General features: G+C 61.0%; 192 protein-coding genes, 4 tRNA genes and 2 pseudogenes (2 of these 198 cut by a window edge). 99 read left to right on the top strand and 99 right to left on the bottom strand.

Annotated features, from left to right (window positions below; genetic code table 11):
• Positions 1–1,051 carry the 3' portion of a molecular chaperone HtpG gene (gene htpG / locus AUC43_RS04370; protein ID WP_068190343.1) on the top strand. The gene continues 773 nt to the left of window position 1, outside the view, so only the last 1,051 of its 1,824 coding nucleotides appear in the window; its start codon lies off the left edge, out of view; the stop codon is at positions 1,049–1,051.
• A 298-nt stretch (positions 1,052–1,349) separates the two neighbouring features.
• On the opposite strand, the gene AUC43_RS04365 is transcribed toward htpG, so the two are convergent.
• Positions 1,350–2,264: a class I SAM-dependent methyltransferase gene (locus AUC43_RS04365; protein WP_082684900.1), complete on the bottom strand. Its 915-nt coding sequence runs from the start codon at positions 2,262–2,264 to the stop codon at positions 1,350–1,352.
• Between the two features lie 113 nt (positions 2,265–2,377).
• On the opposite strand from AUC43_RS04365, the gene AUC43_RS04360 reads away from it, so the two are divergent.
• Positions 2,378–3,355, top strand: coding sequence for a YpdA family putative bacillithiol disulfide reductase (locus AUC43_RS04360; protein ID WP_068190338.1), 978 nt, complete (start codon positions 2,378–2,380; stop codon positions 3,353–3,355).
• Between the two features lie 107 nt (positions 3,356–3,462).
• Here AUC43_RS04360 and AUC43_RS04355 read toward each other — a convergent pair whose 3' ends face one another.
• Both AUC43_RS04355 and AUC43_RS04350 read right to left on the bottom strand, forming a co-directional pair.
• On the bottom strand, positions 3,463–4,863 hold the full coding sequence (locus AUC43_RS04355; protein ID WP_068190336.1) for an SGNH/GDSL hydrolase family protein: 1,401 nt from the start codon (positions 4,861–4,863) through the stop codon (positions 3,463–3,465).
• Positions 4,864–4,894: 31 nt separating this feature from the next.
• Positions 4,895–6,205, bottom strand: a complete 1,311-nt coding sequence (locus AUC43_RS04350; protein ID WP_068190334.1) for an OmpP1/FadL family transporter — start codon at positions 6,203–6,205, stop codon at positions 4,895–4,897.
• Between the two features lie 149 nt (positions 6,206–6,354).
• Between AUC43_RS04350 and lptB the strand changes: the two genes are divergently transcribed.
• From lptB to AUC43_RS04335, 3 genes are all read left to right on the top strand, one after another.
• Complete coding sequence (lptB, locus tag AUC43_RS04345; RefSeq protein WP_068198208.1) at positions 6,355–7,086, top strand: LPS export ABC transporter ATP-binding protein; 732 nt, start codon at positions 6,355–6,357, stop codon at positions 7,084–7,086.
• A gap of 100 nt (positions 7,087–7,186) precedes the next feature.
• On the top strand, positions 7,187–8,737 hold the full coding sequence (locus AUC43_RS04340; RefSeq protein ID WP_068190332.1) for a GH3 auxin-responsive promoter family protein: 1,551 nt from the start codon (positions 7,187–7,189) through the stop codon (positions 8,735–8,737).
• A 131-nt stretch (positions 8,738–8,868) separates the two neighbouring features.
• Positions 8,869–9,069, top strand: a complete 201-nt coding sequence (locus AUC43_RS04335) for a hypothetical protein (protein WP_068190330.1) — start codon at positions 8,869–8,871, stop codon at positions 9,067–9,069.
• 69 nt (positions 9,070–9,138) lie between these two features.
• Here the strand turns inward: AUC43_RS04335 and AUC43_RS04330 are convergent, their stop codons facing one another.
• Positions 9,139–9,921: a TIGR00266 family protein gene (locus AUC43_RS04330; protein WP_068190328.1), complete on the bottom strand. Its 783-nt coding sequence runs from the start codon at positions 9,919–9,921 to the stop codon at positions 9,139–9,141.
• Positions 9,922–10,404: 483 nt separating this feature from the next.
• Here AUC43_RS04330 and AUC43_RS04320 point away from each other — a divergent pair, with 483 nt between their 5' ends.
• Positions 10,405–10,668, top strand: a complete 264-nt coding sequence (locus AUC43_RS04320) for a toxin-antitoxin system YwqK family antitoxin (RefSeq protein ID WP_068190324.1) — start codon at positions 10,405–10,407, stop codon at positions 10,666–10,668.
• Positions 10,669–10,695: 27 nt separating this feature from the next.
• Here the strand turns inward: AUC43_RS04320 and AUC43_RS04315 are convergent, their stop codons facing one another.
• The 6 genes from AUC43_RS04315 to AUC43_RS04290 form a co-directional block, all read right to left on the bottom strand.
• Positions 10,696–11,088 carry a hypothetical protein gene (locus AUC43_RS04315; protein ID WP_068190322.1) on the bottom strand — a complete coding sequence of 131 codons (393 nt, stop codon included), beginning with the start codon at positions 11,086–11,088 and terminating at the stop codon, positions 10,696–10,698.
• A 161-nt stretch (positions 11,089–11,249) separates the two neighbouring features.
• Positions 11,250–12,050 (bottom strand): T9SS type A sorting domain-containing protein, encoded by an 801-nt coding sequence (locus AUC43_RS04310; RefSeq protein WP_157780923.1) that lies wholly within the window; start codon positions 12,048–12,050, stop codon positions 11,250–11,252.
• A gap of 1,456 nt (positions 12,051–13,506) precedes the next feature.
• On the bottom strand, positions 13,507–15,048 hold the full coding sequence (gene gltX, locus AUC43_RS04305; RefSeq protein ID WP_068190318.1) for a glutamate--tRNA ligase: 1,542 nt from the start codon (positions 15,046–15,048) through the stop codon (positions 13,507–13,509).
• 130 nt (positions 15,049–15,178) lie between these two features.
• Positions 15,179–16,474: an erythromycin esterase family protein gene (locus AUC43_RS04300; RefSeq protein WP_068198204.1), complete on the bottom strand. Its 1,296-nt coding sequence runs from the start codon at positions 16,472–16,474 to the stop codon at positions 15,179–15,181.
• Positions 16,475–16,678: 204 nt separating this feature from the next.
• Positions 16,679–16,870 carry a hypothetical protein gene (locus AUC43_RS04295; protein WP_068190317.1) on the bottom strand — a complete coding sequence of 64 codons (192 nt, stop codon included), beginning with the start codon at positions 16,868–16,870 and terminating at the stop codon, positions 16,679–16,681.
• A 60-nt stretch (positions 16,871–16,930) separates the two neighbouring features.
• Positions 16,931–17,314 (bottom strand): RidA family protein, encoded by a 384-nt coding sequence (locus tag AUC43_RS04290; protein WP_068190315.1) that lies wholly within the window; start codon positions 17,312–17,314, stop codon positions 16,931–16,933.
• A 49-nt stretch (positions 17,315–17,363) separates the two neighbouring features.
• Between AUC43_RS04290 and AUC43_RS04285 the strand changes: the two genes are divergently transcribed.
• Positions 17,364–18,053: a 3-hydroxyacyl-CoA dehydrogenase family protein gene (locus tag AUC43_RS04285; protein WP_068190312.1), complete on the top strand. Its 690-nt coding sequence runs from the start codon at positions 17,364–17,366 to the stop codon at positions 18,051–18,053.
• A gap of 65 nt (positions 18,054–18,118) precedes the next feature.
• Here AUC43_RS04285 and AUC43_RS04280 read toward each other — a convergent pair whose 3' ends face one another.
• The 4 genes from AUC43_RS04280 to AUC43_RS04265 form a co-directional block, all read right to left on the bottom strand.
• Positions 18,119–19,591 (bottom strand): DUF6056 family protein, encoded by a 1,473-nt coding sequence (locus AUC43_RS04280; RefSeq protein ID WP_068190310.1) that lies wholly within the window; start codon positions 19,589–19,591, stop codon positions 18,119–18,121.
• A 63-nt stretch (positions 19,592–19,654) separates the two neighbouring features.
• A complete protein-coding gene (glmS, locus tag AUC43_RS04275; RefSeq protein ID WP_068190306.1) occupies positions 19,655–21,490 on the bottom strand; it encodes a glutamine--fructose-6-phosphate transaminase (isomerizing) in 1,836 nt (611 codons plus the stop codon).
• An 80-nt stretch (positions 21,491–21,570) separates the two neighbouring features.
• The gene (locus AUC43_RS04270; protein ID WP_068190304.1) at positions 21,571–23,070 is read right to left on the bottom strand and encodes a DUF4270 family protein; all 1,500 of its coding nucleotides are present in this window, start codon (positions 23,068–23,070) and stop codon (positions 21,571–21,573) included.
• Positions 23,054–23,866 carry a glycogen/starch synthase gene (locus AUC43_RS04265; RefSeq protein ID WP_068190302.1) on the bottom strand — a complete coding sequence of 271 codons (813 nt, stop codon included), beginning with the start codon at positions 23,864–23,866 and terminating at the stop codon, positions 23,054–23,056. Before AUC43_RS04265 ends, AUC43_RS04270 begins: the two co-directional genes overlap by 17 nt.
• Before the next feature lie 118 nt (positions 23,867–23,984).
• On the opposite strand from AUC43_RS04265, the gene panC reads away from it, so the two are divergent.
• From panC to AUC43_RS04245, 4 genes are all read left to right on the top strand, one after another.
• On the top strand, positions 23,985–24,833 hold the full coding sequence (panC, locus tag AUC43_RS04260; RefSeq protein WP_068190300.1) for a pantoate--beta-alanine ligase: 849 nt from the start codon (positions 23,985–23,987) through the stop codon (positions 24,831–24,833).
• Between the two features lie 75 nt (positions 24,834–24,908).
• The gene (locus AUC43_RS04255; protein ID WP_068190297.1) at positions 24,909–25,961 is read left to right on the top strand and encodes a lysylphosphatidylglycerol synthase transmembrane domain-containing protein; all 1,053 of its coding nucleotides are present in this window, start codon (positions 24,909–24,911) and stop codon (positions 25,959–25,961) included.
• A gap of 52 nt (positions 25,962–26,013) precedes the next feature.
• On the top strand, positions 26,014–26,490 hold the full coding sequence (gene rfaE2, locus AUC43_RS04250) for a D-glycero-beta-D-manno-heptose 1-phosphate adenylyltransferase (protein ID WP_068190295.1): 477 nt from the start codon (positions 26,014–26,016) through the stop codon (positions 26,488–26,490).
• Between the two features lie 123 nt (positions 26,491–26,613).
• Positions 26,614–27,291, top strand: a complete 678-nt coding sequence (locus AUC43_RS04245) for a zinc metallopeptidase (protein ID WP_068190282.1) — start codon at positions 26,614–26,616, stop codon at positions 27,289–27,291.
• Between the two features lie 78 nt (positions 27,292–27,369).
• Here the strand turns inward: AUC43_RS04245 and ettA are convergent, their stop codons facing one another.
• The gene (ettA, locus tag AUC43_RS04240; protein WP_068190280.1) at positions 27,370–29,034 is read right to left on the bottom strand and encodes an energy-dependent translational throttle protein EttA; all 1,665 of its coding nucleotides are present in this window, start codon (positions 29,032–29,034) and stop codon (positions 27,370–27,372) included.
• A 259-nt stretch (positions 29,035–29,293) separates the two neighbouring features.
• Between ettA and AUC43_RS04235 the strand changes: the two genes are divergently transcribed.
• From AUC43_RS04235 to AUC43_RS04225, 3 genes are all read left to right on the top strand, one after another.
• On the top strand, positions 29,294–30,613 hold the full coding sequence (locus AUC43_RS04235) for a DUF349 domain-containing protein (RefSeq protein ID WP_068190278.1): 1,320 nt from the start codon (positions 29,294–29,296) through the stop codon (positions 30,611–30,613).
• A 101-nt stretch (positions 30,614–30,714) separates the two neighbouring features.
• Positions 30,715–30,936 carry a DUF2795 domain-containing protein gene (locus AUC43_RS04230; RefSeq protein ID WP_035561220.1) on the top strand — a complete coding sequence of 74 codons (222 nt, stop codon included), beginning with the start codon at positions 30,715–30,717 and terminating at the stop codon, positions 30,934–30,936.
• A 133-nt stretch (positions 30,937–31,069) separates the two neighbouring features.
• Positions 31,070–31,753 carry an ABC transporter ATP-binding protein gene (locus AUC43_RS04225; RefSeq protein ID WP_233254104.1) on the top strand — a complete coding sequence of 228 codons (684 nt, stop codon included), beginning with the start codon at positions 31,070–31,072 and terminating at the stop codon, positions 31,751–31,753.
• A gap of 59 nt (positions 31,754–31,812) precedes the next feature.
• On the opposite strand, the gene AUC43_RS04220 is transcribed toward AUC43_RS04225, so the two are convergent.
• The 3 genes from AUC43_RS04220 to AUC43_RS04210 all read right to left on the bottom strand — a co-directional run bounded on the left by AUC43_RS04220 (position 31,813) and on the right by AUC43_RS04210 (position 35,458).
• Positions 31,813–33,003: a lycopene cyclase family protein gene (locus AUC43_RS04220; protein ID WP_071886033.1), complete on the bottom strand. Its 1,191-nt coding sequence runs from the start codon at positions 33,001–33,003 to the stop codon at positions 31,813–31,815.
• Between the two features lie 96 nt (positions 33,004–33,099).
• Positions 33,100–33,843, bottom strand: coding sequence for an LOG family protein (locus AUC43_RS04215; RefSeq protein ID WP_068198199.1), 744 nt, complete (start codon positions 33,841–33,843; stop codon positions 33,100–33,102).
• A 385-nt stretch (positions 33,844–34,228) separates the two neighbouring features.
• On the bottom strand, positions 34,229–35,458 hold the full coding sequence (locus tag AUC43_RS04210) for a Glu/Leu/Phe/Val dehydrogenase dimerization domain-containing protein (RefSeq protein ID WP_068190274.1): 1,230 nt from the start codon (positions 35,456–35,458) through the stop codon (positions 34,229–34,231).
• Positions 35,459–35,728: 270 nt separating this feature from the next.
• Here AUC43_RS04210 and AUC43_RS04205 point away from each other — a divergent pair, with 270 nt between their 5' ends.
• A complete protein-coding gene (locus AUC43_RS04205) occupies positions 35,729–36,049 on the top strand; it encodes an ArsR/SmtB family transcription factor (protein ID WP_046244304.1) in 321 nt (106 codons plus the stop codon).
• 70 nt (positions 36,050–36,119) lie between these two features.
• Here the strand turns inward: AUC43_RS04205 and coaE are convergent, their stop codons facing one another.
• The 8 genes from coaE to AUC43_RS04165 form a co-directional block, all read right to left on the bottom strand.
• Positions 36,120–36,725, bottom strand: coding sequence for a dephospho-CoA kinase (gene coaE / locus AUC43_RS04200; RefSeq protein WP_068190272.1), 606 nt, complete (start codon positions 36,723–36,725; stop codon positions 36,120–36,122).
• A gap of 5 nt (positions 36,726–36,730) precedes the next feature.
• Positions 36,731–37,462, bottom strand: coding sequence for a YbbR-like domain-containing protein (locus AUC43_RS04195; RefSeq protein WP_068190270.1), 732 nt, complete (start codon positions 37,460–37,462; stop codon positions 36,731–36,733).
• 2 nt (positions 37,463–37,464) lie between these two features.
• On the bottom strand, positions 37,465–37,794 hold the full coding sequence (gene yajC / locus AUC43_RS04190) for a preprotein translocase subunit YajC (RefSeq protein WP_068190268.1): 330 nt from the start codon (positions 37,792–37,794) through the stop codon (positions 37,465–37,467).
• 18 nt (positions 37,795–37,812) lie between these two features.
• On the bottom strand, positions 37,813–38,328 hold the full coding sequence (locus tag AUC43_RS04185) for a DUF1573 domain-containing protein (protein WP_068190266.1): 516 nt from the start codon (positions 38,326–38,328) through the stop codon (positions 37,813–37,815).
• A gap of 139 nt (positions 38,329–38,467) precedes the next feature.
• Entirely contained in the window at positions 38,468–39,466 is a 999-nt protein-coding gene (locus tag AUC43_RS04180) for an isocitrate/isopropylmalate dehydrogenase family protein (protein WP_068190264.1), read from the bottom strand.
• 105 nt (positions 39,467–39,571) lie between these two features.
• Entirely contained in the window at positions 39,572–39,886 is a 315-nt protein-coding gene (locus tag AUC43_RS04175; RefSeq protein WP_068190261.1) for a YtxH domain-containing protein, read from the bottom strand.
• 132 nt (positions 39,887–40,018) lie between these two features.
• Positions 40,019–41,182: a transcription antitermination factor NusB gene (nusB, locus tag AUC43_RS04170; protein ID WP_233254103.1), complete on the bottom strand. Its 1,164-nt coding sequence runs from the start codon at positions 41,180–41,182 to the stop codon at positions 40,019–40,021.
• A gap of 180 nt (positions 41,183–41,362) precedes the next feature.
• Positions 41,363–42,454, bottom strand: coding sequence for a Glu/Leu/Phe/Val dehydrogenase dimerization domain-containing protein (locus AUC43_RS04165; RefSeq protein ID WP_068190256.1), 1,092 nt, complete (start codon positions 42,452–42,454; stop codon positions 41,363–41,365).
• Between the two features lie 248 nt (positions 42,455–42,702).
• Here AUC43_RS04165 and AUC43_RS04160 point away from each other — a divergent pair, with 248 nt between their 5' ends.
• Both AUC43_RS04160 and AUC43_RS04155 read left to right on the top strand, forming a co-directional pair.
• Complete coding sequence (locus AUC43_RS04160; protein ID WP_068190254.1) at positions 42,703–44,487, top strand: ABC transporter ATP-binding protein; 1,785 nt, start codon at positions 42,703–42,705, stop codon at positions 44,485–44,487.
• A gap of 98 nt (positions 44,488–44,585) precedes the next feature.
• Positions 44,586–44,978 carry a VOC family protein gene (locus AUC43_RS04155; RefSeq protein WP_068190252.1) on the top strand — a complete coding sequence of 131 codons (393 nt, stop codon included), beginning with the start codon at positions 44,586–44,588 and terminating at the stop codon, positions 44,976–44,978.
• Between the two features lie 133 nt (positions 44,979–45,111).
• On the opposite strand, the gene AUC43_RS04150 is transcribed toward AUC43_RS04155, so the two are convergent.
• Complete coding sequence (locus AUC43_RS04150; protein WP_068190249.1) at positions 45,112–45,585, bottom strand: T9SS type A sorting domain-containing protein; 474 nt, start codon at positions 45,583–45,585, stop codon at positions 45,112–45,114.
• A gap of 189 nt (positions 45,586–45,774) precedes the next feature.
• Between AUC43_RS04150 and AUC43_RS04145 the strand changes: the two genes are divergently transcribed.
• Positions 45,775–45,848 (top strand) — tRNA-Pro (locus AUC43_RS04145).
• A 103-nt stretch (positions 45,849–45,951) separates the two neighbouring features.
• Positions 45,952–46,025, top strand: a tRNA-Pro gene (locus AUC43_RS04140).
• Positions 46,026–46,158: 133 nt separating this feature from the next.
• Here the strand turns inward: AUC43_RS04140 and AUC43_RS04135 are convergent.
• Both AUC43_RS04135 and AUC43_RS04130 read right to left on the bottom strand, forming a co-directional pair.
• Positions 46,159–46,695, bottom strand: coding sequence for a hypothetical protein (locus AUC43_RS04135; RefSeq protein WP_068190245.1), 537 nt, complete (start codon positions 46,693–46,695; stop codon positions 46,159–46,161).
• A gap of 10 nt (positions 46,696–46,705) precedes the next feature.
• On the bottom strand, positions 46,706–47,863 hold the full coding sequence (locus AUC43_RS04130) for a zinc-dependent alcohol dehydrogenase (protein WP_068190242.1): 1,158 nt from the start codon (positions 47,861–47,863) through the stop codon (positions 46,706–46,708).
• Between the two features lie 491 nt (positions 47,864–48,354).
• Between AUC43_RS04130 and AUC43_RS04125 the strand changes: the two genes are divergently transcribed.
• Positions 48,355–49,053: an outer membrane beta-barrel protein gene (locus AUC43_RS04125; protein WP_068190241.1), complete on the top strand. Its 699-nt coding sequence runs from the start codon at positions 48,355–48,357 to the stop codon at positions 49,051–49,053.
• A 122-nt stretch (positions 49,054–49,175) separates the two neighbouring features.
• Here the strand turns inward: AUC43_RS04125 and AUC43_RS04120 are convergent, their stop codons facing one another.
• From AUC43_RS04120 to AUC43_RS04105, 4 genes are all read right to left on the bottom strand, one after another.
• Positions 49,176–49,700: a hypothetical protein gene (locus AUC43_RS04120; protein ID WP_068190239.1), complete on the bottom strand. Its 525-nt coding sequence runs from the start codon at positions 49,698–49,700 to the stop codon at positions 49,176–49,178.
• A gap of 68 nt (positions 49,701–49,768) precedes the next feature.
• Entirely contained in the window at positions 49,769–51,577 is a 1,809-nt protein-coding gene (locus AUC43_RS04115) for an ABC transporter ATP-binding protein (RefSeq protein ID WP_068190237.1), read from the bottom strand.
• 115 nt (positions 51,578–51,692) lie between these two features.
• Positions 51,693–52,457: a tRNA pseudouridine(38-40) synthase TruA gene (gene truA / locus AUC43_RS04110; RefSeq protein WP_068190235.1), complete on the bottom strand. Its 765-nt coding sequence runs from the start codon at positions 52,455–52,457 to the stop codon at positions 51,693–51,695.
• Positions 52,458–52,591: 134 nt separating this feature from the next.
• On the bottom strand, positions 52,592–53,794 hold the full coding sequence (locus AUC43_RS04105) for a thiolase family protein (protein ID WP_068190233.1): 1,203 nt from the start codon (positions 53,792–53,794) through the stop codon (positions 52,592–52,594).
• A gap of 88 nt (positions 53,795–53,882) precedes the next feature.
• Here AUC43_RS04105 and AUC43_RS04100 point away from each other — a divergent pair, with 88 nt between their 5' ends.
• The gene (locus AUC43_RS04100) at positions 53,883–54,356 is read left to right on the top strand and encodes a DUF4293 family protein (RefSeq protein WP_071885812.1); all 474 of its coding nucleotides are present in this window, start codon (positions 53,883–53,885) and stop codon (positions 54,354–54,356) included.
• Positions 54,357–54,430: 74 nt separating this feature from the next.
• On the opposite strand, the gene AUC43_RS04095 is transcribed toward AUC43_RS04100, so the two are convergent.
• The 5 genes from AUC43_RS04095 to AUC43_RS04075 all read right to left on the bottom strand — a co-directional run bounded on the left by AUC43_RS04095 (position 54,431) and on the right by AUC43_RS04075 (position 60,653).
• Positions 54,431–55,327, bottom strand: a complete 897-nt coding sequence (locus AUC43_RS04095; RefSeq protein WP_068190228.1) for a DUF4476 domain-containing protein — start codon at positions 55,325–55,327, stop codon at positions 54,431–54,433.
• A gap of 183 nt (positions 55,328–55,510) precedes the next feature.
• Positions 55,511–57,433 (bottom strand): CHU_0125 family OmpA-like outer membrane integrity protein, encoded by a 1,923-nt coding sequence (locus tag AUC43_RS04090; protein ID WP_068190226.1) that lies wholly within the window; start codon positions 57,431–57,433, stop codon positions 55,511–55,513.
• A gap of 96 nt (positions 57,434–57,529) precedes the next feature.
• Positions 57,530–58,042 carry a hypothetical protein gene (locus AUC43_RS04085; RefSeq protein WP_068190223.1) on the bottom strand — a complete coding sequence of 171 codons (513 nt, stop codon included), beginning with the start codon at positions 58,040–58,042 and terminating at the stop codon, positions 57,530–57,532.
• Positions 58,043–58,236: 194 nt separating this feature from the next.
• Positions 58,237–59,088, bottom strand: a complete 852-nt coding sequence (locus tag AUC43_RS04080; protein ID WP_068198196.1) for a (Fe-S)-binding protein — start codon at positions 59,086–59,088, stop codon at positions 58,237–58,239.
• A 173-nt stretch (positions 59,089–59,261) separates the two neighbouring features.
• Entirely contained in the window at positions 59,262–60,653 is a 1,392-nt protein-coding gene (locus AUC43_RS04075) for a 4Fe-4S dicluster domain-containing protein (protein WP_068190221.1), read from the bottom strand.
• A gap of 169 nt (positions 60,654–60,822) precedes the next feature.
• Here AUC43_RS04075 and AUC43_RS04070 point away from each other — a divergent pair.
• Positions 60,823–60,895: transfer RNA gene (locus tag AUC43_RS04070), tRNA-Phe, on the top strand.
• A gap of 512 nt (positions 60,896–61,407) precedes the next feature.
• Positions 61,408–61,980, top strand: a complete 573-nt coding sequence (locus tag AUC43_RS04065; protein ID WP_068190218.1) for a fasciclin domain-containing protein — start codon at positions 61,408–61,410, stop codon at positions 61,978–61,980.
• 291 nt (positions 61,981–62,271) lie between these two features.
• Here AUC43_RS04065 and AUC43_RS04060 read toward each other — a convergent pair whose 3' ends face one another.
• Positions 62,272–63,411, bottom strand: coding sequence for a J domain-containing protein (locus AUC43_RS04060; protein WP_199243494.1), 1,140 nt, complete (start codon positions 63,409–63,411; stop codon positions 62,272–62,274).
• A gap of 157 nt (positions 63,412–63,568) precedes the next feature.
• On the opposite strand from AUC43_RS04060, the gene AUC43_RS04055 reads away from it, so the two are divergent.
• From AUC43_RS04055 to AUC43_RS04030, 6 genes are all read left to right on the top strand, one after another.
• Positions 63,569–63,946 (top strand): phage holin family protein, encoded by a 378-nt coding sequence (locus AUC43_RS04055; RefSeq protein WP_068190215.1) that lies wholly within the window; start codon positions 63,569–63,571, stop codon positions 63,944–63,946.
• Positions 63,947–63,952: 6 nt separating this feature from the next.
• Entirely contained in the window at positions 63,953–64,840 is an 888-nt protein-coding gene (locus AUC43_RS04050) for a hypothetical protein (RefSeq protein WP_068190212.1), read from the top strand.
• On the top strand, positions 64,812–65,588 hold the full coding sequence (locus AUC43_RS04045; protein WP_068190209.1) for a geranylgeranylglyceryl/heptaprenylglyceryl phosphate synthase: 777 nt from the start codon (positions 64,812–64,814) through the stop codon (positions 65,586–65,588). The genes AUC43_RS04050 and AUC43_RS04045 overlap by 29 nt, the downstream gene beginning before the upstream one ends.
• A gap of 310 nt (positions 65,589–65,898) precedes the next feature.
• A complete protein-coding gene (locus AUC43_RS04040) occupies positions 65,899–66,126 on the top strand; it encodes an antitoxin VbhA family protein (RefSeq protein WP_157780922.1) in 228 nt (75 codons plus the stop codon).
• A gap of 208 nt (positions 66,127–66,334) precedes the next feature.
• Positions 66,335–67,135: an alpha/beta fold hydrolase gene (locus AUC43_RS04035; RefSeq protein WP_068190206.1), complete on the top strand. Its 801-nt coding sequence runs from the start codon at positions 66,335–66,337 to the stop codon at positions 67,133–67,135.
• A gap of 27 nt (positions 67,136–67,162) precedes the next feature.
• Positions 67,163–68,335 carry a sensor histidine kinase gene (locus tag AUC43_RS04030; RefSeq protein ID WP_068190204.1) on the top strand — a complete coding sequence of 391 codons (1,173 nt, stop codon included), beginning with the start codon at positions 67,163–67,165 and terminating at the stop codon, positions 68,333–68,335.
• A gap of 283 nt (positions 68,336–68,618) precedes the next feature.
• On the opposite strand, the gene AUC43_RS04025 is transcribed toward AUC43_RS04030, so the two are convergent.
• The 3 genes from AUC43_RS04025 to AUC43_RS04015 form a co-directional block, all read right to left on the bottom strand.
• Positions 68,619–69,125 carry a DDE-type integrase/transposase/recombinase gene (locus AUC43_RS04025; RefSeq protein WP_068190202.1) on the bottom strand — a complete coding sequence of 169 codons (507 nt, stop codon included), beginning with the start codon at positions 69,123–69,125 and terminating at the stop codon, positions 68,619–68,621.
• 147 nt (positions 69,126–69,272) lie between these two features.
• A complete protein-coding gene (locus AUC43_RS04020; protein ID WP_233254102.1) occupies positions 69,273–70,580 on the bottom strand; it encodes a Zn-dependent hydrolase in 1,308 nt (435 codons plus the stop codon).
• A gap of 299 nt (positions 70,581–70,879) precedes the next feature.
• Complete coding sequence (locus AUC43_RS04015; protein WP_157780921.1) at positions 70,880–71,257, bottom strand: hypothetical protein; 378 nt, start codon at positions 71,255–71,257, stop codon at positions 70,880–70,882.
• A gap of 422 nt (positions 71,258–71,679) precedes the next feature.
• Between AUC43_RS04015 and AUC43_RS04010 the strand changes: the two genes are divergently transcribed.
• The 6 genes from AUC43_RS04010 (at position 71,680) to AUC43_RS03980 (ending at position 77,880) form a co-directional block, all read left to right on the top strand.
• The gene (locus AUC43_RS04010; protein WP_068198194.1) at positions 71,680–72,714 is read left to right on the top strand and encodes a quinone-dependent dihydroorotate dehydrogenase; all 1,035 of its coding nucleotides are present in this window, start codon (positions 71,680–71,682) and stop codon (positions 72,712–72,714) included.
• Between the two features lie 553 nt (positions 72,715–73,267).
• The gene (locus AUC43_RS20820; RefSeq protein ID WP_157780920.1) at positions 73,268–73,474 is read left to right on the top strand and encodes a hypothetical protein; all 207 of its coding nucleotides are present in this window, start codon (positions 73,268–73,270) and stop codon (positions 73,472–73,474) included.
• Positions 73,475–73,530: 56 nt separating this feature from the next.
• On the top strand, positions 73,531–74,511 hold the full coding sequence (locus AUC43_RS03995; protein WP_082684898.1) for an aspartate carbamoyltransferase catalytic subunit: 981 nt from the start codon (positions 73,531–73,533) through the stop codon (positions 74,509–74,511).
• Positions 74,512–74,677: 166 nt separating this feature from the next.
• A complete protein-coding gene (locus AUC43_RS03990; protein ID WP_068190192.1) occupies positions 74,678–75,955 on the top strand; it encodes a dihydroorotase in 1,278 nt (425 codons plus the stop codon).
• 144 nt (positions 75,956–76,099) lie between these two features.
• Positions 76,100–76,633, top strand: coding sequence for a 5-(carboxyamino)imidazole ribonucleotide mutase (gene purE / locus AUC43_RS03985; protein ID WP_068198191.1), 534 nt, complete (start codon positions 76,100–76,102; stop codon positions 76,631–76,633).
• Positions 76,634–76,656: 23 nt separating this feature from the next.
• Positions 76,657–77,880, top strand: coding sequence for a 5-(carboxyamino)imidazole ribonucleotide synthase (locus AUC43_RS03980; protein ID WP_068198189.1), 1,224 nt, complete (start codon positions 76,657–76,659; stop codon positions 77,878–77,880).
• Positions 77,881–78,043: 163 nt separating this feature from the next.
• On the opposite strand, the gene AUC43_RS20815 is transcribed toward AUC43_RS03980, so the two are convergent.
• The gene (locus tag AUC43_RS20815; protein ID WP_157780919.1) at positions 78,044–78,202 is read right to left on the bottom strand and encodes a hypothetical protein; all 159 of its coding nucleotides are present in this window, start codon (positions 78,200–78,202) and stop codon (positions 78,044–78,046) included.
• A gap of 79 nt (positions 78,203–78,281) precedes the next feature.
• Between AUC43_RS20815 and AUC43_RS03975 the strand changes: the two genes are divergently transcribed.
• Positions 78,282–78,503: an integrase core domain-containing protein gene (locus AUC43_RS03975; protein ID WP_068198188.1), complete on the top strand. Its 222-nt coding sequence runs from the start codon at positions 78,282–78,284 to the stop codon at positions 78,501–78,503.
• Between the two features lie 21 nt (positions 78,504–78,524).
• On the opposite strand, the gene AUC43_RS03970 is transcribed toward AUC43_RS03975, so the two are convergent.
• The 4 genes from AUC43_RS03970 to AUC43_RS03955 form a co-directional block, all read right to left on the bottom strand.
• The gene (locus AUC43_RS03970; protein ID WP_068190189.1) at positions 78,525–81,068 is read right to left on the bottom strand and encodes a T9SS type A sorting domain-containing protein; all 2,544 of its coding nucleotides are present in this window, start codon (positions 81,066–81,068) and stop codon (positions 78,525–78,527) included.
• Positions 81,069–81,594: 526 nt separating this feature from the next.
• Positions 81,595–82,449 carry an Arm DNA-binding domain-containing protein gene (locus AUC43_RS21415; protein WP_157780918.1) on the bottom strand — a complete coding sequence of 285 codons (855 nt, stop codon included), beginning with the start codon at positions 82,447–82,449 and terminating at the stop codon, positions 81,595–81,597.
• Between the two features lie 150 nt (positions 82,450–82,599).
• Positions 82,600–82,672 (bottom strand) — tRNA-Thr (locus AUC43_RS03960).
• Between the two features lie 108 nt (positions 82,673–82,780).
• Positions 82,781–83,545 (bottom strand): hypothetical protein, encoded by a 765-nt coding sequence (locus AUC43_RS03955; RefSeq protein ID WP_068190184.1) that lies wholly within the window; start codon positions 83,543–83,545, stop codon positions 82,781–82,783.
• A gap of 192 nt (positions 83,546–83,737) precedes the next feature.
• Between AUC43_RS03955 and AUC43_RS20805 the strand changes: the two genes are divergently transcribed.
• The 3 genes from AUC43_RS20805 (at position 83,738) to AUC43_RS03940 (ending at position 87,725) form a co-directional block, all read left to right on the top strand.
• A complete protein-coding gene (locus tag AUC43_RS20805) occupies positions 83,738–83,998 on the top strand; it encodes a DUF4834 family protein (RefSeq protein WP_157780917.1) in 261 nt (86 codons plus the stop codon).
• Positions 83,999–84,156: 158 nt separating this feature from the next.
• Positions 84,157–86,754, top strand: coding sequence for a YfhO family protein (locus tag AUC43_RS03945; protein WP_157780916.1), 2,598 nt, complete (start codon positions 84,157–84,159; stop codon positions 86,752–86,754).
• Positions 86,755–86,801: 47 nt separating this feature from the next.
• Positions 86,802–87,725 carry a 1-aminocyclopropane-1-carboxylate deaminase/D-cysteine desulfhydrase gene (locus AUC43_RS03940; protein ID WP_068198185.1) on the top strand — a complete coding sequence of 308 codons (924 nt, stop codon included), beginning with the start codon at positions 86,802–86,804 and terminating at the stop codon, positions 87,723–87,725.
• Here the strand turns inward: AUC43_RS03940 and AUC43_RS03935 are convergent.
• Positions 87,661–88,887, bottom strand: a complete 1,227-nt coding sequence (locus AUC43_RS03935; protein ID WP_068190180.1) for a hypothetical protein — start codon at positions 88,885–88,887, stop codon at positions 87,661–87,663. The genes AUC43_RS03940 and AUC43_RS03935 overlap by 65 nt on opposite strands.
• 65 nt (positions 88,888–88,952) lie before the next feature.
• Here AUC43_RS03935 and AUC43_RS03930 point away from each other — a divergent pair, with 65 nt between their 5' ends.
• A complete protein-coding gene (locus AUC43_RS03930) occupies positions 88,953–89,588 on the top strand; it encodes a DUF4230 domain-containing protein (RefSeq protein ID WP_068190179.1) in 636 nt (211 codons plus the stop codon).
• Positions 89,589–89,595: 7 nt separating this feature from the next.
• On the opposite strand, the gene AUC43_RS21765 is transcribed toward AUC43_RS03930, so the two are convergent.
• Together AUC43_RS21765 and AUC43_RS03920 are read right to left on the bottom strand one after the other, a co-directional pair.
• On the bottom strand, positions 89,596–91,020 hold the full coding sequence (locus tag AUC43_RS21765) for a cyclic nucleotide-binding domain-containing protein (protein ID WP_099092871.1): 1,425 nt from the start codon (positions 91,018–91,020) through the stop codon (positions 89,596–89,598).
• Positions 91,021–91,199: 179 nt separating this feature from the next.
• On the bottom strand, positions 91,200–91,706 hold the full coding sequence (locus tag AUC43_RS03920; protein WP_068190175.1) for a regulatory protein RecX: 507 nt from the start codon (positions 91,704–91,706) through the stop codon (positions 91,200–91,202).
• Between the two features lie 152 nt (positions 91,707–91,858).
• Here AUC43_RS03920 and AUC43_RS03915 point away from each other — a divergent pair, with 152 nt between their 5' ends.
• Together AUC43_RS03915 and AUC43_RS03910 are read left to right on the top strand one after the other, a co-directional pair.
• Complete coding sequence (locus tag AUC43_RS03915) at positions 91,859–92,782, top strand: DMT family transporter (protein ID WP_233254101.1); 924 nt, start codon at positions 91,859–91,861, stop codon at positions 92,780–92,782.
• 143 nt (positions 92,783–92,925) lie between these two features.
• Positions 92,926–95,541 (top strand): DUF5686 and carboxypeptidase regulatory-like domain-containing protein, encoded by a 2,616-nt coding sequence (locus AUC43_RS03910; protein ID WP_157780915.1) that lies wholly within the window; start codon positions 92,926–92,928, stop codon positions 95,539–95,541.
• Between the two features lie 51 nt (positions 95,542–95,592).
• Here AUC43_RS03910 and treF read toward each other — a convergent pair whose 3' ends face one another.
• The 5 genes from treF to AUC43_RS03885 all read right to left on the bottom strand — a co-directional run bounded on the left by treF (position 95,593) and on the right by AUC43_RS03885 (position 106,033).
• Positions 95,593–97,170: an alpha,alpha-trehalase TreF gene (gene treF, locus AUC43_RS03905; protein WP_068190170.1), complete on the bottom strand. Its 1,578-nt coding sequence runs from the start codon at positions 97,168–97,170 to the stop codon at positions 95,593–95,595.
• A 77-nt stretch (positions 97,171–97,247) separates the two neighbouring features.
• Positions 97,248–99,314 carry a glycoside hydrolase family 65 protein gene (locus AUC43_RS03900; protein ID WP_068190168.1) on the bottom strand — a complete coding sequence of 689 codons (2,067 nt, stop codon included), beginning with the start codon at positions 99,312–99,314 and terminating at the stop codon, positions 97,248–97,250.
• Positions 99,315–99,475: 161 nt separating this feature from the next.
• Positions 99,476–101,290 (bottom strand): glycoside hydrolase family 13 protein, encoded by a 1,815-nt coding sequence (locus AUC43_RS03895; RefSeq protein ID WP_082684894.1) that lies wholly within the window; start codon positions 101,288–101,290, stop codon positions 99,476–99,478.
• 116 nt (positions 101,291–101,406) lie between these two features.
• Positions 101,407–102,972, bottom strand: a complete 1,566-nt coding sequence (locus AUC43_RS03890) for a RagB/SusD family nutrient uptake outer membrane protein (protein ID WP_068190166.1) — start codon at positions 102,970–102,972, stop codon at positions 101,407–101,409.
• Positions 102,973–102,991: 19 nt separating this feature from the next.
• Positions 102,992–106,033, bottom strand: coding sequence for a SusC/RagA family TonB-linked outer membrane protein (locus AUC43_RS03885; RefSeq protein ID WP_199243493.1), 3,042 nt, complete (start codon positions 106,031–106,033; stop codon positions 102,992–102,994).
• 726 nt (positions 106,034–106,759) lie between these two features.
• Here AUC43_RS03885 and AUC43_RS03880 point away from each other — a divergent pair.
• A complete protein-coding gene (locus AUC43_RS03880; protein WP_157780914.1) occupies positions 106,760–108,490 on the top strand; it encodes a DUF6377 domain-containing protein in 1,731 nt (576 codons plus the stop codon).
• Between the two features lie 226 nt (positions 108,491–108,716).
• Here the strand turns inward: AUC43_RS03880 and AUC43_RS03875 are convergent, their stop codons facing one another.
• The 5 genes from AUC43_RS03875 to AUC43_RS03850 form a co-directional block, all read right to left on the bottom strand.
• On the bottom strand, positions 108,717–109,043 hold the full coding sequence (locus tag AUC43_RS03875) for a hypothetical protein (RefSeq protein WP_068190161.1): 327 nt from the start codon (positions 109,041–109,043) through the stop codon (positions 108,717–108,719).
• Between the two features lie 735 nt (positions 109,044–109,778).
• Positions 109,779–112,865, bottom strand: coding sequence for a PAS domain S-box protein (locus tag AUC43_RS03865; RefSeq protein ID WP_068190154.1), 3,087 nt, complete (start codon positions 112,863–112,865; stop codon positions 109,779–109,781).
• A 253-nt stretch (positions 112,866–113,118) separates the two neighbouring features.
• Positions 113,119–114,558: an amidohydrolase family protein gene (locus AUC43_RS03860; protein ID WP_068190152.1), complete on the bottom strand. Its 1,440-nt coding sequence runs from the start codon at positions 114,556–114,558 to the stop codon at positions 113,119–113,121.
• A gap of 254 nt (positions 114,559–114,812) precedes the next feature.
• Positions 114,813–116,315: a M16 family metallopeptidase gene (locus AUC43_RS03855; RefSeq protein ID WP_082684893.1), complete on the bottom strand. Its 1,503-nt coding sequence runs from the start codon at positions 116,313–116,315 to the stop codon at positions 114,813–114,815.
• 17 nt (positions 116,316–116,332) lie between these two features.
• Positions 116,333–117,793 (bottom strand): M16 family metallopeptidase, encoded by a 1,461-nt coding sequence (locus AUC43_RS03850; protein WP_068190149.1) that lies wholly within the window; start codon positions 117,791–117,793, stop codon positions 116,333–116,335.
• 295 nt (positions 117,794–118,088) lie between these two features.
• On the opposite strand from AUC43_RS03850, the gene AUC43_RS03845 reads away from it, so the two are divergent.
• On the top strand, positions 118,089–120,653 hold the full coding sequence (locus AUC43_RS03845) for a bifunctional UDP-N-acetylmuramoyl-tripeptide:D-alanyl-D-alanine ligase/alanine racemase (RefSeq protein ID WP_068190147.1): 2,565 nt from the start codon (positions 118,089–118,091) through the stop codon (positions 120,651–120,653).
• Positions 120,654–120,820: 167 nt separating this feature from the next.
• Positions 120,821–122,248, top strand: coding sequence for an alpha/beta hydrolase family protein (locus AUC43_RS03840; RefSeq protein WP_068190145.1), 1,428 nt, complete (start codon positions 120,821–120,823; stop codon positions 122,246–122,248).
• Positions 122,249–122,443: 195 nt separating this feature from the next.
• On the opposite strand, the gene AUC43_RS03835 is transcribed toward AUC43_RS03840, so the two are convergent.
• Positions 122,444–123,307 carry a carboxypeptidase-like regulatory domain-containing protein gene (locus AUC43_RS03835; RefSeq protein ID WP_068190144.1) on the bottom strand — a complete coding sequence of 288 codons (864 nt, stop codon included), beginning with the start codon at positions 123,305–123,307 and terminating at the stop codon, positions 122,444–122,446.
• 313 nt (positions 123,308–123,620) lie between these two features.
• Between AUC43_RS03835 and AUC43_RS03830 the strand changes: the two genes are divergently transcribed.
• On the top strand, positions 123,621–123,965 hold the full coding sequence (locus AUC43_RS03830; RefSeq protein WP_068190143.1) for a hypothetical protein: 345 nt from the start codon (positions 123,621–123,623) through the stop codon (positions 123,963–123,965).
• A gap of 311 nt (positions 123,966–124,276) precedes the next feature.
• Entirely contained in the window at positions 124,277–125,668 is a 1,392-nt protein-coding gene (locus AUC43_RS03825; protein ID WP_157780913.1) for an alpha/beta hydrolase family protein, read from the top strand.
• A 130-nt stretch (positions 125,669–125,798) separates the two neighbouring features.
• Here the strand turns inward: AUC43_RS03825 and AUC43_RS03820 are convergent, their stop codons facing one another.
• The gene (locus tag AUC43_RS03820; protein WP_068190141.1) at positions 125,799–126,698 is read right to left on the bottom strand and encodes a carboxypeptidase-like regulatory domain-containing protein; all 900 of its coding nucleotides are present in this window, start codon (positions 126,696–126,698) and stop codon (positions 125,799–125,801) included.
• Between the two features lie 226 nt (positions 126,699–126,924).
• Between AUC43_RS03820 and AUC43_RS03815 the strand changes: the two genes are divergently transcribed.
• A complete protein-coding gene (locus AUC43_RS03815) occupies positions 126,925–127,203 on the top strand; it encodes a FeoA family protein (RefSeq protein ID WP_068190139.1) in 279 nt (92 codons plus the stop codon).
• 21 nt (positions 127,204–127,224) lie between these two features.
• On the top strand, positions 127,225–129,381 hold the full coding sequence (feoB, locus tag AUC43_RS03810) for a ferrous iron transport protein B (RefSeq protein ID WP_335340912.1): 2,157 nt from the start codon (positions 127,225–127,227) through the stop codon (positions 129,379–129,381).
• Positions 129,382–129,459: 78 nt separating this feature from the next.
• Here feoB and AUC43_RS03805 read toward each other — a convergent pair whose 3' ends face one another.
• The 3 genes from AUC43_RS03805 to AUC43_RS03795 all read right to left on the bottom strand — a co-directional run bounded on the left by AUC43_RS03805 (position 129,460) and on the right by AUC43_RS03795 (position 132,783).
• Positions 129,460–130,170: an SAM-dependent methyltransferase gene (locus AUC43_RS03805; RefSeq protein WP_068190137.1), complete on the bottom strand. Its 711-nt coding sequence runs from the start codon at positions 130,168–130,170 to the stop codon at positions 129,460–129,462.
• Between the two features lie 210 nt (positions 130,171–130,380).
• The gene (locus AUC43_RS03800) at positions 130,381–131,751 is read right to left on the bottom strand and encodes an RCC1 domain-containing protein (RefSeq protein ID WP_082684888.1); all 1,371 of its coding nucleotides are present in this window, start codon (positions 131,749–131,751) and stop codon (positions 130,381–130,383) included.
• A 249-nt stretch (positions 131,752–132,000) separates the two neighbouring features.
• A complete protein-coding gene (locus AUC43_RS03795) occupies positions 132,001–132,783 on the bottom strand; it encodes an alpha/beta fold hydrolase (protein ID WP_068190133.1) in 783 nt (260 codons plus the stop codon).
• A 206-nt stretch (positions 132,784–132,989) separates the two neighbouring features.
• Here AUC43_RS03795 and AUC43_RS03790 point away from each other — a divergent pair, with 206 nt between their 5' ends.
• The 3 genes from AUC43_RS03790 (at position 132,990) to arfB (ending at position 136,007) form a co-directional block, all read left to right on the top strand.
• The gene (locus AUC43_RS03790; protein WP_071885809.1) at positions 132,990–134,363 is read left to right on the top strand and encodes a carbohydrate porin; all 1,374 of its coding nucleotides are present in this window, start codon (positions 132,990–132,992) and stop codon (positions 134,361–134,363) included.
• A gap of 158 nt (positions 134,364–134,521) precedes the next feature.
• Positions 134,522–135,469, top strand: coding sequence for a 3-oxoacyl-ACP synthase III family protein (locus AUC43_RS03785; protein ID WP_068190130.1), 948 nt, complete (start codon positions 134,522–134,524; stop codon positions 135,467–135,469).
• A gap of 133 nt (positions 135,470–135,602) precedes the next feature.
• Complete coding sequence (gene arfB, locus AUC43_RS03780; RefSeq protein ID WP_068190128.1) at positions 135,603–136,007, top strand: alternative ribosome rescue aminoacyl-tRNA hydrolase ArfB; 405 nt, start codon at positions 135,603–135,605, stop codon at positions 136,005–136,007.
• A 95-nt stretch (positions 136,008–136,102) separates the two neighbouring features.
• Here the strand turns inward: arfB and mgtE are convergent, their stop codons facing one another.
• Positions 136,103–137,479: a magnesium transporter gene (gene mgtE, locus AUC43_RS03775; RefSeq protein WP_068190126.1), complete on the bottom strand. Its 1,377-nt coding sequence runs from the start codon at positions 137,477–137,479 to the stop codon at positions 136,103–136,105.
• Between the two features lie 169 nt (positions 137,480–137,648).
• Between mgtE and AUC43_RS03770 the strand changes: the two genes are divergently transcribed.
• Both AUC43_RS03770 and AUC43_RS03765 read left to right on the top strand, forming a co-directional pair.
• Entirely contained in the window at positions 137,649–138,473 is an 825-nt protein-coding gene (locus AUC43_RS03770; RefSeq protein ID WP_082684887.1) for a cyanophycinase, read from the top strand.
• Positions 138,474–138,600: 127 nt separating this feature from the next.
• Positions 138,601–139,638 carry a toxin-antitoxin system YwqK family antitoxin gene (locus tag AUC43_RS03765; RefSeq protein WP_157780912.1) on the top strand — a complete coding sequence of 346 codons (1,038 nt, stop codon included), beginning with the start codon at positions 138,601–138,603 and terminating at the stop codon, positions 139,636–139,638.
• 36 nt (positions 139,639–139,674) lie between these two features.
• Here AUC43_RS03765 and AUC43_RS03760 read toward each other — a convergent pair whose 3' ends face one another.
• Positions 139,675–140,034, bottom strand: a complete 360-nt coding sequence (locus AUC43_RS03760) for a YraN family protein (RefSeq protein WP_068190120.1) — start codon at positions 140,032–140,034, stop codon at positions 139,675–139,677.
• Positions 140,035–140,236: 202 nt separating this feature from the next.
• Here AUC43_RS03760 and lipB point away from each other — a divergent pair, with 202 nt between their 5' ends.
• From lipB to porN, 10 genes are all read left to right on the top strand, one after another.
• Positions 140,237–141,061 (top strand): lipoyl(octanoyl) transferase LipB, encoded by an 825-nt coding sequence (lipB, locus tag AUC43_RS03755; protein WP_082684886.1) that lies wholly within the window; start codon positions 140,237–140,239, stop codon positions 141,059–141,061.
• 4 nt (positions 141,062–141,065) lie between these two features.
• Positions 141,066–141,482, top strand: a complete 417-nt coding sequence (locus AUC43_RS03750) for a hypothetical protein (RefSeq protein WP_068190118.1) — start codon at positions 141,066–141,068, stop codon at positions 141,480–141,482.
• Positions 141,483–141,552: 70 nt separating this feature from the next.
• Complete coding sequence (locus AUC43_RS03745; protein ID WP_068190116.1) at positions 141,553–142,641, top strand: MraY family glycosyltransferase; 1,089 nt, start codon at positions 141,553–141,555, stop codon at positions 142,639–142,641.
• A gap of 41 nt (positions 142,642–142,682) precedes the next feature.
• Entirely contained in the window at positions 142,683–143,846 is a 1,164-nt protein-coding gene (locus AUC43_RS03740) for a DUF4271 domain-containing protein (RefSeq protein ID WP_068190114.1), read from the top strand.
• Between the two features lie 76 nt (positions 143,847–143,922).
• Positions 143,923–144,753 carry a uroporphyrinogen-III synthase gene (locus tag AUC43_RS03735; RefSeq protein WP_068190112.1) on the top strand — a complete coding sequence of 277 codons (831 nt, stop codon included), beginning with the start codon at positions 143,923–143,925 and terminating at the stop codon, positions 144,751–144,753.
• A 165-nt stretch (positions 144,754–144,918) separates the two neighbouring features.
• A complete protein-coding gene (locus tag AUC43_RS03730; protein ID WP_068190110.1) occupies positions 144,919–145,914 on the top strand; it encodes a PorP/SprF family type IX secretion system membrane protein in 996 nt (331 codons plus the stop codon).
• A gap of 248 nt (positions 145,915–146,162) precedes the next feature.
• Positions 146,163–147,182: a T9SS ring complex lipoprotein PorK/GldK gene (porK, locus tag AUC43_RS03725; protein WP_068190106.1), complete on the top strand. Its 1,020-nt coding sequence runs from the start codon at positions 146,163–146,165 to the stop codon at positions 147,180–147,182.
• A 72-nt stretch (positions 147,183–147,254) separates the two neighbouring features.
• Positions 147,255–148,064 (top strand): type IX secretion system motor protein PorL/GldL, encoded by an 810-nt coding sequence (gene porL, locus AUC43_RS03720; RefSeq protein WP_068190105.1) that lies wholly within the window; start codon positions 147,255–147,257, stop codon positions 148,062–148,064.
• Positions 148,065–148,113: 49 nt separating this feature from the next.
• Complete coding sequence (gene porM, locus AUC43_RS03715) at positions 148,114–149,694, top strand: type IX secretion system motor protein PorM/GldM (protein ID WP_068190103.1); 1,581 nt, start codon at positions 148,114–148,116, stop codon at positions 149,692–149,694.
• Positions 149,695–149,753: 59 nt separating this feature from the next.
• The gene (gene porN / locus AUC43_RS03710; protein ID WP_068190101.1) at positions 149,754–150,746 is read left to right on the top strand and encodes a type IX secretion system ring subunit PorN/GldN; all 993 of its coding nucleotides are present in this window, start codon (positions 149,754–149,756) and stop codon (positions 150,744–150,746) included.
• A gap of 115 nt (positions 150,747–150,861) precedes the next feature.
• On the opposite strand, the gene uvrC is transcribed toward porN, so the two are convergent.
• The 3 genes from uvrC to porW form a co-directional block, all read right to left on the bottom strand.
• Positions 150,862–152,697: an excinuclease ABC subunit UvrC gene (gene uvrC, locus AUC43_RS03705; protein ID WP_068190099.1), complete on the bottom strand. Its 1,836-nt coding sequence runs from the start codon at positions 152,695–152,697 to the stop codon at positions 150,862–150,864.
• Positions 152,698–152,829: 132 nt separating this feature from the next.
• Entirely contained in the window at positions 152,830–155,169 is a 2,340-nt protein-coding gene (locus AUC43_RS03700) for a penicillin-binding protein 1A (protein ID WP_233254100.1), read from the bottom strand.
• An 83-nt stretch (positions 155,170–155,252) separates the two neighbouring features.
• Positions 155,253–158,381 carry a type IX secretion system periplasmic lipoprotein PorW/SprE gene (gene porW, locus AUC43_RS03695; protein ID WP_157780911.1) on the bottom strand — a complete coding sequence of 1,043 codons (3,129 nt, stop codon included), beginning with the start codon at positions 158,379–158,381 and terminating at the stop codon, positions 155,253–155,255.
• A 231-nt stretch (positions 158,382–158,612) separates the two neighbouring features.
• Here porW and AUC43_RS03690 point away from each other — a divergent pair, with 231 nt between their 5' ends.
• The 9 genes from AUC43_RS03690 (at position 158,613) to AUC43_RS03650 (ending at position 165,448) form a co-directional block, all read left to right on the top strand.
• Positions 158,613–158,840, top strand: a complete 228-nt coding sequence (locus AUC43_RS03690; RefSeq protein ID WP_068190094.1) for an AtpZ/AtpI family protein — start codon at positions 158,613–158,615, stop codon at positions 158,838–158,840.
• Between the two features lie 6 nt (positions 158,841–158,846).
• Positions 158,847–159,236, top strand: a complete 390-nt coding sequence (locus tag AUC43_RS03685; protein ID WP_068190092.1) for a hypothetical protein — start codon at positions 158,847–158,849, stop codon at positions 159,234–159,236.
• Between the two features lie 173 nt (positions 159,237–159,409).
• The gene (gene atpB / locus AUC43_RS03680; protein WP_335340911.1) at positions 159,410–160,363 is read left to right on the top strand and encodes a F0F1 ATP synthase subunit A; all 954 of its coding nucleotides are present in this window, start codon (positions 159,410–159,412) and stop codon (positions 160,361–160,363) included.
• A 91-nt stretch (positions 160,364–160,454) separates the two neighbouring features.
• Positions 160,455–160,727, top strand: a complete 273-nt coding sequence (gene atpE, locus AUC43_RS03675) for an ATP synthase F0 subunit C (protein WP_068190087.1) — start codon at positions 160,455–160,457, stop codon at positions 160,725–160,727.
• A 165-nt stretch (positions 160,728–160,892) separates the two neighbouring features.
• Entirely contained in the window at positions 160,893–161,387 is a 495-nt protein-coding gene (locus AUC43_RS03670) for a F0F1 ATP synthase subunit B (protein WP_068190084.1), read from the top strand.
• A gap of 95 nt (positions 161,388–161,482) precedes the next feature.
• Complete coding sequence (gene atpH / locus AUC43_RS03665; RefSeq protein WP_068190082.1) at positions 161,483–162,043, top strand: ATP synthase F1 subunit delta; 561 nt, start codon at positions 161,483–161,485, stop codon at positions 162,041–162,043.
• 114 nt (positions 162,044–162,157) lie between these two features.
• Positions 162,158–163,738, top strand: a complete 1,581-nt coding sequence (gene atpA / locus AUC43_RS03660; RefSeq protein ID WP_068190080.1) for a F0F1 ATP synthase subunit alpha — start codon at positions 162,158–162,160, stop codon at positions 163,736–163,738.
• A gap of 100 nt (positions 163,739–163,838) precedes the next feature.
• On the top strand, positions 163,839–164,762 hold the full coding sequence (gene atpG / locus AUC43_RS03655) for an ATP synthase F1 subunit gamma (RefSeq protein ID WP_068190078.1): 924 nt from the start codon (positions 163,839–163,841) through the stop codon (positions 164,760–164,762).
• A 317-nt stretch (positions 164,763–165,079) separates the two neighbouring features.
• Positions 165,080–165,448 carry a T9SS type A sorting domain-containing protein gene (locus tag AUC43_RS03650; RefSeq protein WP_068190077.1) on the top strand — a complete coding sequence of 123 codons (369 nt, stop codon included), beginning with the start codon at positions 165,080–165,082 and terminating at the stop codon, positions 165,446–165,448.
• Between the two features lie 71 nt (positions 165,449–165,519).
• On the opposite strand, the gene AUC43_RS03645 is transcribed toward AUC43_RS03650, so the two are convergent.
• Positions 165,520–166,233 (bottom strand): HAD family hydrolase, encoded by a 714-nt coding sequence (locus AUC43_RS03645; protein WP_068190075.1) that lies wholly within the window; start codon positions 166,231–166,233, stop codon positions 165,520–165,522.
• Positions 166,234–166,491: 258 nt separating this feature from the next.
• Between AUC43_RS03645 and pafA the strand changes: the two genes are divergently transcribed.
• The 4 genes from pafA (at position 166,492) to AUC43_RS03625 (ending at position 170,652) form a co-directional block, all read left to right on the top strand.
• On the top strand, positions 166,492–168,207 hold the full coding sequence (pafA, locus tag AUC43_RS03640) for an alkaline phosphatase PafA (RefSeq protein ID WP_068190073.1): 1,716 nt from the start codon (positions 166,492–166,494) through the stop codon (positions 168,205–168,207).
• A 203-nt stretch (positions 168,208–168,410) separates the two neighbouring features.
• Positions 168,411–168,977, top strand: a complete 567-nt coding sequence (locus tag AUC43_RS03635; protein ID WP_068190071.1) for an inorganic diphosphatase — start codon at positions 168,411–168,413, stop codon at positions 168,975–168,977.
• A gap of 78 nt (positions 168,978–169,055) precedes the next feature.
• Positions 169,056–169,739, top strand: coding sequence for a DUF6766 family protein (locus tag AUC43_RS03630; protein ID WP_068190068.1), 684 nt, complete (start codon positions 169,056–169,058; stop codon positions 169,737–169,739).
• A 37-nt stretch (positions 169,740–169,776) separates the two neighbouring features.
• A complete protein-coding gene (locus AUC43_RS03625) occupies positions 169,777–170,652 on the top strand; it encodes a UbiA prenyltransferase family protein (RefSeq protein ID WP_068190066.1) in 876 nt (291 codons plus the stop codon).
• Between the two features lie 185 nt (positions 170,653–170,837).
• On the opposite strand, the gene AUC43_RS03620 is transcribed toward AUC43_RS03625, so the two are convergent.
• Positions 170,838–172,367, bottom strand: a complete 1,530-nt coding sequence (locus AUC43_RS03620) for a bifunctional ADP-dependent NAD(P)H-hydrate dehydratase/NAD(P)H-hydrate epimerase (protein ID WP_068190064.1) — start codon at positions 172,365–172,367, stop codon at positions 170,838–170,840.
• 147 nt (positions 172,368–172,514) lie between these two features.
• On the opposite strand from AUC43_RS03620, the gene msrB reads away from it, so the two are divergent.
• Positions 172,515–172,979 carry a peptide-methionine (R)-S-oxide reductase MsrB gene (gene msrB, locus AUC43_RS03615; protein WP_068190063.1) on the top strand — a complete coding sequence of 155 codons (465 nt, stop codon included), beginning with the start codon at positions 172,515–172,517 and terminating at the stop codon, positions 172,977–172,979.
• 102 nt (positions 172,980–173,081) lie between these two features.
• The gene (sdaAA, locus tag AUC43_RS03610; protein ID WP_068190060.1) at positions 173,082–173,984 is read left to right on the top strand and encodes an L-serine ammonia-lyase, iron-sulfur-dependent, subunit alpha; all 903 of its coding nucleotides are present in this window, start codon (positions 173,082–173,084) and stop codon (positions 173,982–173,984) included.
• A 265-nt stretch (positions 173,985–174,249) separates the two neighbouring features.
• Here the strand turns inward: sdaAA and AUC43_RS03605 are convergent, their stop codons facing one another.
• From AUC43_RS03605 to ispF, 6 genes are all read right to left on the bottom strand, one after another.
• The gene (locus AUC43_RS03605; protein WP_068190058.1) at positions 174,250–175,305 is read right to left on the bottom strand and encodes a hypothetical protein; all 1,056 of its coding nucleotides are present in this window, start codon (positions 175,303–175,305) and stop codon (positions 174,250–174,252) included.
• A gap of 66 nt (positions 175,306–175,371) precedes the next feature.
• Positions 175,372–176,754, bottom strand: coding sequence for a LutB/LldF family L-lactate oxidation iron-sulfur protein (locus AUC43_RS03600; protein ID WP_068190056.1), 1,383 nt, complete (start codon positions 176,752–176,754; stop codon positions 175,372–175,374).
• Between the two features lie 43 nt (positions 176,755–176,797).
• The gene (locus AUC43_RS03595) at positions 176,798–177,169 is read right to left on the bottom strand and encodes a GxxExxY protein (protein WP_068190054.1); all 372 of its coding nucleotides are present in this window, start codon (positions 177,167–177,169) and stop codon (positions 176,798–176,800) included.
• Between the two features lie 55 nt (positions 177,170–177,224).
• Positions 177,225–178,916, bottom strand: coding sequence for a M28 family peptidase (locus AUC43_RS03590; RefSeq protein ID WP_099092922.1), 1,692 nt, complete (start codon positions 178,914–178,916; stop codon positions 177,225–177,227).
• A 194-nt stretch (positions 178,917–179,110) separates the two neighbouring features.
• Positions 179,111–180,775: a M28 family peptidase gene (locus tag AUC43_RS03585; RefSeq protein WP_068190052.1), complete on the bottom strand. Its 1,665-nt coding sequence runs from the start codon at positions 180,773–180,775 to the stop codon at positions 179,111–179,113.
• Between the two features lie 28 nt (positions 180,776–180,803).
• Positions 180,804–181,283, bottom strand: a complete 480-nt coding sequence (gene ispF / locus AUC43_RS03580) for a 2-C-methyl-D-erythritol 2,4-cyclodiphosphate synthase (protein WP_068190050.1) — start codon at positions 181,281–181,283, stop codon at positions 180,804–180,806.
• A gap of 339 nt (positions 181,284–181,622) precedes the next feature.
• Between ispF and AUC43_RS03575 the strand changes: the two genes are divergently transcribed.
• From AUC43_RS03575 to AUC43_RS03555, 5 genes are all read left to right on the top strand, one after another.
• On the top strand, positions 181,623–182,237 hold the full coding sequence (locus AUC43_RS03575; protein ID WP_068190048.1) for a TetR/AcrR family transcriptional regulator: 615 nt from the start codon (positions 181,623–181,625) through the stop codon (positions 182,235–182,237).
• Between the two features lie 54 nt (positions 182,238–182,291).
• On the top strand, positions 182,292–183,986 hold the full coding sequence (locus AUC43_RS03570; RefSeq protein WP_068190044.1) for a TolC family protein: 1,695 nt from the start codon (positions 182,292–182,294) through the stop codon (positions 183,984–183,986).
• A 121-nt stretch (positions 183,987–184,107) separates the two neighbouring features.
• Positions 184,108–185,238 (top strand): efflux RND transporter periplasmic adaptor subunit, encoded by a 1,131-nt coding sequence (locus AUC43_RS03565; protein ID WP_068190043.1) that lies wholly within the window; start codon positions 184,108–184,110, stop codon positions 185,236–185,238.
• Positions 185,239–185,254: 16 nt separating this feature from the next.
• Positions 185,255–188,686 (top strand): efflux RND transporter permease subunit, encoded by a 3,432-nt coding sequence (locus AUC43_RS03560; RefSeq protein WP_068190041.1) that lies wholly within the window; start codon positions 185,255–185,257, stop codon positions 188,684–188,686.
• 115 nt (positions 188,687–188,801) lie between these two features.
• Positions 188,802–189,068: an acyl carrier protein gene (locus AUC43_RS03555; protein WP_068190039.1), complete on the top strand. Its 267-nt coding sequence runs from the start codon at positions 188,802–188,804 to the stop codon at positions 189,066–189,068.
• 529 nt (positions 189,069–189,597) lie between these two features.
• On the opposite strand, the pseudogene AUC43_RS21925 reads toward AUC43_RS03555, so the two are convergent.
• From AUC43_RS21925 to AUC43_RS03540, 3 genes and pseudogenes are all read right to left on the bottom strand, one after another.
• Positions 189,598–189,759 (bottom strand): annotated as a pseudogene (locus tag AUC43_RS21925) (YkvA family protein); the annotation flags it as partial.
• Positions 189,760–190,224: 465 nt separating this feature from the next.
• On the bottom strand, positions 190,225–191,409 hold the full coding sequence (locus AUC43_RS03545; RefSeq protein WP_068190036.1) for a trypsin-like peptidase domain-containing protein: 1,185 nt from the start codon (positions 191,407–191,409) through the stop codon (positions 190,225–190,227).
• A gap of 78 nt (positions 191,410–191,487) precedes the next feature.
• Positions 191,488–192,096 carry an RNA polymerase sigma factor gene (locus AUC43_RS03540; RefSeq protein WP_068190035.1) on the bottom strand — a complete coding sequence of 203 codons (609 nt, stop codon included), beginning with the start codon at positions 192,094–192,096 and terminating at the stop codon, positions 191,488–191,490.
• 136 nt (positions 192,097–192,232) lie between these two features.
• Between AUC43_RS03540 and AUC43_RS03535 the strand changes: the two genes are divergently transcribed.
• Positions 192,233–192,496 carry a hypothetical protein gene (locus AUC43_RS03535; RefSeq protein WP_068190033.1) on the top strand — a complete coding sequence of 88 codons (264 nt, stop codon included), beginning with the start codon at positions 192,233–192,235 and terminating at the stop codon, positions 192,494–192,496.
• Between the two features lie 109 nt (positions 192,497–192,605).
• Here the strand turns inward: AUC43_RS03535 and AUC43_RS03530 are convergent, their stop codons facing one another.
• Entirely contained in the window at positions 192,606–193,643 is a 1,038-nt protein-coding gene (locus tag AUC43_RS03530; RefSeq protein ID WP_068190030.1) for a 5-methylcytosine restriction system specificity protein McrC, read from the bottom strand.
• A gap of 169 nt (positions 193,644–193,812) precedes the next feature.
• On the opposite strand from AUC43_RS03530, the gene AUC43_RS03525 reads away from it, so the two are divergent.
• Positions 193,813–194,358: a hypothetical protein gene (locus AUC43_RS03525; RefSeq protein ID WP_068190028.1), complete on the top strand. Its 546-nt coding sequence runs from the start codon at positions 193,813–193,815 to the stop codon at positions 194,356–194,358.
• 101 nt (positions 194,359–194,459) lie between these two features.
• On the opposite strand, the gene AUC43_RS20800 is transcribed toward AUC43_RS03525, so the two are convergent.
• Both AUC43_RS20800 and AUC43_RS03515 read right to left on the bottom strand, forming a co-directional pair.
• A complete protein-coding gene (locus tag AUC43_RS20800) occupies positions 194,460–195,782 on the bottom strand; it encodes an AAA family ATPase (protein WP_157780910.1) in 1,323 nt (440 codons plus the stop codon).
• A gap of 173 nt (positions 195,783–195,955) precedes the next feature.
• Positions 195,956–196,795, bottom strand: a complete 840-nt coding sequence (locus AUC43_RS03515; RefSeq protein WP_068190025.1) for a hypothetical protein — start codon at positions 196,793–196,795, stop codon at positions 195,956–195,958.
• A gap of 151 nt (positions 196,796–196,946) precedes the next feature.
• Here AUC43_RS03515 and AUC43_RS03510 point away from each other — a divergent pair, with 151 nt between their 5' ends.
• Both AUC43_RS03510 and chrA read left to right on the top strand, forming a co-directional pair.
• Positions 196,947–197,924: an isopenicillin N synthase family dioxygenase gene (locus AUC43_RS03510; RefSeq protein WP_068190023.1), complete on the top strand. Its 978-nt coding sequence runs from the start codon at positions 196,947–196,949 to the stop codon at positions 197,922–197,924.
• A gap of 139 nt (positions 197,925–198,063) precedes the next feature.
• The gene (gene chrA / locus AUC43_RS03505) at positions 198,064–199,374 is read left to right on the top strand and encodes a chromate efflux transporter (RefSeq protein WP_082684881.1); all 1,311 of its coding nucleotides are present in this window, start codon (positions 198,064–198,066) and stop codon (positions 199,372–199,374) included.
• Between the two features lie 88 nt (positions 199,375–199,462).
• On the opposite strand, the gene AUC43_RS03500 is transcribed toward chrA, so the two are convergent.
• Together AUC43_RS03500 and AUC43_RS03495 are read right to left on the bottom strand one after the other, a co-directional pair.
• Positions 199,463–200,830 (bottom strand): lysophospholipid acyltransferase family protein, encoded by a 1,368-nt coding sequence (locus AUC43_RS03500; protein ID WP_068190021.1) that lies wholly within the window; start codon positions 200,828–200,830, stop codon positions 199,463–199,465.
• A 135-nt stretch (positions 200,831–200,965) separates the two neighbouring features.
• On the bottom strand, positions 200,966–201,484 hold the full coding sequence (locus AUC43_RS03495) for a DUF6799 domain-containing protein (RefSeq protein ID WP_068190016.1): 519 nt from the start codon (positions 201,482–201,484) through the stop codon (positions 200,966–200,968).
• A gap of 440 nt (positions 201,485–201,924) precedes the next feature.
• Between AUC43_RS03495 and AUC43_RS03490 the strand changes: the two genes are divergently transcribed.
• Together AUC43_RS03490 and AUC43_RS03485 are read left to right on the top strand one after the other, a co-directional pair.
• A complete protein-coding gene (locus AUC43_RS03490) occupies positions 201,925–202,869 on the top strand; it encodes a J domain-containing protein (RefSeq protein ID WP_068190014.1) in 945 nt (314 codons plus the stop codon).
• Positions 202,870–202,887: 18 nt separating this feature from the next.
• Positions 202,888–203,214 carry a chaperone modulator CbpM gene (locus AUC43_RS03485; protein WP_068190012.1) on the top strand — a complete coding sequence of 109 codons (327 nt, stop codon included), beginning with the start codon at positions 202,888–202,890 and terminating at the stop codon, positions 203,212–203,214.
• A gap of 60 nt (positions 203,215–203,274) precedes the next feature.
• Here the strand turns inward: AUC43_RS03485 and AUC43_RS03480 are convergent, their stop codons facing one another.
• The 4 genes from AUC43_RS03480 to nadC form a co-directional block, all read right to left on the bottom strand.
• Positions 203,275–204,024, bottom strand: a complete 750-nt coding sequence (locus AUC43_RS03480; RefSeq protein WP_068190010.1) for a ZIP family metal transporter — start codon at positions 204,022–204,024, stop codon at positions 203,275–203,277.
• A gap of 200 nt (positions 204,025–204,224) precedes the next feature.
• The gene (locus AUC43_RS03475) at positions 204,225–204,590 is read right to left on the bottom strand and encodes a hypothetical protein (protein ID WP_068190008.1); all 366 of its coding nucleotides are present in this window, start codon (positions 204,588–204,590) and stop codon (positions 204,225–204,227) included.
• Positions 204,591–204,672: 82 nt separating this feature from the next.
• Positions 204,673–205,296: a hypothetical protein gene (locus AUC43_RS03470; protein ID WP_068190007.1), complete on the bottom strand. Its 624-nt coding sequence runs from the start codon at positions 205,294–205,296 to the stop codon at positions 204,673–204,675.
• Positions 205,297–205,382: 86 nt separating this feature from the next.
• Positions 205,383–206,249: a carboxylating nicotinate-nucleotide diphosphorylase gene (gene nadC, locus AUC43_RS03465; protein ID WP_068190005.1), complete on the bottom strand. Its 867-nt coding sequence runs from the start codon at positions 206,247–206,249 to the stop codon at positions 205,383–205,385.
• Between the two features lie 293 nt (positions 206,250–206,542).
• On the opposite strand from nadC, the pseudogene AUC43_RS19950 reads away from it, so the two are divergent.
• A pseudogene (locus AUC43_RS19950) lies at positions 206,543–207,331 on the top strand (IS5 family transposase); the annotation flags it as partial.
• A gap of 84 nt (positions 207,332–207,415) precedes the next feature.
• Here AUC43_RS19950 and AUC43_RS03450 read toward each other — a convergent pair.
• Positions 207,416–207,817: a DUF4783 domain-containing protein gene (locus AUC43_RS03450; protein WP_068190004.1), complete on the bottom strand. Its 402-nt coding sequence runs from the start codon at positions 207,815–207,817 to the stop codon at positions 207,416–207,418.
• A gap of 170 nt (positions 207,818–207,987) precedes the next feature.
• Here AUC43_RS03450 and gpmI point away from each other — a divergent pair, with 170 nt between their 5' ends.
• Together gpmI and AUC43_RS03440 are read left to right on the top strand one after the other, a co-directional pair.
• Positions 207,988–209,538 (top strand): 2,3-bisphosphoglycerate-independent phosphoglycerate mutase, encoded by a 1,551-nt coding sequence (gene gpmI, locus AUC43_RS03445; protein WP_068190002.1) that lies wholly within the window; start codon positions 207,988–207,990, stop codon positions 209,536–209,538.
• 4 nt (positions 209,539–209,542) lie between these two features.
• Positions 209,543–210,130 carry a hypothetical protein gene (locus AUC43_RS03440; RefSeq protein WP_199243492.1) on the top strand — a complete coding sequence of 196 codons (588 nt, stop codon included), beginning with the start codon at positions 209,543–209,545 and terminating at the stop codon, positions 210,128–210,130.
• Between the two features lie 10 nt (positions 210,131–210,140).
• Here the strand turns inward: AUC43_RS03440 and AUC43_RS03435 are convergent, their stop codons facing one another.
• Together AUC43_RS03435 and prfA are read right to left on the bottom strand one after the other, a co-directional pair.
• On the bottom strand, positions 210,141–211,685 hold the full coding sequence (locus AUC43_RS03435) for a hypothetical protein (protein ID WP_068189997.1): 1,545 nt from the start codon (positions 211,683–211,685) through the stop codon (positions 210,141–210,143).
• Between the two features lie 164 nt (positions 211,686–211,849).
• Positions 211,850–212,923: a peptide chain release factor 1 gene (gene prfA, locus AUC43_RS03430; protein ID WP_068189992.1), complete on the bottom strand. Its 1,074-nt coding sequence runs from the start codon at positions 212,921–212,923 to the stop codon at positions 211,850–211,852.
• A 113-nt stretch (positions 212,924–213,036) separates the two neighbouring features.
• On the opposite strand from prfA, the gene thrA reads away from it, so the two are divergent.
• The 5 genes from thrA to AUC43_RS03405 all read left to right on the top strand — a co-directional run bounded on the left by thrA (position 213,037) and on the right by AUC43_RS03405 (position 220,239).
• Positions 213,037–215,481 carry a bifunctional aspartate kinase/homoserine dehydrogenase I gene (thrA, locus tag AUC43_RS03425; protein ID WP_068189989.1) on the top strand — a complete coding sequence of 815 codons (2,445 nt, stop codon included), beginning with the start codon at positions 213,037–213,039 and terminating at the stop codon, positions 215,479–215,481.
• Between the two features lie 102 nt (positions 215,482–215,583).
• Positions 215,584–216,516: a homoserine kinase gene (locus tag AUC43_RS03420; protein ID WP_068189987.1), complete on the top strand. Its 933-nt coding sequence runs from the start codon at positions 215,584–215,586 to the stop codon at positions 216,514–216,516.
• Between the two features lie 206 nt (positions 216,517–216,722).
• The gene (thrC, locus tag AUC43_RS03415) at positions 216,723–218,021 is read left to right on the top strand and encodes a threonine synthase (RefSeq protein ID WP_068189985.1); all 1,299 of its coding nucleotides are present in this window, start codon (positions 216,723–216,725) and stop codon (positions 218,019–218,021) included.
• Between the two features lie 50 nt (positions 218,022–218,071).
• On the top strand, positions 218,072–218,809 hold the full coding sequence (locus AUC43_RS03410) for a c-type heme family protein (protein WP_068189982.1): 738 nt from the start codon (positions 218,072–218,074) through the stop codon (positions 218,807–218,809).
• Positions 218,810–218,946: 137 nt separating this feature from the next.
• Complete coding sequence (locus tag AUC43_RS03405; RefSeq protein WP_071885807.1) at positions 218,947–220,239, top strand: protoporphyrinogen/coproporphyrinogen oxidase; 1,293 nt, start codon at positions 218,947–218,949, stop codon at positions 220,237–220,239.
• 4 nt (positions 220,240–220,243) lie between these two features.
• On the opposite strand, the gene AUC43_RS03400 is transcribed toward AUC43_RS03405, so the two are convergent.
• The 6 genes from AUC43_RS03400 to AUC43_RS03375 form a co-directional block, all read right to left on the bottom strand.
• Positions 220,244–221,344: a glycosyltransferase gene (locus AUC43_RS03400; RefSeq protein WP_068189980.1), complete on the bottom strand. Its 1,101-nt coding sequence runs from the start codon at positions 221,342–221,344 to the stop codon at positions 220,244–220,246.
• Positions 221,345–221,459: 115 nt separating this feature from the next.
• On the bottom strand, positions 221,460–222,872 hold the full coding sequence (locus AUC43_RS03395; RefSeq protein WP_082684879.1) for an MFS transporter: 1,413 nt from the start codon (positions 222,870–222,872) through the stop codon (positions 221,460–221,462).
• 97 nt (positions 222,873–222,969) lie between these two features.
• Positions 222,970–224,793, bottom strand: coding sequence for an alpha-amylase family glycosyl hydrolase (locus tag AUC43_RS03390; protein WP_068189978.1), 1,824 nt, complete (start codon positions 224,791–224,793; stop codon positions 222,970–222,972).
• Between the two features lie 94 nt (positions 224,794–224,887).
• Positions 224,888–225,595 (bottom strand): SDR family oxidoreductase, encoded by a 708-nt coding sequence (locus AUC43_RS03385; RefSeq protein ID WP_068189975.1) that lies wholly within the window; start codon positions 225,593–225,595, stop codon positions 224,888–224,890.
• A 157-nt stretch (positions 225,596–225,752) separates the two neighbouring features.
• Positions 225,753–227,642: an alpha-amylase family glycosyl hydrolase gene (locus AUC43_RS03380; RefSeq protein ID WP_068189972.1), complete on the bottom strand. Its 1,890-nt coding sequence runs from the start codon at positions 227,640–227,642 to the stop codon at positions 225,753–225,755.
• A 189-nt stretch (positions 227,643–227,831) separates the two neighbouring features.
• Complete coding sequence (locus AUC43_RS03375; protein ID WP_157780907.1) at positions 227,832–229,265, bottom strand: hydrolase; 1,434 nt, start codon at positions 229,263–229,265, stop codon at positions 227,832–227,834.
• A gap of 539 nt (positions 229,266–229,804) precedes the next feature.
• Between AUC43_RS03375 and glgP the strand changes: the two genes are divergently transcribed.
• Positions 229,805–230,686 carry the 5' portion of an alpha-glucan family phosphorylase gene (gene glgP / locus AUC43_RS03370; RefSeq protein ID WP_068189964.1) on the top strand. Its footprint extends 765 nt past the window's final position, so 882 of the gene's 1,647 nt are visible here — the first part of the coding sequence; it begins with the start codon at positions 229,805–229,807; its stop codon lies beyond the right edge, outside the window.

The raw sequence follows: 230,686 nt of genomic DNA, 5'->3' as shown, positions 1-230,686 counted from the left end.
CAACCTGACGGGCATTCTGTACTTCCCCAAAGTGAAGGACGAGCTGCAGTTTCAGCGCAACAAAATTCAGCTCTACTCGCGCCAAGTTTTCATCACCGACGAGGTGAAGGACGTGGTGCCCGAGTTCCTGATGCTGCTGCACGGCGTGATTGACTCGCCCGATATTCCGCTGAACGTATCGCGCAGCTTCCTGCAGGCCGACGCCGCGGTGCGCAAAATCAACACCTACATCACCAAGAAAGTAGCTGATAAGCTCAACGACCTGTTCAAGAAGGACCGGGCCGGCTACGAGGAGAAGTGGAACGACATCGGCTTGTTTGTGAAGTACGGCATGCTCTCGGACGAGAAGTTCTACGAGAAGGCCAAGGACTTCGTGCTGCTCAAGAACGTGGACGGCAAGCTGTTTACCCTGACCGAGTACACTGAGCATATCCAGGCCAACCAGCAGGACAAAGACGGCAACACCGTGGTGCTCTACACCAACGACGCCGAGCACCAGCACAGCTTCGTGGCGGCCGCCCAGGAGCGCGGCTACGACGTGCTCAACTTCGACCAGGTGCTCGATCCGCACTTCGTGGGCCAGCTCGAGCAGAAACTGGAGAAAACCAGCTTCAAGCGTGTGGATGCCGACACCGTGAGCAAGCTCATCGAGAAGGACCACACCACCGAGAGCGTGCTGAGCGAGGACGACCAGAAGAAGCTGGAGGAGACGTTCAAAACGGCCATCGCCAACGACACCATGCACGTGAAAGTGGCGGCCCTCTCGCCCCAGGACGCCCCGGTTATCATCACCCAAAACGAGTTTATGCGCCGCATGAAGGACATGCAGCGCACCGGCGGCGGGGGCGGCATGCAGATGTTCGGCGCCTTCCCCGATTCGTACGACGTGACCGTGAACGCCAACCACCCGGTAGCCCAGAAGGTGCTGGCCACCGACGGCAACGGCGAGAAGCTGGCCAAGCAAGCCTTCGACCTAGCGCTGCTGGCTCAAGGCATGCTGAAAGGTGAGGCCCTGACGCAGTTTGTGAAGCGCAGCACCGAATTGCTGTAAAGTACTGCACCGGCGGAACCTCACCCCCGGCCCCTCTCCAAAAGAGAGGGGAGCCTAATTGTCATTGCGAGGAGGCACGACTAAGCAATCCGTCTTGGTCTCAGCGACTAGCTTAATAATGTGATAAGCCCCGGCTCTACTGAAGAGTCGGGGCTTTTTGCTTTGAAAAGGGCTTGTTACAACTCAGGGCTCGTCGCAGGGAGAGGACGGATTGCCGCGTTCCGCTGCGCTCCACTCGCAATGACAGGCGGCGTCAAGCTCCCCTTTCTTTTGGAGAGGGGCCGGGGGTGAGGTTCCGCTACTTCACGTTCCGCGCCACCACAAACATCCGGTCGCCAAACCGGCCCGTCAGCTTGTTCAAGTAGTAAGTCGGGTATTGCCCAGCCAGCTTGCTCACCTTCTCTACCACGCTGCCACCCAGACGAATATACTTCGGCGGCTTCACCGGGTTCAGCAGCTCCACTACTTCGAAGCCTTGCTTCTTGAGCATCTTGGTGATGGTGGCCGGCGTGAACTCGAACAGGTGATAGGGCGGGATGTCCATCTTGCGCTCCTTGCCCAGCACGCCGTAGGCCGCGAATCCCAGGCGCACGGTGGGCAAGTTGAGGGTAGCCGGCAAGGCCAGCACCAGCAGCCCGCCCGGCTCCAGGATGCGGTGGAACTTGGCCAGCGTGGCGGCTGGCGAGAGCAGGTGCTCGAGCACGTCGCCCATGTAGGCGAGGTCGAACTGGTTTTCGTGGAAGTCCTCGGTGGTTTCGATGTTGCCGGTTACCACGGGCAGGTTGAGCTCGCGGCGGGCAAAGTCGGCGGCGTGCTCGGAGATTTCCAGGCCGTGCGCTTCCCAGCCCAATTTCTCCAGGCTTTTGAGGGTGTAGCCGGGGCCGCAGCCCACGTCGAGGTAGCGGAACTTGCGGCCAGGGTACTTGGCCAGCATGTAGTTGGTGAACTTGTCGGGCCGAACCTGGTTTAGAGCGTCCTGCTTCTGGCCTTCTTCGATGAACACGACGTCCTGCTGCGTGCGGTCGTAGTTGGGCCGCTCGGTGAAGTAATCCTTGCCGTACAGTCGCTCCAGCTGCGCCGGTGTAGGTTGGGGGTCTAGAAACATCAGGTCGCAACTGCGGCACTGGGTGCCTTGTAGCTTTTGGCCTTCAAATTCGTAGTAAAAGGGCAGCTTTTTAAAATCGGAGCCGCCGCACAAGTTACAGGTACGCATGGTACAAATGTAGGGGTGGGGCTTGTCCCCGCCCGGGCCTTTGCGCCAGTTGCACCGTTAATCAACGCTTATCGTTCAACTACGGGCGGGGACAAGCCTCGCCCCTACATCATATGCTCGACGTTCTCATCATTGGTGCCGGCCCCGTGGGCCTGGCCTGCGCCCTCGAAACCCAGCGCCGCGGCCTGCGCACGGCCGTGGTAGAAAAAGGCGCCCTGGTCAATTCCATTATCGGGTACCCCACCAACATGGAGTTTTTCTCCACGCCCGAATTGCTGGAAATCGGCGGATATCCTTTCCCCACCAGCCACTACAAGCCCCTGCGCGAAGACGCCCTCGACTACTACCACCGCGTGGCCGCCACCGAGAAACTTGAGCTGCGTCTGCACGAAAAGGTGCTGGCATTGCAAGGCGAGCAGGGAGACTTCACGGTACAAACCGACAAAGGCGAAATCCGCACCCGCAACGTGGTGGTGGCCACTGGCTTCTACGACCTGCCCAACCTGCTCAACGTGCCCGGCGAAGATCTGCCCCACGTCAGCCACTACTACAAAGAACCGTACGAGCACGTCACCCAGCACGTGGTGGTGGTTGGGGCCAAGAATTCCTCGGCTAAAGCTGCCCTGCAGCTCACCCGGGCCGGCGCCAAGGTCACGCTCATCGTGCGCGGCCCCGCCGTGAGCGACTCCGTGAAGTACTGGATTCGCCCCGACCTCGTCAATCGCATTGCCGAAGGCCGCATCACGGCGCACTTCAACACTACCATCACCGCCATTCGGCCCGATGCGGTAGAGGTGCTCACGCCCGAAGGGCCCCTTACCCTGCCCACCAACTTTGTGTACGCCCTCACCGGCTACCACCCCGACGAGGCCCTGCTCGGCCGCCTCGGCATCGAGCCCAACCCCGACGACGAGGCCTGCGCCCCGCTTTTTGACCCTGCCACCCACCAGACCACCCGGCCGGGCCTGTTCGTGGCCGGTACCGTGTGCGGAGGCCGCGCCACCAGCCGCTGGTTTATTGAGAATGGGCGCCACCACGCGCAGCTCATCGCGGCGCACCTGGCCGCTCAAGTGCCAACTCAACTGGCGTAGGCCGACTGACGCTAGCTCAATTTAGTACTGCTCGCAATGCCCAAAACAAAAGCGCCTTCCCCAGCCGGAGAAGGCGCTTTTGTTAAATAAACTCGTTGTGCGCGAGCTTACTGAGGGAATACTGCGCCGCGATAATCGTTGGCATTCGCCGTGGGCACCGAAGCGCCGTAGGTGGAATTGATAACGCGGATAAACTCGTTGGCTATCAACGCGTAGCCGCGGGGCGTGGGGTGCACGCCATCGAGGCTATAGATGTTGCCGGAAGCGAAGGCTACCGTGTTGTTCACGGCGTTGGTGGTCACGCCCCGCGCCGTAACGTCGCTGAGGAAGGTATTCATATCAGCCAAGGCCACCTTATACTGGCGGGCCGTTTTCGCAATGATGGCATTGAGTTGGTTGGTGCGGTTCAACACCTCGGTTTGCTCAATGGGGTCCAGCACGTACTGGCTGGGAATGGGGGCCGTGGGAGATGCGCCCACCCCTGGGTTGGCCGCGATGTAGGCTTGGGCCGTCAGGGTCAGCAGGTCGGTGGCAGTGGCAACCCGGGCAGCGGTCACAGCGGTGGTGGCCGAGGTCCGGGCCGTCACGTAAATGTTCGCAATGGCCGGGTTCACGGCCTTATACGAGGCCAGTACAGCGCCTACGGTTACGGTGTTGAAGTACGGAGTAGTAGCAACGTTGGGAATGTTGGCGCACACGCCTTTCACCGTGCCACCTTTTGAAATGGTGTTCACAATGTTGCGGTAGCCCCGGCCGAAGCTGGTGGTGTCCGTCAGGCCGCTGAACGGATTGGTGGCCAAATTGCTAGTGCCGCCGGCGTTGGCGTAGGTCAGCACGTCGTTGTTGCCCATCCAGCAGGTGAAAAACGAGGCACTCTTTTGCCCGATGTACGTCACATAGTCTTTGCTGGTACGGTCGGCCGCCGGCAGCAGGCGCTGGTAAAATTCGCTGACGGTGCCGTAGGCCCCTGCGGCGCCGCGGGTAGCCGCGTCAAGCGCTACTGAGCCCGTAGAAGCCGCGGTGCGGTCGGCGCTTAGCACCGAAATGCCCGGCACGCCCAGGTTGTCGGGCTGAGGGCCGGTGTATGATTCTAACTCAGGGCGACCGGAAGGCAAGGTGCTGCCCGTGTAGGCCACCTGCTCGCCCAGGAAGCTGTTGCTGGCCGACGGCAAAACGGGCGTCAATGCCCCGTTCACTACCAGCAGCTTCACGTAGCCCGAGCCGTCTTTGCGGCCGGCCGAGAAGCTGGGCTGCACAAAATTGGCCGGGCCCTTGCCCGTTTTGGCAAATTGCTGAGCCAGGATGGTGGGGTAGGAAGTGGCTTGGGATTCGTTGTAAAGGCCCCCGTCGGCATAGCCGGACGTGAGGGAGTTGCCCACGGCCACGTAGCTGGTAAAGTCAGCCGAACCGGACGACGCGTTCGGTGCCTCAATGTCGGGCTGGCAGCCGGCCAGTCCCAAGCCCAACAAGCCAAGTACGGGTGCCGAACGTTTGATAAACAATTTCATATAAGCAAAGACTTAGATCGAGTGGGAGGGATTAGAATTTGTAGTGCAGGCCGATGCCGGGGATGTACACGTTGGTGCGGTAGGTGCCCGCTATCCGGTCGGTGGTGCCGCTATTGAGCAGGTCCTGCTGGGTCTGGGTCTGCTTGCGGAAGGCCTCAAACATGAACGACGCGTCCACGCCAAGGTGGTCGGTGACCTGGTACGACAAGCCGGCCGTGCCAATGGCGCGGTCTGCATCCGGCGTCTCGGGGCCTACGTAGCCTTCGCGCACGGCCGAGAAGTCATAGGCGGCGCCGGCGCGCACCGCCAGCTTGTCGCTCAACTGGTATTGGCCGCCCAGGCGGAAGGCCAGCGCATCCTGGTAGTAGCGCTTGGAGGTGCTGGTGGTATTGCCGCCCACCAGGCCGCTGTTGGCATCGGTTTCGGTGCCGGCGTTGCCGTTGTTGCCGCTGAACCGGAAGTCCAGGGTGCGGTAAGCGCTCCAGAACGTGAGCGAAGCGTCCACGCCAACGGTTAGTTTCTCGGTGGGGTTGATGCCAATGCCCACGCTGGCCACGGCGGGCAGCGGCAAGGTTGCCGAAAATTTATTGGCTGTAAAGCCGCGGTTGACGGTGGCCGCGCTGGCACCCGTGGGCAACCCGGAGAATGCAACCGAGCCGCTTTCCACGGTGGCGTCAATCTGCGAGCGGTAGCTCAGGCCCGCGCTCAGCTTGTCGGAAGGCTTGAAGTAAATGCCGGCGTTGTAGCCAAACTGCGTTTTGGTTTTGCCGTCGAGGGTGACGTGGCCGGGGCCGGTGGGCAGCGGCAAGTCCTTCTGCAAGTTTACCGAGCCGTGGGCCAGAATCATCAGGCCCGCGCCCACGCTCAGCTGCGGCGTGATGGCGTAGGAAAACGTGGGCTGCACGTACACCGCTTCCAGGTTGATTTCGGTGAGGGCGAAGCGGCCTTCCCACCCTTCGGCGTACTTCAGTTTGCTGCCGTAGGGCGTGTACACGCCCACGCCGAATTTAAATTTCCCCTCCGCGGGGCCGAAGCTGGCGTACACGTTGAAGGGCGTCACGATGCTATTGTCCAGCGAACGCAGCCCGCCGCCGTTCTCGCTGCGGTAGCTGACCCGGCCCAAAGCGGCGTTGACGCCTACCTGCACGCCGTTTTCGCGTACCATGGCCAGGGCGCCGGGGTTGTAAAACATAGCGGCCTGGTCCAGCGACAAGCCCACGCCCACGCCGCCCATGCCAATGTTTTTCTGCCCGCCCAGGTTCACTTGAAAGCCGCTGGCCGACGCAGCCGACGCGCTGACTAGCAGCGTGCCCCCCGCAAGGAGTAGTGTTTTTACCATCATATAAAAAAGAAGAATTAGGTGGGTTTGATTGTGGAGGCTAAAAGTAAGGAAAATTCAAATCATTTGTTAGGCACGCCTACTATTGATTCTTTAGCCCGTGCGATTTGTCCACCCTGCTTGGCTTGGTACAAGCCGCTACCTTTGTGCTTATGATTCTTCGCGCCGACCACCTCATTAAAAAATACAAAGCCCGCACCGTCGTCAACGACATGTCGGTCACGGTAGAGCAGGGGGAAATCGTGGGGCTGCTCGGCCCCAACGGCGCCGGCAAAACCACCTGTTTCTACATGATGGTGGGCATGGTGAAGCCCAACGGCGGCCGCATTTTTCTCGACAGCACCGAGATAACCAACATGCCGATTTACCAGCGGGCGCGGCTGGGCGTGGGCTACCTGGCCCAGGAAGCCAGCGTGTTTCGCGACCTGAGCGTGGAGGAAAACATCATGGCCGTGCTCGAGATGACCAGCATGCCCAAGCCGGCCCGACGCGACAAAGTAGAGGCCCTGCTCGACGAGTTCAGCCTGACCCACGTGCGCAAAAACCTGGGCAAGGTGCTGAGCGGCGGCGAGCGTCGCCGCACCGAAATTGCCCGCGCCCTGGCCGTCGACCCCAAGTTTGTGCTGCTGGACGAGCCCTTTGCCGGCGTCGACCCCATCGCCACCGAAGAAATTCAGGGCATCGTGTCCAAGCTCAAGCACCGCAACATCGGCGTGCTCATCACCGACCACGACGTGAACGCCACCCTCAACATCGTGGACCGCGCCTACCTGCTGTTCGAAGGCAAGCTGCTCAAAGCCGGCACGGCCGAAGAGCTGGCCGGGGACGAAACCGTGCGGCGCGTGTACCTGGGCAAGAATTTCGAATTGAAACGGACCATTTAACTCAATGAGAAATGAAGAATGAGGAGTGAAGAATTAGCTCAACGACCAATTCTTCATTTCTCATTCCTCATTCCTCATTCCTCATTCCTCATTATCCTCTATGCTCGACCAGCTACTTGCAACCGCCGTTCAATGGGGGAGCTTGCCCCGGCTGGCCCTTATTCGGCAGCAGCCGCACGAGGTGCAGGTGCGGGTGCTGCGCCAACTGCTGGACCGGGCGCAGGCCACCGAGTGGGGCCAGCGCTACGGGTTCCGGGAGCGCATGGCGGCGGACGACTTTGCCCGGCGGGTGCCCGTGAGCACCTACGAGCAATTGTACCCGGAGCTGGAAAAGGTATTGCGCGGGCAGCCCAACGTGCTGTGGCCCGGGCGGCCCCGCTGGTTTGCCAAGTCGAGCGGCACCACCAACGCCCGCAGCAAATACATCCCCGTCACGGCCGAGGCGCTGCACGCCTGCCACTACCGCGCCGGCCGCGACATGCTGGCGCTGTCTACGCATTTTTACCCGCAGGAGCGGCTGTTGGCGGGCAAAACGCTGTCGTTGGGCGGGGCGCACCTACCCAATCCCTTTCGGCCGCAGGAGCCGGCCTCCCGCATCGGCGACGTATCGGCCCTCATCATGCAGCAGCTGCCGTGGTGGGCCGAGCAAATGCGCACGCCGCCGCTCGCGCTCGCACTGCTGGACGAGTGGGAGGAGAAAATTGAGCGCATCGCGGCCCACGTCCTCACGCAGGACGTGCGCACCCTGGCCGGCGTGCCCACCTGGATGGTAGTGCTGCTGCGCCGCGTGGTGGCCCTGGCCGGTGCCAACGACATCACGCAGGTGTGGCCCAATTTGCGGTTGTTCCTGCACGGCGCGGTCGCCTTTGGGCCCTACCGGGAGCTGTTTCGCCAGCTGATTCCGGATGTGCGCATGCGCTACCTCGAAATCTACAGCGCCTCCGAAGGCTACTTTGCCCTGCAGGACCAGCCCGATAGCGAAGACCTCCTGCTCCTGCTCGACCACGGCATCTACTACGAGTTTCTGCCCGCCGACCAGTGGGCTGCGCCCGACCCGCGCCCCGTGCCCCTGGCCGCGGTGGAGCTGCACCGGCCCTATGCCCTGGTCATCAGCACCAACGCGGGGCTGTGGCGCTACCTCGTGGGCGACACCGTTCGCTTTACCTCCCTGGCGCCGTATCGGGTGCGCATCACGGGGCGTACTAAGCACTTTCTCAATGCCTTCGGCGAAGAAGTGGTCATCGAAAATGCCGAAGCCGCCGTGGCCGCCGCCAGCCGGGCCACCGGCGCGGCCGTGCGCGACTTCACCGCCGCGCCCGTGTGGTTTGCCGTGGATAGCGCGTCGTCGCGCGGAGGCCACGAATGGGTAATTGAATTTGCCTCCGATGCTTGCCTTCCGGACCTAGTCAAGTTCGGCGCCGTTTTGGATGCCACGCTGTGCGAGCTGAACTCCGACTACGCCGCCAAGCGCGACCGCAGCCTAGCCCTGGCGCCGCCCCGGCTGCGCGCCGTGCCCGCCGGCACATTCGAGGCGTGGCTGGCCAGCCAGGGCAAGCTGGGGGGGCAGCACAAAGTGCCACGTTTGCTCAACTCCCGCGCGGTGCTGGAGGCCGTGCTGCAGTCGGCGGAAGCTGCAACCAAGCAGGCCTAACACTCACTTCCCCAACGGATAGCCGCCCTGGAGGATAAAAAGGCACTCCATTAGCCAAAAAATATATTTGACTGAACAGTTGCGGCTTTATTTGGAGAATACTTAGTAATATTACGGTAATATTCCCGCCTATGTCCTACACTGCTACTGCACCTGCTTCGAAGAAATCGGCTTATCAGCGGCCGTACAAATCCCGCCACCAGCGCCGCGAAACCGACCGGCGCAAGAGCGACGAAGCCAGCGATTATAAGTTCTTAATTCGGGTAGGCGTGGCCATTGGCCTCGTGGTGGCGCTGGCCTTGGGCATTGCTGCCAAAGGCATGGTAGGCTAAGGCGTCGCCGACGTAAACCAGCTCAATTTGATGAAGCCTCAGCTGCTGAGGCTTCATCAGCTGCGCCGCTTATTCGTCCATTAAGCTGCCCATTAGGCCGCCCAGTACGCTGCCGCTTTCTTTTTGCGCGTTGCTGCCGCCCGGGGCCAGGGCGCGGATGAGTTTTTTGACCGGCATGGATTGTATCCACACCCGGCCGGTGCCGCGCATGGTGGCCAGGAGCAGCCCCTCGCCGCCAAAAATCATCGATTTCAACCCGCCCGCCCGGGCCACGCTGAAGTCGATGCTGGGCTCGAACGCCACCACGCAGCCGGTATCGACGCGGAGCAGCTCGTTGTTCAGTTTTTTCTCGATGATAGTGCCGCCGGCGTGCACGAAGGCCTTGCCGTCGCCGGTGAGCTTTTGCAGGATAAAGCCCTCGCCGCCGAACAGCCCGGCTCCGAACTTCTGGTTGAAGTGCAGGCTGATTTTGGTGCCCCGCGCCGCCGCCAAAAAGCCGTCTTTCTGCACGATGAGGCCGTTGGGCATGTCGCCCAGGTTGATGGGGATGATGGTGCCGGGGTAGGGGGCCGAGAAGGCCACGCGGCTCTTGCCGTAGCCGCCACGGTGCGTGAAGTGCGTGAGAAACAGCGACTCGCCCGTAATAAGCCGGGTGCCGGCCGAGAACAGCTTGCCCATCAGGCCCTGGTCGGGCTCCGAGCCATCGCCCATCTTGGTTTCGAAGGCAATGCCTTCTTCCATGTACACCATGGCCCCGGCCTCGGCAATCACGGTTTCGTTGGGGTCCAGCTCAATTTCGAGTACCTGAATGTCGGAGCCGAGGATGCGGAAGTCAACGTCGTGAGAAAGCATAGGGAGCAGAAAAGAGGGTTGGGATGGCCAAAGGTAAAAGCGTTGGGCCATTCTATAGCATTTCTTCTATTGGCCTCTCGAAGGCCACAATAATTTGGGGAAGCAGCGTTGGGTAATTATCTTAAACTAAATTTATAGTTAAGCCTAACCACTTCTACTCATGCGTCTTCAGGTGTTTCTGTTGCTCGTCTGCTCGGTACTGCTGAGCGCCTGCGCGGCTAACAACGGGCCGCGCGGCTTTTGGAAGCCGAACCGTTACGACCGCAACAGCTTGGCCAAAGGGCGCTGGCGCACGTACTACGACGCCGAGGGTAAACAGCCCTTTACGACGGGCAAGTACCGGCACGGCCGCCCCGTGGGCACCTTCCGCTACTTTGACCCCACCGGGGCCCTCGACCACTCCGAGCGCTACGGCCAGGACGGCCTGTGCGAAGTAACGTACTGGCACCCCAGCGGCCAAGTAGCGCGCCGCGGCCATGCGCAGTGGGTCACAGGGAAAAAGGAGCCCGCTTTTATGGGTACGGGCCCTGGACGAGCTTCGACGAGAACGGCCAAATCACGTCCATCCAAACCTATACCAATGGCACCATCAGCCGCGCCGAAACCTATCAATTGGGCAAGTTGACCAAGGTAGAAACCTACGCCGGTAATCAGCTAAACCGGGTAGAGCTGTACCACAATGGCTTGCTAATCAAAGTGGAGACCTTCGAAAACGGACGCCGCACCGGCTCGTCGCTCACGCTGTAGCCCGCGGTTGGGCTACCGCCGGTTGAGCTATTCGTCGGGCGGCAGGTCGGCGCGGGTTTCGGCCGCGGCAGCATCGGGGTCCAGGGGGGCTTTCTTGCGCTTGGCTTCCCGGCTGGTGCGCTTCATGAAGTCTTCCTCGGTCTCTTCGGGCTCGGGGGCGTGCTCGGCATCGGCAATGGGAAAAGCTTCGTCCTCGGTTTCGCCTTCCCCGGGCTTTTCCCCAAACTGCCCGGCGCGGTCCACCAGCTTCTTGTCGCGCACGTGGCGCCCCAGAAACTGGTTTATTTGCTCGATGCTGTAGTTGGAGGTGATTTCTCCCAGCGGATTCACCCCGATTTCAAAGCCTTCCAACTCTTTATGGACGCGGGCTTTCTTGTCGGGGTCAGTTTTTTGCTTGGGCTTGACAGGTTTCTTGGCCATGGTGAGGAAGGGTTGATGCGGTGTCTTACACAAGCACTCTCTACGCGAATAAGCGTCGGCAGTTTGTGTGCCGCCCCAAATGATGGAGCAAAAAAGGCCGGCCACTGCCCAGCCTTTTTGCGCCGCGTAGCGGCCCCATCTCAGCTGCTTGGGCGAAACGCTTAATTTATTCCAGTAAGAAATTGCCGAACCGTAAAGCGACCCTGCTCAGTTATTAATGTGAAGAAATACACGCCCGTTGGCAAGTTTGGGAGCCCCACAGCTGTGCGCGCCGGGCTCAGGGCTTGCGTAAATATGGGACGGCCCAGCATGTCCAGCACCACGAAACGGCTATTGTCGTCTACCGGGCCCTGTACAGTGAAGTGCCGGGGCGAAGCCGAGCGCACCAGCCAGTCGCCCGCCGCCTGCTCCGAAGGCAGGGCCACCACTGGAGAATAGGCGGCCTGCCCGTTGTGGTCGACTTGCTGGAGACGGTAGTAAGTAATTGATGCCTGCGGGCGCTGGTCGGTGAATGCATAAGCCCGGGGCGTCGACGATTCGCCGGCACCCGTTACCTGGGCCAATTTTACGAAGGCGCTGCCATCGGTCGACCGCTCCACGGCAAAGTAAGCGTTGTTGTGCTCGCTGGCCGTATTCCAGCTCAGCAGTGCTATGCTTCCCTGGCGGCGGGCCGAAAAAGCCGCCAGCTGGACGGGCAGTGGGTTGGAAAGGGTAACCACGACGCTATTGGAGGCCGAGCACGCACCAGCAGTGGCCGTCACGGTGAAGGTGTAGGACGACTGGGGGCCGGGAACCGATGTTGTGAGCGTGGCGCCCGCCGCGTAGGTTTGGCCCGTGTCGTTGCTTGTCCACTGAAAGGTTGCGCCGGGGTAATTAGATGAGGCAGTGAGCGTGAAGGGTGTGTTGCGCGTGGTAGTAAGCGAGGTTGGGCTAACCGTAACAACCGGGGCGGTTATCGTCACCGGAATACTTGTCGAAGCAGTGCTTGCGCAGCCAGAAGGGTTATTCGTCGTTACCGTGTAGGTCGTAGAACTGGCAGGCGTAACTGTAGCCGTAGTGGGCGAGCTGTTGGGAATGGCATTACCATTGCTATCTTTAAAAGTAAAAATAGTTCCGGCGATGTTGCTGGCTGCGGAAAGTATCACTGCCGTGCCCGGGCAAATCAACCCCGAAGGGCTGCTCGAAGCCGTCAGCGTGGGTGTAATAACCGTGATTTGCTGCTGCGTGTTGGGCCCACAACTCGTTTGTGCCGAAACCTTGTATGTGGTTGTGGCAGTGGGAAATACTGTTATGGAACCAGTCGTACTAGTTTGAGAGAAGCCGCCGGGGGCCGTAAAAGTGTAGGCAGTACCGGCGGTAGCGCCGGTCGCCGTCAGCGTTACGCCATCACCCGAGCACACCGATGTAGCCGACGAAGCCAGCGTCAGCGTTGGCGCGAGCGTCAGCGTGAAGATTTCCGGCTTGTTATTCTGGCAGGCGATGTAGCTGCTTAACGTATAAGTAATCGGTGTATCAGAGGCAGTAACATCGAATGTGACGGATGTTCCCGCAGGTATTAATTTTGCGATAGAAGTATTGTCAACGTCATTCGTCAGGGTAACGGTGCTGGAGGCTTGCGAATAGACTGTTATGACCTGCGCGGTAGAAGAGCCGATGGGAGGTGGGCAATAGGTCCCCGTTGCAACGCCAGAACCATTGTTTGTGGAGGTAGTAGTGGTACTGCTGCCCGAAGGGTAAGTGAAATTGTAGCGTCCGGAGCATTGGCTATATCCAGCAAACGGCAGACTAATGAAAAGAGCGAAAAGGAGAGTAAAGAATTTCCTCATGGGGTTGAAAGGTTTTTATTGCGTGTTAAACTATTATTATCCTTTTTTCTGCCGCGGCAGCATCCGGGCTTAATTAGTCGGGGTAGTGAGTGGAGGAAGCTTTTGTAACAAGCTGTCGGTTTTTAAAATATAACTATAGTAATAATTAATGAGGAAAACCTAAACTTTTTACAAAGTAAAGATAAGTACTGCGGAGGTAAAATTTGTATTAGCGAACATTGCATTGAATTTTATTTCAAAATAAGCTATTCCATAATCTAAAGAATTATATCCAGGAAGGCGTATAGCCCACGCCTTGCCTGAGCCTATTTTGTGGAATTCGCGGTGATTCTGCACAAAAAGTGGGGCCTGCCTTTGAGGGCCTCAAATTTTCCTTAGTCAAAATGCGTGCTTGGTTAAAGCCTTGTGGTTGTTTGCCAGACCCCGTCTGGAATGAGGCTAAATGGAAGCTTACCGGTGTTGGAATTTTCAAGGAAAGAAGCGCTGCCTTACGGGTTTATAAAATATTGAAAATCAGGGTATGCTTTGTGAAAAACACAAAAAAGCCCTGGACTTTAGTCCAGGGCTTTTTTGTGTTTTGCTGAATTGCCGGCTAGCCCAACTTGGCTACCGCAGCGCGCAGGCGCACGGCCACTTCGCCAGTGCCCAGAATAGCGAGGGTTTCGAACAAGTCGGGTCCGGCGCCGGCGCCGGTCACGGCTACGCGGAGGGCCTGCAGCACCTGCCCAGGCTTGAGGCCCTGGGTTTCCATCGTTTGGTTGAACAGTGCTTTGAGGCCTTCGGCGGTGGCCTCGGCAGTGCCGGCCAGGGCCTCGGCATAGGCCGTGAGGGCGGCGGCTACCTGCGGGTTCCACTTCTTGCTGATGACCTGCTCGTCGTAGCTATCCGGGGCCTGGAAGAAGTATTTGGCCTCCTGCCAGAAGTCTTTGGGGAAGCTCACCCGCTCCTTCATCACGCTCACAATTTGCTCGGCCTTGGCCTGGTCGCAGGCAATGCCATGCTCGGCCAGGGCCGTGAGCAGGTAGGACGCCAGCTCCGCGTCGGACTTGGCGCGCAGGTAGTGCTCATTGTACCACTTCACCTTGTTCTGGTCGAAGCGGGCCGGCGACTTGCTCACCCGCTCGATGCTGAAGGACGCAATCAGCTCGTCCATCGAGAAAATCTCCTGCTGCGAGCCGGGGTTCCAGCCCAGGAAAGCCAGGAAGTTGATGAAGGCTTCGGGCAGGTAGCCGTCTTCGCGGTAGCCGCGGCTCACGGTGGGCTCGCCGGTTTCGCCGTCGAGGCCGTGCCATTCCAATGGGAATACCGGGAATCCCAGCTTGTCGCCGTCGCGCTTGCTGAGCTTGCCGGTGCCGTCGGGCTTGAGCAGCAGCGGCAGGTGGGCAAACTGCGGCATGGTGCTTTCCCAGCCCAGGTAGCGGTACAGCAGCACGTGTAGCGGCGCCGAGGGCAGCCATTCTTCGCCGCGGATGACGTGCGAAATTTCCATCAAATGGTCATCCACGATGTTGGCCAAGTGGTAGGTCGGCATGCCGTCCGACTTCATCAGCACCTTGTCGTCAATGGCTGAGGAATGCACCACCACCCAGCCCCGAATCAGGTCCTGGAACCGCACTTCTTCCTTGCGCGGCACCTTCAGGCGAATCACGTATTGCGCGCCGCTGTCGAGCAGCTGCTTCACCTCGTCCTCGGGCAGGGTGAGGGAGTTGCGCATTTGGGCGCGTGTGATGCTGTTGTACTGCGGGTTGGGCACCTTGGCGGCCTGCAGGCGGGCGCGCATGGTGTCGAGCTCCTCGGGCGTGTCGAAGGCATAGTAGGCGTGGCCGCTGGCAATGAGCTGGTCGGCGTACTGCTTGTACATGGGCTTGCGCTCGCTCTGGCGGTAGGGCGCGTGCGGGCCGCCGGGGCCCACGCCTTCGTCAATCACGACGCCGCACCAGGCCAGGGCTTCCAGAATGTAATTCTCGGCGCCGGGCACGAAGCGGTTCTGGTCGGTATCCTCGATGCGGAGCAACATCTTGCCGCCGAGCTTGCGGGCCAACAAATAGTTGTAAAGTGCCGTGCGGACCCCACCAATGTGCAGCGGCCCCGTGGGCGACGGTGCAAAACGCACCCGAACTTCTCTCTCAGTCATAACGCAAAAAAAGCGCGCTCCGTAGGCCGAAGCGCGCCGCAAAGGTAACGCCAGTAGTGAGTAGCGCGAAGCACGGCGTCACGAACCGTTTCGGGCTGTTGCCGGGAGGGCGCATAACCCCCGAGAGGCCTTACTCGCCCCACGGGTACAGGTCTGGTGGCCCTTTTTCCTCGGGATGAATCGCCAGCGGGTGCAGCGCCTTGGTGTGATCCAGGAATAGAAAGGCGTCGTAGCGTTCGGGAATGACCGAGGGCACGTAGTTGCCAAACTGCTCAAGTTGGGGCCGGTACACCACGCCAATGGCCCGGTGGCCCTGCGACTGCCGCAGCCCCGTTTCCTGCTTTAGTTCTGATGAAAGCAGCAGGCCGTTGGCTCCTTTCAGCTGGCGGTGCAATTGCTCTTCCCAGGAGTTGCGGATGGCGGCCGGTACCGGCATGTTTTCGAGCGGCGCCCCCCAGGCCTTGCCCGCTACCACGCTGCCCTGGTAGGAGCCAAAGCCGACGCTGAATACCTGCTCGCGGCCCAGTTGCTCGCGGGTCAGTTGGCCGATGTTCACCATGTCTTCGCGGCGCATGTCGGTGTAGCGGGCATCGCCGATGTGCGTATTGTGGGCCCAAATGATGGCCTTGCTGTTGGGCCCGTGCAGGTGGAGCAGGCGGGTCAGGGTTTCCATCATGTGCGTGTCGCGCACGTTCCAGGAGGCGCCGCCGCCGCGTATCATCGCCTTGTAGTAGCGCTCGGCGTTCACGGCCACCAAGGCATTCTGTTCGGCCCCGAAGGCTTGCTCGCGTTCGGGCAGGTTGGCGGGCTGGCGCTCTTGTGCTTGGTGGCGCAAGGCCCTGAGCACCGCAATTACTTCGTCCTGGCAGTCTTCCGACACGAAAGCGACGGCCCGGGCGTATTCCTGCGGGTCGGTGCTGTAGGGCTCAAAGCAGCGAAAGGCGCGGCGCGCGGCGGTAACGGCCCCATCGCCTTGCTTCTCCACGTAGTGGAGCACAGCTTCCAACGACTCCCAGAGGCTGTACACATCCAAGCCGTAGAAGCCCACGCGGCGCTCCATGGGCTGGGCCTGGTTGTGGCGGTGCAGCCACTCCACCAGCGCCGCAATTTCCCAGTTGCCCCACATCCAGGTGGGCCAGCGGTTGAAGGTTTGGAGCAGCTTGGCGGCCGAGCCGTGCGCCATCTGCTCCTGCTTAATGGCGGCGTTTACCTCGAAGCAGTCGGGCCAGTCGCCTTCCACGGCAATAAACTGAAACCCCTTCTCTTGAATCAGCCGCTTGCTCAACGCCGTGCGCCAAGTGTAATACTCGTGCGTGCCGTGCGACGCTTCGCCGAGCAATACCACGCGAGCATCGCCGATGGCGGCCAGCAAAGTATCAAGGTCGGCTGGGGAGTGCAGGGGGTGAGTAGGAAGTAGCGAAGCCATGGCCAGAACGAAATGGCGCGGGTGGGTGCCCGCATCCAAACAAGCCGCAATTGTGCTGAGGAAGGGGCTGACCATGACTACGCCCTTAAATGACAATTGGTTAAGGCCGAGCATAACCTATGCTCGGCCTTAACCAATTGTTTATCAGTAATTGCTTCTCAGCGCCAACTGGTGATTTGCGGCACGGTGAATGCTGCTGTGCTCTTAGTCGCGGTTTCTCAATCCAAGCCAGAGCACGAGCCCCACGAGGGTGATGCCGCCTCGAATACCCCAGGCTACTGTCGGGCCCCACTGCTCAATCCACGTAAGAAAGACATAGTGCACGTTGGGGTTGATGAGCGGCAATGCCAGCGAAATCAGTCCAATAATGAGCAAGCCAAGGCCAAGTTCTTTCATGTGACGAGAGAGTGGGTGAGCGGAGCGGGTGTAGAAAGGCGGCTGTACCCGGATTATTTCTTATGCGCCGACGGCAATGCAGGAAATTTCCACGTCCACGTCGCGGGGCAAGCGGCTCACCTCTACCGTTTCGCGGGCTGGGGCCGTGGCATCGTCAAAATAAGACCCGTACACTTGGTTGATGGTGGCGAAGTTGCCCAGGTCTTTCACGAAGATGCTGCACTTCACTACATCGGTCAGGCCCAGGCCGGCGGCGGCCAGTACGGCTGTGAGGTTTTTTAGCACCTGATGGGTTTGCGCGGCTACATCGCCATCAACCAAGAGCCCGGCGGCATCTAGGGGTATCTGGCCCGAAACGTACACGGTATTGCCGGCGCGTACGGCTTGCGAGTAAGGACCAATCGGCGCCGGGGCCTGGTCGGTAAGGATAATCTGGTGGGGCATGAGCGGAAAAGGTTAGGGTATCTTTGGTGCCAAAGTAACAACCGAAACCATGCACATCCTGGTCCTCGACGGCAACCACGTAGAAGCGGAGTTCCGCGCGAAGTTTGGCCCGGCACACATGTACACCTTCCTGGAAACTCCTTCCGACAGTAACGCGACTCCCGCCCAGGATTTTCAGGAACGTGGCCGGGCCGCCGTAGCCGCTGCCAATGTCGTGTTCAACTTCAGTAGCCCAACTTCCCCTTTTCTATTGGCGCGACCAACGGCCTTACCGCTTTTCCAGGAGGCAACCACATCGGCGATGTACTCCCGCCGCCCCCAGCTTTCTGGTTTCGGTTTCTGCGGCTTGCCCACCCTGCTGAACCGTTCTCTGCTGGAGATTACCCTCTCCGACAACGACGATGCCGCCAAGCTAGCCGAAGTGTGCGCGGCCCTTGGCACCGACTACCGCGTGGTGGAAGACCGAGTTGGGCTGGTAACCCCGCGCGTCGTATGCATGATTATAAACGAAGCCTGCTACACCGTGCAGGAGGGCACCGCCACCACGCAAGATGTGGACTTGGGCATGAAGCTAGGCACCAATTACCCCAAAGGCCCTTTCGCCTGGGCTAATGCCATAGGGGTTGAACGGGTCTACGCAGTACTAGAAGCCCTATGGAACGATACCCACGACGAACGCTACAAAATCTGCCCCCTACTGAAGCGGCAGGCGTTGCGCGGGGAGCTCTTTGCAATATAGAGTGGTCGAGAAGGCTCGATTTTGCGCCCTTAAGCATCAACTGCGTCCGGAAACCTTTTCCCGCGTCAATGGGCCGCTACTTCCGAGATGACTTGCTTCGTGCCGAAGTATTGGGCATAACCCTTTAAGAATTCCGGGTTGTCTGTTCCAACTATATCGAAGCTGTACAGTAAGTCAGGCCGGTAGGCTAAGGGTCGGATGGTTACCACCGGGGCTCCACTCTGCAGCGTCTGGTATCGGGCGCGAAGTTCGGCGTCATAGCCGGCGGCTTCGCCGTCCAGCCACTGGCGGTAGGCCCGTATCACGTTGTTGCTGCCCTGGCCCAGCATCGTCGCGCGGGTTTGCACGTTGTAGTCGGCGAAAAAGAAAAGTACTAGCATCGCAGTCCACAGCGGAGCGAGCCGTCCCGTAACCAGCGCCCTAAGTATAGGCGAGGGTAAGCCTGAGCGCGCTTGCCTGCAGCACCACGTCAGTAATACCGCAAACCAACCGAGCAGAAATAAAAGGTACAGCGTTGTGCGGGCTCTCAGGGGTAGCCCCGTGCCGCTTGCATAATAAGCTGGGCAACTCGCCAGCGTCATTAGCCCAGCCAGCCCCATCGCCAGTAGCCCCGCGGGAATCCGCGACAAGCACTGCACTGCCAGCTGGTTACGCTGTTGAGCTATTCTGTCCATCGCGGGAAGCAGCAGCGCGGATAGTGCCAGCAGGACGGGGTTGCCCACCCACGTGAGCAGCAGGTAGCCGGTAGTAGCTGCCGAATAGCACAGCGTTTTCAGAAATCCGAACTGGCCTCCCATGCTCGCGATGCGCGCAAAATTGCCTGGCGCCGAGAACGAAACCAGGCATCCCACCGCCGCCAGTCCGGCCAGCAGCCACACCACCCGTCCCTGTTTCAGACGCCAGCTAGCAAGCGCTGCCATTACCAAGGCCATTAAAAAAGGCAGCGCAACGGGTTCGATTGTGCCCGCTACAGCCAGGGTTAGCGCAACCAACGCCACAAGCCAGCGCCAAGCTCCATTGTTGGACAGGCGAGCTTTCGCATACCGATTCAGCACCACCACCCACAAGAGCAAGAGCCACACTGCCATTATATAAGTGTAAGCTCCCGTAAACCAATACAATCCTTCAGCCTGCCCGGGCGCATAGGCCAACCACAAACTCAGGAAGGATGCTGCTGTTATCCAACCCGCCTTGCCTGTTAGCCCTAATAATTCGCTAAGGCCAAATCGTAACACGAGTAATGTGCCGAAGATAAAAAACAAGGCGACCCACCACCAGTGGCCTTCCAGCCGACTATACAGCAAGGGGTTAAGCAAAGCCAGCAGCACGGTGGTGGTGTAGCGGCCGGTGTGAGTGAGGTAAAAGTGCTTTTGAGCCCGCCAAAACCCCAACTCTTTTACCGTAACTGCATCCAGATAATCATCAAGCGAGGGATGATTATAAAGAGCCAGCCCCACAAAAGGCAACACAACCAAAACTAGCCCAAGCGTAATCAGCAGTGTCCGGTAACGGTGTAGTGCGCGCATGAAAAGACCCATGATACTATTGCTTAAATGCCTGATTTAAGCAATAGTATCATGGGCCTAGCCAATCAACAAAAACTATTCTACCGTTACCGACTTCGCCAGGTTACGTGGCTGGTCGACGTTGCAACCGCGTAGCACCGCAATGTGGTAGCTCAGCAACTGCAGCGGCACCACCGATACCAGGGGCATCAGGATTTCGCTGGTGTGAGGCACTTCAATTACAAACTCGGCCATAGCGGGAATTACCGTGTCGCCCTCGCTCACCACGGCAATGATGCGGCCTTTGCGAGCCTTCACCTCTTGGATGTTGCTCACCACCTTCTCATATGAGCTATCGCGGGTGGCAATTACCACAATGGGCATGTTCTCGTCGATGAGCGCAATCGGGCCGTGCTTCATCTCCGCGGCTGGGTAGCCTTCGGCATGGATGTAGCTGATTTCCTTGAGCTTCAACGCACCTTCCAGTGCCACGGGGAAGTTATAGCCCCGGCCTAAGTAGAGGAAGTTGGTCGCATCCTTGAAAATTTCAGCAATGGCCTGAATCTCAGTGTCAAGCTCCAAGGCTTTCTCAACCTTGGAAGGAATGGTATCCAGCTCCACCATCAGCTCGCGCAGCTTGGTGTCGGTGATGGTGCCGCGCTTCTGGCCCATAATCATGGCCAGCAGCGTCAGCACCGTCACCTGGGCGGTAAAGGCCTTCGTAGAAGCTACCCCAATTTCGGGGCCGGCGTGGGTATATGCACCGGCATCTGTGGCACGGGCAATGCTGCTGCCCACCACGTTGCACACGCCAAAAATGGTAGCGCCCTTGCTCTTCGCCAGCTCAATAGCCGCCAGCGTATCGGCCGTTTCGCCGCTTTGCGAAATGGCAATCACAATGTCACGCTCGGTGATGATGGGATTGCGGTAGCGGAATTCCGACGCATATTCCACTTCCACTGGAATGCGAGCCAAGTCCTCAATCAGGTATTCGGCCACCAAGCCGGCGTGCCACGAGGTACCGCAGGCCACGATGATGATGCGCTGGGCATTCACAAATTTTTGCTCGTAGGCTCGGATGCCGCCCATGTTCAAGTGGCCAGCTTCCAGTTCCAAGCGCCCGCGCATGGAGTCCAAAATGGAACGCGGCTGCTCGAAAATTTCCTTCAGCATGAAGTGCTCGTAGCCACCTTTCTCGATGCTGTCCAGCTCCATCGCCAGCTTCTGGATGTAGGGCGTCTGGCTCACATCTTCCTTGCTACGGATTTCCAACTGCCCATCGCGGATAACCACGATTTCGTAGTCGTTCACGTACACCACTTCGTTGGTATACTCGATAATGGGGGTAGCATCAGAAGCAATGAAGAACTCGCCTTCGCCGATGCCAATCACCATCGGCGAACCTTTCCGAGCGGCAATAAGCTGATTAGGAGCATCCTTGCTGAGTACCACAATAGCGTAAGCCCCCACTACTTCGTGCAGAGCCAGGCGGACAGCTTCTTCCAGAGAGCACGCGTTCTGCTTCTGGATTTCCTCAATCAGGTTGACAAATACTTCCGTGTCGGTGTCGGAATGGAACGTGTGCCCTTGCTTCTGCAGGTGCGTTTTCAGCGCCGCGTAGTTCTCAATAATACCATTGTGAATGATGGCAATTCGCTGCGATGTAGAGTAATGCGGGTGGGCATTCTCGTCGTTGGGCTCGCCGTGCGTAGCCCAACGCGTGTGGCCCATGCCAACATTAGCATGCGTGTCTTTTTGTGCAATAAATCCCTCTAAATCACTAACTTTACCCTTCTTCTTATAAACATTCAACTCACCGTTGAGCAAGGCAACACCAGCTGAGTCGTAGCCACGGTATTCGAGGCGATGCAATCCTTTAAGGATAATGGGGCAGGCCTCACGATGGCCCAAATAAGCAACAATGCCGCACATGGCAGGAAGGGGTTAAGTATTCGAAAGAATGATGAAAAGAGGCTGGATGATGGCTCCTTATACGAAACACCAGCCTCGGGTTACCGCTTGGAATAGTAAACGCGCAAGCTAATGTTCGCTGCGTCGAGTACTGCTCTGTTTAGCGACAACGCAGTTGACGTGCGAATGTTCGGCACGAGTACCAACGAAGTGGGTTGGCCCTCCAGTTTATTTGCTAGGTATGCCTGCAAATAGCTGGTGATTAATAGATTGTAATAAGGCTGTGTGGTGCCAGCGTCTACCAGATTACCGACGGTTGGGTTGCTTATCCCCAGCTGATTGGTGCCATCTGCCTGCACCACCCGGTCGGAGGGCAGAAAGTTAACCGTGCGCTGCAGTACCTTATTGTTTGCATCTACCTCCAATGCATAGAGGTACTGAGGATTGGGGTAAAGCGAGTTGCTAAATGGCTTTATCGGTGCTCGCAACTCGGCCCGGTTGATGGTCAGGCCCGGGGTAATAAGTAATTTGTCCAAGCCTTTAAACGTCACGCGGGTACCGAGGCCGATGCCCTCCTGGACATAGCTATTGCCGTTTAGGGTAATAGCGGTTACGGCCTGCGTGGCGTCGGAAAGGGCACTGAGCGGAGTACCCGTCAGATTATTCTTTAGGCTGGTGTAGTAGCGCGGGTCGCTGGCCGCGGCTCCACCGGCACTGCTGAAGACCGGCCCGAGAAATACCGAATACGAATTCCAGTGCCGACGCTTGGGGGGCACAGGCGCCGCAACGGCATCATCGTGAAAAAAGAAAGCCAGCCGGGCGTTGTACGACCGCCCAAAGCTGACAATGCCCGACGAATAGCCGGCGCTTGGCTCAATGGCCAAGCCTTTCAGCAAGCCGTCGAGCCGCGTCTGCGTGAAGCTGGTGCCAGCACTGCGCAGCTTCGCAAAGAAGTCGGTGAAGAACGGGGAAGCAACCGCAGGAGCTGGCGCAAATGGGGCTGCAACGGCCGCCGCGCGCAGCATGACCAAACGGAGCGTTTGGTCGGCCACAGTCTTCGTGGTGGCGGGCTTCGTGGTGGTATCCGTTACCACCTGCACGGTGCGGTCGAGGCGGCTAGCCAGGTTCTGGCCCAATGCCGCACCAATAGGCGTAACAGACTCACTGTTATAGGCCTGGCGCTCATCCAGCGGGGCCTGCAGGCTAGAGACATCGAAGCGAGCGGGCGTCGTAGCGCTGCCGTTCACGTTGTCAAAGCCCATGACCAGCACCACGGAATCGAGCACGGGCGTCGTCAGCTTGGCCGGCAGCGAATCGTTGGCGCTGCCGGTCACGACGTTCAGGAAAGCACGCGCCTCGGTCGTGCCGGCGACGTTATCGGTCAGCCGGCCTACCAGGTAATGGTCAGTTTTGAGGGTTTGGACCGGGGCGATGCGCACGGTGGCTACATCTAGGAGCGGGTCCTTGTACTCGGTATACTCGGTGCTGATAGACGTGGTATCGGGCAGGTCCACGTTCAAGTCAGTGCCTTTGTCGCAGCCGGCCAGGGCCAGGGCGGCCAAAGCCACGATGGGAGCACTGCGGCTAGTTAGCCAATTCATTGTAAAGCGCTAGGTAAGAAGAATGCAGATTTTCGTCGGTGGCTACCTGGCTGAGCCGGTTGTGCAGGGCGTATTCGGTAAACATGCCGTTCATGTTGTCGCTGAAGTCCTCGTCGGACCGCACCACACTGTCGGCATATTCCATGCCCATTTTGATGAACCCGCTAAAATCTGCCGTTTTGAGCGAGGCCAGCATCTGGTCGTCGATGTCCAGCATCTTGGCTTTCTCCAGGATGTTGCCCTCAAACTTGTCCGAGAATTCGTTATTATAAATCGAAAACACCGACTTGGCATCCTTGAACACCGGGTCTTTCTTGTAGGTGGTTTTCAGGTAGAGCGGAATCAGGCCCGTCATCCAGTCGCTGCAATGCACGATGTTGGGCGACCAGCCCAATTTCTTTACCGTCTCGAGCACACCTTTGCAGAAGAAAATGGCGCGCTCGTCGTTGTCGGCGTAAAACTTGTCGTTTTTGTCGACCAGGGCCGACTTGCGATGGAAATAATCTTCGTTGTCGATAAAGTAAACCTGCAGCTTGGCCGTCGGGATAGAAGCGACTTTGATAACCAAAGGCTTCTCATCGTCCCCCACGGCAATATTGATGCCCGAGAGGCGCACTACTTCGTGCAACCGGTTTTTGCGCTCGTTGATAATGCCAAAACGTGGTACGAAAATGCGGATTTCGCATCCCATCTCCTGCATGCTGGCGGGGAGCCGACGCAGCATTTCAGCCACTTTCGTGGTCTGCAGAAACGGGTCAATTTCGGTGGCCGCGTAAAGGATTCGTAGCTTCGACATAAGGGATTATTGAAGAGAATGGGACAAGGCCATACTATGGGTGCACAAAATTAAACAATTTTGAGCGGAAAATCAATAAAACCTACTTTGGGGGCCCTTCCAGTTGCCTTCCTCTTTTATGCAGATACTTACTACCGCCGCCGGGTTGCAAGCTTACACGGAACAAGCTCGCCAGGCCGGCCAACGGGTGGGCCTGGTGCCCACCATGGGCGCCCTGCACGACGGCCACCTTCAGCTAGTACAAGCCGCCCGCTCCGAATGCGACGAGGTGATTGCCAGCATTTTCGTCAACCCCACGCAGTTCAACAATGCCGAGGATTTCCGGCTGTACCCCCGCGTGCCCGAGGCCGACGCGGCCCTGCTGATACCGGCCGGCTGCACGGCACTCTTTGTCCCTTCGGTGGCTGAAATGTACCCCCAGCCCACCGTGCTCCGGTTCGACTTTGGAGCCCTGGAGCGGGTTATGGAGGGGGCGCACCGGCCTGGTCATTTCAACGGGGTGGCCACGGTGGTGAGCAAACTTTTTCATATGGCGCGCCCCCACCGCGCTTATTTCGGTCAGAAAGATTGGCAGCAGGTAGCCGTGATTCGTCAGCTGGTCGCCGACCTGTCCTTTGACCTGGAAATCCTGGCCTGCCCCACCATTCGAGAGGCCGACGGGCTGGCCATGTCTTCCCGCAACCGCCGGCTGGACCCAGCCTCCCGCGCCGCCGCGCCCCTGCTGCACAAAGTACTGGCCGCCGCGGCCGAGCAGGTGCGGCAAGGTGTGCCCCCCGCCCAAGTGCGCGCCGAAGCAGAAGCGGCCCTGACGCGCGAGCCCCTGGTTACCCCCGAATACTTTGAGGTCGCCGATGCGCAGACGCTGCAGCCGTTGGAAGCGTACGTGGCCGGCCGGGCCGTGGTGCTGTGCCTGGCAGCCCACCTGGGTGGGGTGCGGCTTATCGACAACGTGGTAGTAGAGGCCTGAGCGAGGACGCTGTGGCCGTTTACCTTTGTCAATTATTGATATGCAGTAATTGGCCATCCTTATAGTTCTATTCTATTGAAGACCTTTCTCACAACCTTTAAATACGCGTTGCTGCTGAGTATCTCGGTGGCGCTGATGTGGTATGCAGTACGGGGGCAAGATCTATCGCGCATCGGCCACTACATCGCTACGGCCAACTACTTCTGGCTGGCTTTGACCATGACGCTCTCGGTGTTGGGCTATTTGAGCCGCGCCTACCGGTGGCAAATGCAGCTCAAGGCTTCGCAGACCCCCGCGCCCTACTGGTCTGTGTACCATGCCATGATGGTTGGTTACTTAGCCAATCTGGTGCTCCCGCGCATGGGCGAGGTCATCCGATGCTCCGTGTTGCGGCGCACGAGCGGCGTACCAGTTCAGGTGGCCTTGGGTACCGTTGTGACCGAGCGCGTGATTGACGTAGTCGTCCTCTTAGGGCTGCTCGGAAGCATATTGCTATTGGACTTCAACACCTTCTGGGATTTTGTGACCAAGCAACTACTGGGGGGACAATACGATACCCTTGCCCGCAACCGTACGCCCCTGCTGATTGCCGCCGTGGTCGGGGGCATACTGCTTCTGATGGTGGGCTATGCCCTATTTCGCAACTTGGAGCGGCTACGGCAAAATGCCTTTTTTAATAAGGCAATACTATTTATAAAAGGCTTGCTGGCAGGGGTTTTTAGTATTTTGAAGATGGAGCGCAAGGCCGTTTTCCTGCTGCATACGCTTTTTACCTGGCTGGTGTACTACCTGATGGATTACCTCGCCTTTTTCTGCTTCCCCGAAACCTACAGCCTTGACATGAGGGCAGGGCTTGCGGTGCTCACTTTCGGGGCCTTTGGCATGGCGGCACCCGTGGCGGGCGGCATCGGGCCGTTTCACGTTATGGTGCAGGGCATATTGCTGGCATATGGGGTGAGCAAGGAGGCCGGCATTGCCTATGCGCTGGTGGTGCACGGCGCCCAGACACTATTGGTCGTCGTGATGGGTGGCATCAGCTTTGTTGCGGTGGCCGCTACTGATAAGGGCAATATATTAACCGAGGCAGAAGCGTTGGCGGATGAACCATTGACAACAAACAATGAGTAATTGCCAATAATGCACCGTCCAATGTGCCATTCCTAAAGAAACCCAGCGTGCCATGTGGACGAAAGACAAAATAATGACCCGGGAGGCCCTGCCTGCTGCGCTGGCCAACTGGCGGGCGCAGGGCTGCAAAGTGGTGTTCACCAACGGCTGCTTCGACTTGCTGCACCTGGGCCACGTCGATTACCTGGAACACGCCCGGCACCTGGGCGACGCCCTGGTCGTCGGCCTTAATACGGATGCCTCGGTGGGAGCCCTCAAGCCCGGGCGGCCCATTCAGGACGAAGAGGCGCGGGCTCGTATTCTGGCCTCGTTGGCCTTTGTCGATGCCGTAGTATTGTTTGGCGAGCCCACGCCGCTGGCCCTGATTGAGCTGGTGCAGCCCGACGTGCTGGTGAAGGGCGACGACTACGCTATTGACGGAATTGTGGGCCACGAATCCGTGTTAAATAGAGGCGGGCAAGTACTGACCGTGCCGCTGGTACCGGGCTATAGCACCTCCCGCATCGTCGAGCGGATTCTGGGCTCGTAGAACGCGTGGCGCAGCGTGCTGGCTTGCAGCAAAGTGCCGTCGTTAAATAGCCCAATTCAGCTCAAATTTGTTTGTAGTAGCTCGCCGCAACCAACAACCCTAACTCTCAACACACCAACACCCATGTATCTCCTTCTCATTCTGCTCATGCTGGTTAGCTTCGGCATTCAGTGGCGGCTGCGAAGCAAGTTCAAGCAATACGCCCAGGTTGGGCTGAAATCCAACCTGTCGGGCGCCCAAGTTGCGGAGCTGATGCTCGCCGACCACGGCATTACCGATGTGCGCATCATCAGCACCCAGGGCCGACTTACCGATCATTACAACCCCACCGATAAAACCGTGAACCTGAGCGAGGGCGTGTACGCCGAGCGCAGTGCCGCCGCGGCCGCCATTGCGGCCCACGAATGTGGCCACGCCGTGCAACACGCCACGGCCTACTCCATGCTCCAGTTTCGCTCGGCCATGGTGCCGGCCCTGAGTGCCGTGTCCACCTGGATGCCCTGGATACTGCTGGCCGGCGTGGTGATGATTAACCGCAGCCTGATTCCGCTGGGCGTGGGCATTGCGCTGTTCTCGCTCACCACGCTCTTTTCGTTTGTCACGCTGCCGGTAGAGTTCGATGCCTCGCGCCGGGCCCTGGCCTGGATGGACAAGCGCGGCGTGGTAACGGCTCAAGAGCACGCCATGGCCAAAGATGCTCTGTGGTGGGCCGCTATGACCTACGTGGTGGCTGCCATTAGCTCGCTGGCCACGCTGCTGTACTACGTCAGCATCTTCATGGGCGGCAATCGTCGCAACTAATTAAAAATCAGCCGAACATAAAAAAGCCGCCTCAATCTGAGGCGGCTTTTTTATGTTCGGCTAAGTAGCCGTGAGCATTTAGCTCAATTTCTTATAGCGTACCCGCTTTGGCTCGACATCGCCGAGGCGTTTGCGCTTGGCTTCCTCGTAGTCCGTAAAGTTGCCCTCGAACCACACCACCTCCGAATCGCCTTCGAAAGCCAGAATGTGCGTGGCCAGCCGGTCCAGGAACCAGCGGTCGTGGCTGATGATGACGGCGCAGCCGGCAAAGTTCTCCAGGGCATCTTCCAGCGCGCGAATGGCGTTCACGTCCAGGTCGTTGGTAGGTTCGTCAAGCAGCAGTAGGTTGGCGCCTTGCTTCAGGGTCATGGCCAGGTGCACGCGGTTTTTCTCGCCGCCCGATAGCATGCCGACCTTCTTCTCCTGGTCGCCGCCGCCAAAGTTGAACTTGCTCACGTAGGCGCGGGAGTTCACCGGACGGCCGGCCAGCAGCATGGTTTCGGTGCCGCCCGTGATGGTGTCGAACACCGTCTTGTTCGGGTCCAGCGTGTCGTGCTGCTGGTCGATGTACGCCGTCTGCACCGTGGGGCCCACTTCAAAGGTGCCTGCGTCGGGCTCTAGCTGGTGGGTGATGAGGCGGAACAGCGTGGTTTTGCCCGCACCGTTGGGCCCGATGATGCCCACAATGCCGCCCTGGGGCAGCGAGAAGCTCAGGTTTTCAAACAGCAGCTTGTCGCCAAACGCTTTGGTGATGCCCTCGGCTTCAATAACCTGGGCACCCAGGCGCGGGCCATCAGGGATGAACAGCTCCAGCTTCTGCTCCTTGTCTTTGGCTTCTTCGCTGGCCAGCTTGTCGTAGTTGGCCAGGCGGGCTTTGCCTTTGGACTGCCGGGCTTTGGGCGACATCCGCACCCAGTCCAGCTCGCGCTGCAGGGTTTTCATGCGCTTGCTTTCGGTGTTTTCCTCGCGGGCCATGCGGTCGGTTTTTTGCTCCAGCCAGCTGGAGTAGTTGCCCTTCCACGGAATGCCCGAGCCGCGGTCAAGCTCCAGAATCCAGCCGGCCACGTTGTCGAGGAAGTACCGGTCGTGGGTCACGGCGATGACCGTGCCTTTGTATTGCTGCAGGTGCTGCTCGAGCCAGAGCACGCTTTCGGCGTCGAGGTGGTTGGTGGGTTCGTCGAGCAGCAGCACGTCGGGTTCTTGCAGCAGCAGGCGGCACAGGGCCACGCGGCGCTTCTCACCGCCGGAGAGGTTGCCGATGATGGCTTCCTGAGCCGGGGTGCGCAGCGCGTCCATGGCGCGCTCCAGCTTGGAGTCGAGGTTCCAGGCGTCGAGCTGGTCCAGACGCTCCTGCACCTTGCCCTGGCGGTCGAGCAGCTTGTCGAAGTCGGCGTCTTCGGCCCCGAAGGCTTCGTTGATTTCGTCGAATTCCTTCAGCATGGCCACCGTTTCGGCCACGCCTTCTTCCACCACTTCGCGCACCGTTTTGGTGGGGTCGAGCAGGGGCTCCTGCTCGAGGTAGCCCACCGAGTAGCCCGGCGAAAACACCACTTCGCCCTGAAACTGCTTGTCGACCCCAGCAATGATTTTCAGCAAACTCGACTTGCCCGAGCCGTTCAGGCCCAGCACGCCGATTTTGGCGCCGTAGAAAAACGAGAGATAAATATTCTTAAGTACTTGCTTTTGGGGCGGGTAAATTTTACTTACGCCGGCCATGCTGAAGATGATGGTCTGGTCACTCATGGGAAAGGCTGAAAAAGGGCTAATGGACGGATTGAAGACGCAAAGAACGACAGCCGGGGCTTGTGGGCCATACCCGGGCCCACTGGTTTTGCCCCGTCTAGCCCAGGCGACCGCAGCGGGTGGGTGCGGCATTCGGCGGCGTTCCCGGATTTGTACATCGCATCATCACCTTTTTACCGTAAACTTGTAATTCCTTCCTGTTCCACGTTTCAGCTGCACACACGTATTCTACACTCCTACCCACGAGCTTAATTTTAGTATGGAACCAACCGACCCCTTGCTGGCCGAAGCCAAGCGCTACGGCTACGTGGAAGCCGGCGGCGTGTGGCTGCGCCCAGTGCTGGGCCAGCCCGCCCGCCAAATAGGCCTGGTCAAAGAATCGGACGATGCCGCGCTGCTCTACTTTGCGCAGCGGTTCGAAGCCCTGCGCGCCAAAGTCGACGCGCTGCTGGCCAAAATGGAGGCGAGCGACAACAAAGGCTCGTTTCTGATGAAGGCCCTGCACCTGAAAGAGCAGCTGCTGACCTACGATGGCCTCGGCGACTTTGCCGCCTTGCAGCGCCGCCTGACCGAAGCCGAGGAATCCATTTCCGTGACCGTGGCCCGCAACCGGGAGAAAAACCTGGCTACCAAGATTGGCTTCATTCACGAAGCCGAAGCCCTGCGCGACAGCGTGGAGTGGATATCGGCCAGCGAGAAAGTGAAGGACCTGCGCCAGGGCTGGCTCAAGACCGGCCCCGTGGACAAGGCCATGACCGACGAGCTGGAAACCCGATTTCAGACGGCCATCCAAGAGTTCTTCGACCGCCGCAAAGCCTTCCAGTCCGACAAGAAGGCGATGACCAACCGGGTGCAGAACCGCTACCGCGAGCTCATTCAGCAAGCCGAAAACCTAAAGAACTCCGACCAGTTCGAAACCACCTCGCGCCAGCTCAAGCAGCTGCAGCAGGCCTGGCGCGAAGTGAATGGCACCCTGCCCAAGAAGCAGGCCTCCGAGTTGTGGACGCGCTTCCGGGCCGCCAACAACCATTTCTTTGAGCGGCTCAAGGTGCACATCGCGGCCCAGCAAGCCAGCGCCGGCAGCCCCGGTGCGCCGGCCTCGCCCGATGAACTGCTCGCCCGCAAGCGGGCCCTGGCCGAACGCGCCGAGGCCCTGATGAATATTCCCCCGCAGGAAGCCATTCACCAGGCCAAGGCCCTGCAAGCCGAATGGAAGCAGGTGGGCACCGTGCGCGGCGAGGAATCAGACCGCATCTGGCAGCGCTTTATGGTGGCCTGCGACAAGATTTTTGAGTTGAGCGCCCTCGAATACCATCTGCGCAAACGCGTGGGCGGCGAGCCTGCCACCTCGCCCGCCGAGCGCGCCCGCTTCCGGGCCAGCACCCTGCGCGAGCTGCTCAAAGACGACCAGCAGGAGCTGGAAGTACTGCGCGATAACCTCGACAAGCTCAGCCCTAGCGCCGCCAACGACGCCTTTCGCCAGATGCTGCAAACCAAAATCCGGTCGTTTGAGCGCAAGATTCGCACAAAAAACGACTTAATTGCCTTATTCAGCCAGCAAGCCCAAACCGCTGGCTAAACCTTGCCCCGGGTTTTTCGTTGTCGTTTTCAGCGCAAAACCCGGCTTGCATTTTCGCAGGAAACTGTTACCTTCGCCAACCTTTTTTTATCCTCCTCACTATGTATTGGACACTCGAACTCGCTTCCTACTTGGAAGATGCTCCCTGGCCCGCCACCAAAGACGAACTGATTGACTTTTCTATCCGCTCGGGTGCGCCCATGGAAGTGGTTGAGAACTTGCAAGCCTTGGAAGACGACGGCCAGCCCTACGAAAACATCGAGGAAGTATGGCCCGACTACCCGACCAAGGAAGACTTCATGTTCAACGAGGACGAGTACTAGAATCAATTATGAGGTTTGAATTATGAGTTATGAGTTGAATGGTGATTCATCCTCGAAACTCATATCTCCTAATTCAACATTCATAACCCCTGCGCTTAGCGCGGAAAATCTGGTTGCGGGCTACCCCGGAAGGGTGCTGGTCCGCAACCTTTTTTTGTGCCTGCCCGCGCCCGCCTTCGTGGCCATCGTAGGCCACAATGGCAGCGGCAAAACCACGCTGTTCCGGGTGCTCACGGGCCAGCTGCCCTATCAGGGCAGCGTCCGGCTGTTTGGGCAGGAAGTGCGTGGCCTGCGCCGGGCCGCCGCAGCCGGGTTATTGGGCTATTTGCCGCAGCGTGGCCGCGTCGATTTCTCTATCTCAGCGCGGGAATTGGTGGTGATGGGCCGCTACCGCCACCACGGCCTGCTAAGCGCCTACGCCACCGCCGATTATGCCCTGGCCGATGCGGCTTTGCAGCGCGTAGGGGTAGCGCATCTGGCCCAGCGGGACTTCACCGAGCTTTCTGGTGGTGAGCAGCAGCTGGTGTGGCTGGCTCAACTCAGCCTGCAGGATGCCCAAGTGTACCTGCTTGACGAGCCCACCCAGCAGCTCGACGTGTACTACCGCCGTCAGGTATTCGGCCTCGTGCACAGTTGGGCCAAAGAACAGGGCAAGACCGTGCTCTGCAGCACTCACGACCTCGATAATCTGCCGGAGCTAACGGGCTACCTGCTCAACCTCTCGGAGCCTGAGCCACAGCTACGGCCCATTTCTACCGCCACGGTGCAGGCCGCCCGCGAGTGGCTGGAACAACCGCCGGCAATATGCTTTGCTTAATGAAGAATGAGGAATGAAGAATTGAGCTAAAGTGGTCGAACTTCCTCATTCCTCATTCCTCATTCCTCATTCCTCATGCCGGGCTTGCCGCGCAGGACCTGCGCGATGGAGCACATAAACGGCCCCGGCGTCACCGAATTCATCACCCGCAGGTTGTCGGCCCACGAGGTGGTTTCGTCCAGGAAGCGGAAGATGCGCTCCACGGGGTTGCGCTCGAATAGCTGCCGGAAAATGTCGCGGGTGGTTTCGCCCCGCCGCTGCATAATATCCAGCAGCAGCGTGTCGAAGAGGCGGAACTGCCACTTGTCGCCCGTTGGGTCGGCGGGCGGGTGGCCAGTGCTGGCCAGGGCCGCCACCAGCCGGGCCGACTGCTGCTGAATGCGCTTGAACGCGTAGCCCGTGCTGGGCTTGGCGCGCCCGCCGCGCGTGCCCAGGTTGATGATGTGCGGCCCGCTTCGGGCTGGCAGCGGGTGGTCAGTCATGGGGATGGCCCCCACTTCTTCGGCCACAATGCTGTAGTCTTTCAAGCCCAAAGTCTCCTCCAGATACTGCCGGATGGCCGCTTCGTATTCCGCTTTGGGCAGCGGTTTGCCTGAGAATAACGTGTACTCTACCAGTGCCCTGCGCGACGTGAAGGGCAGCACATACATGAAGCGTGCTTCCTGGTGCTGCTCGCCCCGAAAGTCCATGAATTCCACCGTGGCTGGGTCAAATATGTCGGCTGCCGTTTCCACTTCCCAGCCCACAAAGTGCTGCAACAGGTAGCGGTGCCTGCTCGGGTCTTGCGCGATGGTGGGGGGCCGGCTATCAAAGCCGTAGCGCGCCGTGAACTCACCCGCACTGCTGCTGACGCGAACGCCGTCATCCGTATTTTCAAGCCTTGTCACGGCGCCCCGCATTAAGGTAAACTGGCTTTTTTCTGTCAGGGCCTGGCGAACGAACTGGTAGTAGTCCATCCCCCGAATCATGCGGTAACGGTAATTGCCCAAGTCGATTACTTTCTCGAAGCCTGGACTGCGGAAGGCTATCTGGCGCCATTCGTGGGCCGCAATGCCGTCAAATACCATCGGCGTATCAGCCCAATAAGACCAGGTACGGTCGTTCTGATCCTTGGCCTCTGGCTCAATCAGCAGGACCTTCTTGTGGGCCAGACGAGGCTCTTGCGCCAGGTGATAGGCCAGGCTCAGGCCCGCTGCCCCACCGCCCACAATGAGGTAGTCGTATTCGGCAGCGGTACTTGGAACGGGCATGGCAGCGGTATCGGCTAGCAAAAGTGGCGAATCAGTCCACAAAAAAGCCGAACCTCGCGGCTCGGCTTTCCTCTTGCTTGCAAACTGGCAAGTGCCTTAGAAGTTCGGCGACAGCAGGTACTTGTGGTAGAAGTCGTCGATGATTTTTACCGCCTCGCTGGCGTCATCCACAATCTGCACCAGGTTCATGTCCTCGGCCGAGATATTCTTTTCCTCGAGCAGCATCACGTCGTGCACCCACTTAAACAGGCCATTCCAATAGGCCGAGCCCACCAGCACGATGGGGAAGCGGCTGATTTTCTTGGTTTGAATCAGCGTCATGGCCTCAAACAGTTCGTCGAGGGTGCCGAAGCCGCCGGGCATGCCCACAAACGCCTGGGCATACTTTACAAACATCACCTTGCGCACAAAGAAGTAATCGAAGTCGATGCACTTGTCCTGGTCGATGTAGATGTTGTGCGTTTGCTCGAAGGGCAACTCAATATTGAGGCCCACCGACTTGCCGCCTTCCGAGCGGGCGCCTTTGTTGCCGGCTTCCATGATGCCGGGGCCACCGCCCGTGATAACGCCGTAGCCGTGGCGCACCAGCTTGGCCGCTATCTCTTCGGCCATCTGGTAGTAGGGATTTTCGGGCTTGGTGCGCGCCGAGCCAAAGATGCTGACGCAGGGCCCGATTTTAGACATCTTCTCGAAGCCCTCCACGAACTCCGCCATCACCTTAAAAATCTGCCAGCTGTCGGCGATTTTGATTTCGTTCCAGTCTTTGTCAACGAAAGCTTTGCGCAGGCGTTGCTCGTCTTCCACGGCCATGGCGGGCTCGCCGTTGGCCTGCTGCCGCATCTCGGTGATGGTGGTCAGCTTGTCGTCGTTGACGTTGGGCTGCTTAATGGTCTTGCCGCTGCCGGCATTCAGCAAGTCGTCGGAGACCTTGGTCTTGCTGGTTTTTGCTTTTTTCAGAGTAGACATAAATTCAGTGGGAATTCCTTCCAAAACAAAATCGCCCCGAGAAAGGGGCGACGAAAAGTAGGGCGTCAAAGATAACCAATTGCCACCAAATAAAAACGCGCGCCGGCAAAAGCATTTTGACTCGGTAAGCCAGCCGCGTTATCCACTCCCGTTGAGCTAATTGAGTGGTGGCGGCTCCCCCGGCCAGGGAAGCAGAGCCGTCAGCGCAAGGGGCCCGTTCAACAAAACAGACTTACTTGTTGGAAGGGTAGAAGGAAGGTTATACCAGCTGGCGCAATGCCATTTCGAAGGAGCGCTGGGCGATGCCAGTGGGCTGATTGTTTTCCTGGTGCGTGCGCTCCAGGGCGGCCCCGATGATGCGCGAGGTATCGGCAAAGATGGCTTGGTCGGTGATTTCGGCCCCGGTTTCCATGAGGTAGGCAAACACCCGCGCCATGCCGCAGTTAGCAATGAAATCGGGAATGACGGCCGTGTGTTGGTCGGCATATTCACCGGTGGGGCCGAAGAAAATCTCTGGGTCGGCAAAGGGCACGTTGGCCCCGCAGCTTATCACCTGCAGGCCGCCGGCGAGCAGCCGCTCTACTTGCTCCCGGGCCACCAGGCGCGACGACGCCGCCGGGATAAATATTTCGGCCCCGATGGACCAAATCTTCTCGTTAACCTCATCGAACGAAAGCAAGTTGTCTGCGGTTAACGTATTGCCTTGGCGTGCAAGGAGTAGTGCCCGGATTTCTTCCAAGCCGAAGCCCTCGGGGTTGAGCAGCCCGCCCGACCGGTCAATGATGCCCACGATGCGGGCGCCTCGCTCGGCCAGGTAGTAGGCCGCGGCGGCCCCCACGTTGCCCCAGCCCTGCACGATGGCACGCTGCCCGTGCACATCGGTGCCCGCCCAGAGGCGGTAGTAGTGGCGCACGGCCTCGGCCACGCCGTAGCCAGTGATGAGGTCGGCCACGGTGTATTTACGCGCCAGGTTTGGAGAAAAACTGGCGTCTTCTACCACTTTTACCACGCCCTGCCGGAGCTGCCCCAGTTTCTGTATTTTTTGAGGTTCGGTGGCGTTGTAATGCCCCGTGACAACTCCCTCCTGAGGGTGCCAAAGGCCGTACTCCTCGGTGATGGGAATAACCTCGTGTATTTCGTCAATATTAAGGTCACCCCCAGTGCCATAATAGTTCTTCAGCAAGGGGATTACTGCCCGGTACCACCGCTCCAATACGCCCCGCTTGCGCGGGTCCTGCGGGTCGAAATTGATGCCCGACTTTGCCCCTCCAATTGCCGGCCCCGACACCGTGAATTTTACTTCCATCGTTTTAGCCAAGCTCTCAACTTCCCGCTTGTCCAGGCCCTTGCGCATGCGCGTGCCCCCACCGGCCGCCCCGCCGCGCAGGGAATTGATGACTACCCAGCCTTCGGCATCGGTCTCCGAATCTTTCCATTCAAAAACAATTTCCGGGCGTTTGTTTTCAAATTTGGTCAGCAGGTCAAGCATCGGGGAGTTGGGCAAAAGAATGCCTGCCAATAAAAGCAGGAACGCGAAGGTAGGCAAAAACCGTACGGCGGGCGCGGCCTAAAAATTGCACTTTTGCTACAAACCGAAAGAGTGAATACTTAAGTATCGATGAACTAAGTGAACTATTTCTGCCTGATTTGCACCATACTAAGGAACTACCACAGGAACGCGAACGTATTGTTCTTATTATACCCTTTCATATCTACCCTTACATCATTACTCTTTCATTTCCCTTTTTTCTTTTCACCCATGAAACCATTGCATTCGCGTGTAGAAGCGCAACAGTTGGACCGTGCCGCGGCTATGCTCAAGGTTCTCTCGCACCCCAAACGGTTGGCTATCGTTGATTTGCTCGGCAAGACCAAGGGCAAAGACAGCCAAATGTCCGTAACTGATATTTACCAGGCTCTCGACCTTCCCCAGGCCATTGCCTCGCAGCACCTCATCACCCTCAAAGACCGGGGTGTATTGAAATCGAGTAAGATTGGCACCAAGATTTACTACTCCCTGGCCGTGCCCCAGTTGCTCAAGGTGATTGACACCCTGGAAGATTATTCCGGCAAACTCTAATTCCGAAACCCAGAAGGTAGTGGCGTAGGCTACCCCGCGAAGGAGGCTGTTTCGAAAGAGGCAGCCTTTTTTATGCCGGCGCGGCGCCGCCGAACGCGGCGTGCAGGGCCAGCACCTGCGGCAGCAGCGGCTGCACGTCGTCGTTCGTCAGCACGTAGTCGGCGCGGGCTACCTTCTCTTCTTCGCTGAGCTGCTTGCCCATGATGGCCTCCACGTCGGCGGCTGTGCGGTGCGGGTCGCGGCGGAGCACCCGGGCGGCACGCACGGCCAGCGGCGCATACACCGTAATGATGCGGTCGAGCTGCTTGTAAGAGCCGGCTTCGAAGAGCAGCGCGGCTTCCTTGAGCACGTAGGCGTGGCCGGCGTGCTGCTGGGCCGTGGCCCAGCTCTCAAAATCGGTGCCCACGTGGGGGTGCACCAAGGCGTTGAGCTGAGCCAGCAGGGCGGGGTTGCGAAACACGGTGCCGGCCAGCACGGGGCGGTTGAGGCGGCCGTTGACATCGTAGGTATCGGGGCCAAAGGCGGCGCTCAGTTGCTGGCGCAGTTCCGCGTCGTTTTCCATCAGCCACCGGGCCCGGGAGTCGGCATCGTAAATAGGCACCCCCAGTGCCTGAAACAAGCGGCTAACAATGCTCTTGCCCGAGCCGATGCCGCCCGTAATCCCAATGCGCAGCATAAAACTCAATGAGTGGGTGAGGTGGAGCGGCGGTGCCGGCCCCGCGTGGGGGGCGAGGTGCGCGGCAAAAGGCGGAGACGGACTACCGAAGCGGAAGCGCGTATCCTCGCCGGCGTGTGCAGCGGTATTTCGATTTCCTCGTCGCGGCTGTCGTTGGAGTTGACGGCCACGGGGTAGGGGTCGGGCAGTGCATTGACCAGGCTGGCGGGCCCCCGAAAGGTAACCGTGGCCGGAGCGAACTGTGCCATATAGCGCCGGGCCGAATCTGAGGGCAGCCCAAGTGCGAGCCGGCGGGTGGCATAGCGGTCAAAAGTGAGGCGCAGGGTATCGCCGGCCCACTCGTTCACTTGCAGGCCTTCCAGTGCAAGCTGCAGGCCGCGCCGCCAGGCATCGGCGGGCAGGTAGCGGGTACCGGGCAGCGGCACGGGGCGCAAATCGGCGGGGTGGGTGCCCCAGCCCAGGTTGGCCCGCAGCAAGCGCCAGCCCTGCCCCGTGACAGATACCGGCAGGGCTTCCGGCAGCGGGCGCAGCGGCACGTAGTGCACGGAGTCGTAGTGCCACGCCAGCGGCAGGTTCAGCCGGGTGGTGTAGGTCTTGTTTAAGGCGTTCATCTGCCAGAAGACCCCCGCCGCGAGGAGGCACGCTGTTATGGCCCGGTAGAAACTGGGCTCCTGGCCTGCGAAAGGGCGCACAAACCAGCTCACCAGCCGGCCCGCCCGGTTCAGCGGCCCGTCCATAGCTAGGTGGTGGCCACGCCGTCGTTACCTGAGCTGGTCTTGTTGCCCACTTCCCGCGCAATAGCCGACCGGTCAAAGCGCAGCTTGGTGCCGCGGTCCACTTCTACCACTACGGTGTCGTCGGTTAGGTCAACCACCAGCCCGTGCAGGCCCCCGATGGTGACAATGCGCGACCCTTTGGCCAGGGACTGGCGGAAGGCCTTGGCATCGGCCGCGCGCTTCTGCTGGGGCCGAATCATGAAGAAATACACCACCAGGCCAATGGCAATCGGAAAGAGTAGCTGGGTGAAATCCATTCCTCCGGCGGCTTGCAGTAATAAGGTCAACAACATGGCGGTGAGAGAATTGGGCTAGAGGGGGTTGGCACCTTTGGCAGCGTCGAGCACGTTGCCTTTGATGAGAATGGTGGTGATGTTGGGCTGGGTATTGGCCCGCACTGCTACCTGCTTGCTGATGATGCCGTGCTTGCCGCGGCTATCAAACTGCACTTCCATGGTGCCCTGGCCGCCGGGGAGTACGGGGGCCTTGGTCCAGCTGGGCGTGGTGCACCCGCAGGAGGCGGTGGCGTCTTCAATCAGCAGCGGCGACTTGCCGGTGTTGGTGAAGGTGAAGGTATGGTGCACTTTGCTATCGGCCTTGATGTCGCCGAAGTCGAACTCTGCCTCCGTGAATTTCATCACCGGCGCGTTGGGGTTGGGGGCTTCGTTTTCGCTCACCACGTTGGGGTTGTCAATCGTGGGGTTGGCCGCCGCATCGGAAGCAGCGTTGGCCGCGGCGTTCATGCCTTCGGTGCCTACTTCAGCGGTTTTGTCGCGGTTGCAGGCCGTCAGCAGCAGAGCTGCAGCAAGGATAATCTGGTATTTCATGCAAGGAAAAACGCGCCGCGGCACGTTTCAATAATGAACTTAGTAGTGATTGGATGCCTTCAGCAACAAGCTGTTGTACAGGAGAGTGCCCGCAGTCGCGCCTTTAGCGGGCGGCCGCGGGCACCTCGCAGTGGTACTGCTACAGCTTGGCGATGATGTGCTGGGCGAATTGGCTGGTGCTGGCGTTGCCGCCGAGGTCACCGGTGCACTCTTCCGGGTGCAGCAGGGTGCTTTCCAAGGCGCGCTCAATCTGGTCGGCCTTGGCATGCTCGCCGAGGTAGTGCAGCATCATCAGCGCCGAGCGCAGCAGGGCGGTGGGGTTGGCTTTGCCTTGGCCGGCAATGTCGGGCGCCGAGCCGTGCACGGCCTCAAACACGGCCATGTCATCGCCGATGTTGGCGCCGGCCACCACGCCCAGGCCGCCCACCAGGCCGGCGCACAGGTCGGAGAGGATGTCGCCAAACAGGTTGGTCGTCACCACCACGTCGAACTGCTCGGGCTTGTTCACGAGCTGCATGCACATGTTGTCGATGATTTTATCTTCGAACACAATCTGCGGAAACTCGGTGGCGGCTTCTTTGCAGGCGTTGAGCATCAGCGTGCCCGCCATTTTCAGGATGTTGGCTTTGTGGGCCAGGGTCACCTTTTTGCGGCCGTGCTTGGCAGCGTAGGCAAAGGCCGCGCGGCAGATTTTGCGGGAGCCCGCCACCGTGATGCGGTTGAAGGAGTCGGCAATGCCCAGGCGCTCGTCGTATACTTCCAGGCCCGAATACAGGCCCTCGGTGTTTTCGCGGAACAGCACCAGGTCGATGCCTTCGTACCGCGTCTTGATGCCCGCGGTGGTTTTGCTGGGGCGCACGTTCTGGTAGAGGTCATACTTCTGGCGCAGCGTCACGTTGATGCTGCGGAAGCCTTTACCCACCGGCGTGGTAATTGGGCCTTTGAGGGCCACCTTATTCTTTTCGAGCGACTTGAGCAGCGAGGTCGGAATCAATTCGCCGGATTGGTCGAACGTGGTCTGGCCGGCGTTCTGCTCTTCCCATTGCACGGGCACCTGCGCCGCGGCAAAAATGTCGGTGACTGCCTTGGTGATTTCGGGGCCAATGCCGTCGCCGGGAATAAGGGTTACTAAGTGCATTCTTTTTGGAGTGACTGAGCGGCTGAGTACCTGAGTGGGAGGGCCAAACGACTCATGGTTCGTCAGCTCACTCGGGCACTCAGCCGCTCAGTCACTCGGTTAAAATTAAGCGCCCTTGCGGGAGTTGATTTGGTTGATGAGTTGGTCAACGTCGCCGAGCAACTGCTCAGCTTTGGATTTGGCGTCGGAAATGACGCGCTGGCCTTCGCTTTTAGCCGAGGAGGGGCCAGCGGCGGCTTCGCGGCTGGTTACCAGGCTGTCGGTGAGGTCGGCGAGCACGGAGCGGTATTTCTCCAACTGGTAGCTGAGCCAGGAGCGGGTTTCGGTGCCGGTTTCGGGGGCATAGAGCAAGCCAAGGGCTGCGCCGGTGAGGGCGCCGCCCGCGAAGCACAGGATGCCGGTGGTGGTTTTGCTGGCCATGGTCGTCGGAATGAGGAAGAAAGGTGGGAGAAAGTTCGGGCTTGAGTACGGAAAAACGCGTCAGTAGATACAAAGGTGGCCAACGCCATCCAATCCGCCGCGGGCTCGTCCGTGCCCAGGCCCGGCCGCCGGCTACTGGTTGTCGAGTAGCCCCCGGCCCGATTTGCGAATGTCGCCACTGGCCGCCAAATCCTGCGCCAGCTTATCCAGAATACCGTTTACAAATTGCTTACTCTTCGGCGTGCTGTAAAGTTTGCTAATTTCAATGTATTCATTGATAGTAACTTTCACAGGAATGCCCCGAAAGAGTTGCATTTCGGTGAGGGCCATTTTCAGGATAATTTTATCTAGCAGTGCCACCCGTTCCACGTCCCAGTTTTGCACGGAGCCGGCAATGAGCTTCTCCATTTTGTCGTCTTCCACCAGGGTCTGCTTGTACAGCGTCTCGGCAAATTCCCGGTCGTCGGCCCAGTTGGCCGACAGGTTCATCAGCTCCTGCTTTTCGTCGGCCGCGTGGGGCAGCATCTTCAGGGTCTTGAGCACCAGGTTGCGCACGATGGGGCGGTTTTCCTCCCAGTTTAGGTCGTCGGATTCGAGCTGGCGCGGCAGGGCTTCGCCTTTGAATACGTAGTCCTTGTAAAGGGTACGCAGGATTTCCATGTCTGCATCGTAGTCCAGCTCAGGGGCATCGGTCGGCTTGGCCGCCAGGTACTCGCGTAGTGGGCCGTCGGCCTTCATTTCCTGCCAGGCAGCACGCAGGGCTTCTACTTCCTCGGCGCCCTCCCAGGCCAGCTTGCGCCGGATGGTCAGGTCCTGGAGCTGCTCGTTGGCCATGAGCTTGGCAATGGCCGCGTTCTGGTGCAGGCGGTTGGCATCCAGGGCGTCCTCGCGGGGGCCCAGGCGGCGGCGTTCCTCGCGGCTTTGCTCTTCCTCAATCACGCCCAGCAGGGCCGCGGGCAAGTTGAGCAAGTGCAGGTACTGGTCGTGAATGCTTTCGGCACCGGCCAGCAGCTGGCCCCCGAAGAAGGCCGCGTCTTTCTTGACCTGGGCTTCGAAGTAGCCGATGGCATCGGTTAGGGCCGCATCCACGGCTTTGTCGTCGGTCTTTTCGGGCTGGACTCCCGTCTTGTACCACTCGCGCAGTTGGGCTTCGCCCAGCTTGCGCTGGCCTTCCAGCAGGCGCCGGTCCGGCGCTTCTTTGGCCGTCAGGTCGGGCTCAAAAGCAGCCGCAATGCGGTCCTGTGCCAGCAGCAAGTCGGCTCCCACCGCCTGGTGGTAGGAGTAAAGGGACTGCATGACTTTGATACGAAGGAGGCGGCGGTTGAGCATATTGGTCTGGTAATCAGTATTAGGGAATCAGTAGGCAAAAAAGCAGGTCATGCTGAGCGCAGCCGAAGCATCTCTCCCGCTTCGTTGAGCTAACTATGATTAGCATTGCAGTAGAGATGCTTCGGCTGCGCTCAGCATGACGTGACTCTAGTAAGTCGACTTCACCTTGCCCACGCTGGCGATGCGCTCCTTGGCCTGCTTGATAGCGGCGGCCTGGGGGTGCGTGCCTTCTTCTTCGGCTTTCGCCAAAACCTGGAGGGTGTAGTCGTAAATTTTTTCGGTTTGGGTGAGGGCGCCCTGGCGGCTGGTGCCTACCACCTCGGAATATACATTAATAAGGCCGCCCGCGTTGATGAGGAAGTCGGGGGCGTACACGATGCCGCGGCGGACCAGTTCGGGGCCGTGCTGGTTTTCTACCTTGAGCTGGTTATTAGCGCAGCCGGCCACTACCTGGCACTTCAGGCGCGGAATGGTTTCGTCGTTGAGGGTAGCTCCCAGCGCGCACGGCGAGTAGATGTCCATCTGCTGGTCATAAATCTCCTCTAGGCCCACGGCCGTGGCGCCGAAGCGGGCGGCGGCTTCCAGGGCCCGGTCCTCGTAGTAGTCGGTCACGATGAGCTTGGCGCCTTCTTTCTGCAGGTATTCGAGCAGGTAGGTGCCCACGTGGCCCACGCCCTGCACGCCAATGCGCTTGTCTTTGAGGCTATCCGAGCCGAACGCCTTTTTGGCGGCGGCTTTCATGCCCATGTACGTGCCGAAGGCCGTCACCGGCGAGGGGTCGCCGGAGCCGCCCATGCTCTCGGGCAGGCCTGCTACGTGCTTGGTTTCCATGCGGATGTACTCCATGTCCTTGGTGGTCATGTTCACGTCCTCGGCGGTGATGTACTTGCCGTTCAGGTTCTTCACAAAGCGCCCAAACTTGCGCAGCAGCGCTTCGGTCTTCAGGGTTTTCGCATCGCCGATGATGACGGCCTTGCCGCCGCCCAGGTTCAGGCCCGAGATAGCCGCTTTGTAGGTCATGCCACGCGATAGGCGGAGCACGTCGTTCAGCGCTTCCATGTCGCTGGCGTAGTGCCACATGCGGGTGCCGCCCAGGGCCGGGCCCAGCACGGTATTGTGGATGCCGATAATGGCCTTCAGGCCCGTCTCGTGGTCGTGGCAAAACACGACCTGCTCGTGCTGGTGTTCGGCAATCTGACCGAATATGGCTTCGGGAGCCAGGGTTTGGGCTTCAATCATGTGGGGGTAATTGAAAGTGGTGGGAATTTAGGGTTGGGAAGAGTGTGGCGTAACTTTGTTAGGTTCTTATACGGAGAAGCCGGCCCGTCATGCCGCGCGCCGCGAAGCATCTTTGCTGCGTAAGCAATTGAATTAGCTCAACGAAGCCAGTAAGGTACTTTTCGGCCAGCGGTATGGTGTTCTGACTTCTCTTTCAGGCCGCAAAAGTACCCCTATTTTCCCATACCGGCCTCTTTCCCACCCAGCCTGTGCGCGCACTTTCCGCCGTTAACCCCTTCATCTTTCGCTACAAATGGCACTTCCTTGCCGGGGTGCTTTTCGTGGCGCTGAGCACCTTGCTGGCCATTTTTCCGGCTCAACTGGTGCGCTACGCCTTCGATTTAGTGAACGAAGGCATCGACCTCTACCACCTCTACGCCGGCACCCAGGCCCAGAGCAGCGTGTACCAGCTGTTTGGGCGCAACGTGCTGTTTTACGGCGTGCTGATTATCGTGCTGGCGCTGCTGCGCGGCATCTTTCTGTTCTTCATGCGCCAGACGCTCATCGTGATGTCGCGGCACATCGAAAACGACCAGAAGAACCAGATTTATCAGCACTACCAGTCGCTGCCGCTCAGCTTCTACCGCCGCCACAGCACCGGCGACTTGATGTCGCGCATTTCCGAGGACGTGAGCCGGGTGCGCATGTACCTCGGGCCGGCCATCATGTATTTCTTGCAACTGGTGCTGCTGTTCCTGCTCATCGTGCCGCTCATGCTCATCGTGAATGTGAAGCTGACGATTTACACCCTGCTGCCGCTGCCCATTTTGTCGGTCAGTATTTTCTACGTCAATAACTTAATCGAGCGAAAGTCCGACGAGATTCAGAAGGCTCTGTCCGGCATGACCACCTTTGTGCAGGAAGCCTTTTCGGGCATTCGGGTGCTCAAGTCCTTTGTGCGGGAAGCCGATTCGCACGCGCAGTTTGCCGCAGCCAGCAACGAGTACAAGGAAAAGTCGCTGAGTCTGAACTTCGTCAACTCGCTGTTCTTCCCGCTCATCCTGTTCCTCATTGGGCTAAGCACGCTCATCACGGTGTGGGTGGGCGGCCAGGAAGTCATCCGGGGCACCATCACCACGGGCACCATCGCCGAGTTCCTGATTTACGTGAACCTGCTGACCTGGCCCGTGACGGCGTTGGGCTGGACGTCGTCGTTGGTGCAGCGGGCCGAGGCATCGCAGGCTCGGATTAATGAGTTTCTGGACCAGAAAACCGACATCGTTTCGCGCCAGAACGTGCAGCGCGAGCTGGTGGGCGACATTGTGTTTGACCACGTTTCCTTCACCTACCCCGATACCGGCATTCAGGCACTGAGAGACGTGAGCTTCCGCGTGCGGCCGGGCCAGACGCTGGCCGTTATCGGCAACACCGGCTCGGGCAAAAGCACGGTAGCAGCGCTGCTTTGCCGCTTGTACGACGTATCGGCCGGCGGCATCCGCGTCGACGATACCGATGTGCGGGATTATTCGCTGCAGGCCCTGCGCGGCCAAATTGGCTACGTGCCGCAGGACGTATTCCTGTTCTCCGATTCCATCCGCAACAACATCAATTTCGGCCTCGACCAGCCCAACGAGGCCCGCATGCTGCAAGCGGCCAAGGATGCCGATGTGTACGAGAACATCCTGGCGTTTCCGGAGGGCTTCGACACCAAAGTAGGGGAGCGGGGCATCACCCTTTCCGGCGGCCAGAAGCAGCGCGTGAGCATGGCCCGCGCTTTGGTGAAAGAGCCCAAAATCCTGATTCTGGACGACTCGCTCTCGGCCGTGGACACCAAGACCGAGAATGCCATCCTGGGCAGCCTGCAGCGCATCATGGCCCAGCGAACCAGCCTCATTATCTCGCACCGCGTGAGCTCGGTGAAGCTGGCCGATGAAATCCTGGTGCTCGACGACGGCGTGATAGTGCAGCACGGTACCCACGAGGCCCTGATGGCCGATGCCAACGGCCTGTACAGGGCACTGTACGAACGCCAGCTGCAAACGGAGGAAGCGTAATAGTGGTTATGGTGAGCTAGTGAGTTGACCTTCAGCTGACCGCAACTGCACCAGTTGACTATTAAACTCACTAGCTCACCATTTCGCAATCTCACCGAATGAACCAACGCCTAGCCCACGTTACCCTCCTCGTGCGCAACTACGATGAGGCCATTGCCTTCTACACTAACGTACTGGGCTTTGCCCTGGCCGCTGACCAGGATATGGGTGAGGGCAAGCGCTGGGTGGTGGTAGCGCCGCCCGGCCCCGCCGGCTGTGGCCTGCTGCTGGCCGAAGCCAAAACCGACGAGGAAAAGCGCGGCGTAGGGCAGCAAGGGGCCGGCCGCGTCTGGCTGTTTCTGCACACCGAAGACTTCTGGCGCGACTATCCCGCACTGCAGGCCCGTGGCCTCCGCTTCCTCGAAACGCCCCGCAGCGAAGCCTATGGCCACGTCGCCGTCTTCGAAGACCTGTACGGCAATAAGTGGGACCTGCTCGAGCCCTTGGGCTAAGCCCCGGTTGCAATTAGGCTTGTTCCTTGCGCTCCAATAAAAAAGCGCCCCGGCAGCAGTTGTGGGGGCGCTTTTTTTATTGGGGTATACCACTTGGAAGGAGCACCCGAGTTACTCAGGTTAGGCTTCTGGCCTATTGCCCAATCATAACCCGGCGGGTACCGGTTTTTTCGTAGGCGGTGCAATGCACGATGTAGGCGCCAGCCGGTAGCTGGCTCACGTTGAGCACCGCGGCGGTCTGGCCGTTCATCATGGTGTGAGTAATCACGGGCCGGCCGCCCACGTCGGTTACTTCCACGCGGGTAGGGCCGGGGTTATCAGTCTTCACCGTGAGGTGGCCCGCCGCAGCTTCGGCCTTTATCTTGATGGCGTTGGGGTTAGCTGCGGGCGTCTCGGGAGCAGGTGCGATGCGCGAGGCGTTGACAACGGGAGCGGTAGCAGCGGCTTTAGCCGGAGCAGCCACTACGCCGCTGGGCAGGATGGCCTCCTGCGCAGATTCGGGGACGGGGGCAGCGGCGGGAGTGGCAGCAGGTGCCGGCGTTCCCTGAGCCCAAGCGGCGGCCGGCAGCAGCAGGCCAGCGAGTAGAAGGAGTAATAGATGTTTCATAATTCAGTATACGAATGGACGAGTTTAAAATTGCTAGCGTAAAGCTAATAAATTCTCAGACTCGTAAGCGCCTACGGTTGAGCAAGGCACGTGCCAAGGATGCCGGCTTTGAGAAGTCAACAAACTTTATTTGCCCTCAGCTTGCACCAAACACCAAAAAGCGCTTACCTTTGTCGCTCCAATACCAATCGGGGTGTAGCGTAGCCTGGTATCGCGCCAGCATGGGGTGCTGGAGGTCGTAGGTTCGAATCCTGCCACTCCGACGGAAGAGCAGCCGCTCTCAGAAGCCTCCGAACTTACGGGTTCGGAGGCTTTTTTCGGCCGCTAAATTGGAAATAGAAACAGGCCGCCCCATCGGCCTGCCTTCGGGGTGTAGCGCAGCCCGGTAGCGCGCGTCGTTCGGGACGACGAGGCCGTAGGTTCGAATCCTGCCACCCCGACCCAAATAACATCACCAACAAAAAGCCCGCTGAACCATCGTTCAGGGGGCTTTTTGTTGTGATGCTCTTTGTGGCCCTTCTCACTGGATGCGCGCGTGCCGGCAGCACAGCCCCCACGGAAGGGCCTCCGCGTTTAGCTCCACTGCGGATTCCTTTTGTAGCGGGCCTGGCTGGAAGGGCGGCGCTTGCCGTTGTTCTGGCTCAGTAGCACCACGGTGCCGCCCACCACGGCCGCCAGGGTGGCCATCTTCAGTATCAGGCTTTTTTTGTCGTATTTCCACTGGGCTTTGTAACCCTTTTCGGCAAAAATATTGGGCACGGTGCCGTGGGCGAAGTCATCCAAAATGCCTTCCACCACATTCACCTTGTCGGCCATTAGCAGCGGCAGCCAGTGCAGGTAGCTGTTTTCGCTGTACTTGAAGGCGAAGCGCCGAATCATGCCGCTCAGGCCGGAAGGTGGCACCGAGTTGCCGACCACGGCCGTGTAGTCGGGGCGCTCGATGGAGTGCAGCACCTCCTCCTGAATGACCTGTTGGGTGGGGCGTACCCAAGAGCGGCCGTCGTGTTCCTCGCCGGTCCGGTGCCGGTTTGGGTAGGTGGGTTCGTTTTTGGGGTCGGCATCGATGCCCCAGCCGGGGATGTGGGCAAAATCTTTTGCGGTCTTTTCCATGGTGCGCGACTTAGCTATTAGCGGTTGGAGGGATGAGCACGGGCTTGATGCAGTTGTCAAGCTTGGCCGAGAAAATGCGGTAGCCGTCGGCCACTTCCTCGAGGGGGATGCGGTGCGTTATCAGCTCGCTTGGTTTGAGGATTCCGTTCATGACGTGGTCAATCAGGCGGGGCAGGTGGCGCTTCACCGAGGCCTGGTTGGCCCGAATGGTGAGGCCCTTGTTGAGCACGTTGCCAATGGGGACGAGGTTGTCGGTGGGGCCGTATACGCCCACAATGGAGATAACGCCGCCTTTGCGCACCGAGTTGATGGCCCAGTGCAGCGCCGTGGCCGAGCCGGCCTGCAGCAGCAGCTTGCGCCCGGTAATGGTTTGCATGGTGTTGCCGGCGGCTTCGGCGCCCACGGCGTCGATGCAGGCGTCGGGGCCAATCCAGTCGGTTATCTTTTTGAGGAACATAACCGGGTCTTCCATGTCGCTTTCGAAGTTGTAGGCTTCGCACTTGGCGAAGTTCTTGGCGAATTCGAGCCGGTAGTCTTCTTTATCGATAATAATGACGCGGCCCGCGCCGAACAGCCAGCAGCACCGTGCCGCCATGATGCCCACCGGGCCCGCGCCAAACACCACCACCGTATCGCCGGGCTGAATGCCCGCCATTTCGGCGGCCTGGTAGCCGGTTGGAGTGATGTCGGTGAGCAGCACGGCATCGTCGAGGTCCATGCCGGCCGGAATTACTGTGGGTCCGAAGTTGGCGTAGGGCACCCGCGCGTACTCGGCCTGGCCACCGTTGTGGCCGCCCCCCGTGTGAGCATACCCTAAGAAGCCGCCCACGGCCGTGGCCTCAGAGTTGGATTCGTGGCAGTTGCCAAACATGCCCTGCTTACAGAAAATACAGCGCCCGCAGGCAATGTTGAACGGCACCATCACCCGGTCGCCGATTTTTACATTGGTCACCTCGGAGCCGATTTCCACAATCTCGCCGATGAACTCGTGTCCAAACGTCATGCCCACGCGGGTGTCCGGCACGTTGCCGTTGTACAGGTGCAGGTCAGACCCGCAAATACAGGTGCGCATCACCTTCACGATTGCATCTTCGGGATGCAAAATTTCGGGCATGGGCTTTTGAACAGCGCGGACCCTTTTCGGGCCTCTGAAATCCATTGCTAGCATAAGAACACTGGGTTAAGGTTAGGGTGAATCACGCACTCAGGGGGGCGGCTTTTGCAGGACCCATTCGAGCATTTTACTGTAGTGGGTGCCCAAGGCATTGCCATTGTCTGTACTTAGCTCGGCTTTTTAGGTTTCTGGAACGAGTTTAATAGAACTTAAATGAGTATTTATACCTGTTATTTATAGGGTGGTGTACGTATAAACCCTGGGTGGTGCCCCTGATTTGGGGTGCTCAATAGGGCGGCTGGTTCTGCAGAGGAGGAAAAGCGGCACTATAAGGGCCGGCGGCATAGGGCAATAGCACTGGGGTTGGGGTGGGATAAGACGTCGCCGGGTTCATGGCGAGGCCTTCAAGCGTACAACCGATTTTTTTAGAAATACTTGGTCAGTAACCAAGTGCTGGGCGATAAGGCGTGGCGAATCCTGCCTGGCACTCAGCTTTGCGCGCGGCCTATACCTTTGCGGCTTCACGCATTCTACTACTTATTCAAATGAAGAAGTTTCTCCTCCTCGTGCTGCTGGTCGTAAGCGCCGACGCTGTACAGGCGCAAAGCATCAGTGCGGGCACCATCTCGGTGGGCGGCAACGTGGGCTACAGCCGGAACACCAGTAAAAACAGCAGCTCGCAGAACGGCAACGCGACTTCGCAGGAAACAACTACCAGCCAGTTTACCTTCTCGCCTTCGGTGGGCTATTTCCTGGCCGATAACCTGGCCGTGGGGGTTAGCCTGGGCTACGTGGCTTCCCGCCGGCCGTACACCACCTACTCGCCGGCGCCGGCTACGGTTCGGGCCGAGCTAGACCCGGCCACTACCCTGCGGGTGGGGCCTTATGTGCAGTACTACAAGATGATAAGCGACCAGTTTGGCGTGTTGGGCACGCTGGGGGCCGGATTCCAGGTGGCGAAGGACCATGCGTATAGCAGCAACAGCGGCAATGCCACGATTATCGATTTCAAAGGTTCGGGCTACTATGCTGAGCTGACGCCCGGCATCATCTTCTTTCCCGTGCCGAAGTTTGGCGTCAGCGCTTCCATTGGCTCGCTGGCCTTCAACCGGTACAAGTACGACTACCCCAATTACCCCAACACCACTACCCCGGCCGGGTACGAAAGCACCTCCAGCACCTTCGGCGCCGGTTTCGGCTTTGACCGCCTCATGTTCGGCGGCACCTACTACTTTGGTCGCTAAGCCAAGAAGGGCTTCGAAATTGAGCTAAAAAGAAAAACTCGGCCTCAGGGCTGAGTTTTTTTATGCGGTTTGGTCAGGCACTTGCGTCCCATAGGGCTTTCAGACCTGCGGAGGCCTTGGCGCTATTTCACACCCACCCACACTTCGGACGCATCGTCGGCGCCAAACCGTTCGAGGTAAAAATCGCCGCGCTGCGTGAGCTTCTGCTTTTTTATGGCTTCCAGGGCGGCGGGGTAGAGCTTATTGGGCGCCAATAGGTAACTCACGCCCGTGAGGCGGGCGGCCACGATGCGCTGCCCCGCTGGCACTATGCGGTAGCGAAAGCCGGCCGGCAGCGAGTGCGTGGTATCGGCTACGGTTAGCCCAATAAATGCCGTGATGGTGTCGTGGGCCGTTTCGGGGTCGTTGAAATAAAGGTTGGCCAGGTCGCCGCGGCCCTGCTGGGTCTGCGCTTCTTTGGCGCGGCGAAACAACTGGCCGAACGCATCGCCCCGCACGGAGCCGTGGTAGAGCTGGCCCGCCAGGTAAAGCGGCGCAGTCGTGGTTTCGAGCGCCACCTTGGGCTCGCGGGCACCCCCCAGGTAAACGTAGGTGCCCGCGGCGGCCAGGGTCAGCAGAATAACGGCGAGGAAGAGGTAACGGGTCATATTACGCTTCGCTTAATGAAGAATTAAAAATGAGGAAGAATCAGAACCAAGCCGAGCTTGCTCATTCCTCATTCCTCATTCCTCATTTTTAATTCTTCATTAAGCGAATCATTGGCCACGATGTACTGCATGCGGTAGAGCTGGGCATAGTAGCCGCCCTCGATGCGCAGGAGCTCCTCGTGGGTGCCGGTTTCCTTGATTTCGCCCTTGTCTAGGACAATGATTTTGTCGGCTTTCTGGATGGTGCTCAGGCGGTGGGCAATAACGAGGGACGTGCGGCCCTGCATGAGCTTTTCGATGGCGGCCTGAATCAGCTCCTCGGTTTCCGAATCGACGGACGAGGTGGCTTCGTCGAGCACGATGACGCGGGGCTGGTACACCATGGCGCGCACAAAGCTGATGAGCTGGCGCTGGCCCACCGAAAGCGTGGCGCCGCGCTCCATCACCGGGTAGTCGAGGGCACCGGGCAGGCGCTCGATGAAGCGGCGGGCGCCCACGAGGTCGGCCGCTTCCCAGATTTGGGCGTCGCCGATGGTCTTGTTGCCCAGCGTGATGTTGTCGCGGATGGAGCCGGCAAACAGGAACACGTCCTGCAGCACCACCCCGATTTGGCGGCGCAGCAAGCTCAGGTCGTACTCGCGCAGGTCGCGGCCGTCGATGCAGATGCTGCCTTCCTGGATGTCGTAAAAACGGCTCAACAGGTTGATGATGCTGGTCTTTCCCGCGCCCGTAGCGCCCACAAACGCAATGGTCTGACCCGGTAGCACGCGGAAGCTGATGTCCTTGAGCACCCATTCGGGCTCGTTGTAGGCAAATTTGACGTGCTTGAACTCCACCTCGCCGCGCAGCTCGGCTGGGGCGTAGGTGCCGGAGGTGGCCACCAGGTCTTTGTTGTCGAGCAGCTTGAGGAGGCGTTCGGTGCTCACCAGGCCCAGCTGCAGGGTGTTGAACCGGTCGGCAATCTGGCGGATGGGCCGGAAAAACAGCGCGTTGTACATGATGAAGGCGATGAGCGCGCCCTTGGAAATGGTGCCCTCAATCTGGCCCTGGGCCGCGTACCATACCAGCAGGCCCACGCCGATGGCGCCCAGCACCTCGGCTACCGGAAAGTAGATGCTGTAGTAGAGCACCGAGCGAATGTTGGCGTCGGTGTGCTCCTTGTTGATGGCCTCGAACTTGCGGAATTCCCGCTCCTCGTTGTTGAAAATCTGCACTACATTCATGCCCGTAAGGTGCTCCTGCACAAAGGAGTTGAGCTTGGCCACGGCGTTGCGCACGTCCTGAAACGACTTCTTGATTTTCTCCTTAAACACGTAGGTCGAGAAGAGCAGCGGCGGAATCACCGAGAGGCTGATGAGCGTGAGCCGCCAGTCGATGTAAAACATGAAGGCCATGATGAAGAGCAGCTGCAGAATGTCGCCCACCATGGCTGCGAGACCTTCGCTGAACACGTCGGACAGGGTCTCGACGTCGGAGATATTGCGCGTGACCAGCACGCCGATGGGCGTGCGGTCGAAAAAGCTCAGCTTGAGGTTGAGCAGGTGGCGGTAGAGGTCGGTGCGGATGTCGCGTACGATGTACTGGCCCAGCCAGCCGCCGTAGTAGGTCTGCAAATAGCTCACGCCGGCGTGCGCCACCAGCAGCACCAGCAGCAGCATGAACATGGCGTTGAGGCTCTTCATGTCGCCCTGCTCGATGCTCACGTCCACCATGCGCTGGATGAGGAAGGGACGTAGTGTGCCCAATACCGCCGTGGCCACGGTCAGAAAAATCAGCCCAATAAAGACGCGGCGATAAGGCCGAACGTAGGCCAGCAAGCGGCGCAGCACCGCCCAATCGAATACCTGGCCGGTTTTAGTAGCAGTAGTGGGGTCCATAAGTGGGGCAAAGGTCGGGAGTAAACCGCGCCGGGACGAAAAAGTCTGTACAAACCGGTAGAACGACCGGCTGAGTGCAGCCAATGCAGGACGTTCTGGAAAACGCTATGTCTCCCTAGCCTTCTGCTTCCGGCACCACGCCCGGGCCGTACTCCACCTTGCTCAGAAACAAGCCCCGGGCCGGCGCAGCCCCACCAGCATCAACCCGCCGCTGGGACCAGAGCAGCTCCTGAAACTGGCGCGGCGTCATCTTGCCCCGGCCCACTTCCAGCAGTGTGCCCACCACCAGCCGCACCATGCCGCGCACAAAGCGGTTGGCCCGGATGCGGAACACCAGCCCACCCGGCGCAGGGTGCCAGCCCGCTTCGTAGAGGTAGCACACGTAGTGGTCTACGCCGCCTTTCACTTTCGAGAACGAGGTGAAGTCGAACTGCCCGACGAGGTAAGCCGCGGCCTCGTTCATGGCCGCTATGTCGGGCGTGCGGTCCAGGTGCAGGGCGTGGTCGCGCCGGAATGGGTCGGGGTGGGGCGTGAGCACGAAGTACTCGTAGCTGCGCTCCTCGGCCGAGAACCGGGCGTGGGCATCGTCGGCCACGGGGTGCAGGCGCAGGGGGGCAATGTCGGTGGGCAGGGACCGGCGTAGGCGGTAGAGCAGTAGTTCCAGCGTCATGCCCGCGGGCAAGTCGGCGTCGAAGTGAGCCACCTGGTGGCTGGCGTGCACGCCGGTATCGGTGCGCCCGCTGCCCAGGCTGTGGATGGGCTGGCGCAGCACCTGCGAGAGGCAGCGGTCTACCTCGGCCTGCACGGTGAGGGTGTTGGGCTGCACCTGCCAGCCGTGGTACCGCGTGCCGTCGTAGGCGAAGTGAAGAAAGTAGCGCACGTATGAGGCGGGAAAAAGAACGTCATGCTGAGCTTGTCGAAGCATCTCTCCCGCACAAGTAATTGATTTTGCTATGCGGGAGAGATGCTTCGGCAAGCTCAGCATGACGCCCTACTAGTCAGGGCGCTGCCGGCTTAGAGCTTCTCGTAAATCACGGCGGCGCCCTGGCCCACGCCCACGCACATCACGGCCAGGCCGTAGCGTGCGCCTTCGCGGCGCTGCATCTCGTGCAGCAGCGTGGCCGTGATGCGGGCGCCCGAACTGCCCAGCGGGTGGCCGATGGCAATGGAGCCACCGTTCACATTCACCTTGGCCGGGTCCAGGCCCAGCTCGCGGATGCAGGCGATGCTCTGGGCGGCGAAGGCCTCGTTTAGCTCAATCAGGTCGATGTCGGCCAGGGTCAGGCCGGCACGTTCCAGCACCTTGCGGGTGGCTGGAATTGGACCCAGGCCCATCACCGACGGGTCGACGCCGGCCACGGCCGAGGCCACCACCCGCGCAATGGGCTTGAGGTTGTAGCGCGCCAGGGCGTCCTCGTTCACCAGCAGCACGGCGGCCGCGCCGTCGTTGATGCCGGCCGAGTTGCCGGCCGTGACGGTCCCGCCATCGGGCTGGAACGCGGGCTTGAGCGTCGCCAGTTTCTCAAGAGACGAAAAGCGGGGCTGCTCGTCGGTGTCAAACAAAGCCGTGTCGCCCTTGGGCTGCGGAATGAACACCGGCACAATTTCCTTGCGGAAACGGCCTTTCTCCAGGGCCCGGGCGTATTTGCGCTGGCTTTCGAAAGCGAAAGCATCCTGCTCTTCGCGGGTGACGCCGAACTGCTTGGCCACGTTCTCGGCCGTCTGGCCCATCGAGAAGGGGTAGTGCAGCTTGCTCAGGCGCGGGTTCACGAAGCGCCAGCCCAGGGTGGTGTCGTGGGCCGTCAGCTCGCGGCCGAAGGCCGACTCCGACTTGGCCATTACAAACGGCGCGCGGGTCATGCTTTCGGTGCCGCCAGCCAGGTACACGTCGCCCTCGCCGGCTTTGATGGCGCGGGCGGCGTCCATGATGCTTTGCAGGCCCGAGGCGCACAAGCGGTTCACGGTGTTGCCGGGCACCGTGATGGGCAGGCCGGCCAGCAGCGCGGCCATGCGGGCCACGTTGCGGTTGTCTTCTCCGGCCTGGTTGGCAGCGCCAATAATGACGTCTTCTACAGCACTCTTATCAAGGGAGGGATTGCGGCGCAGGAGCTCGCGGAGTACGTGCGCGGCCAAATCATCGGGGCGGACGCTGCTGAGCGCGCCGCCAAATTTTCCAATCGGGGTACGCACCGCGTCCACGACATAAGCAGTTGGCATTCGGAGTATCAATAGCGGCGCAAGCGCCGGATGGGATTAAATTTGTGGCCCCGGCAGAAGCCCGGGGCATTTTTTACCAACAGCAAAGATGATACAAAGAATCCAAAGCGTGTTTTTACTGTTGCTGGCCCTGGCCATGCTCAGCGTGTTAGCCCTGCCGCTCTGGCACAAGGTCGACGGCCTCACCCACCAGGAACTCACCCTCACCGCGTTTGGCTTTACTGCCAAAGGCCTGCAACTGCCGGGCACCATTGGGCCCGTTTGGGTAATTGGGCTGCTGGCGGCCGCGTCGGCCGCGGTGGCTTTTTACGAAATTTTTCAATTTCGCAGCCGCGGCAAGCAGTTGCTGCTCGGCTCCATCAACTTGCTGCTCATTACCGGTACGCTTGGCGCGTTCTTCTACTTTTCCAACAAGGGCGAGCAACTGCTCAACCTGAAGCTGCAAGGGCAATTCCTGGCCGGTTTCTACCTGCCCACCCTGGCCCTGCTGCTCAACCTGCTGGCCAACCGCTTCATCCGCCGCGACGAGCAACTGGTGCGTAGCGCTGACCGCCTGCGTTAGCCCAACTTGCTATTGCCACAACAAAAAGGCCGCTGTGGTAATCACAGCGGCCTTTTTTTATACACGGCATGCGTTTAGCGCTGGGGCGCTGCCCCCACGGCCTGCTGCACCTCGCGCACGCTGGCATCGAAGTCAAAGGCATCGTACACGCGGGAAAAGTTTTGCGGGTCGACTACGTGGGCGTAGGCAAACTTGGCCAGTTCAACTCTGGCCGATTCGAACTGCATGCTGCGCAGGAGGCGCTTCAGGTCATCGGTTTGGATGCTGCTCTGGGCCAAGGCATCCTTGGCCATGCTCAGCTTGCTGGCTTCGAAGGGACGCTGCACGGCTTGCACCAGTGCATCCACTTCCTGCGGGGCCATGGTGCGGTAGTTATTCGCGGCCGAGTTTGGGTAGTAGCCCCCGTCGTTGGGGTTGGGCGAGTTGTCGTAGCCGCCGGGAGTATTGCCGTAGCCGTTGTTTTGATTGCTGCCATTATTGGGGTAGCTGCCATTGCTTTGGTTGCCGCCATTGTAGGGGTAGCCGTTGTTGGGGTAGCTGTTGCCGCCCTGGCCATACGGCGCCGGGCTGTTGTAGCGGCCGCCATTGCAGCCGTCGTTGTAGTAGCCACGGCCCGGGCCATACAAAGGCACGGCGTTCACCTGGCGCAAATCGAGCGGGCGCCCGGAGCGTGTAATCAGCACAAACGTCGTTTCGAGGCCGGGCTCCAGCCACACGCGGCTGCGGAAGCGCACCGCGCCGCCGTAGGCCGTGGGTACGGTGAAATCGGCCCAGTGCAGGCCGGGGCCCAGCTGCTCGACGTGCACCTGCCGGGCCATGCCCCGGGTGAGGGGGCGCCCGTCGAGCACCAGGCCAAACGGCACCCCGCGCTCCGACGCGAAGTTAACATTGGCCGGGGCGGGCGGGTACGCCAGGGCGGGAGCCACGGCGGCGAGCAGTCCAGCCAGGGCAAATAGTAAAGCCTTTTTCATGGTGCTGAAAGAGAAATGCCGTCCGTAAAGCCGAGCGGCATTTTAACTATTTTCAAAAGCTATGCCACGTTTCAAGCCAGCGTGAGGCGGGCGTGGTCGGCCCTGATTTTGCCGAAAATGCCAGCACAAAAAAGCCCCCGCGGCGCTGGCTGCGGGGGCTTCTCTTAATGTATGCCGAAGCGGCTACTTCGCTACGCGGGTCACCTTGAACTCGGTGCGGCGGTTGCGCTGGTAGTCGGCTTCCGATTTGGGCGCCACGATGATGGGGCGCGACTCGCCGTAGCCCTTGGCCGTGATGCGCGACTTGTCGATGCCCTTGCTCACGATGTAGTCCACCGCTGCCTGGGCACGCTGCTGCGAGAGCTTCATGTTGTAGGCGTCCTTGCCGCGTTGGTCGGTGTGCGAGCTCAGCTCAATGGAGATTTTGGGGTTGTCAACCAGCGTCTGCACCAGCGTATCGAGGCGAATGGCGGCATCGGGGCGGATGTCGTACTTGTTGTAGTCGTAGAGAATGTCTTTGACCTCGATGGCCTTGGCCAAAATGATTTTATTCAGCGTCAGGGTCACCGGCAGCCGAATGTCGTTGGTCAGGTTGGGCAGCTGGTCCTGGCTGGGCTTGCGGCCCACGGTGCTCAGGCCCGCGCGGGCGGCGAAGTCGCCGGGCCGCTCGGCCACCAGTGTATATACCGAGACCGAGTCCAGCTTCACGCTAAACTTGCCATCGGGGCCGCTCGTCACCGTCTGGCGCTGGCCGTTGGCCCCGATGATGGACACCTGGGCGCCGGGTATTGGCAGGGTGGTTTTGGCTTTGTCGTCGTGCTCGAGCACGGTGCCGTCGGCGTAGAAGGTCACCAGCTTGAGCGGCTTCTTCTTGAACATGTACTCGTCGTCGGAGCCTTTGCCCCCGGCGCGGTTCGAGCTAAACAGGCCCACGTCGGCGCCCGTCGGCACCGGGGCAAAGTCGTCGCCAATGCTGTTCACATCGGCCCCCAGGTTCACCGCCTGGCCGTTTTTCACCATGAAGATGTCGAGCTTGCCCACGCCGGGGCGCCCGTCCGAAGCGAAATACAGGGTGCCATCGGGGGCTACGCCGGGGAAGTTTTCGTTGCCGGCGGTATTAATGGTTTCGCCCAGGTTCTCGGCCGACGAGAAGCGGCCGTTCGGGCCCAGCGTGGCCTTGTACAGGTCGTTGCCGCCCTGCCCGCCCTTGCGGCTCGATGCGAAGTACAGCGTGGTGCCGTCCGGCGCGAAAGCCGGCGAGAAGTCATCGGCGGTGCGGTCGTTGATGTTGGCGAGCACCGGCTCGCTCCACACCCCGCCCTTGTTGTAGGAAATCCAGAGGTCCACGCTCAGGTAGCCTTTTTTGCTGCCGTCATTCGACCGGGCAAACACCATCGTCTTGCCGTCGGGGGTGTAGGTCGCGCTGGCCTCGTGCTTGTTTACGGAGTTGAAGGGGCCTTCGAGCTTGCGGGCCGTGCCGCCGCTCAAGGCCGCCGCGTTGTCAAACTTGATGGCGTAGAGGTCGTCGAAGGTTTCGCCGTTGCCGAGGTACTTCTTGCCGTCGCGGCCGGAGGTAAACACGAAGTCGCCGGTGCTGGCCAGCAGCGTGCCGCCAAAGTCGGACGCGGCCGAGTTCAGGGCGTCCACCGGCGTCACGTCGTACTTGTTCTTGATAGCGGCCACGGCCTTGCTGGCGGCGGCGTTCTTAGCTTCGGTTTCGGCGCGGGCCGCCAGGTTGCGGTTGCCGCCGTTGGCGGCGTAAGTGGTAAACTGCGCGGCGGCTTCGTCGTACTTGCCGTTGGCCCGCAGCGCCTCGGCGTAGCGGAAGCCAGCGTCGGCGTTTTTCACCCCACCGTCCAGGGCGGCCTTGTAGAAGGGCTCGGCCTGCTCCACCCGGTTGGAGATGCGGTAGGCTTCGCCAATGCGGAAGTTGGCAAGGGCCGCGTTCTTGCCCTTGGCCACATCGGCTTTGTAGAGGGGAATCGCCAGCTCGTATTGGCCGCGTGCGAACTGCTTGTCGCCCTTGCTCATGCTGCCCGTGGTGGCACAGCCGCTAAGGAGCGCGGAAGCGCCAGCCGCAACACAAACGAATAATAGCTTCCTCATGAATAGTGGGGGTGGGGTAGGGAGGGGGACGGGCCCCGAAATCTGGGCCCGAGCGGGCATTTTTGGGTTAGCAATAATACTACGTTTAAGTAGCATTCACGCAAGTAGCCGGTTTTTTTCCGCCTGTCCGAAGTAGCGGGCCAACCAGGTCTCGCCGGCGGGGCGAGGCCACTTTGTATCCAGCTCACCCTTAGTGCCTAAGGTGTTATCGAAATAAAAAGTTTCGGGTTTGATGGTTCCGTTGGCTACGGCGGCCGGCAGCTCGCTGCGCTTGAGCAGTTCCACGGTGCCGCCGTGCAGAAAGGCCAGCTGCGACTTTTCCAGCAGCTCCACCCCAAGCTGCCGCTCCAGCTGGGCCACAAACCGCACCGACGCATCGATGGAGCAGCCGCTGGCCCCGGCCGGGCCCTCGTCGAGGCCAATCACCAGAAACTGCTGGTGCAGAAACTCGGCCGAAGCGTGCAAGGTGCGGCCGTGGCTGGTCCATTCCTCGGCAAAGCGCGCCAGGCGGGGCAATACACCCACTACCTCCGGCCCGGTGAGCTGGCGGCTGCCCTGGTAAATCCACACCCGGGCCTCGGGGGGCAGCTGGTCAAAAGCAACGTACATGGGACCAAATTGTTAAAAGGAGAAGGGTAAAATCCCTAAACAAAAGAACGTCATGCTGAGCGTAGCCGAAGCATCTCGCTTGTGGTAGTAATCAAAATCGCACGACGGTTGATTTACTGCTACACGCGAGATGCTTCGGCTACGCTCAGCATGACGTGCTGGGGCAGCGTGCCGAGGGTAGAGTAAAGTCGCGGTTAGGCGTTGATGCCCTCGGCGGAAGCTACCAGCTCTGCCAGGTCAAACACTTGCACGCGGCTTTCCTGTTCCTTGTTTTTCACGCCGTCGCTCATCATGGTCATGCAGAACGGGCAGCTCACGGCGATGATGCTGCCTTGTAGGTCGTGCGGGCCGGGGGCGCTGGTTTCGGTTTCTACGCCGCCCAGGTTGGCCAGGGCTTCGGCGGCGCCGCTCAGGGTGGCCAGGGCCTCCTCGGTGCGCTCGATGTTGATGTCCTTTTTGCCGGGCTCGGGCTCCTTCCACATCTGGGCCCCGCCGGCCCCGCAGCACAGGCCGTTGGCGCGGCTGCGCTTCATCTCCACCAGGTCGGCGTCGAGGGCGGCCAGCACGTCGCGCGGGGCTTCGTAGATGTTGTTGGCGCGGCCCAGGTAGCAGCTGTCGTGGAAGGTGATGCGGCGGCCCTTGAAGCTCTCGCCCCCGGTCACGCCCACCTTGCCCTCGTTGATGAGCTGCTGCAGGTAGGTGCTGTGGTGAATCACCTCGTAGTCGCCGCCCAGCGCGGGGTACTCGTTCTTGATGGTGTTGAAGCAGTGGGGGCAGGCCGTCACTATTTTCTTGATGCCGTAGCCGTTCAGCGTCGTGATGTTCGTCATGGCCTGCATCTGAAACAGAAACTCGTTGCCGGCGCGCTTGGCGGGGTCGCCGGTGCAGCTTTCCTCCAGGCCCAGCACGGCGTACTTAGTGCCCACGTGCTCGAGAATGCGCACGAAGGCACGGGTCACGCGCTTGTACCGGTCATCAAAAGCACCGGCGCAGCCCACCCAGAACAGGATTTCGGGCGACTCGTTGCGGGCCGCCAAATCGGCCATGACGGGAACGTTGATTTGCTTTTTGGTGGGAGCTTCGGGAGTCATAATAGTTGATTAGCACGTCATGCTGAGCGCAGCCGAAGCATCTCGCCCGCATCGTTGAACGATTGATTTACTAACAGCACGCGAGATACTTCGGCTACGCTCAGTATGACGTGCTGTTGTTGTGCAGCCTAAGCTACCGCTGCCTTCGCGGGCTTCTCGGCCGCAAACAAGTCGTCGGCCCAGTTGAAGCGGTCCGACGGCGAGAAGGCCCAGGGCGCGCCGTTGTTCTCGATGTTGGAGAACATGACGTTGAGCGAATTGGGCGCGGCCGACTCTTCCAGCACCAGGAAGCGGCGCATTTCGATGATGCTTTCCAGCGGGTTGATGTTCACGGGGCAGCTTTCCACGCAGGCGTTGCAGGTGGTGCAGGCCCAGAGCTCTTCAGGCGTCACTTTGCCGCGCAGCAGCGTGGCGTTGGCCAAGTCCGTGATGGGCTCGTGCTTGGCTTCGGCGCCGTACACATTGGGCCGGAATATCACGGGCGAGTTATACTTCTCCTCCATCCGGTCGCGCGTGTCCATGATGATTTTGCGCGGCGAGAGCAGCTTGCCCGTCAGGTTGGCGGGGCACACCGAGGTGCAGCGGCCGCACTCGGTGCAGGAGTAGGCGTTCAGCAGGTTGGTCCAAGGCAGGTCTTCCACGTCCTTGGCGCCGAAGGGCGTGGGGGCCAGGGCCGAGCCATCGGGCGCGGTAGGAGCGGGTGGCACCACAAAGCTGGGGTCCATCATGGCCTTCACCTCGTGGGTAATGCTTTCCACGTTAGAGAACTGGCCCTGGGGCACCAGGCGCGAGTACCACACGTTCGGGAAAGCCAGAATGATGTGGAAGTGCTTGGAGCTGGGTAGGTAGTTGAGAAACAGCAGAATACCCGTGATGTGCGCCCACCAGCCAAAGCGCTCCAGCAGGTGCAGTGCCCCGGCATTGGCCGGCAACAGGCCCGTAAGCAGGCTGCTGATTGGGAAGGCGCCTGGCAGCGTTTCGCCGCGCAGCTGGTGCAGCTTCAGATCCGAGGTATTCATCGTGAACAGGGCCACCATCAGAATTACCTCCACGTAGAGGATGATGTTGGCATCGAGCCGGGGCCAGGCGCGCAGCTCCACGCCGGTAAAGCGCTTGACGGGCGGCTTGCGATTGCGGCGCCACCAGAACGCGGCCACGGCGATGATTACCAGCGCGCCCAGCACCTCGTTGGTGGCCATGAGCAGGCTGTACACCGGCCCGAGGAAACTCAGAAAGCGGTGGGTGCCAAACAGGCCGTCGACCACAATCTCGAGCACCTCGATGTTAATTACCAGAAAGCCCACGTACACCACCAGGTGCAGCAGGGCCGGCGTGAGGCGCTTGAACATCTTCTGCTGGCCAAAGGCGACGAGCAGCGTTTTCTGGAAGCGTTCGGCGGCGTGGCCGCTCATGTCCCGGTCGCGCCCCACGAGGATGTTGGCGCGGATTTTCCGGACTTGCCACGCGAAGAAGCCAAAAGCAGCTACCAGGAGCAGCAGAAAAAGGATTGATTGCAACATACGGTAAAGGTAAGGAAGCGGGAACGTTTGGGGTGCAATATACTCGGCATGCCGAGTATATTGCTGGAGAGTGTTAAAGCCTCAACACTTTTTTTACCGGATTTCTTGCGCCATCGTTTTGCTTTCGTACCTTTGCGGTCCCCAAAGCGCCTTTCTGCTACGGGGAAACGGCAACATAGCTCAGTTGGTAGAGCACAGCACTGAAAATGCTGGTGTCGTTGGTTCGATTCCAACTGTTGCCACGAAAAACCCCATTTCTATATCAGAAGTGGGGTTTTTTCTTTTGGGTCGGAAAGAATATCGGACAGAAGGCCCCGATTCGATGCTTAAAGACTGCTGTTATAGTTCATTTTCGTTTTGCTGACTTTCCTTTCGTGATGTCGGAGGGAATTAGTTGCCAAACGTCCTGCTGGGGCGCATCTGCGACGCACTGCCGATTGCCATCGAGCCTGCGGCCCTGCTGGCGCGCGTCTGCGACGCGTTGCCGACTGGTCTCTAGCCTATGGCTCGGGTTTAGAATACGCTAGCGCCGTCGTTCAATAGCCGAGCCACAGGCTCGAGGCCAGTCCGCAGCGCGTCGCAGACGCGCGCTAGCGGGGGCCAGCAGGGGGAGGGGCTGTGCCCGGCAGGGGTGTGGTTCCCAACAAAACGAACGGGCCCTAATCCAGAAATATTAACCGCCATGCAATCCGCAGGCGGAAGCAGCAGCGTAGGTGGGTCATAATTCAAAACATCCAACCATTTATTTATTCAGATGAAAAAGACCCTTTTCTCCCTCGCCATTGCAGTCCTCTTGAGCACTGCTGTTACTACTAACGTTTCGGCCCAGGGCAAAAAAATGGCCGGCACCGTGATGGTGGGCGGCGCTGCCATGTACCCCACGAAAAACATCGTGGAAAACGCCGTTAACTCGAAAGACCACACCACGCTGGTAGCCGCTGTGAAAGCCGCTGGCTTGGTAGAAACCCTGCAAAGCGCCGGCCCTTTCACGGTGTTCGCGCCCACCAACGAGGCGTTTAACAAGCTGCCCGCCGGCACGGTAGAAACGCTGGTGAAGCCCGAGAACAAGGCGACCCTCACCAAAATTCTGACCTACCACGTGGTGGCCGGTCGCATGACCTCGGCCGACCTGATGAAGGCCATCAAAGCCGGCAAAGGCACGGCTACCCTCAAAACCGTGAGCGGCGGCACCTTGACGGCCATGGCGAAAGGCAAAACCATTCAGTTGAAAGACGAGAAAGGCGGCGTGTCGACCGTGACCATCGCCAACGTGCTGCAGAGCAACGGCGTGATTCACGTTGTGAATACCGTGCTGATGCCTCAGTAAGGCTTTTCTGAGCTAGAAAGCACAACTTTAACAACCGCCGTGGGCTTCGTGCCCGCGGCGGTTGTTTGCGTTTTGGGGTGAGGCAGACCGACCACTCCCCTCCTTGCTAAGGAGGATGTTCGAGCCGCAGGCTCGGACGGGGGTGGTTGAATTCGTTGAACGATACCCGAACGATTCGAGCGCGAGCCGTTCAACGCCCGCAACCACCCCAGCTCAACTTGGCAGTTGAGCGTCCCCTCCTTGGTAAGGAGGGGAGTTGTCGTTCTACTCACCCTTGCCTCTGTTGGGGCCTTATGGGCAGCTTTCCTCGGCGGTGCGGGCGTACTCGTAGCCCAACTTCAGAGCCCGGCGGTAGAATTCGCAGGCGGCGCGCTTGTTGCCGGTTTGGGCGGCCAGGCGGCCGAGCAGGAAGTGGGTGCGGCCGTCGCGGGGGCGGGCTTGCAGCACCCGGAAGTATTCGGCGCGGGCTTCGTCGTAGCGGCCCAGGGCGGTGTAGGCCAGGCCGCGTATCTGCACGTAGGCCCACGGAGTGGGCACATTGGCCCGCTGGCGCTGCGCAAGGCCGTGGCTCAGGTCGGCCAGGGCCAGCCCCGGCAGGTTGAGGTCGAGCAGGCGGGCTTTGCCCCGGGCCAGGTAGGCGGCGCTCAGGGCCGTGTCGAGGCTGATTGCGCGGGTGTAGCTGAACTCGGCGGACCGGGGCAGGCCCAGCTCCGTTTCGCAGCGCCCGAGGCGGTAGAGCATGTCGGCGGCATCGCGGTGGGACTGGGGCTCGAGCAGGGCCGCCTGAAAATCGGCGCGGGCAGCGCGGGGGTCGTGGTTGACCAGCAGCTCCAGCTCGGCGAGGCGGCGCAGGGCGGGCGCGTAGCTGGGCCGGAAGTGCAGGGTTTCTTCCAGAAAGCTGTAGGCTGCCGCCAGCTGGCCCCGGCCATAGGCGCGCAGGCCGTCTTCGTAGTTGCTGTTGGCCGTGACGCGGTCCATGGTCACTTTCACGGCCAGCGCAAACAGCGTGATGCCCAGCAGCAGCAGCACGGTCAGGCTCCAGTCGCGGCGGGTGAAGCGGGCGCGCTGGCGCGGAATGCGCTGGTAGTGCCGCTCGCGGCTGCCCGCGGGCGGGCGGGTGCGCAGCGGGGCGGGCGGCGGCATGGGCACGCCGTATACGTGCTGGGCGGCGGGGCGGTGCTGCTGCTGGCGCCGGAGCTCTTCGGCGCGGCGGGCGGCCTGGGCCAGCTGAAAATCGTAGGTGGCCCTACGGCCGGGGTCGCCCAGGATGCCGTAGGCCACGGCCACCGCCTTGAATTGGTCTTCGTAGCGCACATCACCGCCGTGCTTATCGGGGTGGTAGCGCACCACCAGCTGCCGGTAGGCGCGCTTGATTTCGGCGGCGGCGGCCGTGGGAGCTACGCCAAGGACTTGATAATGATTTTGACTCACGCTGGGCACCAAACACGAAGGACGTTACAAAAGTCAGCCATGTAACGATATTTTCCGTAGAACTGGCTCAATCCGCCGGCGCTGATTTTACGGTTTATGGGGCTGCCGCGATTCTTTTTCTTTCCTGTTCTTTCTTGCCACTCCAACTTCGCGCCGTATGGTTCTCGACGACGACACCTCCAAAACACCCCGCAACGACAGCCTGATTGGCAACCTGACCGGCTACCTCGACACCCGCATCGACCTGGTGCGCCTCGAAGTGCAGCAAAAGGTCTCCGCGGCTTTCGTTAACTCCCTGCACGGCGCCACCCTGGCCATTCTGGGGTTGATGTTCGTGGTTTTTCTCAGCGTCTTTGCCGGCCTGGCCCTTAATTCGGCCCTCGATAGCTCGTTCTGGGGCTTCGGCATTGTGGCGGGCTTCTACCTCGTGCTGCTGGTGCTGGTGCTGGTGGGCGTAGACAAAGCCGCTTTCCAGGGCATGGCCAACAAGATGCTGAAAGACACCATTTATAAATCTGATAAACGCCAAGCTTAGTCTACCATGAGTGACTTGCAAAATCCCCTGTTCGACGAGGAAAAAGAATTTCTCGAGCGCAAAAAGCTCGAGTACGAGCGTGCCCTGCGCGGCGACGTGGACCACATCAAGGACCAGTCGGTGAAAGCGGGCAAGGTGGCCTTGGTAGGGGCCGGCCTGGCCGGTGGCATCTGGCTTATCGCCAAAGCCTTCGGCGGCAAGAAGAAGCGCAAGCGCTACGCGCAAGACGATTTCGACCGCGATGAGCACCGCTACAACGGCGAAGCCGATAACTTCGAAGGCGACGATGAATTCGGCGACGAGGCCGACTACTACACCGCGGGCAACGGCAAGCGCTACAAGAGCGTGCGCAATTATCGCACGGCCGCCGACTCGGCCCAAGCCTTTATGGCGCAAGACCGCCAGGGGCCGGGCCACGACGCCGACGACCTGGGCTTTGGCTCCAAGGCCGTGCCGCAGCCGGAAGCATTCGGCGGCACCACGCCCGGCGACCTATATGACGGCTCCGCCTTCCAACCCGAGGATTTCGAGGACGACCCGTTCAAGGACTTGCCTTACGATGACAGCCGCCGCCTGCCGGCCTCCCACGCCTTCGATGACGACGAAACCGAGCCAGTAAGCAGCCGCCCGGCGCCCCGCCCCAAAAACAACATGGTGGCCGCCGTGCTGCAGTCCTTCCTCAAGTCGGATACCGGCAAGGTGTTGGTGGCCCAGGTAGCGGCCGTGGCACTGGCCATGGTAACAAAAAAAGTGAGCGAGTTTTTCCCGGCCGACAAAAATCCCGACCTTGCGACCTCCTCCGGCTACGCACCCACTGAAACCGGGTTTGCTCCCGCCACTTCGCCCGCTACTCCCGATTCCCCGGATGCGTCCACCCACACCTCTGCTATATGACGCGCTTCGCACTCGCCAGCAACAGGGCCGCAAGGCGCTGGCAGTGTTGCTCGACCCGGATAACTTAAACGAAAACAGCTTGTTGCACTTGCTGCGCCTGAGCCAGGCGCACGCGGTTGATTACTTTTTCGTGGGGGGCAGCCTGGTGCAAAGCACGCATCAGGCTGCCCTCATTGCGTTGATTAAGGAGCACTCCACGGTGCCAGTGCTGCTGTTTCCCAGCCACAGCCTGCACCTCGACGGCCCGGCCGATGGCGTGCTCCTGCTCTCGCTCATTTCGGGCCGCAACCCCGATTTTCTCATTGGCCAGCACGTGGTGGCAGCGCCGCGCCTGCAGGCCAGCGGCCTGCAGCTGCTGCCCACCGGCTACATGCTCGTCGACTCGGGCCGCCCCACCACCGCTTCCTACATGAGCGGCACCTTGCCGCTGCCGCACAACAAGCCGGGTATTGCCGCCTGCACCGCCTTGGCTGGCGAGCAGTTGGGCCTGAAGCTGATATACCTCGACGGTGGCAGCGGCGCTCAAAACCCGGTATCGGCCGCCATGATTAGGGCCGTGCGCGAGGCCGTGGCCACGCCCCTGATTGTGGGCGGTGGGCTGAATACGGGCGAGAAGGTGTACGCCGCCCTGGCTGCCGGCGCCGACGTGGTGGTGGTAGGCAACCACATCGAAGCCGAGCCGGCTTTCCTTGCGGAGGTGGCGGGCGTGGTGGCATCTTTCAACGCCGTGACGGCCGCCATGGCCTAAAAAGTGCGCCCACCTACGGGGCCGGCAACATTGAGCTGATTATTCTAATTGGGTTAGCTGGCAGCCCATTTACCGTTGAGCTAAATAGCGTGAAAATTCAGCTCAATAAGCTGTAAATTACTACTACTACTACTAGCCTAAAATGCGTGCTATAATGCATGCGGCTAATTCCGCTAAGTAGTTGCCCCGCTTCGGCGGGGTGTTTTGTTTAAAAATACCGATTTATTCGCTGGAAAAGCCCCTTCGTTGTGCTTTGTAGTGCGGTGGCTGGAGATGAACTTTGCAGTTGGGAAATTTCATATTCCTCTCCATGCACCAACAGCCCGCGCCCTTTCCTGCTGAACAGAGCCGCCAACGAGCCGTCGCTTTCGCCCTGGCCCTCACCCGCGATACCCGTCTGGCCCCCCAGCCCTACGAACAGATGCTCCTGGACCAGTTTGTGCGCGGGGAGATGACCATTGACCAGGTGCTGAGTTCGCTGGAGACCTCTGAGCCTGGCCTGCCGGCCGGTGGGCTGCATTTTGAGCCACTGAAATAGGGCAGCATTGCCAGCTGCCTCCACAAGGGCTGGAAGCTCCTCGCGCCGCCGAAGCCGGCTTGAGGCCGCGTACGAAAATGATGGCCAGCAAATTTTGAACGCCGCCGATAAGCGCCACCGCTAGAGAAGACTACCTTTGGCACAGCGGGCCTTTGCACGCCGCGGGGCTGCGCGCTGCCGTGCCCGTGTTCCTTTTTGCACAGTTGCTATGGATGTTTTGAAGCGCAACAACGTCAACGTTTCCGGGACCGGCACGCAGCCCATGGTTTTTGTGCACGGCTTTGGCTGCAACCAGCACATGTGGCGGCTGGTGGCCCCGGCCTTCGAGAGCCGCTACCGCGTGGTGCTGCTCGATTTGGTGGGCGCCGGGCAGTCGGACCTGGCCGCCTACGACCCCGCCCGCTACGCCACGCTGGAAGCTCACGCCCAGGACGTATTGGACGTGGTGCACGCCCTCGACCTGCACGATGCCGTGCTGGTGGGCCATTCCGTGAGTGCCATGATTAGCGTGCTGGCCGCCATTCGGGAGCCGGCGCGGTTTGCCAAGCTGGTGCTCGTGACGCCCTCGCCGCGCTACCTCAACGACGTGGGCTACACCGGTGGCTTCGAGCCGGCCGACATCAAGGAGCTGCTCGAAACCATGGACGACAACTACCTGGGCTGGTCGACGGCCATGACGCCCGCCATCATGGGCCACCCCGAGCGGCCCGAGCTGAGCGCGGAGCTGAACAATAGCTTCTGCAACACCGACCCCGCCATTGCCCGGCACTTTGCCCGCGTCACCTTCCTGTCGGACAACCGGGCCGACCTGCCGCGCCTGCGCACCCCGGCCCTGATTCTGCAGTGCGCCGACGACGTGCTGGCTCCCCAGGCCGTGGGCACCTACCTGCACCAGCAGCTACGCCACAGCGAGCTGGTGGTGCTCGATACGTCGGGGCATTGCCCGCACCTGAGCGAGCCCCAGGCCACCATTGCGGCCATGGACCTTTTTCTGGAGCCACGCGTATAGCCCAGTTGCGCCGCGTATCCCCAAATCATGCACAAGGTCGACCATGATATCATGCCCGCACTGGACCTGCGCCTGACCGCAGAGAATCCGGACGACTTGTACGAACATGCGCCCTGTGGCTACTGCTCGTGCCTGCCCGACGGCACCCTGGTTAAGCTCAACCAAACCCTGCTGGGGTGGCTGGGGTACACGCGCCAGGAGCTGGTGGCCCGCCTCACCCTGTCGCAGCTGCTCACCGTGGGCGGGCGCCTGCACTACGAGATGCACTGCGCGCCCCTGCTGCTGCTGCAAGGCCAGGTGCGGGAGGTGAGCTACTCCCTACGCCGCCACGATGGCAGCACCCTGCCCGTGCTGCTGAACGCCACGCTGCAGCGCGACGCCGACGGCCAGCCCCTGGTAGTGCGTATGACCCTGTTTGACATCACCGACCGCCGCAAATACGAGCAGGAGCTGCTGCGGGCCAAGGCCCAAGCCGAGGCGCAGCGCGAGCAGCTGCGGGCCCAAAACGAGCAGCTCACCCGCATCAACGCCGACCTCGATAGCTTCGTGTACACGGCCTCGCACGATTTGAAGCAGCCGGTGCACAACCTGGCCGGGCTCTTTGAGGAGCTCCAGCGCAGCGCCACGTTCCATGACCCCGCGGCGGCCAACATGATGGACATGGTGCAGGGTGCCATGCAGCAGATTCTTAGCACCATCGAGGGGCTCACGGCCGTGGTGCAGCAGCAGCGGCAGCCGGAGCCGGGCCCCGCCGAAGCCGTGGAGCTGCTGGGCTTGACCGAGGAAATTATCCGGAGCTTGGCGCAGCTGCCGGCCCACGCCGAGGCCGAGTTTGCCCTGGATTTTGCGGCCGCGCCGGTGGTGCACATGTCCCGGCCCGGCCTGCACAGCGTGCTCACCAACCTGCTCAGCAATGCTTTGAAGTACACCGAGCCCGGGCGCCGCCCGCGCATTGCCGTAAGTACCGCGCTGATGGAGGGCAAGCCCGTGCTCAGCGTGCAGGACAACGGCCGGGGGCTCAATCTGGCACGCCACGGCGGCGAATTGTTCCAGCTGTTTCGGCGCTTTCACCCCGAGGTGGCGGGCTCGGGCGTGGGACTGTACCTTGTCAACCGGCTGGTGCACCAGGCCGGCGGCCGGGTGGAGGTGGCCAGTACCGTGGGCCAGGGCACCACGTTCCGCCTGTACCTGCCCCGGTAGCAGCCCACGGCCGGGGTGCCGCGCCAGCCCAACTTTTTACGGCCCAAACGCAAAAAACCGGAAAGCTGCTTCTGCTACATGAGAAGCGAGTTTCCGGTTTTTTCTATGTATAAGCCTCTTGTTGTAACCACACCACAACGGAACACACGGTAAACACTCTATTATCAGTTGCTTGCGCCACGCACAGCGGCGTCCTTATTTCATTGGGAGCGTCAGAGGGAGCGTTTTCAATTAAATGCCGCCGCACCTCGCCCCGGTCAAAGCCCAACTGCTCGATGACTTCCTACAGCCGTTCCACCGTCACGTCGGGCGCGCTCGGGATGTAGCTGGAGACGTACCCGCGCACCCGCCACAGTTCATGAATGTCGCAGGTCTCCATGCCGAAGGGCAGCCGGTGCGGGTTGTCCGAATGCAGCATCGATTCCAGTACCTCGGTTTTGAGGCGGGACCAGCGGCTCTCGGCCTGGGCGTTGTCGTCGCAGTCCCCGCGGCAGCTCTGCGAGCGGACGGCCTCGTGGTTGTGGAGCAGCATGCGGTAGGCCTTGCCGCAGTACCGCCCGCCGCGGTCGGAGTGCACGAGCAGGCCGGGCGCAGGCGGTGGGGACCAAAAGGCGCGCTGCAAGGCCGTGGTGACCAGCTCCTCGGGCATGGCAGCGGCCACGGGCCAGCCCACTACGTGCTTGCTGGCCAGGTCCCGAAAGGCGCACAAATAGTCCTGGAAGCCGTGGGCCAGCGGCAGATGCGGGGTGTCGGCCGTGGGCTGCAAGGGCTGCCGGCCTCGGCGGCGCATGGCCGTGCGCAGACGCTAGCGGCCCACCCGGTGCCTTTTTCCCGCGGGGCCTCCTGCAGCCGGCGGGTGCTCACTTCTGGACGACCGGTGGTTCGAGTAACGCCGGACGGGCTGATTCGTGACCTCGAGCCTTCCCCTTGGGGCCCGTTACTGCTCTTTCGCCTTATCAATCGAGAGGATGGTTTGCAACAGCACATTGGCGCCGTTGGCCAGGTCCCCCGGTTTTGTCAATTCTCGGGGCGAATGGCTAATGCCTCCCACGCTCGGAACAAAAATCATGGCAACGGGGGCAATCACGGCCATTTCTTGGGAATCATGGCCGGCACCGCTTTGCATCAGCTTCGTGCTCAGGCCCAAGGCCTTGGCCGCTGCCTGGACGGTTTGCTGCAAAGCCGGGTCCGTGAGCGCTGGTTTGGAAGCGTTTGCTTGCCTCTCGAACCGGATGGTGGTGTGGCTGGCGGCGGCAATGGCCGCGGCCCGGTGTTCTATTTCCCGAAAGAGCGTTTCGATTTTATCGGCGGCCAAATCCCGGATTTCCAACCCCAAGACCACTTTGCCGGGAATCACGTTGTACGCATTCGGGGCGACGGCCAGCTTACCCACCGTGCCCACCTGGTTTCCGGGTACTGCGGTGATGACTTCGTTGACGGCGATGACCAGCCGGGACGCCGCCAGCAAGGCGTCCTGCCGCGCGTTCATGGGGGTGGTACCGGCGTGGTTGGCAAACCCCTCCACGGTGACTTCCCAATGCACAATGCCCACAATGCCTTCCACCACCCCAATCTGGATGTTTTCCTGCGCTAAAATCCCTCCTTGTTCGATGTGCAGCTCCACCCAGGCGCGGAGGTCCCCCCTTTTCCGGACAGCCGATGGAATGTTGTCGGGGTTGCCCCCAATGGCCTTGATGCCCTCCGCCATGGTGAGCCCGCTTTGGCTTTTTTGCTGCAACCCCGCGGGGGTTAAGCCGCCCGCCATGGCCATGCTGCCAACGGTGCCCCCTTCTTCGTTGGCAAAAATGATGACTTCCAGCGGGTGCTCGGTGAGCATTTTGTGCTCATTCAGCACGTCAATTACTTCCAGCGCGCCGAGGGACCCCAATGGACCGTCGTAATTTCCCCCGTCGGGCACCATGTCGATGTGTGACCCGAAGGCAATGGGTTTGAGCGCGGGGTTTTTGCCTTTTCGTTTGCCGATGATGTTGCCGGCCGCATCAATGGCCGGGTCCAGCCCCGCCTGTTTCATTTGCGCGATAAACCAGGCCCTTCCGTCGAGGTCTCCCTTGGTATACGCCACTCGGTATCCATGGCCCCGGTCGTCCCGGCCAAATTTGGCCAATTCGGCCACGCGGCTCACCAAGCGCGCTTGGTTTACCCGCAACGGGGTGCCCAACACCTCGCGTTGGCGGTAGGCACCCAGCAGGCCCAGCGTGCTGACGCATAACGCGCTGACAGACAAATTTTTGAGAAAGGTTCTCCTTTTCATCACGGTTTTTTCAAATAAGCGGACGATACCAAGCCCTCTACAGGAGCCTGCAGGTTGAGCTGGGTTAAAATGGGCCCCTAGCTGTTACGTAGCGGGCCCGTAGCATTTAGCTTGAGTACCGGAAAGCCATGCAAAGTACTGGGAAGGCTCTTTAATTGCCGCGAGGGTTTTGGCCCCGCATTTCGTTCCATTAGGAACCACGAAGAAACAACTCGTAGCCGACTCCCGAAAAAGACCGTTTTCCTGAACTTTGGGTGCGGGGTGGCGCTGTGTTAATAAAGCACTTTTTTAAAAGCATAGCGCGCTTTCCGGCCTTGGGTAATCAGCACCAAAGTATCCGAATCATTCTTCTTTTGGAGGCTATCGCCAATGGCGGCCATGGCCAGAAACCCCGCCGCGCCCCCCTGTTGCTCCGCCGGGAAAAACCGGTAGCGCCGGTGGTTATCTAATTCGACCGCGACCGAAAAGCCATGGTTTTGCCGGTCAAGGGAGTGGATTTGTCCCGCAAATTCGGCGCGATAAAGGGACTCGTACGCGGCCTCATTGGCGTGGTATACATAGTAAAAAGCGGCTAGCCCCAACAGCAGCATGAAGGCAAAAATCCACCACGTTCTCTGTAAAAAGGTTCTTATCACCTGGAGGTTATTCACAACGAAAGATACCCTCCTTTCGGCAACCCACTAGCAGCGGCCCGCTACCCGGTGCCTGGAAGCTACTGCAGCATGTGGCGAGTTTACGAAACCCGTCTACGATTCTTCGTTTACGACACGTGCCGAGGAGACGAGTTTCGTAAACTCGAAACCAGGCGCTCCATAGCAGAGCAATCTGACACGACTATGCCATATTTGCTCCCGGGTGGCGGATTGAGCTTCGCCGGCTTGCTGGCAAACTGCGTTTGCCTGTTTCATCGCCCGCCATGCCTGTTCGGCCTCCTGCTCCTATGATGTCATTTCTGGTTCCCGCGGTGCTTGGGCAAGGCGGTGGCAGATGTCACAAGACATTATTCCGGCCCTATGCCTGGTTTTAGAGGACTTATTCACTGAACTTAACCGCCAATTTGGCCCCGCTGCCCGTGTATAAGCCCGTCGTCAAACCCCTGCTCTTCTCCCTCGACGCCGAGCGCGCCCACCACCTGGTTTTCGACAACCTGCGCCGGGCGGCGCGAGTGCCGGGTACCAAAGCGCTGCTGCGGGCACTGTATGATTTCCAGCACCCCAGCCTGGCGCGGGAGGTGTTTGGGTTGAAATTTCCCAACCCGGTGGGCTTGGCGGCGGGTTTTGATAAGAACGCCGCGCTGACGGACGAGCTGGCCACGCTGGGCTTTGGCTTTGTGGAGATTGGCACGGTGACGCCCCGGCCGCAGCCCGGCAACCCGCCGCCGCGCCTGTTCCGGCTGCCGCAGGACGAGGCACTGGTGAACCGGATGGGCTTCAACAACGACGGCGCGGCCGTGGTGGCGGCCCGGCTGGCCCGGCGCCAGAACCGGCAGCTCCTCATCGGAGGCAACATTGGCAAAAACAAGGATACGCCCAACGAGCAAGCCGCCGCCGACTACGTGGCCTGCTTCGAGGCCCTGGCCGAGGTAGTCGATTATTTCGTGGTCAACGTGTCGTCGCCCAACACGCCCAACCTGCGGCAGCTGCAGGAGAAAAAGCCGCTCATTGAGCTGCTGCAGCAAGTGCAGGCCCGCAACCTGGCCCGCCCCACGCCCCGCCCGCTGCTGCTCAAAATTGCGCCTGACCTCACCGATTCGCAGCTCGACGACATTCTCGAAATAGCCCGTGAAACGCAGCTCAGTGGCCTGGTAGCCACCAATACCACCATCAGCCGCGATAATCTGGGCACCGAGCCGGGCTACGTGGCCTCGCTGGGCGCGGGCGGGCTGAGCGGCCGGCCGTTACGGGCACGGGCCACCGAAGTCATCCGCTACCTGCACCAGAAATCCGACGGCGCACTGCCGATTATTGGCGCAGGCGGCATTCACTCGGCGGCCGATGCACAGGAAAAGCTAGCCGCCGGGGCTTCGCTGATTCAGCTTTATACTGGCTTTATCTACGAAGGGCCGGCGCTGGTGAGCCGAATAAACCGGAGCCTGGTGCGGGGCTAACGCGCTGTGCCCGCCCTGATACCAATAGCGGGTAAGCGGCACGCCCAGAACCGTAGGCCACCCCCAGCGCCGGTACGCTGCCCCGCCATTGTGCACGGCCGGGGCCACAAAAAAGCCCGTGAAGCCGGCCCCGATGTGCGGACAGCGGTTGAGGGCCAAGAAGGTGTCCAGGGCGACGGACGCTGCTAGGGTGGCACCGTAACCGAAAGATGACTGCCCGCCCGGGTTCGACCAAACCCTACCCCCTCGATATTCATTGTGCCGGCCGAAAATGAAGCCGCCCATGAACTACCGAGTAGTTCATGGGCGGCTTGCCGCCGAAGAATGGCGGCCTGCCAGCGGAGGCTGCGGAATAAAAAGCTAAAGTTAAAAGGGATGGTGCTTGCCAAGCAATTGGTTACGCGGGCCATAATTTTTTTGATGGCGAACAGAATGATAAAAAGCGCGTCGTTTAGCCCGTTGGGTCGAAAATACAATGCGAGAAAAGCGGTGAGAAAAAATTAACATTGCCGATGATGAATTGCCGGGCCTAACAATGCTGTAATTTTGCATCATGCTTCAACCAAAAAACTTGTTGATGAAGCGCGGGACCCTGCTCGGCTGGGACCCGCGAATGGGCCGGAAGGTCTTCGCCACCATCGGTTCTCCCGATTTTGCCTTTGGTATTTCCGTTGCTTTTTCTTGGTTTTGCCCCGCCACCGTTTCGGATTCCGAAACGGTTTTTTTATGTCCAATGAGTTGGGCGTTGTTAAACAAATAGGGTAAAACCTCCGACTCGCAAGTACTGACCACGTACATGTTTTCCCCAACTCCGGTATGGCACGTAAAGACCTGCTCGACATCGCATCCCTTCACCGTGAGGAAATCGAGTTTTTGCTCGACCAATCCACGTCCTTTAAAAAACTGTTCACCCGCTCGGTGAAAAAAATCCCCGCCCTCGAGGGCAAGTCCGTGCTCATGCTGTTCTATGAGGCCAGCACCCGGACGCACTCCTCCTTCGAGGTTGCCGCCAAACGCCTCTCGGCGGAGGTAACGAACTTCGACGTCGCCCACTCCTCCATCACCAAGGGCGAGTCGGTACGCGAGACGATTGAGACGCTCCAGGCCATGCGCACCGACTACATCGTCGTCCGCCATGGTCACCCCGGCCTGCCCGCCATGATAGCCCGCCAAACCACGGCGTCGGTCATCAATGCCGGCGACGGGGCACACGAGCACCCCACCCAGGCCCTGCTGGACGCCTTCACCATTAAGGAAAAATTCCCTGACCCCCGGGGCAAAAAAGTCCTCATCATCGGCGATATTCTCCACTCCCGCGTCGCGCGCTCCACCAGCACCCTGCTGCAAAAGCTGGGCGTTGAGGTCGCTTACCTGGGCCCGGGGTCGCTGGTGCCCAAGTACGGCCCGGCAACCATCCCCCGCTTCACCGACTACGAAGCGGCCATGGCCTGGGCGCCCGATGTGGTGTACCTGCTCCGCGTGCAGCTGGAGCGCCAGGACGTGCAGTTTTTTCCCAGCGTGCGCGAATACCACCGGGTCTACGGCATCACCACCGCCCGGCTGGCGGAAATCCGCGACCGCGGCCTCTACATCATGCACCCCGGCCCCGTAAACCGGGGGGTTGAGCTGTGCGACGCCGTCATGGACTACGAGCGCAGCCTCATCACCAACCAGGTCGAAAACGGCATTTCCGTTCGCATGGCCGTGCTCGACTGGCTCACGCCGGGCGGAGACTTCCCGCGGCAAGAAGCGTATGCTGCACCGCAGCAAGCCAACTCACCGGTGGTTACGCCCTAAGGGCCTCTCCTAAATAGGCGGTCATGCTGAGCTTGTCGAAGCATCTCTGCCGCGCAAGTAAATAATTACTATTGCCGTAGAGATGCTTCGACAAGCTCAGCATGACGTTCATCTTCAATAGCCACAATCCCCCTATCCTTTGCCGGTTTACAGCCCTCATCTAACTATGCTCCTCCTTCAAAACGCCCGCCTCGCCACCGAAAATTCACCCGTGCTTGTCGAGGGCGATGTCCTGATTGTCGAAGGAATAATTCAGCAAATCGGCAAAAGCCTCGCCGTTCCCGAGGGCGCCCGGGTCATCGAAGCACGGGGCCGGGTTCTGATGCCGGGCATGTTTGATGCCCACGTTCATTTCCGCGCCCCCGGGTCTGAAAACAAGGAAACCATCACCACGGGGAGCGAAGCGGCCATCAACGGCGGCGTTACCGGCGTGGTCATGATGCCCAACACCCGCCCGGCCCTCGACTCGGCAACCGCGGTGGCCACCGTGCTGGAAAATGCCAAGGAACGGGCCCGCATTCCGGTGTACACCTCCGGCTGCGTCACCAAAAACCGCGAGGGCAAGGAACTGGCGGAAATCGAGGGCATGCGCGAACTCGGGGTGAAAATGCTCACCGACGACGGGGACACCACGCACGACCCGGCGGTGCTGCTGCGGGCCATGCAGTACGCCACCGAGTTTGGGATGTTTTTCGCCAGCCACTGCGAGGTGCCGGAACTAGCGGGGCCGCGCGCCCTGAACGAAGGGGTGATGAGCTATCGGCTCGGCATCAAGGGCTCGCCGGCGTGCGCGGAGGAAATCATCATCGACCGCGACATCCGCCTGGCCCACGCGGCGGGCGCGCACGTCCACATCCAGCACGTGTCCAGCAAGCTCGGCATGGAAACCATCCGCTGGTGGAAATCCCGCGGCGATGTGAAGGTCACGGCGGAAGTGACCCCACACCACCTAATGTTCACCGACGAGCACATCGGCGACTACGACACGAACTATAAAATGAACCCACCGCTGCGAACGCAGGCCGATTGTGATGCCCTGCTCGAAGGGCTCAAAGAAGGCGTCTTCGACCTCATTGCCACCGACCACGCGCCGCATACGCCGTTCGAAAAAGCCCAGGATTTCATCAGCGCGCCCAATGGCATCACCGGCTTGGATACGGCCCTGGTGTCGCTCTATCACCACTTCGTCGAGCCCGGAAAATTCGGGTGGGACGTGGTGGTGAAGCGCTATTCGGCGGAGCCGCGCCGCCTGATGGGCCTGCCGGTAGCCGCCCTCGAAGTCGGCCAGCCAGCCGATTGCGTTTTGTTCGATACCGAAGCAGAAACCACCTTCACGAAGGAGTTCATGAAATCTAAATCCCAGAACACGCCCTTCATCGACCAGGCGCTGAAAGGCCGGGTAGACCTGGTGATTCTAGGTACGGAAATCCTGCTGGAGCGCTGATAGGCAGCGCTAACCCAGATAATAGTCGTCCGTCATGCTGAGCGGAGTCGAAGCATCTCTACCGCTTCGCTCACACGGCTGCAACGAAGCGGTAGAGATGCTTCGACTCCGCTCAGCATGACGTTCTTTTTCGATTTGTTTCTCATGAGCACCCTTCCTACAACCAACACATCCAGCCCCAGCGCTACCCCGGGCACGCCACTAATCGGCGTGGTCATGGGCTCCAGCAGCGACTGGGACACCATGCAGCATGCCGTGCAGATGCTGGCGCACTTTGGCGTGGCCCACGAAGCACGCGTGGTGTCGGCCCACCGCATGCCCGACGACTTGTTTGCCTACGCCGAACAAGCCGGCCCGCGCGGCCTGCAGGCCATCATTGCCGGCGCGGGTGGGGCCGCCCACCTGCCGGGCATGATGGCCGCCAAAACCACGGTGCCCGTGCTGGGGGTGCCGGTGGCCAGCCGCCATTTGCAGGGGGTGGACTCACTGCACAGCATCGTGCAAATGCCCAAAGGGGTGCCCGTGGCCACATTTGCAATTGGCAATGCCGGGGCGGCCAATGCGGCCTTGTTCGCGGTCAGCCTGCTGGCCCTGCACGACCCGGGCCTGGCAACCAAGCTGCAGGTGTTTCGCGCCGAACAAACCGAAGCGGCTCGCGCCATGACGCTGCCAGTATGAACGACGGTATTCACGCTGCCGCCATGCTCCCAATTTTCCCGGGCAGTATAGACGCCGCGGGCCAGCCGGCGACGCTGGGGGTGCTGGGGGGCGGCCAACTGGGCCGCATGTTTGTGCACGCCGCCCAGCGCTTGGGCTACTTCACCGCCGTGCTGGAGCCCGACCCGCAAAGCCCGGCCGGACAGGTGAGCCACCACCACATTCAGACCGACTACGACGACCCAGCCGGGCTGAGGCAGCTAGCCCAACTGTGCCAGGCCATTACCACCGAGTTTGAAAACGTGCCCGCGCAGGCCCTGCAAACGCTGGCGCTGACCCGCCCCGTAGCGCCTGGCGCGGCTGTGGTGGGTATTGCGCAAAACCGCATCGAGGAAAAAGCCCACTTCACGGCCTGCGCCGACGTGTCGGGGGTGAGCTGCGCGCCCTATGCGGTGATTGAAACGCGGGCCCAGCTGCAGGCCGTCCAGGAAAAGCGGGCTGATTTGCTGCCCGGCATCCTGAAAACCGCGCGCATGGGCTACGACGGCAAGGGCCAGATCCGCGTCAAGACCGCCGGTGAGCTGGCCGCTGCCTGGGCAGAGCTGGGCGGCGTCGCCTGCGTGCTGGAAAAGATGCTGCCGCTAACCGCCGAATGTTCGGTGCTGGTGGCGCGCGGCTGGGACGGGCGAGTTGTCAGCTTCGCCCCGCAGCGCAACGTGCACGTCGATGGCATTTTAGCCGTGACCCACGCGTACGAAGGAAATATGCCGTTAGACCTGGCAAATAGCGCCCGCGACGCGGCCGTTTCCATCGCGCAACATCTGGGCTATGTCGGGGTGCTATGCGTCGAGTTTTTTGTGGTGGACGACGGCAGCCCGCACGGTGGCCTGGTGGTCAATGAGATGGCCCCGCGCCCGCACAACAGCGGCCACTACACCCTGGATGCCTGTGACGTGTCGCAGTTTGACCTGCAGGTCCACGCCATGGCGGGCTTGCCCTTGCCGCAGCCGCGCCAGCATTCTCCGGCCATCATGCTCAACCTGCTGGGCGATGTGTGGCTTGACGGCAGCGGTCAACTGCAGGAGCCTGACTGGCGCCCTGTGTTGAGCCTGCCGGGAACGCACCTGCATCTGTACGGCAAGCTGCGCGCGCTCGCAGGCCGTAAGATGGGCCACCTGACCATCACCGGCCCGGATGTCGCCAGTGTCAAAACTGTGGCGCGGCGCGCCGCTGGTTTGCTCGGCTTGCCGGGGCTGGATGCCATCTAGGTGCCGTCGTCTGCTCTTGACCAAGCCAGCGCGTTTAGATTCGGACCGTGGGTGGTGCAGAAGCCTTGGGTAAGTCTCCTAAACCCATCTGCGTCGGTGCGCCGCCCTAAAAAAACTTCCTTTTGCCAGACATGCACCTAATGAGGCAACCACAGGTGGCTGGTTATTCTGGAGCAAGCCGGTAGCTGGTACTGCGCCCGCCGGCGCCTTCGTGCACGCGCAAAGTCGTCGGGTGGGACGTGCGCGACACGATGCTGGAGGGCTTGGTCAGTGAGGCGTTGCGGCGCGCCTTGGCCGTGCGCCGCCCACCGGCTGGACTCATCGTGCACTCCGACTAGGACAGCCAGTACACGGCCACCCGCTTTAAAGACCTCGTCGCAAAACACGGGGCCGTGCAAAGCATGAGCCGGCGCGGCAACTGCTACGACAACGCCCACGCCGAATCGTTTTGGAGCCGCTTCAAAGCCGAACTGCTCGACGGCGTCCGCTTTCCTGGCCTAGCCGAGGCCCAGCTCGAAATCAGCCATCACATCGCCGAACGACGTCATTCTTCGCTCGGCTATCACTCGCCCAACCACTTCGAAAAGCAACTGCAAACCACGTCCCAATTGTGTCCGGCTTAGCTAGACCACCTCATAGGTTACTTATTCCACAACCAGTCGCTTGCTGATGGTACCCTGTGCTGTGGCAATGCGCAGCGAATACACGCCAGGGGCTACCCCTAGTAGCGCCACCTGCAAGGCAATGCCGACGCCCGGAAGCGCCTGGCTGCGTATCACCCGGCCCAGCGCATCGACCAGCTCCGCGGTGTGGGCCGTACGGTGCAGCTCGGCGGGCAATACTATAAAGACGGCCTTGCGGGCCGGGTTGGGGTAGAGCGCTACTAAGGCATTCAGGTGCCGGTCTTTGGTAGCCGTTATAATGCCTTGCGGCCAGTAAATGCCGAAATTGGACAGCACCCTGCTGCCATCGGCAACAGTGGTAAAGCTACCGCCGGCGTACATTTCGCCGCTGCTGCCAAAGACGATGGACGTGACCATATCATACGGGGAGCCGCCAACACTACTCAGGCCTGTGCCCAATGCGCTCCAGCTCGTGCCATTCCACTTGGCAATGTTGCGGGCCGTCACCCCGCCGGCCGAGGTGAAATGCCCTCCCGCGTACACGTTGCCGCCCATTACGGCGATGGCCTGTACGCCACCGTTGCTCATCCCAATCGCGCCGCTCACCCCCGTGCCCAACCCGCTCCAACTCGTGCCATTCCATTTGGCGATGCCGTTAGCGGCTACCCCGTTGGCGGTCGTGAAAAAGCCTCCCACGTAGAGGTCCGGGCCGCTCACCGTAAGGCCGCTGAGTACCCCATTCATTCCGGTTCCCAGGGCATTCCAGCTGGTGCCGTTCCACTTGGCAACGAGGTAATCGACTCCCCCGCCAGCCCTTAGGGAGTAGCCCCCAACGTACACGTCGCCGCCGTTCACGGCCAGCGCCTGGGCAATGCCGTTGAATCCCGAGCCGAGCGCGCTCCAGCTGGTCCCGTTCCACTTCGCAACGCGGTTAGCAGCAACACCGCCGGCCGTGCCGAAGGAGCCCGCCGCATATACATCGGTGCCGCTCACAGCCAGGGCATACACATTGCCGTCCACGCCCCGGTCCAAGGGGCTCCACTCGGTACCGTTCCATTTGGCAATGTTGTTGGCGCTCCAATTGCCAGCCGTGTTGAACTGCCCCCCGGCGTACAGGTCGTTCCCGCTCACGGCCAAGGCGTAGACCCGAAAGTCCATTCCCTTTCCCAGCGCACTCCACCCGGTGCCGTTCCACTTGGCCACGCAGTTGGCGACGACTCCGCCGGCCGTAGTAAAGTCGCCCCCGGCGTATACGTCATTGCCGCTCACGGCCACGGCGTGGACCTTGGCGTTAAATCCCAGCCCCCTTTCCAGTGCGGTCCAGGCGCTGCCGTCCCATCGCGCAATGTTGTTCGCCGCTCCCCCCCCAGCGGATATGTAATACCCGCCGGCATAGACGTGGCTGCCGTTCACGGCCAGCGCAAACACGTGCGTGTCGGGTGCCATTCCCATTCCGGCGCTCATGGCACTCCAACGCGTGCCGTTCCACTTTGCCAAGTGGTTGGCTTTCACGGCGCCGACCGTGAAAACGTTGCCCCCCGCGTAGGTAAAGTCGCCCGCCGCGTAGACCTCCGTACCGTCTACGGCCAAGGCATGGACATCCCGGTCCACTCCCTTGCCGACTGCGCTCCAACTCGTGCCGTTCCACTTGGCGATGTGGTCCGTGTCCACGAAGCCGGCCTTGGTGAAGTTACCTCCCGCGTACACGTCCGAGCCGCTCACGGCCAAGGCGTAGACGTTGCTGTTAAATCCCGCGTCCAGCGCACTCCAACTCGTGCCGTTCCACTTGGCCACGCGGGCGGCAAAGACCCCGCCGGCCATCCCGAAGGCCCCCCCCGCGTAGACCTCCGTCCCGTCTACGGCCAGCGCATAGACCATGCTGCTCATTCCCCCGCCCACGGCGTTCCAACCCGAGCCGTTCCACTTGGCAATATAGAACAGGGATGAACCTCCCGTGCGCGTGAAGTTGCCCCCCGCGTACACGTCGCTGCCACTGACGGCCAAGGCGTGGACGGCACCGTTAAACCCGGCGCCCAGGGCACTCCAGCTCGTGCCGTTCCACTTGGCTACGCGCGTGGCGGGAACGCCGCCGGCCGTGCTGAAGTCGCCCCCGGCGTACACGTCCGTACCGCTCACGGCCAGTGCAAAGACCTCGCTGTTTATGCCACTGCCCAAGCGGCTCCAGCGCGTGCCGTTCCACTTGGCAATGCGGTTGGCGGCGATGCTGCCCACGATGGTAAAGTCACCGCCGATGTAGATGTCGCTGCCGCTGCTAACGATGGCCTTTACCTCGCCGTTGGTGCCGGGAAGGTTGAACCCGTCCTGCCAGTTCTCGTCGCCCGCGCCGGTGGTGCCCGCGGGCCGAAAGACCGGCTTGCCGTTAGGGGCCGTCAGCATCCGGTAGCCGCTGGCATCGAACGAGCCGTTATAGCCGGCTCTGAGTGTGCCGTCAGGGTTTAGGGCATTGGCCAGGGGCTGCCCTGTGGGCGCGGGGGACCCGGCCAGCGGGCCCGACGGTGGGGTGCCGGCCCAGGCCGGGGCAGCCAGCAGCCACGCGAGAAACAAGGGGAATAACAGCGCTGCTATGGGGCTCCAAACTGGGCCGCGCGAGCGATTGGAGAGGGGTAGAGCTGTATGCATATAATTAAAAAAAGAGTATACCTATAAAAGTAGCGGGCATGCACTAGACTAATGTGATTTTGCCTGCAAAGTGCCGGAAATGACTGGTTGCCCTTAACCAGCAATGAAGCTGCGTGAGCATCTTCAGGCTCCGGGGAGTGCAGTAGGGAAAGAGCGGTGTGGGTGGTCCGTAGAGGTTGCCCTTGCGTAGCGCGGGTAGGGCGGAACCGGGCCCTGACCCGGGGCGGCCGCAAGGGGCGTCAGCTTGTGCTACCGCAGCCCGCAACGCGCGCATCCGTTGAGCTGGTTCGGCGGATTACTGCTGGGCGGCCGAGTTATTGGCCATGGTGGCGTGGTCACCAGCATCAGCCAACAGCCAAGGGGATAATCTCGTTTGCCTAACTTACCATTGAGAAAGGCCAGTTCCCCAAGCGGGAGCTGGCCTTTCTCATTCTACTAATAGGAGCCGCGACTACACGTCAATGCCATACGAGCCTTCCGTGAAGAGACCCGTAGCCGTGCGGCCATCGGCCAGGTGCACGGTGAAGGGCTGGCCGGCGTACCGGTCGGCAAAGGTCACCTTGGCGGTCATCGGGGCCTCCACGTACACAAACAGGTACATCTCCACCGGCGTGGAGCTGCCGCTGTAGAGCGGGGCAAAGTCCAGGCTCACGCCCGGGGCCGATTCAATGGTCACGCCCGCTATTGTCCCGTTCGGACCGGCCAGCGTCACCTGCCCCGCCACCGCCCCGTCCATCACGGGGGCGGGCCCCGGGGCCGTAGCCCGCTCAATTACCACGGGCGGGGTCACTACGACCGGGGGCACGTCCACCACCTCCCCGAACAGTGCGTCCGCGGCCGGCACCGCCCCGCCGTTGCCGTCCGCAATGACGTTGAAGAGCTGCACTTCCTCGCCCGGCGTGCTGGCCGCTAGGCTCGTGTTGAGCAGGCCGGGCAGGCCCGCGGTGCGCAGGTCGTGCACCAGCAGCGTTTCCATCGAGACGTTCACGCCGTAGAGTAGGTTAATCCGTTCCACGCGCGTAATCCAGTCCACGCAAGCTGCGGGCGTCGGCGCTTCGCCCGCCGCCCGCAGCTTGCGCCACCACGCCAGCGTATCGGCCGCCAGCCGCGCCAGCAGATCGTTGGCTTCCTCTGCTAAAGGGCAGGAAGCGCGGAACCGCTGCCGGTCCGCGTTCCAGTCCGCCGGCTTACACTTTTCGCCGGTGGCGCATTTCAGGCGGGCCCCGTCGAAGTACACCACCAGGTGCACCGGGCACTTGCCGGCCTTGTCTTTCTTATCCGTTCGCAATACAAATTGGGTAACCATACACAGGGGGGCGTCAGGGGGGCGTCCCTCGCGTAGGGAACCCCCGGTTTCGCGTCGGGAAGGACCGAGACCCCCGAACGCAAGAAACCCGGAAAACCCCTTCCACGACGTGAGAAGGCTTTTTCCGGGTGTTCCGGGTGTGCATGTATGAGCCTCTTATTGGACTCGAACCAACGACCTGCTCATTACGAATGAGCTGCTCTACCAACTGAGCTAAAGAGGCTTGTTACCCCACCAACGGTTTTGGAGGGGCTGCAAAGATAGGCACCGCGCCGGAAGTGGCACAACCGCCGGCCAAAAAATTTAACGGCCCGAGGCCGCGGCCTAGAACTTAGTGGCGTGCCGGCCCGGCGGCCCGCCACGCATTGTAGCGTTTCAGCACCTGGCCTACGTCGCGGGCTTTGTAGCGCTTGGTGCGCAGGTCGGCGGCCAGGGCCGGGTAGTCGGCAAAATACGCGGCGGCATCAACCGGAAAATTCCAAGCGGTAATCTCGACGAGCGAAGCCGGCGCGCGGCGGTGCAGCAGCAGCGAGTGGCCGGCTCCCAGCCGCGCCCCACTGACGCTGAGCGGGGGAAAAGACGCGGCCGTGACGGGCTGCCCGCTGCCCGCTTGGGAGGCGTATAGCTGGGGGTGCGCGGCCGTGGCGGCAGTGGGGCGTTCCAGCGGGGTGCCACCGCCGCCCGGGCGAGCCACTGCCCCGTTGGTTGGGCCATTAAAATAATACTTATAGAGCTCGACGGGCCCAGCCACCAGCTGGCGGATAAACACCCGTCGGGCTGCCCCGCTCCGGGGGCCATAGTTGAGGGCAATGGCTACGTAGCGCACGGTGTCCTGCTTGCGGATGTAGCCGTAGGCCTTCACCTCGGCGGCCATGAGGGAGAGGCGCTGGACGCCCCGCAGGGGAATGAAATCGACGCGGGCCTGCTGGGTCAGGTTGTCGTGCAGGACAATTGCGCCCCGTAGGCTGTCCTGGCCGGCCGTTACCACGTAGCCAGGGACGGTGTGCTGGGCCTGTCCGGCCCGGCTGGCCAGCAGCACGGCCAGCAAAAAGGTGTTGCGCCAGAAAGGCCTGGAGCGAATGGAAGGGGCAGACATTAGAGGAGTAGAATGATGCGGCCGCAAGGTAGATGCAGCAGTGGGTTGCAGGCTAAAACCCCCTCCAAATCGGTTAATGAATTCCAGCGCTGCCCGGCCATGCACAAGCCGCGCCGCGGCAAAGCAATTGCCGCATTCTGGCACCAGCAAGGCCCGGCCGTACCTTGCGGTCGCAATTACGTTTCAGACATTATGCGTTTCTGGCTCATCTTCATCCTTCTCTTTTTTGCAGTGCGCTACGTGCTGCCCATCGTGTTGCGGCTGGTACTGAGCGGCTTCGTGCGCAAGCAAATGCGCAACGGCGGCTTTGGGGTGCCCCCGCAGGCCCAGGCCGGCCCCACGCGGGCCCCGGGCGAAATACACGTGGATTATGTGCCGCCCGTGGCCCCGGAGGCCGATAAGCCTGCTGGGTTTAAAGGTGGCGAATACGTTGATTTTGAGGAGGTAAAATAGGCCGGGCAGGGTAGGGGTAGGAACGAGGTTTTGGCTCGGCGGCTCAACTGCCGGGGCTAATTCGGTGCGGCAGGCAGAATAGCGGGTCCATAAGTTGAGCCATCGTGCGGTTCTACTGTACCTTCGGGCACGTTTTTGTGTTCCCTAAAATTGCCCTAATGGCTGCTGTTGCTTCTGCTTCTTCTGTTTCGTCCGCGCCGTGGTGGCAGCGGGCTTTGCCGCACGTGCTGGCGGTGCTATTTTTCGTGGTGCTGGCTTGTCTGTACTTTTCGCCCATCATGTTCGAGGGCAAGACCTTAGCCCAGCACGACATCACGCAGTTTCAGGGCGGGGCCCACGAGGCACAGGAATACGCCAAGGCCATGGGCAAAGAAGCCCTGTGGACGAACTCCATGTTTTCGGGCATGCCCACCTACCTCATCAGCCTGCACTTCCCGGGCGACTGGTCGGTGTATTTGCAGAAGGTGCTGACGCTGGGGCTGCCCGCTGTGGTGGCCAACCTCTTTCTGGCTTTGCTCTGCGGCTACATTCTGCTGGTGGCGCTGGGCGTGCGGCCGCTCGTGGCCGTGGCCGGGGCCGTGGCGCTGGGCTTTTCGAGCTACAACCTCGCCATTCTGGCCGCGGGCCACAACACCAAGAGCCTGGCCCTGGCCTACGCGCCCCTGGTGCTGGGCGGCCTGCTGGTCACCTACCGCCGCGACAAGTGGCTGGGAGCAGCCCTGTTTGCCGTGGGCCTCACGCTGAACGTGCACGTCAACCACCTGCAGATTACCTACTACCTGCTGCTGCTGGTGGCTTTGTTCGGCATTTTTGAGCTGGTAGCCGCGGCGCGTGCCGGCCGGCTGCCCGGGTTTTTCAAGCGCGCGGCGTTGCTGGGGCTGGGCGCTGCCCTGGCCGTGGGCGTGAGCTTTGGCCGCTTGTATACCACGCTGGAATACAGCAAGTACAGCAACCGCGGCCGGACGGAATTAAAAACCCCGGCGCCCAACGCCCCCGGCCAGGCGGCCGCGGCCAACCCCGAGGAAGCCAGCACCGGCGTTGACCGCGACTATGCGTTTCAGTACAGCTACGGCGTGGGCGAAACCATTACCCTGCTGATTCCCAACTTTTACGGCGGCGCCAGCGCCATGCCGCTCGGCCCCGAATCTAACCTGGCCAAAGCTGGCCTGCCCCCGGAGTACCTCAGCGGCATGCCCACCTACTGGGGCCAGCAGAGCTACACGGCCGGCCCGGTGTACATGGGCGCGGTGGTGTGCTTCCTGTTTATTCTGGGCTTGTTTGTGGTGGATAAGCGCACGCGGTACTGGCTACTGGCTGGCACTGTGTTGTCGATTCTGCTGGCCTGGGGCAAGAACTTTGAGTCGTTCAACTACCTAATTTTCGACCTGCTGCCGGGCTACAACAAGTTCCGGGCGGTGAGCATGGCGCTGGTAATCGCGCAGCTGGCCATGCCCATCCTGGGCGCGCTGGCTTTGAGCCGCGTGCTGCGGCCCCGCCCCGCGGCCCAGCCCTTGGCCCCCGCCGACCCGCAGCTGCACCCCGCCCTGGCCAAAGCCGCCAAAGCGGCCGGTACTGGCTCAACTGCGCCGGTAGCCTCACCGGAAGCGGCGGCCCTGCTGCCCAAGGTGCTCTACGCGGGCGCCATCACGGCGGGCCTCTGCCTCCTGGCATATCTGGCCAGCTTCAGCTTCGACTTTGCCGCACCCATTGATAACGAGCTGACCAAGCAGGGCTTTACGCCACAGCTGCTGAGCGCCCTGCGCGCCGACCGCGCCGACCTGCTGCGCAACGACGTGTGGCGCGGGCTGCTGTTCATCGGCGCGGCGCTGGCCGTGCTGTACTTCCACCTCAAGGGCCGCCTGGCGATGGTGCCGGCCGCGGCCCTCATGGTGGCCCTGGTGCTGGTTGACCTGTGGGGCGTGGACAAGCGCTACCTCGGCACCGACAAGTTCCAGCCCACGAGCATCGCCGCCAGCTTCCAGCCCACCCCGGCCGACGAGCTGATTTTGCGCGACACCGCCTTGAGCTACCGCGTGCTCAACATGCAGAACCCCTTCAACGAAGCCCAGACCTCGTACTTCCACAAGAGCATCGGTGGCTACCACGGGGCCAAGCTGCGCCGCTACCAGGACCTGATTGAGCGCCAGATTTCTAACAACAACCAGCAGGTGCTCAACATGCTGAACACGCGCTACCTGCTCACCGGCGACCCCAAGCAGCCGGTGCAGCGCAACCCCGGCGCGCTGGGCAACGCCTGGTTTGTGAGTACGGTGAAGACCGTGAACAGCCCCGACGAGGAAATGGCCGCCCTCAGCACCCTGAGCCCCGCCACCGAAGCTGTGGTAGACGCCAGCAAGTTCCCACAGCAAAAAGCGGCTACCTACGACGCCGCCGGCTCTACCATTACCCTGACCAACTACAGCCCCGACGAGCTCAAGTACCGCTACACCGCCAAGACCGACGGCTTTTTGGTGTTCTCTGAGATTTACTACGCCGATGGCTGGCAGGCCTTTATCGATGGCAAGCCGGTGCCGCACCTGCGCGCCGACTACGTGCTGCGGGCCATGCCGGTGCCGGCCGGCTCGCACGTCATCGATTTCAAGTTTGAGCCAAAAGCGTACGCCGTGGGCAATGCCGTTTCGCTGGCGTCCAGCATCCTGCTGCTGCTGGTGCTTGTAGGCGCCGGGGTTTACCTGGCCCGCCGCAAGCAAGTGGTGGAAGACGACGTAGTAGCCACGGCCGTGCCGGTGGCCTAGCCTAGCGGCACGCGCCGCCGGCTGCGGATATTCTTAATGTAAGGGTGGTGGAGGAGCTTTTGCAGGAAATCGACGAGCCGGTAGCAAGCGCACACGGCGTGCGCTTGCTGCTGTGGCGCGATGACCTAGCCCACCCCGACCTGCCTGGCAACAAAGCCCGCAAGCTCAAATACAATCTGGCGGCGGCCCAGCAGCAGGGCCACCACACCCTGCTCACGTTTGGCGGGGCGTACTCCAACCACATCGCCGCCGTAGCCACTGCGGGCCGGCTGTTTGGCTTCCAAACTATTGGGCTGATTCGGGGCGATGACCCGGCTCAAGGCGCAGCGCTGGCTGAACTCAACCCGACCCTGGCTCAGGCCGCGGCCGACGGCATGGCCCTGCACTATCTGGACCGGAGTTCCTACCGCCGCCGCTCCGAGCCCGATTTTATTGACGAGCAGCTCGCCCGTTTCGGCCCGGTCTACGTGTTGCCCGAGGGCGGCACCAATGCCCTGGCCCTGCGCGGGTGCGCCGAGCTGGTGGCCGAAATCCAGGCCCGAACCGACTTTGATGCCCTGGCCGTAGCGGCGGGCACGGGCGGCACCCTCGCGGGCCTGCTCACGGGGCTGGCGGGCCGGCAGCAGGCCGTGGGCGTGGCCGCCCTAAAAAGCGGCGGCTTTCTGCGGGCCGAAATCGATGCCCTGACGCAGCAGGCCATGGGCCAGATTTACACAAACTACGCGCTGCACACCGACTATCATTTCGGCGGCTACGCGAAAAACTCGGCGGAGCTGCTGGGTTTTATTGAGCAGTTTCGAGCGCGGCACGGGGTGCTGCTGGACCCGATTTATACCGGCAAACTACTCTTTGGGGTGCTCGATTTGATTCGGCAAGGCCACTTCCGGCGGGGCAGTACCGTGGTGGCTATTCATACCGGGGGGCTGCAGGCGTGGGCGGGGTGGCACGCGCGGTTCGGGACTTCGGGCTAAGCGCCGGAGCCGGCCGGCGCCAGCGGGCCGTGAGCTCCAGCGCGGCCAGCACAAACACCACCGACAGTACTGGCGCTAGAAACCGCACGTCCCAGTCATCGACGGTGAGCATGATGATGGCCGTTTGCAGCAGAAACACTGCCGCCAGAAATACCCGCGCCGGGCGCCAGATAGCCCCGCGCCGGGTAGCCAGCGCCGCCAGCCAATAGGCCGGCCACAGCACCAGGACGCCCACCACGCGGTGCGCCAGGGAGTAATGCGGCTTGAGGTAGCTGATGAAAATGAACAGCTTCCCCACCATCAGGCGGCCCAGGTACAAGGGGTTGTGCACGGCGAAGTAGAGCACCCGCACCACCGGGCCGGTGCCGGGCGGCGGCATGTGCAGCGGCTGGGCCTGGTGCACGGCCCACAGCTGGTAGCGGAAAATCAGCTCGCCGCGCTGGTAGGTATCCATAAGGTAGTAGGTGGCCAGCTGGTGGTTAAGCGCCTGCCACAGCACGGGCGAGAGCAGCACCAAAAGAAGCAGCGCCGCGCGCCAGGGCCGGCGGTCGCGGCGCCGGCGCAGCACATCGAGCCCCGCGAGCCCGGCTGCCAGCCCCACCATAAAGCCGTTGGGCCGGGCCAGGGCCGTGAGCACCAGCACCACCAGCAGCCAAGCCCATTCCTGGCTACGGCCGTTGCGCACACGAGTGAAGGCCCCAAACGACAAGGCCACCAAGCTGATAAAGAGCGACTCGGTGAGCAGAAACACGTTGAACTGCTGGATGTCGGGCCAGGCGATGAAAAGCAGCGTGGCCAGTGCAGCTGCCGCCCCCCGGCCGGCCGCCAGGCGCCGAGTGCCCTGGTAAATGGCCCGCGTGGCCAGCGCCGAAACGGCCATCTGGCCCGCCACAATGCCCCACCAGCCCAGGCCCAGCCAGAGCCAGATGCTTTGGAAGAGCGGGTAGAGCACGTAGCGCAGGTTGTGGCCGGGCGCGAAGTAGCCGCGCTCGGCAATGTCGTGGGCGTATTCGAGGTAGCGGGCGCTGTCGTTGGCGAAGTGTGGGCCGTGGTGCTGCCGCAGGTACACCAGCTGCACCAGCACCCACAGCCCCGCCAGCACGGCCGGATGGTACGGCCACAGGCACCGGCCCCACGCACGAAAGAAGGAGAAGAAGCGCATCGGCCACAAAGCTAGGGCCCTCGCCCGGCCCAACGCCGCACCGCCGGCCCCGTACTGTAGCGCATATGAACCTTATTCGCCTTATTCGTCGGCTGCTGCCGCTGTTGTTTCTGGTGGGCCTGGGCTGGCTGCTGTGGAGCAAAGTGAGCTCCGCGCTCCGCGACCTGAACCCGCTGGCCGGCGCGGGCCCGCAAGTCACCGTGACGCACAACACGGTGCTGACGCAGGTAGAAGCCTTGGGCCGACTAGAGCTGGTGCGCTACCGCTTCAAGGACGTAGTGGAATACAAGCGCCGCGCCTACCGGTTTTTGCCTGAATCGAAAGTGGCCCTCGTGGTGGGGGGCGAGGCCGTGGGCTGCATCGATTTGCGCAAGCTCAAGCCGCAGGACGTGGTGCTGGAAGGCGACTCGGTGGTGCGCGTGGCGCTGCCCCCGCCCGAGCTCTGCAGCTTCCAGGTCAACCACAACCAAAGCCACGTGTTCAGCACCGAAAACGCTTTGTTTCAGGATGCCGAGCTCATCGACGAAGGCTATAAATACGCCGAAGCTCAGGTGCGCAACGCCGCGCTGCAGTCGGGTATCCTGGCCGAAACCCAACGTAACGCCGAGCAGATTCTCGTGCCCATGCTGCGGTCGCTCACCGGCCGCCGGGTAATATTGGGCCAGCAAATGCGCCTGCCCAAGCCCGGGCCCAAGCAGTAGCCGGCGCCTACGCCATGGCCTGCATCTTGTCGTTTTGGTGGCGCAGGCGCTGGCACAGCACCCGCAGGATGTTGCGCAGTACTTCGGGCCGGTCGCCCATCACGTCGTAAAAATCGTCCTGGTCGAGGCGCAGGGCCATCACCGGCTCCAGGGCGCGGGCCGTGGCCGAGCGCGGCTCGGCATCAAGCAGCGCCAGCTCGCCAAAAAAGTCGCCGGCCTCGAACGTGGTGAGCTGCTGCTCCCCGTTGTAGATGCCCACCGTGCCCTCGTGCACAATAAACAGCGACCCGCCCTGGTCGCCCTTGGCAAAAATCTCCTCGTCGGCCGCGAATTCCACCTCGTTCATAATGGGTACGATGGCGCTGAGCACGTGCTCGGGCGTTTCGGCAAACAAGGCGGTGTGTTGCAGAATCCGGACCCGCTCGGCGGCGGATACGCGGGCGGAGTCGGAATTGGGGAGCATGGGGAACGGCGGTGCCGCGTGGGGCCAGTGGTGGAGCAACGCTTTGTGAACAATGGGCTGGGTTTCGGCCAGGCGGCGTAGCGCGGCAACGGCGCTTTCGCGCACGAGCCGGTTTTGGGCGCGCAAATGGGGGAGCAGGGCTTTCACCGTGGTAGCAGTGGGCTTCCAGGTTTGCAGGGCCTGGGCCAGGGTCCAGTCGGCAAACGCGGCCAGCCCCTGCACGGCCACCAGCTCGGCCACCGGGGGCAGGGCGGCGGGCGGCGGGCCCAGCAGCTCGTCGAAGGCCCGGGCCTTGGCGGCGGCCGGGGCCGGGTCGAGCAGCGTGAGCAGGCCCTGGTACACCTGCGCCGGAATGAGGTGGCGGAGCAATTCCAGCGCCGTGGCTTGGCGCTCGGGGGCGGCGTGGGCCACCGTGCGCTGCGCCTGGGCAATGAGCTGCGGCGAATACAGCCGAACGAGCAGGCCAAACAAGCGGCTTTGCACGCCTTGCAGCTCGTAGGCCAGGGCCTTGGCCAAAGGCGCCGGGGCAGTGGCTTGGCCGTGCAGCAGCTGCCGGGCCAGCTGCAGCTCACGCTGCACCACGGCTTCAAACACGGCGGCTTCGGCCGGCTCGGGTCGGGGAGTGGTGGCGCGCAGGGCCGCGGCCCGCGCAAACAGGTTTTCGTTTCGAATCAGCTCCACCATCAGCTGGCGGCTGGCGGGGGTGTTGAAGAGGGCAGCGGCCTGCACCAGGCGGCGCAGCAGGGCCGGGTCGTCGGTGGCCAGCGCGGCGGGCAGGGCCGCCGCCAGGGCCGGAATGGCGGTGGGCCCCAGCTGCTGGAGGCCCGCCACGGCGGCGCGGTGCTGCCGCGGGTCGCCGAGGGCGGCCACCAGGGCGGGCGCATCATCGGCTGGTAGCGGCTCGCCCGGGGGCGCTTCTTCGCCCGGGTGGAGGCCCAGCAGCTGCTGCAAGCTTTGTCGGAAAGTCATTGACGAAAAAGAAGATGAGCGAAGAACTCCGCGGTGCAAGTTAAGGGGCGGGCTACCGGCCGGGCCAGAAGGCGTGCCTGAGCTGGAACAGCCGACGGCAGAGGAGGGGCCGCATCCGAACCAGCGAAGCTGGGCTAAAACCGTGGGGCGGTACTGAGCTCAGGGCCGGCCGGTGGCTGCTACTCGTCGTCCTCGGGCGCTTTGCCCAAGTCATCGAGCGCGATTTTTATCAGGTCCTGCTCGTAGCCTTTGCCGGTGAGGTACTGCGAGATTTTCATGCGGCGCACCCGCGGGTTCGACTCCTTTTCCTGGCGGTCTTTCTTTTCCATAATCTCCACCAGGTTCTGGTAGTATTCCTCGCCGTCAATCTCCTTCATGCCCGACTTAATGCAAAACTCGCTGAGGCCTTTCTGCTTGAGCTCCTGCATGATGCGGCGGCGGCCCCACTTCTTCTGGCGGTAGTGCCCACGCACAAAGGCCTTGGCAAATCGCTCTTCGTCCAGCAGCTTTTCGCGGCTCAGGCGGATGATAATCTCGCCGGATTCGTCCTCGTCCAGCCCGTAGGAGCGCAGCTTTTGCTCTACCTCTTTCTGGGTGCGCTCCTGGTAGGCGCAGAAGGCCGCAATCTTTTGCAGGGCCTCGCCGGGCGTGTACTGCTTGGGCGTTTTGTCGGGGCTTTTAAACATTTAGCAGTTATCAATTAACATTTATCAGCCGTTCGGCTTTTGCTTCCGGCGGCTCCTGTCTAACAACGCTGGCTCAAGTTCGTTACCCGGGCCAGCCGGTGGAGTGGAAATCCTCGAACGTTAAATAAGGAATGTCAGATGTTAATTGGTAAATGTTAAAGGATATCACGCCCGGCATCCGGCTGATGCTGCTGAGTACCTTGCTGTTTGCGGGCATGAACGCCTGCGTGAAGCAGCTGCACCACCTGCCCGCGCTGGAAATCATTTTCTTTCGCTCCATCTTTTCCATTGTGGCCAGCTACGTGGCCCTGCGGCGGCTGGGCGTGGCCCCGTTCGGCAACAACTACCGCCTGCTCATTAGCCGGGGCAGCACCGGGGCGGTGGCGCTGGTGTGCTACTTTCTGGCCATTCAGCACCTGCCGTTGGCCACGGCCGTCACGGCCCAGTACCTGGCCCCGATTTTTACGGCCGTGATGGGCATCTGGCTCGTGCGCGAGCCGGTGCGCAGCTGGCAGTGGGTGTTCTTCGCGCTCAGCTTCGGTGGTGTGGTGCTGGTGCAGCAGGGCGGGCCCGCCACGCCCAGCGCCGGCCCGGCTGAGCCAGCCGACCTTGGCCTGGTGTACCTGGGCATTGGCGTGCTGGGTGCGCTGCTTTCAGGGTTGAGTTACAACGCCATCCGCAAGCTGCGCGGGCGCGAGCACCCGCTGGTTATTGTCTTCTACTTCCCCTTGATTTCGCTGCCGCTGGCGGCCCTGGGCTGCCTGTTTCACTGGCAAACCCCGCAGGGGATGGACTGGCTCTGGTTGCTGGTGTGCGGCGCCTTCACGCAGGGCGCGCAAGTGGCCATGACGCGCGCCTACCAGCTGGAGCGCCTCAGCCGGGTGGCGCCGCTTAACTACCTGGGCATGTTCTACGCCCTGGGGTTGGGCTACGTGTTTTTTGGCGAAAACTTTGGGCCGGTGGCCTATGCTGGCATGGCCATGGTGCTGCTGGGTGTGGGCCTCAATGCCTGGTACACCAGCCACGTAGACGCCCGCTCGGCCAGCCTGCCTCCGGCCGAGGAGGTGGTGGCGTGAGGCGCCGGCGGCGTTCATTCGCTTCTCAGCCCAAGCAACGGTTTGGCGCCGCGCGGCATCAGTTATAGCCGGGGCGTAACTTGGTCGGGTCCTTTGCTTCTGCTGTTTGCTGCTTTATGTTGGTGTCTGCGTTTCGTCTGGTTGTGTTTGCCTTACTGCTGAGCGGGTTGCCGGGGTTGAGCTACGCGGGCATCATCAAGGGCACCGTGAAGGGGGCCAACCAGGAAGGGCTGGCCTTTGCCAACGTGGCCGTGCGCGGCGCCGCCACCAGCACCGGCGCCAACGAGCAGGGCCAGTTCCAGCTGCGGCTGCCGGCCGGGCAGTACGAGCTGGTGTTTCAGTACGTGGGCTACCGGCCCCAAATCCAGCCGGTGCGCGTGCTCGGCGGCGATACCGTGCTGGTGCTCAACGTGACGCTGCAGCCCGAGGCCTACAACCTGGGCGAAGTGCTGGTGAAATCCACCGACCGCGACCCGGCCTACGCCATCATTCAGCAGGCGCAGCAGTGGCGGGCCTACCACCGGCGTGAGGTGGCGGCATACCGCGCCCGCATCTACATCAAAAGCCTGCTCCGCGTAAACGACACGCCCGCCAAAATCATGGGCCTGTTCAAGGTGGGCCCAGATATCAAAAAAGGCATTCTGTACCTCTCCGAAAGTTTGTCCGACATCAGCTTCACCCAGCCCAACGTCATCAAGGAGCGCATGATTTCGAGCCGGGTCAGCGGCGATTCGCGGGGCCTGAGCTTCAACCGGGCCAGCGCGGGCCGCAACCTGGGCTTCTACGAAAACCTGATAAAAATTCCCTTTTCGGAGCGCGGCTTCGTGTCGCCTATCGCGGCCAACGCCATGCTGTTCTACAAGTACGAGCTGGTGGGCAGCACCCCACAGGGCGGCGCGGTGGTGCACAAAATCCGGGTGATTCCGCGCCGCCGCACCGACCCCGTTTTTTCGGGCTTCATCTACATCGTCGACAATTCCTGGCGCATTCACTCCGTTGATTTGAGCCTGGACAAAGAGGCCCACATTGATTTCGTCGACGTGCTGCACCTGGCCCAACAATACGTGCCGGCACCGGACAATCCCAACGTCTGGCTCATCCAGTCGCAGCAGATACGGGCCAACCTGTCGGGCATGGGGTTCAAAGGCACCGGCTACATCACGGCCGTGCTCTCCAACTACGCCAACGTGGTGCCTACCTACCCCACGCCGCCCACCGCCAAAGCCCCGCCCGCAGTGGCCGAGGCGAAAGAGGCCGCCGTGGGCCAGGAAACCGCCGCCCAAATCCGCAAGCGCAAGCCCGACCTGCGCGGCCTGAGCGCCCAGGTGCGCAAGCAAGTGAAGCGTGCCCAGCGCGACTCCCTGAAAAACGACCCCTTTGCCCGGATGCCGCGCGGCGAGGTGCAGCTCATCGAGAAGGGCGTGAACGAGCGCGACTCCAGCTACTGGGACCAGGTGCGCCCCGTGCCGCTTACGGCCGAAGAGAAAAAGGACTATCGCGTGAAGGACAGCACGGAGGTCATCCGCAAGTCGCGCCCCTACCAGGACTCGCTCGATAAAAAGCGCAACGAGTTCGAGCCCATCAACCTGGTTATCGGGGGCTACACCCACCTCAATACCTTCCGGAAGCAGTCCGTTACGGTGCAGCCGCTGGCGCAGATATTCCAGTACAACACCGTGGAGGGCGCGGTGCTCAATGCCCAGGCCGTCTTCAGCCAGCGCACCGACGACCGCCGCTACTTCACCCTCACGCCCACGTTGCGCTACGGCTTTAGCAGCCAGCAGCTCAACCCCAGCCTAGTGGCTACCTGGCAGCTGCACCCGGCCAAGCTCAAGCAATTCAGCCTGGCGGCGGGCCGCACTATCGAGAACTTCGACCGCAACTCGCAGCTCACGCCGGCCATCAACACGCTTTACACGCTCTACGCCAACCGCAACTACGCCAAGCTCTACCGCCGCGACGGGGCCGAGCTTACCTACCTCACCGAACCGATAAACGGCCTCAACCTGCGCGCCACCGCCGCCTACTTCGACCGCCATGAGCTGTTCAACTCAACCGACCGTCTCATGCGGGACGTGCGCGGCCGCGCCTTCACGCCCAACCGGCCCGTGAGCGAAGAGCTGCCCGATACCGGCTTTGGCCGCAGCCAGGTGCTCACCGTGGGGCTCTCACTCGACTACAAGCCCGGCCAGCGCTACATCAGCCGGCCCGATGGCAAGTTCAACCTCGGCTCGAAGTGGCCCACTTTCAACGTGCAGGGCCGCCTGGCCGTGCCCAACGTGCTGGGGACCGATGTACGCTACCTGCTGCTGCAAGCCGGCGTGCGCGACAACGTGTCGCTCGGCCTGCTGGGCACCAGCAGCTTCCGCGTGAGCGTGGGCGGCTTCGTGGGCCGGCAAGCGGGCCTCACGTTTGCCGACTACCGCCACTTCTCCGGCAACCAGACCCTCCTGGCCGGCAACTTCAGCAACTTCCAACTGCTGGACTATTACCGCTTCAGCACCAATAACACTTACCTGGAAGCCCACTACGACCACCACTTCAACGGCTTCATCTTCAACAAAGTCCCGCTGCTGCGCCAGCTCAAGTGGCAGGAAGTAGCGTCGCTCAACTACCTGACCACGGCCCAGGCCGGCCACTACGTGGAGCTGGGCGTGGGCGTCGAGCACATCCTGAAGGTCTTCCGCGTCGATTTCTACACGGCCTTGCAAAGCGGCGAGCGGCTGGGCACTGGTGTGCGGGTAGGGTTTGGGTTTTAAAACCTGAGCTTCCCAGCCCAGGGCTGCCCTTCACACCGGACGCAGCGCGCTTTATAAGGCCTTTTCCGGCTTGTATTTATTGATAAGCCGGAGCAGGACCCCGTTGGTCCAGCCGAAGCCGTCTTGCAGGGGGTATTCGCCGCCGCCGGCCTTTAAGTGAGGGTCTACCACGTTGTATTTCTCCATCAGCTTGCCGGTTTGCTGAAACACCCCGCTGTTCAGGTCAATCCAGCGGGTGCCGATGGTGCGGGCCAGGGTTGACTGGTGGTACCGCTCCAGTCCGTCGATGGCCATGGACTGCAGCGGGGCCCAGGCGTTGGGGGCGTCCCACTGCTGGCCGCTGCGGCTGCGGGTGGTGGCCAGGCCGCCGGGCTTCAGGAAGTTCTTTTGCAGGCCCGTGCCCACCGCCGCAGCCTGGGGCGGGGTGGCAATGCCAAACTTCAGCGGGTACACTCCGGCCAGGGTTTGCAGGGGCGAGCGCTGCCCGCGGCGCAGGTTATAGTCCACAAACCAGCCGGCCTTGGCGTCCCAGCAGTACGCCAGGATGGCTTTTTTGCGGTTCTGGGCTTTGGTGAGAAAGGCGTTGGCCCGCGTGGCGTTGCCCTGCTGCTGGTAAGTTTTGGCAATGGTGTTTTCGAGGTTGTAGAGCAGGCAGTTCAAGTCCACGGGCACCATATCGGTGGTTTGGATGCTGCCCAACTGGCCATCGGGCCCAAACCAGCGGGTGCTAAAATCCCAGCCGGAAGCCGCCGCGGCGCGGATGTTGCGGTAAAATTGAGCCGGTGTCTGCTTGCTCAATTTGGCGGCGGCCACGTCCTCCGCGTAGGATTCCTCGCGGGGCTGGTCGCTGGTGTCGTAGTAGCGGTTGAGCAGCTCACCGTGCGGCATGCGCACGGCCCGGAGCCGGGCCGTGCCGGGCTTCAGGGCCTCGGCGCCGGCCATCCAGTAGGCGTATTCGCGCAGCAGCTGGGGCTGGTAGCGCACCAGCGTTTTGGGCGTGCCTTCCTGCTCGGCCAGCAGGCCCACCATCAAGGCAAAAAACGGGGGCTGCGAGCGGGTGAGGTAGTAGGTACGGGTGCCGTTGGGAATAAAGCCGTAGGTGTCGAGCAGGTACGCGAAGTTGTCGACCATGTCCCGAATGACGGTGGTGCGGTGGCTTTCGGCCAGGCCCAGCATGGTAAAGTAGGAGTCCCAGTAATACACTTCACGGAAGCGGCCCCCGGGCACGATGTAAGGCCGCGGCAGCGGCAGCAGCGACGAGCCCGCTTGCTTAACCGTATCGGGCTGCCGCTGCAGCACGGTCCAGAGCGTGTCGAGGTGGTGGCGCAGGCCGGCCGTGACCTCGCTGTGGTACTGGCCGCCCACCGGAGCGGGTGGCGTAAAGTGCGCGGCCACAAACGCTTTCAGGTCGAAGCCGGGCGTGTCTTTTTGCTGGGCGTAGGCCCGCAGGATTTCCGCTGCGGGCTCCTTGGCCACGGCATCCACGAAGGTTTTGCGGTCGGGGTATACCTGGCCCAGCTGCACGGCCTCGAACAGGCCCGGGTAGAGCTGGCGGGGCGAGAGTGGCAGCGTTTGGGCGGCCGCCACGCCCGATAGAGCGAGGAGGGCCGCGAGGAAGAGCTTGCGCATGGGAAAGCGTTAGTTGTCTGTTGCGAGTTGTCGGTTGTCAGGGTGGCTCTTGGCCTGGGGTAAGGTTCCGCCGGCGATTACCGGCCCACGGAGTAGGTCTTGCCCTGCACGCCCACGCCCGTAATCTTCACCGATTGCCAGCCGGTGGGCAAGGTGGTTTTGCTTTGGGTGATGCCCGCGGGCGTAATGTTCAGCCCACCGAAGCCCATGAGCACGGCCTGCAGCACGCCCCCCGCGCCGGTGGCGAAGTAGGGATTGGTGCCGCCCTTGGTTTCGGCAATGACCCGGAATGGGGGCAGCAGGTTGGGCTCGTAGGCGTCTTTAAACCACAGCTTGGCCTTGTCGCCGTTGCCGAGGCGGGCATAGAGCAGGGAAAAAATGGCCTGCGTCATGGCCGGGGTGCCTTCGTTGGGAATACGGGTTTCGTAGTAAGTCAGGTCTTTCTTGATTTGGGCCGGGGCCGTCACGATGCTCAGCGGGTACGCCAGCAGGTTCACGTCGCCCTGCTTGATGCCTTCGCCCTTGTACGTGGCGTGCTCCTGGGTCACGCCGTCGGCCATCTTGAGGATGGGAATGTTGCGGGCCACGAGCGCCCAGTCGGGGTCGGCGGGCAGGCCCAGCAGCTTCGCGGCAGCGGCGGCGGCTTGCAGGTTGGCCTGGGCTGCGCCGTTGGTGAAGGCATCGTTGTCGATGTTCTCGGCCCATTCGTCGGCCGCCACCACGTTCTTGATGTCGTAGTGGCCGGGGCCGTTACGCTCCACGCGGCTGGCCCAGAAGTCGGCCGTGGCCGAAAGAATCGGCCAGCCCTTCTCGCGCAGCCAGGCCTTGTCCTGCGTCACGCAGTAGTACTGCCAGGCGGCCAGGGCCACGCAGGCCGTGATGTGGTGCTCAAACGGCCCACTCAGCGCCCACACCGGTGTTTCTTCCACTCCCGAGTCGGCGCTTTCCCACGGGAACATGGCGCCCTTGTAGCCGTGGGAAAAAGCGTTGTGCCGGGCCGGCTCCAGGCGCCGGAAGCGGTACTCCACCAGCGACTTCGCAATCTCGGGGTGCAGCACCAGCAGGGCCGGGAACATCCACAGGTCCGCGTCCCAGAACACGTGGCCGTTGTAGCCCAGGCCCGAGAGCCCCATGGGCGAGGGCGAATACTCGGTGCCCGCCCGCGAGAAGCTGTAGAGGTGGTAGAGCATGCTGTGCACGTCCTGCTGGGCCTGGGCATCGCCGGCAATCTGAATGTCGCTCTTCCACAAATCGTCCCAGGCCTTGGCGTGGAAGGAGAGCAGGCGCTCCCGGCCTTCGAGCCGGGCAAAAATGGTCATGCGCTCGGCTTCGTTTAGCGGGTCGGGGTGGTGGGCCGAGGTAATGGACGAGCCCGCCACGGCATAAGCGTAGGTCTGCCCCGCCTTCAGTGCCTTGCTGAACTTCATCAGGTGCATGTTGCTGTCCCACATTTCGTGAATAACCCGCGGCTCCTGCCCGTGCGCTTCGTTGAACAAGAAGCTGGTGGAAGCACACAGCTGCAGCTTGCCCGTGCTGCTCTGGGCCGACGACGTGAGCAGGCTGAGCGTGGCGTGCGGCCGGTCGATTTCGTTGTAGTAGTTCTGCACGTCGCGCAGGGCATCGGGCGCATCCATCACGCTGGCGGCCGTGAGGGCCACGTCTTTCTTGGCCGTGATGGACACGTCCAGCAGCACCGTGAAGGGCAGGTGGCGCAGGGCGTAGTACGTGTACTTGATGGTGGCCTTGTCGGCGTAGTCGAAGGTGGTGGTGAGCGAGCCGTGGCGCATGTCCAGCTCCTGGCGGAAGTTGCTCGCGTCCTTGCCCGACAGCCGCCGGCCGTCCACTTCCAGGTACATATTGAGCAGGTTGAAGCTGTTTAGGAAGTTGCTCACCCGGCCCCGGCCGTACTGGTCGTAGGCGCCGGCCAGCACCACGCTCTTCACCTGAAATGGCTCGGGCGACGACACAATGCCCAGCATGCCGTTGGCCACCGTGGCCCCGTAGTAGTTGCGCGGGTCCACCTTGTCGGCCGCAAGTCGCCAGGGGTCAGGCGCCTGGGCGGCGGCCGGGGTTGCCGGCGCCACCCACAGTAGCGTCAGGACGCTTATAAGGAATTTCAACTTCTCGGGTTTAGCTAGCAACATGTAAGAGAGTATAGAAGAGGCAGGCTGCCCGCCTACTAAAAAAGTTGGCCTATGAATCAATAGGGAGAACTTGAAGAAGCATCTCTGCCGCTTTGCTGCAGCAAAGCAAGTTTCCCACCACTCATGGCAGAGACACTTCAACAAGTTTAATGGGATGAATTTTAGCGCAGCGGCAGCACCAGCGCCTGCCAGGGCAGCAGGGCCAGCGTGGCGCCCGCCGCGAAGGTGGGGTAATTATTGAGCCAGGGCGCGCCGCCGAGCGTGAGGCCGGCCGGCAGGGCCCAGTCTCGCTTTTCGGAAGTGAAGTTGAGCACGACCAGCACCTTGTCGTTGCCCTGCGTGCGGGTGTAGGCGTAGATATTGGGGTTGGCCGCGTCCAGCAGCTGGTACTGCCCGTACACCAGCACCTTGTGCTGCCGGCGCAGGGCCGTGGCCTTGCGGAAGTAGTTGAGAATGGAGTTGGGGTCTTTCTCCTCCGCCGCCGCGTTTATCTGGGCGTAGTTGGGGTTGATGGTCAGCCAGGGCTTGCCGGTGGTGAAGCCGGCGTTGGCAGTGGCGTCCCACTGAAAGGGCGTGCGGCCGTTGTCGCGGGCCGTAAGCTGCTGGGCCGCCAGAAACTTCGTCAGGTCGCCGCCCTCGCCCTTCAGCTGGGCGTACATGTTGCGGGTCTCGATGTCCTGGTAGTCCTTGATGTTGGTAAAGCGGATGTTGGTCATGCCCAACTCGTCGCCGCCGTAGTAGTAGGGCGTGCCGCGCATGGTGAGTAGAAAGGTGGTGAGCAGCTTGGACGACGGCGCGCGGAATTCGGGCCGGTCGTCGCCCCAGCGCGTGGTCATGCGGGGCTGGTCGTGGTTGCCGAGGTACACGGTGCCCCAGCCGGTGCGGGCAAAAATGCTGTCCCACTTCGTGTACACCCGCTTAAAATCCAGCAGGCTGTAGCGGCCGGGCGTGCGCATCCGGTACTTATTGCCGGGGACCAGTCCCACGCCCATGCCTTCGAAGTGATAAAGCATGTTGAGCTCCTTGCGGGCGGGGTCCACAAACTGCAGGGCGTCGGCCTGCGTTACGCCCGCGCCTTCGGCCACACTCATCACGTCGTACTTGCTCAGGGCCTCGCGGTTCATCTCCTGCAGGTACTCGTGCAGATGCGGGCCGTTGGCGTAGTAGCGGCCGAAGTCGCCGTGGTATTGGGCTGGCAGGGGCGGAAACGTGGTGTCCTTCGAGATAAACGGAATCACGTCCATCCGAAAGCCATCGATGCCCTTGTCGAACCAAAAGCGCATCATGCTGTAAATCTCCTCACGCAGCTTGGGGTTTTCCCAGTTCAGGTCGGGCTGCTTGCGCGAGAAGTAGTGCAGATAATAGGCCTTGGTGGTGGGGTCGTAGGCCCAGGCGTCGCCCTTCACATCGAAAAAGCTCTGGCGCTTGTTGGGAGTGCCTTTTTCGGCGGGCCACCAGTGGTAGTAGTCGCGGTAGGGGTTGGTGCGCGAGCTGCGCGACTGCTTAAACCACTCATGCTCGTCGCTGCTGTGGTTCACCACTAGGTCGAGCACTACTTTCAGTCCCCGCTGGTGCATGCCCTTCAGCAGCTCGTCGAAATCCTGCATAGTGCCAAAATCCTTCATGATGGCGCGGTAGTCCGAGATGTCGTAGCCGTTGTCGTCGTTGGGCGAGCCGAAGATGGGGTTGAGCCAAATCACGTTCACGCCCAGGCTCTTGATGTAGTCGAGCCGCGAGATGAGGCCGCGCAGGTCGCCCACACCGTCGCCGTTGCTGTCCTGGTAGCTGCGCGGGTACACCTGGTACACCACCGCCTCTTTCCACCAGGTTTCGTTTTGGTTGGCCGCAGCCGCCGGCTTGGTCGCCCCCGTTGCTGCGGGGCCAGCCTGAGCCGATTCTGCTTTTTGCTGCCTCCCGCCGCAGCCGGCCAGGGCCAGGAGCAGGGCTGCCGAGAGGGTTTTCGCTGCGTTTCTCATCACGGTTAGGCGTTAGGAGTAAAGGGCATCACGGGGCCAAATAAAAAACGGACCGCTGGTTGCTGCTCCTTGGCAGCCGCCAACGGCCCGTTTTCGCTATACCGGCAGGGCCTGCGTTAGTAGCCGGGGTTCTGCTTGATGTTCGAGTTTACGTCGGCCTGACTCTGCGGAATGGGATAAATCAGGTACTTCGGGGCGCTCTGGGGCTTGTCTTTGCGGGCCTGCAAGAACTTGCCGAACCGGATGAGGTCCTGCCGCCGCCACGACTCGCCGTACAGCTCGCGGCCGCGCTCGTCGAGCAGCACGTCGAGGGTAAGCGCCGTCAGGGGGCTGGCGCCGCGCGAAGGGTGGGTGCGCAGCGTGTTCACGATGGCCAGGGGCGTGGCGCCGTAGGTGCCGGCGCTGGTGGGCGTGGCGCCCCGCAGAATGGCTTCGGCCTTCATCAGCAGCACGTCGGCCAAGCGGAAGGACACGTGGTCGTTGTCGGCGCCGTTGCCGCCTTTCAGCTCGCTGGCGTAGTCCACGGGGTACTTCAGGGGTCGAATGCCTTTCGTCTCGAGGTCGGGGCCGGTTTCGAGAAGGTTGATGTCCTTGGTAAAGGCCAGCGGGGCCCCGCCGCGCGTGGTGAGCGGCGCATTGGTAATCAGGTTGTACTGCTGGCCCGCGAGGAAGCCCACGTTCACGCGCCGGCCAGGGTTGGCGGGGCCGCCGGGCGAGTCGTAGGCGACGCCCCGGCGCTTGTCGGTGGCCTCAAACAGGTCGTAGAACTCGGCCGTGGTGGCCGGGCCGTTGTAGCCGTCCACGGGCCGCATGTTGTAGTGCGACACAAACTTCCAGAAGTCGCGCGTGGGGCCGCTGTTGCCAAAGGAGTTGGCCTGGGTGAAGATGTTTTCCAGGCCAATGGCCGTGTTGTTGGGCGCGAAGTTGTCGAAGAAGTTGGGCGTGAAAGAGTACTTGCCGCTGCTGATTATCTCGTCGGCCAGCTTCACTACCTGGTTCATGTCGGCCACGTCGAAGGTCGGGGCCGCGCGGTTGGCGTACACGCCCTTGTTGAGGTAGCACTTCATCAGCAGGACCCGGGCGGCGTCTTTGTTGGCGCGGCTGGCGGGGCCATCGGGCAGGTCCTTCTGAATGGCGGTGATTTCGCTGATGATGTAGGTCAGCGCCTCGGTGCCTTTGCGCACCTTGGCCAGCTCGCCCAGGCTGCCGCCCGGCTCCCGGTAGAGCACCTGGTCGTAGAGGTCGAGCAGCAGGAACTCGGCCCAGGCCCGCAGAAACCGCGACTCGGCGGCCTGTTGGGCCGTGGGTGAGAAGCGCAGCAAGTCGGTGGAGGAGTACTCGATGCCTTCGAGCTGGGTGAAGGTTTCGCGCACCCGCTCGTTGTTGCCGTCCCAGGTGTGGTTGAAGAGGGCGCGCCACTTGCCGTTGTCGTCCCAGTCGGGCCCGCGGGTGGGCATGATGCGGGCATCGGTGGACACTTCTTCGAGGGCAAACACGCTCACGCAGCCCTGAATGGGCTCGCGCTGCGCGTTGTAAACGCCCTGCAGCAGGGCGGCCGGGTCGCCTTTCGGAATCTGGTCTTGGGTGAGCTGGCCGTTCAGGGTCTCGTTAATCGAGCAGCCCGTGGTGCCTTGCAGCAGCGCCAGCACGGCCGTTGCCCAGGCAAACTTTGAATATCTCATGGGGGAAAGCATCTAGAATTTAGAGAGAGAAGTTCACGCCGAACGTGAAGGTGCGGGCGCTGGGGTAGGGCAGGTAGTCGATGCCCACCGAGGGCACCTGGTTGGCGCCGCGCTTCACCGTGTTGATTTCCGGGTCAAACCCGGAGTAGTTCGTAATCACGAACAGGTTCTGGCCCGTGGCGTAAATCCGGGCGCCTTTTACGAAGGTGCCCACGTTGCCGAAGCTGTACGCCAGCGTCAGGTTGGACAGCTTCAGGTAGTCGCCCTTTTCCAGGTAGCGCGTGGTGGCCGCCGAGGCGTTGCCGAGGGCTTCTTTGATGGGATTTTCGAAGGTGGAGAGGGCAATGTTTTTGCCGGCGCCAATCTGACCCACGTTGCCCACGGCGTTGAGGGTGTTGTTGTAGATGTACTGGCCAAACACGCCGGTCATGTTCGCCACGAGGGAGAGCTTGCCGTAGCGGGCGTTGGCGGCCAGGCCCAGCAGCGTGCGGGGGTTGGGGCTTCCGGCGTAACTGATGGCGCCGAACGTATTGGACAACCCTTTCTCACTGAGGCCTTTGTATTGGGGCAGGAAGAAGGCGTTGATGGGGTAGCCGTTCTGGATGCTCTGCGACAGCGCCCCCGACAGGCCCTGCCCGTTGATGGCGCCGGTGGGGATGCTGGCGCCGGTCAGGCCCGACACTTCGTTGTGCACGAAGGTGGCGTTGGCGTTCAAGCCAATCTCTACCTTTTCGTTGGTAACCAGGGTGGTGCCCAGGGCCATTTCCACGCCCTTGTTCACAATCTTGCCGTCGAGGTTCACCCAGTAGATGGCCTGTACCGGCGGCGCGGGCTGGCCGGGCAGCGAGGGAAACAGCAGGTCGGTGGTGGTCTTGTTGAAGTAGTCGGCCGTGAAGGTGAGGCGGTTGTTGAACGCCCCGATGTCGATGCCGACGTTATACTGCGCATCGGCCTGCCACTTCAAGTTGGGGTTCGGGCCGTTGATGGGGGCCTGGGCGCCGTTGTTGTCCAGCGAGAAGCGGTACTGCGCCGCGCCGGCCGGAAACTCCTGGTTGCCCGTGCGGCCGTAGCCGGCCCGCAACTTGAGCTGGCTGAGCTTCTCGGCGGGGAAGAAAGCCTCCTGGCCCAGGTCCCAGGCTGCGGCAAACGACGGGAAGTAGCCGACCCGCTCGTTGGGGCCAAACTTGCTGCTTTCGTCGCGGCGCAGCGTGCCGGTCAGCATGTAGCGGTCTTTGAAATTCAGAATGGCCCGGCCAAACACCGACTGCAGCTGCGACGACGGGTCGACGAACGACGACACCTGGCGGTTTACCGAGCTGGAGTACTGGATGTAGTTAGTGTAGTCGAGGCCGAAGTTGCCGAAGCCGCCCGCGTCGGCGTTGCCGTACGCATTCACGTTGGAGCCGGAATTGGAGAACTTCGTGTACTCGTAGCCCAGCACGGCGTTCAGGTTCAGGCTGGAAGTCAGCGCTTTGTTGAAGTTCAGGGTGTGGGCGATTTGCTGGGTCACCAGCTCGTTGTTGCTGATGGCGGCAAAGCCTTGCTTTTCAATGCCGGGGTAGTTTATCAGGCGCTGGTCGATGGAGGTGCGCCGCTCGCCGCTGTTGTAGTTCACGCTCAGCAGCATGCGGTACTGGAGCCAGTCGGTGAACTTGTACGAGGGCGCGATGCTGGCCAGCACGGTGTTTACCCGCGAGTTGTCGTTGAACAGTTCCTGGGCCGCCAGGGGGTTTACCACGTCGCCGCTCTGGATAAAGAGCGAGCCGTCGGCGTTGCGCAGGGGCTGGGTGGGGTTCCACTGCAGGGCCTGCCCGATGAGGCTGCCCCGGAAACCGGCGTCGGTGGTAATGGGGGGCAACTCCTCGCGGAACTGGCTGGTGGCAATGTTCACGTCCACGCCCAGCTTCTTGCTTTCCAGAAACTGCAGGTTGGTGCTCAGGTTGGCGCTGTACTTCTTAAAGCCGCTTTTGCGCACAATGCCGTCCTGGTCGAGGTAGCCCAACGAGAGGCGGTAGCGGCCGGTTTCGCCGCCGCCGCTCATGGCCACGTTGTAGTTCTGCAAGCGGCCGGTGCGCAAAATCTCCTTGAGGGCGTCCACGTCGCCGCCCTTGTCGTTGGTGGCCGGGGCGCCGTAGTACGTGAGGGCCTGGCGGTACTGGCTGGCGTTGAGGAACGCCGGGCGGCGCAGCAGGGTCGAGAAGCCGTTGGATACGCCCACGTTGAGCACCGGAGCGCCCGCTTTGCCTTTCTTGGTGGTGATGAGCACCACGCCGTACGCGGCCCGCGAGCCGTAAATGGCGGTGGCCGAAGCGTCTTTGAGCACCGTCAAGGACTCCACGTCGTCGGGGTTAAGGAAGTTGAGCGGGTTGCTGTCGGCGCCGGTGCCCACGTCGCCGGAAGCTACCAGGCCGGGCCGGGCCGTGCGGCCGTCGAGCGGCACGCCGTCCACCACGTACAGCGGCTGGCCGGTGCCCGTCACGGCCGAGTTGCCCCGGATGCGGATGGTGGCCGGCCCGCCGGGCTGGCCGCTGTTGTTGCTCACCTGCACGCCCGATACGCGGCCCTGAATCAATTGGTCGGGCGACGTGAAGGTGCCTTTGTTGAAATCCTTCTCGCCAATCACCGCAACGGCGCCGGTCACGTCCTGCTTACGGGCGGTGCCGTAGCCCACTACCACGACCTCGCTCAGGCCCTGGGCGTCTTCCTTCAGCGCTACCTGCACCGAAGTTTTGCCTGTGATGTCGACCTGCTGCGTGGCGTAGCCGACAAACGAAAACGACAGTGCCGTCGCGGTTTCGGGCACCTGCAGCGTAAAGGCGCCGTCGGCCCCGGTGCTGGTGCCTACCGTAGTGCCGGGCACGAGCACGGTTACCCCGGGCAAGCCCGTGGAATTAGCGTCGGTCACCTTACCGGAAACCGCTCGATTGGTCTGCGCCTGCCCCAGTAAGGGGCATAAAATAGACAGGATGGCCAACGCCAGAAGCCGGAGCCGCGGCATGAGCCGGAGCATGCCAACGGGGGAAGCCGGCTGCTCGTGGGTTTTGTACCAGTCGTTACTCATAAGTGAAAAAAGTGGTGGGATAAAAGAATATGGTGAAAAGTGCCTTGGAGAATTCAGCCACGCCCCCCAAACGATTGCAGGCGCGGGTTGAGCTGGTTAAGTAGTTGCTGGCAGCAGTTGAGCTACCAGAGCAGTTGCGGGAGGCTACCCAGCCTTTGAGGTTCGTCTGAAGCTGTGCTATTGACCAGCGCTGCGTTTCAGCAATAAGAGCTGTGGGGCTTCGCTGCTAAACCTGGCCGGGATTGGTAAAGCCTAGATGCCCTAGGCCACTGCAACTTAGCGATGCAAAGCCGGGGGCCGTTTCCCACAAGCCCCAATCGGCATTAAAAAAGATTCTATTAATTACAGTTGACTTAACTGACATTATGGGGAAAGAGTATCGGCTCGACCCCTGCAACTTGGCTTTATATCACAAACGTTTGCGGTCTATGCAGTTTTAGGTTTGGCAAATGAATCGGCTTGGGCGGGCCGATGAAAACCAGCATTATCAGTCTGCCAAAAAATATTAATTGTTATTTGCAGCAAAGTATAAGTAATCAACCATTTGGCTCCGGATCTAAAACAAAAAATATCACTCAATTATTACAGGTAAAATTTCCTGACTTGCTTGCTCATTCCTTCTTTTGAATCTTCGAGCTCAGCTCAATCGCTGCCGCAGTTAGCCGATGCTGTTGAGCTGTAAGCGCCGGGCTGCTGGCGCTCCATGCTATTCACCACACCTGTAAATTGAAAGCCTGCGCTCCCGCTTTTCTCGCTGCTGCCCCCCGGCCCCCGGCCGTGGTGCAGCCAGTCATTTCCAGATTAGCTTGGTTACTTGGGCTGTGCTGCCTGCTGTTGCGGGCGGGGCCCTGCCTGGCCAGCGACGGCAAGACCGACAGCCTCCTGCGGGTACTCGACCAAGCCCTGGCCCGCCAGCCCATCTACGACCAGCAGCGGCTCAACCGGCTGGCCGTGCTGAAAGCAGAGCTCCGGTCCCGGCGGAGCGATGAGGCCGCCAGCTTCGACCTGGCGTTGTTTATCTGCGACGAATACCAGGAGTTCAAGTACGATTCGGCCTTTGCCTACAGCCTGATGCTGGGCAAGCTGGCCCGGCGGCTGCACAGCCCCGAAAAGCTGCAAACCGCGCGCACCAAGCTGGCGCATACCCTGCGCTCGGCTGGGTTATTCAAGGATGCGTTCGATACGCTGAAGGTCATCAACATGCAGCGGCTGGAGCCGCGCTACCAGGCCGAGTTCTACGAAGTGTACAGCATCGTCTGCATTGAGTTGGCCGCTTACGACCAGGACAGCTACTTCGAGCCGCTGTATAAAGCGCAGGCCTACGCCTACGCCGATTCGGCGGGCCGCAAGGAGCCCAGCGGTTCCTACGTGTACCTCAAGCAGCTGATATTCAAGGCGCGGCAGCAAAACGACCTGCAAGCCGGCGCCGCGGCCTACGCCCGGCTGCTGCGCCTGCCGCTCACGCCCCACCAGGTAGCCGTCAATGCCAGTTCGCTGGCCATTATCTACCAGCAGGCCGGCCAGCCCGAAAAGGCCGCGCAGCTGATGACCGTGGCGGCCATCAACGACATCAAATCGGCCACGAAGGAGGGCATCGCCCTGTTCAACGTGTCGTCGTACTGCTACCGGCACGGCGACCTGCCGCGGGCGTACCGCTACATCACGGCGGCGAAGGAAGCGGCGGTATTCTTCCGTGCCCGGCAGCGTTTGCTGGAGATGTCGCCTATCGCCGCGCGCATCGACGGCGAGAAAATCATCTCCGTGGAGCACCAGCGCCAGCAGGCCCGCACCTACGCCTGGGCCATTGGGCTGATGGCAGCCCTGGTGCTCGGCCTAGCCGTGGTTATCTACCTGCAATTGCGGCGGTTGCGAACCGCGGGCCGGCTGCTGGCGGCTACCAACCAGCGGCTGCACGGCAACAACAATAAGCTGCAAGAGCTCAACAGTACCCAGCAGCAGCTTAACGAGCAGCTACAGGAGCTCAATCATAACCTGAACGAAGCCAACCGCATCAAAGAAGAGTACATCGGCTACTATTTCAGCAATGCCTCGCGCTACGTCAACCAGCTGGAAGCGCTCCAAAACAAGCTGAGTACCTTGCTAAAAACCAAGCAGGTAGCCACCGCGCAGCGCCTAGTCGAAGACATTGACATCAAGGCCGAGCGCATCGATTTGTTCAAACGGTTTGATACCGGTTTTATTCGGTTGTTTCCCGGCTTTGTCGCCGACTTCAACGCTCTTTTTCCAGAAGCCGACCGCATCGTTTTGCCAGACGACCAGCTGCTTACCACCGAGCTGCGCATTTTTGCACTTATTCGGTTGGGAATTACAGATAGCGAACAGATTAGCCGCATCTTGGGCTACTCCATTCACACGGTATACGCCTACAAAACCAAGGTGAAAAACCGCTCCTTTGTGCCCAACGAAGCCTTTGAAGCTAAAGTGTTGGCGATATAGCTGCCGCTTCTGCAGTAAATAGCATTAGCTTTCAAATAGCTAGCTAAAAGCCAGCGTGCTACTTAAAGGCATTGTAGCAATAGGGCGCCTGCGCAAGCCCGTGGCTGCCCGCAATTCCGCCTTCATCCCAGTGGGTCTATTGCCAGGTGCAGGCAATGCGCGAAGGCAGTCAGCCGCTCCCCGCTGGTTGGCGAAGAGCGGCTGACGATAGTTCACCGATGCTGGGCTACTGTTGGCCGGTGCGGCGCAGTTCCTCCAGTTCGTAGCTACTGCGGGAGCAAGCCGCTGCCTGCTGCCCGTGCTGGAAGCGGTAGCGCAGCGTCAGGTGCAGTGTCAGGCGCAGCTCGCGGGGCATCTGCACGGTTTGGGTCGACTGCAGCTGCAGGTTGCGCAGCGCCAGGCCATTGACGGGCCGCTCAAAGCGCTGGTAGGCCACCGTGGCATGGTTGCTCATCTGCCAGCTGGCGGCCACCCGCACCGGCGCCAGCACCGTGGCGCTAAGGCTTTGGAAGCGCTGCAGCTTTGATTTGGTGAACCAGTTTTCAGAACTCAATCTGGGCTGGAAGTCACTTCAGTAGCTCAATTATTGAGTAGGAGCCAGCAGTTCGGGAAAACGAGGGACTTTTGTGCTATTCTTCAGCCGATGGCAGTAGAAACGTGCAGCTATTGTTTGGCAGGACAAGGTCCTGGTGGACCATCTTAAACGTCAGTGTTTCCGTCGATGGCCGAGGGGTGATGAACCAGACAACCTTTTGCGTATGCGCGTCCGCAATTTTGTTAGTAGACGTATTTATGAGGGTACTATCTCCTAGATTTCGCGACAGGATAACAATGAGCGAAACGTAATTATCGTGGTGTGAAATGATGGCAGTGTTGGCATGACTGTATCCGGTGTACGTCCATCTTTTCTCCAGCCACGCCGATTCAACCTGTACGGTGGGGTTTGTAAAGTTGCGCTGTAGCGTCAGCTCCTGTATAAACACGTTTCTTCGTTTGGATTCAGCAACTGAGTTGCTCACGCCCGGAACGCTATCCAAATAACCTGCCCCCCCGCACCCGGTGAAAGAAAGCAGGAAGAGCGCGGCGATAAGGACTTTCAGCGAGTTGGGCCTATATAAAAATGGTGGCCTCCTACGTGGCAGCGCGCATGCGCAACATGGGCTGCTTTGTTCAGGATGGTGTGCCGCTGTGGCATGGCAGGGAAAAGGGCTGTTTGTGCAGATTAATAACCCCATTTACAAACAAGAATAAGTTGGTTTGTCCTCTCGTTCATGAAAACGGTCCTCGACTATGAGGAGGCACGGACGGGCTGACCGGTTTTGGTGAGCAGCACCAGCTTTTCCTCCAGCTCGCGGGCGGCCAGGGCGCACACGGTTTCTATTTTCCCAAACAGCGTGTGGATGCGGGCCCGGCTTTCGTCGCTGGCCCAGTCGCCGGTATCCTTCAGGATAAGCATCACGGCCAGTGCCTGAATGGCCTTGGCAATGTCCTCGTACTGTGGGTCGATGCCCATGGTGGCGAAGGTGGGGATGATGGAGTGCGTCGCCATTTTCAAGGCCACCCAGTTGCGCTCGCCGATGGACTTTTTCATGGTTTGCACCAGCTGCGGAATCTCCTGCAGGTACAGGCGAATCATTTCGGCCATGCGCGCCTCGCTCTTGGTGATGCGCTTCAGGTAGTCGAAGTTGACACAGATGAAAGCCGGGCCCGCCGAGTCTCCTTCCAGGGTTTCCGGAGTGGCAGCGCTGCTGCTGGCCAGCTTCAAAAACTTGATGATTTTGCTGTAGAGCAGCTTGTCGTCGATGGGTTTCGAGATGTAGTCGTTCATGCCCACGGCTTTGCAGTGCTCCACGTCCACGGTGGTCACGTCGGCCGTCAGGGCAATGATGGGCACCGTCAGCTTCAGCTCGTTGCGGATGTAGGCGGTGGCTTCAAAGCCGTTCATCACGGGCATCTGCAGGTCCATCAGCACGATGTCGAAGGCGGTGGTGCGCAGCTTTTCCACAGCTATCTGGCCGTTGCCAGCCACTTCCATCTCAAAGCCGAATTCTTCGAGCAGCGTTTTCATCAGCAGCTGGTTCAGGGCAATGTCTTCTACTACCAGCACCTTCACGTTTTGGAAGCCCGTTTCCAGGTCGATGTGCAGGCCCAGGTCGGCGGCGGCTTTTTCGGTGGTTTTGGGGAAGCTCAAAATGAAGCTGAACGTGGAGCCTTCGCCCACCCGGCTGCGCACGTTCACGGTGCCGCCCTGCGGCTCCACCAGGTTCTTGACGATGGCCAGGCCCAGGCCGGTGCCGCCGTAGAGGCGGCTCGTACCGCTGGTAGCCTGCTGGAAGTTGTCGAACACGGTGTTGAGCTTCGCCTCCTCGATGCCAATGCCGGTGTCCGTCACGGCAAATTCCAGGATGACTTTCTCCTTGTCCTGCACCAGCAGACGCACGCCCACCGTGATTTTTCCCTCGGTCGTAAACTTCACGGCGTTGCTCACCAGGTTCAGGATAATCTGGTGCAGGCGCACGGGGTCGCCCATCAGCACCTCCGGAATCCGGGTGTCGTAGTCCATCACCAGGGCCAGGTTTTTTTCCTGGATTTTGGTTTCGAACAGGTGCACCATAGCCGTCACCGACGCCGCGAGCTTGAAGGGAATGAGCTCGAAGGTCATCTTGCCCGCGTCCACTTTGGCCAGGTCCAGGATGTCGTTGATGAGCACAATCAGCGTGTCGCCGCTGAGCTTGATGGCCGTCAGGTATTCTTTCTGCTTGTCGGTGAGCTCCGTCTTCAGCACCACCTTCGTGAAGCCGATGATGGCGTTCATGGGCGTACGGATTTCGTGGCTCATGTTGCTCAGGAACTGCTGCTTGGCCTTTACGGCGTCTTCGGCTTTCGCCTGCGCCTCCTCGGCTAGCACGGTGGCCAGCTCGGCCGCAATTTTGGCTTCTGTGAGTTCGGTGGCAATGCGTTTCTGGTCGGTCACGTCGCGCGCCACCACCACCACGCCCAGCACCTCGCCCTCGTCGTTCTTGTACACCGAACCGTTGAACAGCACATCGGTGAGCTTGCCGTCTTTGTGGCGCAGGGTAAGGGGCGAGTCGGCCACGGTGCCCTTGGCAAACACTTCCTGGTACACCTCGCGCGCCATCTGCGGGTCGGTGAAGTACACGAAGAAGTCGGAGCCGCTGAGCTGCTCGCGGTCCAGGCCCGTGATGTTCACGGTGGCCTGGTTCATGTCCGTGATTTTGCCTTCCGGGCTGATGGTTACCAGCGGGTCGCGGCTGGCTTCAATCAGGCCGCGGGCGTAGTTGGCAATGCGCAGCTCCGCCGCCCGCTTCACCTTCTCGTCGTTCTGAAACGCCAGCTCCTTGTTGGCTAGCACCAGCTCGGCGGCGCGCTTTTCCTTCTCGTCGTTCTGGAAAGCCAGCTCAATATTGGCAATGCCAAGCTCGGCCGCACGTTTCTCCTTCTCGTCGTTTTGGAACGCCAGCTCCGTGTTGGCGATGCTCAGCTCTTCGGCGCGTTTTTCCTTCTCATTGTTCTGAAAGGCCAGCTCTTCGTTGGCCACACTCAGCTCCTGGGCCCGCTTTTCCTTCTCATCGTTCTGAAAAGCCAATTCTTCATTGGCCACGCTGAGCTCGGCCGCGCGCTTCTCTTTTTCATCATTCTGAAAGGCGAGTTCCTTATTCGCAATGCTGAGCTCGGCGGCGCGTTTTTCTTTCTCGTCGTTTTGAAAGGCCAGTTCGGTGTTGGCAATGCTCAATTCCTGGGCGCGCTTCTCCTTTTCGTCGTTTTGGAAGGCTAGTTCCTTGTTGGCAATGCTCAGTTCCTGGGCCCGTTTCTCTTTTTCGTCGTTCTGAAACGCCAGCTCTTCATTGGCCACGCTGAGCTCCTGGGCCCGCTTTTCTTTCTCGTCGTTCTGAAAGGCCAGTTCTTCGTTGGCAATGCTGAGCTCATCGGCCCGCTTTTCTTTTTCGTGGTGCTGGAAGGCCAGCTCCTTGTTGGCGAGGCCCAGCTCGGTGGCCCACTTTTTCTCCGCGATTTCTCGGGCCACAATGACCGCGCCCAGCAGCTCGCCCTGGTCGCCCTTGTACACCGAGCCGTCGAAGAGCACCTCCGTAAGCGTGCCGTTGATGTGGCGCAGGGTGAACGGCACGTTGCTCACGGCGCCGCTGGCTACTACTTCCTGATACACGTCCCGCACCAGTTCCGGCTCCGTGAAGTAGTGGAAAAAGTCCGAACCCATTAGGGTCTCGCGGTCGACGCCCGTGAGTTTCACGGCGGCCTCGTTGGTGTCGATGATGCGGCCCTGCAGGCTCACCGTCACCAGCAAGTCCTGGCTGGCTTCAATCAAGCGCCGGTACCGCTTTTCGCTTTCCTTCATGGGATTGGCGCCGATGTAACCGGCAATGGTTCAAGTGGTTAGTAGGCGTGCCTGGGTCGGTCGCCCCATCGTAAAGAATGTGGCCTATCTGAAAAAGACCGGCGCAACTTATTTAAATGCAAAATAAATCAGCGCCTTTGGCTTCTTAGCTGGCTGATTTACATGCAAGGTACGCCTTATAACCCCTAAGAAAAGTTCTATCTTATGATTAAGTATACTGGTCGGGAACACCCCATCTAGCTACCCTGCCGCGCTACCGGTTCCGAATAGCGCGCAGCATGTTGCTCAAGGCCGCCGCCGGGTAAGCCTTGCCACGCGAAACCACGGCGTCGATTCTTTTCACGTTGGCAATGTTTTCCAGCGGGTTGGCGGTCAGCAGGAGCAAGTCGGCGTCCTTGCCCGGGGCGATGGTGCCAGTGCGGTCGGCCACGCCCATGAACTTGGCGCCGTTGATGGTGGCCGCCTGCAGGGCCTGGGCCGGCGTGAGGCCCGCCTGCACCAGCAGTATCAGCTCGTCTTGCAGGGAGGCGCCGGGGTAGATAAAGGAGTTGAACGGCCCGCTGTCGGAGCCGGCCAGGATGGGCACGCCGGCCGCCTGCATCAGCGGCACGAGGCTGAAGAATTTGGCTTCCAGCTTCTTGCTAAACGCCTGGGCGGCGGCCGACTGCTGGCGGGCGCTGGCCAGCCGCCGGGTATAGGTGGCCTGGATTTTGGGGTCGATATAGGCCCGCAGGGTGTCCTGGGAGTGGTCGTTTTCGGGCAGCTCGCTCAGGGTCTTGCTGATGTGGAGCGTGGGCACCGCGGCCGTGTGGTACTTGGCCATGAGCTTGAAGATGCGCTCGGCGGCGGCCGGGCTGTACGTATCGTACACGGCAGGCAGCACGGCAAACAGCCCCAGAGGCTTGGGCGTCTTCAGGCTGTTGCGCACCAGCGCGGTCAGGCTATCTTCTTTGCCGGAGCAGGCCTTGAAGACGTAGTAGAGGTGCTCGGTGGCATCGAGCCCGCGCTTCACGGCCTCGCCCAGCGTCACGGAGTAGGGCATGTGGCCGGTGGTCTTCATACCCCGCTTCTGGGCCTGCGAAATGGTGTTCAGGTAGGCCTCGCCGGAAATGGTGCTGTCGTAAATCTTCACGTAGTCCACGTGCAGCCGCTGGAGCGAGTCGAGGGCTTTGCGGATTTGGGCGGGCGTTTCCACTTCCAGCGAGCCGGGCCAGTACGCCTTGGGCCCATCTATCTTGGGGCCCGAGGTGAAGATGTGCGGCCCGGCCAATTTGCCCGCCTCCATTTCCTGGCGCCATTGCATCACGCTCGGCGTGAGGTCGCCGCCGGCGTCGCGCACCGTGGTGATGCCGTGGGCCAGGAAAAGGGTCAGGCTCTTTTGGTTGGCCGCAATGAGGCTGTCGCCGCCCCGGAAGTGCACGTGCATGTCCCACAGGCCGGGGATGAGGAAGCGGCCGTTGCCGTTCACGTACTGCTTGGCCGCGTAGCTGTCCTTGTCGGCGGGGTCTACGCCCACAATCTTGCCCTTCGACACGGTCACGACCTGGTTGGGCTTGAGCTGGCCCGTCACCACGTCCACCACGGTCACGTGGTTGATGACCACGTCGTATATCTCCAGCTTGGTGGGCCGGCGGGCGCAGTCGGTGAGCAGCGCGGCCACGCTCAGGCCGAAGAGAAGGCGAAGGAATTTCATGCGGAGAAGAACTGGCGGCGGGCCGTAAAGTTAGGCGGGTATTCGGACCGTGAATTCGGTGAACTCGCCTTCCCGGGTTTCCAGGGCCAGGGTGCCGTGGTGGCCCTTGGCAATGATGTCGTGGGCCAGCCTAATGAGAAAGCACCATTAAAAAGCCCCTTGCTATTAAGCAAGGGGCTTTTTAATGGTGCTATTGAACAAAACCTCCGTGGCCCTCCATCTCCTTTTCGGTGCGGAGTCCGGGAGGCGCCTCGTTACATCGGCTTCTTGCGCTCGGCCTGAAACTTCTTGAGCTGCGGCTCAATCACCTTTTTGTCGCCCACTACCACCACGGTCATGGCTTCGGGGCGGATGTACTTGCGGGCGATTTCGCTCACTTGCTGGGGCGTCACGGCGTTGATGTTCTTGACTTGCTCGGTGAGGTAGGTCTCGGGCAGGCCGTGCAGGTCCAGCGTGTTGAGCTGGCCGATGATGCCGCCGGGGTTGGAGTTGCGCAGCACAAACATGCCGCCCTCGTAGTTTTGAATGCCCTTGAGCTCATCGGTCGAGGGCGGGGTCTTTTGCAGCCGCTCGATTTCGTTCATGATTTCATGCAGCGAATTGTAGGTGTCGGCGGTGGTCACGTCGGCGTTCTGGCTCCAGTTGCCGGTGCGGTAGTGGGTTTCGATGAAGCTGTAGGGCGAGTACGTGTAGCCCTTGTCTTCCCGAATGTTGCGCGTGATGCGCGAGCCAAACGAGCCGCCGAGCAGCGAGTTCATCACCCGCAACCGGATGTAATCAGGGTTGGTGGGGTCGATAACCGGCAAGCCCACCACGATGGTCGACTGCGGCGCGTTGGGCCGGTCCTGGGTCAGCAGGTCGGCCTTGGCCAGCGGCTTCACGATGTCGATGTGCGGCGCGGGGCCCTGCGGAAAACTGGCCCAGGCGGCCGTGATGGCCTGGCGCAGCCCGGGCGCCTCAAACCGGCCGGCCACGTACAGGCTGGAGCGCTGGGCACCGTACTGCGTCTTGTAGAAATTCTGCGCCCGTTCCAGGGTCAGGGCATCGAGCTGAGCGTCGGTGGGCAGGGGCCGGCCGTAGGGGTGGCTGCCGTAGATGGCGGCTGTGAATTTCTGGCGGGCCTGCACGCCGGGCTGGGCGCGGGCCAGGGCCATCTGGCGCTTCAGGTCGGTTTTCAGGCGCGGCACTTCCGAGGCCGGCAGGGCCGGGCGTTGCACCACTTCGGCCAGCAGCGCGGCCATCTCCGGGGCGTATTCCGAGAGGCACGACGCCCACAGGCTGGTTTGGTCGGCGCCCACCGAAATGTTGAGCGTGCCGCCCATGCGGGCCACCCGCTCAGCCAGCTGCGTGGCCGACATCGTGGCCGTGCCTTCCTGTAGCAGCTTGCCCAGCAGGTCGGCTACGGCTACTTCATCATCGGCCTCGTGCACGTTGCCGGCCTGAATGGCCACCATCATCGTCACCTTGGGCACCTGCCCGTACGGCACAATTCTGGCCTTCAGTCCATTATCTAGGGTGAATTCTTCTTTGGCGGGCAGGGTAAAGTCGCGGGGTTTGCCGCCCGGGGGTGGGGCCTGCTTGGGCGTGGCCGGAGATTTGGCGGCTGCCACGGCTTTGGCGACGCCGGCCGAGCGGCTGGTGGCCGGCTTGGCGGTGGTTTTGGCCTTGGCTTTGGCGGGGGCCTGCTGGGCCTGGGCTCCGGGGGCAGCCGTGGCCACAAGGGCGGCGCTGAGCAGCCCAATAAATAGCTTGTTCATGGCGAGGGGAGGGAAGGCTAACTCTTGGCCAGGGGGTTGACGGTGATGATGGTGCGGTTGGTGGGCCGCAGGTATTCGCTGAGGGTCTTCTTCATCAGCTCGGGCGTCACCCGGCGGAACTCGCTCTCGAGGCGGTTGATGCGCGAAGGGTCGTTGTCGAACAAGGCAAACGAAGCTAGCAAATCGGCCCGGCCGAAGTTGTCGGACCCGCTCACCTGGTCGTAGAACGACGAGCGGATTTTTACCAAAGCCAAATCCATCGTGGCCTGGTCGATGCCGGTGCGGGCCAGGCGGTTGATTTCCTGGTCGAGCACCCCCACCACAGAATCGGCCTGCACGGTGGGGTCATACACCAAGCTGCCCATCCACAGCATGGGGCCGTTGTAGCTGAACTGGTTGCCCAGGTCCGAGTTGATGCCGCCGCTCACGTCGTCGGTGTAGCCGCGCTTCTGCACCAGGGCCTGGTAGAGGCGGCTGTCTTTGCCTTGCAGCAGAATCTGGTCGAGCATCACCAGGGCATAGTACTCGGGGGTGTTGCGCTCGGGCATGTGGTAGGCGAAGGCCAGCGCGGGCTTGGTGGCCAGCTTGTCGTCCTGCACGAAGCGCTGCTCCTGCTCCTGGCGCGGCTCCGTCAGGTCGGGCTTGGGTGGCTGCTGGGCGCTGGGGATGTTGCCGTAGTACTTCTGCACCCAGGCCTTGGCCTCGGCAGGCTCGAAGTCGCCCACCACCGCCAGCACGGCGTTGTTGGGGGCGTAGTAGGTCTTGAAGAAATCCTTTGTGTCTTCCAGCGTGGCCGCGTCGAGGTCTTTCAGGTCGCCGTAGAAGTTGTGGGCGTTGTTCCAGTTTTTGTTGGCCTTTTGGGGCATCAGCAGCCACGGGAAGCCGCCGTAGGGTTGGTTGAGCACGTTCACGCGCACCTCGCTTTTCACCACGCCCTGCTGGTTGGTCAGGTTGGTTTTGGTGATGGCCAGGCCCCGCATCCGGTCGGCTTCGGCCCACAGAATGGTTTCGAGCTTGTGGGCCGGCACCACCTCGTAGTAGTTGGTGAAGTCGAAGCGCGTGGAGCCATTCAGCGCCCCGCCGTTCTTCTGAATCAGCCCAATAAATTCGTTCTTGCCCAGGTTCTGCGAGCCCTGAAACATCAGGTGCTCAAACAAGTGCGCAAAGCCCGTGCGGTTGCGCGGCTCGGTGCGGAAGCCCACCGCGTAGTACGCCGCCACCGTGGCCGTGGGCGCCGTATGGTCGGACGATAGCACCACCCGCAGCCCGTTGGGCAAGGTGTAGTACTCAACCGGAATCTGGAAAGCTGGGCCCGCCGGCGCAGGTTTTGGGGCCGCCGCGGCCACGGCCGGGGCTGTGGTGGCGGGCGCCGCGGGCGCCGTTACCACGGAGGTGGCTTTGTGGCTGCAGGCCCCCAGGGCCAGCGCCGCCACCGGCGCCCACAGCAGGCCCCGGCTCAATACCTTAAAACGTCTCATAGGAAAAGGAAACAGAGTGTGAGCAGAAAGTAAATCCTATTTACACAATATTCATCAAACTAGCTAAAGATGAGTTATTTTGCCTTTGAATTTTGGGTGAAAATGGGGCTGCGCAAAGACACAAGCAAAACGCCACCGCTGCGTAACCAGCAACGCCGGCGCCGCCTTGCTGGCTGTTCCTCGCTGGCTCTTTCGGAATGCAACTCCGAAAGCGCCCAGAGCCCAAGCGTGCAAGGGTTCCAGACGCCCACGCCTCAAGCACCTCATTTCCGGAGCCGCCGCCGACCTTTGCGACGTGTTCGTCTTTTCTGCTCTCCCGGCCCTGATAGCCGGCCACCTGCTCCAGTCCCCCGCCGACCCCGCCGTCGAGGTGCGCCACCTGGTGCTCGACAGCCGCCGGGTGGGGTTGCCCGCCGGGGCCTTATTTTTTGCTCTGCGCGGCCCCAGCCACAATGGCCACCGCTACTTGCCCGAGCTCTACGACCAGGGGGTGCGGCTGTTTGTAGTAGAAGAAACGGCCGAACTGCCCGGCAGCCTCAGCGCGTATCCCGGCGCCGGCATTATTGCCGTGAAAAGCCCGCTCGCAGCCTTGCAGGCTCTGGCCGCTGCCCACCGCGCCGAATTCAGTGGCCCCGTGCTAGCCATCACCGGCTCCAACGGCAAGACCATTGTGAAGGAGTGGCTGGCTCAACTCCTGAGCCCCGACGAGGACATCTGCCGCTCGCCACGCTCCTACAACTCGCAGGTGGGCGTGCCGCTGAGCGCGTGGGAACTGAATCCCGAACGCCACACGCTGGGCATTTTCGAGGCCGGCATTTCGGAAGTAGGGGAGATGGCGCGCTTGGCCGCCATCATTCAGCCCACCGAAGGGATTTTTACCAACCTGGGCACGGCCCACGATGCCGGCTTTGCCTCCAGCCAGCATAAGTTGGCCGAGAAGCTGCAGCTATTCCAGGGCCCCCAGTTTCGGCGGCTGTTTTACTGCTACGACCAGCCGCTGGTGCGCGCTGCCGTGGCCCAACGAAACATCCCGGGCTTGAGCTGGACGCGCCACGCCGGACAGCCCGCCGACCTCTACTTCGCGCTCGACCCCAATAGCACCAGCGGCATCACCAGCCTGCATGCCCGGTACGCCCGCGTGAGGCTGGAAGCCGCGTTTACGCTGCCTTTCTCCGACGAGCCGTCTATCGAAAACGCCCTGCACTGCCTGGCCGTGCTGCTGCACCGGCAGGTTGAGCCGGCCGAAATTCAGCGCCGCCTCGCCCGGCTGCACCCCGTGGCCATGCGCCTGGAGATGAAGCTGGGGCGCCACGACTCCTACCTGCTCGACGACACCTATAACAACGACCTCGCCGGCCTGGCCCTGGCCCTGAACGCGCTGAGCCGGCAGTCGCGCCCCGGTCGCCGCACCCTGATTTTGAGCGACGTGCTCGAATCGGGCCTGAGCGGAGAGGAGCTGTATGCCCGTGTGGCGGCCCTGCTGCCCCCGGCCGGCGTAACGCGCCTCGTCGGCATTGGCCCCGAAATCAATCGGTACCGCCACTTCTTTACCCTGGCGCCGCCCGCAGGCCACCCGCCGCTAACCGCTGACTTCTACCCCGATACCGAAGCCTTCCTGGCCTCGCTCGACCCCAATGCCTTTGCCCGCGAAGTTATCCTGGTAAAGGGCGCCCGGCGCTTTGGGTTCGAGCGCATTGTGGCCGCCCTGCAGGCCCAGCAGCACGGCACCGTGCTGGAAGTCAACCTCGACGCGCTCAGCCACAACCTGCAGCACTACCGCCGCCGGCTGCAGCCCGGCACCAAGCTCATGGTGATGGTGAAGGCCTTTGCCTACGGCGCTGGCTCCTACGAAGTGGCCAGCCTGCTCGAATTTCAGCGGGCCGACTACCTCGCCGTGGCCTACGCCGACGAAGGCGTGGCCCTGCGCGAAGCCGGCATCAGCCTGCCCATTATGGTGATGAACCCGGCACCGGACTCGTTCAGCACGCTGCAGCACTACCGCCTGGAGCCCGAAATCTTTTCCTTCGACATGCTGAATGAGTACCTGGCCGCTTTCCCGGCGGAAGCGCAGCCCTCAGCCGCTCAGCCACTCAGCCACTCCGTCGCTCCCCCGCCCATCCACCTCAAGCTGGATACCGGCATGCGCCGCCTGGGCTTCGACGAAGCCGACCTGCCCGCGCTGGCCGCCTTGCTGCAGCAGCACCCGGCCCGCCTGCCCGTGGCCAGCCTCATGACCCACCTTGCCGCCGCCGACGAAGCCGAGCACGACGACTTCACCCGCACGCAGCTGGCCGCTTTCCGGCGCATGGCCGCCGTGCTGGAAGCCGCGCTGGGCCACGCCGTGCTCAAGCACGCCCTGAACTCGGCCGGCATCCTGCGCTTCCCCGAAGCCCACTTCGACATGGTGCGCCTCGGCATCGGCCTCTACGGCGTAGATGCCAGCGGCCGCGACGCCGCGGCCCTGCGCCCGGTGAGCCAGCTGCGCACCACCATTTCCCAAATCAAAACCCTGCCCGGCGGCCACACCGTGGGCTACGGCCGCCGGGGCGCGGCCACGGAGGCCGAGCGCCGCATTGCCACGCTGGCCATCGGCTACGCCGACGGCTACGACCGCCGCTTCGGCAACGGCGCGGGCACGGTGCTCATCCACGGGCAGCGGGCGCCGCTGGTGGGCTCGGTATGCATGGATATGTGCATGGTCGACGTGACCCACATTCCGCAGGCCCGCGCCGGCGACGTGGCCCTGGTCTTTGGCGAGGGGCTGCCGCTGCCGGAGTTGGCCGCCCGCATCGGCACCATTGCCTACGAGCTGCTCACCAACGTGAGCGAGCGGGTGAAGCGGGTGTTTGTGAGCGAGTAAATTTTACTTCGGTCAATACCGTCGAATCGGGGTTGAATTACATTTTTTCAGTTCCGCCGCCTGCCGGAATACGGGTAGCCAGATATTTATTTTGCTACTTTACAGTCGGCTTGCCCCGCCCTGAATAACTTTGGGTGAGATTTAGCCTTTCGACGCTTCTTTTTATTATGACAATCAATACCCTCCGCTTATCCCGCCTTTTTGGTACTCTCCTTATTTGTTTAACCCTGGCGGCCTCGGCGCAGGCCGGCACCCGGCAGAGTACGGCCGTGGCGGCCGCGCCCGCTGAAGTCCCGGCCCTCGACGGCTTGTGGAAGGGCCAGCTCAAAGTGCCGGGCGGGCAGCTGGAAGTCATCTTCCGTTTTGTGAAGCTCAGCGGGGGCGAATATTTCTGCTCGCTCGACGTGCCGCTGCAGAAGGTGAGCCGCATGGCCGTGAAAACGGAAGTGAAAAACGACACCGTGCGCCTGTTTGCCGAAGAAGCCAACAGCCGCTTTGTGGGCCGCGTATCGGCCGATGGCAAGCAAATGGCCGGTACCTGGCAGCAGCCCGGGTTTAAGGTGCCCATGGTGCTCGCCTTCAGCCCTCTGCCAGATATGACGGCCAAGAACGTGCGCCTCACGCCGCCGTACCGCGAGGAAGAAGCCACCTTCAGCAACCTCACCGTGAATGCGCGGCTGAGCGGCATGCTCACCATTCCGGCGGGCCCGGGTCCGTTTCCAGCCGTGGTGCTCCTCAGCGACGCCGGCCCCCAGGACCGCAACGGCACCGTCGGCGACTTCGGGCCGCTGGGCCTGCTGGCCGACTACCTCACCCGGCGCGGCGTGGCCGTGCTGCGCTTCGACGACCGCGGCGTGGGCAAGTCGGGCGGCACGCCGGCCATTACCACCGCCGATTTAGTGAGCGACGCCCAGGCCGGCTTGAACTACCTGCGCACCCGTCCCGAAATTGACCTGGCCCACCTCGGCCTGGTGGGCCACGGCGAAGGCGGCAACGTGGCTTTGCTGGCCGCGTCGCAGCCGCTGCCGCCCGCTTTTGTGGTGGCCCTGGCCGCGTATGGCCTGCCCGGCCGCGACATTGCCGTGCAGCAGCAGGCCACGACCCTGCGCACCCTCGGCAGCGAAAACGCGCAGATTGAAGCCGCCACCAAGCGCCAGCTGGCCATGCTCGAAATCATTCGGCAAACCACCGACAACTCCCAGGCCCAGGCCATTGTGGCCAATATGCTGAAGCAGAACAACGCGGCCATCGACAACGCCGCCGCCCAGTCGAGCGCCGCCGAGCTGACTTCGCCCCGCTACCGCTACTTCCTGGCGTTCAACCCCCTCGAAAAGCTGGTGCTCGTGCATTGCCCGGTGCTGCTGCTCAACGGCACTGCCGACCTCACCATCAACGCCGACGCCAACCAGAAAGCCCTGCAAAAAGGCCTGGCCTTGAACAAGAACGTGACCGCCAAAAAACTGGTCGGCGTCAACCACCTCTTCCAGCCCGAGCCCGGCAAGTGGCCCGTACTCAACGGCCAGCCCCAGCCCAACTTCTCGCCCGAAGCGCAGGAAACCATCCGCGAATGGATTGTAGCGCAGAGCAAGAAGTAACGCCTCGGCGTTGCTGTGGCTGTTACCTGGCAGCCGCAGTAGCCTAGAGCGTGGCTAGGCACACCGAAACGGTAGCCTCCTTGAGAAACTCCTTAACAGAAACGGCCCTGCTGGTGAGCAGGGCCGTTTCTGTTTTATATCCACCTGTATAATAGTTGCCGGGAAAGAGAGCCGCACTGGGCTCGCTTCTCGCGCTTACTTAATCATGTCGACTTCGGCCTTAATCATGGCGTTGTAGCGGCGGCCCTGGCCGTTGGCCAGCGTGAGTAGGTTCCAGCCCTTGCCGATGGTGTAGCTCCAGGTGCGGCTTTCCTTGAATTCGAAGGTGGGACGCATAATCTGGCCGTAGGGCGTGTAGTTGTCCATGAAGTTGGTGGTGTAGAACTTATCACCGCCCACAATCCACTCCATGGCCACGAAGAAGCCTTCTTCCGGCGCTGGGATGTTATAGGTGCTCAGGTCGATGGTGTACCATTCGCCGCCGCGCGACGCCGACACCACCACGTTTTCGGTGAGCAGGTCGGTGTTGGGGGCGTTGTAGTTGCCGTCAGCCTTGTAAATGCGGACGCGGAAGGGTTCGCGGGGAAAGCCGTTTTCGCCGATGTAGAACGACACCGTGCGCACGTTGCCCAGCTTCTTCTGTTTATCGTTTTTCACGAAAAAAGCATATTGGCTGCCAGGCAGGCCCTGAATCATGCCTTCGCCGGGGTTATTCGAGTTAGAGCCCAGCTCCAGGTTCTTCACCTTGCCGCCTTTTACCACCACATTGCCCAGTTCAATTACGCGCTTTTTCAGCTCAATGATGAGGTCTTCGGTGCTGCCGCGCTTGATGAGGACGGCGCTGCGCTCGTAGCCCAACGTCATCACAATCAGGGAGTCCTGAGCGCTTTTCTCGAGCCCAGCCAATTGAAAATAGCCATATTCGTTGGTCAGGGCACCCGTGCCTTCTTCGCGCAGGCCGATGGAGGCGAACGGCACCGGGTCTTTCGTCTTAGCGTCTACAACACGGCCCGTAATGCGGTTTTCCTGCGCCCAACTCAACGCCGGCAGTAGCAACAAAACCCATAATGCAAGAAAAGGTAAGTGTTTCTTCATTGCCAAAAATAATAATAATGGATGGTAGACTGGCAAATTTACAAATTCTACTTCATTATATCGCCATCCATCTTCAGTGAGGGCAGTAAATGGTCTGCTGAATGCAAATTAAAATTTGCCGTAAACTACCAAAGGCGCATTTTTATTGCTATACGAATAGATTTTAAGCTTTTCGCTCAGGAGCCTCTAATGGCCCCTTGTGTCCCCAAAAAAACAACATACTTGCATATTATGCGCAACGGAGCAGGAAATACTTCTTTAATCCAACTCCCTCTCCATGACCAAACCCTTGCCTGCTCTCCTGGCTGCGGCTGCTTTGCTCACTGGCTGCGACAACTTAAATAAGCCCGAAACCAAAGACCAGCCACTAGGAAGCCACCGCCGATACGGCCGTGGGTACCGCGACGGCATAATGGCCGCCGGCGCGGCCAATGCCGTGGACAATACCTCAGACATGAGCAGGGCCAAGCCGACCGATTTCAGGTTCAAGGAAATCACGCAGCCCGGCGCCACGGTGCGCGGTTATGGCGGCTACAACGTGTACAGCGAAGCGAAAAGGCGCTGTTCGACACCGATAACGCCGGCATTAAGCCTCCTGGCGTTGCACCATTTAGCAGATTAGCAGACCCATCGGCCAGCGCTACGGCACGAGCCAGATGCATGTGATGGGCTTTGCGGATTCGCACGGCGACGAAAACTACAACAAGGGGCTTAGCGCCCAGCGGGCTGAACTGGAAAACTGTAGCTCAAGAAAGTGAAGTGGCTTAAGTACATCGCTGTGATTTTCTGATGTTTTGAACGGCAGCCCGAGCATGACTGAAGCGGAGGAAGGTCGTTGCCCAATCAACTGAATACGAACTACTGCTTATCTTTAGGGTGCCATAAATGGATGTTAATAAAGATAAGATGAAAAGGGGTTTTATTGGGGCTTTCATGCTGCTGTTGTGCCTATTGAGCGCAGCCAGCGGCGCGGCTAATGCCGAGGCACCGACAGAAAAAGGTTTGCCACTAGGCGGCTTGTGGAGGGGGAAGCTGCCGGTGACGGCCGGTGGGAATGACATGACGATTAGCGTGGTGCCGCTGGCCGGCGGGAAGTACTTCGCTGCCCTCGACGTGCCCGCTCAAAAGGTGAGCCGAATGACCGCAGAAGTGACCGTGCGCGGCGACTCGGTGCTGCTGCGCATGCCCAAAGCCGGCAGCAGCTACGCGGCCCGCCTCGATACGGTTAGGCACGAGCTCAACGGGGTATGGTCCCAGGGCGGGGTGAAATCGCCGGTGCTGCTGCGGTACTCGCCCATGCCCAGCGTCAGTGGGAGCGGCACCCGCCTGCCGCCGCCCTACCGCGAAGAGGAAGTGGTCTTCAACAACCCCATGGCGCGGCTCAACTTTAGCGGGACGCTGACCGTGCCGGCTGGCCCAGGCCCGTTTCCGGCCGTGGTGCTCGTGAGCGACTTAGGGCCGCAAGACCGCGACGGCACGGTGGGGGAGTTTCGTTTTCTGGGCTCCCTAGCTGACTACCTTACCCGGCGCGGCGTGGCCGTGCTGCGGTACGACGACCGCGGCGTGGGCCAGTCGGGCGGCAGCACGGCCACGGCCACCACCGAAATGCTGGTGACCGATGTGCAAGCGGCGGTAAACTACCTGCGCTCCCGGCTGGAAGTCAACATTAATCGCATCGGCGTGGTGGGCCACGGCGAAGGGGCCAACGTGGCCTTGCTGGCGGCGGGCCAGCCGCTGCCGCCAGCGTTTGTGGTGGCGCTGGCGGGCTACGGCCTGCCCGGCGAAGAAACCCTGCTGCAGCAGCAAGTGGCCCAGCAGCGGGCCCAGAAGGTGGCCCCCGCCAAGGTGCAGGCCGCCTACGAGCGCCAGCGCACCATGTACGACATCATCCGCCAAACCAATCAGCAGCAGGCCCAGGCCATTGTGAGCAACATGCTGCGGCAAGACCAGCCCGGCATCGACCCCCAGGCCGCCCAAGCCGCGGCCACCAAGATGCTCACGCCCTGGCAGCGCTATTTCCTGTCCTTCGACCCCGTGGCAGAGCTCGACCAGGTGCGCTGCCCCGTGCTGCTACTCAGCGGCACCGAAGACCTGGAAGCCCCCGCCGACTTGCACCTGGAGGCCCTGGAAAAGGAGCTGAAAAGCATCGGCCGCAATACCACCTCCAAGCGCCTGCCGGGCGTGAACCACCTGTTTCAGCCCCCCAAAACGGAGTGGACGCTGATGAACGGCGAGATGAAGCCCGTGTTTTCGCCCGTAGCCCAGGAAACCATGCGCGCCTGGATAGCCGGCCTTAGCCAGCCGGCGAAGAAGAAGCCATTCTAAGGCGTTAACGAATCAGACATTATGCAGGGGTAGTTGAGCTGAAACTGCTGTTGCTATCTAATAAAAAAGCCCCGCTCGAGAGCGGGGCTTTTTTATTAGATAGTAAGGTATGGCTTACCTATAAAGCTCCTTACTTAATCATGTCGACCTCGGCCTTAATCATGGCGTTGTAGCGCAGGCCCTGGCCGTTGGAGGCCGTGATGAGGCTCCAGCCCTTGCCCATGGAGTAGTTCCAGGTACGGCTTTCCTTGAATTCGAAGGTGGGGCGCATAATCTGGCCGTAGGGCGTGTAATCGTCCATGAAATTGGTGGCGAAGAACTTATCGCCGCTTACCACCCACTCCATGGCCACGAAGAAGCCTTCCTCGGGCGCCATGATGTTGTAGGGCGTCAGGTCGACGGTGTACCACTGGCCGCCCTGGGGTGCCGACACCACCACGTTTTCGGTGAGCAGGTCGGTGTTGGGGGCGTTGTAGTTGCCGTCGGCCTTATAGAGGCGCACGCGGAAGGGCTCGCGCGGAAAGCCGTTTTCCCCGATGTAGAACGATACCGTCCGCACGTTGCCCAATTTCTTCTTCTTGTCGTTCTTCACAAAGAAGGCGTACTGGCTGCCGGGCAGGCCCTGAATCATGCCTTCGCCGGGGTTGTCGGTGCGGGCCCCGAGGCCCAGGTTCTTCACTTTGCCGGCCTTCACCACCACGTTGCCGAGTGCCACGGCCCGCTTGGGTACCTCAATGGTTAGGTTGGGCACGCTCACGCCCCGCTTTACCAGCACGGCCCGGCGGCCATAGCCCAAGGCAATTACGATGAGGGAGTCATCGGCATTTTTGCTGGGCGCGGGCACAATAAACTGGCCGTGCTCATTGCTAAGCGCCCCAATCTGCTCGTTCTTAAGTCCGATGGAGGTGAAGGGCAGTGGCTCCTTGGTGTCTTTGTCAACAATTACGCCCTTGATTTGAGCCTGCTGAGCCCAGCCGGAAGTTGCAGCGTTGACTATAAATAATGCTATTAGAAGTAAGCGTGTAAGCATAGGATGAAAGGTAGAAAGAACAAAATTACAAATACTCGGGCTGAAAGTTATTGTAAAATATTAGTACATACAACCTCTATATCGGTAGAGGGCCGCCGAAGCCATGTTCGAGCGTACAGAGGGGCTTATTTGGCTTCCCAAAAAAACTCTTCGCGGACCGAAAGCGTTTGGTAGCGTACCTTTGTTTGTATTCTTTCTAAATAAGCTTTCCCCTCCGGTTTTCCTCGTGGCTTTATTCCGTCGTTCCGCTCCTCTCGTCGCTGCCAGTGCCGCTGCCCGCCGCACCGCCAAAGACCTGCGCCTGGGCGAAACCGGCACCATTTGCTGCCTCGAAGACCCCGAGATGGCACTTAAGCTGTTGGAAATGGGTTGTGTGCCCGGAGTGCAAGTGCGCCTGAGCGGCCGCGCCCCCCTGGGCGACCCGCTGATGCTGGTGCTCGGCGACCAGGAGTATACGCTCTCGGTACGGGCGAGCGAGGCAGCCACGATTTTGCTGAAAGAATAAGGCGCAGCTATGGCGGCGATATTGAGTGATACGGCAACGGCAGCGCCCGTTGCAACGCAACCCGACCCTGCGGCCGGCGTCCGCCCCCTGCGCATTGCCCTTATCGGCAACCCCAACAGCGGCAAGACGTCGCTGTTCAACCAGCTCACCGGGCTCAACCAGAAGGTAGGCAACTTCCCGGGCGTGACCGTAGACCGCAAGTCGGGCTTTTCGCAGCTCACGCCGGTGCAGCGGGCCGAAATCATCGACTTGCCGGGCACGTACTCGCTCTACCCCAAGAGCCTGGATGAGAAGGTAATCACCGACCTGCTCTACGACCGCACCGCCGCCAACTACCCCGACTTTGTGGTAGTGACCGTGGACGCTAACAACCTGCGCCGCAGCCTGCTGCTGTTTACCCAGCTGGGCGACCTGGGCCTGCCGGCCGTACTGGCCCTGAATATGATGGATGTGGCCGAACGCCACGGCGTGAAAATCGACCTGCCGGCGCTGGAGCGGGAACTGGGTGTGCCCATCATCCCCATGAATGCCCGCAAGGGCATCGGCGTGGCCGCCCTCAAAATCGTAATGGCCCAGCGGCTGGACGCGCCCCCCGTGCGCTGCTGGGAGCCCGACGAGAAGCTGCTACCCCTGGTGCGGCAAATCCGGTACTACTTCGACCTGCACAACGACTACCTGGCGCTGCACTACGCCCAGCAGTACCGCCACATCAGCTTCCTGAGTCCCGACGACAAAACCTACCTTCAGGAGCTGACGCACAAGTACGGCTTCGATGCCATGGCCCAACAAGCGGCCGAGACCATTGCCCGCTACGCCCGCATCAACGAAATCCTGCTCGAAACCGTGACCGTGACGCGCACCGAAACGCGCGAGCCGGTGAGCAACCACATCGACAAGGTGCTCACGCACCGGGTGGGCGGCTACCTGCTTTTTCTGGGCATTCTGTTCACGCTGTTCCAGGCCATTTTTGCCTGGGCACAATACCCCATGGACTGGATAGACCAGGGGATTTCGGCGCTGAGTGCCACCATTCAGGCCAACTTCCACGGGCCCCTGGTCCGGCTGCTCACCGAGGGTGTGCTGGCCGGCCTGGGCGGCGTGTTGATCTTCATTCCGCAGATTGCCTTGCTATTTGGCTTCCTGGCCGTGCTGGAGGAAACGGGCTATATGGCCCGTGTGACGTTCCTAATGGACAAGCTGATGCGGCCCTTCGGCTTGAGCGGCAAAAGCGTGGTGCCGCTGATATCGGGCTTGGCCTGCGCGGTGCCGGCCATCATGGGTGCCCGCACCATCGAGAGCTGGAAGGACCGGATGATAACCATCTTCGTGACCCCGCTCATGTCGTGCTCGGCGCGCATTCCAGTGTACACGGTGCTGGTGGCGCTGGTGGTGCCCGACCAGGCCACCTGGGGCATTTTCAACCTGCGCGGGGTGGCCCTGATGGGCCTTTACTTGCTGGGCTTGTTCTCGGCCCTGGGCTCGGCTTGGGTGCTGAAGAAGGTGCTCAAGGCGCGGGAGCGGAGCTACTTCATCATGGAGTTTCCGGTGTACCAGTGGCCGCGCTGGAAGAACGTGGGCCTGACCATCTACCAGAAAGTGCAGGCCTTTGTATTGCAGGCGGGCAAGGTGATTGTGGCCATCTCAGTGCTGCTGTGGGTGCTGGCCAGCTACGGCCCTGGCCAAAAGCAGGCCACCGCCGAAGCTCAGGTGCGCCAGCAAGTGGCCACCCAGGGCTGGGACGAAGACGAAGTAAGCCGCCGCGTCGCTTCGGCCCGGCTCGAAAACTCCTACGCGGGTTCCTTCGGGCGGGCGCTGGAACCGGCCATCCGCCCCTTGGGATATGATTGGAAAATCGGCATTGCGCTGCTGACCTCCTTTGCTGCGCGGGAAGTATTCGTGGGCACCATCTCCACCATTTACAGCGTGGGCCAGGACGCCGACATGGGCACGCTGCAACAAAAGCTTCAGGCCGAAAAAGATGCCAATGGGCAGCCCTTCTTCACGCCGGCGCGGGCGTTTTCGCTGCTCGTATTCTACGTGTTTGCCATGCAGTGCATGAGCACGCTGGCCGTCACCTACCGCGAAACCAAGAGCTGGAAGTGGCCCCTGGCCCAACTGCTCTACATGACGGGCCTGGCTTACGTGGCTGCTTTGGTGGTGTACCAGGTGCTGGCGTAGGTTGGTGCAAGCAAACAGGCGCACGGCTTTCCGTATCAACCTGCAGGAGTAATAAGCCGTGGTGGCTAGCGCGTTGGGCTAAGTGCCAATGATAAACACCGTCGGAATCTTGTGCAGCTCCGGGGCCGGCAGGCGGCGCCAGTCCGATACCAGCAGGGTCTTGATAAACTCGCCGGTGCCCGTCACATCGGCGGCCACGCACAGGCGGGTGCCGGGCTGTAAGTGGGCCAGCAAGTCGCTGAACAGCGCCCCGTTGCGGTAGGGCGTCTCGATAAACAGCTGCGCCTGCTGCCGCTGCTGCGCCTCGCGCTCCAGCGTTTTGATGGCGGCCACGCGCGGTGCTTTCTCAATGGGCAGGTAGCCGTGAAAGGCAAACTGCTGCCCGTTCAGGCCCGAGGCCATCAGGGCCAGCAGCAGGGACGACGGCCCTACCAGCGGCACCACTTTAATGCCCAGCCGGTGGGCCTCGCGCACCAAGGCCGCGCCCGGGTCGGCGATGCCCGGGCAGCCGGCTTCGCTCAGAATTCCCCCATCAATGCCTTCTTTCAGCAGAGGCGCCAGGGCGGCGCGCACTTCGGCATCGGTACTGTCTTTGTCGATGACCGTGAAGCGGATGTCTTCGATTACGCGGGCCGGGGCCACGCTCTTCACGAAGCGGCGGGCCGTGCGGGCATTCTCTACCAGGAAATAGGGGAGGGCCGCCGCGGCGGCCACCACCTGCGGCGGCAGCACTTGCGGGGCCGTGTCTTCGGCCAGGGGGGTGGGGAGGAGGTATAGCGTAGCGGGCATGGGCGCGGGGAAGAAGGCGCAAAGGAACGGCGCGGCCGGTTGCCATTCCTGCGCACTCCCTCTCCGACGCCCGCCAACGCGGATAACGTAACGGGCCGCCCTGTACCTGTCGGACGGTCCGTTAAGAAATCAACCGCTTTGCAGCATGGCCTTGAACTACTTCTATTCTAGCAGATAAGTAAGTTGAGCTGAGTAGAACCCAGCATGGCCTTAGGGCCGGTCGTCCGCTTGCTGCGGAAGCATCATGAAGCTCGGCGCTTCGGGCATTTCCTTGAGCAGCCGGGTGTCGTTCAATCCCCAGGCCTCTGCGCCATCCAATGAGCTCAGGTCGCCCCCCAAGCCGGAGGGGCTTGGGCTGGATTGTTTCGTGAAGATGGACTCTTGGCTCATGGGCTGGTTGTGGTCGAGCGCCGTGCCATCGCCCAGCTGGCCAAAGCGGTTGGCGCCCCAGGTGTAGAGCTGGCCATCGGCGGTGTAGGCCAGGTTGTGAAAGCCTCCGCTGGCTATCCGGGTCCAGGCAACTGCGGCGGAGGCGTTCTCGGGCAGGGTGACTACTACCGGCTGCAGCTGCCGGACGGTGGTGCCATCGCCCAGCTGGCCGGCGCAGTTGTTGCCCCAGGCTACCAGGCGGCCATCGGCGCTCAGGGCCAGGGAGTGGGCATCGCCCGCGGCCACTTGCGTCCACACGGCGTTGGCCAGGCCGCCGGGCATCAGCATGAGCGTGGGCAGGTTGCGCTGGGTGTCTTCCTCTTCCCCCAGCTGGCCAAATCGGTTGGAGCCCCAGCTATAGAGCTTGCCATCTTCCGTCACGGCCAGGGTATGAAAGCGGCCAGCGGCCACGTAGGCCCAGCGCAGCGCCGCCAGCTTCCGGGTTTGCCCAACGGCTTCGGGCTCGCGCGAGGTGGCGTAGGAGCCGTTGCCCAGCTGGCCAAACTGGTTGTTGCCCCACGCAAACAAGCGCCCATCGGCCGTGAGGGCCAGGGTGTGGTCGTTGCCGGCGGCTACCTGCGCCCAGGTAGTACTACGGGCACTTTCTGGCAGGGGCACCTCCACGGGGTGGGTGTAGTCCAGGCTCGTGCCTTGCCCTAGTTGGCCGTTGGTGTTATTGCCCCACACATAGAGGCGGCCGTCGGTGCTGAGGGCCAGCGAATGCGAGGTGCCCGCAGCCACCTGCTTCCAGGTGGCGTGGGCTGCCTCCTCGGGGAGCTTCACCGCCACCGGGGTCAGGTGCTGCTTGTTGGTGCCGTCGCCCAGTTGGCCTTTGCTATTGCCGCCCCAAGTGTAGAGCCGGCCGTCGGTGGTCAGGGCCAGGGTGTGGGAGGTGCCGGCGGCCACCTGCGCCCAGTGGGTGTTCGGGTCTTCGGTCTTCACGCGCACGGGGCTGGTGCTGCAGGTAGTGGTGCCGTTGCCGAGCTGCCCTTCCAGGTTGATGCCGCTGGTCCAGAGGCTGCCGTCGGGGCGAATGATGGCGGAATGATTGGTGCTGGCGGCGAAGGTGTTGGCAGGCGTCTGAGCGGTGGCGGTACCGGCAGTGAAGAGCAGGCACAGCCCGCCCCACAAGGGGATGGATTTAAGTAGCATGACGGTTTGCAGAAAAGAAGTGAGAAAGTTTTTCGTCTCCTAGGTCAGACAACACTATAGATGCTCGGGATAAACTACCGTTGTCTGAAGAGGTGAAAAAATTTAATAAAACCGCGTTTCTGCTGCGATTTGGGCATAAAAAATAGCGGCTCCGAATTTGTCGGAGCCGCTATCGGCGTAATGCTTGAGCTAAAATAAAGCGGCAGAAATCGGTTCTTAATTACGGGAGTAAGTAGCAAGCAGAACCGTTTATTGCTGCACAAATGCCCGCACCAGCTGGAACACTTCCTCGGGCTTCTCGGCATGCAGCCAGTGGCCGGCATCCACAACGGTTTCAACCTGCGAGTTCGGAAACAGCGCCGGAATGCCGTAGAGCTTGTCTTCGGCGGTGATGTAGTTCGACTTGCCACCCCGCACAAACAGCGCGGGTTTCAGAAAGGGCTGCGCAGCTGAGGTTTCTTCCCCCACGGCGGCCATCGAGGCGGCGAGCGTTTTCAGGTTGATGCGCCAGGCAAAGGAGTTGTCTTCGCGGCGGTACAGGTTTTTGAGCAGGAACTGGCGCACGCCCACTTGCGGAATGTGCTGAGCCATGGCCGCATCGGCCTCTTGGCGGCTGCTGATGTGGGCCAGGTCTACGGCGTGCAGGCCGGCGAGGATGTCGGTTTGGTGCGCCATGTCGGAGAAGCGCGGGGCAATGTCGAGCACGATAAGGCGGGCCAGGCGCTCGGGGTGGTCCAGGGCCAGGCGCATGGCCACTTTGCCGCCCATGCTGTGGCCCATGAGCGTGGTGTCGGGCCCCAGCTGCAGGTGGTCGAACAGCGCCAGCACATCCTGCGCCATGAGAGCGTAGCTGTGCTCGGGGCTTTGGAACGAGCGGCCGTGGTTGCGCAAATCCACGCTCACTACGCGCAACTCGGCTTCGGTGGCCCAGCGCCGGGCCAGGGTTTGCCAGTTATCGAGGGTTCCGAAGAGGCCGTGGAGGATAACCAGGGGCCGGCCCTGGCCTTGGTCGAGGTAGTGAAGCAAAGGCATGGGGCAAAAATAGCGCAGCATCCTTGGTCCGGCCGGGTGGGCAGCTGCGCTGTAGCTCAAGCATAGGGATACGGAAAAAATTGATAGGTTTTAACTCGGCTTCACCTGCTCCACACCCACCGTATCCTTTTTTTGCGCCAAATTGGTGTGCTTATTCCACTTACTTCCTCCTGATTCTGAAACTCTCCTCCTTTCTGCTGGGTGCTATGCTGATGTTGGTTGGCCGCGCCAATGCGCAGGTCACGCCGCCGGGCACCACGTCTCCCGCTACTCCGCCCAATGCCGCAGCGGCACAAGAGCCGGCGCACCAGCCCAACGACACCCCCGGCCAGCCGCGCAACTGGAGCCTGCATTTTCAGCAGACGCTCATCGACCAGTGGCACAACGACCTGAGCACGCCATACGCCGGCGACTACAGCCTGGCGAACCGCGAATCGGCGAAGCTCTCGTTCACGTCCACGCTTTTCATTGGCCGGCGGCTGTGGAAGGGCGCGGCCCTCTACTTCAACCCCGAAGTGGCCGGCGGCAGCGGCCTGAGCGGCGCGCGGGGCATTGCGGGCTTCACCAATGGCGAAACCTTTCGCATCGGCGACCCCGCGCCCAACTTGTACCTGGCGCGCCTGTACCTGCGGCAAGTATTTGCCGTGGGCACTGGCACGGCCACGGATGAGGACGACCTGAACCAGCTGGCCGGCACGCGCCCGGAGCGCTACTTCGCCATCAACCTGGGCAAGTTCAGCACCGCCGATTTCTTCGACCAAAACAGCTACTCGCACGACCCGCGCACCCAGTTCCTGAACTGGAGCCTGATGAGCGCCGGCGCTTGGGACTATGCTGCCAACACCCGCGGCTACACCGTGGGCGGCGTGCTGGAGTACGTGACGCCCGGCCTGGCCCTGCGCTTTGCCTCCACGCTCATGCCCACGCTGGCCAACGGGCCGGTGCTGGACTTCCACTACGGCACGGCCCACGCCGAAACCCTCGAGCTCACTAAAGGCTACCGCCTCGGCGGCCGCCAAGGCACGGTGCGCGTGCTGGGCTTCCGCAACGTGGCGGCCATGGCTACCTACCGCAGTGCCATTGCCCTGGCCCAAGCCACTGGCACGCAGCCCGATGTGGTGGCTGTGCGCCAGAGCGGTCACACCAAAGTCGGCTTTGGCCTGAATGCTGAGCAGGAGCTGACGCAGAACGTGGGCCTCTTCGCCCGCGTCAGTTACAACGACGGCAAAAACGAAACCTGGGCCTTCACCGAAATCGACCAAAGCGCCAGCCTGGGCGTGGTGAGCACCGGCGCCCGCTGGCAGCGTCCCGATGACCGCCTGGGCGCGGCCGTGGTCGTGAACGGCGTTAGCCCGGAGCACCGCGCTTACTTGGCGGCCGGCGGCTACGGCTTTATCGTGGGCGACGGCGCGCTGCGCTACGGGCTGGAACGAATCGGCGAGGTGTATTACAGCATCAGCCTGCCCCGCTACCATGCCGCCATCAGCCCCGATTACCAGTTTGTGGTCAACCCCGCCTACAACCGCGACCGCAACGGCCCGGTGCACGTGGTGGCGCTGCGCCTTCACGTTGAGTTCTAGCGTAGATGCTTGCCGAAGTGTGCTGGCTTTTCAGGCCATAAAACGAGCGAGTGTATAAAATTCGGGCATATCCGGGCGCGGTCCGGCCGCCGTAGGCCCGGTGTCGTACCTTTGCCACGGCGCAAAGCGCACTAGAATTTCCCACCCAACACCACCCTGTGTACCTTCATCATGTGGCTGCCTACCTTCCGGAGGCAGTCGTTACCAATGCTCACTTCACCCGTCTCAATGGCTTGGCCAACGAGTGGATAATTGAGCGAACCGGCATCCAGGAGCGCCGCAAAGCGGGCCCCGGCGAAAATGCCAACACCATGGCCATTGCCGCTACGCAGGCCGCTTTCGCCTCTGCGCCCTCCTTTGCCCAAGATACGGTCGACCTGGTGGTGGCCGGCACCTACACGCCCCACGATACCATCTTCACGGCCGCGCACGCCGTGCAGCGCTTCATTGGCATCAACGAAATTCCAACGGTTAGCATCTCGTCGGCCTGCTCTTCGTTGCTGAATGCGGTGGAGATTGTGGAAGGCTACTTTGCCATGGGCAAAGCCACCCGGGCCATCGTGGTGGTAACGGAGCACAACACCGCTTATAACAACGAGGAGGACACCATGGCCGGCCACCTGTGGGGCGACGGCGCGGCGGCCCTGCTCATTTCAAAGGAGCGCATCAGCCCCGACGACCTGGTTATTGCCGAGGTAATCACCGGCGGCGCTGCTCCCGTAAGCAAGGCTGATGAGGCCGTGACGCTCAAGCCCGTAGAGAAAGGCATTGTGATGCCTTTTGGGCGCGACGTGTTTCAGCAGGCCTGCCTCTACATGGCCCGCGTGACCCAGACCTTGCTCGACAAGCACCACATCGCCACGCCCGACCTCACCTACCTCATCCCGCACCAGGCCAACCTGCGCATTTCGAAAAACGTGGTGAAGCAGCTGGGCCTCGACCCCAGCCGGGCCGTGAACAACATCGACCGCCTCGGCAATACCGGGTGCGCCGGAGCCGCTATTGGGCTGGCTGAAATCTGGGATAACCTCAAAGGCGGCGATAAGGTGATTGTCACCGTGTTCGGGGGCGGGTATTCCTACGGGGCCATGCTCTTGAATAAGTAAGGGTTGAGTTTTGAATGTTGAGGGTTGACTGAGCTATTAAGCGCAATCAATCTGCGCATTCGTCGCAGCACCAAGGGCTAAATGAGCGGCTATTTTAACTCAACATTTAACCCTCAAAACTCAGCACTTCCCCATGTTGCCTCCCGCCGACGCCTTCTTGCCCGAAATCACGTTTCAAACCAGCCGCTCCAGCGGCCCCGGTGGGCAGAACGTGAACAAGGTAGAGTCGCGGGTGGAGCTGCGCTTTCCGTTGCTGAGCTCGCAGGTGCTCACCGAGAGCCAGAAAGCCTTGATTCTGGAGAAGTTGAGCAACCAGCTTACAGCCGAGGGCTTGCTCATCATCACGGCTCAGGATGACCGCAGCCAGCTGCGCAACAAGGAAATAGCTCTGGCCCGCTTCCACGAGCTCCTGCAAAAAAGCCTGCGCCGGCCCAAGCCCCGCAAAGCCACCAAGCCTAGCAAAAGCGCCGTGCGCAAGCGCCTTGAAGGCAAGAAGCTGCAGGGCGAGAAGAAGGCCAGCCGCCGGCGGCTAGAGTAGCATTTCGCACCGAGTTAAAAGAGGAAAAGGAGTTACACGGAGAAAATCTTACTCTGTGCAACTCCCTTTTCCTCTTTTTAACTCGGTGCGAAAACCTAAAGCAGCGTGCCGTGCAGCAGCACCAGGGCCACCGTGAAGTAGATAATCAGCCCCGTAACATCGACCAAGGTGGCCACAAAGGGAGCCGACGACGTAGCCGGGTCGAGGCCCAGCTTCTTGAGCAGCAGGGGCAGCATGGAGCCCGCCAGCGAGCCCCACAGCACAATGCCCACCAGCGCGACGCCCACCGTGAGCGCCACCATCAGCCAGTGCGGGCCATAAATGGGGGTGATGCTTTGCCAGACGGCGATGCGGGCAAACCCGACAATGCCCAGAATGACGCCCAGCGCCAGCCCCGACATAATTTCGCGCCGTAGCACGCGCCACCACTCGCTGAGGGTGAACTCGCCCAGTGCCATGGCCCGGATGATGAGCGACGTGGCCTGCGAGCCCGAGTTGCCGCCGGAGCTGATGATGAGCGGAATGAACTGCACCAGTACAATGGCCTTCTGGAGCTCGCCTTCAAAAAACTGCATGGCCGAGGCCGTGAGCAGTTCGCCCAAAAACAGCACCACTAGCCAGCCGGCCCGCTTCTGCACCATGCGCAGCAGGGGGGTGGCCAGGTAAGGCTCGTCGAGGGCTTCGGAGCCGCCGAGCTTCTGCATGTCCTCGGTGTCTTCCTGCTCGCGGATGCTCAGGATGTCGTCGATGGTCACGATGCCGAGCAGGATGCCCTGGTCGCTGACCACGGGCAGGGCGTTGCGGTCGTTGCGCCGGAACACGTCGATGGCGTCTTCCTGGTCCTGATTGGCCTGCAGCTGCACGAAGCGGCGGTCCATGAGGTCGCGCACCCGGGCGGTGGGCGCGGCCAGCAAAAACTCCCTGATGCGGATGTCGTCGAGCAGCACGCCCTGCGCATCGGTCACGTAGAGCATGCTCAGCGTTTCGGACTGCCCGCCGTGCTGACGAATGAAGTCGAGCACCTGCTGCACCGTCCACGTCTCGCGGATGGCAATGTAGTCGGGCGTCATGAGGCGGCCCACCGACTCTTCGGGGTAACCCAGCAGCTGCAGGGTCACCTTGCGCTCTTCTTCGGAGAGGCTCTGCACCAGCTCGGCCACAAAGTTGGCGGGCAGGAATTCGAGCAGGGTGGTGCGGTCGTCCGGCGACATCTCGTTGAGAATGTCGGCCATCTTATCCTGGGCCAGGTTGTCGAGGAAGTGGCGCTGCACTTCCAGGTCGAGGTACTCAAATACTTCGGTGGCCAGCTTGAGGGGCAGCAGCCGGAAGATGATGAGCTGTTCGCGTTCCTCTTCCTCTTCAATAAGCGCCACCAACTCCGAGGGCTGAAACTCGCGGAGCACCTGCTTCAGCTTGAAAAATTCGCCCTCCTGAATCAAGGACGTGATGGTTTCCACGGTCTGCGGCTGCATGGGAAGAGGGGAGGAGAGTGCTTCGCTAGGCAAGCAGGATTGTTAGGAGAGAAAAAGCCCTGCAAAAGTAGAACTAAAGCACAGCTTCGGGCCAAAAAAACGCGTTAGGGAATTGGGCAAAGTGGTGTTCCTGCCAAAACCACCATCTTGCTCTTTCAAACCAGTGCCCATGCCCGTTGATTCCCCTGTTTCCCTTGCCTCGCCGCGTGGCATCCTTGTGATGCTAGGCGGCGGCGACGACGACCCGCTGCTTTCGCTTTTGGCCGGCTTGCTGCCCGACCACGACGCCACCATTGAGGTGCTGACCACGGCCACCCGCCGCCAGCCGGCCCGCACTGCCGCTGCCTACGCGCACGCCTGGCACCAGTTGGGCTACCGGCACGTGCGGCACTTGCAAGTCGATGAAAACCACCCCGCCGACGACCCCGCCACGCTCATGCGCCTGCGCCGCGCCACCCTGGTGTTCATGAGCGGCGGCGACCAGGAGCGGCTCACCGACTTCTTGCTCGATACCGAGTTTTTGAGTATTCTAAAGCACAAATACGAGAGCGAGGATACCTTTATCATCGCGGGCACCAGCGCCGGGGCCTCGGCCGTGGCCGAGTTTATGCTGGTGTACGGGCACGGCTGGCGCAGCCTGAAGAAGGGCAGCATCGAGGTGAAGCCCGGCCTGGGCTTGCTGCCCGGTGTGCTGCTCGACCAGCACTTTGCCGAGCGCGGCCGCTACCCCCGTCTGATGCACGCTGTGCTGGACCAGCCCACCCTGCTCGGCATTGGGCTGAGCGAGGAGACTGGCCTCATCGTGCGGCCAGGCGTGCCGGCGGAAGTATTCGGCGACGAAGTCGTGGTGGTAGTCGACGCTGCTCAAACCACGCACAACAACTTGCCCGACCTGGCCCACGATAAAATCATCAGCGGCCACCGGCTGCATGTGCATTTATTGGTGGCCGGCCAGCGCCTCGACCTGGCCTCGCGGGAGGTAATGGAGTGCTGAACAGTTGACAACTGAAGATGGAAGGGCGAAATGATTTTGACTTCATTTGCCTAAAGCCTTATTGTTTAAGCGGGCACGAAACCATCCTACATTTGCGTTGATGCCGCGAAATAATCCCGTGCGATTCATGCGTATTTCCCGTTTGTGGCTGCGGCCGCTGCGTTTTCTGGGCTTTGCCATGCTGCTGTGCACGCTGCTGCCGTGGGGGTGTACCCGCAAAGCGGTGTCCTTCAATAGCAACCCCGACCAGCCCGCCACTGCCGAGCTGGTGGCGGATACGCTCGTCCGTACCACCGATACGGTTAAGGGTCAGCCCTCGCTCAGCACGGCCCGCAAGGTGGTCATCAGCAAAGAGCAGGAGCGCGCCGCCAAAGAAGCCGAGAAGGAAGCCCAGCGCAAGCCCAAAAAGAAAAAGAAGGTATTCCTGGGTGAGAAAATCAAGCGGGCGTACACGAAGACGGGCCCCAAGGGCCGCAACCAGATTGTGGAGGTGTTCTACTACCTCAAGTACCCGCAGCCGATTAATGACTACGCCCCGGCGCACTACTACTACGACACCAAGAAGCACAAGATTCTGAAGCTGGCCTCGGTGGAGGAAGACGCGCCCACCCTCAAAATCCTGCACGGCCCCTACAAAAAGCTGCAAAACAACAAGGTGCTCGAAACCGGCTATTACGCCCTGGGCACCCGCCACTTGCGCTGGGAACGGTTTGACAAGAACGGCGTCTTGCTGAGCAAGGTGCACTACGAAATGGGCTTTCCGCGCGACGCCAACGTGAGCTACTACGGCGAAGACCGCAGCCTTATCAACGAGGTGGTGCCTTACGTGAACGGCAAGCTGGAGGGCGACTACGCCAAGTTCCTCATCAATGGCCAGGCCGATTGGCGCGGGCAGTTTGAGAACGGCAAGCGCGTTGGCGTCTGGACCAAGTATTGGGGCTTCCGCAACCGCCGCCGCTACGAGTACCAGTACGCCGAGTCTGGCTACGACCCCGAAGTGGCAGAGCCGGAGCTCATTCGCGAGTACAACCGCAACGCCGTCATCATCTACGATAAGGAAAAGAACATCGACAAGCGCGGCCAGCCCGAAGCTGAAGACCGGCCTGGCATGCGCCGCCCCGTGCCCCGCGCGGCACCCAAAGCGACCCCGAAACGGTCGAAGTGATTCAGCTCAATAATTTTGCTTAACGAGCAGTTGGGCTCAATAAAAGGCGTCCTCGAAATGCTCGAGGTGAAACCCCTGGCTGAGCAAGGTCAGGGCCACGATATCGAAGCGAATGTCGCCGCGCCAGTCCAGTTCTTCCTGCAGGTGCGTGGCCGCGAGCCGGAACAGGTCCTTCTTCCGAGCCGACACAAATGTTTCAGGCGGGCCGAACTGCCCGGAAGAGCGGGTCTTGACTTCCACAAACACCAACAACTCAACTCCGCGGCGCAGCACGAGGTCTACTTCGGCCCGGCTGTGGCGGTAGCCGCGGGCAAGTATCTCGTAGTTGCGGGCCAGGAAATAGTCGGCCGCCGCGGCTTCGCCGGCTTGGCCTAACTCGTGGGGCGCATGAGCCATATAGAATGGTGAGTAGGAAAGGATAGCGCGGCCAGCGTGCCGGCAGCCGCACGGCTGCAAGCTAGCTGCTGACTGCCATACCCAAACCGGTAGGTAGGAAGCCACACGTATATTATAAGGAAGTAATCTGCCGGCGGGGAACGGGCAAGCCAATGCCTACGGCGCTTAGTACCTTTGCTTCTCGTTTCCTCACCTCACGCTTATGGCCTCATCCGTAGAACAGTTCCGCCCCCAACTGCTCGACGCCCCCGTGCCCGACGCCACCCGCCCTGCCCCCAACCGCTCGCTACAGGTGCAGCGCCTGGGGCTGGTCGACTACGTGCCCACCTGGCTGCTGCAGGAAGAACTGATGGAGGCCACACTGGCCATCAAGGTGCAAAACCGCCAGGCCGAAGCTACCGGCGCGGCGCCTGCTCCCACACCGAACCACCTGCTGCTCTGCGAGCACCCGCACACCTACACGCTGGGCAAAAGCGGCAAGCCCGAGCACCTGCTGCTCGACGAGGCCGCGCTGGCGGCGCATGGCGCCAGCTTCCACCGCATCAACCGCGGCGGCGACATTACCTACCACGGCCCCGGGCAGCTGGTGGGCTACCCCATCCTTGACCTCGACAACTTCCGGCCTGACATTCACTGGTACCTGCGCACCTTAGAGGAGGCTGTTATCCGAACCCTGGCCGAATACGGCTTGAACGCGGGCCGCATCGCTGGGCTCACCGGCGTATGGCTCGGGTGGGAAGACGGCGCCCCCAACCCGCGCAAAATCTGCGCCTTCGGCGTGAAGTGCAGCCGCTGGGTCACGCTCCATGGCTTTGCCCTGAACGTGAACCCGGACCTTGCGTATTTCGGTCATATCGTGCCCTGCGGCATCACAGACAAGGCGGTTACGTCCCTGGCACAAGAGTTGGGGAGCAGCGCGGCCGTGTCGGTAGCCGAAGTGCAGGAACGCCTGCTGCCCCATCTGGTGGAGTTGCTAGGGGCCAGTAGCCCAGCTCCCTCCCCGAATTTGCCCACTAACAAAGCCTAAGGTTGTGAAACAAGACATTCCTTTTGACCCCGTAGAGGGCGTTTCGGTCGCCATCATCCCCGATGAGGAAGCCCTCACCGCCGAAGGCCAGCCCATCTGGCAGGTTTACCTGCTCAATCACAATGCTTTCCCCCTCGAAAATGTGATTGTGAACGCCAATGGCTATGGCCAGCAGGCGGATGGCGAAAAGGTGCGCACCTCCACCTTGCGCTACCTGTTCGAAGAAGTGCCGCCCCGCACCGCCGTGCCCGTCGAGCCCATCGACCCTGCCCTGTTTCATCTAAATAACCAGTACTGGGTGAGCTACTACCACGGCCCCCAGATTTTCGATAAGAAATTCATCTTCGTGCCCGATTCCATCGTAGCCGACAACCTTACGCACATCTCCCTGCTCGACCGAGAGGGCGTATTGCACAGTTAATTATTCTCTGCTGCCGTTCCGAATTGTGATTCTTCTGTTGGGTTGAGTCTTTTTTCTTAATATATTTTCTATGATTCATTTGGATATTCCACTAGGCTTGGCTTGGATGTGGGCATTGTTGGTGTCGCTCTTCGCCGTGCCGTCCATAATTTACATTGCCCACCTCAAAAACATGCTCGACACGCCCAACGGGCGCACCGTGCACCAGTCGCTCACACCCCGCTTGGGCGGCGTGGCCGTGTTCGCCGGCTTCATGTCGGCCCTCACCATTTTTGCCCCGCTTCAAAACGGCGCCAAGGAGCTGCTGGCCGGCTGCATCATCCTGTTCTTCGTTGGGCTAAAAGACGACTTGGTGGGCATGTCGGTTTCGAAGAAGTTTGTGGGCCAGTTGCTCGCCACCGGCATTGTGATGATAATGGCCGACGTGCGCATCACCAGCTTCCAGGGCATCCTGGGCGTGGGCGCCTTGCCAGTCGGCATCAGCTACGCCTTCACGCTGGGCGTCATCGTGGGCATTACCAACGCCATCAACCTCATCGACGGCCTGGACGGGTTAGCGGGTACTATTGTATTGATTATCTGTAGCACTTTTGGTTATTATTTTTATGTGTACGGCGGCCCCGGCTACAGCAACTATTCTTATGTAGCGGTTTGCCTTATGGGTGGGCTGCTGGGCTTTCTGCGGTATAACTTTCACCGGGCTCCCATTTTTATGGGGGATACCGGTTCGCTGGTGTGTGGCTTTATTGTATCGGTCTTGGCCATTCAGTTCATCGAAATGGGGCTGCGGGTGGGCCAGCCTTTCGGCTCTGCTTCCCCATCGGTTGCCGTTGGCATCCTGTTTGTGCCCTTGTTCGATACCATTCGGGTGTTCTCGCTGCGCATGCTGGCGGGCCGCTCGCCCTTCTCGCCAGATAAAAACCACATCCATCACCGCATTCTGGCTATGGGCTTTCAGCAAATCAGCACGGTACTGCTGCTGGGCTTGCTCAACGTGTTGGTTATCTTATTCGTAATTCGATTTGCCTCGCTTGGCAATACGGTGCTCATCGCGGCCCTGGCTGGCTTCTCGGCCTTGCTGAGCATCTTCTTCGGTGTGTACCAAAGCCGCATTTCGCGCCGCCAGTTAATGGCCGCCGAAAGCAGTAAATTAGCCTAGTCGCTCACCTCATCATGTTACCCCCGGGTTCGTTGCGAACGTTGTGGCTTCTCACCGGCGGCCTGCTGCTGGCAATGGTGGCCGCAGTGTGCCCCGTGCGCGCCAGTGAATACCGCCAGCTTCCGCCGGCCCCGCCCACGGCCCTTTCCGACGATTGGCTTATCCACGACGCCGCCCGGAACCGGCTGATTTTTTACCTACCCGGCTACCACCAGCCCGCGCACGCCTACTACCAGTGGGTGCGGCTAAACCACCGCCAGGCCTTTCCGCTGTCGTTTGCGGCGCAGCCCGGCCTCAGCATCTTCATCGATAACCAGCTCGTCTTCACCGCAAAAACGGCCGCGACCTATTCCCTGGACCTGGCGCAGCTGTTGCCCGCTCAACTCGCGGCTGGTACGCACCTGCTGGCCGTGTGGCAGCCCGATGGGTCGCCCGCGCTGGCGTCATTTTCTGGCGTGAGTGCCAGCAGTGCCTCGGTTGGCCAGGCGAAAGTGCGCGCCGAGCAAGCCCAGCCCCGGCTGCCCCGGCCCCAGGGCCAGAACGTGTACCTGGGGTTTTTGCTGGTGCTGGGGCTTTCCTACGGAGCCGTTCGGTCGGCGTACCAGCCGGGTTTGGCCCGCATTTTCCAGATTGAGGAGCTGTTTGGGGGTGGCAGCGACCAACAAGCCTTTTTGGCCAAGCCTGCGTTTTCGCTGCTCAACCTGCTGTTAGTCCTGCTCTTTGCCTTGTCGTTTGCGCTGCTCCTCACGGCCATCCACACCGACTTGCAGAACCTGCCCTTGCTGCGTCGCTTCTTCGACGTACCGGAAACCGCCATTGTGGCCCGCGTTGTCCTTTACACCGCCGTTATCACCGTCTTCATATTCGGAAAGTATGTGTATCTGGGGGTTATGGGCTACATTTTTGGGCTTCAGCCCCTCGTCAACATCCAGTACCGGGAGTTTTTGCGCACCACATTGCTCGGTGGGCTGTTTCTGCCCCTGGTGCTGCTGCTTTATCTTAGCCTCAACAGTAGCTACCCGCGCACGGTGGCCTGGGCGGCTAGTGCGGTCATTGGCATTGTGCTTGTGGGCACGGTGCTGCGCGTGGCCCGCACTCTTCATCAGCATGCTTCGCTGCTGAATCTGCATTTGTTTGCTTACCTTTGCGCTACTGAAGTATTGCCTTTACTGGTTTTACTTAAACTTATCGTTTTTACGTACTGATTGGCGCTCGTCGCCCTGTCCGAATTAGTCCCTTTTTCTCCTCTTATTGTCCTAGCATTACCCTTTATTTTCCTGTATGGCCGAGAGTGCAGATAAGCCGGGTACAGGCCGGCATGCCAAGCGCATCACAAGTATCCTGGTTACCCAGCCCAAGCCCACCAACGACGTATCTCCCTACTTCGCCATTGCCGAGAAATACGGCATCCAAGTCGATTTTAGAGAGTTCATCGACGTGCAGCCCGTATCCTACAAGGATTTTCGGCGCGAAAAAATAAATATACCGGACTACACGGCTGTTATTTTCACCAGCCGGAACGCCGTTGACCATTTTTTTCGCATCTGCCAAGAAGCCAAGCTGGAGATGCCGGCTGAGATGAAGTACTTCTGTATTTCAGAGCAGACCGCCAACTACTTGCAGAAGTACATCGTGCTTCGCAAGCGCAAGCTGTTTGTGGGCCAGCGCACCGCCGCCGACCTGTTTGAGGTAATCAAAAAGCACAAAGGGGAGAACTTCTTGTATCCCTGCTCCGACATTCGGAAGGACGACCTTCCAGTGTTTATGCGTGCCAACAACCTCAAGTTTTCGGAAGCAGTGATTTACCGGACCGTGGCCAGCGACCTGTCCGATTTGTCGGATGTGAAGTACGATTGCATCGCCTTCTTTAGCCCGTCCGGCATCAGCTCGCTTTTCATCAACTTTCCTGATTTTGTGCAGGATGGCACGCGCATTGCCGCGTTTGGCCCCACCACGGCCAAAGCCGTAATTGATGCGGGCCTAATTTTGGATATCGAAGCGCCTCACCCCAATGCCCCGTCGATGACTGGCGCAATCGAGGCTTATATCCGGCGGCATTCCCAGCCCGAAGTGGGAAAAACCAGCTCCAAGAACGCCAATCCAAAGGTCTAAACCGCTTGAGTGATTGAAAACCGGCGCAACCCACCCTTGCGCCGGTTTTTTTTGCCCGAATTTTTTGAAGCGCGTTTTTCACTTACATTTGGAAGCTAGTATCCCCTTCGCGTCTGCCGCCGCCCTACCGCCCGCTTTCTCCTTGCACCGCCAGTGCCCCGCCCTATGAAAGTAACGCTACTCGCGACTCTGCTGCTCAGCGCAGCAGCTGGCACTGCGCTTGCCCAGCAGCAGCCCCAGTTCACGCATTACGGTCTCAATGGCATGTACCTGAACCCGGCCTACGCCGGCATCAAGGGGCAGGGTGAAGTTAGCCTGATTGGTCGCTACCAGTACTTGAACTATAGCGGTACCTTCGACGGCGGCGGTTCGCCACGCACGGGTCTGGTGACGGTTTCTTTGCCGGTTCTGGCCCTCAACGGCGGGGTGGGCCTGGCCGTGTACTACGACCAAGTGGGCCAGTCAAAAATGACCAATGCCGCCCTCTCGTATTCGCAGCACATCAAGTTGGGCTCTGGTAAGCTGGGCGTAGGCATTCAGGGCATCTATACCTATCTGAGCAAAGGCACTTACAATGCCATTGACCCGGAAGACATCAATGTGCCGAAAGATGCTTCCGACAGTAAGTTTGACGCCGGCGCTGGTGTGTGGTACGAGTCGCCCAAGCTCTACGCCGGCTTAAGTCTTAACAACCTTGCTCGCTCCGAGTACTCGTTTAAGAGCGCCGGCACGAAGGGCACCGCAAGCAAGTACTTGGCGGAAAATCATGCTTATTTCACGGCGGGGTACAATATAGATGCTACGTCTTCCGTTGTCGTGACGCCCATGGTTCTCGTGAAAGCCGTATTGCCCGGCAAGTTCTCGAGTACCAGCAAATTTGACAACGCGAAGAACTACTCTTTCGAAGGTGGCGTTCGTGCCACAATTGACGATAAATATTGGGCTGGAGTCAACTACCGCCATCAAGAATCTTTTTCCGGCCTACTTGGCCTGAGCTTTGCAAAAGACAATGCTATGCGCGTCGGTTATGCGTTCGATTTCATTGCTTTCAACCAAGATGCCCGAGCATTCAGTTCCCATGAAATTATGCTCTCTTACCGCTTGCCTAAGCCCGGTTTAGCTACCCGGCCGGCCATCCGTACACCCCGCTATAGCTTCTAATTTTCCTATTTACCGACCTATTCTGCAAGGGTGCTGTTTTTTTCTTTAGTTAGGACAAATTCCAGTCAGGCCTACAGGCTATAAAACGAATTAAACGAGTTATTTACGCCATTCAGCGTGTTTTCCCCTGATTTGGCTCTGTGTAGAAATTATTGGGTATTGCACAGTATCCCAAAAACATGTAGATTTGCCAGCCCATCCAACTGTACTTTAGCGGTATTGGCAACAAAACAGAATTTTTAACTCTCATGAACAAGCTTCTAGCAATATCCCTTTTCGCTATCTCCGGGGCATTATTGGGCGGGTGTGGATTTGGTAAAGGACCTCAGGGCGAACTCGTTGGTTCTGACGACCGTCCTATCTTTAATCCTCAAGAGGTGCCGTTTGGGATGGTGCCTTGCCCGGGTGGTACGTTCCACATGGGCCAGACCGACCAGGACATTTCTGCCTCCATGGTAAACATGAACAAGCAGGTGACCATTGCCGGCTTCTACATGGACGAAACGGAAATCACCAACAATGAGTACCGCCAGTTCATGGACAACATCAAGCAAGACTCGCTGGATGTGCTGGGCGAAGAGTACGTGATGACGGAACTGTATCCGGATACCACCGTGTGGGTACGGGACTTTACCTACCACATGGGTGACCCATTGCTGGAGTACTACTATACGCACCCGGCTTTCGACGACTATCCAGTAGTTGGAGTGGATTGGTTTGCTGCGAAGTATTTCTGCAACTGGCGCACCAAGTTCCGGAATGCGGCACGTGAGGAAAGTGGTTATGCCAACGACCCCAACTTCCGTCTGCCTTCCGAAGCGGAGTGGGAGTATGCTGCTCGTGGTGGCCGCGACCTGGCTACCTACCCATGGGGCGGTCCTTACTTGCGTAACACCAAAGGCTGCATGCTGGCGAACTTTAAGCCAGGCCGGGGTGATTATGCTTCCGATGGCTTTGCCTATACGGCTGAAGTAGGTTCGTTCTTCCCCAACGACTTCGGCCTGTACGACATGGCCGGCAACGTGTCGGAATGGTGTGATGATGCTTATATGGAGGCTTCGGTTCCGGTAGTATGGGACTTGAACCCAACCAATCCAGATGATAACGAGCCTCGCAAAGTAGTTCGGGGTGGTTCGTGGAAGGACATTGCTTACTTCCTCGAAACCGGTACTCGCAACTTCGAATACCAAGACTCTGCTCGCTCATACATCGGCTTCCGCTGCTCGATGATTCAGATTGGCATGGGTAGCAACAATTCCCTCAACTAAGGTTCCAAACGGCTAACGCCACATCCACCACCCTACCCATTAACACCTTCTCCAATCAATAGTTAAATTCTCATGGCAGCTAAAGGAAGTTTTCTCTACGATACGCTGATGCCCAAAATCTATGGCATCGGTGCAGCAGTTGTAATCGTCGGTGCACTATTCAAAATTGAACACTGGAACGGTGCTGACACGATGCTTATCGCAGGTTTGAGCACGGAAGCCGTTATCTTCTTCCTCAGCGCATTCCAACCGCAGTCGAAGGAGCACGATTGGTCGTTGGTATACCCCGAATTGAGCGAAGGCTATGACCCTTCGACGGGCAACCCTAGCTTCTCGACCGATAATTCGGCCAAGGGCCTGACCATGAAGTTGGACGACATGCTGAAGAACGCCAACGTTACTCCCGAGGCGCTCACCAACCTGGGCCAAGGCTTGAACCGTCTTAGCACCACCACTTCGCAGCTTTCGCAATTGGGCGAGGCTACCAACGTGACCGACGAATACACCAAGAAGGTGCGTTCGGCTGCTGAGTCGCTCGATAAAATCAACGTGGCCTATGGTAATACGGTAGAAGCTATTTCGGCCATGTCGAATGCTACTTCCGATGCCAAAGAGTACCACATGCAGGTACAGAACGTGACCAAGAATCTGGGCGCTCTGAACGCTGTTTACGAAATGGAGCTGCAGGACGCCAACACGCACCTGAAGTCCATGAACCAGTTCTACGGTACGCTCAGCAAGGCCATGGATAACATGACCCAGGCTGGCAAGGACACCGAACAGTTCCAGAAGCAAGTATCTGATTTGACGAGCAACCTCACATCGCTCAACCGTGTGTACGGCAACATGCTGAACGCCATGCGGGCTCCGGCCCAAGCCTAAACCTTAGGCAACAATTCAGTTCTTCATCCAATTTTAGAGGAAACAGATAATGGCAGGCGGAAAAGAAACTCCGCGGCAGAAGATGATTGGCATGATGTACCTCGTGCTAACGGCTCTTCTGGCGCTTCAAGTGAACTCAGCAATTCTGCTGAAGTTCAAGTTTATTGACGACAGCTTGCTGAGCGTCAATGACAAAACATCGGTTGCTGCCGACGGTACCGTGAAAGGTATTCAGGCGGCGGTGGTGAAAAACCAGAACCAAGCCCGTGACCAGGCCGTGTTGAAGCAAAGCGAGGAAATTCGTCAGAAGACGAAGGACATCGTCGCTTACCTGCGCGATGTGCGTGAGCAGCTTTTGAAGGCTACTGAAAACACTGCAGGTGAGGTTAAGAACATGAGCGGTGAAGACAAGGTAGCCATCACCATGCTCGGTGGTAAGAAGAACGGCATCGCCTACACCACCATGAAGCCCAAGCTGAACGAGTACGCTGAGTACATGAAGCAGTTTGTGCCTTCGGCCACTCCGCTGGCGCTTGACGCCAAGGAGGATGCCCGGGTGACGGAAAAATCGCAGAAAACCAAAAACTTCGCTGAGCTCAACTTCGAGAATACCCCTGTAGTTGCCGCCTTGGCCACCATCTCCCAAAAGGAAACGGAAATCCTGAAGATGGAAGCCGAAGCATTGCAGAAGCAAGCGGAGAAAGTAGGTGCCAAAACCATCGTATTTGACAAAATTGGTGCTTTTGCTAGCGCTGAATCGAACACGGTAGCTGCTGGTACTAAATACAAAGCTGAGCTTTTCCTAACGGCATCAGCTTCGAGCATTAGCCCACGGATGACGTTGAATGGTTCGCCCATCCCCGTTGGTCCCGACGGCCATGGCAAGATTGAGTTTACGGCTCGCCCAGGCAACTTTGATGCTTCCGGCAACGCCAAGGCTTTCTGGACCGGTACCATCCGTTTCAACCAGAATGGACGGGATACTACTTTCACAAAGAAGGTGGAGTATACCGTTACCAAACCAGTTATGCAGATTCAGTCGGCTTCGGTACAGGCCCTGTATTTCAAGTGCGGCAACAAGCTCAACGTATCAGTGCCTGCTTTGGGTGCTCAATACAAGCCTAGCTTCTCGGCTTCGGGTGCCTCCGTGCTGCCTGGTGCCAAGACCGGCGACGTAACCCTGGTGCCCAACTCTAAAGAAGTAACCTTGAACGTGAGCAGCGGCGGCAACGCCATCGGCTCGCAGACGTTCCAGGTTCGTCCCATCCCCAAGCCTACCATTGAATGCTTCGTAGGTGGCCGTCAGGTAAACGAAAAGCAGGGTACTCCCGGTACTGCTGTGCGCTCGATGACGCTGCGTGCTATTCCCGACGCTGGCTTTGCCACTTTCCTGCCGGATGATGCCCGGTACCGTGTGTCTCGCTACGAGGTAACGCTGGTACGCGGCCGCCGCCCTGCCATTGCTACGAGAACGGTAAACGGTCCCGAGGCTAACCTTAGCGATATTGTGAATGCTTACCGCGAAGGCGACCGCATCTACATCGAAGTGAAGGAAGTACAGCGCTTGAACTTCCAGGGCAATATTGAGACGGTGAATGTGTCCAAGCAATTCAACGTGCCCCTGCTATAATATCACAGGCGCTACCCACGTTAGCGAACTATCTTAAAGTAAATCTGCTTTTGCCCGATATGAAATCTATTCACACCTTGGCTGCTATTGCTGCTGGTTTGTCGTTGTCGCTCACTGCTTCGGCCCAGGAGCAAGCCACTACGGCCACCAGCACGGGTTCGCACCGGCCCATTCCGCCTTCGGACCAAATGTTCCGCAAGAGCATCTGGCGCCAGGTCGACCTGCGCGAGAAGCAGAACAAACCCATGTTCTCGGAAGGCAAGGAAATCAGCCGCATCATCCTCGAAGCGGTGAAGCGCGGCGAACTGCAGGCTTACAAAAGCGACTCGCTTACTTCTACGTTCAACCCGCAAGAAGTAACCGGCAACATGTCTTACGTTGACGAAGGATTCAAGCTGAGCGACGAAGAGAAAGCCGCTGGTTTCAGTGAGAAAGACCTGAACGGTGGTGGCAGTGACGACGGCTGGGGCACTCCCGCTCCCAAAAAGGGCGCAAGCAAGGCCACTGCTGCCAACACCATTCGTCGGCCCAAGCTGGACAAGAACGGCAAGCAGCTGAAGGACAAAAAGGGCAAGGTGATTATGGAAACGGTAGCTGCTGCTCCCGTTGCTGCACCTGCTCCGGCTGGCAACGAGTACCGCTACAAGGATTTGTATGAGATGGAAATAAAGGAGGATATGATTTTCGACAAGAAACGGTCGAGAATGTATCATGACATTAAGTCCATTACGCTGCTGGTACCTTCGACACTGCCCTCGAACACTTCGGGTATTGAGAAGCCCATCGGTACGTTCAAGTACAGCGACTTGGTGAAGGTGTTCCGCGCTAACCCGGAGAACGCCATCTGGTTTAACGCCGAGAACGACGCGCAGCACAAGAACCTGGCTGACGCCTTCGAACTGTGGTTGTTTAACTCCTACATAACCAAAGTGTCGAACGCTGGCGACAGCCGTCTCGATGACATCTACGGCGGTGCCCAGCAAGGCATCCTCGCAGCCCAGCAGACCGCTGCTGACCTGATTGAATATGAGTACAACCTGTGGAGCTTCTAAACTACAAATTGGCTCAACGTTGAGCTGATTTCATGGATTGTGAAGTCAACTAAGGTAGAAATAAAAGGCCCCCGCAGTAAGCATTGCGGGGGCCTTTTTCGTGTGCCCAGCCTTGTTAGCTGGGAAGCTGTCTGGCGGGCATGGGGTGGGTGGGCGCCTCGTTTTCGGCGAAGTAATTCTGGAGAACCTTGGCTTTGGCTTTACCCACCTCAGCAATGAGCTCGGCCTCGGTGAGCTCCCGGATTTTTTTGACCGATTTGAATTTGTTGAGGAGCTTGTCGGCGGTAATGGGGCCGAGGCCTTTTACATCGGTTAGCTCCGTTTTTAGGGTGGCCGCGTCGCGGCGGGAGCGGTGGAAGGTGATGCCGAAACGGTGCACTTCGTCGCGCATGCGCTGGAATAGGCGCAGGGATTCGCTTTTCTTGTCGATGTAGAGCGGCAGCGGGTCGTTGGGCACGTAGATTTCCTCCAGGCGCTTGGCGATGCCGATGACGGGAATCTGCCCCCAAAGGTTTAAGTCCTTCAAGGCCTTTACGGCCATGCTGAGCTGACCTTTGCCGCCGTCGACGATAACAAGCTGGGGTAGGCTGGCTCCTTCATCAACAAGGCGGCGATAACGGCGCGATACCACTTCGTACATGGAATCAAAGTCGTTGGGGCCCACGACGGTCTTGATGTGGTAGTGGCGGTAGTCCTTCTTGCTGGGCTTCGCGTTGCGGAAGCAAACCATCGCGGCCACGGGGTTGTCGCCCTGGAAGTTGGAGTTGTCGAAGCACTCGATGTGTTTCGGGAGCTCGGTGAGGCGCAGGTCCTTCTTGATGGTTTCCATGATGCGCACCTCGTTGAGGTCCTTGCTGCGGTCGTTCATGCTTTCCTTTTCCTTGCGGGCGTAAAGCACGTTCTTAAGGGCCAGCTCAATAAGCTTGCGCTTATCGCCAATTTGAGGTATTGATACGGTGACGCCTGGCAGGGGGAGTTCCAGGGCCACGTTGGTGAGTATTTCGCGGGATTCGCTTTCGAATTCCTGGCGCATCTGCATCACCAAGGGCGCTAGGATTTCGGCATCCTCCTCGTCCAGCTTCTTCTGCACTTCCAGCGACTGGGTGAGAATGATGGCGCCGTTCATCACCTTGAGGTAGGTGATAAAGGCCGATTTCTCGTTGCTGGCGATGGCAAACACGTCGATGTTGGTCAGTGTAGCGTGAACGATGGTGCTCTTCACCTGGAAGGCCTCAATCTTATCGAGCTTGACCTTGAACTGGTGTGCCAGCTCGTATTGCATGTCCTGGGCAGCGGCAGTCATCTGCTCGCGGAAGTACTGCTTGGGCACGCGCAGGTCACCGTTGAGGATGTTGCGGATTTGCTGGATGTAGCCGTTGTACTGGGCTTCGTCCTCGTGGTTTTCGCAAGGGCCCTTGCAATTGCCCAAGTGGTACTCCAGGCAAACCTTAAACTTACCGGCAGCCACGTTTTGCGGGCTCAGGTTGAAGTTGCAGGTGCGCAATGGGTATAGTGCCCGGATGAGCTCCAGGAGCACGTTCAGGGCCGTGCCATTGGCGTAAGGGCCGTAGTAGCGCGAGCCGTCGTTAATCTTGTTGCGGGTGGGAATGAGACGCGGGAACCGCTCGTTGGTCAGACAGATGTACGGATACGTTTTGCCATCCTTGAGCAGGATGTTGTACTTGGGCTGGTGCTGTTTGATGAGGTTGTTCTCGAGCAGAAAGGCATCGGATTCGGAGTCCACAATCGTGAATTCGATGCGCTTGATGTTCTTGACCAGTTGCTGGGTTTTCTTGTTGTGGTCTTGCTTGGTGAAGTAGCTGCTCACCCGCTTGCGCAGGTCGATGGCCTTGCCCACGTAGATAATGCCCTCATCGTCAAAATACTTGTACACGCCGGGCTTGTGGGGCAGGGCGCTTATTTGGGCTTGCAGGTGCTCTTTGGCGGCCATAAATCACGGATTTAGACGGGTTGTACGGATTTTCTGCAAGGACGAACACCCGGTACAACGGTACTGAGAACAACAAAAAATGGCCGACGAAAGGTCGCCGGCCACGAAGTAAAAGGGAAAGCTGCCAAGGCGCTAAATATCTTCCTCGCTCAAGTCGACCGGGTCGCGGCGGTTTAGCTTCTGCGCATCGGGAATGGTGTCGCGCTGGCCACCGTAGTATTTCGAGCAGTCGATTTCGATGCTGAGTGGGGCGGCAGGCTTGGGGAACGGGGCGGTGCTGATGCCGATGCTCTTATCCTTGTACACCTTCTGCATAAACAGGCCGTAGAGGGGCAGCGCCAGCCGCGCGCCCTGGCCGTAAGCGCCGGTGCGGAAGTGAATGCTGCGGTCTTCGCCGCCTACCCACATGCCGCACACGAGGTCGGGGGTGATGCCCATAAACCAGGCGTCGGAGTAGTTGGAGGTGGTGCCGGTTTTGGCCCCGATTTCATAAGGGAAGTTGAAGCCCGTGTGCAGGATGGTGCTGGTGCCGCCGGGCTCGGTGGTGCTGGCCTGCAGCATGTTCGTCATGATGTAAGCCGTTTCCTCGCTCAGCACTTCTTTGGTTTGGGGCACAAACTCGCGCAGCACGTTGCCGTTCTTGTCCTCGATGCGGGTGACCATGATGGGGGCCGTCCAGACGCCTTTGTTGACGAACGTAGAGTAGACCCCGCACAACTCGAAAATGCTGCAATCGGACGTGCCAAAGCCCATCGACGGCACGGCGTCGACCGGAGAGGTGATGCCTAGGCGCTTGGCGTAGGTGGCGACGGTTTCGGGCGTGAGCTTCATTACCAGCCAGGCGGTGATGGAGTTCATGGAGCGGGCCAGGGCCTGGCGCAAGGTAAACACGCGACCCGTAAAACCGCCCTCGAAGTTTTTGGGCGTGTAGGCCTCGCGGCCTGCTACCGCCGGAAACGTGGTGGCCACATCGGGCCGCGGGTAGCAAGGCGAAAAGCCCTGGTCGATGGCCGCCGTGTACACAATGGGCTTGAACGTGGAGCCCGGCTGGCGCTTGCCCTGGCGCACGTGGTCAAACTTGAAGAACTTGTAGTTGGGCCCGCCCACCCAGGCCTTCACCTGGCCATTGAGCGGGTTCATGGCCATGAAGCCGGCTTGCAGGTAACGCTTGTAGTAGGCCAGCGAGTCGAGCGGCGACATCAGCATCTCCTTCTCGCCCTGCCAGGTAAACACCGGCATCTTGTACTTCTTGTGCAGGTAATAATTCACCGAATCGCGGTTGCCGTCGTAGATGTTCATCAGCGACTTGTAGCGCTGGGTGCGCCGCATGGCCGTGTTCAGAAAGTCGGGGATGACCTTGCCGGTTTCGTCGCGCCAGGGCAGCTGGCCCTTCCAGTGCGCGGTGAACCACTTCTGCTGCAGGGCCAGGTGCTCGGCCACCGATTTCTCGGCGTAGGCCTGCATGCGCGAATCGATGGTGGTGTAGATTTTCAGGCCGTCGGCGTAGAGGTCGTGGTCGGTTTCCTTGGCCCAGGCCAGCAGCGACTTCGCCACCTCGGCCCGGAAATACGGCGCCAGACCTTTGGCCGGGTTCTCCACCGAGTAGTGCAGCACAATGGGCTTGGCTGTGTCGGCGGCCAGCTCCGCGGCGGTGATGTAGTGGGACTTGGCCATTTGGCGCAGCACCCAGTTGCGGCGCCTCTTGGAGCGCTGCGGGTGGGCCACGGGGCTAAAGCGCCCGGGCGCGTTCACGATGCCCACCAGGGTGGCGGCCTCGGGCGTGGTCAGCTCCTTGGGCTTCTTGTTGAAGAAGGTTTTGGCGGCTGTGTTGATGCCAAAGGAGTTGGAGCCATACTCCACAGTGTTGAGGTACATGCGCATGATTTCGCGCTTGGTGTAGTTCCGCTCCAGGCGGATGGCCAGAATCCACTCCTTGGCCTTGGTGATGAGCAGGCCCACTTTGCCGGTGCCGTTTAGGGTACCGTCGTTGAGGTCGCCCCGGGTGCGGAACAACACCTTGGCCACCTGCTGGGTGAGCGTGGAGCCGCCGCCGTTGTGGTTGAACGTGGCCACGCCGGCCACGGCCCTGAACACGCTTTTCATGTCGATGCCCGAGTGCTGCTCAAAGCGGACGTCTTCGGTGGCAATCAGGGCATCAATCAGGTTCTGGGGCAGGTCCTTGAACTCCACCGGCGTGCGGTTCTCGCGGAAGTATTTGCCCAGTAAAACCCCATCGGCCGAATAAATTTCTGAGGCCAGCTCCGAGCGGGGATTTTCCAGGGTTTTGAGGTTGGGCATGCGCCCAAACAAATTCAGAAAGTTGCCGCTCACCGCCAGCACAAACAAGCCCAGCCCCACCACGCCGGCGCCAAACAGCAGCCACATGGTGCGCGTGAACGCCATAAACCGCCCCTTGCGCACAGTTTTCAGGGGCGTCGGCTTGGGGCGGCGGGCGGGGGAGGAAGTGGGCATATGAAATAAAGACAGAATAATTAAGCAAAAATAAAGCCTCCAGCGTGGGCCGGAGGCTTTAAGCATTTCCAGCCCACCGAAAATTACTTATAAATGCGCTGATAAAAGGTCAAATACCCGGCCAAATCCCCGCTGGCTTGCAGCAAGGCCAGGTTTTCCATGCTGATAACCAGGGTTTGGTAGCCCGCGCCCCGCAGCCGGGCCAGGGGCGACTGCGGCCCGCGCAGCTTGGTGGCATAGCTCTGGGCTACTTTGGCGCCCGGCAGCGTTCGCACCACCAACGCTTGGTCGTCCCCCAGCGCCGGGGCCTCCAGCTGCAGGTTATTGGCCCGGAAAAACCGGTTGTTGTAAGTCGTCAGTTGAGCTGCCAGGTCGGCGGCCGGTGGCGTGGCTTTGGGAAATACCAGCACTACCGCGTGCGGCCCGCTTAGCTGGGTGGTGTAGGCCGTGGCCGGGGCGGCCGGGGGCGAAGGCACTGGAGCTGAAGTCGAAGGAGCCGCCGGGGCGTTACCGCCGGGCGCGGGGGCATTGCCAGGAGCGGAGGCCGGCGGAACCGTAGTTGAAGCAGTGGGCGCAGGTGCCGACCCAGGCGATGGCGTAGAAACAGGTTGAGCTGAATCTGGGAGCTTTGTGGAAGCTGATGGGCTGAGTGCGGTAGCCGGAGCCGACTTAACCGTGCCAGCAGGCAACGCAATTTCAGGGCTGCCCGAAATAGGGGAGGCAGGTGCCGGAGTCTCTTTAGGCGCCTCAGCCGGGGTAGCCGACGTGGGGTTCAGTGCCTTGGCCGGCGTTTCGTTTTCCTTGAAGAAAATGCGCATCCGGTTCTCTACCTCACCCGGCCGGAAAACCGACACCACCGGCTTTTCCGTGGATGCCAGGGCGCCAGCTATCTGCCCAGCGCTTTGCCTTTTGTAGGTTTCGGCCAGTTCCTGGGCCAGCGGCACCAGCGGGCTTTCGGGGTAGGATTGGTAGAACTTCTCGACCGACGCTCGTGCCGTGAGCGGAGGCTGGGTGCGGATAACCAACAGCGTTTTCAAGTAAGCCACCCGGTCGGATAAGTCGCTCTTGGGGTACAACTTCTCGGTGCGGGCCAGCACGGCAGTTGCCTTCTTAAACTGTTGGTTTTTATAAAAGGTAAAGGCCGAATCGACGCGGCTGGCCACGGCGTTGTGCAGCGCCAGCTCGTGCTCGCGGTAGAGCGGGTCGGCAATCAGCTTGGCATACACAGAAGTGGGAAATTCGCGTTGCAGCGCCGCCGCGTATTGGGCCATCTTGCCCGCATCGGGCTTGTCTTTGTAGTACAGATACAGCAGATAGTAGGCATCGGGAGCGTGCTGGCCGCGGGGGTAACGGGCCACCTCTTTCTCGTAGGTTTCAAAGCCTTTTTCCCGCTCCTTGAGTTGTTCCTTGTAGATGCCTGCCAGCTCATACAACGCTGCTTCTACCTGCGCGTCCGAAGCTTGGAGCTGCGCCGGGGTGAGGGGCAGCTGGCTTCGGTATTGGGCTAGCAAAGCGCTTTTCTGCGCCACCGGGTCGGCTGCCACAGCGGCAGTGGTGGCAGTAGCCGCCGAGTCGGCCCGTGCGCCCGTGGGCCGCGGCGCACCGTTGGTACCGCTATTATTGAGGGCTGCGGGCGCCCCCGCGTTGCGGGGCGCATTGGGGGAGCTGTTGGCCTGGCTGCTGATGCGCCAGTTGTCTTGGAGCTGGCGGTTGCCCCATTTCCGAACGAAGTCAGCACGCGCTGTGCCCAGGGTAGCGGGGTTATCGAAGTACCACTTGCCGGCCGAGGCCGGGGCCATGGGGTCGAAGGCCGTCAGGTTGTCGTTGGCGGGGCTACCGGGCAGCGTACTCAAGCCCGTGTTGCTGGTACGGGAAGCAAACTCAGCTGCTTTGTCGTTGGCTTTCTGCAGTGCCGCCAGCCGGTCGGCTTCCTTCTGCTTTAGCTCAATTTCGGCGTCGGCGTACAGGTTGAGCTTTTGGTCGAGCGCCTCTGGGCTCAGGCGGGCCAGGGCCTGCAGGCTGTCCTGCGTTTCGATGATGGTGTACTGCTTGGCAAAATCCCTCAAAATCTCGCTGCGCTCTTTTATGGCAGCGTACGTCTTGGCTTCCTTGGCCAGGTTCTGCACCGTGCTGTCGTAGTACGCCGCCGCGAGGCGATACTTCTGCAGGTCTTCGTAGTAGATGCGGCCGGCCAGCAGGTACGTATAGCTTTTCTGTAGGCGGTTGGTGGTAGTGGCTTGAATGGACTTTTGCAACAGCTTCAGCGCCTCCGGGAAATTCTTTTCGCGGTAGTTGAGCCGCGCCATCTCGTAGTAGACCTTGTCGCGGTAGTCCTTATTCTTGGAGTCCTTGAGCAGCGCCGCAAAGTACTTGTCAAGCCGGGCGCGGTCCTTCTGATTTAGGTCCGACACTTGGGCCAGCATCAGCTTGGAAAAAAAGTCCAGCTCATACGGCGGGTTGCGCGCCAGTATCTGGTTGAGCTGGTCGTAGGCTTTCTTGTTCTCGCCGGCGTCCTGGTAGAGCTGCGCCAGTACGTAGCGGGTGCGCGACCGTTCGTTTTTCAGCTCAATAAGCGGAATGGCGCGTTCCAGCTGCGGAATGGCCTTCGCGGGCTCGTCGGTGCGGATGTAGTAGTCGGCGCGGGTCAGAAACAGCTGCCGCGCGTCTTTGGGCAGGCCACTTTCCTTGTCTAGCAAGTCCGATACGGCCTTGGCGCTCTCGTATTCGCCCTGCGCCACGAAGGTGCGCATGAGCCCAATCAGTGCCTCGTGCTTGGCGTTGGGGTCCTTGCTGGTGGAATTAACGTACTTAAACGTGAGCGCCGCATCGTCGAACTGCATCTGGTAAAACCGCGACCAGCCCACCAAGATGTAAGCGTCATCGGTCCAGTCGGAGCCGGGCCGGTGCTGAATCGGCATCGAGGCCTTTTTAATAATATCGTTGAGCTCCGCCCGGTTGGCCCGCACCGAAGCACTGTCCAGGGTCGGAAACAGCGGCAGGGTCTGGTTGTAGTCGTTCACGCGGGCCGCGTAAAGCTTGTCCTCCGTTTCGTGCAGCTTCTCGCGGGCCAGGAAATAGGCATTGTCGCGCGCGGCCACGTTGTTGAAGGCGTGCGAAACCAGGTTTTTATCCGACGCACAGCCCGCCGCACCTATCCCCAACAGGAAGGCGAGCAACGCAGCCCAGCGGTATTTGAGCAAATGTCGTGTCAAAGTCAAGAGAAGGAATAAAGACAACCAACTGGCCGCGAAACGCCGGCAGCAAACCGAACTGTTCGTTTGAGCGCCCCGGTACTGGAGCGCTAACGTGGGCAGGAGAGTAAACGTAGGTAGAGGAGTAAAATTACGTTTTTTCATTTCCGTGGGCACGGTCCCGTTTCAGGCAGGTAAGATTGCTGGATTTTTGCCCATTACCTTTCTGCCCCTGTTATTTTCCGCATTGCCATGGCTTCCGAACCGACTAAGCCCGAGACTCCCGCCGACCAGGCCAGTAATGTGGCCAAGTATTCCGGCATTGCCTTTACCATGCTGGCCATTATCGGGCTCAGTGCCTGGGCCGGCACCTGGCTCGACGGCCATTTTCATAATACCACCCCGTACTACACAGTGGGCCTGATGGTGCTGGGGTTGTTTGTGGCGCTTTACCAAGTCATCCGCTCCCTCACGAAATAATTTTCGATGCCCCGTTTCCTGCTGTACCTGGCTGCGTTCACCCTGGCGCTGGCCGCCATCATCTACCTGCTAAGCGCCCAATTTGGCCCCCACATTATTCACCCGTATTCGGCGCGGGTTCTGCTGCTGTTGGCCGTGCTCACGGGCGGCACATATTACCTCACCGCCCGCGTCACGGCCGTAAAGCAGGACTATTTCATCGCCGCGTATTTCGGCGGCGTGGTGCTGCGTTTCCTGGGGTCAATCCTGGTGCTGGGCATCTACTTATACCGGGCCGGCGGGGTGCATAACCAGGGCACTATAAGCTTGCTCATTGCCTTCTTCATCCTGTACTTTTTGTATGCTGGATTTGAAATCTGGGCTATCCTTAGTAACTTGCGCCCGTTTTCAAAATAAGGGTAAACGGCTCGCGCGCTCCTTCCGCCGCTGCCGTCCCTAAGTCAGCCTTAATGAAGCATTTACTGCTCGCCCTCTGTTTTTTCTTCACACTGCCTTCATTTGCAGTTCAGCACGAAACGGGTGCTGTTGAAGCCGCCCAGTCGGAAAATTTCGACCCAGGCAAAGTAATCATGGAGCACGTTGCCGACGAGCACGAATGGCACTTCGCCACGTTGGGCAACGAGCACACCGGCACCCACGTTACCCTGCCGCTGCCCATTATTGCCTACCAGCCCAGCAAAGGCCTGTCGGTGTTTTCCTCGAGCCAGTTTCACCACTCGGCCAACGGTACCTACAACGGCCTGAAGATTGAAGAAGGCCACTTGGTCGCCGAAGACGGCAGCAAGGTCTACGACTTCTCCATCACCAAGAACGTAGCCTCGCTCATGCTGAGCTGCGTGATTTTGATTCTGATTTTCCGGGCGGTGGCCAGCGGCTACACCAAGCGCCACGGCCGTGCGCCCAAGGGCATTCAGTCCATGTTGGAGCCCATTGTTATCTTCATTCGTGACGAAGTAGCCAAGAAGAGCATCGGCCCGAAGTACGAGCGTTACATGCCGTACCTGCTCACCATTTTCTTCTTCATCTGGTTCAATAATCTGCTGGGCCTCACGCCCGGCGCAGCCAACCTGAGCGGCAACATCACCGTCACGTTCATGCTGGCCGTGGCCACGCTGCTCATCACGCTGTTCAGCTCCAACAAGTACTACTGGGGCCACATCTTCCGTCCCCCAGGCGTGCCGCTGTGGCTGCTCCCCATCATTGTGCCGGTAGAAATCGTGGGCATTTTCATTAAGCCCATTTCCCTGATGGTGCGACTCTTCGCCAACATCACGGCCGGTCACATCATCATTCTGAGCTTTATCAGCCTGATTTTCCTGTTCAAGTCGGTGGCTGTGAGCCCGCTGTCGCTCGCCTTCGGCTTGTTTATCAGTATGCTGGAGTTGTTGGTGGCGCTGCTGCAGGCCTACATCTTCACGCTCCTGTCGGCCATGTACATCGGCGGTGCCGTGGAAGACCACCACGATGCCGACTTCCAGATGGGCTACGACGATGGTTCGGAAACGACCCACGCTACCCACTAATCCACGTTTTTCCTGCGAACCCGCGGCGCTCCTCCCCCCAGTCGCGATTAGCTGATTTTCAATTTCTTTTTTTCCCTCTTTTTCAAAATTTATGCTTCTCTCTTTGTTCTTGCAGGCTGTTGCCGCTGTTGCCGAAAACGGTAATAACCTTGCCGTAATGGGTGCCTGTATTGGTGCTGGTCTGGTTGCTTTGGGTGCTGGTGTTGGTATCGGCCGCATTGGCGGTAGCGCCATGGACGCCATTGGCCGTCAGCCCGACGCTTCGGGTAAAATTCAGACGGTGATGCTGATTGCCGCCGCTCTTATCGAAGGTCTGGCCCTGTTCGCAGTGGTAGTCTGCCTGCTGGTGAGCTTCAAACTGTAGAAGTAGCCGCTACAAGTTCGGCAGCCCGCTGGCGCGTCCGCCCCTCGCGGCGCGGCGCGGGCTGCTTTCTTTAGTATCAAGCAGTAAGTAGCGAGTATCTAGATAGTCGTTTTCTACGTGCCCGGTGCTTGCTACTTACTACTCACTACTTATTACTAACAGAGTATGGACTTAATCACCCCCCAATTGGGCCTGCTGTTCTGGCAGACGGTCCTGTTCTTACTGCTCCTGTTCATCCTGACCAAGTTTGCCTGGAAGCCCATTATGGCTTCGTTGCGCGAGCGGGAAGACAGCATCGAAAGCGCCCTGCGCATGGCCGACCAGGCCAAAATTGAGATGCAGCAGCTGAAAGCCGGTAACGAAAAATTGCTTGCCGATGCCCGCCAGGAGCGCGACCGCATGATGCAGGAAGCCCAAGTAATGGTCAACCAATTCCGCGAAACGGAAAAGACCAAAGCCGTGGAAGAAGCCAACCGCATCACGCAGCAAGCCCGCGAAGCCATCCAGACCGAGAAAAACGCCGCGCTGGCCGAGGTGAAAAACACCGCCGCCCAGCTGTCGGTCGACATCGCCGAGCGCATCCTGCGCCGCGAACTCGCCGAGCCAGCCGCCCAAACGCAGCTGGTGGATTCGTACCTGAAAGACGTTAAACTGAACTAGTTGCTGGTTGTTGGTTGTCAGTTGTGAAGTCGGTAAACGCCGATAGCAACGAGCCTGACAACTGACAACGACTAACTAACAACTAATACAATCCAATGGCTGACCAACGAGTAGCGGCCCGCTACGCCAAGTCGCTCCTCGACTTGGGCAAGGAAATGGGCACGCTGGAAAGCGTGAAGGAGGACATGGACTTGCTGAGCAAGACCATGGCCGAAAGCCGTGAGCTGCGGCTGTTGCTGCGCAACCCGATTGTGAAGCACGACAAGAAGCTGGCCATCTTGAACGCCATCTTCAAAGGCAAGGTGTCGGACATGACCATGCGTTTCTTCACCATCCTCACCGACAAAAACCGGGAGGCGGCGCTGGAAAGCATGGGCACCGAGTTTCAGGTGCAGTACAACGCCATGCAGGGCATTCAGATGGCGGAAGTGACTTCGGCCACCCCGCTGACTGCGGCCTCACGCGCGGAGCTGGAAAAGCTGGTAACCCAGCACACCGGCCTCACGCAGGTGAAACTCGCCGAGAAGGTGGATGCGGACCTCATCGGTGGCTTCGTGCTGCGGGTGGGCGACATCCAGATTGATGATTCGGTGCGCACCAGCCTTCGCAAGATGCGCATCTCTTTGCAAGAAAATAGTTACTCTGGTAGTCTGTAGCTGGTAGTTACCCGTCGGTAGGGGAGAGTCGGAAACGACGGCCTGCCGCCGACCACCAACCGCCCTTTACCGACTACTGACTACCCGATACTTAATACTAAACATTCCCAAACCATGGCAGAAGTACGTCCGGACGAAGTATCCGCAATCCTGCGGCAGCAGCTGTCCAATTTCAAGTCCGAAGCCGAGCTGGAAGAAGTCGGCACCGTGTTGCAAATTGGCGACGGTGTGGCCCGCATCTACGGACTGAGCAAAGCCCAAGCGGGCGAACTGATTGAGTTTGAGAACGGCCTGCAAGGCCTCGTGCTCAACCTCGAAGAAGACAACGTAGGTGCCGTACTGCTCGGCGACTACTCGGGCATCCAAGAGGGCGCCACCGTGAAGCGTACCCGCAAAATTGCCTCGATTAAAGTAGGCGAAGGCATCGTGGGCCGTGTGGTAAACACCCTCGGCCAGCCCATCGACGGCCGTGGCCCCATCCAGGGTGAGCTGTACGAAATGCCTCTCGAGCGCAAGGCTCCTGGTGTAATCTTCCGTCAGCCCGTAACCGAGCCGATGCAAACCGGCATCAAGTCAATTGACGCCATGATTCCGATTGGCCGTGGTCAGCGCGAGCTGATTATCGGCGACCGCCAGACCGGTAAGTCGGCTGTGGCCATCGATACCATCCTGAACCAGCGCGAATTCTACGAAGCGGGCCAGCCCGTATTCTGCATTTACGTGGCCATCGGCCAGAAGGCTTCGACCATCGCCCAGGTGGTGCAGTCGCTGACCAAAGGCGGTGCCATGGACTACACGGTGGTAGTCGCCGCTCCGGCTGCTGACCCGGCTCCTCTGCAGTTCTACGCTCCCTTTACCGGTGCTGCTATCGGCGAATTCTTCCGCGATACGGGTCGTCCCGCTCTCGTGGTTTACGACGACTTGTCGAAGCAGGCCGTGGCTTACCGCGAGGTGTCGCTGCTGCTCCGTCGTCCTCCCGGACGTGAGGCGTACCCCGGCGACGTATTCTACCTGCACAGCCGCTTGCTCGAGCGGGCCGCTAAAATCAACGCTTCGGACGAAATCGCCCGGAACATGAACGACCTGCCCGACAGCATCAAGCACTTGGTAAAAGGCGGCGGTTCGCTGACGGCTCTTCCCCTGATTGAGACGCAGGCGGGTGACGTATCGGCTTACATCCCAACCAACGTGATTTCCATCACCGACGGCCAGATTTTCCTCGAGACGAACTTGTTCAACTCGGGTGTGCGTCCGGCCATCAACGTGGGTATCTCGGTATCGCGCGTGGGTGGTAACGCCCAGATTAAGTCGATGAAGAAGGTGGCCGGTACCTTGAAGCTTGACCAGGCTCAGTTCCGCGAACTGGAAGCCTTCGCCAAGTTTGGTTCCGACCTCGACGCCTCGACCAAGCTCACCATCGAGCGTGGCCGTCGCAACCTTGAAATCCTGAAGCAGCCCCAGTTCTCGCCCGTGAAGGTGGAAGACCAGGTGGCCATCATCTACGCCGCCACCAATGGCCTCCTCGACAGCGTTCCGGTTAACCGCGTGCGTGAGTTCGAGAAGGAGTTTGGCCAGGTGATGAACTCGCGCTACCCCGACGTGCTGAAGGCCCTGAAGGCTGGTAAGCTGGAGGACGCTGGCACCAAGGCCATCCGCGAGGTAGCCAAGGACGTGTCGGCGAGCTACGCGGTTTAAGTTATGAATTATGAGTTATGAATAATGAGTGGCCGAGAGGCGCTCATTATTCATAGCATTCAACTCATAACTCATAATTTATAACTCATAATTAAGATAAATGGCAAGCTTAAAAGAAGTCCGCAGCCGCATTCAGTCGGTGACGAGCACGCAGCAGATTACCAAAGCCATGAAAATGGTGGCGGCGGCCAAGCTGCGCCGTGCCCAGGACAACATCATCCGGATGCGGCCTTACGCCCAGCGCCTGAACACCATTCTGGCGAACCTGACGCGCACGGCCGATGCCGACATCGTAAGCGAATACGGCGTAGCCCGCGACGTGCGCAAGGTGCTGGTCATTGCCGTTACCTCGGACCGCGGTCTGGCGGGCGCGTTCAACTCGAACGTGTTCAAGGGTGTGAATGCCCTCGTTGCCGAGCGCTACGCCAATCTGCCGGCCGCCAACATTTCGTTTTTGGCAATTGGTAAGAAGGCACACGACTACTACACCCGCAAAGGCAACATTGTGGGCAACTTCACGCACGTATTCGCCAAGCTCTCGTTTGAGACGGTGCGCGAAGCGGCGGAAGTGGCCATGGATGGCTTCCGCAACGGCACCTACGACGAGGTGGTGATGGTGTACAACGAGTTCAAGAACGTGGCCACGCAGATTGTACGCACGGAGCAGTTGCTGCCCTTGGTGCAAGTGGCATCGGTGCTGGCTCCTGCCACGCCACGTGAGGCGAAAATTGCCAATGTGCTGGCCGAAACCACGGCCAACGTGGACTACCTGTTCGAACCCAGCAAGGAGGAAATCGTGCAAACGCTGATTCCGCAGTCGCTCAAAATCAAGCTCTACAAGGCGGTGCTGGAAAGCAACGCTTCGGAGCACGGCGCCCGGATGACGGCCATGGACAAAGCCACCGAAAACGCCGGTGAGCTACTCAAGGCCCTCAAGCTGACTTACAACCGGACGCGTCAGGCAGCCATCACGACCGAGATTCTCGAAATCGTGGGCGGTGCTGAAGCACTGGCGGCTGGCTAGCCCAAGCACGCGGTTGAGCTGCCTACTGGTGGCTCGATGGTTGCGCTTGTTCTTTATTTAGCGCTAATTATAGAAAAAGGCCCGTCTCTCTTAGAGGTGGGCCTTTTTTATGCACTCGAAAGAATGAAGAACGCCAAAAATTTGTGCTAAGAGCGTCCCTTTTCAGGGTTCGTCGTGAATGACCCAGGGTTGGTCGTGAAAGCACCGCTATTGGGCAAGTCCCGCATACCGACTCGTGTATGGCTGCGTTGAATCAGCATCGCTGCACTGCTGGCGAAGCTGCTACCTCTATTCTTTCGTCCTTTCACACCTTAGCTATGTTCACCATCACTTCCGCTGCGCTCCTTTCAAGCAGCCGCCAACTGGCCATGCCGTTGCCATTATTTATGCTATTGGCCGGGCCAACGGCCCGTGCGCAGGCCCCCAAAACCCTGGCGGATTTGAGCGTGTACCCCAATCCGGCGCACATCCGTGCCACGGTGAAAGTGCCGGCAGTACCCGGCGCAGCCCGCGCTACCGTGACGATGAGCGACGCACAGGGCACCGTGGTATTTGAGCAGCCAGTGAGCCTCATGGAAACGGGCGGCGCTGCTGAGGTGCCCTTGTTGGGCCGCCCGGCTGGTTTGTACCGGGTGCAGGTACAAGTCGGCGACCAGCGCGTGGCCCGCACCCTGACGGTGGAATAAGCAGATGCCTAATGGTAGGGGTGCCAACCTTGGGGCCTCTACCACTGGCTATTATGATTTTATAGTGCCGCTTAAAGGTGCATGTACTGACGCTGGGCGCGCTGCTTGTCGGGCTTGGGGGCCTGGGCCTGCTGCTCGAGTAGCTCCAGCAGCCGCTCGGGGGTGAAGCCAGTGAAGTCTTTAATGACGGCGAGCGGGGCCTGAAAATCCTTTTCCTTCAGCGAGGAGGCCACGGCTACCACGCGCATGCCGGCTTTATAGGCCGCCTGTTCGCCCAATACGGCGTCTTCGAACACGATGCAGTTTTCGGGCTTTGCGCCCAGCTTAGTGGCTACCGCAGTGAAGGTATCGGCGTGGGGCTTGCCTTTGTCCACATCGTCCTTGCCCACTACCACGTCGAAGTAGCGGCGCAGGTCGAGGTGGTCGATGATATAGGTGATGGTTTCAGGGGCCGAGCCTGTGCCCAGCCCAATTTTGAACCCGGCGGCGCGGGCGGCCTCTAGAAAGGGAAGCAGTCCGGGCATGGCGCGCCGCTTGGTCCAGTAGAGAGTGCGGTATAGGAACTCGCGCTGCGAGGCGTATTCCTTGAGCTTCTTCTCAGGCACGGGGTTGCGAAACACCGTTTTGAGAATGTCGGTAGCCGGCATGCCGTTGAGCCGGCGCAGTAGCTGTCGGGCATTGGTAGTCAGGCCCAGGTCGCGGAATAAGAGCTGAAAAGCTCGGGCCTGGTAGGGCGTGTTGTCGACGAGTACGCCGTCCATGTCGAAGATGAGGGAGGGTTTCAAGGCAATGAGGGATGAGGAGTTAGCTTGTTTTGGGCGGTCATGCAGCGTGCCGCGAAGCATCTCGCATGGGTTAGGGATTCAATCTTCTGTCATGCTGGCGCAGGAAGCATCTTATCTCGTCAGCAAGGGTCGTTTTGCGGTGATAAGATGCCTTCCTGCGCTCAGCATGACAAACGGCGCGAGCAAGATGCGTTGCGGCGCTCGGCATCAGAGAGTGCGGGGGTATCTTTGCGCCCACGTAGCCTTACCTGTTTTCTCTTGAAAAAGATTTTAGCCTTTTCGCTGGCGGCGTTGCTGGCCGTTCCTTCCTTTGGCCAGAAAGTGAGCAAGCCAGTGCCCCGGCCCAAGCTTGTCGTTGGCATCGTGATTGACCAGATGCGGTACGACTACCTCTACCGCTACTGGAGCAAGCTGGGCAATGACGGCTTCAAGCGCTTGCTGGGCCAAGGCTTTAGCTTCGAAAGCTGCCACTACAACTACGTGCCCACCTACACCGGGCCGGGCCACGCCAGCATCTACACGGGCGCCACGCCTTCGGCCAACGGTATCATCGGCAACAACTGGTGGGAGCGCGAAACCGGCCGCGGCACCTACGTAACCGAGGACCGCACCGTGCAGCCCGTAGGCGGCAGCGTTCTGGCCGGGCAGCAGAGCCCGCGCCACCTGCTCACCACCACCATCGGCGATGAGCTGCGGCTGGCCACCAACTTCCAGAGCAAGGTAATTGGGCTGAGCATGAAGGACCGGGGCAGCATTCTGCCGGCCGGCAACGGCGCCAACGCCGCTTACTGGTATGACGGCGAAAACGGCGCCTTCATCAGCAGCACGTTCTACATGAAGCAGCTGCCGGAGTGGGTTACCAAGTTCAACGCCCAGGGCCGGCCGGCGCAGTACCTCAGCAAGCCCTGGGAAACCCTGCTGCCCTTGGCCCAATACACCGAAAGCTCGGCCGACGACGTGCCGTGGGAAAGCGTATTTAAGGGCGAAACCACGCCCACCTTCCCCCACGACCTACCGCGGCTGAGCGCCGCGCCGGTGGCCTCGGTCAAGTCGTTGGAGAAGGCGGCCGGTGAAGTATCGCCCCAACCCGCTCCCCAGAACCTGGACCTGATTCGGTCCACGCCCTTCGGCAACAGCCTCACCGCCGATTTTGCCATTGAAACCCTGCGGGCCGAGCAGTTGGGCCAGCGCGCCGGCATCACCGACATGCTTGCCGTGAGCTTCTCCTGCACCGACTACGTGGGCCACCAATTTGGCGCCAATGCCGTCGAAACCGAAGACACCTACCTGCGCCTCGACCGCGACCTGGCCCGCTTGCTGGCCGACCTCGACAAGACCGTGGGCAAGGGCCAGGCCCTGGTGTTCCTCACCGCCGACCACGGCGCTGCCCATGCGGTGGGCTTCCTGCAGGAGCACCGCCTGCCCGGCGGCGGCGTGGGCATCGCCCAGATGCGCGACTCGGTGCAGCGCGTGCTCACGCGCCGCCACGGCCTCGGTGCCTGGGTGCTCGACTTTGAGAACCTGCAGGTGTACCTCAACCGCCCCCTGCTGGCCCAGAAAGGCCTGGACCTGGCCAAAACCCAGGAAGAAGTAGCGGGCATCTTGCGCACGCTGCCCGGCGTGGCCCTGGCCCGCACCGCCTCCGACCTGCAAAACGCGCACTGGAGCGCCGGCGCCGGCATGTTTGAGGAAAACGGCTTCTACGCGCCGCGTTCCGGCGATGTGCTGGCCGTGCTGCTGCCCGGCTGGCTCGAAGCCTATTCGTTTCCGGTGATCAAAGGCACGACCCACGGCGCTTCCTGGCAATATGATACGCACGTGCCGCTACTTTTTTGGGGCTGGCACGTAAAGCACGGCGAATCCACGGCGCCTGTGCACGTGGTTGACATTGCCGCGACCCTGGCGCGCTTCCTGCACATCCAGGAACCTAGCGGCTGCTCAGGAGTTCCATTAGCTGAAGTACTGAAATACTAAGTAGCAACTCCCCTCCTTGCTAAGGAGGGGATGTTCGAGCCGGTGGCTCGAATGGGGGTGGCGGAATCGTTGAACGACTCGGGTTAGAATCGTTCGCGTATCGTTCAACGGCTCAACCACCCCAGCTGGCACTTTGCGCCAGCGTCCCCTCCTTGGTAAGGAGGGGAGCTTTGTTCTGTCTTATCCCAATCCATTTACGATACATGACCCCCCATTTCAACCCCTGGCACGATGTAACGCGCGGCGACGAAACCCCCAAAGTCGTTCAGTCTATCATTGAAATTCCCAAAGGCAGCAAAGGCAAGTACGAGCTGGATAAAGAAAGCGGCCTGCTGAAGCTCGACCGCGTGCTGTTCTCGGCCGTGCACTACCCCGCCGCCTATGGCTTCATCCCGCAAACCTATTGCGATGACAAGGACCCGCTCGACATTCTGGTGCTCTGCTCCGTCGACATCGTGCCCATGTGCCTCGTGGAGGCCAAAGTCATTGGCGTGATGCAGATGGTGGACCAAGACGAGGAGGACGATAAAATTATCGCCGTTGCCGCCCACGACATTTCCGTCAACCACTACAACGACATCAGCGACCTGCCCCCGCACACGCTGCTGGAAATGCAGCGCTTCTTTGAGGACTACAAGGCCCTGGAACACAACAAGCACGTGGTGGTGGAACGGTTTATGGGCCGTGAAGATGCCTACCGCATCATCAACGACAGCATTACGCTCTACGAAGAAACCTTCGGCGAGAAGAAGCTGGTAAAGGCCGAATAACCAGCGTCCGGTCGGGCCATGGTCCGGCTTTGTTGCGCCGGTTCCACCCTCCAGGCACTTTTCACGTAAAGGCGAAGCATGACTATCAAGCGTCCTGCTTCGCCTTTTTGGCGTTTTTGTTACGAAAACGGTTTGTTGCTGGTCGTTAGCCTGTTAGTACTGCTGACCTTAACGGGGCAATTCTTCACGGGCTGGCACGACTACAACGACGAGCTAAAGGAAATGGGGCTGGCCCAGCTATCGGCCGGGCAGTACTTCACTTCCGGCCATTTCCTGGAAGCAACCTTCGAAAACTGGGAAAGCGAGTTCCTGCAAATGGGCCTCTACGTGGTGCTCACCGTGTGGCTGCGCCAGAAGGGCTCCTCCGAATCGAAAAAGCTCTACGAAGACGAAGACGTGGATGCCGAGCCCGACCCCAACAAGCCAAATGCGCCGGGCCCCGTACGCCAGGGCGGCTGGGTGTTGACCATCTACAAAAGCTCGCTCAGCATTGCGCTCTTCGCATTGTTTTTCGGCTGCGTGTGGCTGCATGCCAAGGGCGGGGCCGAAGTGTACACCATCGAGCAGGCGCACGAGGGCAAGGCGCCGGTGAGCACGCTGCAGTACCTGGGCACATCGCGCTTCTGGTTTGAGTCCTTTCAGAACTGGCAGAGCGAGTTTCTCAGCATTGTGAGCATCGTTGGGCTGAGCATCTTTCTGCGCCAGCAAGGCTCGCCGGAAAGCAAGCCGGTGGATGCCGAGCACGCCGAAACCGGGAAGTAAACCGGCCCAGACTGCGGCCGCTGAGCTAATTTCGCCCGTGGCCCACTCAACGCTATCTGCTTCTGCTGCGCCCCGTCACCCGCTGGGCCGGCTGCTCGATGCCGTGCTCTACAGCAGCGCGTGGCTGGCAGCCGCTGCGGCGGCCCAAACGGCGGCTACCCTGCACCAGTGGCCCCCGCTTGGGCCAAGCGGGGGCCGGCTGGTTACGCTGGTATTTGCGGCTACCCTGCTCGTGTACAACCTGGATGCGGCGCTGCCCTTCAAGCACCGCGAGCCGGCCGGCAACTCGGCCCGCAAAGCCTGGCAGCAGCGCCACCGCCTGCTCATGCTGGAGCTGGCGGGCACGGCCGCGCTGGTGGCCGGCTTTTTCTTTTTTGCCGATGGCTGGTGGCGCTACCTGCCCTTGCTGGCACCGCTGGGGGCGCTAGCGCTGCTGTATTCGTGGCCGTTGTGGCGGTGGCACGGACGGCCTCGCGCCCTGCGCGAAGTACCGCTGCTGAAAGGCTTTCTGATAGCCACCGTGTGGACCGCTGTGACGGTGGGCCTGCCAGCGCTGGTGCTGCACCATTCGGTGGCGACCGTGGCGGGGCTGATGGGCCAACGGTTCTGCCTGATAATGGTCATTGCCATCGTGTTCGACATTCGCGACTACGGGCGCGACCGTCGGGCGGGCACCCGCACGTTTCCAGGCGTGCTGGGCGTGAGGGCGGCTAAGCGGCTGGCGCTGGGGTTTCTGGTGGCCTCGGTGGCGCTGGGGCTAGCGCGCGGCGCTTCGCCTTTGGCCGTACTGCTGCCCGCGGTGCTCACGGCCGTAGTGGTAAACGCCGCCGCCGAAACTCGCAGCGACTACTTCTATGCCTTGCTGACTGATGGCCTGCTCATCGTGCAGGCAGCTGCGTATTTTGTGTTTTAGGTGGTTTGCGTTAATCGTTCGCATGTCAGAACAGTGTAGAGACGCGACACTTCGCGTCTCCTCGTCTGCGCCGTTTAGGTGTTGTCCAGATGGCGATTGTTCAACGACGAGACGCGAAGTGTCGCGTCTCTACATCGTGCTGGTGGCCCAAACAGCTTCTTGAGCTGCTCGCAACAACTGCTAGATTACGCCTCCGCCTCCCGCAGTGCTGGTCCGATGTAGTGCGCGATGTCACCCGCTATCAGGCCTGCCTGGCCGGTCTTGGCAGCGGCTAGGTCGCCGGCACGGCCGTGGGCATACACGCCAAGCTGGGCAGCCTGGAAAGGGAGTAGGCGGGCGTCGGCGCGCAGGGCCAGCAGCAGGCCGGTGAGCACGTCGCCGCTACCGCCGGTGGCCATGCCGGGGTTGCCGGTGCTATTGAAGTGAAGTTCGCCGGTGGGCGTGGCCAGGCAGGAGTACGCGCCTTTCAGGAGCACCAGGCAGCGGCGCTGCTGGGCAAATTGGCGCAGCAGTTCCAGGCGGTGGTAGTCGTCGCGGGCGGGCTCGGTGAGGCGCTCAAACTCCTTGGGGTGGGGAGTGAGCACGGTGTTTTCGGGCAGTAGCGCCAGCAGCTCGCGGTGCTGGCCCAAAAGGTTGAGCGCGTCAGCGTCGATGACGAGGGGTAGGGGTTTCTGGTGGGCGGTGGTAGCCGCGGCGGTTTGCAAGAGCTGCTGCAGCACAGCGAGGCTGGCTGCGTCCTGGCCCAGCCCGGGGCCGATGCCCACGGCCTGGTAGGGCTGCAGGTCGGGCAGCGCGCTGATAAAATTGGGCTGCGGGTCGGCCAGGCACATGGCTTCGGGCACGCTGGTTTGGAAGATGTCGTACCCACAGCCCGGTACCCGCGCCGTGAGCAGGCCCACGCCGCCGCGCAGGCAGGCCCTGGCCGCCAGCACGGCGGCGCCCACCTTGCCCCGGCTGCCGGCCAGCAGCAAGGCGTGCCCAAAGGTGCCCTTGTGGCTGAACTGGGCCCGGGCCGGCAGGGCCCCGGCCACGGCGGCCTCGTCAGTATAGTACCAGGGCGTGGTTGAACCGGCAATGAACTCCTGGCTCAGCCCAATGTCTTTTACGTGCCATTCGCCCACAAATTCGGCGTTCTGCGGCAGCAGAAACGCCAGCTTGGGCGTGCCGAAGCTCACCGTGTGCTGGGCCCGCACGGCCACGTCTTCCCTGGGCTGGGGCGCTTCGGTAAACAACCCGCTGGGAATATCGACCGCCACCACGCGGGCGCGGGCGGCATTCAAGTGAGCGACCAAGGCGGCCGCCAGCCCCGCAAGCGGCCGGGCCAGGCCGGTGCCAAACAAGGCATCGATGACCACCGTGCCGGGCAGAATCGCGGGAAGCTGCTGCTCGCTGATGTCGGCCACGGGAATGGCTTCGGGCAGGTGCAAGCGGTTGTGCTGCCAGTCGGCCGATTGGGTCTCGGCGGGCAGCAGGGCCACGCGCATCTGGTAGCCGGCCTGGTGCAGCAGCCGGGCGGCGGCCAGGCCGTCGCCGCCGTTGTTGCCGGGCCCGCACAGCACCAGTACCTCACCGGCCTGCTCCTGGTCGAGCAAGCTGCAGAACCATTCCACCAGGGCTTCTGCAGCGCGCTCCATCAGCTCGGCCGAGGTAAGGTGCTGCTCGCGGATGGTGGCTTGGTCGAGCTCGCGGGTTTGGGCGGCGGTGAGAATTTTCATGAAGGGAAGTAGCTTGGGGCAATAGTTACGGCCGGGGTTGGTAAGGAAGGGAACCGCGGTTCGTCTATTGAGGTGCTACGGCAAACTTCCGGGCCGTGGCCGCGTTTACCCAGCATCTGCCCGCTTTCAATCTTCAATCCCAACGATATGCAAACCTGGAACGATGTCATTCGCCTTGCCAATAACCCCATTCCCTCGCCGCGCCGCGTAGAGAAAACCCCCGCCGAGTGGCGCCAGCTGCTCACACCGGAGCAGTTTCACGTTACGCGAGAGCACGGCACCGAGCGCGCCTTCACCGGCGAGTACTGCGAGGCCCACGAAGCCGGCCTGTACGCCTGTGTATGCTGCGGCACCCCGCTCTACGATTCGCGCACCAAGTTTGAGTCGGGCACGGGCTGGCCCAGCTTCACCCAGCCCGTCGACGAAAGCGCCATTCGCTACAAGAAGGACACCAGCTACGGCATGACCCGCGTGGAAGTGCTTTGCAACGTGTGCGATGCCCACCAGGGCCACGTGTTTCCCGACGGCCCGCCTCCCGGGGGCCTGCGGCTGTGCATCAATTCGGCCAGCATCAAGCTGGTGACGGAAACCGAAAACCAACCCGCCGCCTAAGGCCGCGCCTGCGCCAATCCTGTAGCTTTGAGCCCCGGCTGAAGACACCTTCGGCCGGGGCTTTACGTTCTCTTCTTTTATCAGCTCAATTCCCACCCCGCCATGTCCCTTCTCTTCAACGACTTCGCCTCCTGGGGCGAGCACTGCGCCGCTACCGGCGAGCCCCTGTACCAACCGGTGTTGGCCTACGAAATTGAGCAGAAAGGCCGCACCGAGGACGAAATATGGAGCGGCCTGCAGCGCGCCTACGACGTGATGCGCGACGCCGTGCACGAGGGCCTGACCGGCGACATGACGTCGCGCTCGGGCATGATAAACAACGGCGCCAAGAAGATTGCCGCCTCGCCCGTTACCGTGCTCTCACCCGAGTTCAAGCAGCTCATCACCCGCGCCCTCGGGGCCAAGGAGGTGAACTCCTGCATGGGCCGCGTAGTGGCCGCGCCCACGGCCGGGGCCTCGGGCATTCTGCCCGGCGTGCTCGTTACGCTGCAGGATTTGCATAAGCTCTCGGACCGGCAGATTTTGGAAGGGCTGCTCGTGGCGGCCGGCATCGCCCTCATTATTGAGCAAAATGCCTCGCTGGCCGGCGCCGTGGGCGGCTGCCAGGCCGAAACCGGCTCGGCCGCCGCCATGGGCAGCGGTGCCATTGTGTATTGCCTCGGCGGGCCCGTAGACCAGGTGTTTGCGGCCGTGGCCGTCACCATTCAGTGCATGCTGGGCTTGGTGTGTGACCCCGTGGCCGGGCTGGTGGAAGTGCCGTGCGTGGTGCGCAACGCATCGGCCGCCGCCATTGCCTTTAGCTCGGCCCAGATTGCCATTGCCGGCATTGACCCGGTTATTCCCGTCGACCAGTGCGTGGCAGCCCTCGGCGAAGTGGGCCAGGCCATGGAAACCCGCTACAAGGAAACGGCCCTCGGTGGCCTGGCAAATACCAAGCGGGGCCGCGAAATTGAGCAGCGCGTGCTGGTGCAGGACATCAATATTCTGCCCGATGATGGGGAATAGGTAGGTTAAGCGTGGGTAGATACTGGCAGTCCTGCAGCGGGTAGCCTCTCGTGGGGCACCTCACCCCCGGCTCCTCTCCCGCGGAGAGGGGAGCCTCACGTCAGTTCACTGAACAGAAAGCCCCAGCTCAATTGAGCTAAAATGTTGTGCCGTGGCTCCCCTCTCCGCGGGAGAGGGGCCGGGGGTGAGGTTCCGGCTGGGCAAATGCTCCACGCTTCGGGACATTCTGCTTTTCTTCTGCGATTGTGCGCCGCCCCATGGCGCTTTACGTCATCTTTAAGCTGGGCGCCATGGTGAGGTGGGCCATGAACCGCAAGGCCGGCACGTAGCGGCTGCGCAATTCGCGGTAGCTTTTCCAGGCTGCGTCGCGGTCTTCTACCACAGTAAGGCCATGGTCAACCAACTCCTTGCAGGCCAAATCGAAATCGGCTCGTCCGGGCTCGTCTTCGTCTTGGCCGGGCTGCAGGCTTTTGGGTTCGGTGCCGGCTTTGTCGTCGAAGAAGCGGTACACTCGGTTCAGGGCCAGGCAGCCGGCTTTGAAGGTGATTTCGACCTGCCGGGGGCGGGTGCCGGCCACTGCCGCGAAGAACAGCGCGGCCGAGTCCAGTATCAGGCCGCTGCACGTGACCCAGGAGCGGCCCGGCTGCGGCGAGCGGAAGAACGAGAGGATGGGCAGCGAGGTGTGGCTTTCTTCAATCTCCACAAACCAGCGCTCCCAGTCGGCCCACTGCTGGTTGTCGTTGAGCACCGAGCCGTCCTGATTGAGCCAGCCCAACAGGCAGGAGGCCGTGGGCGGTGTGCCGGCCCGCAGCTCCAGCAGCGCCACCGTTACCTCGCGCCGCGAAAAAGCCTGGTAGATGGTGGGCAGGTAGGAGAGGAGCAGCGTGAGCAGCAGCAGCCCCAGCGTGGCCTCGGAGTAGCTAAGCACCGCCATGGACAGGTGACGGGTACTGGTGGTGCCCAGCGTGAGCAAGGAGCTGCTGCTTAGGGTGTAGCACCGTTGCCAGCTGCCTTCGCCCAGGGCCCAATAGAGGCTGGTGTAGCCCAGCCCAACGAGGGCCTCCCACACTACCGGAAGCGCCACCAGGGCCACCGGGGCATAGTGGGCCATGATTTTATCGCGCCGCTCGTAAGAGTTGGCCAGCTTGGCGGCCGTGTCGAACAAGACGCGGATGCCCACAAACACCCAGACGTTTAGCCGCACTACCTCATTGCGCGGCAGGATGAACGAGCGAATGGCCGCCGACAGCGTGGTAATAACCAAGATGATGCCTCCCAAGCCGGTAATCACGCGCAGGGCCAGAAACAGGTAGTGCTGCATCGTCAAGGAAAAAGCCTAGTACGAGCAAACCGCCCGAAACGGCTAGCAGTCCAGCCGGTAGCCATATTAGCGTTGAGCCGGCCGTCGCTGCTTCCACATCTCCCGAAACGACTGCGGGGCAATGGCCAGGGCCTCGCGCCGCTTGCTCCAGCCCACCTGGCCCAGCAGGCGGCTCAGGCTCCAGTCCTTCACGGTGGCGGGCAGCAAATCCAGGGCCCAGCGGTGCTGCATGCTCCACTTCCACAGGCCGATGGCTATTTTCTCTTCGGTGGGCGCGTAGCCTTCCTCCACGCTCTGCTGCCGGTTGAGCAGCAAAAGGTTGTGCAGTGGGATGCGCACCGGGCACACGCTGGTGCAGGCGCCGCACAGGCTGCTGGCGTAGCTCAGGTGCTTGTGCTCGGGCAGGCCACTCAGGTGCGGGCTGATGACCGAGCCGATGGGCCCGGAGTAGGTGGTTTCGTAGGTGTGGCCGCCGATGTTCTTGTACACGGGGCACACGTTCAGGCAAGCGCCGCAGCGGATGCATCGCAGGGCGGCGCGCTTGTCTGGCTGGGCCAGCAGGTTGGTGCGGCCGTTGTCGAGCAGAATGACCACCATTTCTTCCGGGCCGTCGGTCTCGCCGGGCTGGCGCGGGCCGAAGTACACCGTGTTGTACACCGTGACCTGCTGACCCGTGCCGCTGGTGCTGAGCAGCGGCCAGAACAAGTCCAGGTCCGTCAGCTGCGGAATGACCTTCTCGATGCCCACCACCGCAATATGCAGCTTGGGAAAAGTGGCCGACAGGCGGGCATTGCCTTCGTTTTCGGTCACGGCCACGGCGCCTTCTTTGGCAATAAGGAAGTTGCCGCCGGTCACGCCCACTTCGGCCGCGGTGTACTTGTTTCGCAGCAAGTGGCGGGCCGTGAGCACCAGCTGCTGAGCGTCGTCGGTGCTCTCCGTGCCCAGGTGCTTCACGAAGATGTCGTTGATGTCGGCCTTGCTCAGGTGCATGGCCGGCGTCACGATGTGGTAGGGCCGCTCGCCGTTGAGCTGCACAATGTATTCGCCCAGGTCCGTTTCCACCGATTCCACGCCCTGCGTCGCGAGGTACTTGTTGAGGTGGATTTCTTCGGTGGTCATGCTCTTGGCCTTTACCACCGTTTTGGCGTTGCGGGCCTTGGTGAGCTTGCCGATTTCGGCCAGGGCCTCCGCCGCGTCGCGCGCCCAGATGACCCGGCCGCCCCGGGCCGTGAAGGCGGCTTCGAACTGCAGCAGGTACTCGTCCAGCTTCTCGAGCACGGTGGCCTTGAGGTAGGCGCCGCGGTCGCGGGCCAGCTCGTGGTGGTCGTAGAGCTTCATACCGGCGCTCACGGCCGCGTCATACTTGCCGATGTTGAACCGGATTTTGCGGCGGTGCTCGCGGTCGAAGGCCTTGGCTTCGGAGTCCTTTTGGAATTGTTCTGCCTTCACTTTAGCACAGAGTTAAAAAAGAGGGAAGGGAAGTTTCACCGAGTCAGTTTGAAAGGCGAATGAGCTGGTCTTTCAGGGAGATGGTGTTGAAGTTAATCAACAAGCCAGTCTTTAAGCCGGAAAGCCTCAGGTAATTCAGCAGTTGCTTGGAGTGGACAGGCGCCAAAGCTTCAACTGATTTTAGCTCTAGAATAACGCGGCCTTCTACCACAATATCTGCCCGGAAAGCTAAATCCAGCCGGATGCCGTCGTACACCACGGGCATCTCTACTTGCGTGGCTACCAGCAGTCCGGCCTTGCGCAGCTCGTGCGCCAGTGCCACTTCGTAAACCGATTCCAACAGCCCCGGCCCTAGCACAGTATGTACTCGAAAAGCAATGCCCAGTATGCGCCCGGTCAATTCATCTTTTTCCATAGAATGCTCGGTGAAACTCATTTTTTAGCTCAGGCTCACTCTGTGCGAAAACCACTCAAGGCCGATTAGAATCCACCACAATCCGCCGGTCCCGATTCGTCAGTTCCCAGGCCGTATGAAACACCAGCTGCGCCCGCTCGGTAAGCTTGTCGAACTCAATTTTGTCCACGTCGTCGGTGGCTTTGTGGTAGTCGGCGTGCTCCCCGGTGGTATAAAAAATGACCGGGATTTTGCGCCGCGCAAAGTTGTAATGGTCGGAGCGGTAGTAGATGTGCTCCGGCTCGTTGGGTACGTTGTAGCGGTAGTCCAGCTCCAGGTGGGTGTAGGTGCGGTTGGCCGCTTCGTTGATGCGGTGCAGCTCCGACGACAGCTTGTTTGAGCCCACGATGTCCACGAAGTGCTTCTTGGGGCTGTGCTTGCGGTCGGTGCGGCCCACCATGTCGATGTTCAGGTCGGCAATGGTATTGGCCAGCGGCACCACCGGGTGCGCGGTGTAGTACTCGGAGCCGAAGAGGCCTTCTTCCTCCGCTGTCATGGCGATGAACAGGATGCTGCGGCGCGGGCCGTGGCCTTCCTTCTTGGCCTTAGCAAAAGCCTGAGCTATTTCCAGCAAGGCCACGGTGCCTGAGCCGTCGTCGTCGGCCCCGTTATAGATGGTGTCGTGCTTCACGCCCAGGTGGTCGTAGTGGGCGGATATTACCAATACCTCGTCCTTCTTATCGGTGCCTTCCAAGAAGCCCAGCACGTTTTCGGTGATGAGCGGCTCCTGGGTCTGGGGCACGTAGATGGTCACGGCCGGGGGCGCAAAAGCGGCCGGTACCGGCTTGCCCGCCCGCCCAACGGCCCGGACGTATTCAATCAGCCCCGGCAGGTCGGTGCCGGCCAGCTGCAGCCCCATTTCCTGCGAGGTCAGGTACACGCCGATGCCCGGCGGCAGGTCCTCGCGCACGGTATCGACGATGGCCGGGCCGGGGTCCGGCAGTGAATAAGCCGGCTCCCGCAACGATGGGGCAAACTTGGCCGCCTCCTGCTGGAACGCCGCCGTGGGCGCAAACGTCATCAGAAAGATGCTGCGCGCACCTTTGGCTTTGGCCAGAACGGCTTTGCGCAGGCCCGATTCCCAGTAGTCGGCCGGGCGGCCGTTGGGCTTGAGCAGCTTGCGGCCCCGCTCGTCCTGCGGCTCGCCCATGATGGCCACCACGTCCTTGCCCTGCACGTCGAGCCCGGCGTAATCGGAATACGCGCCCTGCTCCACCCCAAAACCCACAAAGACCGGCTTTGAAACCGTCTCGGTGCGGAAGGGCGACGGCATGGGGCCATAGCTGAAAAAGTCGCTCAGCCACTCGTAGCGCTGGCCGCTCACGCGCACATAGCCTCCGTCCACAGGAGTGCTGCGGATGAGCGGGAAATGCTGCAAGTACGGGTTGTCGCTGCCCGGCACGGGGCCTTGCAACCCCAGCGCCGCAAACTGCTTCACTAAGTAGTCAGCCGCCAGTTTCTGCCCAGGCCGGCCCACTTCGCGGCCCTGAAACGAGTCCGATGCCACAACGGTCAGGTGCTGGCGCAGCTCTTCGGGCCGGATGGTAGCGGCATACGTGCGCGACCAATCCGTGGCGGTCGAAGCCGTCGCCTTGCCCCTCCTAGCCAGATCCTTAAGCTTGATTTTGACCTTGGCCGGGGCCTGTTGGGCCATGGCCGGAAGTACGCTGGCCAAGGCCAACAGCCCGCACAAGACGAGTTTTTTCATTAGGAAAAAGAGTGCGGAATTGAGTTGGCCGCAGAGCCACAAGTAAAACGTCATGCCGGGCTTGCCGCCCGCCCTGCCAAGCCGGCAAAGCACCTGCTTCCCACCAAACGGCTCGTTTGGGTAAGGCAGGATGCTTGGCTGCGGTAGCGGGGCGGGCGGCAAGCCCGACATGACGTTCGAGCTTTTAGCCGGGTTTACAGCTTGTTGGAATCAACGACAATACGGCCGTCGCGGTTTGCCAGCTCCCAGGCGAGGTGGAACACCAGCTTGGCCCGTTTCTCCATTTTCGGGAATTCGATTTTGCTGATTTCGTCGCTCTCCTTGTGGTAATCGGCGTGCACGCCGTTGAAGAAAAAGGCGACGGGTACCTTGTTCACCGCAAAGTTGTAGTGGTCGGAGCGGTAGTAAAAGCGGTTCGGGTCGGCGGGGTCGTCGAAGCGGTAGTCTAGGTCGAGCTGGGTGTACTTCTTGTTTTGCTCCTCCTGAATCACCTTCAATTCCGAGGCCAGCTTGTCGGAGCCAATGACGTACACGTAGTCCGGCTTGCCCTCGTGTTCCACGTCGGTGCGCCCAATCATGTCCACGTTCAGGTCGGCCTCCGTCTGGGCCAAGGGGAACACCGGGTGCTTGGAGTAGTACTCCGAGCCAAACAGGCCCTTTTCCTCGCCCGTCACACTCAGGAAAAGCAAGCTGCGGCGCGGGCCGTGGCCTTCTTTCTTGGCCTGGGCAAATGCTTCGGCAATGGTAATAATGCCCGAGGTGCCGGAGCCGTCGTCGTCGGCGCCGTTGAACACCACGCCGTTCTGAGTGCCCAAGTGGTCGTGGTGAGCCGAAATCACGATGATGTCCTCCTTCTTGTCGGTGCCTTCGATGAAGCCCAGCACGTTCTCCGTCTGCACGGGCGTGCGCTTGCGCTCCGCTTTAACCTGCAGCGGCACCACTTTGAACGTGGACTTCACCGGCTGCTTCGTGCTGTTGATTTTGGCCAGGTAGGCCTGCATGGCGGCGTCTTTCGTGCCCAGCACCTCTAGGCCCACGGCCGGCGAAATAAAGAACGACGGCACGCGGCTCGGCTTGGCGTCGCTCACCATCACGGTGGAGGGGTGCGCTATCATCGGCGCGAGGCGGGCCGTGTGCTTGGCAAAATTGCTGGTGGGGTTAAAGCTCACAAAAAACGCCGTGCGGGCGCCTTTCTGGGCAGCCAGCTGGGCTTTGGCGCGGTAGTCGTTGGCCCACTTGGTGGGCGAGCCGTCGGAACTCAGCAGGGCTTTGCCATCGGCGCTGGTGGGCTCGCCCAGCAGGATGAGCACGTCCTTGCCCGTCACGTCCTGGCCGGCGTAATCGGAGTAGCCGGGCTGCTCGATGCCGTAGCCCAAGAAAACCGGCTTCACCGTGGTTTCGGTGGCAAACGGCGAGTCGCCCATGCCGTAGAAATCCACCAGCCACTGGTAGCTTTTCTTGCCCACTTTCAGGCTGGCGCCGTCGGCCCAGGTTACCTGCTCCACGTTGAAGTGCTGCTGGTAAGGGTCGGCTGGGTTGGCAATGGGGCCGGTGAGGCCGGCATTCTTAAACTGCTCGGCTACGTAGGCCGCAGCCATGTGCTGGCCTTTGGTGCCGGTTTCGCGGCCTTCGTACTCATCCGAAGCCAGCACGGCCAGGTGTGCGCGCAGGCGTTCGGCCGTAACCAGGTCGGCGTACTTAACACTCCAGTCGGTGGGGGCCGGGGCGGGAGCCACGGCGGCGGCCGGAGCCGCCGTGGTTTTCCCGGGCTTGGTTTTGATTTTTACTTTGCTCTGGGCGTATCCCGGGGCGGCGCTGGCCAGGGCCAGGAGGGCAATAAGGAGGGCTTTGTTGGTCATTGGAAATGGCGGGAATTCTGAGGGTAAACTAACTGCGCTGGATGAGCACGGCGGCGTAGGCGGCCACGCCTTCTTGCCGGCCCACAAACCCCAATTTCTCGGTGGTGGTTGCTTTGATGGAAATATCCTCCTCCGCGATGCCCATCACGGCGGCCAGCACGCGCTGCATTTCGGCAATGTGCGGGTTCACCTTGGGCTGCTCCAGGCAAATGGTGGAGTCGATGTTGCCGACTTCGTAGCCCTTGGCGCGCAGCAGGCGCATCACCTCGCTCAGCAGGCGCTTCGAGTCGATGCCCTTGTACTGCGGGTCGGTGTCGGGGAAATGGAAGCCGATGTCGCGCAGATTGGCCGCGCCCAGCAGCGCGTCGCAGATGACGTGGATAAGCACGTCGGCATCGGAGTGGCCGAGGGCACCGTGGGTGTGCGGCACCTGGATGCCGCCGAGCCAAAACGGCAGGCCTTCTTGCAATTGGTGAACGTCGTAGCCGAAACCGGTGCGGATTTTCATAAGGTCAAATAAGAGCAGGCCAGCGGGGCCACCGCAAAAGTACCCGCCGGCCGTTTCTCAGCGGGCCTGGGCGGCGTTGGAAAATAATTACGCCCTTAATCGACAGGGTATTGGTGTTATTAAAACTAATTTAATTAGCTTTGCAATACCAACAAATTTAGTTTATTGTATGGTTGAGCTACGGATATTCGGGGGCGGGGCTGATGGGGCTAAAGTAAATCAGCCGGTAATCCGTCGGGACAAGGAACAGGAAAAACGCCCAAGGAGCCGGCTGCAAAAAAACCAAACGGAAACTTCAAACACAATAAAAGTTTCCATGGTATCTTTGCACCGCAAATCATGGAAATCAAAGAACGAATCCTCAACCACGCCTCCACGCTTTTCATGCGGAACGGCATCAAGAGCGTGAGTATGGACGACATCGCCGCCAGCATGGCCATGTCAAAGAAGACCCTCTACAAATGGTTCGAGAACAAGGACCAGATTGTACTTGCTACCATGGAACAGCACCTGCACAAGGTGCAAGGCGAGTGCGAGGCCATGGCCGGGCACTCCACCAACGCGGTAGAACAAATGGTGCGCATCACGGCCTGGGCCGAACAGCAGTTTACCGGCGTTCACCCCAGTATTTTCTACGACCTGCAGAAGTACTACCCGGCGGCCTGGCAGCTGCTGGCCGCCCACAAAAACACCTACGTCCTGGCCCAAATCACCCAGAACCTGCGCCGGGGCATGACCGAAGGCTTTTATCGCCCCGACCTGGACGTGGACGTGCTGGCCCGCCTGCACCTGTCCCAGATTGACCTGACGTTTGACCATGACGTGTACCCGCCGGCCCAGTTTGAGGCCCAGCGCGTGCGCCGGGTATTCGACGAGCATTTTCTGCTGGGCGTGGCCACGCTCAAGGGCCACAAGCTCATCAATAAATACCGCCACGTCACCGAAGAAGAATAACCCCCCGCTGCCCCTTATTACGATTACGCTTACCCCATTTCCCTTTTGTTGTCGATGAAAAAGTTGTTTTCACCCAAGCTGCTGCTTTTGGCCGCGCTGGCCGGCGTGGCACCCACCGCGCTCCGGGCCCAGTCGGCGCAGGGCGCGCTGCCCGCGGCGCCGCCCGCCGCCGGCGTCATGGCCCTGAGCTTGCCCCAGGCCGTGAGCTATGCCGTTCAGAACAAATCCACGCTGCTAGCCACGCGCCTGGCCGAGCAAACGGCCCGGGCCCGGGTGGGCGAAATCAAGAGCGCCGGCCTGCCCCAGGTAAACGTGGGCGCCAACGTGGCCGACAACTTCAAGCTGCAGAAGTCGCTGGTTGACTTTTCCCGCTTCGGCGGCGCGCCGCTGCAGGGCACCAAGCTCACGGCCCAGGACATTGCCGCCGCGCAAGCCGGCACCGCCGTTACCCTGAGCCCCGCCTACGGCGAAGCGCCGCAAACCGGACCTACCCCCCTGGCGTTTGGCCTGCAGTACGCTGGCTCCACGAGTGCCAGCGTCTCGCAGCTGCTCTTCGACGGCTCTTACCTCATTGGGCTGAAAGCGGCCAAAGTGTACGAGCAGCTGGCCCAACGCCAGACCCAGCAGGCCGAGATAGACGTGGTGGAGCAGGTGAGCAAAGCGTACTACAGCACCCTGGTGGCCCGCTCGCGCCTGGCCCTGCTGGGCCGCAATGTGCAGCGCCTCGACACGGTGCTCAACCAAACGCGGAAGATTTTCAAGGCGGGCTTCGCCGAGAAGCTCGACGTGGACCGCCTGCAGGTGCAGCGCAACAACCTGGTGGTGGAGCAGCAGAAAGCCCAGCGCCTGACCGAGTTGAGCCTGGCGCTGCTCAAGTTCCAGATGGGCCTGCCCCAGCAGCAGCCCGTGGTACTCACCGACTCCTTAGGAGCTGCGCTGGTAGACGCCGGCGCCCTGCGCAAGCGCCTGGGCGTGGCCAACTTCAACACCGGTGGCGGCGTGGCCGGCACCTCGGCCCTGCCCGGCCAGCCCACCGCCACGCCCGGCCAGGAAAACGCGGCCGAGCAAACCCGCCTCGACCAGCAAGCCGCCCTCAGCGGCGGCCGTGCGCCGCAGGCCGTGGCCGCGGGCAACTACAACAACCGTGTGGAGTTCTCGGTGCTGGAAACCCAGCAGGCCCTGGCCGGCCTGGACTTGCGCAACCGCCGCGCCAGCGCCTACCCGCGCCTGCTGCTCACCGGGGCCTACGGCTTCACGGGGTCCGACCCGCGGCTGGGCGGGCTGCTGGAGTTCCGCGGGCCCAACTCGCGGAGCAGCAGGGGCTTTCTGAACCAGAACTGGTTTGGCTTCGGCAACGTGGGCCTCACCTTGCAGGTGCCGGTGTTCGACGGCTTCCGCCGCAAGTACCAGGTGCAGCAGGGCCGCCTGGCCCAGCAGACGATTGAGCAGGGCTTCAACACCCTGCGCCAGAGCATCGACCTGCAGGACGCCCAGAGCCGGACCACGCTGGTGAATGCCCTGGACGTGCTCGACAACCAAAAGGCCAACCTCGACCTGGCGGCCGACGTGGCCCGCGTCACCCGCATCAAGTTCAACGCGGGCGTGGGTTCCAACCTGGAAGTCATCACCGCCGAAACCGAGCTGCGTGCGGCCCAAACCAACTACTACGGCGCCATCTACGACGTGCTGGTGGCCAAAGTGGACCGCGACAAAGCCACCGGCGAGCTGTACAACCAGGTTAAAAAGTAACAATTGTTGTCCGAAGCTTGTGGTTGCACTCCCTTCTTCCCAAGCTCCGGATGCTCCCCTTCATATATGCCAACGGGCGCGGATACTCTGCCCGGCATAACCCCAAAAACATCCGCTTCTCATGCGACTCAATAAGAATTACTCTGCTGCCCTGTTCCTCGCCGGTTCGTTGCTCATGGCTGCCTGCGGCGGCTCAAAAGACCCCAAAGCCGAACTGGCCAAACTGAAACAGGAGCAGGCTTCCAATCAAGCCAAGATTGCCGAGCTGGAAGCCAAAACCGGCACCCCCGACAAACCCGCCGTCACGGCCACGCCCGTGGCGGTGATGAACGTGCAGCCCGAAAGCTTCAAGAGCTACCTCGAAGTGCAGGGCCGTGTCGATTTTGACCAGAACGCCGCCGTGGGCGCCCGCGCGGCTGGCACCCTCACCAGCCTGCGCGTGCAGCGCGGCGACCGGGTGGGCAAAGGCCAGGTACTGGCCACGATTGACGCTTCCATTCTCGACGCCAGCATTGCCGAGCTCCGCACCCGCATGGATTTAGCCAAAACGGTGTACGAAAGGCAAAAAAGCCTGTGGGCCCAGCAAATCGGGACCGAAATCCAGTACCTGCAAGCCAAGAACAACTACGATGCCCTGCGGCGCAACCTGGCCACGCTCAACCAGCAGCGCGCCCTCTACAACGTGGTGGCGCCCTTCAGCGGCACCGTGGACGAGGTACTGCCCAAGCTGGGCGAAGTGGTGGCCCCCGGCTCGCCGGTGGTGCGCCTGACCAGCGGCGCGGGCGGCAAAATCCTGGCCGACGTGTCGGAAGCCTATGGCAACAGCATCAAAGCCGGCGACAAAGCCCTGGTGACCATCCCAGACCTGGGCGACGAGGAACTGCCCGGCACAGTGCGCGTGGTGAGCCGCACCATCAACGCCACCAGCCGCACTTTTACGGTAGAGGTGCGCCTGACCGGTGCCAAAGCCGCCAACCTGCGCCCCAACATGGTGGCCACGGTGCGCATCCTGAATTACGACCGCCCCAACGCCACGGTCATCCCCGTGGACCTGGTGCAGAAAGACGAGCAGAACAGCTACGTCTATGTGGTGGGCCAGGAAGGCAATAAGTCGGTGGCCAAGCGGCGCATCATCAAAACCGGCAACACCTACAACGGCAAGGTGGAAGTAACCAGCGGCCTGACGGCCAGCGATAAGGTGATTTCGGCCGGCTACCAGAATTTGAACGAAGGCCAAGTAGTGAGTTTATAAGCCAATCGCGAAGACTATGCAGGACATCGAAAAAGAATTTGGCCCCACCAGTTGGTCCATTAACAACAAGACCAGCATCTACATCATCACGGTGCTGCTGTGCATCTCGGGCATCTTCGCCTACGTCCGGTTGGGCAAAGAGAAGTTTCCCGACATCGTGATTCCGCGCATCATCGTGGCCACGATTTATCCCGGTACCTCGCCGACCGACATCGAAAACCTGGTGACGCGCCAGCTCGAAAAGGAAATCAAGAGCGTTAACGGGGTGAAGAAAATCAACTCCACTTCGAACCAGGACTATTGCGTAGTGGACGTGGAGTTTAACTCCGGCGTGGACGTGCAGTACGCCAAGCAGCTCATCAAGGACGCCGTGGACAAGGCCAGCAACGAGCTGCCGAACGACCTACCCTCGCCGCCGTCCGTGAACGAGGTAAACTTCTCGGAGTTTCCCATCATGAACATTAACCTGGCCGGCAACCTGCCGCTGAACCAGCTCAAGAAGTACGCCGACGACTTCCAGGACAAGATTGAGGCCCTCCCCGAAATCACCCGCGTCGACATCGTGGGGGCTTTGGAGCCCCAGGTAAACGTGGACGTGGACTTGAACAAGCTGCGGGCTTCGCGTCTGGGCTTCAGCGACATCACCCGGGCCATTGGTTCCGAGAACGTGACCATTTCGGGTGGTTCCATTGATGTGGGCAACCAGAAGCGCGCCGTGCGCGTGGCCGGCCAGTACACTAAGGCTTCGGACATCGCCGACATTCAGGTGAAAAACCTGAACGGCGCGGCCGTGCGTCTCGGCGACATTGCCACCGTGGAAGACGCCTTTAAGGACCGGGAATCGTACGCCCGCCTCGACGGCAAGACAGCCATTGCCCTGAACGTGGTGAAGCGCCAGGGCGAAAACCTAATCGACGCCTCCGACAAAATCAAGCAGATTGTGGAGGAATCGAAAAAAACCCTGCCCAAGGAGCTGACCATCACCATCACCGGCGACACGTCGAACGACACCCGCGTGACCCTGCACGACCTCATCAACACCATCATCATCGGCTTCCTGCTGGTGACGCTGATTCTGATGTTCTTCATGGGCACCACCAACGCCCTGTTTGTGGGCCTCTCGGTGCCGATTTCGATGTTCCTGGCCTTCCTGCTCATTCCCATCTTCGGCTTTTCGCTGAACATGATTGTGCTGTTTGCCTTCCTGCTGGCGCTCGGCATCGTGGTCGACGACGCCATTGTGGTGATTGAAAACACCCACCGCATCCTGCACGAGCACCCCAACCTGAGCACCAGCAAAGCGGCCAAGTTTGCGGCCGGCGAAGTGTTCGTGCCCGTATTGGCCGGTACGCTCACCACGGTGGCGCCCTTTGTGCCGCTGCTGTTCTGGCCCGGCATCGTGGGCTCGTTCATGTATTACCTGCCCGTTACGCTCATTCTGACGCTGATGTCGTCGCTGGTCGTGGCCTTCATCATGAACCCGGTGTTTGCCGTGAGCTTCATGGAGCGCGAAGACCACCACAGCGAGGAAAGCAAGCCCAAGCTGACCCGGAACTTCCTCATCGCCATGGGCGTGCTGGCGGCCATTGCCGTTATCGGCTACTTGGCTGGCTCAACTTTCGTGGGCAACCTCACGCTGACCATCATCCTGTTCTGCTTCCTCAACGTGTTCGTGTTCTCGAAGATGATTGCCTGGTTCCAGACCCGCGCTTTGCCGCGCTTCCAGAACGGCTACGCCAGCCTGGTGCGCTGGGCCATCGGCCACCCGGCCCTGGTGATGGTGGGCATGGTGGTGCTGTTTTTCGGCTCGTTTGCGGCGGTGGCCGTGCGTGGCCCCAAGGTGGCCTTCTTCCCCAAGGGCGACCCGAAGTTCATTTACACCTACCTGAAGATGCCCGTGGGCACCCGCGTGGAGGTAACTGACTCGGTGACGCGGTTGCTGGAAAACCGCATTTACGGCGTCATCGGCCGCAACAACCCCGACGTCGAGTCGGTGATTACCAACGTGGCCATTGGTGCCACCGATGGCACCGAGGGCGGCGCCCCGGGGGTGTCGCAGTCGCACCTGGGCAAAGTGGGCGTGGCGTTCAAGGAGCTGAGCGAGCGCAAGGGCAAGTCGTCGGCCATTTACATGGATGAAATCCGCAAGGTGGTAAAAGGCATTCCCGGCACCGAGGTATCGGTCGACCAGGAAGCCGCCGGCCCGCCCACCGGCAAGGAAATCGCCATCGAAGTGGCCGGCGACGACTACGTGGCCCTGGCCAAGCTCTCCAAGAAAGTGACCCGCTACGTCGACTCGCTGAAAATCGGCGGCGTGGAGCAGCTACGCTCCAACCTGGAAGACCGCAACCCCGAAATTGCCGTCAACATCGACCGCACCCGCGCCAACCGCGAAGGCATCAGCACCGCCCAGATTGGCATGGAGGTGCGCACGTCCATCTACGGCTCAGAAGCCAGCAAATTCAAGACGCCCGACGACGAATATCCCATCCAAGTGCGCTACGCCGAGCCCTACCGCTCCGATGTGAACGCCATTGTGAACGCGCCGCTCACCTTCCGCGACGCCACCGGAGCCGTACGCCAAATTCCCATCAGCTCGGTGGCCGACGTCACCTACGGCACCACCTACGGCGGCATCAAGCGCAAGGACGTGAAGCGCGTCATCACCATCTCCTCCAACGTGCTCAATGGCTTCACCGGGCCCGACGTGGTGGCTAATATCCAGAAAGCCCTCAAGGCCTTCCCCACGCCGCCCGGCTACGAAATCCGCATGGGCGGCGCCCAGGAAAATCAGAAGGAAACCAGCGACTTCCTGCCCATTGCCGGCATGCTTTCGCTCGGCCTCATCTTCCTGATTCTCGTTACGCAGTTCAACTCGTTCAGCAAGCCGCTCATCATCCTCTCCGAGGTGCTGTTCTCCATTGCCGGGGTGTTCTTCGGCCTGGCCATTACGGGCATGAACATCAGCATCGTAATGACCGGCGTCGGCATCATCGCCCTGGCCGGTATTGTGGTGAAAAACGGCATTCTGCTGGTTGAATTCACCGACATGCTGCGCTCACAGGGCATGCCCCTGCGCGAAGCCATTGTGCTGGCTGGCCGCACCCGCCTCAACCCGGTAATTCTGACGGCCACCGCGGCCGTCCTGGGCCTTATCCCCCTGGCCATTGGCCTGAACGTCGACTTCTACGAGCTCTTCAACTCTGGCCACCCCCATTTCTTCATCGGGGGCGAATCGGTCGTGTTCTGGGGGCCCCTGGCCTGGACCATCATTTTCGGCCTGAGCTTCGCCACCGTCATTACGCTGGTGGTGGTGCCCGTGATGTATTTATTAAGCGAAACGCTAAAAGGAAAAATAACCGGAAAAAACCCCGACCGTCTTGCAACCAATTCGGAGGAGGTGGACTCTGAACAAGTACATGCGGCTTCGCCGCGGGTACTAGCTTAACAATTTATGCGTTGTTGAAGCTCGTCGGTAGTTTTTGTTGCAGCATTAATTACCGGCGGGCTCCATCGGCGCGCTCCGCCTGCTACTTCTACGACACCTTTTTTCGTCCGCTATTATGTACGTATCCACCACTATTCCAACGCCTGGCCCTTCTATCGAGCAGCAGGTTTTTCGCATTATCAGCAAGCGCAAGGCCATCCGGGCCAGCCGCGTGCGCAAAACAGCCAGCCTCGCCCGCGACCTGCGCTTCGACACCGTCGACGTAGTGGATATTATTCTTGAGCTGGAGCGCAACTTCAGCATCGTCATTCCCGACGAAGTGCCCCTGTATACAGTGGGTGACTTTGTGCGCTACGTGCGCGACCACGCCGTAGCCGCCTAAGGCCGTATTCCCTGGTGTCATATCATACAAAAAGCCCCGGCAACCAAAGTTGCCGGGGCTTTTTGTATTTAACTTCTGCTGCTTAAGCAGGAGCTTTGCTTTTTATACTAGGTTAGCGCACGTTGCCGCCGGAGTCGAGGTTGCCGGGGTCGGTGCTGTTGCGGCTGCCTTCCCAGGTGCGCACGGTGGCGCCGCTGGTGGGGCCGGTGGGCTGTACGTCGGGGCCGGCCTCGTGCACCGGGCGCGGGCTGCTGCTTTCGGGCGTGCCCAGCCCCGAGTCGGTGTTGGAGTGCGAAGGCGTGGAGGGCAGGTCGACGGTGCCGTGCTGCTTGGCCGACTCCCGCGCGGGCTGCGGGCGCTCGGGGGCGTGGGGCGAAGCCGGGCCGGCACTCATGGCGGTTGCGGCCTGCTCGGCGGCGGCTTTGTGGCTTTTGGTGTCCACATTGGCATTGACGGCTAGAGCCGGGCGCGTGGTTTCCCATTCGTGAAACTTGTCGAGCTCGTGCTTGAGGGTGGTCGAGAACCACGCCACTAAGGCTACGTCGTCGAGCAGGCCCAGCACCGGAATAAAATCCGGAATCAGGTCAATGGGACTCAGAAAGTAGATGAGCACCGCCACGGCCGCGGCCACGGTGGTACCGGGTACACCCGTGTACTCGCCCGACATCGACGCTTTAATGAGCCGGAACATGGTCTGGAGTGTTTCCCAGGCTTCGTGGGCCAAGGTGCCCACTTCGTTCTTTTCGCTGGCTTTCTTGTAGGCATCCGTCAGCAGCTGCTTCATGCGGGTGGGCTGCCGAACGTAGCCCTCGGCGGTGCGCAGAAACTTCTTGAAAATAGCCGAGCCGGCAACGTCGTTGCTGGTAGGTGGGGTTTGTTGATTTTGAGCCACGGAGAGCGGAATTAAGGAATGCAAAAGAAGGGAATATCGGCGCTGTCGGCCTAGGCCTAAGTACTCGTTTCGGAGGTGCAAGGTTTTTGAGAAAGCGGCTATTTTCGGTTTCAGGCAGCGAAATGAGGCGCTTATGTCCCTTTCTAAGCACAGCCGCATGGCTACCCAGGAAAAGCCAAAGAAGCAAAGGCCTGCTTCAATGAAGAAACAGGCCTTTAGTTAAGCATTAGCTCAATTTTCGGGGGCTTACCGACGCCGGCAAGGCTATTCGAAAACCTTCACCACAAACACGTAGTCCTGCAGCTTTTTCACCTGATGGGGGCGCCCCGTGCCAGCCAACTGGCCGAAATGCGGCAGGTGAAAAGCGACGGCCGGCTTGGCAGCATCCAGGGAGTCGACCAAGCGCACCAGGTAAGAGGACTTAGTTGCAAAGGCGGCGCTCTGGGCGTCGTTCTGGCGGCCGCTTACCACCCCAATCAGGTTGCCGCGCTCGTCGAGCAGCGGGCCGCCCGAGTTGCCGGGGTTCACCGGAATGCTCACTTGGTAAAACGCAGTGTCGCCCTCAAAGCCCGAGCGGGCACTCAGGGCCCCTTCGCCGTACACCACGTCTTCGCGGGGGTAGCCCAGGGTGAACACCCGCTCGCCCAAATCGGCCTGGCCCGACTTGATGGCGTAGGGCAGGCGGCCGAAGCCAGTGAATTTCTTGTCGGTAATGCGCAGAATGGCCAGGTCGTGTTTCACGTCGGAATACACGGGCTCGGCGTGGTAGCGCTGCCGGTCGCGGCCCTCTACCAGCAGCGAATCAGCCCCTTGAATGACGTGGAAGCTGGTAACCAGGTAGCCTTCGGAGGTGAGGGCAAAGCCCGTGCCGCTGAACTTACTTTCCTTCGGGGCGGGGGCGCTGATGCCCGACTTGCCGAACTGGTTCAGGGTCAGCGTCAGGTCTTTCTGGCTCTTTTTGATGCGCTCTACTTCGCGGCGCAGCACCGTGTAGCCGTACAGCGAAGGGGCCGTTTTGGCGGCCCGCCACCACTCCAGGCCCAGCAACGTGCTGAACACGGCCAGGATGGCCACCGAAGCCGCGACGCCCACCGTGGCGCGGTGCCCGCTCCAGAAGTCGCGCAGCCGCCGCTCGGTGCGCGAGATGCGCAGCATCGGGTTCACCGAGTGGGTTAGCGGCGAAGCCGGCTCATTGGTTTTAGTCGTGGTAATTTCTTCCGGCGTTTCGGCCGCCAGCATAGCGGCGTGGATGCCCTGCAGCTGCTGGCGCACGTTTTGGCGCTGGCGGTAGGCCCGCAGGGTGCCGGTCATTTCCGTGAAGTCAGCGTAGCGCAACGCCAGGGAAGGGTCGGCCGCCAGCCGCGCTTCGAGATTGGCACGGGCGGGCCCGGCCAGCTCGCCATCGGCGTAGGCTTCAAATAAGGCGTAGTAGTCTGCTTCAGTCATCATGGGAAAAGCTGCCGGCGCGGGGCCGGCGGCGGTAAGCAACGGGGGTTCTGCGGGCAACGGGCTCGCAGCTAATGGATATCAGATAGGCTCTTCTTTATAATGGGTAAAGAATAACTTTTTCAAGCGCACCAGGCACTTATACTTTTGATTCTTAGCATTGTCGGCATTGGTGTAGCCAAACTCTGCAGTTAAGTCCTGCATCGATTTGTCAAGCAGATAGAAGCCTTCCAGAAGCGAGCGGCAGGGCTCGCCGAGGTGGTTGAGGGCCTCGCTCATGGTGGTGAAGCGGCGGTCCTGTTCCTCGGCAGCAAGCAAGTCTTCTTCGGCTCCTGTGTTCAGGTAGGGACCGTGCTCCTCATCGTCGAGCAAGCGCACGCCAAAGCGGCTTTTGCTGGTCAGGCGCTTGAGCCACAGGCGGCGGCACACGGCGTAGAGGTAGGTTTTAATCTGACAGCTCAGCTCAAGCGAGCCATCGCGTACTTTTTCATAAAACACCATCACGCCTTCCTGGTACACGTCCTGGGCGTCGTCTTCGGAGCCGCTGTTTTGCAGCACGAAGTGCGATACCATGGGCCAGTGCAACCGGTAGAGGTGGGCCAGCGCCCGCTCATCGCCGTCACGAATGGCGGCAATCAGCGCGTCGTCGGTAGGAGTTAACGAAGAGGAAGTTGAATTACCCCTGCTCATTCACTTTGGTAGTTAATACAAATACGGGGCACAAGTAACCCGCCGAAAAAATATTTTTCTAGGCCGGGTTACCTTTCCAGTAAGCCGGGATAAAGGGCGTCTTTTATGTTAACCCATTTTCAAAATTACCTTCAAAATGAACAACCTGTTCAAAGTTGCTGCCCTGGGCCTGGCCCTGACCGCTGGTCTGTCTTCGTGCGAGTCGAAGTCGACCGAGTCGACCACCGTTGAGACTCCTGCTGCTACCACCGAGACCTCGACCTCTACCACCACCGACAGCACTGCTACCACTGCTCCTGCTGCTGACGCAACCACCGCTCCTGCTACGGACGCTGCTGCTCCTGCTGCTGGCACCACCACCGGTACCACCACCACCACGACCGAAGAGGTTAAGAAGTAATTGGCCGCTGGCCTTGTGCCAGCTCCATGCTTCGGCTTTTGAAACAGCCCGGATTTTCCTTTTGGAAAGTCTGGGCTGTTTTTTGTGCCCTGCTACAGTCAGGCTGTAATCAGGCAATCAAGCTCAATAAATCGGCCGCAATACCATCCCAAGGCTGGTGCAGGTTGAGGGTGACAACGCGCACCGGGTGCCCGCCCAAGGTGTAGCGCAGGTCAACGGCCTGAGTAGCCGCGGGGTACAGCAGAATCCCTTCCAAGGCCTGGCCGGGGGCGGGCCGCTGGTTCTGGAGGTAGGCATAGAGCTGGTAGAGGTGTGGCGCAATGAGGCGCTGTCGGTCGTAGCGCGAGCGCAGGGCCGCGGCGTAGTACTTGGTGTCGAGGATTATTTTGCGGTCGGGCGCCTCCAGGGTAGTATCCGTTAGCATCGTGGGCAACAAGGCCAGGTCTTCGGACTGCCCCGCGGCCTGCCAGGCAATGGTTTCGGCATACACGCGGTAGCGGCGCTGCTCGCGGCGGAAGAAATTGCGGGTAAACTGCTCAAACAGGCGCGCCATCAGGGCTTCGTCGCGCCGGAAGTCGCTGAAGCGGTTTCGGCCGCGGGCGGTGGGCTCGGGCAGGGCCGTTTGCCACACTAGCTCGCATACGTGCAGCAGAAAGGCCGCCTGACTACCCAGCCGCTGCCGCCGCAGCTCCCGGAAGGTGGCGGTAGTGGGCGGCACCGTCGGGGCTGCAGTGAACGACGCCGGAAACCGCTGACGGACTTGGCTCACCTCGCGCCGCAGGGTCAAGGGCAAGTCGGCGGCACTGGCTAAGGCGCCCAGCGTCTGGGCCAGCAGGCGGTGCAGGGGCGAGTCGGGACTTAGTTCGTCGAAGGTGCAGATGGCGCGGCCCCGCTCCAGCAGACCCCGGCCCAGGCTAGGGGCTAGCTCAATTCGGCCCCGCAAGCTGGTTAGCTCGGCTTCCTGGGGCTGAAAAGTGCGCGGAAGGCCATTTCGGAGCAAGCGCCGCGTGCCGTGCAACAGCACTTGGGCCAGCAACCCAAGCGGCCGGTGAAATTGAGCTGCTTCGCTGGCCTGCAGCACGGCGGGCTCGGGCAGTCGGTTCCAGGCGTAGCACAGAAAATAGTAAAGGGTGGGGAGTGGTATCACGCAGAAATAAAGGTCCGGTTTTTTGCTGATCTACTGCGCAGGGGCTCGGGGCGTTGGTTTCTGGGCCAAGTTTGCGGCTGGGTGGGCCGCCACGCAACCCGGACTGGGCGCCGCCGGTCATCGCGTTAGCGTCTTTTACCAATGCTTTTCACTCGCTTATCCTTGTAAAATGAAAAAAATACTACTGCGGGCAATGCTGCTGGGGTCCGTGCTCGGGGCCAATGCCCAAGCGCCGCGGCTGCACCCGACCGAAGTTGGGCTGGAGGGTGCGCGCTACGCAGCCATTTCCTCGCCAACCTACCCCCGGTTTCAGGCGTTTTCAGGCGTGGTCTTGCGCTACATGCCCCAGCGGCTGGGGGTGCGCGCCGGCCTGGCTTACAGCCACCGCACCAATCTGCCCGAAATCGGGAATTGTGCCGACTGCGTAACCGGAGAAACCAGCTACCGAAGGGTTACCCTGCGCGCCGGTGCCCAATACATCGTGTTGCCGAATACGCCGTGGCTCTATCCGTTTCTGGACGTGGCCTACCGCAATACGGGTGCCGCTGGACGCTTTACGGGCGGCTTTTGCGGGTGCCTGGATAACACCTTTACTGCAACGACCCGCGCCATCGGAGGCATGGGCGGTGTGGGGGCGCGCTTTCGCATCTTCTCCCGGCTTTTCTTCGGGCCCGAGGTGTATTATGAAGGCTTTGTGGGCCAAAAATCCAGCTAATCCAGCTCAATCGTCGATAACCGCACGGGCACTACCGCGACGTCGAGCCAGCGGACTACGGAACACTCGGCGGCGATGCGGCTGCAAGCCACCGTATCCTTCTAAACCAGCAGCTTGCGCAGCTGGGCCGCCGCCGTAGCCGGCTGCTCCCGCCAATAATCGGCCAGCAGTGGCCCAATTTCCTGCTCAATAATCAGCCGTAGCCACTCGGCGGCTTGTTCTGGCTGGGGTGGGGGCTGGCAGAAATAGCTGTGGCCAATGACGAAATCAGGGCCCAGCTCGGGGTCGTCGGCAATGGTTTGGTTGAGGGCGGCCATGCGGGTGCACAGCTGCTCGATGATGGCGCCGGGTACTTGCCGGGCCGCGAGAAACTCCTGCAGCGGCGCGCCAAACTGCGGCCCCAGCTCCACGAAGGCAAAGCGCCGGCGCAGCGCGTAGTCGAGCGGGCTCAGCGAGCGGTCGGCTAGGTTGAGGGTGCCGATGACGTACAGATTTTCGGGCACGAAGAAGCGGGGCGCGTCGGGCGGCGCGTAGGGCAGGCGCAGGGCGTGGGCGGGGCCGCGCTTGTCGGCTTCCAGCAGCAGGAGCAATTCGCCAAACACGCGGGGCACATTGCCACGGTTTACCTCGTCAATCAAAAGGAAATACGGCTTGTCGGGGTCGGCGGCTGCGCGCTGGCATAGGAGCGGGAGCACCCCGGGCACCAAGTGAAAGCGCCCGTCCGCATCGGGCCGGAAGCCCAGCATAAAGTCCTCGTAGCCGTAGCTGGGGTGAAACTGCACCAACTCAATGCGGCTTTCGTCTTTGGCGCCCAACAGCAACCACGCCAGCCGGCGTGCCAGAAACGTTTTGCCGGTGCCGGGCGGGCCTTGCAGCAGCAGGTTGCGGCGGCGGGCCAGGCCGGCCAAGGCCGCATCCAGCGCGCCCTCGGAGATGAATAGCTCGGCCAGCGCATCGGGCCGGTCATACGGTGGCGCCTCGTAAGCGGCCGGCGGCTCGGCTACTTTGGCTGGGCTGCTGGCGGGCTCCGATGATTCGCGGGAGATGCCGGTGTACAGGTCCTCGGCTTGCTGGCGGGCGGTTTCGTCGCCGTCGTGCGTGGAGCCGGACGTGAGCACGGGCCGCTTGGTGCTGATGGTAAAGTCGAGGCCTTCGAGCAGGGTGTTGGTGGCGGCGCCAGCCGGGCGGGGCCAGTGGGCCGTGGGGTTGCCGGTAGCCAGTCGGTACGCCAGCTCGGCCACCGCGCGGGGCGGGTAGCGCCGGCCCCGGTACACCAGCTCGTACACCGTGCCGGAGGGCAGTGGGCGGCCTTCGCGGGCTATCTGGCGCAACGCCCGCAGCACCTGCTCGCGGGTGAGCAGTGGCGCCGAAGCACCGGGCAAGTCGGCGGAGGCGGCAACGGAAAGGGGTGGGGCAGGGGGCATTGGCAGGCAAGGTAGAACCAGAACAACAAACGGCTGCAGCCAAATGGCTCCCAAAAGCCCATAAGGCGGAACGCAAAAGAAGCATCTCTGCCGCGCAAGTAACTAGGCTACTTCCGAGGTAAAGATGCTTCTCTAAGTTCAGCCCAACGGGCTAAGCAAGGTATTATGATGAGTTACGGGGTGACCGTGAACTTGCGCGTCACCGAGTTGTACGGGCCGGGTATCAGGGTGCCGCTGCTGTCTACCAGCTCCAGCTTCACGGTGTTTTCGCCGGCGGGCAGGCCTTCCATCTGGTAGGGCACCCAGTGGTCCAGCATGAACTCGCTGCCGTTGATGGTGGCGCGCACGCGGTTTCCGCCCGGCTCGAGGGTGGTGTTCACGAGGTAAAAGTCCAGCATGATGCGCTTGGCATCGGCACCGGCGTAGGTGTCTTTGGGGCGGCTGTAAAACAGGTTCGGCGCCTTCACGTCGATAACGGGCGTGGCGGGCGGCGTGCCATTGCCGACGTTGATGATGCGCAGGTCGTAGGCGCCGCGGTGCTTCAGGCTCTCGTGGTACGAGCGCGACAGAAACGAGAGGATGGCGTGCTGGCCGTCGGGAATGGCCTTCTTGAACTTGGTCTCGTAGTGGGCCGTGTAGGGCTCGTTGTCCACGATGTTGTGGATGTGCTGGCCTTTCATCGAGTTGGCCATTTGGGCCATGTGGGGGCCGCCGCTCATCTTGGTGAGCTGAAAATTCGTAATCAGATAATCGAAGGCAACCTCGCCACTGGGCACGGAGGAACCGGCAAGGGGGGCGCGCAACTGCATCTGGGCCTCCGGGAACTTGGGCGAATCGTTGAAGGGCGTCAGGCGAATACCGTTTGATTCCATGCTTTCGCCGGTGCTGGCGGGGCTGGCGGTCGTGCTGCCGGCGGTCGCGCTTACATCGGTAGTAGGCTTGCTCGTTTCGCAGCTAGCCAGCAGCGCCAGGGTGATGGTCGTGCTGCACAGCAGCCAGAAGGGACGTTTCATTTAAAAGAAGCTCGAAAAAAGTGTGTTAGTAGTTTAGGCGTACTTCCCTAAGCTGAACAGCTTACGGGTCGGGCCCTGTGCAGGGTTTTGCTTAACTTGCATCGTTGCCCACCGTGGGGCTTATTGGCCTCAAAGTAAACCTTATTTTTCCATGCAAGACCAACTTCTTGACCAAATTCCCTCGCTCGACCTGGCCGATTTCCGCTCCGGGGACCCGCAGCGCAAGGCTCACTTCGTGCAGCAGCTCGGCGAAGCCTACCAAAACATTGGCTTCGTCGCCCTGAAGAACCACGGCCTCAACGACGAGCAAACCAAAAAGCTGTACGCCGACGTGCAAGCCTTCTTCCAGCTGCCCGACGAAGCCAAGCAGCGCTACGAGAACCCCGAGCTGGCCGGCCAGCGCGGCTACATCAGCAAGGGCAAGGAGCACGCCAAGGGGCGCAACACCGGCGACCTGAAGGAATTCTACCACGTGGGCCAGGAGGTAGAAGACGAAACCGACCCCATCAAAAGCGAATACCCCGAGAACATCTGGCCCCAGGAAGTGCCCGGCTTTAAGGAGAGCACCTTCACCGCTTACCGTACTCTGGAGGCGGCGGGCCAGGACGTGCTGCGCGCCATTGCGCTGTACCTGCACCTGCCCGAAAACTACTTCGACGACAAGGTGAAGCACGGCAACAGCATCCTGCGCCCCATTCACTACTTCCCCATTGAAAACCCGGACGCTGTGCCCGCCGACGCCGTGCGCGCCGCCGAACACGGCGACATCAACCTCATCACCCTGCTGATGGGCGCCAGCGCCGACGGCCTGCAAGTGAAGCGCCGCGACGACAAGTGGATTCCCATCACGGCCCTGCCCGACCAGATTGTGGTGAACGTGGGCGACATGCTCCAGCGCCTCACCAACGGCGTGCTCAAGTCGACCATTCACCGCGTGGTGAACCCCGCCCGCGAGAAGATGAACACCTCGCGCTACAGCATTCCGTTCTTCATGCACCCGCGCTCCGAAATGAGCCTCGCCGCCCTGGAGCACTGCATCACGCCCGACAACCCCAAGAAGGAGGCCGACATCACGGCCGGCGAGTTCCTCAACGAGCGCCTGATTGAGCTGGGCTTGAAGAAGAAATAGCACAATCGGCGCGAAACCGCCCCCAGCAAGTCATGCTGAGCGCAGCCGAAGCATCTCTCCCGCGTACCCAATCAATGCACTTGCAACGAAGCGGGAGAGATGCTTCGGCTGCGCTCAGCATGACGTTTTTTTGCCTGGTATGACCTTTCCGGCTTCTGTTCCGCCTTCCGCTTCGGACCCCCCCGCCCCCGTTTCGCTCACGCCGCCCCCGCGGCGCTCGGGCAAGCGCACCCGGCGGGTGCGGGGCCTTATCTTTTTGAAGGACGTGGCCGCGCTGGCCTTCACGGCTTTTGGGGGGCCGCAGGCGCACCTGGCCATGATGTTCCGGCTGCTGGTCGACAAGCGCCGCTACCTGAGCGCGGCCGAACTGCTGGAATTGCAGGCCTTGTGCGCGCTGCTGCCGGGCCCCACCTCCACCCAAACCATCACCGTCATCGGCTTCCGGCTCGGCGGGCCCAACCTGGCCTACCTCACCCTGCTGGTCTGGGTGACGCCCGCCGTGACCCTGATGACGCTGGCCGGCCTCACCCTCAGCCACCTCGACCCCGCCCGGGTCGCGGCGCTGGTGCAGTTTGTGCAGCCCGTGGCGGTGGGCTTTGTGGCATTCTCGGCCTACCGCATCGCCGAAAAAGTCATTCATACCAAAATGGCAGTGGCCCTGATGGTGGCCTCGGCCATGCTGGCCTACTTTTTCCAGCTGCCGTGGATGCTGCCGCTGCTGCTGCTGGCCGGCGGCGCCGTTACCACGGTGCGCTACCGCAAACACGCCATCATTCAGGAGAAAAAGCCGTTGCGGGTGGAGTGGGCCAACTTCCTGCTTTGGCTGGGCATTCTGGTGGGGGCGGCCATGCTGGGGCATTATACCCGGCTGTTGCCGGTGCGGCTCTTCGAGAACTTTTACCGCAACGGCTCGCTGGTATTTGGGGGCGGGCAGGTGCTGGCGCCGCTGCTATACGCGGAGTTTGTGGAGTTTAAGCACTACCTCACGGGCCCTGAATTCCTGTCGGGGCTGGGGCTGGTGCAGGCCATGCCGGGCCCAAACTTTTCGATTGCCGCCTACATCGGCGCGCTGGCCATGCGGCCCGCGGGCGGGGCCGGCATGCAGGTGATAGGCGCGCTGGTGGGCACGGCGGGCATCTTTTTGCCGGGCACGTTTCTGATATTCTTCGTGATTCGGTTCTGGGACCGGCTACGACAATACCGCGTGGTGCAGGCTTCGCTGGAAGGCATCAACGCCGTGAGTGCCGGGCTGGTGTGCGCGGCCACCTTCCTGCTGTATCACCCCCTGCCCGACAAAATGATGGCCTTGCCGTTTCACTTGGGCCCCATCAATACCCTGCCCCTGAACCCGCTGCTGGTGGGCACCACCTTCCTGCTGCTGCTCTGGGAAAAAGTGCCGAGCGTTGCCATCATAGCGGCTGCCTTATTGGCTGGCGTCATGTTGAGCTAAACCGTTAGTTGAGCCAAAGTTATTGGACCGTTTTTGCTTTAAATTAAAGTTGAGCTAAAGCCTGTAACGGTCCCGCGCAGGCCGTGTCTTATTGCTTAGCCACGCGTGCTAAATAAGCTTCGCGGGCTTCTTCCAGCTGCTCCACCAGGGTGGCCCGCTGGCTCAGCAGCTCTTTGCCCACGGCCGGGGCGCTTCGGAACAGGCGCAGCGCGCGGAGCCGGTCCAGGCGGACCGTCAGCGTTTCCCAATAGCTCAGGGCGTAGAAGCCGCTAAGGGGCAGGCTCAGCACGTATAGGGCCGTCAGGCGCCAGTCGTGCGTGAGCCAGTGTTGCACCGCCGCCGCTTGCAGGGTGTAAGCCAGAGGAAACGTTAGCATGCCCATTACCAGCATGATGGGGGCCACAAACTCTACGTCTTTAGTGGCCCGTCGCGCCACCATGGAGGGCAGAATGTAGGGCAGGTAATTATTCAGTACCCCATACAGCCACACGGGCGCGCCAAACACCAGGTTGAGCAGGCCCACCACGGTGCCCCGCTGCTGGCTTTCGAGGGCATCGTCGGTGAGGCGGTAGCGGCGCAGGTTTTCCAGGTACGATTGGAACTGCATGCGCATGGCCACCAGCCGGGAAGGCGCGTGCTGCTCAAACCAGGCCAGGGCTTGCAGCAGCGTCTGGCTCAGCTGGAAGTTGTCGTAGAGGGTTGATGCATCGTCGTTCGGGTTGAGGTGGTCACCAAACGTTCGCTCCACCTGTTGCACAAAGACATCTTCGGCCGCGTCGCGTGTGATAACGAGGCGCCGCTCCAGCGCTTCGCGTATCGCATCGGTGAACTGGTCGGCGGCCGCTTCGGGGTCCTGGGCATATAGCTCGGCGTAATCGGCCACCACAATGGGCGTGGCCACGTTGAGCAGCACGTCGGACCGAAAGCGCGAAGGGTCGAAGTAATTGATGGCAATGGGCACCACCCTCAGTCCCAGCTTAAAGTGATTGCGGGCCTCGGCGCCCAGGGCAATGCGTGCGGCGCCGGTTTTGAGGGGGCGCAGCCGGCGTTCGCTTACGCTGGAGCCCTCCGGAAAAATCATGATGGTGCCGCCCGCGCTCAAATAATCATAGCAGCGGCCAAAGCTGGCTTCGTTTTGGGCCGCTACCTGCTCGGCCGTGGCCGGGGCGCCGCCCACCTCGGCGTCGTGCCGCCGGTAGATGGGAATAGAGTTGCCCGATTCCATGATGGCCCGCAAAATGGGGTTCTGGAAAAACGTGCTTTTGGCCAGAAAAGCCACCGGCTGCCGGCACTGGATGGCGGTCAGGAGCGGGTCCATCAGGGTGTTGGGGTGGTTGCCGGCAAACAGCAGCGGCCCGGGCAGGTTGAGCCGGTCCCGGTGCCGTACCTCAATGTGCCGGAAAAATACCCGCAGGGCCACCTGCACCACTGGCTTGATAACGGTATAAAAGAGCATGGGCCAAAAGGGGTTAGAACCGCTAAGGTAGGGGCGCCGCCGGTGCCCCGGCGTGCTACGGTAAGTGCAAAAAAAATCGCCGCCCGGCCCGAAGGCATGGCGGCGACTAATACACTTGGGCAGTGCGGGTTCGGCTTAGCGCTTGGCTTTTGCTTTGGCCCGCTTTTCGGCCGCTTTGGCTTTCTCCTCTGCCAGCTTGGCCTTGGCCTTGTCCTTGCGCTCCTTTTCTTCTTCCATTTTCTTGCGCTTGCCGGGGTATCTCAGGTCAAACGTCTTGATTTTGAGCAGGCTGTCGGCCTCAACTATCGACGCACGGGTGGTAACGCGGCCCGTGAGCGATACCATGTCGCCCTCGTTCATTTGGGTGGTGGTGCCGTCGGTGGCGGTCACCAAGCCAGCGGGGGTAATGATAGTGCCATTAATCAGCTTCTTGTCAGCCGTGAGGGGGTTGGTAATGCCGAGCTCGGTGAGCACGACCCGTCCTTTTTGCATGGTCAGGCCGTCTTTGAGGCCGACGCCGGCATTAGCCGTCACGCGGGGCTTCGGGGCCACGCTGCCGGGGCGGCGTGGGGGTACGCGGGTCTGGGCCTGGGCAGCGGTGCCGGTCAGCAGCGCCACCAGTAGAGTGCTATTAATGAGGAAGCGGGAGTTCATAAGGAAGAGTTGAGGTAGAAAAAAGAAATAAAGGTTGAGTGGGATAATAGCGCAATATACTATACTTTGTGCTAGCACCTGGCCCGCCAACAATGTATTAGTGCAAAAGCAAGACCAGTTTTGCCCAAGCTGGCCCATTAACTTTCAGGGGCCGCATTCGTTCAATTAAGTTCACCGGGGTAGGTTCGCCTGGCAATGGTGGCAACTGCTTTTTCGGTTGGTTAACATGAGCAACCCGAATACCCTACTACCACCCGCTGCTGCTCGGTGTTGCTTCCGCCGCGAAGTGATTCGGCCGTTAGTTGAGCCGGCACGCGGGCCCAAAACCAAGGGGTTGCCGCCGGTTGGGCCGCCCAGCGGAGGAAGTTGCGGCATTGGCCACCATTGGGACGAGCAGCTCGTGTGCATATGACCCCGTCACCTCATCGCTCACCAACAAGATGGATTACAAAGACTACTACAAAGCGCTGGGTGTAGAAAAAACGGCCACCGCTGAGCAAATCAAAAAGGCTTACCGCAAGTTGGCTAGGCAGCATCACCCCGATGTGAACCCGAACGATAAGAGCGCGGAGCAAAAATTTAAGGACATCAACGAGGCCCACGAGGTCCTCAGCGACCCCGAGAAACGGAAAAAGTACGACCAGTTTGGGGCTGACTGGCAGCGCTACCAGCAGCAGCCGAGTGGCGCGGGCCGCGGCGGCCAGCCCGGCGGTGGGTTCGACTGGAGCCAGTACACGCAGGGCGGCGGGGGCTTTGGCCAGGGCGGCCAGTTTGGCGAGGGCGAAGACTTTTCCGACTTCTTTAGCTCGCTGTTTGGGGGCATGGGCGGGGGCGGGCGCCGGGCCGGAGGCGGCGGTACCCGGCCCGGGGCCGGCGCCGACTACCAGGCCGAGCTGGAGCTGAGCCTGGAAGAGGCCTACCACGGCGGGCCGCGCACCATCACGGTGAACGGCAAAAACCTGCGGCTCAACATTCAGCCCGGCGTGGCCGATGGCCAGACCATCCGGCTGCGCGACCAGGGCGGGCCCGGCCGCAACGGCGGGCCCAACGGCTCGCTGCTCATCACGTTCCGCATCACGCCCGACGCCCGCTACGTGCGCACCGGCGACGACCTGACCCAGGACGTGCCCGTAAGCATTTACAAGGCCCTGCTGGGCGGCGAGCAAACCGTTGAGACGCTCAGCGGGCCCGTCAAAATCAAGCTCAAGCCCGAAACCCAGAACGGCACCCGCCTGCGCCTGCGCGGCAAGGGCTTCCCGGTGTACAAGCACCCGGGCCAGTTCGGCGACCTGTACCTGCGCCTAACCCTGACGCTGCCCCAGCACCTGACGCCGCAGGAAAAGGAGCTGATACAGCAGCTGGCGGCCCTCCGGCCCGAAGACTAACTCCTAAGTTTCATTGCCATGGAAACGCACTTCCTCACCCTCACTTTTCAGGAATGCTCGGCGCGCTATGGCCTGGGGCCGGCCGATTTGCAGGAGTTTTTGCAAGCCGGCTTGCTGCGCCTGGCCTCTACTCCCGAAACCATCATCGTAGACGAGCCCGACGACTTGCCCCGCCTGGCCCGCTTGCACTACGAGCTGGGCCTTTCCCCGGAGGCGCTCGACATCGTGCTGGCCATGCGGCAGCGACTGGTGCGGCTCCAGGCCCGGCTGGAATACGAAACCGCCCGGGCCCGCCAGCTGGAAAACTTCTTGCGCGGGGCCGGGCCACTGGAAGAATTCAGTTAGTAATGAACAATTAGCAGTTATTACCACTGATAACTGTTCACTGCTAATTGCTCACTGAAGCTACGCCACGGCCAGGGCCAGCAGCAGCCCGCCCATGGTAGCGCTTAGCTTCGGCCAGTTGAGCCGGTGCTCGGGGCTGGTTTCGAACAGAATGGTGGTGGACACGTGCAGGAAATTGCCGGCCACCAGCCCCAGCAGCGCCGCATACAAGCCCCCGCGCAGCAGTTCCGTCAGCACCACGTAGTTGCTGAACACTATGCCGACCGGCGAGGCCAGCGCAAACACCAGCAGCCACGGCCACACCCGCCGGAAGGAGCCCAGCCGCAGCCGCAGCAGCGTGGCCAGTGCAAAAGCCGCCGGCATGTGGTGCAAGGCCACGCCCACCACGATGGCGTAGAAGTTCTGGCTCATTTGCCCCACTTCCGGGGTGCGCACCAGGATGCTGCCTTCCAGAAAAGAGTGCACCACCAGCGCGGCCAGCAGCAGAAATGGCACCCGGCCGGCCGGGTCGTGGGGGCCGTGGGCCGCCTCGTGGTGCACGTGCCCGTGCTCCACGCCCTGCGACAGCACCTCCAGCAGCAACTGCCCAAAAAAACCGGCCAGCACCCAGTACCCCACCCGCTCCGGGTGGGCCGGCAGCAGTTGCAGGGCTTCGGGCAAAATGTGCGTGACCGTGAGCGTAAATAGGTACGCGCCGCTAAAAGCCAGCAGCGGCTTCAGCCACTGGCTGCCCCAGGCCACCGGCACCCAGGCCGCCGCGGCGCCCGCGCCCAGCACCGTGAGCAGCAGCAAAAAAATAGCAAACCCCATGCAAAACAGAATGAGAAATGAAGAATGAAGAACGAGGAATGAAGGAGTTGAGCCGCACCGGCCAATTCCTCATTCCTCATTCTTCATTCCCCATTCAAAGGAAAAACGTCCGCTACCAGCAGACGCAAAGCGGCAGCTTTGCGACCGCCGGCCGGCGGGCAAAGCTGCCACCCAACTAATTATTGCAACGGGCCGAAGCTCTAGCGCTGTATCTGATGGCCGCTGGCGGTAGTATCTTCCTGGGTCGACTTGCCGGCGTCGTGCAGCAGGCCGCGCTTGCGCAGGCCTTCCTCCGCATTGGCCGTCATGGCCGACTTCGCCGAAGGAGCGGGGCGCTGGTCCAGGTCGGCCGATGAGCTGATGGGCTTCGTGATGGCGCCGCCTTTGGCCTGGTTGGGCGCGTAGGCTGTGTTCTGGTCGTAATTGTCGGAAGGACGGGTGCCGGGCGCAACCATATCGAGCGATACTTTGTCGTCGGGGCGCCAGTCGGAGGGCTCGCTGCTGCAGGAGGTCAGGGCCAGGGAGGCGGTGGCTACGGCCAGCAACAAGGTGGGGGTCAATTTCATCGGAGAAAAATTAGCAGGGGTTGAAGTACAGAGAAAAGCGGCAGGCGCCGTGTCGCTACTGGTTACAAAACGAGGCTGAACCTTAAACGGTTGTGGCCGTGCCATCGGCCGGCAGCAGGTTCTTGCGGCGCAGCAGGGCCTCAAACAGCTTCACGTCGTTGGGCGAATTGAAGATGCGCAGGGGCAAATGTAAAAACACGGGCACGTCGAACGTGCGCGCCAGCCACAGGCGCCAGGGAGCCAGGCCCTCGGGCGGCGTGCCGGGCTTGAGGTACAGCAGGTAGGCGTCGGCATCGCGGCGGGCGCGGCCCACCATGTCCCAGGTCAGCTGCATGGCTTTTTCGGGGCCCACGCGCAGCAACAGCTGCTTCTGGTCCATCTCAAAGTTCATGCGCTCAAACAGCGGCTTGCTCTGCTCCATTTGCGTCACGCCCGTGACCTGGGCCGAGCGGAACAGCACAAACAGCAGCGTAAGCACCAGCGCCAGGGCCAGCCACCACCACGAGTGCACAAAAACGGCCGGCAGCAGCCCCAGGGCAAACGGAATCAAGGCGTACACCCAATCCTTTTTCCACACTTCGGCCATGGCTAGGCGGGTGTAGGTGTTGGTGTCAAACTGCGTTTTCTTGGTGCGAATGGCCAGCGGCGAGGCCTGCTGTGCCTGGCGGAAGCCGCCGCCTCCACCGCGTTGGTTGGGTTGGTTCATGGTTTTGTTAGTAGTTGGTGGTTGTCCGTTGTTAGTTTCAGCTTGCCCAGGTCATTCCCTGATAACTGATAACCAACAACCGACAACTAAAATGCTTTCAAGCTCAAATCCAGGCTTTTTACGGAATGGGTGAGGGCGCCCACCGAGATGTAGTCGACGCCGGTGCCGGCGACTTCGGCAATGGTTTGCTCGGTGATGCCGCCGCTGGCCTCGGTGGGGAAGCGGCCGCCGATGAGGGCCACGGCTTCGCGTAGCAGCTCGGGGCTCATATTGTCGAGCATGATGCGGTCGATGCCGCCCGCGTCCACGGCCTGCTCCACTTCTTCGAGGGAGCGGGTTTCAATTTCGATGGGCAGCTGCCGGCCGGTTTGGGCCAGGTAGGCGTGGGTAGCGGCAATGGCCTGGGCAATGCCGCCGGCATAATCGACGTGGTTGTCCTTCAGAATAATCATGTCGAAGAGCCCGTAGCGGTGGTTTACGCCGCCGCCGATGAGCACGGCCCACTTCTCGCAGAGGCGGAAGTTGGGGGTGGTTTTGCGGGTGTCGAGCAGCTTGGCCGTGGTGCCGGCCAGCAGCGTGTTCAGGTGGGCCGTGTAGGTGGCAATGCCGCTCATGCGCTGCATGCAGTTGAGCACCAGGCGTTCGGCCGTGAGGATGCTGCGCGCGGGGCCTTCCACGGTGAAGGCGATGTCGCCGTGCTTAACGGGTGTGCCGTCGGCCAGGAGTGCGGTCACGGTGAGGGCCGGGTCCACTTCTTCAAAAATGAGGGGCGCCAGCGCCATGCCGGCCAGTATGCCTTCGCCCTTCACCAGCAGGTGGGCCCGGTTGCGGGCGTCGGCCGGAATGGAGGAAAGGGCCGAATGGTCCCCGTCGCCCACATCCTCGGCCAAAGCCGTGCGAATGAAGTTGGTCAGGGCTTCGGGTGTGAGATAGGAAGCAGTAGGGGTTTGCACAGGACAAAGGTACGGCCCTTGCCTTTGCGAATAAAACGCGGATTTCAGGCTGTTTTAAACCATGTGTTGAGCAACAAGAAGGCTGTGTGAAGCGCGCAACATCCTAATCGGCTGTCATGCTGACGAAGGAAGCATCTTATCAGGTCAGCACGATTCGTTCCTCGGTGATAAGATGCTTCGCAAGCTCAGCATGACAGCCGATTGGATAAGCAATGAAGAAGCGCTGGGAGTGCTTCTGGAGTTGAGCTAAAGTCTTGTTCCCTTTAGGGCGTGTTCTCAGTTAATAGGGTAACTTGGGGAATGAACGCAGACCGGACATTACTGACGGATTCGATGTGGGCGGAGTTGTCGCCTTTGTTGCCGGGCCAGGCCAATTGCCGCGGCACGACGGCGCGCGACACGCGCGGCTTTGTGGAAGCGGTGCTCTGGCTGGGGCGCACGGGCGTGGGCTGGCGGGACCTGCCGCCGCATTTGGGGCACTGGCACCGGGTGTACGTGCGCTTTGCCCGCTGGCGCGACAGCGGCGTGTGGGAGCGGGTGGCGAACTGGCTTATCGCCCACAACCGCCGCATCCCCCACGCCCGCCAGCGCCAGGTGCAACTCGATTCGACCAGCATCCGCGTGCACCAGCACGCGGCCGGCGCCGCCAAAAAAAAGGCGCGCAGGCCATCGGCCGCAGCCGGGGCGGGCGCACCAGCAAGCTGCACCTGAGCTGCGACGGGGCCGGCAACGTGCTCAATTGGTTGCTCACCCCGGGACAGGCCGGTGATTGCCCGCAGGCGGCGTGGCTGCTGGCCCCGCACCTGGCCCCGGCTTGCGAAGTGGTGGCCGACACGGCTTACGACAGCGACGCCTTGCGCGGGCTGATTGCCGCGGCGGGCGCGCTGGCCGTTATTCCGCCTACGCCGAGGCGGCGCCACGTCCCCCATTTTGACCCCTGCGCCTACGCCAAGCGCCACCATATCGAGCAAACCGTGAACAAGCTAAAACAGCACCGGCGCTTGGCCACCCGATACGACAAATTGGACGCCTCTTTTCAGGCGTTCATCTGTGCCCGCATCATGACCCTCTATCTTAACTGAGAACACCCCCTAGCCCAATTTAGCTGCTAAACAAAAAAGCCCCGGCCTGAAAAGGCCGGGGCTTGGTATGCTCAAGGAGTACGGTTATTCTTTGGTAAAGTCCAGCGTGTCAATCAGCGGGGCACCACGGGAGGGCTTGAGCTTCACGAACACGCGGTACGTGCCGTTGCGGCCGATGTAGCGGCCGATGGCGTATTGAATGCCCTCTTTGCTTTCGCCTTGGTGAATGAATTCGAAGCTGCTGGGGGTGTTCTTCGCAAAGAAGTCCTTGATGACAATCTCCGCCTGGGTGGAGTTGTAGCCTTGTTTGTCGCCGTCAAAGCCAACCTCAACGGTAGGGGCGAGGTATTGCGACAGCTCGCGGGACGAGCCATTGCGCATGGCCGTGCGCACCGCCCCGAGATTATCGACCTGCGCGTGGGCCGCTACGGCGCCGAACAGAAAGAGCCAACCAAAGAATAGAGTCCTAAAAAAATAGCGTTTCATTAGTACAGGTATAAGTGCGTCATCCGCGTCAGATTAAAAGCTAAAATGGTGCCAGGAAGTAAAAGGGCTTTTTGCCGGCCAATAAACCCGCGCAAAAAGGATGGGAAGTTAATGTAACCACGAAGGTAGATAATCCCAACCCATAGGCAGGTCGGCCGTATCTTTGTGCCATGAATAAGCAGGTTTTATTGGTGATTCTGGATGGGTGGGGAATTCCCCAGAATTCGGCGGTGTCGGCCGTGGACGCGGCTAATACGCCGTTCTACAATGAGCTGTTGCAGCGGTATCCGCACAGCACCTTGCAGGCCTCCGGCGAGGCCGTGGGGCTGCCCGAAGGCCAGATGGGCAACTCGGAAGTGGGCCACATGAACATCGGGGCCGGCCGCGTGGTCAACCAGGAGCTCGTGCGCATCGGCAAAGCCATCCGCGAGCGGAAGTTGGGCCAAATGCCTGCGCTGGTGAAGGCGTTTGAGTACGCCATTGCCAACGACAAGCCCCTGCACCTGATTGGCTTGCTGTCCGATGGCGGGGTGCATTCGCACATCGACCACGTCAAGGCCCTGTGCACCATCGCCCACGAAGCGGGCGTGCGGCGCGTGCTTGTGCACGCCTTCACCGACGGCCGCGACACCGACCCGAAGAGCGGCGTGCGCTTCGTGAACGAGCTGGAACAGTCCCTGGAGCGCAGCGGCGCCAAAATCGCCTCGGTGGTGGGCCGCTACTACGCCATGGACCGCGACCAGCGCTGGGAGCGGGTGAAGGTGGCGTACGACCTGCTGGTGAACGGCATCGGCACGCCGTCGCAAAACCTAATTCAAACCATTCAGGAGCAGTACCGCGAAGACATCACCGACGAGTTCCTGAAGCCCATCGTGAAGGTAGGCGCCGACGGGCAGCCGCTGGCCACCATTCAGGAAGGCGACGTGGTGCTGTGCTTCAACTTCCGCACCGACCGCGGCCGCGAAATCACGGAGGTGCTCACGCAGCACGACATGCACGCGTTCCAGATGAAGCGGCTGAACTTGCACTACCTGACGCTGACGAACTATGACGACACCTTTGCGGGCGTGACGCCCATTTTTGAGAAAGACAACCTCAACAACACACTGGGGGAGGTGCTGGCGGCGCACGGCAAAACCCAGATTCGCATTGCCGAAACCGAGAAGTACCCGCACGTCACGTTCTTCTTCTCGGGCGGCCGTGAAAACACGTTTGAAGGCGAAACGCGCATCCTCCGGGCCTCGCCCAAAGTAGCGACCTACGACCTGCAGCCCGAAATGAGTGCCCGCGACTTGGTGGAGGCCTTGGTGCCGGAGCTGCAAGCCAAGGCGGCTGACTTTGTGGTGCTGAACTTCGCCAACCCCGACATGGTGGGCCACACCGGCGTGTTTGAGGCGGTGGTAAAAGCCGTGGAAACGACCGATGCCTGCTGCCGAGTGGTGGTGGAAACGGCCCTGGCAGCTGGCTATGCCTGCATCATCATCGCCGACCACGGCAACGCCGAGTTCATGCGCAACGCCGATGGCTCGCCCAACACCGCCCACACCACCAACCTGGTGCCCTGCATCCTGGCCGATAACGACTACGTAGGCACGCTGGCCAACGGCAAGCTGGGCGACCTGGCCCCGACGATTCTGGAGCTGATGGGCGTGCCGCAGCCGCTGGAAATGACCGGCCAGAGCCTGCTGCGCCCTGCTATTGTGCCTGCGCCGAATGCGTAATCACGTGGTTCCGCTTTATCGGGCGTTGCCGTGCCTGGCGTTGGTGGCCGGCGCCTTGCTGCTGGGCAGCTGCGGCGACGCCAGCCCCGCGGCACCGGCCGCCCGCCGGCCGCTCTACTTTGATGTAAAAGGCCTGCTCACGCAGCAGGTGGCGCAGCTGGCCCAGTGCCGGGCAGCCGTTACCAAGCGCGTGAGCCTGCGCGGCAATGCCACCGAAACCGTGCGCGTGCCCGCCGTAAAGTGGGCCGATGAGCTGCAGATTTTCTTTCAGGCCGACATCAACAAAGCGGCCTTGCGCGGCGCTTATGCCGTGGATTCGGTGGCGCTGCCCGGGGGGCTGTTGCGCCGCACCTACACCCGCCTGCCCGGCCAGCCCAACGCCCCGGTGGCCCGCCTGACGGTGGTGCAGCAGGGGCCCGTGGCCCAGGAAGTGTCCGCGACCATTGTGCAAAATAACCCGCTGTTTTCGGCCCAGAAGCAGCTGCGTTTCCAGCTACAAAACGGGCAGCTGCGCCGCTACGAAGTGGTGGGAACCCAAAAGCTGGTGCTGTTCGATACGCTGCGCTACGCGGCAGCGGGGCAGGTAGAGTAAACCGCGGGGGCTATTTGTGCTCGTAGGCGCCCAGGCTGGGCTGGCTCGGGCGCGGCAGGTTGCGCAAGTCCTTGGCGAGCAGGGGGGCTACCGGCGTGCGGCGGGGCGAAGTAGCCGGCGATTTATCCTGCAGGGTATAATCCGGGTCGACGAAGGAGGTGCGTTTGAAGGCCGGGTCCACGTTGAGCAGGTTGACCCCGGCGGCGCCAACGACGCTGGGCGTGGTGGCGTACAGCTTGGTGCGTAGCAGCGAGTTGCGAATGCTGAGCGTGGCGGCGTAGTCGGCGTAGTTTATTACCTGCAGCTCGTCTTCAAACGAACCCCAGACGATGGAATTCTGCAGGTTCAGCGTGAGCGGCAGTTTCACCTTGGAATCGTAAGGGCTTTCGTTGCTGAACGTGAGGGAGGCCGTTTCGCGGAGGAAGGCCGGCGTGTAGTTGGCGATGGTGCAGAAGTTGAGGTTGTACACGCCACCGCCTACGCCGAGCACGGCAAACTCGCCGCAGTTGGTAAACAGGCAGTTGTTGGCCGTCACGCTGCCCGAGTAGCTGATGATGCCGCCCCCGGAAGCCGCCGTGGTGTTGGCGAAGGAAAGCTTGGCGCCGGAGATGTTGCGGATAACCGAATTCTCAATGGTCAGGCTCGGGCGGGGCAGCGTGATGCTTTCCGGGCTGATGAGCAGGGCGCCGAAAGTGGCATTTTTGATTTCCGCGTAGCGAATGCGGTTGTTTTTGCTGGTTCCGGTGAACACGATGCCGCCCCACTGGCCCGGGGCCTCGGCGTAGTAGGGCTCCAGCCGGTCGGCCTGGAAGCGCACGATGTTGGCGTTGGTGGCCTTCACCGTATCGGTGGGCACAAAGGCCGAGGGCTCGGTTAAGTCATTTACCAGCAGAGTGCCATCGACTTGCAGGTAAGCGCCGGCGTGCGAGTAGATGCGGGCGCCCTTGGGAATGCGCAGCGTGACGCCTTGTGCCACCACCACGCCCACGGAGTAGGTTTTGCCCTGGCTCACGTAGGGGCTGTTGATGATGACGTGGGGCTTGTCGGTGCGCCAGGTCTGGTTCGTGCGAATGATGTCGGCGCGGTGGAAGTAAGCGTTCTGGCCGTAGGCCACCAGCTTCACGTTCTGGTCGGTGCCGTTGGTGCGAAAGCGCAGCTCGTCGGTGACGAGGAACTGCTTGGGCGAAGTGGCTTGGCCGTTGTCGCCCACCACGGCCCGCACCAGCACCAGCAGGCTGTCTTTGCCCCGGATGGTCACGCCCTGCGCCGAGGGGCGGGCATCGCCGTTGATAACCACCGAAAACGCCGTGCCCGCGGTGCCGGCCAGGTTAATGTCCGTCTTCACCGCACCCGCGTTGCGGTTGTAAACCCACAAGCGCTTCGTCACTGTTTTGATGGTGGTAAACACCGTATCGAACAGCACCGTGTCCGTCCGGAATTCCGACCTGAACTCGAGGCTGCCGGAGGTTTGCACCAGGTCTTCTTTCGGCTCGCAGCCGGGCAGGAAAGCGAGCAGGCAGCTCAGAATAAGGAGTAGCGGGAAGAGGTGGCGCATGATGGAGCGTAGAACCGAAGGGGAGCGCAAGTAACGGCAAGGCAGCGGGAAAAGTATCGCCGGCCAGAACGGCCCGTTGGGCAGCGTTCCACGAGCCATTTAGCTCAATTTTTCTGGAACGAAAACTCCCCTCCTGGATGAGGAGGGGAGTTTTCGTTTGGCTATTACTTGGTTACGCCTTCCTGCAGGCGCTCGGCGCTTTCGGCGATGCGGAGCTGCTCCACAAAGTCGTCGATGTTGCCTTCCATCACGCTGGACAGGTTGTACACCGTGTAGCCGATGCGGTGGTCGGTCACGCGGCCCTGGGGGTAGTTGTAAGTACGGATTTTATCCGAGCGGTCGCCGCCGCCAATCATGCTTTTGCGCACCAAGCCGTCGGCTTCGTTCTTTTTGGCCAGCTCCATGTCGTACACGCGGGAGCGCAGCACCGCCAGGGCCTTGTCGAAGTTCTTGAGCTGCGACTTCTGGTCCTGGCACTGGGCCACGAGGCCGGAGGGCAAGTGGGTGAGGCGCACGGCCGAATACGTCGTGTTTACCGACTGGCCGCCGGGGCCGCTGGAGCAGAAATAATCCTTGCGGATGTCGCTCATGTTCAGCTCCACGTCAAATTCCTCCACTTCCGGAATTACCACAATGGAAGCCACGCTGGTGTGGATGCGACCTTGGGTTTCGGTGGCCGGCACGCGCTGCACGCGGTGCACGCCGCTTTCAAACTTGAGCTTGCCGTACACGTCTTCGCCGCGCACGGCCACAATGATTTCCTTGTAGCCGCCGGCGGTGCCTTCCATGGCGTCAATCAGCTCCATTTTCCAGTTCTGCTTTTCGGCGAAGCGCATGTACATGCGCTGCAGGTCGCCGGCAAAAATGGCGGCTTCGTCGCCGCCCGCGCCGGCCCGGATTTCCATGATGACATCTTTCGAGTCGTTGGGGTCCTTGGGCAGCAGCAGGTCTTTGATAACGTCTTCGAGGCGCTCCTGCTCGGGCAGCAGTTCGTCGAGCTCGTCCTTGGCCATCTGGCGGAAGTCCTCGTCCTTTTCGGTCGAAATTACCTGGCGGGCGTTTTCGATGTTGCTGAGCACGCCCTGGTAATTGCGATATTCAGTTACAATTTTCCCCAGTTCTTTATATTCTTTGTTGAGCGCTTTATAACGCTTCAGGTCCGACATGACGTCGGGCTGCATCAGTTCCTCGTTTACGTTATTGTAGCGCTGGCTGATGGCTTCTAGTTTATCAAGCATCGGTGTTCGGTAATTAGTCTGTAGTTTGCAAAGGTACTGAATTCAAACACCGCCGTTTGGCCTGGACGTTCCTTCAGAACCATTACCTAACATCTGCCCTGAAGTCCGAGTTTATGCAAGTGTTAAAATTCGGGGGGACTTCCGTCGCCTCCGCCGAAAATATTCGAAAATCGATTGCCATCGTAGCCACGGCTGTGGGCCAGGGAGAAGTGGTAATGGTGGTATCCGCGCTGGGTGGCACCACCGATGCGCTGATTGGCGCCGGCCGGGCCGCCGCTTCCGCCGACCCTTCTTATAGCGAAGCCCTCAACCAGCTGCAGCACCGCCACATAGCAGCGGCGCAGGCACTGCTGGATGGCGGCGTGCAAAAGTCCGAGGCCGACGCCATTACCGTGCAGTTTGTGGAGCTGCGGCGGTTTTGCGACGGCATTTTTGCCTTGGGCGAATTGTCGGCCCGCACGCTGGACAAGCTCATGAGCTACGGTGAGCTGCTGTCGTCGCGCCTGGTAGCGGCCGCGGCCAAAGCCCAGGGCCTGGACGCCGTGTGGGCCGACGCCCGGCAGCTGGTTCGCACCAATTCCCGCTTTGGCACCGCCGAGGTAAACACGGCGGCCACCGAGCAGCAGGTGGCCGCGTTCCGGGCCAAAAACCCCGGCAAAGTCTGGGTGGTGCCCGGATTCATCGGGTCCGATGGGCACGGTGTGACCACCACGCTGGGCCGGGGCGGCTCCGACTACACCGCCGCCCTGCTGGCCGCCGCGCTCAACGCCGACGTGCTGGAAATCTGGACCGACGTGAGCGGCATGATGACCGCCGACCCGCGCCTGGTGCGCGGCGCCCGGCCCATCGACCGCATTTCGTACCAGGAGGCCATGGAGCTGTCGCACTTCGGCGCCAAGGTGCTCTACCCGCCCACCATTCAGCCCGTGATGCGGCGCGGCATTCCGCTCTGGATAAAAAACACCTTCGCCCCGGCCGACTACGGCACACTGGTGGAGGTAAAGCCGCCCCGCACGGCGGCCGTGGTGCAGGGCATTTCCAGCATCGGCAACCTCACGCTGCTCAACCTGGAAGGCAGCGGCATGGTGGGCATTCCCGGCTTTTCGATGCGGCTGTTTGCGGCCCTGGCCCGCGAGCGCATCAACGTGGTGCTCATCACCCAGAGCTCGTCGGAGCACTCCATCTGTGTGGGGGTAAACGAGGCCGATACCGCCACGGCCCAGGTGGCGGTAGATGAGGAGTTTGCGGTGGAAATTGCGGCGGGCCGCATCGAGCCCCTGCGTCCCGAGCGCGAGCTGGCCATTGTGGCGCTGGTGGGCGAGAATATGAAGGACCACCCCGGCATCAGCGGCAAGCTGTTTGGGGCCCTGGGCCAGAACGGCGTGAACATCCGGGCCATTGCGCAGGGCGCTTCGGAAAAAAATATTTCGACCGTGATTCGGGCTGCCGACGTGCGCAAGGCCATCAACGTGCTCCACGAAGCCTTTTTTGAAGCCACCTACAAGCAGGTCAACCTCTTTATTCTGGGTCCCGGCAACGTGGGCAGCAAGCTGCTCGAGCAGCTGGCGCACCAGCAGCAGCACCTGCTCGAGAAGCTGGGCTTGCAGGTGCGCGTGGTGGCCATTGCCAGCAGCCGTCACTGCATTGTGAACGAGCAGGGACTGGACCTGACCGCCTGGCCCGCCGAGCTGGCCGACGCCCCGCCGCAGAGCCTGGAAGCGTTTACCCAGCTCATCATCAGCCGGAACCTGCGCAATTCCATTTTTGTTGACGTGACCGCCAACCCCGCCGCGGCCCGCTGCTACCCGCATCTGCTGGAGAAAAGCATCGCCGTGGTGGCCTGCAACAAGGTGGCCTGCTCCTCGGACTATGCCCACTACGCGCGCCTCAAAAGCCTGTCGACGGAATTCAACGCCAGCTTCCTGTTCGAAACCAACGTGGGCGCCGGCCTACCCATCATCGGCACCCTCAACGACCTCACGCGCAGCGGCGACGTGGTGCGGCGCATGCAGGCCGTGCTTTCGGGCACGCTCAACTTCGTCTTCAATAACTACGACGGCACCCGGCCCTTCGCCGAGGTGGTGCGCCAGGCCCAGACCGAAGGCTACACCGAGCCCGACCCGCGCCTCGACCTGAGCGGCAGCGACGTGGCCCGCAAAATCCTGATTCTGGCCCGCGAAGCCGGGGAAGTGATGGAAATGAGCGACATCGAAATCGACACCTTCCTGCCCCCCGCCTGCCTCGACGGCGACGTGGAAGCCTTTTACACCCAGATGGCGGCGCACGAAGCCCACTTTCGCGCGCTGTACGACGAGGCCACCGCGGCGGGCAAGCGCCTGAAGTTTGTGGCGCGCTACGCCGACGGGCACGCCGCCGTGGGCCTGCAGCAGGTAGCGCCCGGCCACGATTTGTACGACCTGCGCGGCAAAGACAACGTGGTGCTGTTCTACACCGACCGGTACGTGGAGCAACCGCTCGTGGTGAAAGGCGCGGGCGCCGGTGCCGAAGTCACTGCCTCGGGCGTATTTGCCGACATCGTCCGCGCCGCGCGGGTGTAAATCAATTAAAAATTAACAATGAAGAATTAAAAATTGGGCAATGAAGGAAGCTGGCCAAGGCCCTTTTTAATTCTTCATTGTTAATTTTTAATTCAATTCTTTATGCCCGATTCCGTTCTCGTTCACTCACCGGCTACCCTTTCCAACCTGGGCTGCGGCTTCGATGTGCTGGGCCTGGCCCTGGCCGCTCCCTACGACACCATCCGCCTGCGGCGCACCGCCACGCCGGGCGTGTGCATCCGGCACCTCGACGGCTATAACCTGCCCACCGACCCCACCCGCAACGTGGCCGGCGTGGCCCTGCTGGCGCTCCTGCGCGAGGTTCCGGAAGAAATCGGCTTCGAGGTCGAAATCACCAAAGGCATTATGCCCGGCAGCGGCGTGGGCAGCAGCTCGGCCAGTGCTGCGGGCGCCGTGGTGGGCGCCAACGCCTTGTTGGGCAACCGCTTTACCAAAATGGAGCTGATTGACTTCGCCATGGCTGGCGAGGCCGTGGCTTCCGGTGCGCGCCACGCCGACAACATTGCGCCGGCCATTTTTGGCGGGTTCACCGTGGTGCGGGCCCTGGAGCCGGCCATCGACATTGTGGCCCTGCCCGCGCCGCCCATGTGGGTGGCCGTGGTGCACCCCCAAATTGAGGTGAAAACCAGCGAGTCGCGCAAGGTGCTGCCCGCCGCGGTGCCGCTGGGGCTGGCCGTGCGCCAGTGGGCCAACGTAGCCGGCCTGGTATCGGGCTTTCTCACGGCAGATTATGAGCTGATTGGCCGCTCGCTGGACGATTATATCGTAGAGCCGGCCCGGCAGGCGCTCATTCCGGGCCTGGCCGAGGCGCGGAAACGGGCGCTGGCCGCCGGCGCCATCGGGGGCGGTATTTCCGGATCAGGCCCATCCATTTTCATGCTGAACAAAACCGAGGCCATTGCGCAGGCGGTAGGGGAGGCGCTGGGCAGCGTTTTTGCGGAGCTGGGCATTGAGTTCAAAACCTACGTGGGCCCAGTGGGCACGGAAGGCGCGAAGGTTATTTGCGAATCGTGAGGTTTGAAAACAGAACGACTTATTTAGCTCAACCAGGCCTCGTGTCATGCAGAGCGCAGCGAAGCATCTTATCACCGCTGCACGAAACGTTGTGACGTGATAAGATGCTTCGCTGCGCTCTGCATGACAGACGACGTGATAAGATGCCCTACTACCACTCCGCTCTACACGCTGGCCGCTGTTAAATGTTAATTGCTACTTGTTAAATGAAATACTACAGCCTCCGCCACCAGTCGCCGCGGGTTGACTTTCGCACCGCCGCCGTAACCGGGCAGGCGCCCGATGGCGGCCTGTATTTCCCCGAATCCATCCCGAAGTTTCCGGCGGGCTTTGTGCGCGAGCTGCGCAGCCTGAGCAAAGCCACGGTGGCCCTGAACGTGATGCGGCCCTACGTGGGCAGCACCATGCCCGACAGCGACTTGCAGCGCATCTGCACCGAGGCGGTGGACTTTGACTTCCCGCTGGTGCCCGTGGAGCCGGGCGTGACGGCGCTAGAGCTGTTTCACGGGCCCACGCTGGCGTTTAAAGACGTGGGGGCGCGGTTTATGAGCCGCTGCCTGGGCTACTTTGCCCAACGCGGCGACACGCCGCCCGTGACGGTGCTGGTGGCCACTTCTGGCGACACGGGCGGCGCGGTGGCCAGCGGCTTTCTGGGCGTGCCGGGCGTGGAAGTGGTGATACTCTACCCTTCGGGCAAGGTGAGCCCGGTGCAGGAGCAGCAGCTCACCACCTTGGGCCAAAACATTGCCGCGCTCGAAGTAGACGGCACTTTTGATGATTGCCAGGCCTTAGTAAAGCAGGCCTTTCGCGACCCGGATTTAGCCCAACGGCGCTACCTCACCTCGGCCAACTCCATCAACGTGGCGCGGTGGCTGCCGCAGCAGCTTTACTACTGCTTTGCCTGGCAGCAGTGGCCGGCCACGGCGCCCGCGCCGGTGGTGTCGGTGCCCAGCGGCAACTTTGGCAACCTGTGCGCTGGTTTGCTGGCGCAGGCTTCGGGGCTTCCATTGGGCCATTTTATTGCGGCCTGCAACGCCAACGACCCCGTGCCAGTGTACCTGCGCACTGGCCATTTTACAGCCCGCCCTGCCGTGGCCACCTTCTCCAATGCTATGGACGTGGGCAACCCCAGCAACTTTGCCCGCATTCTGGAGCTGTTCGACAACGACCTGGGCAAGATGCGGGCGGCCCTGAGCGCCGATACCGTGACCGATGCCGAAACCGTGGCTGCGATTCGCCAGGTTTGGGCCAAGGATGGCTACCTGCTGGACCCGCACGGCGCCGTGGCCTACACTGCCCTGCGCCGCTACCAGGCACAGCACGCCGCGGCCGAAGGACTGATTCTGGCCACGGCGCACCCCGTCAAATTTCCCGACGTAGTGGAGCCAATTCTGGGCCACGCCATTCCGCTGCCCGCGGCGGTGCAGCACCTGCAGGGCCGGCCAAAACGAAGCGTCCCGCTGGCGGTTGATTACGAACAACTCAAAGCCTACTTAATGGCGTAGGAACGGGCCGCGGCGCGTTCCGCGTTTCTTTCGACTGCATGCACTCCTTGATGTCAAACCCCCTTTTTCGCCTCTTCAACTTGCTGCGCCCGGCAGCCAATCGTGCCGGCAGGTGCAGCTCCCTTGTGCTGGCCGTGGCCCTGGCGGCTACCGGCTGCCGCCCCGACCAGATTGAGCACCTCAAGGACAGCAAGCGCATCGGCATCGAAGCCGAGAACTGGGAAGTGAAGCGTATCATGCCCAAAGACTTGCTGCACGCCACCCGTTGGGCTGGCGATTCGCTCAGCGCCACAGCCGACACGCTGCTGCGCCGCACCCTGGCCCGCGAGCTGGCCGCGGGCGGCGTGGCCCGGGCAGCCGCGTTTTGCAAGCCGGAAACCTACCGCTTCGTGGATTCGCTGGCGGGCGTGCTCAAGGCCACGCCCCGCCGCGTGAGCGAACGGCCCCGCAACCCCGCCCACCGCGGCGTGCTGCCGGCCGGCGAAATGCGCACCGACACCACCCGCACCATCTCGCGCGAGTCGCAGGAAGTGTTTTTCTACCAGCGGCCCATTGTGCTCAACAATGCCCTCTGCCTGCGCTGCCACGGCGAGGTTGGCAAAGACATTGCCCCTGCCGACTACGCCCTTATTCAGAAGCGGTACCCGCAGGACCAGGCCACCGGCTACCGCTTGGGCCAGCAGATGGGCGCCTGGCAAATGAGCCTGCGGCGGGACGGCGTGGCCGAGTTCTGGACCATGAAAACGCGCAAAAAGTGGAAGGAACACAAGATGCCCAAGCTGTTTTAGGTCAACCTCGACCTTTGCGCTGCTCCCTGCGTATGGAGCCTATTCTACGCAGTTGCAGGTAGTGCAACAATTCGCACCTTCCGGGCCCGGCTGTATTCTCCTAACCGGATTGGGCTGTCTGTGTCATCTTTCCATTCATGATTTCTAGTTCAAAACCCATCATCATCGTTGGCGCTGGCATGGCCGGCTTGGCTTGCGCCACGTGGCTGCACCGCGCCGGCCAGTCGGTGCTGGTGCTCGATGCGGCGGATGCGGTGGGCGGCCGCGTGCGCACCGACGTGACCGCCGAGGGCTTCCGGCTTGACCGGGGCTTCCAAGTGCTGCTCACCAACTACCCCGAGGCGCGGCGCATGTTCGACTACCAGGCATTGAACCTGAAAGCCTTTCGCTCGGGCGCCGTTATTCGGATGCCCGACGGCCAGGAAACCGCCTTGCAAAACCCGCTGCAGCGCCCGCTGGCAGCTTTTTCGGCGCTTAAATCCCCCGTCGGTACGCTGGCCGATAAGCTGCGCATCGTGAGCCTGGTGCGGCACGTGCTGAAGTACACGCCGGAAGAACTGCTGGCCCGCCCGGCCACCGATACGCTCAGCTTCCTGCGGCGCTACGGCTGGAGCGAGCAGATGATAAACACCTTTTTCAAGCCGTTCTTCGGGGGTGTCTTTCTCGACCGGGACCTGAGCACAGCCAGCAATTTCTTCGAGTTTGTGTTTCAGCAGTTTGTGACCGGCGAGGCCGCCATCCCGGCCCTGGGCATGCAGCAGCTGCCCGAGCAGCTGGCCAGCCGCCTGCCCGCCGGAGCCGTGCGCCTGAGTACACCGGTAGCGGCGGTGGAGGGCACGCAGGTACGGCTCACCTCGGGGCAGGTGCTGCAGGGCGCGGCCGTGGTGGTGGCCACCGACGGGCTCACGGCCCTGCGCCTGCTGGCCGGCCGCAGCGGCAACGCCGACGACGGCTTCAGCGTGAAAGCCGCCAGCTTTCCCACGGCGGCGCGCATTACTACGTGTACCTATTTCGCGGCCGAAGGCCATTCGCCGGGCCGGGGCGATAAACTCTTGCGGCTGAACGCCAGCCCCAACGCGCTGGCCCACAACGTGAGCTTCCCGGCCGATGTCAGCGCGGCGTACGCCCCGGCGGGGAAGTCGCTGGTTTCGGTGAGCACCCACGGCGAACGCAGCCTGAACGGAGCCGAACTTACAACCCGCCTGCGCGAAGAGCTGGCGGCATGGTTTGGACCCGCGGCCCGGCAGTGGCAGCACCTGCGCACCTACCGCATTGCCGCCGCCTTGCCCGTGTACCTGGCGGGGCAGCCGGTTCGGCAGCCCCTCAAGCTGGCCGAGGGCCTGTACCGCTGCAGCGATTGGGCGGCTTACCCTTCGCTGAATGCGGCGTTGGCCACGGGCCGGGAAGTGGCCGAAATGCTGATTGAGTAGGGCCTCAGGCCTCGGCCCAGGTGTAGCGGCGCTGCTTCCACTCTACGGGCCCGGGCCACAGCACGTACGCCAGCACCAGCACCGACATCAGGCACAGGTAGGGCTCGTAGAGCAGCAGCACGCCCAGCCGCTCGCGCCGCCCCACCCGGCGCAGGGCAGCGTGCAAAAACAAAGTTTGGAGGAATACTTTGCCGCCGTACAGCAGTGCCAACGGCGCCAGCGGCAGCAGGCCCGGCCAGAACAGCACGGTGTAAAAAGCCGCGTAGAGCCCAAACAACCCGCTGCAATACCACGGCAAGTCGGTGGTGCCTTTCATCCAGCGCTTGCGTTGCTGGAGCAAGGCGGCCACGGTGGGCTGGGGGGCCGAAACCCCCAGCACGGCCGGCGAGCAAAGGTTGCGGAAGCCCCAGCCCCGGGCCACGATGCGCCGAAATATCTGCAGGTCTTCGTGGGTGCTGAAGGCCATGCCCTCGTAGCCGCCCACGTCGTGGTAGGCCGCGCGGGTGAGGAGCATGTTGTTGCCCAGGGCGGTGGCGGGCAGGCCGTGGTCGGCCAGCAAGCCGATGAGGTTCAGCCCAAAAAGCCAGTCCAGCCCCTGCAGGCGCCCAAACAGGCCGCCCCCGGCCGTGGTGATGCCCGTGACCACGCCCACCCCGGGCGTGGCGGCAGCCAGCATGGCCGAAACCCAGTCGGGCGCCAACGCCATGTCAGCATCGGTAAACAGGAAATAGTCGGCCGTGGCCACGCGGCAGAGGTGGGCCAGGGCATTGGTCTTGCCCCGGATGGCACCCGCGCCGCCGGGCACCGCCAGCAGCCGAAACTGCGGCTTGCCCGCAATAAAGGCCCGCACCACCGCGGCCGTGTTGTCGGTGGAGCCATCGTCGGCAATCAGGATTTCCAGGCGGCTGGCTGGGTAATGCTGGGCAGCCAGCGAGCGAAGGCAGCGCTCGATGGTGGCCTCCTCGTTGCGGGCCGCTACCAGAATGCTCACCCGTGGCCGGCCCACCCGCCGGGGCCCCCGCCGCCGGGCCCGCGGCCGGGGCCACACCAACGCGGCGATGCAAACACTAAAGAATAGCCCAAAGAAAACAGCCGCCAGCAGCATACGAGACCCGAAAGATGAACCTTCTGGATACGCAGGCAGGGCTGGCGGCTGTTGCTGGGATTAGTGCGGGTTTCTAGGCCAAAGGCCGTAGAAGTACGCAGCGGAAAATACCCAATTATACTTCCGGGTTGGCGGGGGAGAGGGCGTCGTAGCCCAGGCTTTCGGCGGGCGCTTCGATGGGCAGGCGGATGTCGTCGGCGTCGTGCACGCGCAGGGTGAGCAGGCCCGAGATTATCATGGACACGCCGCCTAGCATGAGGGTGTAAATGGGCTGGTCGTGAAACACATGCTTGGTGAGCGGGCCCAGAATCAGGCCGGCCGCGCCTTGCGGAATTACGATAAAGAAGTTGAACACGCCCATGTAGTAGCCCATCTTATTGGCGGGCAGGGCCCCGGCCAGCATGGCGTAGGGCACCGACAGGATGCTGGCCCAGGCAATGCCCACGCCCACCATCGACAACAGGATGTAGTGGTAGTCGTGAATGAAGTAGATGGAAATTAGCCCCACGCCACCCATTACCAAGGCCAGCATGTGGGTGAAGCGGCGGCTGGTGGCCCGGGCCACCATGGGCAGCAGCAGGGCTACTACCGCCGACAAGCCGTTGTAGACTGAGAAGCACACGCCCACCCAGTCGCCGCCTTTGTTGTAGAGCGCTGAGGTGGTGTCGGTGGTGTGGAACACGTGGCTGGTGACGGCCTGCGTGGTGTATATCCACATCGAAAACAGCGCAAACCAGGAAAAGAACTGCACCACGGCCAGCTGACGCATGGTTTTGGGCATGTGGAAGATGCCCTGAAACGACTCCCGGAAGCCGTTAGCAAAGCCGGCCGTGCGCTTCTTTTCGGCTTCAAATTCGGCTAGGTTTTCGGGCGGGTACTCCTTGGTGCGCAGGATGGTCCAGAGCACGGCGAGGAAGAACACCAGCCCGCCCACGTAAAACGCGTACTTCAGCGATAGCGAAATGTGGCCGGGCTCGGGCGTGTTGGATACGCCAAACCAGTTGGCGAATATCCACGGCAGTGAGGAGCCCACGATGGCCCCCACGCCGATAAAGAAGGTTTGGGCGCCAAAGCCCGTGGTGCGCTGCTGCGAGGGCAGCAGGTCGCCGACCAGGGCCCGGAAGGGCTCCATGGAAATGTTGATGCTCGAGTCCAGAATCCAGAGCATGCCGGCCGCCATCCAGAGCGCCGTCACGTTGGGCATCACCACCAGGGCCAGAGAAGCCAGCACCGCCCCGATGAAAAAGAAGGGGCGCCGCCGGCCAAAGGTGGGGTGCCAGGTGCGGTCGGACAGGTAGCCGATGATGGGCTGCACCAGCAGGCCCGTGATGGGCGCGGCCAGCCACAGGTAGGCTATTTCGTCGGTCTTGGCCCCCATGGTTTCAAAAATCCGGCTCATGTTGCTGTTTTGCAGCGCAAAGCCGAATTGAATGCCGAGGAATCCGAAACTCATGTTCCAGATTTGCCAGAAGCTGAGGCGGGGTTTTTCGCGGGTACTAACCGAGGAAACGGCGGTGGGAGCAGCCATCGGAGAAGGGGAAGAAAGTGAAGGCCGCGCAGCCCTCCGGTGGTGGGGGCGGCACGGCCTTCAAACTTACAAAATTCCGCCGTGTACTCCGGCAACGTTACCGGGGCTTTATTTCAAATATATAGGCCGATAACGGAGCTAGCGTGAGGTTGAGGGTGTTGCGGACCTCGCCCGGGTTCAGCACGTCGGTGTAGGTGTAGAATTTTTTGGTGTTCAGGCCCATGGCCGCCACGGCCTCGGCGGGCACGTTGATGGTAGGCCGGTAGGTTTTGTCGGCGCTGAAGTTGACCACCACCAGCAGCTGCTGCTTGTCGGTGTAGCGCAGGTAGGTGTAGAGGTGCTTCTGGTTGTATTCCTTGCCCAGGTTGTTGGCGTCCTGCAGCTCGTAGAAGCGCCCTTTGCGGATGGCGTCGCTGGTGCTGGCTAGGTTGAGCAAGCGGGCATAGAAGCTGCGCAGGTTTTTCTGCTCCGCGCTGAGCTTGGCCCCGTCGAACTTGCCCTGGTTCATCCACTTCTGGTGCTCGGGCACGCCCCAGTAGTCGAAGATGGACGTGCGGCCGTCTTCGCCGCTGAAGCCTTCGCTGCCGTGGGCGGGCTCGGCCACTTCCTGGCCGGAATAAAGCATCACCGGGCCGCTGGCTAGGGTGGCCGTCACGGTCATGGCCGGAATGGCGCGCTTGGGGTCGGTGGCAAAGTCCTTGGAGGCAATGCGCTGCTCGTCGTGATTTTCCAGAAAGCGCAGCATGTGCGACGCGAAGCCGTTGCTTTCTTCCTTCCACACCTTGGTGATGTCCTCGGTGGAGCCTTCCTGCCGCATGAGGCGGCGCAGGCCGTCGTAGAGGCCCACTTTGTCGTAGAGAAAGTCGAATTTGCCCTGCTCCAGGAAGGTTTTGTACTGCTTGGGGTTGTAGGCTTCGGCGATGAAGATGATGTTGGGGTTCACCTTTTTCACCTCCGGAATGACGTAGGCCCAGAACTCCAGGGGCACCATCTCGGCCATGTCGCAGCGGAAGCCGTCTACTTTTTTGCCAGCCCAGAATACGAGAATGTCGCGCATCTTCTTCCAAGTGTCGGGCACGGGGCTGAAGTACCCTTTGCGGGCGTTCTGGTAGTCCACGCCGTAGTTGAGCTTGGTGGTTTCAAACCAGTCGTCGACGTGCGGGGCTTCCGAGAATACGTCGTTGCCGGTGGCTTTGGCGGGGGTTTCGGTGTACTTGCCGTCTTCGCGCGGGCCCCGGAGCGGGCCCAGCGGGTTGTAGCCGGCGGGCACCACAAAGCTCTTGCCGGGTAGGTAGTAGAAGTTGTTGTTGGGCGCGAAGGCCTTGGTCTTGTCGTCCTGGGCGCCCAGGTCCACCACGCCCTGGGGCTTGGCGTCCGACTTGTAGGAGCGCGCCACGTGGTTCGGAATGAAGTCCATGAGCACCTTCAGGCCGTGGTCGTGGGTGCGCTTGATGAGGGCCTCGTACTCGGGCATGCGGTTTTTCACCACCACGGCCAGGTCGGGCGCCACGTCGTAGTAGTCCTTGATGGCGTAGGGCGAGCCGGCGCGGCCCTTTACCACGTCGGCGTCGTCGGCGGGGATGCCCTGGGCGGCGTAGTCCGTCATGGTGGCGTGCTCAATCACGCCGGTGTACCACACGTGGCTCACGCCCATCTTCTTGATTTCGTCGAGGGCCTTGTCGGTGATGTCGTTGAACTTGCCGCAGCCGTTTTCCGCGATGGTACCGTAGGGCTTGTTCAGGGCCACCTTGTTGCCAAACAAGCGCGTCATCAACTGGTAGATGACCAACTTGTTGTCCTGGGGTACCTCCGCGGTGGTGTTGGGGTCGTTGGTGGTGGTGCGTTTAGTAGGCACGGGAGGGTTGGGCAAAGAGAATGCAGCCAAAGAGAGAAGGCCGCCAGCCAGCAACAATTTTTTCATGGTGCGGCAAGATAGCGCAGCGCTTAATGAAGAAGGAAGAATCGGCCCCTAATAGTGGGCAGTTAAGCCCAAAAAATCTTCATTAAGTGAAATATTACCATTCCTGCGTGAAGGGGTGCAGCATCAGCTCGTCGACTACCACGTGGGCTGGGGCTTCGAGCACGTAGCGCACGGCCTGGGCGATGTCGGAGGGGCGCAGGTGGGTTTTTTCGGCTTCGGGGCTGCCGGGTGTGGTGTCGTTGAAGTGCGTATCGACCAGCCCGGGGTAAATGGTGGTCACCTTGATGCCGTGGGGGCGCACCTCCTTGCGCAGGCTGGCCAGCAGCGCATCCTGGGCAAACTTGCTGGCCCCGTACACGGTGCCGTGCGGGAAGGTGCGCTTGGCCACGTCGGAGGTAATGCCCACGATGTGGCCCTTTTTGCGCTCTTTAAAGTGCGGTACCGCGGCCTTGCACATCAGGAAGGTGCCCTTCACGTTGGTGTCGAATATCCGGTCCCACTCGGCCGAAGCAAAATCCTCAAGCTGATTGAACGACCCCACCCCGGCGTTGCAGATGAGCATGTCGAGGCGCCCGAAGTTGCGCAGGGTTTCGGCTATTACGTGCTGGGCGTCCAGCTCGTCCGATACGTCGGCCACAATGCTCAGGCCCTTGGTTTTGCAAGTCAGTTCGGCCAGCTCGGCCTCGCTGCGGGACACGGCCACTACTTTGGCTCCCTGCAGGGCGAGCAGCAGCGCCACGGCCCGGCCAATGCCGCGGCTGGCCCCGGTTACGATGGCGACTTGGTCAGTGAGGTCGGTCATAAGCGCAAGGTGTCGCTAAGGTTAAAAATCAAGGTCCGCAAATTCCGGAAACTGCGACTGCCGGGACTGAATCGAGCTAAGTCGAAGTAGCGACAAGAAGTTACAAAACATGCTCGTCTTTGCGAGATTTCCGTCTTCAACTTCGCGCAACGGCGCGCTACTTCCGCAGCTCAACTACCCAGGCCGTGTGCGCGGGCACCTGCAGGGTCTTGAGGTCTGAGATGGTGGCGCCGCTTACCACTTCCTGCCCCGACGTGAAGCCGGCGAACCGCTCGGCGAAGCGCGTGCCGTCGACCTTTTTCGCGTCCTTGGTGTTGTTGGCAATCACCATCACGCACTCGCCGGCGTCGTTGTAGCGGAAGTACGTGTACACGCCATCCTGCGGGATAAACTGCATAAGCTTGCCGCTGCTCAGCACGGGGTGGGTCTTGCGGTAGTTGGCCAGCTTGCTCACGTAGTCGAACGCTTCGCCGGCCTGGCCGGAGCGGGTGGCGAAGTAGTTGGTCTTGTCGCCAGCCCAACCGCCGGGAAAGTCTTCGCGCACCTTGCCGTCGGGGTTCGAGAAGTTCTTCATTAGCACCTCGGTGCCGTAGTAGAGTTGCGGGGTGCCGCGCAGGGTGAGCAGCCAGGCCATGCCTGTTTTGAACTTGTTGAAGTCTTCGCCCACCACCGAGTAGAAGCGGCTCATGTCGTGGTTGTCAAGGAAGGGCACGTTGCGGGTGGCGTCTACGTACAGCCAGTCGCCCTGCAGGGCGTGGTAGAGCTTGCTCAGGTCGCCGTTTTCGGTTTTCAGCGCATCGGAGATGGCGAAGCAGATTTGAAAGTCGAGCACGCCCGGCAGGTTCGACTTAAAGCCGTTCACCGGCGGGAAAATGTTCTGGGCGAAGAAGGCCTGCTCGGCCTCGGTGCCTTCCCAGGCCTCGCCAAACAAAGCCAGCTTGGGGTATTCCTCGGCAATGGCCTTGCCCCAGGCCATCAGAAACTGCGGGTCGGAATAAGGGTAGGTATCGATGCGGTAGCCGTCGAGGCCGGTGCTTTCCACCCACCACAGAAAGTTCTGAATCAGGTAGGTAGCCACCAGCGGGTTGCCCTGGTTTACGTCGGGCATGGTGGTGTCAAACCAGCCGTCGTTGAACAGCTGGTAGTCGCGCTTCGAGGCGTAGGGGTCGTTGAGGGCGAAGGCGTTGTAGTTGCTGCGCGTGAAGCTGGGGAACTTGTGGAACCAGTCTTCGCCGGGCTTGTCGAGGAACAAGTGGTGGTAGCTGCCCCAGTGGTTGAGCACGATGTCCTGCACCACTTTCAGGCCGTTGGCGTGCGCGGCTTTCACAAACTGCACGTACTCGGCGTTGGTGCCGTAGCGCGGGTCAATCTTGTAGCAGTCCGTCACCGCGTAGCCGTGGTAGCTGGCCTTGGGCATGTCGTTTTCCACCAGCGGCGTGGGCCAGATGGCCGTGGCGCCCAGCTGCTTGAAGTACGCAAAGTGGTTCTGAATGCCCTTGATGTCGCCGCCGTGGCGGGCATACATCGAGTCGCGGGCAATGTGGTTGACGCGGGTGCCTTTCACCACGTCGTTTTTGGGGTCGCCGTTCGAGAAGCGGTCCGGCATCAGCATGTAGATAAAGTCGGCCTGGGAGAGCCCCTGGGTGCGCTGGGGGTCCTGGTTGCGGGCCCGCAGCTCGTAGGCGTAGCTCAACTTCTTGGCTCCTTGAAAGGTGAGCTTGAGCTGGCCCGGTTTCGCGTTGGGGCCGATGTTGAGGTTCACCACCAGGTAGTTGGGGCTTTCCACTTTCTGCACGCCCTCCACTCTCACGCCGGGGTAGGTGGCCAGGGTGGCCGTGCTGGCCCCAATGCCGGGGCTGTGCACCAACAGCTGTAGCTTGGGGTTTTTCATGCCCACCCACCAGAAGGTGGGGTCGATGCGCACGCTGGGGGCGGCTTTGGCGGCAGGAGCGGTGGCGGCCGGCAGGCCCGGGGTCAGGCGCGCCGAGACGGGAGCAGCCGTGGCCAGCAGCAAGGCCGCAGTCGGCAGTAAGCGGAAGAAATTCATAAACGAAACGGTACCGTAAAAGAGCTTCGGAACGTCAAAGTAACGGTTTTAGTGGGCAAGGTCCTGTATGGCCGCTCCGCGTCCGGAGGCAAAGCCCACCACAAAAAAGCCCGCTCCTTATCCAGGAGCGGGCTTTTTAAGGAATGAACAGGTGCTGGCCGGGCACGTAGCCCGCCGGCGCTTAGCGCCTTACAATTGCTTGGCCAGCCAGAGCGAGGCGTTCATGTGCAGCTTGGCGTGGCTGGCAATTTCGGTCCAGCCCGGGTACACGGTGTTGCCGGGGCTGCCGGTGCCGTCGTCGGCCGGCGAGGAGTCGGTGATGACTACCACGCGGCCGGTGCCGTAGGTGCTGCTGGCGCACATAATGTTGGTGAGGCCCTGCGTGGCCGTGGTCTGCCAAATCAGGGGCTGGGCCTGCGAGCCGCTGGTTTTGGTGATGGTGGCGCCGTTGCTGAACTTGAGCTGGGTGACGTCGCCCTGCGAGCCGTGCAGAATGGGGTTGGTGCTGCTGGCCAGCACGTTGCTGGTGGTTTCGGAAATGTTGGTGTAGTTGATGCTCAGGCCGAATGGGTTGGCCTGCACCGAGTTGTTGGTCATCAGGTCGTTCCAGATGTCGACCGAGTCGTAGCCGTCGTTGTTGCGGTCGGAGATGTCGTGGTCGGAAATCAGGAACAAGCCGCCGCCGTTTTGCACGAAGCTGATGATGGCCGTCTTCTCCGCCGCGGTAAACAGCGTGTTGGGCTCATCCACCACAAACACGTTGTAGTTGGCCAGGTCCTGGGGGTTGGAGGCATTGCCGTAGGTGAGGGCCGTGCCTGCGGGCAGGTTTTCCACCGAGTTGCCCAGCTTCACCAGGGCCACGCCCCAGGAGGAGAGCGCCGCCGTCCAGTAGGTTTCGGCCGTGGTGCTCGTGATGCCCGATGCCGCGGGGGTGGGGTAGCGGGGCGTCACGCCAGCGTCCACGTCCAGGGCCCAGTCGGCGTTGCCGGCCAGCTCGGCGTGGCTGGCGTCAAACAGGAACTTGGTGCCGCCCGTGGAGCCACCGCCGCCGCTGCCGTAGCTCTGCACCGTGATGTTGTCGAAGCTGATGCGGTTGGTGGTGCCGTCGGTTTTGCGCACCTGCAGGCGCACGGCGCCGGCTAGGTTCACGGTGAAAGAGGCCGTGCTGAGCGCAGTGGTGCTGGTGGTGATGGTGCTGCCCACTTTGGTGTAGGTGCTGCCGCTGTTGGTGGAGGCCCACAGCTCCCAGGTGCTGCTGGCGTCGGTGCCGTACTTGGCGTGGTCGACCGTAACGGCGCCGGCGCCACCGGCCAGGTCGAAGTTCATGCTCAGCGAGCCGCTGTTGCGCACCCGCGCCGACTGCGTGCCGGTCTTGACGTCGGCGGTGGTGTTGCCAATCAGGGCATCGTTCAGAGTCCAGGAGCCCGAGCCCAGCGTGACGCTGCCGGTGGTGTAGGCAGTTTTGGTGCCCGTTTCAAACCCCTCCGGGAAGCCCGTCGCCGAAACGTCGGCCCGGAGGACGGTGGCCGTGGGCGTAGCCGGGGTCAGCTCCGATTTGGAGCAGCTTGCAAATAGCATTGCTCCAAGTAGGGGCGCCGCGAAGGTGCGTACGGAAAAGGACATGCGCATAAGGGATTGGGCTGAAATGGGAAGTGGAAATATTCAGCCAAAGTTAATATAGCTAGTTACTTACATTGTATGAAGACGAAGTGTAAGATTATGGCATATACGAATAGTGTATTTGATGGAAATAGTTATTACCAATTTCGTGATTGTATTTATTTGTTAAAAAAGGCTTCTTTTAAACCCGGCTTATAGCTCGTCCGTTAGAGACTGATTGTTCGGCCTCCAGCGGGAGGCTTATTGTTTCTTTAATTTTCCTTCCACGCAGGTAGATTCTGTCTAAAAAGCCTCGGCACCGATAAGCTCCGGCCCTAGACGGGCTAGCCGCTGGCCCAATTTTACGGTAGTCGGGCCTAGCCCGCTGACGCATAGGGCTTTTGAGTCTTGGCCTGCTTTCGGTTATCGGGCATTTTGTGTTCTTTGTCGAATGCTTCGGACCTTGCGCCCCCAGCGGGCTAAGGTCGAAGTTCCGGCCTCCGTTTTCCCCATCTCGCATTTTCTCTCTCAGGCGCAGGCAGCAGCGTGCGCGATATGTTTCTATGGCTTTTACGTTCAACCCTTACACGCCGGCAGCTAAATACAAGACGGCCGCGGCGTACTTCTCGATGGAGTTTGCCATCGACCAATCCCTGAAAACGTACTCCGGTGGCCTGGGCTTCCTGGCGGGCTCACACATGCGCTCGGCCTACGAGCTGAAGCAGAACCTGGTGGGCATCAGCATTCTGTGGAGCTTCGGCTACTACGACCAGGGTCGCAACGAAGACCAGACCATGCGGGCCGAGTTCCGCCAGAAGCACTACTCGTTTTTGGAAGATACCGGCCTGGTGTTTCCCATCACCATTCACGGGGCCGATGTGCACGTGAAGGCCCTGTACCTGGCGCCGGAGGTGTTTGGCACCGTGCCGATGTTCTTCCTGACCACCGACATTGCCGAGAACGACTACATCTCGCGCACCATCTCGCACCACCTCTACGACCCGGACGCGGCAGCCCGCGTGGCCCAGAGCATCCTGCTGGGCGTGGGCGGCGGCAAGCTGCTCGACTTGCTCGGCCGCAAGACCGACGTGTACCACCTCAACGAGGGCCACGGCCTGCCGCTGGCGTTCTATCTCTACGAGCAGCACGGCCGCAGCCTGGCCGAAGTGCAGAAGCGCCTGGTATTCACCACGCACACCCCCGAGCTGGCCGGCAACGAGGAGCGCCCCATGAAGCTGCTCACCGACATGAGCTTCTTTGGCGACGTGCCCGAGCAGGAAATCCGCCGCGTGGCCCGCATCGAGAACGACGCGCTGAACTACACGCTCACCGCCCTGCGCTTCTCCCGCAAGGCCAACGCCGTGAGCAAGGTGCACGGCATCGTGAGCCTGGAAATGTGGGGCCACTACGAGGGCATCTGCCCCATCATCCCCATCACCAACAGC

Origin of the sequence: Hymenobacter sedentarius (genome assembly GCF_001507645.1) — a bacterium.
GTDB lineage: Bacteria > Bacteroidota > Bacteroidia > Cytophagales > Hymenobacteraceae > Hymenobacter > Hymenobacter sedentarius.
The sequence above is the reverse complement of the archived record's forward strand: the minus strand, read 5'-3'. Positions and strand labels throughout refer to the sequence as shown.

Coding starts and splice junctions, on each gene's coding strand:
- AUC43_RS04365 (WP_082684900.1), bottom strand. CDS start 2,264: ATGCGTACCTGTAACTTGTGCGGCGGCTCCGATTTTAAAAAGCTGCCC.
- AUC43_RS04360 (WP_068190338.1), top strand. CDS start 2,378: ATGCTCGACGTTCTCATCATTGGTGCCGGCCCCGTGGGCCTGGCCTGC.
- AUC43_RS04355 (WP_068190336.1), bottom strand. CDS start 4,863: ATGAAATTGTTTATCAAACGTTCGGCACCCGTACTTGGCTTGTTGGGC.
- AUC43_RS04350 (WP_068190334.1), bottom strand. CDS start 6,205: ATGATGGTAAAAACACTACTCCTTGCGGGGGGCACGCTGCTAGTCAGC.
- lptB (WP_068198208.1), top strand. CDS start 6,355: ATGATTCTTCGCGCCGACCACCTCATTAAAAAATACAAAGCCCGCACC.
- AUC43_RS04340 (WP_068190332.1), top strand. CDS start 7,187: ATGCTCGACCAGCTACTTGCAACCGCCGTTCAATGGGGGAGCTTGCCC.
- AUC43_RS04335 (WP_068190330.1), top strand. CDS start 8,869: ATGTCCTACACTGCTACTGCACCTGCTTCGAAGAAATCGGCTTATCAG.
- AUC43_RS04330 (WP_068190328.1), bottom strand. CDS start 9,921: ATGCTTTCTCACGACGTTGACTTCCGCATCCTCGGCTCCGACATTCAG.
- AUC43_RS04315 (WP_068190322.1), bottom strand. CDS start 11,088: ATGGCCAAGAAACCTGTCAAGCCCAAGCAAAAAACTGACCCCGACAAG.
- gltX (WP_068190318.1), bottom strand. CDS start 15,048: ATGACTGAGAGAGAAGTTCGGGTGCGTTTTGCACCGTCGCCCACGGGG.
- AUC43_RS04300 (WP_068198204.1), bottom strand. CDS start 16,474: ATGGCTTCGCTACTTCCTACTCACCCCCTGCACTCCCCAGCCGACCTT.
- AUC43_RS04295 (WP_068190317.1), bottom strand. CDS start 16,870: ATGAAAGAACTTGGCCTTGGCTTGCTCATTATTGGACTGATTTCGCTG.
- AUC43_RS04290 (WP_068190315.1), bottom strand. CDS start 17,314: ATGCCCCACCAGATTATCCTTACCGACCAGGCCCCGGCGCCGATTGGT.
- AUC43_RS04285 (WP_068190312.1), top strand. CDS start 17,364: ATGCACATCCTGGTCCTCGACGGCAACCACGTAGAAGCGGAGTTCCGC.
- AUC43_RS04280 (WP_068190310.1), bottom strand. CDS start 19,591: ATGGGTCTTTTCATGCGCGCACTACACCGTTACCGGACACTGCTGATT.
- glmS (WP_068190306.1), bottom strand. CDS start 21,490: ATGTGCGGCATTGTTGCTTATTTGGGCCATCGTGAGGCCTGCCCCATT.
- AUC43_RS04270 (WP_068190304.1), bottom strand. CDS start 23,070: ATGAATTGGCTAACTAGCCGCAGTGCTCCCATCGTGGCTTTGGCCGCC.
- AUC43_RS04265 (WP_068190302.1), bottom strand. CDS start 23,866: ATGTCGAAGCTACGAATCCTTTACGCGGCCACCGAAATTGACCCGTTT.
- panC (WP_068190300.1), top strand. CDS start 23,985: ATGCAGATACTTACTACCGCCGCCGGGTTGCAAGCTTACACGGAACAA.
- rfaE2 (WP_068190295.1), top strand. CDS start 26,014: ATGTGGACGAAAGACAAAATAATGACCCGGGAGGCCCTGCCTGCTGCG.
- AUC43_RS04245 (WP_068190282.1), top strand. CDS start 26,614: ATGTATCTCCTTCTCATTCTGCTCATGCTGGTTAGCTTCGGCATTCAG.
- ettA (WP_068190280.1), bottom strand. CDS start 29,034: ATGAGTGACCAGACCATCATCTTCAGCATGGCCGGCGTAAGTAAAATT.
- AUC43_RS04235 (WP_068190278.1), top strand. CDS start 29,294: ATGGAACCAACCGACCCCTTGCTGGCCGAAGCCAAGCGCTACGGCTAC.
- AUC43_RS04230 (WP_035561220.1), top strand. CDS start 30,715: ATGTATTGGACACTCGAACTCGCTTCCTACTTGGAAGATGCTCCCTGG.
- AUC43_RS04220 (WP_071886033.1), bottom strand. CDS start 33,003: ATGCCCGTTCCAAGTACCGCTGCCGAATACGACTACCTCATTGTGGGC.
- AUC43_RS04215 (WP_068198199.1), bottom strand. CDS start 33,843: ATGCGGCAGCAGGCCAACGGCGAGCCCGCCATGGCCGTGGAAGACGAG.
- AUC43_RS04210 (WP_068190274.1), bottom strand. CDS start 35,458: ATGCTTGACCTGCTGACCAAATTTGAAAACAAACGCCCGGAAATTGTT.
- AUC43_RS04205 (WP_046244304.1), top strand. CDS start 35,729: ATGAAACCATTGCATTCGCGTGTAGAAGCGCAACAGTTGGACCGTGCC.
- coaE (WP_068190272.1), bottom strand. CDS start 36,725: ATGCTGCGCATTGGGATTACGGGCGGCATCGGCTCGGGCAAGAGCATT.
- AUC43_RS04195 (WP_068190270.1), bottom strand. CDS start 37,462: ATGGACGGGCCGCTGAACCGGGCGGGCCGGCTGGTGAGCTGGTTTGTG.
- yajC (WP_068190268.1), bottom strand. CDS start 37,794: ATGTTGTTGACCTTATTACTGCAAGCCGCCGGAGGAATGGATTTCACC.
- AUC43_RS04185 (WP_068190266.1), bottom strand. CDS start 38,328: ATGAAATACCAGATTATCCTTGCTGCAGCTCTGCTGCTGACGGCCTGC.
- AUC43_RS04180 (WP_068190264.1), bottom strand. CDS start 39,466: ATGCACTTAGTAACCCTTATTCCCGGCGACGGCATTGGCCCCGAAATC.
- AUC43_RS04175 (WP_068190261.1), bottom strand. CDS start 39,886: ATGGCCAGCAAAACCACCACCGGCATCCTGTGCTTCGCGGGCGGCGCC.
- nusB (WP_233254103.1), bottom strand. CDS start 41,182: ATGCAGTCCCTTTACTCCTACCACCAGGCGGTGGGAGCCGACTTGCTG.
- AUC43_RS04165 (WP_068190256.1), bottom strand. CDS start 42,454: ATGATTGAAGCCCAAACCCTGGCTCCCGAAGCCATATTCGGTCAGATT.
- AUC43_RS04155 (WP_068190252.1), top strand. CDS start 44,586: ATGAACCAACGCCTAGCCCACGTTACCCTCCTCGTGCGCAACTACGAT.
- AUC43_RS04150 (WP_068190249.1), bottom strand. CDS start 45,585: ATGAAACATCTATTACTCCTTCTACTCGCTGGCCTGCTGCTGCCGGCC.
- AUC43_RS04135 (WP_068190245.1), bottom strand. CDS start 46,695: ATGGAAAAGACCGCAAAAGATTTTGCCCACATCCCCGGCTGGGGCATC.
- AUC43_RS04130 (WP_068190242.1), bottom strand. CDS start 47,863: ATGCTAGCAATGGATTTCAGAGGCCCGAAAAGGGTCCGCGCTGTTCAA.
- AUC43_RS04125 (WP_068190241.1), top strand. CDS start 48,355: ATGAAGAAGTTTCTCCTCCTCGTGCTGCTGGTCGTAAGCGCCGACGCT.
- AUC43_RS04120 (WP_068190239.1), bottom strand. CDS start 49,700: ATGACCCGTTACCTCTTCCTCGCCGTTATTCTGCTGACCCTGGCCGCC.
- AUC43_RS04115 (WP_068190237.1), bottom strand. CDS start 51,577: ATGGACCCCACTACTGCTACTAAAACCGGCCAGGTATTCGATTGGGCG.
- AUC43_RS04105 (WP_068190233.1), bottom strand. CDS start 53,794: ATGCCAACTGCTTATGTCGTGGACGCGGTGCGTACCCCGATTGGAAAA.
- AUC43_RS04100 (WP_071885812.1), top strand. CDS start 53,883: ATGATACAAAGAATCCAAAGCGTGTTTTTACTGTTGCTGGCCCTGGCC.
- AUC43_RS04095 (WP_068190228.1), bottom strand. CDS start 55,327: ATGAAAAAGGCTTTACTATTTGCCCTGGCTGGACTGCTCGCCGCCGTG.
- AUC43_RS04090 (WP_068190226.1), bottom strand. CDS start 57,433: ATGAGGAAGCTATTATTCGTTTGTGTTGCGGCTGGCGCTTCCGCGCTC.
- AUC43_RS04085 (WP_068190223.1), bottom strand. CDS start 58,042: ATGTACGTTGCTTTTGACCAGCTGCCCCCCGAGGCCCGGGTGTGGATT.
- AUC43_RS04080 (WP_068198196.1), bottom strand. CDS start 59,088: ATGGCCGATTTGGCGGCCCGCAACGAGTCGCCCGAAATCCTGTTCTGG.
- AUC43_RS04075 (WP_068190221.1), bottom strand. CDS start 60,653: ATGTTGCAATCAATCCTTTTTCTGCTGCTCCTGGTAGCTGCTTTTGGC.
- AUC43_RS04065 (WP_068190218.1), top strand. CDS start 61,408: ATGAAAAAGACCCTTTTCTCCCTCGCCATTGCAGTCCTCTTGAGCACT.
- AUC43_RS04055 (WP_068190215.1), top strand. CDS start 63,569: ATGGTTCTCGACGACGACACCTCCAAAACACCCCGCAACGACAGCCTG.
- AUC43_RS04050 (WP_068190212.1), top strand. CDS start 63,953: ATGAGTGACTTGCAAAATCCCCTGTTCGACGAGGAAAAAGAATTTCTC.
- AUC43_RS04045 (WP_068190209.1), top strand. CDS start 64,812: ATGCGTCCACCCACACCTCTGCTATATGACGCGCTTCGCACTCGCCAG.
- AUC43_RS04040 (WP_157780922.1), top strand. CDS start 65,899: ATGCACCAACAGCCCGCGCCCTTTCCTGCTGAACAGAGCCGCCAACGA.
- AUC43_RS04035 (WP_068190206.1), top strand. CDS start 66,335: ATGGATGTTTTGAAGCGCAACAACGTCAACGTTTCCGGGACCGGCACG.
- AUC43_RS04030 (WP_068190204.1), top strand. CDS start 67,163: ATGCACAAGGTCGACCATGATATCATGCCCGCACTGGACCTGCGCCTG.
- AUC43_RS04025 (WP_068190202.1), bottom strand. CDS start 69,125: ATGCGCCGCCGAGGCCGGCAGCCCTTGCAGCCCACGGCCGACACCCCG.
- AUC43_RS20820 (WP_157780920.1), top strand. CDS start 73,268: ATGCTTCAACCAAAAAACTTGTTGATGAAGCGCGGGACCCTGCTCGGC.
- AUC43_RS03995 (WP_082684898.1), top strand. CDS start 73,531: ATGGCACGTAAAGACCTGCTCGACATCGCATCCCTTCACCGTGAGGAA.
- AUC43_RS03990 (WP_068190192.1), top strand. CDS start 74,678: ATGCTCCTCCTTCAAAACGCCCGCCTCGCCACCGAAAATTCACCCGTG.
- purE (WP_068198191.1), top strand. CDS start 76,100: ATGAGCACCCTTCCTACAACCAACACATCCAGCCCCAGCGCTACCCCG.
- AUC43_RS03980 (WP_068198189.1), top strand. CDS start 76,657: ATGCTCCCAATTTTCCCGGGCAGTATAGACGCCGCGGGCCAGCCGGCG.
- AUC43_RS20815 (WP_157780919.1), bottom strand. CDS start 78,202: ATGAGTCCAGCCGGTGGGCGGCGCACGGCCAAGGCGCGCCGCAACGCC.
- AUC43_RS03975 (WP_068198188.1), top strand. CDS start 78,282: ATGAGCCGGCGCGGCAACTGCTACGACAACGCCCACGCCGAATCGTTT.
- AUC43_RS21415 (WP_157780918.1), bottom strand. CDS start 82,449: ATGGTTACCCAATTTGTATTGCGAACGGATAAGAAAGACAAGGCCGGC.
- AUC43_RS03955 (WP_068190184.1), bottom strand. CDS start 83,545: ATGTCTGCCCCTTCCATTCGCTCCAGGCCTTTCTGGCGCAACACCTTT.
- AUC43_RS20805 (WP_157780917.1), top strand. CDS start 83,738: ATGCGTTTCTGGCTCATCTTCATCCTTCTCTTTTTTGCAGTGCGCTAC.
- AUC43_RS03945 (WP_157780916.1), top strand. CDS start 84,157: ATGGCTGCTGTTGCTTCTGCTTCTTCTGTTTCGTCCGCGCCGTGGTGG.
- AUC43_RS03935 (WP_068190180.1), bottom strand. CDS start 88,887: ATGCGCTTCTTCTCCTTCTTTCGTGCGTGGGGCCGGTGCCTGTGGCCG.
- AUC43_RS03930 (WP_068190179.1), top strand. CDS start 88,953: ATGAACCTTATTCGCCTTATTCGTCGGCTGCTGCCGCTGTTGTTTCTG.
- AUC43_RS21765 (WP_099092871.1), bottom strand. CDS start 91,020: ATGACTTTCCGACAAAGCTTGCAGCAGCTGCTGGGCCTCCACCCGGGC.
- AUC43_RS03920 (WP_068190175.1), bottom strand. CDS start 91,706: ATGTTTAAAAGCCCCGACAAAACGCCCAAGCAGTACACGCCCGGCGAG.
- AUC43_RS03915 (WP_233254101.1), top strand. CDS start 91,859: ATGTTAAAGGATATCACGCCCGGCATCCGGCTGATGCTGCTGAGTACC.
- treF (WP_068190170.1), bottom strand. CDS start 97,170: ATGCGCAAGCTCTTCCTCGCGGCCCTCCTCGCTCTATCGGGCGTGGCG.
- AUC43_RS03900 (WP_068190168.1), bottom strand. CDS start 99,314: ATGTTGCTAGCTAAACCCGAGAAGTTGAAATTCCTTATAAGCGTCCTG.
- AUC43_RS03895 (WP_082684894.1), bottom strand. CDS start 101,290: ATGAGAAACGCAGCGAAAACCCTCTCGGCAGCCCTGCTCCTGGCCCTG.
- AUC43_RS03890 (WP_068190166.1), bottom strand. CDS start 102,972: ATGAGATATTCAAAGTTTGCCTGGGCAACGGCCGTGCTGGCGCTGCTG.
- AUC43_RS03885 (WP_199243493.1), bottom strand. CDS start 106,033: ATGAGTAACGACTGGTACAAAACCCACGAGCAGCCGGCTTCCCCCGTT.
- AUC43_RS03865 (WP_068190154.1), bottom strand. CDS start 112,865: ATGAAGGAAAGCGAAAAGCGGTACCGGCGCTTGATTGAAGCCAGCCAG.
- AUC43_RS03860 (WP_068190152.1), bottom strand. CDS start 114,558: ATGAAATTCCTTCGCCTTCTCTTCGGCCTGAGCGTGGCCGCGCTGCTC.
- AUC43_RS03855 (WP_082684893.1), bottom strand. CDS start 116,315: ATGAACAAGCTATTTATTGGGCTGCTCAGCGCCGCCCTTGTGGCCACG.
- AUC43_RS03850 (WP_068190149.1), bottom strand. CDS start 117,793: ATGAGACGTTTTAAGGTATTGAGCCGGGGCCTGCTGTGGGCGCCGGTG.
- AUC43_RS03840 (WP_068190145.1), top strand. CDS start 120,821: ATGACAATCAATACCCTCCGCTTATCCCGCCTTTTTGGTACTCTCCTT.
- AUC43_RS03830 (WP_068190143.1), top strand. CDS start 123,621: ATGACCAAACCCTTGCCTGCTCTCCTGGCTGCGGCTGCTTTGCTCACT.
- AUC43_RS03825 (WP_157780913.1), top strand. CDS start 124,277: ATGCTGCTGTTGTGCCTATTGAGCGCAGCCAGCGGCGCGGCTAATGCC.
- AUC43_RS03820 (WP_068190141.1), bottom strand. CDS start 126,698: ATGCTTACACGCTTACTTCTAATAGCATTATTTATAGTCAACGCTGCA.
- AUC43_RS03805 (WP_068190137.1), bottom strand. CDS start 130,170: ATGCCCGCTACGCTATACCTCCTCCCCACCCCCCTGGCCGAAGACACG.
- AUC43_RS03800 (WP_082684888.1), bottom strand. CDS start 131,751: ATGCTACTTAAATCCATCCCCTTGTGGGGCGGGCTGTGCCTGCTCTTC.
- AUC43_RS03795 (WP_068190133.1), bottom strand. CDS start 132,783: ATGCCTTTGCTTCACTACCTCGACCAAGGCCAGGGCCGGCCCCTGGTT.
- AUC43_RS03790 (WP_071885809.1), top strand. CDS start 132,990: ATGCTGATGTTGGTTGGCCGCGCCAATGCGCAGGTCACGCCGCCGGGC.
- arfB (WP_068190128.1), top strand. CDS start 135,603: ATGTTGCCTCCCGCCGACGCCTTCTTGCCCGAAATCACGTTTCAAACC.
- mgtE (WP_068190126.1), bottom strand. CDS start 137,479: ATGCAGCCGCAGACCGTGGAAACCATCACGTCCTTGATTCAGGAGGGC.
- AUC43_RS03770 (WP_082684887.1), top strand. CDS start 137,649: ATGCCCGTTGATTCCCCTGTTTCCCTTGCCTCGCCGCGTGGCATCCTT.
- AUC43_RS03765 (WP_157780912.1), top strand. CDS start 138,601: ATGCGTATTTCCCGTTTGTGGCTGCGGCCGCTGCGTTTTCTGGGCTTT.
- AUC43_RS03760 (WP_068190120.1), bottom strand. CDS start 140,034: ATGGCTCATGCGCCCCACGAGTTAGGCCAAGCCGGCGAAGCCGCGGCG.
- lipB (WP_082684886.1), top strand. CDS start 140,237: ATGGCCTCATCCGTAGAACAGTTCCGCCCCCAACTGCTCGACGCCCCC.
- AUC43_RS03745 (WP_068190116.1), top strand. CDS start 141,553: ATGATTCATTTGGATATTCCACTAGGCTTGGCTTGGATGTGGGCATTG.
- AUC43_RS03735 (WP_068190112.1), top strand. CDS start 143,923: ATGGCCGAGAGTGCAGATAAGCCGGGTACAGGCCGGCATGCCAAGCGC.
- AUC43_RS03730 (WP_068190110.1), top strand. CDS start 144,919: ATGAAAGTAACGCTACTCGCGACTCTGCTGCTCAGCGCAGCAGCTGGC.
- porK (WP_068190106.1), top strand. CDS start 146,163: ATGAACAAGCTTCTAGCAATATCCCTTTTCGCTATCTCCGGGGCATTA.
- porL (WP_068190105.1), top strand. CDS start 147,255: ATGGCAGCTAAAGGAAGTTTTCTCTACGATACGCTGATGCCCAAAATC.
- porM (WP_068190103.1), top strand. CDS start 148,114: ATGGCAGGCGGAAAAGAAACTCCGCGGCAGAAGATGATTGGCATGATG.
- porN (WP_068190101.1), top strand. CDS start 149,754: ATGAAATCTATTCACACCTTGGCTGCTATTGCTGCTGGTTTGTCGTTG.
- uvrC (WP_068190099.1), bottom strand. CDS start 152,697: ATGGCCGCCAAAGAGCACCTGCAAGCCCAAATAAGCGCCCTGCCCCAC.
- AUC43_RS03700 (WP_233254100.1), bottom strand. CDS start 155,169: ATGCCCACTTCCTCCCCCGCCCGCCGCCCCAAGCCGACGCCCCTGAAA.
- AUC43_RS03690 (WP_068190094.1), top strand. CDS start 158,613: ATGGCTTCCGAACCGACTAAGCCCGAGACTCCCGCCGACCAGGCCAGT.
- AUC43_RS03685 (WP_068190092.1), top strand. CDS start 158,847: ATGCCCCGTTTCCTGCTGTACCTGGCTGCGTTCACCCTGGCGCTGGCC.
- atpB (WP_335340911.1), top strand. CDS start 159,410: ATGGAGCACGTTGCCGACGAGCACGAATGGCACTTCGCCACGTTGGGC.
- atpE (WP_068190087.1), top strand. CDS start 160,455: ATGCTTCTCTCTTTGTTCTTGCAGGCTGTTGCCGCTGTTGCCGAAAAC.
- AUC43_RS03670 (WP_068190084.1), top strand. CDS start 160,893: ATGGACTTAATCACCCCCCAATTGGGCCTGCTGTTCTGGCAGACGGTC.
- atpH (WP_068190082.1), top strand. CDS start 161,483: ATGGCTGACCAACGAGTAGCGGCCCGCTACGCCAAGTCGCTCCTCGAC.
- atpA (WP_068190080.1), top strand. CDS start 162,158: ATGGCAGAAGTACGTCCGGACGAAGTATCCGCAATCCTGCGGCAGCAG.
- atpG (WP_068190078.1), top strand. CDS start 163,839: ATGGCAAGCTTAAAAGAAGTCCGCAGCCGCATTCAGTCGGTGACGAGC.
- AUC43_RS03650 (WP_068190077.1), top strand. CDS start 165,080: ATGTTCACCATCACTTCCGCTGCGCTCCTTTCAAGCAGCCGCCAACTG.
- AUC43_RS03635 (WP_068190071.1), top strand. CDS start 168,411: ATGACCCCCCATTTCAACCCCTGGCACGATGTAACGCGCGGCGACGAA.
- AUC43_RS03630 (WP_068190068.1), top strand. CDS start 169,056: ATGACTATCAAGCGTCCTGCTTCGCCTTTTTGGCGTTTTTGTTACGAA.
- AUC43_RS03620 (WP_068190064.1), bottom strand. CDS start 172,367: ATGAAAATTCTCACCGCCGCCCAAACCCGCGAGCTCGACCAAGCCACC.
- msrB (WP_068190063.1), top strand. CDS start 172,515: ATGCAAACCTGGAACGATGTCATTCGCCTTGCCAATAACCCCATTCCC.
- sdaAA (WP_068190060.1), top strand. CDS start 173,082: ATGTCCCTTCTCTTCAACGACTTCGCCTCCTGGGGCGAGCACTGCGCC.
- AUC43_RS03605 (WP_068190058.1), bottom strand. CDS start 175,305: ATGCAGCACTACCTGTTTCTGGCCCTGCGCGTGATTACCGGCTTGGGA.
- AUC43_RS03595 (WP_068190054.1), bottom strand. CDS start 177,169: ATGGAAAAAGATGAATTGACCGGGCGCATACTGGGCATTGCTTTTCGA.
- AUC43_RS03590 (WP_099092922.1), bottom strand. CDS start 178,916: ATGAAAAAACTCGTCTTGTGCGGGCTGTTGGCCTTGGCCAGCGTACTT.
- AUC43_RS03585 (WP_068190052.1), bottom strand. CDS start 180,775: ATGACCAACAAAGCCCTCCTTATTGCCCTCCTGGCCCTGGCCAGCGCC.
- ispF (WP_068190050.1), bottom strand. CDS start 181,283: ATGAAAATCCGCACCGGTTTCGGCTACGACGTTCACCAATTGCAAGAA.
- AUC43_RS03575 (WP_068190048.1), top strand. CDS start 181,623: ATGGAAATCAAAGAACGAATCCTCAACCACGCCTCCACGCTTTTCATG.
- AUC43_RS03570 (WP_068190044.1), top strand. CDS start 182,292: ATGAAAAAGTTGTTTTCACCCAAGCTGCTGCTTTTGGCCGCGCTGGCC.
- AUC43_RS03565 (WP_068190043.1), top strand. CDS start 184,108: ATGCGACTCAATAAGAATTACTCTGCTGCCCTGTTCCTCGCCGGTTCG.
- AUC43_RS03560 (WP_068190041.1), top strand. CDS start 185,255: ATGCAGGACATCGAAAAAGAATTTGGCCCCACCAGTTGGTCCATTAAC.
- AUC43_RS03555 (WP_068190039.1), top strand. CDS start 188,802: ATGTACGTATCCACCACTATTCCAACGCCTGGCCCTTCTATCGAGCAG.
- AUC43_RS03545 (WP_068190036.1), bottom strand. CDS start 191,409: ATGATGACTGAAGCAGACTACTACGCCTTATTTGAAGCCTACGCCGAT.
- AUC43_RS03540 (WP_068190035.1), bottom strand. CDS start 192,096: ATGAGCAGGGGTAATTCAACTTCCTCTTCGTTAACTCCTACCGACGAC.
- AUC43_RS03535 (WP_068190033.1), top strand. CDS start 192,233: ATGAACAACCTGTTCAAAGTTGCTGCCCTGGGCCTGGCCCTGACCGCT.
- AUC43_RS03525 (WP_068190028.1), top strand. CDS start 193,813: ATGAAAAAAATACTACTGCGGGCAATGCTGCTGGGGTCCGTGCTCGGG.
- AUC43_RS20800 (WP_157780910.1), bottom strand. CDS start 195,782: ATGCCCCCTGCCCCACCCCTTTCCGTTGCCGCCTCCGCCGACTTGCCC.
- AUC43_RS03515 (WP_068190025.1), bottom strand. CDS start 196,795: ATGAAACGTCCCTTCTGGCTGCTGTGCAGCACGACCATCACCCTGGCG.
- AUC43_RS03510 (WP_068190023.1), top strand. CDS start 196,947: ATGCAAGACCAACTTCTTGACCAAATTCCCTCGCTCGACCTGGCCGAT.
- chrA (WP_082684881.1), top strand. CDS start 198,064: ATGACCTTTCCGGCTTCTGTTCCGCCTTCCGCTTCGGACCCCCCCGCC.
- AUC43_RS03500 (WP_068190021.1), bottom strand. CDS start 200,830: ATGCTCTTTTATACCGTTATCAAGCCAGTGGTGCAGGTGGCCCTGCGG.
- AUC43_RS03495 (WP_068190016.1), bottom strand. CDS start 201,484: ATGAACTCCCGCTTCCTCATTAATAGCACTCTACTGGTGGCGCTGCTG.
- AUC43_RS03490 (WP_068190014.1), top strand. CDS start 201,925: ATGGATTACAAAGACTACTACAAAGCGCTGGGTGTAGAAAAAACGGCC.
- AUC43_RS03485 (WP_068190012.1), top strand. CDS start 202,888: ATGGAAACGCACTTCCTCACCCTCACTTTTCAGGAATGCTCGGCGCGC.
- AUC43_RS03480 (WP_068190010.1), bottom strand. CDS start 204,024: ATGGGGTTTGCTATTTTTTTGCTGCTGCTCACGGTGCTGGGCGCGGGC.
- AUC43_RS03475 (WP_068190008.1), bottom strand. CDS start 204,590: ATGAAATTGACCCCCACCTTGTTGCTGGCCGTAGCCACCGCCTCCCTG.
- AUC43_RS03470 (WP_068190007.1), bottom strand. CDS start 205,296: ATGAACCAACCCAACCAACGCGGTGGAGGCGGCGGCTTCCGCCAGGCA.
- AUC43_RS03450 (WP_068190004.1), bottom strand. CDS start 207,817: ATGAAACGCTATTTTTTTAGGACTCTATTCTTTGGTTGGCTCTTTCTG.
- gpmI (WP_068190002.1), top strand. CDS start 207,988: ATGAATAAGCAGGTTTTATTGGTGATTCTGGATGGGTGGGGAATTCCC.
- AUC43_RS03435 (WP_068189997.1), bottom strand. CDS start 211,685: ATGCGCCACCTCTTCCCGCTACTCCTTATTCTGAGCTGCCTGCTCGCT.
- prfA (WP_068189992.1), bottom strand. CDS start 212,923: ATGCTTGATAAACTAGAAGCCATCAGCCAGCGCTACAATAACGTAAAC.
- thrA (WP_068189989.1), top strand. CDS start 213,037: ATGCAAGTGTTAAAATTCGGGGGGACTTCCGTCGCCTCCGCCGAAAAT.
- AUC43_RS03420 (WP_068189987.1), top strand. CDS start 215,584: ATGCCCGATTCCGTTCTCGTTCACTCACCGGCTACCCTTTCCAACCTG.
- thrC (WP_068189985.1), top strand. CDS start 216,723: ATGAAATACTACAGCCTCCGCCACCAGTCGCCGCGGGTTGACTTTCGC.
- AUC43_RS03410 (WP_068189982.1), top strand. CDS start 218,072: ATGTCAAACCCCCTTTTTCGCCTCTTCAACTTGCTGCGCCCGGCAGCC.
- AUC43_RS03405 (WP_071885807.1), top strand. CDS start 218,947: ATGATTTCTAGTTCAAAACCCATCATCATCGTTGGCGCTGGCATGGCC.
- AUC43_RS03400 (WP_068189980.1), bottom strand. CDS start 221,344: ATGCTGCTGGCGGCTGTTTTCTTTGGGCTATTCTTTAGTGTTTGCATC.
- AUC43_RS03395 (WP_082684879.1), bottom strand. CDS start 222,872: ATGGCTGCTCCCACCGCCGTTTCCTCGGTTAGTACCCGCGAAAAACCC.
- AUC43_RS03390 (WP_068189978.1), bottom strand. CDS start 224,793: ATGAAAAAATTGTTGCTGGCTGGCGGCCTTCTCTCTTTGGCTGCATTC.
- AUC43_RS03385 (WP_068189975.1), bottom strand. CDS start 225,595: ATGACCGACCTCACTGACCAAGTCGCCATCGTAACCGGGGCCAGCCGC.
- AUC43_RS03380 (WP_068189972.1), bottom strand. CDS start 227,642: ATGAATTTCTTCCGCTTACTGCCGACTGCGGCCTTGCTGCTGGCCACG.
- AUC43_RS03375 (WP_157780907.1), bottom strand. CDS start 229,265: ATGTCCTTTTCCGTACGCACCTTCGCGGCGCCCCTACTTGGAGCAATG.